General features: G+C 70.8%; 146 protein-coding genes, 3 tRNA genes and 3 pseudogenes (1 of these 152 only partly in view). 78 read left to right on the forward strand and 74 right to left on the reverse strand.

The annotated features are described in order from the left end of the window. Nucleotides 1–232: 232 nt before the first annotated feature. Complete coding sequence (locus OHA72_RS05680) at nt 233–1,690, forward strand: DUF2079 domain-containing protein (RefSeq protein WP_327006790.1); 1,458 nt, start codon at nt 233–235, stop codon at nt 1,688–1,690. A gap of 277 nt (nt 1,691–1,967) precedes the next feature. Here OHA72_RS05680 and OHA72_RS05685 read toward each other — a convergent pair whose 3' ends face one another. The 4 genes from OHA72_RS05685 to OHA72_RS05700 all read right to left on the reverse strand — a co-directional run bounded on the left by OHA72_RS05685 (nt 1,968) and on the right by OHA72_RS05700 (nt 7,335). Then, entirely contained in the window at nt 1,968–3,917 is a 1,950-nt protein-coding gene (locus tag OHA72_RS05685) for a cell wall-binding repeat-containing protein (protein ID WP_327006791.1), read from the reverse strand. 399 nt (nt 3,918–4,316) lie between these two features. Continuing rightward, nucleotides 4,317–5,483, reverse strand: a complete 1,167-nt coding sequence (locus tag OHA72_RS05690; RefSeq protein ID WP_327006792.1) for an ABC transporter permease family protein — start codon at nt 5,481–5,483, stop codon at nt 4,317–4,319. After that, nucleotides 5,417–6,640 (reverse strand): ABC transporter permease, encoded by a 1,224-nt coding sequence (locus OHA72_RS05695; RefSeq protein ID WP_327006793.1) that lies wholly within the window; start codon nt 6,638–6,640, stop codon nt 5,417–5,419. Before OHA72_RS05695 ends, OHA72_RS05690 begins: the two co-directional genes overlap by 67 nt. Then, nucleotides 6,637–7,335, reverse strand: coding sequence for an ABC transporter ATP-binding protein (locus OHA72_RS05700; RefSeq protein ID WP_327006794.1), 699 nt, complete (start codon nt 7,333–7,335; stop codon nt 6,637–6,639). Before OHA72_RS05700 ends, OHA72_RS05695 begins: the two co-directional genes overlap by 4 nt. A 68-nt stretch (nt 7,336–7,403) precedes the next feature. On the opposite strand from OHA72_RS05700, the gene OHA72_RS05705 reads away from it, so the two are divergent. Then, entirely contained in the window at nt 7,404–10,082 is a 2,679-nt protein-coding gene (locus OHA72_RS05705) for a helix-turn-helix transcriptional regulator (RefSeq protein ID WP_327006795.1), read from the forward strand. 61 nt (nt 10,083–10,143) lie between these two features. Here the strand turns inward: OHA72_RS05705 and OHA72_RS05710 are convergent, their stop codons facing one another. Further along, nucleotides 10,144–11,784 carry a beta-1,3-glucanase family protein gene (locus OHA72_RS05710; protein WP_327006796.1) on the reverse strand — a complete coding sequence of 547 codons (1,641 nt, stop codon included), beginning with the start codon at nt 11,782–11,784 and terminating at the stop codon, nt 10,144–10,146. A 161-nt stretch (nt 11,785–11,945) separates the two neighbouring features. Here OHA72_RS05710 and OHA72_RS05715 point away from each other — a divergent pair, with 161 nt between their 5' ends. Next, on the forward strand, nt 11,946–12,668 hold the full coding sequence (locus OHA72_RS05715) for a DUF6086 family protein (RefSeq protein ID WP_327006797.1): 723 nt from the start codon (nt 11,946–11,948) through the stop codon (nt 12,666–12,668). A gap of 84 nt (nt 12,669–12,752) precedes the next feature. Continuing rightward, nucleotides 12,753–15,209, forward strand: a complete 2,457-nt coding sequence (locus tag OHA72_RS05720; RefSeq protein ID WP_327006798.1) for a LamG-like jellyroll fold domain-containing protein — start codon at nt 12,753–12,755, stop codon at nt 15,207–15,209. A 541-nt stretch (nt 15,210–15,750) separates the two neighbouring features. Here the strand turns inward: OHA72_RS05720 and OHA72_RS05725 are convergent. Next, the gene (locus tag OHA72_RS05725) at nt 15,751–17,103 is read right to left on the reverse strand and encodes an alpha/beta hydrolase family protein (protein ID WP_327006799.1); all 1,353 of its coding nucleotides are present in this window, start codon (nt 17,101–17,103) and stop codon (nt 15,751–15,753) included. 138 nt (nt 17,104–17,241) lie between these two features. On the opposite strand from OHA72_RS05725, the gene OHA72_RS05730 reads away from it, so the two are divergent. Genes OHA72_RS05730 through OHA72_RS05740 form a run of 3 tightly spaced genes read left to right on the forward strand, consistent with a single transcriptional unit; the run spans nt 17,242 to nt 20,235 of the window. Then, on the forward strand, nt 17,242–18,462 hold the full coding sequence (locus OHA72_RS05730) for a sensor histidine kinase (RefSeq protein ID WP_327006800.1): 1,221 nt from the start codon (nt 17,242–17,244) through the stop codon (nt 18,460–18,462). Then, nucleotides 18,450–19,088 (forward strand): response regulator transcription factor, encoded by a 639-nt coding sequence (locus OHA72_RS05735; protein WP_327006801.1) that lies wholly within the window; start codon nt 18,450–18,452, stop codon nt 19,086–19,088. The genes OHA72_RS05730 and OHA72_RS05735 overlap by 13 nt, the downstream gene beginning before the upstream one ends. A gap of 19 nt (nt 19,089–19,107) precedes the next feature. After that, on the forward strand, nt 19,108–20,235 hold the full coding sequence (locus OHA72_RS05740) for an aromatic ring-hydroxylating oxygenase subunit alpha (protein WP_327006802.1): 1,128 nt from the start codon (nt 19,108–19,110) through the stop codon (nt 20,233–20,235). On the opposite strand, the gene OHA72_RS05745 is transcribed toward OHA72_RS05740, so the two are convergent. Continuing rightward, nucleotides 20,227–20,748 carry a GNAT family N-acetyltransferase gene (locus OHA72_RS05745; protein WP_327006803.1) on the reverse strand — a complete coding sequence of 174 codons (522 nt, stop codon included), beginning with the start codon at nt 20,746–20,748 and terminating at the stop codon, nt 20,227–20,229. The genes OHA72_RS05740 and OHA72_RS05745 overlap by 9 nt on opposite strands. 60 nt (nt 20,749–20,808) lie before the next feature. Here OHA72_RS05745 and OHA72_RS05750 point away from each other — a divergent pair, with 60 nt between their 5' ends. The 8 genes from OHA72_RS05750 (at nt 20,809) to OHA72_RS05785 (ending at nt 26,341) form a co-directional block, all read left to right on the forward strand. Further along, the gene (locus OHA72_RS05750; RefSeq protein ID WP_442788698.1) at nt 20,809–21,618 is read left to right on the forward strand and encodes an SAM-dependent methyltransferase; all 810 of its coding nucleotides are present in this window, start codon (nt 20,809–20,811) and stop codon (nt 21,616–21,618) included. Nucleotides 21,619–21,756: 138 nt separating this feature from the next. After that, on the forward strand, nt 21,757–22,197 hold the full coding sequence (locus OHA72_RS05755) for a TetR/AcrR family transcriptional regulator (protein ID WP_327006805.1): 441 nt from the start codon (nt 21,757–21,759) through the stop codon (nt 22,195–22,197). A gap of 5 nt (nt 22,198–22,202) precedes the next feature. Continuing rightward, a complete protein-coding gene (locus OHA72_RS05760) occupies nt 22,203–22,559 on the forward strand; it encodes a hypothetical protein (protein ID WP_327006806.1) in 357 nt (118 codons plus the stop codon). Between the two features lie 100 nt (nt 22,560–22,659). Then, on the forward strand, nt 22,660–22,851 hold the full coding sequence (locus OHA72_RS05765; RefSeq protein WP_327006807.1) for a hypothetical protein: 192 nt from the start codon (nt 22,660–22,662) through the stop codon (nt 22,849–22,851). A gap of 38 nt (nt 22,852–22,889) precedes the next feature. Next, nucleotides 22,890–24,371: a hypothetical protein gene (locus tag OHA72_RS05770; protein ID WP_327006808.1), complete on the forward strand. Its 1,482-nt coding sequence runs from the start codon at nt 22,890–22,892 to the stop codon at nt 24,369–24,371. After that, nucleotides 24,362–24,434: transfer RNA gene (locus OHA72_RS05775), tRNA-Met, on the forward strand. Before OHA72_RS05770 ends, OHA72_RS05775 begins: the two co-directional genes overlap by 10 nt. Before the next feature lie 60 nt (nt 24,435–24,494). Beyond that, complete coding sequence (locus tag OHA72_RS05780; protein WP_327006809.1) at nt 24,495–26,255, forward strand: ankyrin repeat domain-containing protein; 1,761 nt, start codon at nt 24,495–24,497, stop codon at nt 26,253–26,255. Nucleotides 26,256–26,268: 13 nt separating this feature from the next. Next, nucleotides 26,269–26,341: transfer RNA gene (locus tag OHA72_RS05785), tRNA-Ala, on the forward strand. A gap of 7 nt (nt 26,342–26,348) precedes the next feature. Here the strand turns inward: OHA72_RS05785 and OHA72_RS05790 are convergent. The 4 genes from OHA72_RS05790 to OHA72_RS05805 all read right to left on the reverse strand — a co-directional run bounded on the left by OHA72_RS05790 (nt 26,349) and on the right by OHA72_RS05805 (nt 31,508). Beyond that, nucleotides 26,349–26,891, reverse strand: a complete 543-nt coding sequence (locus tag OHA72_RS05790) for a GNAT family N-acetyltransferase (RefSeq protein ID WP_327006810.1) — start codon at nt 26,889–26,891, stop codon at nt 26,349–26,351. Between the two features lie 41 nt (nt 26,892–26,932). Continuing rightward, on the reverse strand, nt 26,933–30,385 hold the full coding sequence (locus tag OHA72_RS05795; RefSeq protein ID WP_327006811.1) for a glycoside hydrolase family 2 TIM barrel-domain containing protein: 3,453 nt from the start codon (nt 30,383–30,385) through the stop codon (nt 26,933–26,935). A gap of 155 nt (nt 30,386–30,540) precedes the next feature. Beyond that, the gene (locus tag OHA72_RS05800) at nt 30,541–31,152 is read right to left on the reverse strand and encodes a hypothetical protein (RefSeq protein ID WP_327006812.1); all 612 of its coding nucleotides are present in this window, start codon (nt 31,150–31,152) and stop codon (nt 30,541–30,543) included. Beyond that, a complete protein-coding gene (locus OHA72_RS05805; RefSeq protein WP_327006813.1) occupies nt 31,149–31,508 on the reverse strand; it encodes a cyclic-phosphate processing receiver domain-containing protein in 360 nt (119 codons plus the stop codon). The genes OHA72_RS05800 and OHA72_RS05805 overlap by 4 nt, the downstream gene beginning before the upstream one ends. A gap of 165 nt (nt 31,509–31,673) precedes the next feature. Between OHA72_RS05805 and OHA72_RS05810 the strand changes: the two genes are divergently transcribed. The 3 genes from OHA72_RS05810 (at nt 31,674) to OHA72_RS05820 (ending at nt 35,847) form a co-directional block, all read left to right on the forward strand. After that, the gene (locus OHA72_RS05810) at nt 31,674–33,107 is read left to right on the forward strand and encodes an ankyrin repeat domain-containing protein (protein ID WP_327006814.1); all 1,434 of its coding nucleotides are present in this window, start codon (nt 31,674–31,676) and stop codon (nt 33,105–33,107) included. A 104-nt stretch (nt 33,108–33,211) separates the two neighbouring features. After that, on the forward strand, nt 33,212–35,284 hold the full coding sequence (locus OHA72_RS05815) for a cellulose binding domain-containing protein (protein WP_327006815.1): 2,073 nt from the start codon (nt 33,212–33,214) through the stop codon (nt 35,282–35,284). 95 nt (nt 35,285–35,379) lie between these two features. Beyond that, nucleotides 35,380–35,847, forward strand: a complete 468-nt coding sequence (locus tag OHA72_RS05820; RefSeq protein WP_327006816.1) for a GNAT family N-acetyltransferase — start codon at nt 35,380–35,382, stop codon at nt 35,845–35,847. On the opposite strand, the gene OHA72_RS05825 is transcribed toward OHA72_RS05820, so the two are convergent. Then, on the reverse strand, nt 35,844–36,875 hold the full coding sequence (locus OHA72_RS05825; protein ID WP_327006817.1) for a DNA polymerase IV: 1,032 nt from the start codon (nt 36,873–36,875) through the stop codon (nt 35,844–35,846). The genes OHA72_RS05820 and OHA72_RS05825 overlap by 4 nt on opposite strands. A gap of 185 nt (nt 36,876–37,060) precedes the next feature. Here OHA72_RS05825 and OHA72_RS05830 point away from each other — a divergent pair, with 185 nt between their 5' ends. The 12 genes and pseudogenes from OHA72_RS05830 to OHA72_RS05885 all read left to right on the forward strand — a co-directional run bounded on the left by OHA72_RS05830 (nt 37,061) and on the right by OHA72_RS05885 (nt 48,279). After that, entirely contained in the window at nt 37,061–38,665 is a 1,605-nt protein-coding gene (locus OHA72_RS05830; protein WP_327006818.1) for a Ycf46 family AAA ATPase, read from the forward strand. Further along, nucleotides 38,662–39,117 carry a hypothetical protein gene (locus tag OHA72_RS05835; RefSeq protein WP_327006819.1) on the forward strand — a complete coding sequence of 152 codons (456 nt, stop codon included), beginning with the start codon at nt 38,662–38,664 and terminating at the stop codon, nt 39,115–39,117. The genes OHA72_RS05830 and OHA72_RS05835 overlap by 4 nt, the downstream gene beginning before the upstream one ends. Next, the gene (locus OHA72_RS05840) at nt 39,114–39,332 is read left to right on the forward strand and encodes a DUF2997 domain-containing protein (protein ID WP_327006820.1); all 219 of its coding nucleotides are present in this window, start codon (nt 39,114–39,116) and stop codon (nt 39,330–39,332) included. Before OHA72_RS05835 ends, OHA72_RS05840 begins: the two co-directional genes overlap by 4 nt. Further along, nucleotides 39,316–40,095 (forward strand): ComEA family DNA-binding protein, encoded by a 780-nt coding sequence (locus OHA72_RS05845; protein WP_327006821.1) that lies wholly within the window; start codon nt 39,316–39,318, stop codon nt 40,093–40,095. Before OHA72_RS05840 ends, OHA72_RS05845 begins: the two co-directional genes overlap by 17 nt. Further along, nucleotides 40,088–40,777, forward strand: coding sequence for a 4Fe-4S single cluster domain-containing protein (locus OHA72_RS05850; RefSeq protein WP_327006822.1), 690 nt, complete (start codon nt 40,088–40,090; stop codon nt 40,775–40,777). Before OHA72_RS05845 ends, OHA72_RS05850 begins: the two co-directional genes overlap by 8 nt. A gap of 559 nt (nt 40,778–41,336) precedes the next feature. Then, nucleotides 41,337–42,455: an alpha/beta hydrolase family protein gene (locus tag OHA72_RS05855; protein ID WP_442788699.1), complete on the forward strand. Its 1,119-nt coding sequence runs from the start codon at nt 41,337–41,339 to the stop codon at nt 42,453–42,455. A gap of 68 nt (nt 42,456–42,523) precedes the next feature. Next, nucleotides 42,524–43,186, forward strand: a complete 663-nt coding sequence (locus tag OHA72_RS05860) for a helix-turn-helix domain-containing protein (protein ID WP_327006824.1) — start codon at nt 42,524–42,526, stop codon at nt 43,184–43,186. Continuing rightward, the gene (locus tag OHA72_RS05865) at nt 43,179–43,961 is read left to right on the forward strand and encodes a hypothetical protein (RefSeq protein WP_327006825.1); all 783 of its coding nucleotides are present in this window, start codon (nt 43,179–43,181) and stop codon (nt 43,959–43,961) included. Before OHA72_RS05860 ends, OHA72_RS05865 begins: the two co-directional genes overlap by 8 nt. 31 nt (nt 43,962–43,992) lie before the next feature. Next, entirely contained in the window at nt 43,993–44,412 is a 420-nt protein-coding gene (locus tag OHA72_RS05870; protein WP_327006826.1) for a hypothetical protein, read from the forward strand. 89 nt (nt 44,413–44,501) lie between these two features. Then, nucleotides 44,502–45,169: pseudogene (locus tag OHA72_RS05875) on the forward strand (NADPH-dependent F420 reductase). 53 nt (nt 45,170–45,222) lie between these two features. After that, the gene (locus tag OHA72_RS05880) at nt 45,223–46,851 is read left to right on the forward strand and encodes a DUF885 domain-containing protein (protein WP_327006827.1); all 1,629 of its coding nucleotides are present in this window, start codon (nt 45,223–45,225) and stop codon (nt 46,849–46,851) included. Nucleotides 46,852–47,001: 150 nt separating this feature from the next. Further along, nucleotides 47,002–48,279, forward strand: a complete 1,278-nt coding sequence (locus tag OHA72_RS05885) for a BAR domain-containing protein (RefSeq protein ID WP_327006828.1) — start codon at nt 47,002–47,004, stop codon at nt 48,277–48,279. On the opposite strand, the gene OHA72_RS05890 is transcribed toward OHA72_RS05885, so the two are convergent. Both OHA72_RS05890 and OHA72_RS05895 read right to left on the reverse strand, forming a co-directional pair. Continuing rightward, nucleotides 48,273–49,181, reverse strand: coding sequence for an RNA polymerase sigma-70 factor (locus OHA72_RS05890; protein ID WP_327006829.1), 909 nt, complete (start codon nt 49,179–49,181; stop codon nt 48,273–48,275). The two genes, OHA72_RS05885 and OHA72_RS05890, sit on opposite strands and share 7 nt — an antisense overlap. A 10-nt stretch (nt 49,182–49,191) precedes the next feature. After that, complete coding sequence (locus tag OHA72_RS05895; protein ID WP_327006830.1) at nt 49,192–49,530, reverse strand: DoxX family protein; 339 nt, start codon at nt 49,528–49,530, stop codon at nt 49,192–49,194. A 143-nt stretch (nt 49,531–49,673) separates the two neighbouring features. Between OHA72_RS05895 and argG the strand changes: the two genes are divergently transcribed. Continuing rightward, nucleotides 49,674–51,122: an argininosuccinate synthase gene (gene argG, locus OHA72_RS05900; RefSeq protein WP_327006831.1), complete on the forward strand. Its 1,449-nt coding sequence runs from the start codon at nt 49,674–49,676 to the stop codon at nt 51,120–51,122. Nucleotides 51,123–51,192: 70 nt separating this feature from the next. Here the strand turns inward: argG and OHA72_RS05905 are convergent, their stop codons facing one another. From OHA72_RS05905 to OHA72_RS05920, 4 genes are all read right to left on the reverse strand, one after another. Then, complete coding sequence (locus OHA72_RS05905; protein WP_327006832.1) at nt 51,193–51,804, reverse strand: hypothetical protein; 612 nt, start codon at nt 51,802–51,804, stop codon at nt 51,193–51,195. Nucleotides 51,805–51,933: 129 nt separating this feature from the next. Beyond that, complete coding sequence (locus tag OHA72_RS05910; protein WP_327006833.1) at nt 51,934–52,425, reverse strand: sigma factor; 492 nt, start codon at nt 52,423–52,425, stop codon at nt 51,934–51,936. Between the two features lie 22 nt (nt 52,426–52,447). Further along, a complete protein-coding gene (locus OHA72_RS05915) occupies nt 52,448–54,196 on the reverse strand; it encodes a hypothetical protein (RefSeq protein WP_327006834.1) in 1,749 nt (582 codons plus the stop codon). Then, nucleotides 54,181–54,936 carry an ABC transporter ATP-binding protein gene (locus OHA72_RS05920; protein ID WP_327006835.1) on the reverse strand — a complete coding sequence of 252 codons (756 nt, stop codon included), beginning with the start codon at nt 54,934–54,936 and terminating at the stop codon, nt 54,181–54,183. Before OHA72_RS05920 ends, OHA72_RS05915 begins: the two co-directional genes overlap by 16 nt. Before the next feature lie 166 nt (nt 54,937–55,102). On the opposite strand from OHA72_RS05920, the gene OHA72_RS05925 reads away from it, so the two are divergent. From OHA72_RS05925 to OHA72_RS05950, 6 genes are read left to right on the forward strand one after another with little or no spacing between them, the layout of a single operon-like run. Further along, complete coding sequence (locus OHA72_RS05925; RefSeq protein WP_327006836.1) at nt 55,103–55,960, forward strand: vWA domain-containing protein; 858 nt, start codon at nt 55,103–55,105, stop codon at nt 55,958–55,960. A gap of 22 nt (nt 55,961–55,982) precedes the next feature. After that, a complete protein-coding gene (locus OHA72_RS05930) occupies nt 55,983–56,921 on the forward strand; it encodes a protein phosphatase 2C domain-containing protein (RefSeq protein WP_327006837.1) in 939 nt (312 codons plus the stop codon). Nucleotides 56,922–56,924: 3 nt separating this feature from the next. Next, nucleotides 56,925–58,433, forward strand: a complete 1,509-nt coding sequence (locus OHA72_RS05935) for a hypothetical protein (protein ID WP_327006838.1) — start codon at nt 56,925–56,927, stop codon at nt 58,431–58,433. A 25-nt stretch (nt 58,434–58,458) separates the two neighbouring features. Next, nucleotides 58,459–59,961, forward strand: a complete 1,503-nt coding sequence (locus OHA72_RS05940; RefSeq protein ID WP_327006839.1) for a DUF4407 domain-containing protein — start codon at nt 58,459–58,461, stop codon at nt 59,959–59,961. Continuing rightward, complete coding sequence (locus tag OHA72_RS05945) at nt 59,958–61,469, forward strand: hypothetical protein (protein ID WP_327006840.1); 1,512 nt, start codon at nt 59,958–59,960, stop codon at nt 61,467–61,469. The genes OHA72_RS05940 and OHA72_RS05945 overlap by 4 nt, the downstream gene beginning before the upstream one ends. Nucleotides 61,470–61,512: 43 nt before the next feature. After that, a complete protein-coding gene (locus OHA72_RS05950; protein WP_327006841.1) occupies nt 61,513–63,300 on the forward strand; it encodes a vWA domain-containing protein in 1,788 nt (595 codons plus the stop codon). Nucleotides 63,301–63,398: 98 nt separating this feature from the next. Here OHA72_RS05950 and OHA72_RS05955 read toward each other — a convergent pair whose 3' ends face one another. From OHA72_RS05955 to OHA72_RS05985, 7 genes and pseudogenes are all read right to left on the reverse strand, one after another. Continuing rightward, complete coding sequence (locus tag OHA72_RS05955) at nt 63,399–64,064, reverse strand: CHAT domain-containing protein (RefSeq protein WP_327006842.1); 666 nt, start codon at nt 64,062–64,064, stop codon at nt 63,399–63,401. After that, entirely contained in the window at nt 64,057–64,602 is a 546-nt protein-coding gene (locus OHA72_RS05960) for a DUF6232 family protein (RefSeq protein WP_327006843.1), read from the reverse strand. The genes OHA72_RS05955 and OHA72_RS05960 overlap by 8 nt, the downstream gene beginning before the upstream one ends. A gap of 65 nt (nt 64,603–64,667) precedes the next feature. Continuing rightward, complete coding sequence (locus OHA72_RS05965) at nt 64,668–65,174, reverse strand: hypothetical protein (RefSeq protein ID WP_327006844.1); 507 nt, start codon at nt 65,172–65,174, stop codon at nt 64,668–64,670. Between the two features lie 44 nt (nt 65,175–65,218). Beyond that, a complete protein-coding gene (locus tag OHA72_RS05970) occupies nt 65,219–66,487 on the reverse strand; it encodes a TIGR02679 family protein (protein ID WP_327006845.1) in 1,269 nt (422 codons plus the stop codon). After that, a pseudogene (locus OHA72_RS05975) lies at nt 66,484–69,579 on the reverse strand (TIGR02680 family protein); the annotation flags it as partial. The pseudogene OHA72_RS05975 and the gene OHA72_RS05970, both read right to left, overlap by 4 nt. Nucleotides 69,580–70,522: 943 nt before the next feature. Further along, on the reverse strand, nt 70,523–71,749 hold the full coding sequence (locus OHA72_RS05980) for a TIGR02678 family protein (protein WP_327006846.1): 1,227 nt from the start codon (nt 71,747–71,749) through the stop codon (nt 70,523–70,525). Then, nucleotides 71,742–73,229, reverse strand: a complete 1,488-nt coding sequence (locus tag OHA72_RS05985; RefSeq protein ID WP_327006847.1) for a TIGR02677 family protein — start codon at nt 73,227–73,229, stop codon at nt 71,742–71,744. Before OHA72_RS05985 ends, OHA72_RS05980 begins: the two co-directional genes overlap by 8 nt. A gap of 142 nt (nt 73,230–73,371) precedes the next feature. On the opposite strand from OHA72_RS05985, the gene OHA72_RS05990 reads away from it, so the two are divergent. Next, a complete protein-coding gene (locus tag OHA72_RS05990; RefSeq protein ID WP_327006848.1) occupies nt 73,372–74,217 on the forward strand; it encodes an NAD(P)H-binding protein in 846 nt (281 codons plus the stop codon). A gap of 7 nt (nt 74,218–74,224) precedes the next feature. Here OHA72_RS05990 and OHA72_RS05995 read toward each other — a convergent pair whose 3' ends face one another. Then, nucleotides 74,225–74,980: a hypothetical protein gene (locus tag OHA72_RS05995; RefSeq protein WP_327006849.1), complete on the reverse strand. Its 756-nt coding sequence runs from the start codon at nt 74,978–74,980 to the stop codon at nt 74,225–74,227. 33 nt (nt 74,981–75,013) lie between these two features. Next, nucleotides 75,014–78,358 carry a helicase-related protein gene (locus OHA72_RS06000; protein ID WP_327006850.1) on the reverse strand — a complete coding sequence of 1,115 codons (3,345 nt, stop codon included), beginning with the start codon at nt 78,356–78,358 and terminating at the stop codon, nt 75,014–75,016. Between the two features lie 209 nt (nt 78,359–78,567). On the opposite strand from OHA72_RS06000, the gene OHA72_RS06005 reads away from it, so the two are divergent. Together OHA72_RS06005 and OHA72_RS06010 are read left to right on the forward strand one after the other, a co-directional pair. Further along, nucleotides 78,568–79,485 carry a ParA family protein gene (locus OHA72_RS06005; protein WP_327006851.1) on the forward strand — a complete coding sequence of 306 codons (918 nt, stop codon included), beginning with the start codon at nt 78,568–78,570 and terminating at the stop codon, nt 79,483–79,485. Continuing rightward, nucleotides 79,482–79,892, forward strand: a complete 411-nt coding sequence (locus OHA72_RS06010) for a Rho termination factor N-terminal domain-containing protein (RefSeq protein ID WP_327006852.1) — start codon at nt 79,482–79,484, stop codon at nt 79,890–79,892. Before OHA72_RS06005 ends, OHA72_RS06010 begins: the two co-directional genes overlap by 4 nt. Nucleotides 79,893–79,937: 45 nt before the next feature. Here the strand turns inward: OHA72_RS06010 and OHA72_RS06015 are convergent, their stop codons facing one another. Continuing rightward, nucleotides 79,938–80,792, reverse strand: a complete 855-nt coding sequence (locus OHA72_RS06015) for a SigE family RNA polymerase sigma factor (RefSeq protein WP_327006853.1) — start codon at nt 80,790–80,792, stop codon at nt 79,938–79,940. A 290-nt stretch (nt 80,793–81,082) separates the two neighbouring features. Between OHA72_RS06015 and OHA72_RS06020 the strand changes: the two genes are divergently transcribed. Then, a complete protein-coding gene (locus OHA72_RS06020) occupies nt 81,083–83,191 on the forward strand; it encodes an McrB family protein (RefSeq protein ID WP_327006854.1) in 2,109 nt (702 codons plus the stop codon). Then, nucleotides 83,188–84,660, forward strand: coding sequence for a 5-methylcytosine restriction system specificity protein McrC (locus OHA72_RS06025; protein ID WP_327006855.1), 1,473 nt, complete (start codon nt 83,188–83,190; stop codon nt 84,658–84,660). Before OHA72_RS06020 ends, OHA72_RS06025 begins: the two co-directional genes overlap by 4 nt. A gap of 63 nt (nt 84,661–84,723) precedes the next feature. Here OHA72_RS06025 and OHA72_RS06030 read toward each other — a convergent pair whose 3' ends face one another. Continuing rightward, complete coding sequence (locus OHA72_RS06030; protein WP_327006856.1) at nt 84,724–84,921, reverse strand: DUF397 domain-containing protein; 198 nt, start codon at nt 84,919–84,921, stop codon at nt 84,724–84,726. Beyond that, entirely contained in the window at nt 84,914–85,795 is an 882-nt protein-coding gene (locus OHA72_RS06035; protein ID WP_327006857.1) for a helix-turn-helix domain-containing protein, read from the reverse strand. Before OHA72_RS06035 ends, OHA72_RS06030 begins: the two co-directional genes overlap by 8 nt. A 481-nt stretch (nt 85,796–86,276) precedes the next feature. Here OHA72_RS06035 and OHA72_RS06040 point away from each other — a divergent pair, with 481 nt between their 5' ends. The 4 genes from OHA72_RS06040 (at nt 86,277) to OHA72_RS06055 (ending at nt 88,862) form a co-directional block, all read left to right on the forward strand. Then, on the forward strand, nt 86,277–86,549 hold the full coding sequence (locus tag OHA72_RS06040) for a hypothetical protein (RefSeq protein ID WP_327006858.1): 273 nt from the start codon (nt 86,277–86,279) through the stop codon (nt 86,547–86,549). Between the two features lie 72 nt (nt 86,550–86,621). Beyond that, a complete protein-coding gene (locus OHA72_RS06045; protein WP_327006859.1) occupies nt 86,622–86,927 on the forward strand; it encodes a hypothetical protein in 306 nt (101 codons plus the stop codon). Nucleotides 86,928–87,023: 96 nt separating this feature from the next. Further along, nucleotides 87,024–87,239, forward strand: coding sequence for a hypothetical protein (locus OHA72_RS06050; protein WP_327006860.1), 216 nt, complete (start codon nt 87,024–87,026; stop codon nt 87,237–87,239). A 69-nt stretch (nt 87,240–87,308) separates the two neighbouring features. After that, nucleotides 87,309–88,862 (forward strand): restriction endonuclease, encoded by a 1,554-nt coding sequence (locus tag OHA72_RS06055; protein WP_327006861.1) that lies wholly within the window; start codon nt 87,309–87,311, stop codon nt 88,860–88,862. Between the two features lie 13 nt (nt 88,863–88,875). Here OHA72_RS06055 and OHA72_RS06060 read toward each other — a convergent pair whose 3' ends face one another. From OHA72_RS06060 to OHA72_RS06075, 4 genes are all read right to left on the reverse strand, one after another. Next, nucleotides 88,876–93,825 (reverse strand): DEAD/DEAH box helicase, encoded by a 4,950-nt coding sequence (locus OHA72_RS06060; RefSeq protein WP_327006862.1) that lies wholly within the window; start codon nt 93,823–93,825, stop codon nt 88,876–88,878. Between the two features lie 2 nt (nt 93,826–93,827). Continuing rightward, nucleotides 93,828–97,211: a hypothetical protein gene (locus OHA72_RS06065; protein WP_327006863.1), complete on the reverse strand. Its 3,384-nt coding sequence runs from the start codon at nt 97,209–97,211 to the stop codon at nt 93,828–93,830. A gap of 193 nt (nt 97,212–97,404) precedes the next feature. After that, a complete protein-coding gene (locus OHA72_RS06070) occupies nt 97,405–97,773 on the reverse strand; it encodes a hypothetical protein (protein ID WP_327006864.1) in 369 nt (122 codons plus the stop codon). Further along, on the reverse strand, nt 97,770–100,094 hold the full coding sequence (locus OHA72_RS06075) for an AAA family ATPase (protein ID WP_327006865.1): 2,325 nt from the start codon (nt 100,092–100,094) through the stop codon (nt 97,770–97,772). The genes OHA72_RS06070 and OHA72_RS06075 overlap by 4 nt, the downstream gene beginning before the upstream one ends. A 227-nt stretch (nt 100,095–100,321) precedes the next feature. On the opposite strand from OHA72_RS06075, the gene OHA72_RS06080 reads away from it, so the two are divergent. The 6 genes from OHA72_RS06080 to OHA72_RS06105 all read left to right on the forward strand — a co-directional run bounded on the left by OHA72_RS06080 (nt 100,322) and on the right by OHA72_RS06105 (nt 110,635). Then, complete coding sequence (locus tag OHA72_RS06080; RefSeq protein ID WP_327006866.1) at nt 100,322–101,116, forward strand: hypothetical protein; 795 nt, start codon at nt 100,322–100,324, stop codon at nt 101,114–101,116. Nucleotides 101,117–101,157: 41 nt separating this feature from the next. Next, a complete protein-coding gene (locus OHA72_RS06085; protein ID WP_327006867.1) occupies nt 101,158–102,285 on the forward strand; it encodes a hypothetical protein in 1,128 nt (375 codons plus the stop codon). Then, a complete protein-coding gene (locus OHA72_RS06090) occupies nt 102,282–103,775 on the forward strand; it encodes a hypothetical protein (protein ID WP_327006868.1) in 1,494 nt (497 codons plus the stop codon). Before OHA72_RS06085 ends, OHA72_RS06090 begins: the two co-directional genes overlap by 4 nt. Next, nucleotides 103,772–105,067: an AAA family ATPase gene (locus OHA72_RS06095; protein WP_327006869.1), complete on the forward strand. Its 1,296-nt coding sequence runs from the start codon at nt 103,772–103,774 to the stop codon at nt 105,065–105,067. The genes OHA72_RS06090 and OHA72_RS06095 overlap by 4 nt, the downstream gene beginning before the upstream one ends. 206 nt (nt 105,068–105,273) lie before the next feature. Then, nucleotides 105,274–106,002 (forward strand): hypothetical protein, encoded by a 729-nt coding sequence (locus OHA72_RS06100; protein ID WP_327006870.1) that lies wholly within the window; start codon nt 105,274–105,276, stop codon nt 106,000–106,002. Between the two features lie 1,831 nt (nt 106,003–107,833). Continuing rightward, the gene (locus tag OHA72_RS06105) at nt 107,834–110,635 is read left to right on the forward strand and encodes an ATP-binding protein (protein ID WP_327006871.1); all 2,802 of its coding nucleotides are present in this window, start codon (nt 107,834–107,836) and stop codon (nt 110,633–110,635) included. A gap of 66 nt (nt 110,636–110,701) precedes the next feature. On the opposite strand, the gene OHA72_RS06110 is transcribed toward OHA72_RS06105, so the two are convergent. After that, entirely contained in the window at nt 110,702–111,238 is a 537-nt protein-coding gene (locus tag OHA72_RS06110) for a sigma factor-like helix-turn-helix DNA-binding protein (RefSeq protein WP_327006872.1), read from the reverse strand. 196 nt (nt 111,239–111,434) lie between these two features. On the opposite strand from OHA72_RS06110, the gene OHA72_RS06115 reads away from it, so the two are divergent. From OHA72_RS06115 to OHA72_RS06135, 5 genes are all read left to right on the forward strand, one after another. After that, nucleotides 111,435–114,338, forward strand: a complete 2,904-nt coding sequence (locus tag OHA72_RS06115) for a hypothetical protein (protein ID WP_327006873.1) — start codon at nt 111,435–111,437, stop codon at nt 114,336–114,338. Between the two features lie 77 nt (nt 114,339–114,415). Further along, nucleotides 114,416–114,607, forward strand: coding sequence for a hypothetical protein (locus OHA72_RS06120; protein WP_327006874.1), 192 nt, complete (start codon nt 114,416–114,418; stop codon nt 114,605–114,607). Continuing rightward, nucleotides 114,592–115,722, forward strand: a complete 1,131-nt coding sequence (locus OHA72_RS06125; RefSeq protein WP_327006875.1) for a hypothetical protein — start codon at nt 114,592–114,594, stop codon at nt 115,720–115,722. Before OHA72_RS06120 ends, OHA72_RS06125 begins: the two co-directional genes overlap by 16 nt. Next, complete coding sequence (locus tag OHA72_RS06130; RefSeq protein ID WP_327006876.1) at nt 115,715–117,142, forward strand: nitrate- and nitrite sensing domain-containing protein; 1,428 nt, start codon at nt 115,715–115,717, stop codon at nt 117,140–117,142. The genes OHA72_RS06125 and OHA72_RS06130 overlap by 8 nt, the downstream gene beginning before the upstream one ends. Before the next feature lie 155 nt (nt 117,143–117,297). Continuing rightward, nucleotides 117,298–117,741 (forward strand): roadblock/LC7 domain-containing protein, encoded by a 444-nt coding sequence (locus OHA72_RS06135; protein ID WP_327006877.1) that lies wholly within the window; start codon nt 117,298–117,300, stop codon nt 117,739–117,741. Between the two features lie 2 nt (nt 117,742–117,743). Here OHA72_RS06135 and OHA72_RS06140 read toward each other — a convergent pair whose 3' ends face one another. Together OHA72_RS06140 and OHA72_RS06145 are read right to left on the reverse strand one after the other, a co-directional pair. Continuing rightward, the gene (locus tag OHA72_RS06140; protein ID WP_327006878.1) at nt 117,744–118,277 is read right to left on the reverse strand and encodes a sigma-70 family RNA polymerase sigma factor; all 534 of its coding nucleotides are present in this window, start codon (nt 118,275–118,277) and stop codon (nt 117,744–117,746) included. Nucleotides 118,278–118,399: 122 nt separating this feature from the next. Next, nucleotides 118,400–118,636: an anti-sigma factor family protein gene (locus OHA72_RS06145; RefSeq protein WP_327006879.1), complete on the reverse strand. Its 237-nt coding sequence runs from the start codon at nt 118,634–118,636 to the stop codon at nt 118,400–118,402. 203 nt (nt 118,637–118,839) lie between these two features. Between OHA72_RS06145 and OHA72_RS06150 the strand changes: the two genes are divergently transcribed. Next, a complete protein-coding gene (locus OHA72_RS06150) occupies nt 118,840–120,111 on the forward strand; it encodes a hypothetical protein (protein ID WP_327006880.1) in 1,272 nt (423 codons plus the stop codon). On the opposite strand, the gene OHA72_RS64550 is transcribed toward OHA72_RS06150, so the two are convergent. Beyond that, the gene (locus OHA72_RS64550; protein WP_442788524.1) at nt 120,029–120,337 is read right to left on the reverse strand and encodes an anti-sigma factor family protein; all 309 of its coding nucleotides are present in this window, start codon (nt 120,335–120,337) and stop codon (nt 120,029–120,031) included. The two genes, OHA72_RS06150 and OHA72_RS64550, sit on opposite strands and share 83 nt — an antisense overlap. A 178-nt stretch (nt 120,338–120,515) precedes the next feature. Here OHA72_RS64550 and OHA72_RS06155 point away from each other — a divergent pair, with 178 nt between their 5' ends. Next, on the forward strand, nt 120,516–121,100 hold the full coding sequence (locus OHA72_RS06155; protein ID WP_327006881.1) for a sigma-70 family RNA polymerase sigma factor: 585 nt from the start codon (nt 120,516–120,518) through the stop codon (nt 121,098–121,100). Between the two features lie 50 nt (nt 121,101–121,150). On the opposite strand, the gene OHA72_RS06160 is transcribed toward OHA72_RS06155, so the two are convergent. The 14 genes from OHA72_RS06160 to eccD all read right to left on the reverse strand — a co-directional run bounded on the left by OHA72_RS06160 (nt 121,151) and on the right by eccD (nt 182,212). After that, on the reverse strand, nt 121,151–122,725 hold the full coding sequence (locus tag OHA72_RS06160) for a S8 family serine peptidase (RefSeq protein ID WP_327006882.1): 1,575 nt from the start codon (nt 122,723–122,725) through the stop codon (nt 121,151–121,153). 113 nt (nt 122,726–122,838) lie between these two features. After that, nucleotides 122,839–170,727 (reverse strand): zeta toxin family protein, encoded by a 47,889-nt coding sequence (locus OHA72_RS06165; protein WP_327006883.1) that lies wholly within the window; start codon nt 170,725–170,727, stop codon nt 122,839–122,841. 26 nt (nt 170,728–170,753) lie between these two features. Continuing rightward, nucleotides 170,754–171,068 (reverse strand): hypothetical protein, encoded by a 315-nt coding sequence (locus OHA72_RS06170; RefSeq protein WP_327006884.1) that lies wholly within the window; start codon nt 171,066–171,068, stop codon nt 170,754–170,756. Beyond that, nucleotides 171,068–171,526, reverse strand: a complete 459-nt coding sequence (locus tag OHA72_RS06175) for a YbaB/EbfC family nucleoid-associated protein (protein ID WP_327006885.1) — start codon at nt 171,524–171,526, stop codon at nt 171,068–171,070. The genes OHA72_RS06170 and OHA72_RS06175 overlap by 1 nt, the downstream gene beginning before the upstream one ends. Next, complete coding sequence (locus OHA72_RS06180) at nt 171,523–172,428, reverse strand: WXG100 family type VII secretion target (RefSeq protein WP_327006886.1); 906 nt, start codon at nt 172,426–172,428, stop codon at nt 171,523–171,525. Before OHA72_RS06180 ends, OHA72_RS06175 begins: the two co-directional genes overlap by 4 nt. Continuing rightward, complete coding sequence (locus OHA72_RS06185; RefSeq protein ID WP_327006887.1) at nt 172,425–172,751, reverse strand: hypothetical protein; 327 nt, start codon at nt 172,749–172,751, stop codon at nt 172,425–172,427. The genes OHA72_RS06180 and OHA72_RS06185 overlap by 4 nt, the downstream gene beginning before the upstream one ends. Nucleotides 172,752–172,765: 14 nt before the next feature. Further along, nucleotides 172,766–175,108: a hypothetical protein gene (locus OHA72_RS06190; protein ID WP_327006888.1), complete on the reverse strand. Its 2,343-nt coding sequence runs from the start codon at nt 175,106–175,108 to the stop codon at nt 172,766–172,768. Between the two features lie 15 nt (nt 175,109–175,123). Then, entirely contained in the window at nt 175,124–175,741 is a 618-nt protein-coding gene (locus tag OHA72_RS06195; RefSeq protein ID WP_327006889.1) for a hypothetical protein, read from the reverse strand. Between the two features lie 93 nt (nt 175,742–175,834). After that, nucleotides 175,835–176,122: a WXG100 family type VII secretion target gene (locus OHA72_RS06200; protein WP_327006890.1), complete on the reverse strand. Its 288-nt coding sequence runs from the start codon at nt 176,120–176,122 to the stop codon at nt 175,835–175,837. A 29-nt stretch (nt 176,123–176,151) separates the two neighbouring features. Then, complete coding sequence (locus OHA72_RS06205) at nt 176,152–176,442, reverse strand: WXG100 family type VII secretion target (RefSeq protein WP_327006891.1); 291 nt, start codon at nt 176,440–176,442, stop codon at nt 176,152–176,154. Between the two features lie 145 nt (nt 176,443–176,587). Beyond that, nucleotides 176,588–178,636: a hypothetical protein gene (locus OHA72_RS06210; protein ID WP_327006892.1), complete on the reverse strand. Its 2,049-nt coding sequence runs from the start codon at nt 178,634–178,636 to the stop codon at nt 176,588–176,590. Nucleotides 178,637–178,646: 10 nt separating this feature from the next. After that, nucleotides 178,647–179,258, reverse strand: a complete 612-nt coding sequence (locus OHA72_RS06215; protein ID WP_327006893.1) for a hypothetical protein — start codon at nt 179,256–179,258, stop codon at nt 178,647–178,649. A 135-nt stretch (nt 179,259–179,393) separates the two neighbouring features. Beyond that, nucleotides 179,394–180,809: a type VII secretion protein EccB gene (eccB, locus tag OHA72_RS06220; protein ID WP_327006894.1), complete on the reverse strand. Its 1,416-nt coding sequence runs from the start codon at nt 180,807–180,809 to the stop codon at nt 179,394–179,396. Beyond that, nucleotides 180,806–182,212, reverse strand: a complete 1,407-nt coding sequence (eccD, locus tag OHA72_RS06225; RefSeq protein ID WP_327006895.1) for a type VII secretion integral membrane protein EccD — start codon at nt 182,210–182,212, stop codon at nt 180,806–180,808. Before eccD ends, eccB begins: the two co-directional genes overlap by 4 nt. Nucleotides 182,213–182,351: 139 nt before the next feature. Between eccD and eccCa the strand changes: the two genes are divergently transcribed. Continuing rightward, entirely contained in the window at nt 182,352–186,314 is a 3,963-nt protein-coding gene (gene eccCa, locus OHA72_RS06230) for a type VII secretion protein EccCa (protein ID WP_327006896.1), read from the forward strand. A gap of 64 nt (nt 186,315–186,378) precedes the next feature. Here eccCa and mycP read toward each other — a convergent pair whose 3' ends face one another. Together mycP and OHA72_RS06240 are read right to left on the reverse strand one after the other, a co-directional pair. Further along, nucleotides 186,379–187,599 (reverse strand): type VII secretion-associated serine protease mycosin, encoded by a 1,221-nt coding sequence (gene mycP, locus OHA72_RS06235; protein ID WP_327006897.1) that lies wholly within the window; start codon nt 187,597–187,599, stop codon nt 186,379–186,381. After that, on the reverse strand, nt 187,596–189,836 hold the full coding sequence (locus OHA72_RS06240; protein WP_327006898.1) for a hypothetical protein: 2,241 nt from the start codon (nt 189,834–189,836) through the stop codon (nt 187,596–187,598). The genes mycP and OHA72_RS06240 overlap by 4 nt, the downstream gene beginning before the upstream one ends. 320 nt (nt 189,837–190,156) lie before the next feature. Between OHA72_RS06240 and OHA72_RS06245 the strand changes: the two genes are divergently transcribed. Both OHA72_RS06245 and OHA72_RS06250 read left to right on the forward strand, forming a co-directional pair. Continuing rightward, nucleotides 190,157–192,853, forward strand: coding sequence for a helix-turn-helix transcriptional regulator (locus tag OHA72_RS06245; RefSeq protein WP_327006899.1), 2,697 nt, complete (start codon nt 190,157–190,159; stop codon nt 192,851–192,853). Further along, nucleotides 192,850–195,249 (forward strand): right-handed parallel beta-helix repeat-containing protein, encoded by a 2,400-nt coding sequence (locus OHA72_RS06250; RefSeq protein ID WP_327006900.1) that lies wholly within the window; start codon nt 192,850–192,852, stop codon nt 195,247–195,249. The genes OHA72_RS06245 and OHA72_RS06250 overlap by 4 nt, the downstream gene beginning before the upstream one ends. A gap of 75 nt (nt 195,250–195,324) precedes the next feature. Here OHA72_RS06250 and OHA72_RS06255 read toward each other — a convergent pair whose 3' ends face one another. After that, complete coding sequence (locus OHA72_RS06255; protein WP_327006901.1) at nt 195,325–195,972, reverse strand: hypothetical protein; 648 nt, start codon at nt 195,970–195,972, stop codon at nt 195,325–195,327. A gap of 24 nt (nt 195,973–195,996) precedes the next feature. Between OHA72_RS06255 and OHA72_RS06260 the strand changes: the two genes are divergently transcribed. Then, nucleotides 195,997–197,979, forward strand: coding sequence for a hypothetical protein (locus tag OHA72_RS06260; RefSeq protein WP_327006902.1), 1,983 nt, complete (start codon nt 195,997–195,999; stop codon nt 197,977–197,979). Here OHA72_RS06260 and OHA72_RS06265 read toward each other — a convergent pair. After that, complete coding sequence (locus OHA72_RS06265) at nt 197,883–200,471, reverse strand: hypothetical protein (RefSeq protein WP_327006903.1); 2,589 nt, start codon at nt 200,469–200,471, stop codon at nt 197,883–197,885. The two genes, OHA72_RS06260 and OHA72_RS06265, sit on opposite strands and share 97 nt — an antisense overlap. A gap of 227 nt (nt 200,472–200,698) precedes the next feature. Here OHA72_RS06265 and OHA72_RS06270 point away from each other — a divergent pair, with 227 nt between their 5' ends. The 4 genes from OHA72_RS06270 (at nt 200,699) to OHA72_RS06285 (ending at nt 204,609) form a co-directional block, all read left to right on the forward strand. Further along, nucleotides 200,699–201,478 (forward strand): zf-HC2 domain-containing protein, encoded by a 780-nt coding sequence (locus tag OHA72_RS06270; protein ID WP_327006904.1) that lies wholly within the window; start codon nt 200,699–200,701, stop codon nt 201,476–201,478. A 152-nt stretch (nt 201,479–201,630) separates the two neighbouring features. After that, on the forward strand, nt 201,631–202,965 hold the full coding sequence (locus OHA72_RS06275; RefSeq protein WP_327006905.1) for an L-type lectin-domain containing protein: 1,335 nt from the start codon (nt 201,631–201,633) through the stop codon (nt 202,963–202,965). A gap of 106 nt (nt 202,966–203,071) precedes the next feature. Next, the gene (locus OHA72_RS06280; protein WP_327006906.1) at nt 203,072–203,311 is read left to right on the forward strand and encodes a PIN-like domain-containing protein; all 240 of its coding nucleotides are present in this window, start codon (nt 203,072–203,074) and stop codon (nt 203,309–203,311) included. Nucleotides 203,312–203,463: 152 nt separating this feature from the next. Then, nucleotides 203,464–204,609 carry an RICIN domain-containing protein gene (locus OHA72_RS06285; RefSeq protein ID WP_327006907.1) on the forward strand — a complete coding sequence of 382 codons (1,146 nt, stop codon included), beginning with the start codon at nt 203,464–203,466 and terminating at the stop codon, nt 204,607–204,609. A 218-nt stretch (nt 204,610–204,827) separates the two neighbouring features. Here OHA72_RS06285 and OHA72_RS06290 read toward each other — a convergent pair whose 3' ends face one another. Beyond that, nucleotides 204,828–205,022 (reverse strand): hypothetical protein, encoded by a 195-nt coding sequence (locus OHA72_RS06290; protein ID WP_327006908.1) that lies wholly within the window; start codon nt 205,020–205,022, stop codon nt 204,828–204,830. 129 nt (nt 205,023–205,151) lie between these two features. Here OHA72_RS06290 and OHA72_RS06295 point away from each other — a divergent pair. Beyond that, a pseudogene (locus OHA72_RS06295) lies at nt 205,152–206,835 on the forward strand (ISAzo13 family transposase). A 19-nt stretch (nt 206,836–206,854) separates the two neighbouring features. Here the strand turns inward: OHA72_RS06295 and OHA72_RS06300 are convergent. Together OHA72_RS06300 and OHA72_RS06305 are read right to left on the reverse strand one after the other, a co-directional pair. Continuing rightward, the gene (locus OHA72_RS06300) at nt 206,855–207,187 is read right to left on the reverse strand and encodes a helix-turn-helix domain-containing protein (RefSeq protein ID WP_327006909.1); all 333 of its coding nucleotides are present in this window, start codon (nt 207,185–207,187) and stop codon (nt 206,855–206,857) included. After that, nucleotides 207,184–207,381: a type II toxin-antitoxin system RelE/ParE family toxin gene (locus OHA72_RS06305; protein ID WP_327006910.1), complete on the reverse strand. Its 198-nt coding sequence runs from the start codon at nt 207,379–207,381 to the stop codon at nt 207,184–207,186. The genes OHA72_RS06300 and OHA72_RS06305 overlap by 4 nt, the downstream gene beginning before the upstream one ends. Before the next feature lie 297 nt (nt 207,382–207,678). Between OHA72_RS06305 and OHA72_RS06310 the strand changes: the two genes are divergently transcribed. Beyond that, nucleotides 207,679–207,879: a hypothetical protein gene (locus OHA72_RS06310; RefSeq protein ID WP_327006911.1), complete on the forward strand. Its 201-nt coding sequence runs from the start codon at nt 207,679–207,681 to the stop codon at nt 207,877–207,879. Between the two features lie 126 nt (nt 207,880–208,005). On the opposite strand, the gene OHA72_RS06315 is transcribed toward OHA72_RS06310, so the two are convergent. After that, nucleotides 208,006–208,081: transfer RNA gene (locus OHA72_RS06315), tRNA-Thr, on the reverse strand. A 213-nt stretch (nt 208,082–208,294) separates the two neighbouring features. On the opposite strand from OHA72_RS06315, the gene OHA72_RS06320 reads away from it, so the two are divergent. Further along, a complete protein-coding gene (locus OHA72_RS06320; protein WP_327006912.1) occupies nt 208,295–209,389 on the forward strand; it encodes an ABC transporter ATP-binding protein in 1,095 nt (364 codons plus the stop codon). A 74-nt stretch (nt 209,390–209,463) separates the two neighbouring features. Here the strand turns inward: OHA72_RS06320 and OHA72_RS06325 are convergent, their stop codons facing one another. Genes OHA72_RS06325 through OHA72_RS06335 form a run of 3 tightly spaced genes read right to left on the reverse strand, consistent with a single transcriptional unit; the run spans nt 209,464 to nt 214,460 of the window. Then, entirely contained in the window at nt 209,464–212,166 is a 2,703-nt protein-coding gene (locus tag OHA72_RS06325) for an Hsp70 family protein (protein WP_327006913.1), read from the reverse strand. Between the two features lie 27 nt (nt 212,167–212,193). Continuing rightward, entirely contained in the window at nt 212,194–213,882 is a 1,689-nt protein-coding gene (locus OHA72_RS06330; RefSeq protein ID WP_327006914.1) for an Hsp70 family protein, read from the reverse strand. A 23-nt stretch (nt 213,883–213,905) separates the two neighbouring features. Beyond that, nucleotides 213,906–214,460, reverse strand: coding sequence for a TetR/AcrR family transcriptional regulator (locus OHA72_RS06335; protein WP_327006915.1), 555 nt, complete (start codon nt 214,458–214,460; stop codon nt 213,906–213,908). 83 nt (nt 214,461–214,543) lie between these two features. Between OHA72_RS06335 and OHA72_RS06340 the strand changes: the two genes are divergently transcribed. Both OHA72_RS06340 and OHA72_RS06345 read left to right on the forward strand, forming a co-directional pair. Further along, nucleotides 214,544–215,437 (forward strand): SDR family oxidoreductase, encoded by an 894-nt coding sequence (locus tag OHA72_RS06340; protein ID WP_327006916.1) that lies wholly within the window; start codon nt 214,544–214,546, stop codon nt 215,435–215,437. Nucleotides 215,438–215,658: 221 nt separating this feature from the next. Then, nucleotides 215,659–216,276 carry a DUF5753 domain-containing protein gene (locus tag OHA72_RS06345; RefSeq protein WP_327006917.1) on the forward strand — a complete coding sequence of 206 codons (618 nt, stop codon included), beginning with the start codon at nt 215,659–215,661 and terminating at the stop codon, nt 216,274–216,276. Nucleotides 216,277–216,284: 8 nt separating this feature from the next. Here the strand turns inward: OHA72_RS06345 and OHA72_RS06350 are convergent, their stop codons facing one another. Further along, on the reverse strand, nt 216,285–216,425 hold the full coding sequence (locus OHA72_RS06350; RefSeq protein ID WP_327006918.1) for a DUF397 domain-containing protein: 141 nt from the start codon (nt 216,423–216,425) through the stop codon (nt 216,285–216,287). Between the two features lie 176 nt (nt 216,426–216,601). On the opposite strand from OHA72_RS06350, the gene OHA72_RS06355 reads away from it, so the two are divergent. Further along, a complete protein-coding gene (locus tag OHA72_RS06355) occupies nt 216,602–217,633 on the forward strand; it encodes a helix-turn-helix domain-containing protein (RefSeq protein ID WP_327006919.1) in 1,032 nt (343 codons plus the stop codon). Nucleotides 217,634–217,648: 15 nt separating this feature from the next. Here OHA72_RS06355 and OHA72_RS06360 read toward each other — a convergent pair whose 3' ends face one another. The 3 genes from OHA72_RS06360 to OHA72_RS06370 all read right to left on the reverse strand — a co-directional run bounded on the left by OHA72_RS06360 (nt 217,649) and on the right by OHA72_RS06370 (nt 220,915). Beyond that, on the reverse strand, nt 217,649–218,104 hold the full coding sequence (locus OHA72_RS06360; RefSeq protein ID WP_327006920.1) for a DUF6232 family protein: 456 nt from the start codon (nt 218,102–218,104) through the stop codon (nt 217,649–217,651). A gap of 211 nt (nt 218,105–218,315) precedes the next feature. After that, the gene (locus tag OHA72_RS06365; RefSeq protein ID WP_327006921.1) at nt 218,316–218,960 is read right to left on the reverse strand and encodes a response regulator transcription factor; all 645 of its coding nucleotides are present in this window, start codon (nt 218,958–218,960) and stop codon (nt 218,316–218,318) included. Next, complete coding sequence (locus OHA72_RS06370; protein WP_327006922.1) at nt 218,957–220,915, reverse strand: sensor histidine kinase; 1,959 nt, start codon at nt 220,913–220,915, stop codon at nt 218,957–218,959. Before OHA72_RS06370 ends, OHA72_RS06365 begins: the two co-directional genes overlap by 4 nt. A gap of 160 nt (nt 220,916–221,075) precedes the next feature. On the opposite strand from OHA72_RS06370, the gene OHA72_RS06375 reads away from it, so the two are divergent. From OHA72_RS06375 to OHA72_RS06385, 3 genes are all read left to right on the forward strand, one after another. Then, entirely contained in the window at nt 221,076–221,780 is a 705-nt protein-coding gene (locus OHA72_RS06375) for a hypothetical protein (protein WP_327006923.1), read from the forward strand. Nucleotides 221,781–221,824: 44 nt separating this feature from the next. Beyond that, nucleotides 221,825–222,172 carry a hypothetical protein gene (locus OHA72_RS06380; RefSeq protein WP_327006924.1) on the forward strand — a complete coding sequence of 116 codons (348 nt, stop codon included), beginning with the start codon at nt 221,825–221,827 and terminating at the stop codon, nt 222,170–222,172. A gap of 96 nt (nt 222,173–222,268) precedes the next feature. Then, complete coding sequence (locus OHA72_RS06385; protein WP_327006925.1) at nt 222,269–222,787, forward strand: SHOCT domain-containing protein; 519 nt, start codon at nt 222,269–222,271, stop codon at nt 222,785–222,787. A gap of 7 nt (nt 222,788–222,794) precedes the next feature. Here OHA72_RS06385 and OHA72_RS06390 read toward each other — a convergent pair whose 3' ends face one another. The 3 genes from OHA72_RS06390 to cysS all read right to left on the reverse strand — a co-directional run bounded on the left by OHA72_RS06390 (nt 222,795) and on the right by cysS (nt 225,618). Next, nucleotides 222,795–222,968, reverse strand: a complete 174-nt coding sequence (locus OHA72_RS06390) for a hypothetical protein (protein ID WP_327006926.1) — start codon at nt 222,966–222,968, stop codon at nt 222,795–222,797. A 139-nt stretch (nt 222,969–223,107) separates the two neighbouring features. Then, nucleotides 223,108–224,202, reverse strand: a complete 1,095-nt coding sequence (gene rlmB, locus OHA72_RS06395) for a 23S rRNA (guanosine(2251)-2'-O)-methyltransferase RlmB (RefSeq protein ID WP_327006927.1) — start codon at nt 224,200–224,202, stop codon at nt 223,108–223,110. Nucleotides 224,203–224,208: 6 nt separating this feature from the next. Continuing rightward, on the reverse strand, nt 224,209–225,618 hold the full coding sequence (cysS, locus tag OHA72_RS06400) for a cysteine--tRNA ligase (protein WP_327006928.1): 1,410 nt from the start codon (nt 225,616–225,618) through the stop codon (nt 224,209–224,211). Nucleotides 225,619–225,686: 68 nt separating this feature from the next. On the opposite strand from cysS, the gene OHA72_RS06405 reads away from it, so the two are divergent. Further along, entirely contained in the window at nt 225,687–226,319 is a 633-nt protein-coding gene (locus tag OHA72_RS06405) for an IclR family transcriptional regulator (RefSeq protein ID WP_327006929.1), read from the forward strand. A 98-nt stretch (nt 226,320–226,417) separates the two neighbouring features. Then, nucleotides 226,418–226,993, forward strand: coding sequence for a dihydrofolate reductase family protein (locus tag OHA72_RS06410; protein WP_327006930.1), 576 nt, complete (start codon nt 226,418–226,420; stop codon nt 226,991–226,993). On the opposite strand, the gene OHA72_RS06415 is transcribed toward OHA72_RS06410, so the two are convergent. The 4 genes from OHA72_RS06415 to OHA72_RS06430 form a co-directional block, all read right to left on the reverse strand. Then, complete coding sequence (locus OHA72_RS06415; RefSeq protein ID WP_327006931.1) at nt 226,990–227,520, reverse strand: GNAT family N-acetyltransferase; 531 nt, start codon at nt 227,518–227,520, stop codon at nt 226,990–226,992. The two genes, OHA72_RS06410 and OHA72_RS06415, sit on opposite strands and share 4 nt — an antisense overlap. Then, the gene (locus OHA72_RS06420; RefSeq protein ID WP_327006932.1) at nt 227,517–228,536 is read right to left on the reverse strand and encodes a hypothetical protein; all 1,020 of its coding nucleotides are present in this window, start codon (nt 228,534–228,536) and stop codon (nt 227,517–227,519) included. The genes OHA72_RS06415 and OHA72_RS06420 overlap by 4 nt, the downstream gene beginning before the upstream one ends. A 92-nt stretch (nt 228,537–228,628) precedes the next feature. After that, complete coding sequence (locus OHA72_RS06425) at nt 228,629–230,053, reverse strand: hypothetical protein (RefSeq protein ID WP_327006933.1); 1,425 nt, start codon at nt 230,051–230,053, stop codon at nt 228,629–228,631. A 220-nt stretch (nt 230,054–230,273) separates the two neighbouring features. Continuing rightward, nucleotides 230,274–230,686: the final stretch of a helix-turn-helix domain-containing protein gene (locus OHA72_RS06430; RefSeq protein ID WP_327006934.1), read on the reverse strand. Its footprint extends 658 nt past the window's final position; the window shows 413 of its 1,071 coding nt (coding positions 659–1,071); its start codon lies beyond the right edge, outside the window; the stop codon is at nt 230,274–230,276.

Consider the following 230,686-nt stretch of genomic DNA (forward strand, 5'->3'; position numbering starts at 1 on the left):
CGACTGCGTGATGTGGACGCGTTCGTCACGGAGTCGACTGCCGCGGGATCGGACCCGACCGTGAGCGACGAAACCTCGGTGCCGCCGGCGCTGGATCCGCCCTTCTTGGAGAGTTATGAGCACGCAGGTCGAAGAAACGGCACACAGTCCGGAAGCGTCATCGAAGTTGCGCCAACGGCTGGGCTCCCCTCACACGTATGGCGTTCTGGGCGTTGTCGCGCTCGTCTTCGGCGTGCACACCGCCCTGATGATGCAGAACTGGCGACAGGTCATCTACTACAAGTCCTTCGACAACGTGATCTTCGACCAGACTGTGCGCGCCTACTCGCGCTTCGAGCCGCCTCGAGTGCCGCTCAAGGGAGCCTACGCCGGGCTCGGCACCAACTTCCTCCAGCTCGGCGACCACTTCTCGCCGATCCATGCACTCCTGGCCCCGCTGTACTGGGTCTGGGACGACATGCGCATGCTCTTCCTCGCCCAGGCGGCCATCTATGCGATCACGGCCGCGGTTGTCTGGCGGTTCACCCGAAGCATTCTGGGGGTCGTCCCGGCGTACCTGGTCTCGATCGCGTTCGGGGTGTCCTGGGGCCTGCAGTCGGCCATGGATGTCGGGTACCACGAGCTGGACTGCGCGGTCCTGATCCTGGCCCTGATCATCGAGCGGCTGTATGCCGGCCATCATCGCCAAGCGGCAGCCCTCGCCGGAATGCTCCTGCTCGTCAAGGAGGAGATGGGGTTCCTGGTGGCGGCGCTGGGTCTGCTCTTCTTCATACGCGGTCATCGGTGGTGGGGCAGCGGACTGGCATTCGCCGGGGTCGCCTGGTTCGCGCTCGCGACCAAGGTCTTCATTCCGGCCTTCGGTGGAGGTTCACAGCAGTACTGGACCTACTGGTCGCTCGGCTCCGGGCCCGTACCGGCGGCCAAGTTCGCCCTGACCCATCCCTGGAAGCTCGTCGAGCTCGTCGTCTCGACGCCGGAGAAGCGGCAGCTGCTGCTCTGGCTGCTCGCTGTCGTGGTCGGCGCCAGCCTGCGGTCTCCGATCGTGCTGCTCGCGCTCCCGTCGCTGACCCTGCGGCTGCTGTCGGACACGTACACGTACACGACCGTGCACTGGCAGTACAACGCCCCGCTGATGGTCATCATGTTGATGGCCGGCGTCGACGGCATCGCGCGCCTGGCGGCCTGGCACTCTCGCTGGCGGGAGCGCCGCGGCGCGGGGGCGAACACGCCGGCGCCGGACGACCCACCGGCGGACCCACCGGCGGCCGCACCGGCACGGGCTTCACGGCCGCTGGTGTGGACGTGGGCGATCGGTGTGCTCGCGGTCGCGATCTACGGCTGCACCACGTCGCTGTTCGCCTTCTCCCGCCTCACGGAACCGGACGCCTGGCAACAGTCGGCGTACCAGCGCGCGGCCGTCGCCGTCGTGGACCAGATCCCCGCGAACGCAACCGTTGAGGCGGACGACGCAATCGGGGTCCTGATCAGCAGCCGTACGCAACATCTCGTCCTCGTCGATCTCAAGAAGCTCCACGGCTCGCAGTACGTCGTGCTCGGCGCCGCACCGAAGATCACCTGGCCGTACTCCAGCCGGCAGCAGATCCTCGATCTGAAGCAGGACTACCTCAACCACGGCTACGAGGAGATCTGGGCCCAGGACGACGTCTGGCTGCTCAAGCGCAAGGACTAGCCCGTCATCGTTGGCTGACCGCGCCGGACCGTGCACCACGCAGTGGGCGCGGTCGTGGCTGCAGGGCCTGGCGCCATCAAGCAACGGACCACCGGCCCGAATATGCAGCGCGCCTGCGCGTGTTTCGGCCGTGCGGAGCGCGAGCATTGGGGGGTGGGGTGGGAACCCCCCGCCGGGACGCCGCGCCAGCGGTGGCCCAGCGGGCACAGCACCGCACAGCGAGAAGGGCCCCGGCTGGTTGCCGGGGCCCTCCGCGTGTGCGGTTGTGGTGCGGTGACTAGCGGGTGAGCGTGCCGGTCGGGCTGGGCAGCGTGACACCCGGAACAGCGGGCCGGCCGCTGGCACCCTTGCCGGCCTGAACACCGGGCGTCGTCTGGGCCTGCAGGCTCTTCGTCCCGGGCGTGCCCAGGTTGGGCTGGATGCTGTTGCTCTGCCACCAGCCCGGCACCGCGATCGCGTTGCCGATCGGGCTGATCAGCGACGCGGGAAGCGCGGCCTCGCCACCGAGAACGACGCCCTTCCAGATGTTGGCGGAGTTGTTCGAAAGGTAGTCCGCGACCGGACCGTACAGGCCATTCGGGTCGGTCAGCAGCAGCGGCCCGTACTGGGCGCCGATCATGGCGCCACCGGTCAGTGCGTCATACCACCCCGCACTGGTCGCGACCGCCGCGACCAGTGGCGACGCGAAGAAGGACTGCGCGATGAGCAGCGCGGTGTCCTTCGCGTTGTCGCCGACCACCGGGTAGTAGCCGGTCTGGAACGGCCAGTTCGGCATCTGTCCGCTCTCGTGCGCGGCCACCAGCGCGTCTTCGCCTGGGCCGCCCGCGGCCACGATCAGCGTGCCGCCCTCGACACTCGGATCAGGGTTGAGCGAGTTGAGGTAGTTCGCCGAGGCGGCCGGCATGCTGCTGCCCCAGCTCAGCACGATCACGGTCTTGGAGTTGGCGCCCGCCACCGCGCCGGCGGCGAGGGCGTCGTAGAACTCCGCCCCGGTGGCCACGATGGCGATCTCCGGCGTGTCGGTGATGACCCTGTTGATCGCGATCGCCGTCTCGACCGCCGTGTTGCCCCAGAGGCGCTGCACGGTGTAGCCGAGGCTGGTCAGCTTGTTCGCGATCGAGGCCGGCAGTGCCGCGGTGCCGCCGAGCAGGTACACGGTGCCGGAGGTGCCCAGGACCCGCTTGATCTCAGCCTGCACCCGGGCGTCCAGCGCCGACGTCGCCGTGATCAGCAACGGCGCGTCCTTGCTGATGGCCAGCGCCGAGCCCGCGAGGGCGTCGTAGAACTGGTCCGAGCGGGAGAGTACGACCGCACCGGCCGACTTCCGGATCGGGTCGTCCGCGCCGAAATCGGCGTAGTTCCACTGCGACGCGGAGATCGCAGTCTCGATGGCGTCCTGACCCCACACCCGGTCCACGCCGTTGGTCTGCAGGGACTGCCACGCCGGGCGTTGCCCGTTGCTGTTGACCGGAGAGACCGTGCCCGGGTTGGCCACGACGACGCTCTTGACCGCTCCGGTGGACTGGGTGTAGATGATCGTGTTGCCGTCCGGCGACCAGGCGGGCGAGGTGGCTCCCGCCGCGTCGTTCGTCAGCTTCACCGCGTTTTCGCCGGCCGCGTCAGCGATCCAGATCTGGTCGTCGGCCGCCGTGGCACCCGGGACGACGTAGGCGATGCGCTCGCCCTCCGGCGAGTAGTCGGGCTTCGCCGCGTTCGGGATCAGCAGTGCGTCCGTGCCCGGGTTGCCGTTGTTGTGCCGGTACACCGCGGGAGCACCGCCGGACCCGTCCCGCTCGAAGATGACGTCATACCCGTACACCGACGGGTGGACGTCCTGGAAGCCTGCCGCGCCGAAGGGCGCTTCGCCGGCGCCGTCACTGAGGGCGAACCACAGCCGGCCCTGACGACTGAAGAAGACGACGTCGCCGTCGGCGCCCCACGCCGGGTCCTGATCGGCGTCGTTGCCGGTCACTACGACCGGCGCCACACCGTTCTGGCGGACGGTCTTGATGCCGACGCCCGCAGCGGTCGAGGAGTAGGCGAACCGGCTGCCGTCCGGTGCCCACGTGCCGCCGGTGAAGCTGTCGTTGACCAGGATCGTGGCGGCAGAACCGTCCGGGTTGGCAACGTAGGTGGTGTTGCCGATGTTGTAGGTGATCTTGCCGTTGGCGCCATTGTGCGTGGCACTGGCCGAGGTGGCCGTCAGCGCGACGGTCGCGACGACCACGCCGCCGACTGCGAGTCGACGGACGTAAGCACGAGACAAATTGATCCTCCCCGAAAAGGATTTGAAGGACCACCGCGTGGATTACCGAACCGCTCTCGCTTCCACCGAGGCGTCGAGGCGGGGTCCGACCGGGAGTTTAATCATGAATCTTATTTCGTGTTGCCCCCGTTTCCAGCGTCCGGCTGAACGCCTGATGATCAAACTGGGACATCACGGAGGAGTCGGTCAAACTCCGAACCGCCTCGGCTGAACGCCCGATGAACGTGAGGCGACATCGCGTCCTGCGGGGCGCCGATCGTCCACGTTGGACGTCGTCCGGTTGGCACTGGCGGATGTGCGGATGGCGGCCTATTCTTGGAGGCAGTAGACCGGCGCCTTCCCCCGTGGGTGCCGGTCTCACTATTTTCCGGGACGTGCTCCGACCAGCGCCGCAGCGACCGCGAGCAGCGCCGTCCCGCCGATCAACGCACCGAGCGTTGCCCACGGCACACTCACCGTCACCGGTCCGGCGATGCGCAACAGGGTCGTCCACAGTCCCCCGACGGCGATCAGCGTGGCACCCGCGGCGAGCACGACGCCCAGCGCGACGGTGACGAGCACCTCCACGGCCGTCCAGGCGAGCACCTGGGCCCTGGTCGCGCCGAGCAGGCTCAGCGAGCGGCGCTCCCCGGCGCGGTCCGGTGCCGCCATCAGCAGGGTGTTGACCATGGCGAGCGTGGTGTAGGCCAGCACGATGCCGAGCACGACCAGCAGGCCGAGCCGGCTCGCCGAGCCCTGCCCGCCGCGCTCCGCATCGAGCCAGGTGCTGCGTGGCACCGCCCGGGCCCGGTGCCCGTCGACGGCGTCGCGCAGCGCCACGGCGGTGGCCGCGCGGTCGGTGCCGGGCCGCAGCCGCACGTAGGCGACCGACGGCAGGACGGTGAACGCCTTCGCCGCGCCCACGTAGGCGTCCGCGGCACTGCCGGCCGGCAGGACCTCGAGGACCCGCAGCTCCGCCCGGCTGCCGTCGGCGAGCCAGACCCGGGCGGTGTCACCGACCCGGAGGTTCCAGTCCGCGGCGACCTTGATCCCGCCGTCGGGCACCTCGTCCACGGCCTCGGCGGGGCGCTGGATCAGTGCGGTGTCGCCTTCCAGGGTGTAGACGCTGGTCGAGGTGCTGACGGTGACGTCGACGCCGGGGACGCCGCGCAGCCGGGCAACGAGCTGCCGGTCCAGGCCGGCCGTGCCGTCCGGCAGGACCAGGAAGTCGGCGTGCACGGGCCTGGCGCGCAGGACGTGCTTCGCCGCGTCGGTCAGATCCGACGCGATGAGCAGCGACGCCGCCAGCCCGACGGTGACCAGGACCGGCGCCGCCACCGCCGCGGTGCGCCGCGCGGAGGCGGTGACGTTGCGCAGCGCGAGCAGCAGCCCCGTGGCGGGCGGGGCGGAGCCGCCGAACCGGCGGGCGACCAGGCCGACCAGCGCCGGGGCCAGCAGACCGGTCGCGGCGACGAGGAGCATCACGACCGGCATGTAGCTCTTGCGGTTGGTCGCCGACGCCGGGTCGCCGATCGCGGTGCCGGCCATCGTGACCAGCGCGGTCGCCAGGTCAGGCCGCCGACCACCCAGCGGGCGGCGGGCATGGTCCGCGACTCCACGACCGTCTCGCGCAGCGCCTCGCCGGGGCGGACCCGGCCGGCCCGCCACGCGGCGGTGACCGCGCCGAGCAGGGCCACGGTGACGCCGGTGCCGAACGCGGTCCAGGCCGGCCACCGGGCCGTGCTGACCGTGCTCACCCAGTCCGGTGCCATGCCACGGTCCCGCAGCAGGTCCAGCAGCGCCGGCGCCAGGGACGGGCCGGCCAGGGCGCCGATCGCGGCGGCGACGAGGGCGACGAGGAGGGCTTCGCTGCACACCAGCCGCCGGATCTGGCCAGGGAGCGCGCCGCCGGCCCGCAGCAGGGCGAACTCCTGCCGCCGCTGCGCGACGGCGAACGCGAACGTCGAGGCGACGACGAAGATCGCGACGAACGCGGCGAACCCGAGGGCGATGCCGACGATCGTGTTGGCGTTGTTGCGGGCCCGGCCGTCGGCGACGCGGCCCGGGTCGAGGCGGGCCCGGTCATCGCCGGTGAGGACCCTGGCCCGGTCGCCGACGACGGCCCGGACCTGCTCGGCGCCGCCGGCCGGCAGCAGCGCGTCGACCTGCGGCCACAGCTTCGCGGCGGTGGCATCGGCGAAGTAGAGCCCGGCCGGGACGGTGCCGACCACGGTGTACGCGTGCGACCCGTCGCCGGTCACGACCTTCACCCGCGCGCCGAGGGGGCGCCCGCCGGCGGCGATCTCGTCGTCGGCGGCCGGTGCCCGCCCGGACAGCAGCGCGGGCGCCACCGCCCAGGGCCGCCCGGCCCCCGCACTGACGGGGCCGTCCGCGAACTGCGCCGGGATGATCCGGTCGACGCGGGCGTCCGGCAGGGCCGCGACCAGGTCCGCGGGCAGGCCGTGGGAGACGGCGAGCGGTTCGCTGTCGCCGCCCTGCCAGGTCGGCACGGTCAGCGTGTCGTGCGGCGCGATCACGACCGGGTAGGCCGCGTACCGCTGCGGCGCCCGGTCCGGCGCGCCCGCGGTGGTCGCCAGGACCTGCCCCATCGCCGCGATCAGGGCGCTGCCGAGGGCAAGGGCGATGAACGTGCCGACGAACGACAGCCACCGCAGCCGTAGCGTCGCGAGCGCGATGAAGATCATGCCGTCATCCGGGCGGCCACGGCGGAAGCGGTCGGCTGTTCCAGGGACCCGGAGCACCGGCCGTCGGTCAGGAACAGCACCCGGTCGGCGTGGGCGGCGGCGACCGGGTCGTGGGTGACCATGACGATCGTCTGGTGATGCTGGCCGACGAGGGTCCGCAGCAGCCGCAGGACGTCACGGCCGGTGCCGGTGTCCAGGGCGCCGGTCGGTTCGTCGGCGAAGACGACCGCCGGGTTGGTGACCAGCGCACGGGCGATCGCGACCCGCTGCTGCTGGCCGCCGGACAGCTCGTGTGGGCGGTGCCCGCCCCGGTCGGTGAGGCCGACCGCGGCGAGGGCCCGCTCGATGGCGGCGCGGTCGGGGCGGCGGCCGGCGAGGCGCAGCGGCAGGCCCACGTTCTGCCGGGCGGTGAGCGCCGGCAGCAGGTTGAACGCCTGGAACACGAACCCGATCCGGTCCCGTCGCAGCAGGGTGAGGCGGCGTTCGCTGAGGCCGGTGAGGTCCTGCCCGGCGATCGTGACCCGGCCCGACGTCGGCCGGTCGAGCCCGGCGGCGCACTGCAGCAGCGTCGACTTGCCGGAGCCGGACGGTCCCATCACGGCGGTGAACGTCGCCCGCTCGAACGCGACCGTGACCCCGTCCAGCGCGGTGACGCCGTTGGGGAACCGCCTGGTGACGGCATCGAGTTCAACCATGCCCCGCACCGTATGGACCGCGGGCGGGGGCGCGGTACCGGACAGGTGACCAGTACCCTCGACTCGTCATGCTGTGGGGGCGGGAAGCCGATCGGGCCGCGGTGGCCTCGGTGCTCGACCGGGCCCGCGCCGGGCACAGCGCCGTGCTGGTCGTGCGCGGCGACCCGGGCATCGGCAAGAGCGCACTGCTCGACGACGCGGCCGCCGGCGCGACCGGGATGACCGTGCTGCGCTGCGCCGGGGTCGAGACCGAGGCCGAGGTGCCGTTCGCATCGCTGCATCAGTTGCTCGCCCCCGCCCTGGCACGGGCGAAGCACCTGCCGGACGTGCAGGCGGCCGCGCTGCGCGGCGCCCTCGGGCTCGGCCCGGTCGCGGGCGGCGACCAGCTGCTCGTCGGGGTCGCGGTGCTGACGCTGCTGGCCGAGCTCGCCGAGGAGCGGCCGGTGCTGTGCCTGGTCGACGACGCGCACTGGCTGGACCGTTCCTCCGCCCAGGCGCTGCGCTTCGTGGCCCGCCGGCTGCACGCCGAGTCCCTGGCGATGATCTTCGGTGCGCGGGACGAGTTCGCCCCGGAGGGCCTGCCCGAGCACCGGCTCGCGGGGCTGGACCCGGACACCGCGGACGCCCTGCTGCGGCAGGTGCGCCCGGGGCTGCCGCAGCGGATCCGGGTGCGGCTGGTGCGCGACAGCGCCGGCAACCCCCTGGCGCTGCGGGAGCTGCCCCGCGGGGCGGCGCCGTTCGTCCCGGCCACGCTGCCGCGCCGCATCCAGGACGCGTTCGCGGCGAGGATCGACCGGCTGCCACCCGACGGGCGGGCGATGCTGCTGATCGCGGCCGCTTTCGACGGCCTCGGCATCGCGCTGCAGGCCGCCGACCTGCTCGGCGTGTCACCCGACGGGCTCGGCGCGGCGGAGGAGGCGGGGCTGGTGACGGTCGCCGCCGGGCGGATCGCGTTCACCCATCCGCTGCTGCGGGCCGCCGCGTATGCGCAGACCACGTTCGACCGGCGGCTCGCCGTACACCGGACCCTCGCGCAACTGCTGCCCGCCGACGACGACCGCCGGGCCTGGCACCTGGCCGCGGCGGCCACGGGGCCCGACGAGGAGGCGGCGCTGGCCCTGGAGCGCGCCGCCGAACGCGCCCGCGGCCGCAAGGGCTACCCGGCCTCTGCCGCCGCGATGCAACGCGCCGCCCAGCTGACCGCCGACCCCGTGCGGCGGACCCGCCGTCTGGTCGCGGCGGCGGTCGCCGCAAACGACGCCGGCCAACCCGACCTGGCCCGCGGGTTCCTCGCGTCCTGCGACTCCGTGGACGGCGACCCGGTGCTCGTCGCCCGGGTGTGCGAGCTGCGGGCCCGGCTCGCGTTCGACGAAGGGTCGGCCGCGTCCGCGCATGAGCTGCTCGCCGCCGGCGCGACGGCGCTCGCGCCGGTGGACCGCAGGGCCGCCGGGTTGCTGCTGGTCGACGCCGCCCGCAACGCCTGGCAGCTCAGCGACCCACGCCGGGTGCAGGAGGCGGCGGCGCGGCTGCACGAGCTCGGCCTGTCCCCCGATGACGGCCTCGGCCCGGCCGTCGAGGCGGTGACCGCGGCGGCGAGGCTGCTCGTCGAGGGTCCGGCGGCCGGTGTACCGGCGATGCGCGCGCTGACCCGCACCCGCACCGGCCCGCCGAACCTGCGGCTGAACGCGGCGTTCGTCGCCGGCCTCGTCGGCGACTTCGAGGCCGGCCGGGAGATCTCGCAGGCCGTCGCCGACGAGTCGCGGGCGGAGGGCTCGGTCGGCTGGCTGCCCCTCGCGCACGTGACGCTCGCCGCCGCCGAGCTGTACCTGGGCCGCTTCCGGGACGCCGTCGCCACCGCGACCGAGGGCCTCCAGCTCGCCGCGGACACGGGCCAGCCCAACCGGGCCGGCTACCTGGAGGGCATCCTCGCCTGGATCGCTGCCACCAGGGGCGATCTTGATCAGTGCGTCGAGCTGGCCGGGCACTGCCACGACCGGTACGCCGGCAATCGCATCGCCAACGGCCTGGCCTGGGCGGAGTGGGCCCTGGCCCTGCTCGATCTGGGGCTGGGCCGGCCCGCGGAGGCGTCGGACCGGCTCGACGCGGCCCTCGCCGGCCCGGTCCGCCATCAGATCCAGGCCGTCTACAGCGCCCCGGACCAGGTCGAGGCGGCGACCCGGATCGGCGCGTTCGACCGGGCCGAGGCCGCCTGCGCCCGCTTCGTCGCGTGGGCCGACGCGGCCCGCCTCGACTGGGCCGACGCGGTCGCGCACCGCTGCCACGCCCTGCTGGAGCCGTCGTGGCCGGCCGCGAGCCGGCACTTCGAGGCGGCGGTCGCCGCGCACGCCTCCAGCGGGCGGCCGTGGGAGACGGCCCGCACGCACCTGGCGTTCGGCGAGCGGCTGCGCCGGGAGCGCCGCAAGAGCGAGGCGAGGGTGCAGTTGCGGGTCGCGGCGGAGATCTTCGACCGGCTGGACGCCCGCCCCTGGGCCGGCCGGGCCCGCGCCGAGCTGCGCGCCGCCGGCGCCCAGGTCATCACCGACGAGGCCCCGGCCAGCGCGGTGTCGGCGCTGTCGCCGCAGGAGCTGCAGATCGTCCGGCTGGTCGCGGCCGGCCTGACCAACCGCGAGATCGGCGCGAGGCTGTTCCTGTCGCCGAAGACGGTGAGCTACCACCTGTACCGCGCGTTCCCGAAGCTCAACGTCGCCAGCCGTACCCAACTCGCCCGCCTGGACCTGACCGGCTAGGGCACAGGCAGAGGGCCGGATCCTGGCGGGGATCCGGCCCTCTGCGCAGTGGCGTGCGCTGCTAGACGCGGTGCCACTTCTGGTTGGCGCCGCCCGTGCATTCCCACAAGTGCAGGACGGCGTCGTTGTTCGGGTTCCAGCCGGCGATGTCCACGCACTTGTTGGCCTGGGGGTTGACCAGGTCACCGGCGGCGGACAGGACGAACTGCTGGGCGGCGTTGCCGCTGCAGTTGGCGATCTGGATCGCGGCGCCGTTGGCGGTGGAGCCCCAGGCCACGTCCATGCACTTGTTGTTCTCGGTGCGCAGGGTGCCGCCGGTGAACGTCCAGCGCTGGTTGGTGCCGCCGGTGCAGTTCCACACGATGAGGCGCTGACCGTCGTTGAAGTTCCAGTTCGGCACGTCGATGCACTTGCCGTGCCAGTTGCTGGCGATCGCGCTGGTGTTGCCCGCCGGCGGCTGCGTGGTCGGCGGCTGCGTGGTCGGCGGGGTCGTGGTGGGCGGCGTGCTGCCGCCGACGAACGGGCTCAGCGTGATCCCGGCGGAGCGCGGGTCGCCGGAGTGCACCAGCGACTCCTGGTTCTGCACGTCGTCGAAGGCGAACCCGTAGGCCTTCCCGTCGGCCATGTTCGCGTGGATGATCCGCGAGTAGTGGTTGGTCAGCGAGCTCTTGTAGAAGTCCGCCGCCCCGCCGCCGGGCTGGGTGTCGATGGTGCCGAGCGTGCCACGGTGCAGCGCCGCGCAGAGCGTGCGGGCGATCGGCCCGACGACCTGGTCGTTGGGTGCGCCGAGCGCGCCGTCGCAGCCCCAGACGTTGCTGGTGCTGGGCTTGTTGAACGACGCGACCTGCTGGCCGGAGCCGTTGGTGAAGGTCATGACGTTGCCGCTGGTGCGGCCGAAGTACTTGATGCCCGGCTGGTCCGTGAACGGCACCACGGTCAGCGTCTTGGACGCGTACGCGTTCCAGGCGTTGGTGATGTACGGGTCGAGGTACGTCGCGCTGAACAGCCCGGCGTCGGCGGCCTTGCCGGGGGCGAGCACGCGCAGGACGGTGCCGTCGCCGCGGGTGACGACCGTGTTGCCCCAGCCGGCCTGGGCCTTGACCTGGTTGATCACGTTCTGCCGGCCGTTGGCCACCGGCGCGCCGGTCCTGGTGGTGACGCCGTTGCTGCCGGTCACGGTGACCTCGTGCGGCACGGCGAACATGTCGACCTGTGAGCTGTTGAGCCACAGCCCGGCGTCGTTGTAGGTGAACTCGCTCCAGTCGAACAGGATGTCGTGGTTGGGGTCGCTGGCGGACCACGGCGCCGGCTGGACGAGCCCGTCCGGGGTGAGGAAGAACTTCAGCTTCTGGCCCAGGGACATGTAGACCCGGCCGGACAGGTTCTTCGGCAGCTGGATGGTCGTGCTGCCGCCGTTGCCGGGTCCGGCGATGGCGACGTCCGGTGCCGGGGAGGGCGGATTCGACCCGGCGGCCCAGTTGGTGAACGTGCCGCCGGCGTTGACGTAGCCGAGGCGTCCGGTCGTGAGGTTGACGCCCAGCACGTAGAGGTAGACCGCGTCGCCGCGGCCCGTGGTGTTGGTGACCGTGAACGGCAGCAGGCTGGGCCCGACCGCCGACGCGTTCGGCATCGCCGCGATGCCCACGGGCACCGCGACGGCGAGCGCGGCCAGCGCACCGAGCATTTTCGTCCTGAAACGCACCGAGAGACTCCTTCGTGAGAGCGCTCTCAGAGCATTGTTACCAGCCGGGAACCTTGTCAACACGGATCGACAGAATCCCCCGTGACCGAATACAAACTTAAGAATTCGTTGAGCGGCGCCCAACGTCCGGCCGGCCCGCCGGGCGTGACAAGGTCATGTGCATGGGCATGTTCGGGTACGTCGACGGGGTCTCGTTCTGGGAGCCGGGCAGCAGCACCGCACAGATGTTCGCGGCGCAGGTGCGGGTGATGGAGAACCGGATTCAGCGCTCCAGCGGCATCCTCGGACCCGAGAGCGACGAGCTGCACTTCGACCCGTTGAAGCTGCGGGAGTTCTTCGTGTTCCTGCTCAACGACTGGAACCGGCAGGGCTCACCGGTGCTGCGGGCCATGGCGATCGGCACGATGCAGGTGCTCGCCGCGCTGGACCAGCACCTGAACGGGCCACTGCGGGAGTTGGGCGGCAACCCGGAGATCCGCGACGGGATGCACGACGCGCTGCCGCCGAACCGGCTGCTGCCGGTCACGTGGGGACCGCCGGCGGCGCGGGACCTGCCGCAGGCGGTGCGCTTCGAGCTGGCGGCGATCGTGTTGGATCTCGTGCGGGGCTGGTATCAGACGATCGACGCCCGCACCGACGGGCAGGGCTGGCAGGGCGAGCGGCTCCGGGAGATCGTCGACGGCTATCCGGTGCCGCTGCTGCTGCCGCCGCACCGGATCCCGCCGGACCTGATGAGCACCGACGAGGGTTATCGCAGGGTGAGCGTCATGTCGTTGTGGGACACCGTCTACGGGGTGTCACGCCTGCGGTTGCAGGTGGTGCACGACGGGCTCGGGCACCGGATCACCTGGCTGGGTTTCGGCGATCCCCCCAACCTGGCATGAGGTGTTTGAATATGTCAATACTTGACGATACCTGATTGTTTTTGTTGGTATAAGGCTTCTTCGATGCACCACGAAGGAGCACCCGTGAGCAGACGCATCGCCATGATCGCGGCCGCCACCGCGATCGTGGTCGCCGTGGCAAGCCCCGCCGGCGCCGCCCCGCCACCGCCCGAGGGCCCCACCTGGCACCCCGGCATCCCGCCCATCGCCACCCCATGGACCGCGCAGGTCGGGCCGGGCAACGCCCTGCCCGAGTACCCGCGCCCGCAGCTCACCCGTACCCGCTGGGAGAACCTCAACGGCGTGTGGGAGTTCGCCCGCGCCACCGTCGGCCAGCCCGTGCCCACCGGGCAGAGCCTCGCCGAGCGGGTCCTCGTGCCGTACCCGATCGAGTCGGCGCTGTCCGGCATCCAGCGGCGCGAGGACCGGATGTGGTACCGGCGGACCTTCACCGTCCCCGCCGGCTGGGCCGGCCAGCGCCTGCTGCTGCACTTCGGCGCGGTCGACTACGACGCGAAGGTGTTCGTCAACGGCACCCAGGTCGGCGCGCACCGCGGCGGGTACGACGGCTTCGACCTCGACGTGACCGACGCGCTGGTCGGCACCGGACCGCAGGAGCTCATCGTCTGGGCCGAGGACCTCACCGACGCCACCGGCCAGCCGATCGGCAAGCAGCGCCGGGTCGGCGACCGCGGCATCTTCTACCAGGGCAGCTCCGGCATCTGGCGCACGGTCTGGATGGAGCCGGTCCCGGCCGCGCACATCACGAGCCTCTCGATGACGCCTTCCCTGGCGTCGCAGACCCTGAGCCTGACCGTGAACGGCACCGCCGGCCAGCAGTTCGAGGCGGTCGCCAGGAACGGCAACAAGGTCGTCGGCCGGGTCACCGGCGTGGTCGGCAGCCCGGTCGCGGTGCCCGTGCCGAACCCGAAGCTGTGGTCGCCCGACAACCCGTTCCTGTACGACCTCCAGGTGCGGCTGACGTCCGGCGACGCGGTCGGCTCCTACTTCGGCATGCGGCAGATCGGTACCGCCCGCGGCGCCGACGGCAAACTGCGGATCGCGCTGAACGGCAAGATCCTGTTCAACCTCGCCAACCTCGACCAGGGCTTCTGGCCCGACGGGCTCAACACCGCACCCACCGACGCCGCGCTCAAGTTCGACCTGCAGCAGGACAAGGCGATGGGCTTCAACGCGGTGCGCAAGCACATCAAGGTCGAGCCGGACCGCTGGTACTACTGGGCCGACAAGCTGGGCCTGATGGTGTGGCAGGACATGCCGTCGGCGAACACCGGCCCGATCCCGGTCGAGTGGCGCGACCAGTTCGAGGCCGAGCTGCACGAGATGGTCCGCGAGCACCAGAGCTGGACGTCGATCGTCGCGTGGGTGCCGTTCAACGAGGGCTGGGGCGAGTGGGACCGGCTCGCGACCGGCCGCATCGCCGACGACGTCAAGGCCCAGGACCCGACCCGCCTCGTCAACGCCCACAGCGGCGTCAACTGCTGCAACTCGCACGGCGACTCCGGCCGCGGCGACGTCATCGACTTCCACCAGTACCTCGGCCCGGCCTCCCCCGCCCCGAGCGGCGACCGCGTCTCGATCGACGGCGAGCACGGCGGGTTCGGCCTGAAGACGTCCAACCACATGTGGTTCGGCGACGGCGGCGCGTACGAGATGGAGCCCGACAAGGCGACCCTGACCGCGAAATACGTGGAGAACCAGCAGGCGGTCATCGCCTCGGCGAAGTCCTGCGGCATCAGCGCCTCGGTCTACACCCAGATCACCGACGTCGAGGGCGAGCTCAACGGCTTCTGGACCTACGACCGGCAGGTCGCGAAGATGGACCTCCGCCAGGTGAAGAAGATCAACCAGCAGATCATCGCCGCCGCCGACGGCTCCCCCGGCAACATCCCGCAGCCACCGCCGGGCACCCCCGGCCTGACCGGGATCGCCTTCTACCCCCTCGAAGACTCCGGCTCGGATGAGGCCGGCTCCCATGACGCCACCGTCGTCGGCGGCGCCGCGTTCGTGGCCGCCCACACCGGCAACGGCGTCCAGCTCGACGGCGGTTACCTCGACACCGGCGCGCCGCTGCTGAACACGGCGACGGACTACACGGCCGCCGCGTGGGTCAAGCTCGACCGGGCCGACGGCGCGTTCCAGACCGTCGTCAGCCAGGACGGCCCGACCAACAGCGACTTCTTCCTGCAGTACTCCGGCGCGGATCAGCGCTTCGCGATGAGCTTCGTCGGCGTCCGCGCCCTGTCACCCACCAAACCCAACCCCGACCAGTGGTACCACCTGGTCGGCGTCCGCGACACCGTCAAGGGCGAGCTGCGCCTCTACGTCGACGGCGAACTCGCCGGCACGGCAAGCGCCTGCCTGCCCCAGGCCGCCCCGACCGGCAACACCGTCATCGGCCGCGGCAAGTTCGGCGGCAACCCCGTCGACTTCCTCGACGGCACCGTCGACCAGGTCCACCTGTACGACCGCGCCCTGACCCCCGCTGAGATCCGGCAACTGTCCACCTCCGGCACCTGACCAACCCCAGTTCGGTGGACCGGGGAGCGTGCAGGGCGCGCTTCCCGGTCCACCCGGCCACGCGGTTGCCTCTCGCCCCGGGGCCGGGCACCCACCTCTTTGCCGGTCGGTCGAAGACCATCGATCACTGGACTGGGGAGTACCACGCTCCGGACGGCAATCTTCCGCCCCGCCTCATGATCAAAGGACGGTGGTGGTCGCGCGGACAGCCACCCGCATCCTTCGATCAAGCGCACGGATGGGTGGATCTTGGAGCAGGCCCGACCTCCGCTGCGATGTGGGTGATTTTTGCCAGTTCTTGAAGCAGCGACGGTGTGGCACCACCGAATGACGACCTCGGCGGCGCTGGATCATGTGAGTCCGGACCTGGCTTGGCATCACCGCAAGACGGCACGGACCGCAACCACGCCACCCGTTCGCGCCGCCGCAGGCTGCGCGGAACCACAAAGGCCGCAGCCGTGATGGCTCTTCTATTACGGGCATGACGACCACGCACGCGAACAGCAACGGAAGGCGGGGCCGACCACGTGACCGGACCGGGTCAGGGGAGCAGCAGCCCCCACTGGACGGCCCAGGCGATGAACAGCGCGCCGCCGGTGGTGAGCAGGGCGAGCCGGAGCCGTTCGGCGGCGTCGAGGCCGCGGTGGTGGCGCCACGTCGTGGCGACCACCGCCGTCACGGCGACCGTGGCCACGGCCAGCAGCTGCAGGGCGAGCCACGGCAGCGGGCGGCCCAGGAGGACGGGGCCGGTGACCTTGGCCGCGGTGGCGAGCATGAAGAACATGTAGACGCAGGTGCCGGCGACGGTGGCAGGGGTGAGCGCGAGCAGCCATCGAGCGGCGCGTGACGACCGCCGCCGGGCGACGAGGCCGGCCAGGAAGTAGCCGGCGAAGGCGCACAGCATGACCAGCGCGACAGCGAAGTGAGCCCAGGTCGAGCCGGCGGGCGTCAGCGCGGGCTCGTCGGGCAGCGCGGGACCCGAGGCGGCGGCACCGGCAGAGGCCGGGTCGGTGAGCCAGGCGGTCTCGAAGTCCGCGTAGTCGGACGGCAGGGTCGGCAGGCGGTCGAAACCGTCGGCGGCCGTGCGGTGCAGGTTGTGGTTGGTGCCCGGGACGACGCGGATCGTGTGCCGGGGGTTGCCGCCGCGGTCGAGGGCCGCACCGATCAGCCGGCTGCTCAAGCCTGGCACGGAGTCGCGGTCGAGCTGGCCCCACTGGGCGAGGACCGGCTGGCGGACCTGTTGCCAGGCGGGCACCGGGTCGAAGTCCGCCTCGGCGAAGAGGCCCATTTCGATCGTGGCGCCGACCGCGGCCGTCTGCATGATGCGGGGCAGGGCGCCGTGGACGCCCGCGTGTCGCAGGTACGTGCCGTACGCCCACGCCGTCTGGGCGGCCACGGTGGTGCCGACCGCGCCGACCGTGATCAGGAACGTGACGTCGGTCGAGCGGTTCGCGGCGATGGGGGCGACGAACGCGCCCTCCGACAGCGCCCACAGGCCCAGCCTGGCCGGGTCGACGTCGGGGCGGTCGCGCAGCAGCCGCAGGCCGGCGAGGGCGTCGTCGGCCAGCACCGAATAGTCGCGGTGCAGCAGGGAGTACCCGACGGTGCGCTTGTCGTAGACGAGTGTGACGATGCCGTGCCGGGCGTACGCCTCGGCCTCCGGACGCAGGTAGGACCGGCCACGGTTGCCGGCGCCCTCCAGCATGACGATCCCCGGCCGGCGGGTGGCGCCGGCGGGCGGGGCGAGGACCGTGCCGTGCAGGACGACGCCGCCGTTGCCGGTGAACGAGACCTCCGTGGCGGTGAAGCCGTCGGGTGCCGCGTGCGCGGGAGCGACCGGCGCCCCCAGCAGCAGAAGCGCCGTGATGAGCAGTGCCGTGCCGAGACGTCGCATCGAGATGCCCCTTGTCCAGTGGATGTGGGCGCTCAGACTGGCCGTCGGCAAGCGCAAAGGCCCAGGGCAGCCGCACCTCGCCGTAATCAGGTGCGGGCACCCTGTCGGGCGCGCCGGGTGCGGCCTACCGTCGTGGTCGTGAACCGGTTTCGTGATCGTCTGCGGGAGCTGTGGTGGCTCGCGGTGGGTGCGGCGATCGGGCTGCCCGCGCCCGTGCTGCTGGTGCTCGTCGTGGTGTCGGGGCCGGCGAGCCTGGCCGCCGGACTGGGCGTGGCGCTCTTCGCCGCCGCGGTCTGGGCATGCCGCCGGCTCGCCGGCGCGCAGCGGGGCAGGGTGGCTGCGGCGTCGCCGTACCGGCCGCTGAACGGCCGCGCATGGACCCGGTTGCGGACCGTCGTCGGTGACCCGGCGACGTGGCGCGATCTGCTGTGGCTGCCGTGCCAGTTCGTGGCCGGCCTCGGCGGGCTGGTGCTGGCCGTCGGGCTGTGGCTGGCCGCCGTCCAGTGCGTGACCGCGCCGGCGCTGCGGGCGGTGCTGCCCGAGCCGACCGGGTTCGATCCGGCGGTGCTGGAGTGGACCGGCCGGTCCGGGCCGCTGACCTGGGTGCTGGTGCCGGTCGGTGCCGGGCTGGCGGTCCTCGCGCACCACCTGCCGCGGCACCTGATCCGCGGCCAGACCTGGCTGGGCAGGGCGCTGCTGGAGCCGACGGCCGCGGCGCGGCTGACGGCCAGGGTCGACCGGCTCACCACCACCCGCGCCGCCGCCGTGGACGCGTCCGCCGCCGAGCTGCGGCGCATCGAACGCGACCTGCACGACGGCGCCCAGGCGCGGCTGGTCGTGCTGGCCATGCACCTCGGCGTCGCCGAGGACGTCATCGACGACGACCCGGCGGTGGCCAAGGCGCTGCTGACCGAGGCGCGGACCGGCGCCGGCGCGGCCCTGACCGAGCTGCGCAGCCTGGTCAGGGGCATCCACCCGCCGGTGCTCGCCGACCGTGGGCTCGCCGCCGCCGTGCACGCGCTGGTGCTGGGCAGCGCGGTGACGGTCGAGCTGGACCTGCGGCTGGAGCGGCGGCTGGCCGCACCCGTGGAGGCGGCCGCCTACTTCGCCACCGCCGAGGCGCTGACGAACGCCATCCGGCACAGCGGCGCCGGGCAGGTCCGCGTCAGCCTCGTCGACGCGGGGGACACCGTGCGGATCACCGTGCACGACGACGGCCGAGGTGGCGCCGACCCGTCCCGAGGTACCGGTCTGCTCGGCATCCGGCGGCGCCTGTCCGCGTTCGACGGCAGCCTCCGGGTCAGCAGCCCCCTCGGCGGCCCGACGGTGCTGGAGATGGAGCTGCCGTGCGGGTCCTGATCGTCGAGGACCAGGTGCTGCTGCGCGACGGCCTGACCCGCATGCTGACCGCGTACGGCTTCGACGTCACGGTCACCGAGGCCGACGGAGAAGGGCTGGCCGAGCGGCTCGTCGCGGCGCAACCGGAGGTCGCGGTCGTCGACGTCCGGCTGCCGCCCACCTTCACCGACGAGGGCCTCCGCGCCGCCGTCGCCGCCCGGCGCGCGGTGCCCGGCCTGCCGGTCCTGGTGCTGTCGCAGTACGTGGAGCGCCTCTACGCCCGCGACCTCCTGGCCGACCGGGCCGGAGCGGTCGGCTACCTGCTCAAGGACCGGGTCGGGGAGGTCCGCGAGTTCGTCGACGCGATCCGCCGGGTCGCCGCGGGCGGCACGGTGATGGACCCCGAGGTCGTCGCGCAGCTGATCCACCGCCCGGACACCCTGGACAGCCTCACCGCGCGGGAGGGCGAGGTGCTGCGCCTCATGGCGGAAGGTCACTCCAACGCCGCCATCGCCGCCCGCCTGGTCCTCGCCGAGAAGTCCGTCAACAACCTCATCAACTCGCTGTTCGCGAAGCTCGGCCTGCCCCCGTCCGGCGACCACCACCGCCGGGTCCTCGCCGTCCTGAGCTACCTCGATCACCGGTAGAACCGTCATGATGGAAGGTATGGAAGCCCCGCTGGACCGGGCCGCGGTCGAGGCCACGCTGCGCCCGTTCGGGTCCTCACGGATGCTGCCGGCGCAGGCGTACACCGACCCGGCGGTCCTCGCCTGGGAGCGGCGGCACCTGTTCGCCGACTCGTGGACGTGCGTCGGCCGGGTCGGCGAGCTCGGCGACGGTTGCACGCAGCGGGCCGTCACGGTCGGCGATGTCGGGGTACTGCTCACCTTCCCCGACGGCTCCCCCGACGGCACCGTGCGCGCGTTCGCCAACGTGTGCCGGCATCGCGCCCACGAGCTGCTGCCCGACGGCGGGTCCAACAGGCGGCCGGCGGCGGTGTGCCCGTATCACGGCTGGGCCTTCCGGCTCGACGGTGCGCTCGCCACGGCGCCCGGCATGGGGCCGCTCGACCCGGCCGAGTTCGGGCTCATCGAGCTGCCGGCCGAGGTCTGGGAGGGCTGGCTGTTCGTCAACGCCGGCGCGCCCGCCGAGCCGTTCGAGCAGCACCTGGGGGCACTGGACGGCTTGCTGGGGCCGTACCGGATGCGCAGCCTGCAACTCGGGGCACGCCACGAATACCGGGTGGCCGCGAACTGGAAGGTGATGATCGACAACTATCACGAGTGCTACCACTGCCCGCTGATCCACCCCGAGCTGTGCAAGGTGTCCCCGCCCACGTCGGGCGACAACTGGTCCATGCCGGGCGCGTGGGTCGGCGGCTCGATGGACCTGCGCCCGCACGCCTCGACCATGTCCTTCGACGGCACCGGCCCGGGCGTCTACATCCCCGACGCCCCGCGGCGCACCGTGCTCTACGTGGGGCTGTTCCCCAACCTGCTGGTGTCCGCGCATCCCGACTACGTGATGACGCACCGGCTGACGCCACTGGAACCTGGCCTGACGTCGATCGAGTGCAGCTGGTTCTTCCCCGACGGCTTCTCCGAGACGGCCTACGCGGTCGACTTCTGGGACCTGACGAACCGGCAGGACTGGGCCGCGTGCGAGTCGGTGCAGCGCGGCCTGAGCTCGCCGCACGTCGTGCCCGGGCCGCTGGCCCCGAACGAGGACGCCGTGTACCAGTGGACGACGATGGTCGCCGAGGCCTACCTGGGCCGTGGCGTGCGCCTAACCTAGCTTCTTCGTCAGGGTCTCGAACGCGAGGTCGTCCCGCAGCGGCCGGCCGAAGCGCTCGTCGCCGTACGGGAACGGCGACAGCTCACCGGTCCTTGTGAAGCCGCGCCGCTCATACCAGCCGATGAGGTCCTCCCGCTGGACGATCACCGTCATCCGCAGCTCCCCGGCGCCCCACTCGTCCCTGGCGACCCGCTCCGCCTCGGCCAGCACGGCCCGGCCGAGCCCGTTGCCCTGCTGCCGTGGGTCGACGGCGAACATGCCGAAGTAGCCGTACCCCTCGCGCCGCTCCAGCTGGCAGCAGCCGACGACGTCGCCGCCCTGCTCCTGCTCTGCGACCAGCACGAAGGTGGTCTCGATCGCGGTCTCGACCATCGCCGGGTCGGTCCGCTGCCCTTCGAGGAGGTCCGCCTCGGTGGTCCAGCCCTCGCGGCTGCTGTCGCCGCGGTACGCGGACTGCACCAGCGCGACCACGGCCGGGACGTCGGAGCTACGAGCGGGGCGGAAGGTCACCATGCCGGCATTCTAGGATCGCCGTGTACGGGGGTCCTCTTGCACGTCGGACACGGAGGTTCGCTGGTGAGTTCGCAGGACTGGCAGTCGCGGATCGACACGACGGTGGCCCACCCCGCCCGGCGGTACGACTACTGGCTGGGCGGCAAGGACAACTTCGCCGCCGACCGCGAGTCCGGCGACGCGATCGCCGCGAAGTTCCCCGCGATCCGCACCGCCGTGGTGGAGAACCGCCGCTTCCTGCGCCGCGCGGTGACCTTCCTGGCCGGCGAGGTCGGCGTCCGGCAGTTCCTGGACATCGGCACCGGCCTGCCCACGGCCAACAACACCCACGAGGTCGCGCAGGCCATCGCCCCGTCGTCGCGGATCGCCTACGTCGACAACGATCCGCTGGTCCTCGTCCACGCCCGCGCCCTGCTGACCAGCGCCCCCGAGGGCGCCACCGTCTACGTCGACGCCGACCTGCGCGACCCCTCGAAGATCCTCGACGACCCGGACCTGCGCCGGACCCTGGACCTCTCCCAGCCGGTCGCCCTGCTGCTGCTGGCGATCCTGCACTTCGTGCCGGAGGACGACGACCCGTACACGGTGGTCCGCCGCCTGCTCGACGCCCTGCCCTCCGGCAGCTACCTGGTCGCCTCGCACGCCACCAGCGACTACCTGCCGCCGGAGCTGGTCGCCGACATCTCCTCCGGTAAGCACGGCCAGGGCCGTCTGCGCACCGAGGCCGAGTTCGCCCGCTTCTTCGACGGCCTGGACCTGGTGCCGCCGGGCGTCGTCCCGCTGGCGGAGTGGCGCTCGGCCGACGAGCCCCAGCCCCGCCCGACCGCCTCGGAGACCGCCATGTACGCCGGCGTCGCCCGCCTCTCCTGATGACTTTCCCGGCGCGCCGCTCCCCTCGTCCCTGTCGGGCTGCCCTGATGAGCAGCGCATCAAGGTGCTGACGGACCGGGGATGCGTTTAGGAACGTTCGTTCTTGACTGAGCGTTCCTAAACTCGTACCGTTGGGGCATGGGACGACCGAGGGGCTTCGACGAGCAGGCGGTCACGCGGGCAGCGGTGGCGCTGTTCGCGGGGCGGGCCTACGACGGGCTGTCCGTGGACGACCTGGTCGGCGGGCTGGGCCTGCACCGCAACAGTCTGTACAAGACATTCGGCAGCAAGCGCGGCCTGTATCTGACCGCGCTGCGCTGGTATCTCGAGCACGATCTGGAGCCGTTGCTGGCGGCCACGACCGGCGGCGCCGACGGCCGCGACACGCTGCTGGCCGGCGGGGCGCTCGACCTGCTCCTGCTGGCCGCGGTCGAGCAGGCCCCGTTCGACGCCGAGGTCGCCGCGCTGATCGGCGGCGCACTGACCCGGCTGGACGCGGCGCTCGGCCCGGACCGCGCCACCGAACTGCTGGGCCTGCGGCTGCGGGCCCGCGTCAGCTCATCCACCACCAAGGAGTGACGATCATGGCAACTGTCAGCATCGACGGCGACACGCTGGTCGTGGAGATCGAAGGCCTCGACAAGCTCTGGGCCCTCAAGAGCCGCCTGGCGATCCCGCTCGCCAACGTCCGTGGCGCCACCGCCGACCCCGGCATGGTCCGCCAGCCGAAGGGCATCCGCGCGCCCGGCGCCTATATCCCGAACGTCATCACCGCCGGCACCTTCCACCTGGACGGCGAGAAGGTGTTCTGGGACGTCCGCGACGCCGCCAAGGCCATCGTCGTCGAGCTCGCCGACGAGCGGTACGCCCGCCTGGTGATCCAGGTCGACGATCCCCGCGCCGCCGTCGACCTCATCGAACAGTCCGTGTGCCGCTCGTGATCCACACAAAGACGTGAGCACAAAAGGTGCGAAACGACTTACGGATTGTAACGATGGGGCGGTTAGGGCGGTGGCTTGCGGGTAGTCGGCCGTCCGGTACATGACCGGACGACACCGCGCGGGGCATCCGATGACTGTCAAGAAGACGCTGACCTACGCCTTTTGGGCGTTCCTCATCTATTTCATTGCCTTCCGTCCGCAGGCCGCGGCGAGCGTCGCCGAAGGGCTGCTCGGCCTCATCACCCGTCTCGGCACCGGGTTCGGTGACTTCTTCAGCAGCATCGTGACCTGACCCGGCCTCACCCGGTCGTGTTTCGCTATGGTCGGTCGATGTTCCGGTTGCGGCAGCGGATGGTCGAGGAGTTCACCGCGTGGGCGGTGGCGCGGGCGATCGTGCCCGGCGGCGCGGCCGGCACCGAGTGGCGGGACAGGATCGAGATCCTGCTGCAGTGCCGGGCCGACGCGCTCGACCGGGCCGATCCGACCCGGTGGCGCAGCGGCGACGTGCACGCGCTGTTCATGGACTACGTCGCGCCGCGGCAGGTGGACGCCTGGGGTCTCGCGGAGCGGGGGCTGGAGTCGGTCCGGGACTATCTGCGGTTCCTCGACGACACGGATCGGCTGCATCCGGGCAGCGCCCGGCCGGCGGCGCTGTTCAAGGAGCTGGACCGGCTGGAGGCGAAGTACCCGGCAGCGATGGCCGACACCGACAGGTGGGGGCTGGCGAAGCGGATCTTCACCGCGATGCTGCGTGACGGGGTGCGGCCCGACGGCGACCCGGCCGAGGTCGACGCCTGGGCGGCGCGGTTCAGCGCCCGCGGACCGGAGGAGCGCCGGGAGGTGCTCGGCCGGATGATGGAGGAGCAGCAGGGGTACGCCACCGGCACCGTCCTCGTCAACGACGGCCAGGTCGCGATGGTGAGCGGCGGGCGCAAGCCGGTGAAGCACCTGATCTGGCCCGACCTGCCCTGCGACTGCGGGTGCACGGCGCCGGTGCGGTTCGCCCCGGTCACGCTGCCGGACGACGCGGCGCTGGCCAAGGCGGTGTCGACCGACGGTGCCGCGCTGCTGCACGACCTCGCCACCCTCGCGGGCTGGGTCGGGTCCGGCGGTCGCGCCGTCGACGACCGTGGCGAGATCCGCAAGGCCGACCGGCCGGCGCTGCTCACCGCGCTGGGCAGGCCCGTCACCAAGGCCGGTGAGCCGCTCCTGACGACCCTGTGGCAGATGGGGATCGAGTTCGACGTCGTGCAGCTGCGCCGTACGCGGGTCGTGCCGGGCCGTGGCGCGGACCTCGTCGGTGCCGCGCTGGCCGGGACCGCGCCGGTGCGGGAGACGCTCGAGCTGTGGGCGGACCTGGCCGAGGTGCTCATCCATCCGGTCACGCCGATGCACTCGGAGAAGGGCACCGAGCATCTGCGCAGCTGGCTGGACCCGTGGACGCCACTGTTCCTGGACCTGCTGCACTCCGCGGGCGGCCCAGGCGACCTGGAGGCGCTCACCGACCGGTTGTTGGACGAGCAGGCCGGCCGCCTGCCGGGCGGTGACCCCGAGCTGTTCGCCGGCATCGCCGGCACCGCGGTCCGCAACATCCTCGCCACCCTGGCCCGCCACGGCGCCGTCGCCGTCACCGGCGTCACGGAGGATCCGGAGCGTGCCGCCGTCGCCGCCGCGTACGGCACCGCCCTGTGGGCGATGTGGCCGCAGCCCGGTCTCACCGTCGAGCTGACCGACCTCGGCCGGTACCTGGTGCACCGCCGCCACCTGTCCGAGGGCACGGCGTCGATAGACTCGGCGGCGGCAGGGCCGTAGCGCAGAGGTGGTCGCGTCCGTCTCATAAACGGAAGGACGCCGGTTCGATTCCGGTCGGCACTGCCCTCGACGTGAGGGGGACCGAGGGTGCTGCCGCTGCATCCGTCTGCGGTGCCGGGTTGGATGATCGAGCAGGCGACGGCACGGCGGCTGGAGGGTGACTGGCGCGGGGCGTGCGCGGTCGCGGGCGTCGACGTCGAGTTCGACCTGACCGCGGTCAAGCGGGACCACGGTGCCCGGGTCGCCACGGACGTCGAGGGCGAGCTGCGTCATCTGGTGCCGGACCTGCTGCGCTGGCATCTGCCGCGCCGCCCCGGCGACGGGCTGCTGCGCACCGGGCTGCGGCTGCCGCTGGCGCTGTTTCCCGACGCGCACGCGATCGTCGTCCGGCCGCCGGACCGCCTCGACCGGCCGCAGCGGATCGCGCTGCGGTTCGAGCGCCTCGACAGCACCGCGACCGGCCGGCGGGACGACTCGCTGCTGTATGCCCGGGACCGCTGGGATTCCCGGCGGACGAGGCAGCTGCTGACCCGCTGTGGCGGCACGACCAGGCTGCCGTTCTTCACCGCCACCGGCGAGCGGCTGGACACGCCCGGCGACGGGCCCGAGGGCCTGGTCGAGCGGGCGGTCCTGCTCGACGAGGCCGGCCGGCACGCGCAGGCGTGGGAGGCAGCCGGTTTCACCCTCGAGGTGCTGCTGTTCGACGAGGGGTGGAGCCGGGACCGCATCGACCCCGCGGCGTTCGACCCGGGGCGCGATGACGAGGCCCGCCGGGTGGTCGTGGAGCAGTCGCTCGCCTGGCTGCGGCCCGTGCACGCGGCGCTCGCCCATGCCGCCGGCCGGGTCGCCGAGCACGTCGCGGACCTGCGCCGGGCCGTGCCGGTGGAGCGGCGGCCCGTGCATGTGCCGGGCTTCAACGCCGAGGGCGGCCCGACAGGGAGGACGCGGAGGGCGGACCCGCCGCCGCGACCCGAGCCGATGCCGGTGGACGTGGACACGCGGTCAGGGCTGGTGCGCATCGACGTGCGGGGGCGGTGCATCGTCCTCGACCGGCTCGACACCGGGCACCCGCGGGCCCGGCTCGTCGCCGGCGTGCCGTACGGCCACGTCGACGACGACCGGCGGCGCGCCGAGGTGGCTGAGTTCGGGCTGCCGCTGGACCGTGTCCCGCGGCTGCCGCACGTCCTGGCCCGCCGGCCGGACGAGCTGACCGCCCTGTTCCACGGGGTCGTGCGCCCCGACCAGTTGCATCCACTGGTGCATGAGGCGCTGTTTCCCTCCGGCACGACTCCCGCACCGCCGGCGCCGCGGACGTTGCGGGACACGGTCCGGGTGTATTGCAACAACGCCGTCCACGAGGTGCTGCTGCGCGACGGTGCGGTCCGGCTGGACCACCCGCCGGCCGAGGTGCGGCGGGAGCGCATGATCAAGGCGTTCGGCGGCCAGGTGCAGGGCTGCGTCGCGGCGCACGACGGCTGGCGGGACCCCGCGGTGCGGATGCCCGGCCAGATGCGGGGCCTGCGCCGCGAGCTGCTGACCCTCGTCCTGCACGGCGACGGCGCGGCCGTGGCCGCCGCCCTGGACGGCGGGCTCGACCCGCACGTGCGGGACGAGCACGGGCGCACGCTGCTGCACCTGCTGCCGTGGATGTCCGGTGTGGACCTGCTGCCACGGCTCCTGGCGGCCGGCCTCGACGTCGACGCCCGCGACCTGAACGCCGAGACCCCGCTGCACCCGGCCGTCGACTACGGCACGCCGGACCTGGTGCGGGGGCTGCTCGCCGCCGGCGCCGACCCGCAGGCCAGGTCGGAGCGGCCGTATTCGCGGGTCGCCGTCTGGACCGGCCGCCGCGACCTGGAGTTCCTGCGGCAGCTGAACCGCTAGACTCCGCCGCGGCAGGGCCGTAGCGCAGAGGTCGTCGCACCGTCTCTGCAGGACGAGGGACGCCGGTTCGATTCCGGCCGGCCCTGCCCCGGCCTATCCGCGCTCTACCGCGTATTCGAGCTCGCGGCCGACGGCGGCGTCCACGGTGACGCCGGAGCGCTTGAAGCCCGCCTTCTCGTACAGCGCCTGGGCGCGGGCGTTGTCCTCGTGGACGTAGAGCCGGACGCGTTCGACGTGCGGCTCGGGCAGCGCCCACGACCAGCCCAGCGCCGCGTCGAAGAGCGCCTGCGCGAGGCCGGTGCCGCGCGCCTCCGGCCGGACGAAGACGCCGACGACGTGCGTCTGCGTGACGTCGGGGACGTGCCCGAAGTAGTCCTGCACGCCGGCGAGCTCGACGAGCACGGTGACGGTGCCCAGCCAGCGCCCGGCGCCGTCCTCGGCGATGAACTGCCGCACCGTCCTGCCTTCGGCGGCGGTGGCGGTGCGGCCCTGCCAGAACTCGTCGGGCTGCGCGACGGCCTGCTCGTGCGACTCGAGGAACGCGATCGCCGCGACCGGGTCCTGCAGCGCGGCGAGCCGCAGCTCCCTTGCCAGGGGCCAGTCCTCGGCGCGCACCGCTCTGATCGTGTACTGCATCGCGCCATCGTGGCATCCGGCCCGCCCCGGCCGGCACCGAATTAGGCGGGTGTGAACCGCACCGCATTCGCCCGGGCGAAGGTCGTGCCGGCCGTGAGCACGACCATGCCGGCGGTGCCCTGCGCGAACGCCCACGTGCCGAGGGTGCGCCACGCCCCGCCCGCGGCGACCTGGTCGACCGTGACCTGTGCGGTGCCTGCGGCGTGGGTGATCCGGTACGCGGCCGCGGTCGTGCTGCTGGTGCTCGCCGGCACCCACACGTCGATGCGGTAGGTGGCGGCGGCACGCAGCGTCGGCGCCCAGGTGGCGGTGGATCCGGCGGTGCTGCTGTACCGGCTGGGGGTGCCGTCGACGCCGGTGAGGCTGCTCGCGAGCCAGGTGCCGGTCTCGCGGTACCGGATCGACCCGGCGCAGTCAGCGGTGGTGTCCAGCGGCGTGACGGTCACCTGCCGCGGCCCGGGCGTGCCGGGCACGACGTAGCCGGCCGACGGCGCGCTGGTGCCGCCCTCGCCGACGGCGGTGACCCGGTACGAGATCCCCGCGACGGTGCTCTGCTCACCGAGCACCAGCGTGGTCGCGCCGGCGACGACGGCGACGGTGCGCTCGGGGCCGCAGTCGGCGGCGGCGACCAGGTAACCGGCGGCGCCGGCGGCCGCGGACCAGACGAGGGTCGTGACGCCGCCGCTGGTGGAGCTGCCGAGCCCGGTCGGGGCGCCCGGCGCGCCGGTCGGCAGCGGCGGGGTGGTGCGCGTGGTCAGGGTCTTCGGCGCGGACCAGCCGGCGGCGGTGCCGCAGCGGACGCTCACCTGCTGGGTGACGTCGGCGACGAGCCCGGTGACGGTGAGCAGCTCGACGGCGGAGGACTCCACGACGCGCACGACGGTGCGGCCGCCGCCGGTGGCGGTCACCTCGTACCGCTCCGCCGTCGGCTGCGGGGTGATCCGCACCGCGAGCCGGTCGTCGGCGGCGAGCGCGCCGTGCACGGTGAAGGTGGCGGCGGTGACCGGGACCTGCTCGCTCCAGACGGTGTTGCCGCCCTTGATGCGCACGGAGTCCCCGGCGACCGTGACGCGGACGGAGCCTTTGAGCGCCGTGGTGAACTCGCTGACGACGCTCGCGCCGCTGAACACCTGCACCTGATGATCGGCCGCTCCCGGGGCGACGATGAACCCCAGGACGAACCCGCCGGCCACCGGTACCACATCCTGGATCTTCGGCGGTAGCGCCAGCGTGCCGGTCGGGGTGACGGTCACCGGCGCGGACGCGGCCGAGGTGCCGGCGCCGTTGACCGCGACGACCCGCACCTGGATCGCGGTGCCGTTGGTCAGCCCGGTCAGGTCGGCGAACCCGTTGACGGTGTCGGCGCCGGTGACGCCGGTCGAGGTGAGCACCCGGTAGTTGTCGGCGTTGGCGACCCGGTCGAAGACGACCCGCACCGCCCCGTTCGCGGCGATCGTCGTGCGGATCACCGGCGCTGCCGGTACCCGGGTGTCCAATGTGGACACGGCGATCTCGTGGCCGGACGGGGCGAGCAGCGTCAGCCGCTGCCGGACGGCGGTGCCGGGGTCGGTCCAGCGCACGGCCCGCTGCAGGGTCGCGGACCCGGGTGCGATGTCGGGCAGCGGCACGATCCGACCGTCGATGACGGTGCCCTGGGCGTCGGTGACCTGCCAGGCGAGGCGGTGCCCGCGCAGGATGCGCGCCGGGGCGTCGCCCCGCGGGGTGAGCGTGAGCAGGCTCAGCCCGCTGGACGCGGTGATGCCGAGCCCGCGCACCAGCGCGTTGGTGGCCTGCAGCTGCGCGTACGCCCGCTTCCGCCGACCCCACACGTTCTGGATGCCCCAGCCGCGGACCTGGTTCGGCGACGAGCCGCCGAAGCTGCTGCGGTAGTCGTTGAACGTCCAGTGCGAGCTGCCGACGATCCACGGCCGGACGGGGAAGGCGGTCGCGGCGGCGTCGCTGGTGGTGCGGAAGTCGGCGTCCTCGCGGGTCGTGGGGAACGTGAAGCTGTCGGAGCTGTACTCCGAGACGAAGATCGGCTTGTCGGGGTACAGCCCGTGCACGTGGTCGGCGCCGCCGGCGAAGCCGCCGTACATGTTGATGCAGGCGAAGTCCGTGTACTGCAACGCCTCCGCTCCGGCGGTCGAGGCGCTGCCGAAGCTGTTGCTGACGTAGGTGCACAGCCGGGTGCTGTCCAGTGTGGACTTGATGTACGCGATCATCTCGCGCACGTAGACGCGCCCCGCCTCGCTGGCACCGAGGATCTCGTTGGCCACCGACCAGGCGACGATCGACGGGTGGTTGTAGTCGCGGCGGATCATGTCGCGCAGCTCGGCGCGGGTGGTCTCGTTGGCCGGGTCGAGGTTGGCGCCGCTGCCCCAGACCGGGATCTCCTCGATGAGCAGCATGCCGATCTCGTCGGCGTAGTCGAGCAGCTCCGGCGTCTGCGGCACGTGGTGGATGCGCATCAGGCCGGCCCCGGACGCCTTCATCCGGTCGAGGTCGCGCCGCACCAGATAGGTCGGCTCCGTCGCCCCGACGACCCGGTCGTCGCCGACCCGGTTGTAGCCGTTGAGCCGGACCGGCTCCCCGTTGAGGTGGATCGCCGTGCCGCGCACCTCGACCTTGCGGAACCCGAACCTGTCGGCCTTGCCGTGCAGCACGGTGGCGCCCTCGCTGACGGTGGTGTCGCAGGTGTACAGGGTGGGCCTGTCGAGCCCCCACAGCTCGAACCCGCCGGCGGCGACGCCGCTGTCCAGCCGCGCCTCGGCGGTGCCCCTCGCCGGGACGGTGACGGTCACCGCGGGCGCGCCCCACGCAAAGGTGCTGCGCACGGTGACGGTCCGCGCGGCGGCGCCGGCGTTGGACAGCGTCACCCAGTTGACGACGCTGCCCGCGCCGGTGCTCAGGTCCGGCGTGGCGATGACGTGCTGCCGCTCGATCCGCACGGCGGCATCGACGGTGAGCGAGACCGACCTGCTGATCCCGCCCCACGGCCACCACGCGCCGATCGAGTACGTGTTGCTGGCCGCGACGACCACGGTGTTGGTGCTCTGGAGCCTGCCGGTCACGTCGAACTCGAACGGCGTGTAGCCCCCTTGGTGCTCGCCGAGATACGCACCGTTGAACCAGACCCTGGCCCGGTGGTAGACGGCCTCGAACCGCAGCCGCACCACCTGCCCGGCGGTGATCGTGGGCGACGCGACGGTCCTGCGGTGCCAGCCCCAGCCGCGGTGACCGGCCCAGGCGTCGTGCACGTCCCAGTTGCCGGGGACCTGCAGCGTCGCCCAGCCGGAGTCGTCGAACCCGGGCTGCGCCCAGCCGGCGGCCTCGCCGGTGTTGCCGGGATCGGTCGCGAACCGCCAGCCGCCGTTGAGCGACACGGTGACCGACCCAGCCGCGGCGGCCTTTCCCACGAGTGCGGAGACGGGCAGGAGGGCACCGGCCGTGCCGGTGCCGAGGAGCTTGAGGACGTCGCGACGATGCGGGGTCACATGAGCCTCCGGAAGGTTCCTCCCGGAATCGGCTACGGGCGGATCCGATTCCGGAAGAGACTTGCAGTAGCCGCGAAGCTAGTGCACTCTCCGCAACCCGTCAACCATCGACCTCGCTGGCTGCCGTTCACCGGCTGCCGTCACTGGTTCGCCGTTCACTGGTTCGCTGGGTGCGCCACGAGCCCGCCGGGGCCGGGCAGCAGGATCGTCTCCCACCGCTGCGCCGGCACCCCGCCGCCGAGGCTCGCCGCGTCGACGCCGGCGTCGACCTCGAACCCGATGAGCGCGCAGGCGATCCCCACCTCCCGATGCACCGCTCCGGCGACGCCCGCCAGCCACCCGTCGATCGGCCGCCGCCACTGCAGCGACGCCACGCCGCTGCGACCGTCGAACGGGAAGCCGCCGACGCGGTGCTCGACCCGCCCGAGCGCACCGAGCGGCACGTGGAAGCTCAGCCACTGCCCGCCGTCGCCGTAGTCGATCCCGACCACCCCGCACACGACCCGCTCCCCCGACGGCACCAGCACGACCCCGGCGAGGTGCCCGCGCGCCGCGAGTTCGCCGACCGTGAGCGGCACCGCCGGCCACTCACCACCGTGCGCGTGACACCCCTCGACCCGCGCCGCCGACCACAACCCGCTCAGGTCCTGCTGCAACCGGACCGGGTCCACCGGCCCGAGCTCGATGTCAAGCTCGTAGAACCCGCCCGCCCAGTTTCCCGGATCGTCGAGCCGCGCCGGGTCCCGCACCCAAGGCCGCCCGCTCACGCGCCGAGGTACCCGACGTGCGGCGACCCGGCGGCCGGCCTGACCTCGTACCCCCACCGGCGCAGCGCCTGCAGCATCTTGGCGGCGCCCGGCGGATTCGCGGAGTGGATGACGACGACCCCGACGTCGAACGGCCGCCCCTCGAACGCCGCCAACTCCAGCACCTCCACCACCGGCCAGACCGTGTCCTCCCCACCCAGGTCGTGATCCAGCCACAACTCATCGATCCGCCGCCCCCGGTACCGCCGCAACACCTCAACGCCATCCGCACTGGTCCGCGCCACCTCAGCCGCCCTGCCATCGACGAAGGACCGCAGATCGTCGACAAGGATGACGATGCGCCGCTCACTGCTCATGCGCCGCACGCTAACCGCTACGGCGTAGAGTGGGGGTGGCGCTCGGGGCGCCGGCAGTCCGCGCGAAGGGCTCAGCCCACCTGGAAGATCGAAGCGAAGCCGGTGCGTCACCCTCCTTTCCGGCCTGAGCATGCGGGCGCCGGGCATTCGGACAAGGAGGCATCCGTGCCGATTCGCCGTCTTCCCGACAATCCCGACGTCGAGCATCTGCGAAACCAGGCCAAGGCGCTGCAGCGGCAGGTCCGTGACGGGGATGCGCGGGCGCTGGAGCTGGTGCGGGAGTTCCATCCGCGGGCGCCGCAGCAGGTTGCGCGGGCCGATGCGCTGCTGGTGGTGGCCAGGTCCTACGGGTTTGCGAGCTGGCCCGCGCTGCGGGCGACGCTGGACGCGATCGAGCGGTTCACGCGGTCGCCGCATCAGCAACCGGTCGGCGGGGCGAACGCGCCGGCGGACGACTTCCTGCTGCTGGCCTGCCTGACGTACAGCAGTGACGATCCGGCGCGGTGGGCGCGGGCACGGCGGATGCTGGCCGAGCGGCCGGAGCTGGCCGGGCACTCGATCTCCACGGCCGCGGCCGTGGGGGACGTCGCGGCGGCGCAAACGATGCTGGAGGGCGATCCGGGGCTGGCGAACCGGCAGGGTGGGCCGCACCGGTGGGAGCCGCTGCTGTATCTGGCGTATTCGCGCATCGACAGCACCGCGCCCGGGCACTCCACGCTGGAGGTTGCGCGGCTGCTGCTGGAGCGGGGTGCGGACCCGGACGCCGGGTTCCTGTGGGACGGGTTGACGTCGCCGTTCACCGTGCTGACGGGGGCGTTCGGTGGCGGGGAAGGGGCGCAGCCGCCGCACCAGTTCCGGCTGGAGCTTGCCGAGCTGCTGCTCGATGCGGGCGCCGATCCGAATGACAGTCAGACGTTGTACAACTGCGGCCTGCAGCCGGACGGGGACGAGCATCTGCGGATGCTGCTGCGGCACGGGCTGGGGCGCGGGGACGGCGGGGTGTGGCACCGGCGGCTCGGGCGCACGCATCCGACGCCGGCGCAGTTGTTGCAGGACGAGCTGATCAAGGCGGCTCGGCATGGCCGGTTCGACCGGGTCCGGTTGCTGCTGGACCAGGGCGCCGATCCGGACGGCGTGGGCACCGCGCATCCCGTCTTCGAAGGGCGCACCGCGAGCGAGGTGGCGGTCCTGTACGGGCATGCCGGGATCACCGAGGTCGCGGACCCGGTGCTGCGGTTCCTCGGTGCGTGCATGCGCGCCGACGAGGCGGCCGCCAACCGGTTGCGGGCAGTGGCGGCGGACGCGGTGGCCCGCCATCCGCACCACCTCGTCGCCGCCGCCACCGACGGCCGGACCGAGGCGGTGCGGCTGATGGTGAGGCTGGGATTCGACGTGAACGCGCAACGGCACGGCACCGCGCTGCACCAGGCCGCGTTCCACGGGCACCTCGACACCGTCAAGGCGCTCGTCGAGCTCGGCGCCGACCCGGGCCGCACGGACCCCTCGTACCATGCCACCCCTCGGGGCTGGGCGGAGCACAACCATCAATGGGCGGTGGCCGGGTACCTGGCAACCGTGGAAGGTTCACAGATCCGCTGATCTGCACGGTGGTCACGGCCGCGGGGTTGTCGAAGCGCTTGACCTGACCCCGCGGCATCCCCAGCATGGGAGCGCTTCCATCCAAGCTCTCCGATAGGACCGCCATGCAGATCGGACTCAGCCGCCGCGCCGCATTGGGCGCGGCATTGCTGCTCGCGGCAGGGATGTCGGCCGCCGTCCCAGGCGCCGCCGCGGCCGCCGACCCCGCACCGACCACCGTCACCGTGAACGCCAGAGCCGGCCTCGCGACCGTGCCGGACACCGCGTTAGGCGTCAACGACGCGATCTGGGACGCCGAGCTCGGCACGACCGCCGTGTCCGACCTGCTCGGCGCCGCCGGCGCGCAGATGCTGCGGTACCCCGGTGGCTCCTACGCCGACATCTACCACTGGCGCGACCACACCGCGCCCGGCGGTTACGTCGCCCCGAACACCGACTTCGACACGTTCATGGCGTCGGTACGCCGTATCAACGCCCAGCCGATGATCATCGCCAACTACGGCACCGGTACCGCGGAAGAAGCCGCCGACTGGGTGCGCTACGCGAACGTGACCAAGGGTTACGGGGCGAAGTACTGGACGATCGGCAACGAGAACTACGGCAACGGCCACTACGGCAGCGCGTGGGAGGCCGACAACCACGCCGACAAGAGCCCGCGAGCGTACGCCGAGGGAGTGGTGGCGTTCGCGGCCGCGATGAAGGCGGTCGACCCGACGATCAAGATCGGTGCGGTGCTGACCACGCCGGGAAACTGGCCGGACGGCCTGGTCGGCTCCGGTGACGCCGGCACGTGGAACCAGGTCGTGCTCTCCGTTGCCGGACCGTCGATCGACTTCGTCGACCTGCACTGGTACCCGGGCGGCGGCACCGCTGCGGAGTCGCTGAGCAAGACCAATCAGATCGACGACATCATGTACCTGACGCGCCAGCAGATCGCCCGGCACGCGGGAGCCGGCGCCACCGCCCGCATCAAGGTGAGCTTCACCGAGCTCAACGTGGGCGTCGGACTGAACACGCAGCCCGGCGCGCTGTTCCTCGCCGACGCGTACAGCAGCCTGCTGGACAACGGCGTCTTCACCGTCCAGTGGTGGAACGTGCACAACGGCATCGGCACCGTCTCCACGGTCGCCGGGCAGACCGACTACGGCGACTTCGGCCTGCTGTCCAGCGGCGGCTGCCAGACCGGCGGCACGGTCTGCGAGCCGCCGATGAACACGCCGTTCGCGCCGTACCACGCGCTGAGCGTCATGAAGTCCTTCATCCGCACCGGCGACCAGCTCGTCCGCGCCGGCACCGCCGACCCGCTGGTGAGCGCGCACGCTGCCCGGCGCCCCAACGGTGACCTGGCCGTCCTGCTCATCAACAAGGATCCGGACAACGCACGGCCGGTCAGCATCCAGTACTCCGGCTACTCCCCCGCCGCGGGCGCGCCGACCGTCGTCTCGTTCCGCAACGGCGACAGCGCCCCGAGCACGGCTACCGGTGGCACCGCGGCCGCGCAGACCCTCGCGCCGTACTCGCTGACGCTGCTCGTCCTGCACTCGTCCTCGCCGGCCGCGGGCGCACCCGGCGCACCCGGCCAGCCCACCACGACCGCCGTCGGCGCGACCACGGCGACCATCGCGTGGCCGGCGGCGTCGGCGGGCGGCAGCCCGGTCGCCAAGTACGAGGTGTACCGCCAGAACGGCACCATCAGCGAGCAGCTGGGCGAGACCCCGGGCACGTCGCTGCAGGTCCACAACCTGAATCCGGGCACCAGGTACACCGTCAACGTCATCACCCGCGACACCGCCGGCCGGGTCTCCTGGTCCTCGCCGCCGCTGACGTTCACCACCGCCAGCCCGGCGACCAGCACCTGCACCGTCCGCTTCACCGACGTCAACGACTGGGGCAACGGCTACGTCGGCAACATCGACATCACCAACACCGGCCCGAGCCCCATCAACGGCTGGACCCTCACCTTCACCTGGCCCACCACCTGGCAGACCGTCAACGGCAGCTGGAACGGCAACTGGACCCAGACCGGCCGCGACGTGAAGATCACCAACATCGACACCAACGGCGCCCTCGCCGCCGGTGGCGGCGCCACCAGCACCGGCTTCGTCGGCGGGTACAACGGCCCCAACGTCCTCCCGACCGCCTTCCGCCTCAACGGCACGGTCTGCGCCGTCGCCTGACCCAACGCTCCCGGGCCGGCAGCCTCCTGCCGGCCCGGGGAAACCGGCCCGGGGAAATGCGTTGCGCCCCGCCGGTCCGGCGGGAGGATGGCCGGATGGAGCACACGCATGCGGTCAGGCGGGCGACCTCCGCCGACGCTGAGCTCGTCGCCGAGATGCTGGACACGTTCAACCGGGAGTTCGAGACGCCGTCGCCGGGTGCGGAGGTACTCGCGGGCCGTCTCCGGGGGTTGCTCGCCGGGGACGACCTGGTCGCACTGCTGACGGGACAGCCCGCCGCCGGCGTTGCAGTGCTGTCGTTCCGGGTGAGTGTCTGGTACGACGGCCCGGCCGTCACCCTCGACGAACTCTATGTGCGGCCCGAGCTGCGCAGCCGGCGCTACGGCCACGCGCTGCTCACCGCCGCCTGCGATCTGGCCCGCGGCCGCGGCGCGGAGGCGCTGGAGATCAATGTGGACGGTGAGGACGTGGACGCCAGGCGCTTCTACGAGGCGCACGGCTTCACCAACACCGAGCCCGGCGCGGCCGAGCCGATGTTCTACTACTACCGCGACCTGATCTAGTCCATTTCGAGATCGGTGCGGACGCCCACCAGCCGCACCGGCCGCTGCAGGTCGAACTTGTCCAGCACGGTGCGAGCGGCCCGTTCGATCGCGTCGAGGTCGACGGTCGGGCCGCCGCGCAGCTTCATGACCTTCGTCGGGGTGTGGAACGACGCGAACCGCACCTTCACCGCGACGTGCGTGACCCGCCGCCCATCGGCCACGACGCCGGCGCCCAGCTCGCGTGCGAGGGCGGCGACGTGTCCGGCGATCGCGTCGCGGTCGGTGAGATCCTCCACGAAGGTCGTCTCGCGGCTGCGGGACCGGGCTACCCACGGCTCCGTGTCGACGGTGGTTTCGCCGGCACCACGGGCGCTCAGCGCCAGCCACCCGCCCATGCGCTCGCCGAAGTGCTCGGCCAGCAGCTCCGGGGCAGCGCCGGCCAGGTCGGCGACGGTGCGCAGGCCGATCGCGGTGAGCCGCTTCGTGGTCTTCGGCCCGACGCCCCACAGCTCGCCCGCCGGCTTCGCACCCATCGCCGCCATCCAGGTCCCCCTGGTCAGCTGATGGATCCCGCCGGGCTTGGCGAACCGCGCGGCGTGCTTGGCCGTCAGTTTGTTGTCGCCCACCCCGACCGCACAGCTCAGCCCGGTCTCGTCGAGCACCGCCCGGCGTACGTCCACCGCAAGCCCCACCGGATCCTCAGTGTCGGCGCCGAGGAATGCTTCGTCCCACCCGTACACCTGCAACCGCGCGGGAAACCTCGCCAAGGTCGCCATGACCCGCCCGGACGCGGCCTGATAGGCGGGCGGGTCGGACGCCAGGAACACGGCCTCGGGACACCGCCGCGCCGCCACCTGCAACGGCATGCCGGACCGGACCCCGAACGCCCGCGCCTCGTACGACGCGGTCGCCACCACCTGCCGCGCCCTGGCGGGGTCGCCGTCGCCGCCGACCACAACCGGCCGCCCCCGCAGCTCAGGCCGGCGCAACACCTCGACCGCCGCGATGAACTGGTCGAGGTCGACATGCAGCAACCACCAGCTCACCCCGTTCAGCGTAGTCCCGCGCCGGCCTGCTGGTCGTTACTCGGCCACGGAGGCTCGACGGTGTTGGCGGCGGCGCGGGTTCCCGGGGAACTGGTGGAGCGCAACGCACAAGCAAACCGCCTGGTGGCAAGGGTTTGCTACGGTCGAGCGAACGTCAGCCACAGCCTTGAGAGGGGAATCGGGGGATGCGCGGCTTTCGCAGCGACCTGGTCCAGTTGCTCAAGGCGCGTTTCCCTGTCCTCTACATCGAGTCGTACGAGGAGCAGCGGGTCGTCGCGGAGGTGTCGGCGGTCGCCCGGGACGCATACCTGCTGCGGACCCCGCGCACGGTGTGGACCTGGTCGGCGACCGAGGGGCTGATCCAGCCGGACGGCACCCCGCGGCGGGGCACCACGGAGCCGGAGGCGGCGCTCGAGGCGGTCCTGCGGACCGAGGTGCCGGGCGTGTTCATCTTCAAGGATCTGCACGCGGCGCTGAGCAGCGGCGACCGGCCCGCGAACCCGATGGCCATCCGGCGGGTGCGCGACGTGGCCGCGGCGTTCAAGTCCGGTCAGGTGCCGCGGGTCCTGGTGATCGTGGCGCCGGTGCTGCGCATCCCCGTCGAGCTGGAGAAGGACATCACGATCGTCGACTTCCCGCTGCCCAGTGAGGAGGAGATCCGGGGGCTGCTGGACGGGATGATCGCGAACAACGGCGCCGGGGGCCGGATCCGGGTCGGGCTGACCGACGTGGACCGGGAGCGGTTCGCCAAGGCGGCGGCCGGTCTGACGCTGCACGAGGCGGAGAACGCGTTCGCCCGGGCGATGGTCAGCGACGACGTGCTGGACATCCACGACCTTGACGTGGTCCACGACGAGAAACGGCAGGCCGTGCGCAAGTCCGGGGTGCTGGAGTTCGTGGACGGCGACGTCGACCTCGCCGACGTCGGGGGCCTGGAGAACCTGAAGCGGTGGCTCACCAAGCGGGACAGCTCCTGGCTGGCCGCCGCCGCGCTGTACGGGCTGCCGGCACCGCGCGGCGTGCTGATCACGGGCGTGCCCGGCTGCGGCAAGTCGTTGACGGCCAAGGCGGTCGCGGCGGCGTGGGGGCTGCCGCTGCTGCGGCTGGACGTCGGCCGGGTCTTCTCCGGGATCGTCGGTTCCAGCGAGCAGAACATGCGCACCGCCATCCGCACCGCCGAGGCGACGGCGCCGTGCGTGTTGTGGGTCGACGAGATCGAGAAGGGCTTCGCGAGCGGCGGCGGCGACTCCGGTACGACGCCGCGGGTCTTCGGCACGTTCCTCACCTGGATGCAGGAGAAGACGAAGGCGGTCTTCGTGATCGCCACGTCGAACGACATCGAGCGGCTGCCGGCGGAGCTGCTGCGCAAGGGGCGCTTCGACGAGATCTTCTTCGTGGACCTGCCCACCCGCGCCGAGCGGGCCTCGATCTGGCGGGTGCACCTGGCCAGGCGGCTGCGGCACAAGGCGGTCGCCGGCGAGCTGAGCCTGGACGACCGGGTGCTGCGGGAGTTGTGCGACTTCACCGCCGGGTACTCGGGTGCGGAGATCGAGCAGGCGGTGATCGCCGGGCTGTTCGACGCGTTCTCCGAACGTCGCCCGCTGCGCCAGGACGACCTGATCCGCGCGACGGCGAACATGGTGCCGTTGAGCGTCACCCAGGCGGAGCGGGTCGCCGCCATCCGCGGCTGGGCCGAGACCCGGGCGGTCGCGGCGACCGCGGCCGAGGACTGGGACCTCGGCCCGCTGCCCCCGACAGGTTCTGCAACGTCGACAGGAGGTGCCGGATGAGTGTGTCGCTGATCCTGGTCCCGCTGGCCGTGGCGGCCGTGAGCGCCGCGCACGGCCTGCGGTCCGGCCGGGACAACCAGCAGCAGGTGGTCTGCCAGGTGCAGACCAGGATGCGTGACGCGGCGCTGCTCGCCGCCGCGCTGCGCGGGACGGACGCCGAGGTCACCGAGGGCAACGGGGAGATCGTCGCCGGCTGGCAGGGGGTGCGGGCCCGCTTCACCCGCAACCAGGACGAGATCTGGGAGGCGCACTTCACCGGTACCGTCGACGAGGAGCGCGCCGTCGACATCGTCCGCGCGATCGACGCCGGCTACGGGTTGCAGGTGCAGCGGGCGGTGCTGGAGCGGCTGCGCGAGCGGGCTCCCGCCGCCGGGCTCCGCCTGGAGTCGGAGAGCGCGGCCGCCGACAAGAGTGTCCGGCTGGTGTTCGCTGTGGAAGGTGGCTCGTCGTGACCTCGAAGCCGCGCATCATCGTCACCGTCTCCAGCGACGGGCAGATCAACGCCGAGACCGAGGGCCTGCTCGGCGAGGCGTGCCTCGACTACATCGCGGTGCTGGAGGACCTGCTGGCCGCCCGCACCGTGGAGAGCAGCTACACCGCCGACTACACCAGGGTCCGCGCCGACGTGCACGCCGTCGAGACGCACCGCGATGTCGAACGCGCCTGACAGCTGGACGGTGCCGCCCCGCTGGTCGCCGAACCCGGCGACCAGCCCGGGCTGGCGGATCAAGCACAGCTGGTGGCTCATCCTGCCGATCCTCGGCCTGGGCTGCCTCGGCGGCATCGGGTTCCTCTACATCGGCTTCCGCGCCAAGCGGCCGTCGTGGTGGGTCCCCGGCATCGTGTACCTGCTGCTGGGCTGGGGCGGTTTCGTCGGCGTCGGCCAGAGCCCGAAGGAGAGCTCCGCCAGCGACTGGGCGGTGGGCCTGTGGCTGGCGGTCTGGATTGCCGGCATCGTGCACGCCTGCCTGATCAACTCGTCGTGGCTGCAGTGGCGGGCGCACTACATCCCCTGGTACGCCGAGCCCACCGCACCGCCACCGACCTGGCAGGCCGCGGTCGGCCCACCGCCGATGTTCCCGCCCACGCCGTCGCCGCTCCCGCCGGCGATGCAGCCGCCGCCCGGCGCGTACTACGCCCCTGTGCCGCCTCCACCTCCACCTCCACCGGTAGCCATGGCCGTGGCCGTGGACGTCAACACCGCCGCCGTCGAGGACTTCGCCCGGCTACCGGGGTTCGACCTGGACCGTGCGTACCGCATCGTCGCCGAACGGCAGAACAGGTCCGGGTTCAGGAGCCTCGACGAGTTCGCGTTCGCCGCGGGCCTGGCGCCGCACCAGTTCGCGCCGCTGCGGGCCCGGCTGACGTGCGGCCCGCCGACCCAGCCCCCGCCCGGCCAGCACCAGCAGGGCCGCGTCCTTGATGTCTGACCTGCCCCGCCCGGCGGCCGACCCCGACCTGGTGGCGGTCGCCCGGTTCCTCGCCGCCACCACCGCCGAAGGCCCCGGCGAGCGCACCGCCGTCTGGGTCCAGGGCTGCACCGTGCGCTGCCCCGGCTGCTTCAACCCGCACCTGTGGACGTTCCGCGGCGGGCAGCTCACCCCTCCCGACGCGCTGGCCGCCCGTGTCCTGGCCGCGGACACCACCGGGCTGACCCTGCTCGGCGGCGAGCCGTTCGACCAGGCCGCCGCCCTCGCGAAGGTCGCCGCCACCGTCCAGGCGGCGGGCCGGTCGGTGATGACGTTCACCGGGTACACCACCGCCCAGCTGGACCAGGCCGTCGCCGCCGGCCGGGCGGACGTGGCAGCGCTGCTGGCCGCCACCGACCTGCTGGTGGCCGGCCCGTACCTCGCCGACCGCCTGGACCTGACCCGCCCCTGGGTCGGCTCGACGAACCAGGAGTTCGTGCTGCTGACGGACCGCTTCCCGCACCTGCTCGACCAGCTCGCCGCCACCCCGGACCGCGTGGAGGTCACGGTCGGCGCGGACGGCCGGGTCGAGGTCAACGGCTGGGCGGACCTGGACGCCCTGGACACCCTGCTCACCGACCTCCGCCCGGCCCCGGGCCGCGCGCGTCATGGAGAATCGGTGCGTGGCGCACCCGAGCTTTGACTGGCTGCAATGGCAGGACGGTGCGCTGCACTGGCTGGACTCGCGGCGCGGGCTGATGCGGTGGCGGCCCGGGGCCGAGGCGGTCGCGGTGACGCCTGACGGGTTCCGGGTCGGCGGCGGCGTCCATGTGTACGGGGGTGGCTCCTACGCCGTCACACCCGGCGCTGTGTGGTGTGTCGGTGACGGTGGGCTGTACCGGGTGAACGACGACCGGACCGTGACGCTGATGGTCGACGGAGCGTTCGGCGACCTCGTCCAGGGCACCGGTGAGATCCTGGCCGTCCGGGAGGATGCTGCCGGAGACGCCCTGGTTGCGATCCCGCTCGACGGTGACCCTTCGCCGCGGGTGCTGGCCGAGGCGGCCGGGTTCTTCGGGTCTCCGCGACCCACCGACGGCATGGTGGCGTGGACGTGGTGGAGCGCGCGGGACATGCCGTGGGACGGGTGCGAGGTGTGGGTCGCCGCGTACGAGCCGGGCGGCGAGATCGGCGATCCGATGCGGGTCGCCGGCGGCCCGGACGAGTCGGCGATCGAGCCGCGCTGGGGGCCCGACGGGATGCTGTACTTCATGTCGGACCGCACCGGCTGGTGGAACCTGTACCGCCACGACGGCACGGCCGTGGCGCCGATGACCGCGGAGTGCGCGGCGGCGCCGTGGGAGCTGGGGTACGCGTCGTACTGCTTCCTCGACGACGGCCGGATCGTCATGACCGTGCGGGAAGGGCCGGCGCACCGGCTGGTGGTCCTCGACGGTGGCGGCTCCGTCTCGCCGGTGGTCACGCCGTACACCTCGATCAGGCCCTGCCTCGCGGGGTCGGGCTCCTCGGTCGCGCTGGTCGGGTCCGCGCCGGACCTCCCGCAGCAGGTCGCGCTGGTGCGGCCCGGCGAGCCGCTGGAGATCGTGGCCGGCGCCGCGGCGGTGCCCGGCGTGTCGACGCCGTCGCGGCTGGACGTGCCGGTCGACGGCGGTGTCCGGCAGGTGGTGGCGCTGGTGTACCCACCGGCGGGCGCCCCGCACGACTGGTCCGCGCCGCTCATCGTCCGGGCCCACCCGGGCCCGACGGCGTCCGTCGCGCTGCGGCTCGACCCGCAGGTGCAGTACTTCACCGACCGCGGCTTCGCCGTCGCCGACGTCGACCACACCGGCAGCACCGGCTACGGCCGCGCGTTCCGCGAGTCGCTGCACGGCCGCTGGGGCATCGACGACGTGGCCGACTGCGCGGCGGTGGCCTCGCACCTCGTGGCCTCGGGCCGGGCGGTGGCGGGGCAGGTGTTCATCCGCGGGGCGAGCGCCGGCGGGTACACGGCGCTGCAGGCGGTGTCGCAGGCCGGAGTGTTCGCGGCGGCGGTCGCGGTGTCGGCGGTGGTCGACCCCGACCGGTGGGCGGAGACGGCCCCGAGGTTCCAGCGCCCGCACGCGACCCGCCTTCGGGGCGGCGCGGGCGCGGTGACGGCGTCCGCGATCCTCACCCCGGTGCTCCTCATCCATGGCACGGAGGACGCTGTGATCCCGGCCGATGCCGTGGTGGAACTGGCCGACGAGCTGCGGGCGCGGGATGCGCCGCACGAGCTGCTGTTGCTGAAGGGCGTCGGACACGACGTCGCCGCCTCCGACGACGCCGGCGCCGCCCTGGAGGCGGAGCTGCACCTGTATCAGCGCCTCATCGACCAGCGCTGAGGCTTACGGGCTTTGCGTCCCGCCAGCCAGAATTGACAGACAGCTTCGTGAAAGCGAAGCTGTCTGTCATGGCGTTGCTGACCGTCGCCGAGGCGGCCGAGCGGCTCGGCGTGACCGTCCGCCGGGTGCAGCACCTCGTTGCCGGCGGCACGTTGCGCTCCGTCGCCCGCGGGGTCGTCGACGAGGCCTCGGTCGAGCGGTATCTGGCGAGCCGGGGCGGGTTCCGCTGGCGCCCCTGGTCGGAGCCGACCGCGTGGGGCGCCGTCGCGCTGCTGTCCGGCCGTGACGCGGCGTGGATGGGCGAGAGCCAGCGGTCCCGCCTCCGGGGGAGGCTGCGCGAGCTCAGCGCCGGCGAGCTCGCGGGACGCGCCCGGGGCAGGGCCGAAGCTTCGCGGTACACCGGACACACCAGCACGGCGGGCAGGCTTCGCGGCCAGGTGGTGGACACGTCGGCGGCCGCCGAGGCGCTCGGGCTGACCGCGACGGCGGCGGTCGACGGTTACGTGGCCGCCGGCGACCTGGACGCGCTCGTCGCCCGGCACGGCCTGATCCGCGACGATGCCGGGCCGTTCACGCTGCGGGCGACCGGCATGGCCATCGACGTCGTCGCCGACCTCGCGCGCACCGGGCCGGTGGTCGCGGCCCTGGACCTCGCGGAGTCCCTTGACGTCCGCGAGCGGCGCGCCGGCGTCGACGCCCTCACCGACGCGCTGGAGCGGTTCCGTGGCTGAGCGACCGACGATCGACATCCCAGCGCCGCGCGGCGGCTGGCTGGCGCCGTGGCCGAACGTCGCGGAGATCGAGGCGGTCCTGCCGCACGAGCACTGGACCCTCGTCGGCGGGCTCATGACGCAATTGCACTGCATGCACCGGGGACTGGACGTGGTACGCGCGACCAACGACGTCGACATCGTCCTGCACATCGAGACCACCCGAGGTGTCGCGGCGGTGGCGGCCAGTGCGCTGGAGTCGCTGGGATACGAACTGGCGCCACCGACCGATCCCCGCATCGAGCTCGCGCACCGGTTCCGGCGCGACAACGCGACCGTCGACCTGCTCGGCAGCGCGCCGGACGTCGTCGACGTGCTCATCGCCGACCACGCGGCGCCCCGGGTCGTCGAGAGGCTGCGCGGGCGCAGGATGGTGGCGATCGAGGGCGGCACGCAGGCACTGCGCCGCACCGTCAACGCCCGGCTCGCGATCGGACCCGGGCGGGTCACCACCGTCAGCATGCCGGCCGCGTTCGGGGCGCTGATCCTCAAGGCCGCCGCGTATCAGGCCGACACCCGCGACCGCGACCGGCACCTGTCGGACGCGGCGGCGCTGCTGTGCTGCCTGGAGGATCCGTACGCCGACCGGGAGCGGTTCGCCGGCTCGGACCGGGCCCGGGTGGAGGTGCTGCGGCGGGCGCTGCCCGACGAGCACGCGGCGTGGCGCGTCCTCGCCGGCGACGTGCGGGTCCAGGGGCAGGCCGCGCTGCGGATCCTGGCCGCGCCGCAGGACTGACGCATTGCCGGGCGTCGTTATGCTGGCCCGCATGCACTGGTGGAGACTGCCGTTCACCGCAGAGCCGTACCGCTGCACGCTGTTCCTGCTGCTGTCCGTCCCGCTCGCGCTCTGGTCGCTGGTCGACCGTGGCGCCGCGCAGCGCCGGGTCGCGGGTGTGCTGCTGGCGCGGCAGCCGGCGCTGTCGCGGGTGCGGGGGCTCGCCGCGGTGCCGCTCGACCTGGTGACGCTGGTCGTGGCGGGCTACTGCTGGACCGGTGTCCTGCTCAACGTGGTGTACCCGATCCGCCCGCTGCTCGGCATGGACGGCGAGTACCGCGACGCGTGGGGCGGCCCGACCCTCGCCGGCGCGTGGGCGGTGCACGCGCTGGGCGGCCTCGGGTTCTGGCTGCTGGCCTCGTGGGTCCTGCGCGGCTACGCGGCCCTGTGGCGCCGCATCGCCGGCGGCTGAGAACCGCCGCTGAAACCCAGGCGTGTATCGCGGGTCACATCGGGGAGAGGGGAGGAATCGGTGACGGCGTAGGAAGGGTTGGCGGGGGTATGACAACGATCGGATTTGTCGGCAGTGGCCACATCGGCGGGACCGTGGCGCGGCTCGCGGTGACGGCGGGCTACGACGTCGTGCTGAGCAACTCGCGCGGCCCCGAGACGCTGCAGGACCTGGTCGCCGAGCTCGGCCCGCGGGCCAGGGCGGCACCGCCGCCGAGGCCGCGGCCGCCGGGGACCTCGTGGTGGTGAGCGTGCCGTTCAAGGCGTATGACGCCGTGCCGGCCGAGCCGTTGTCCGGCAAGGTGGTCATCGACACCAACAACTACTACCCGCAGCGCGACGGCACCTTCGCCGAGCTGGACGCCGCGGAGGTGACCAGCAGCGAGCTGCTCCAGCGTCACCTGGCCGGGGCGAGCGTGGTCAAAGCGTTCAACAACATCTTCTTCAAGCACCTGCAGTCGCTGGCCACCCCCGCGGGTGACCCGCAGCGCACCGCGCTGCCGATCGCCGGCGACGACGCGGCCGCGAAGGCCACCGTGACGCAGTTCCTCGACGCCATCGGCTATGACACCGTCGACGTGGGTACGCTCGCCGACAGCTGGAAGTTCCAGCCGGACACGCCCGCCTACGGCCCGCCGTACGGCTCGTTCAGCGACCCGATCGGCACGCCCGCCGACGCCGAGACGGTGCGCGCCGCGGTGGACAAAGCGCAGCGCTGAGCCGCGCCGGATACGGTGGCGTCGAGCAGTCTGACGACGGGAGCCGCACACCGATGGACACGCTGGCACGGCTGGGTGACGAGTATTTCCGCCTGCACTTCGCGGCCGACCCGCTGTCGGCCAGCGTGTTCGGGGTGGAGGGCTATGACGCCGAGGTCCCCGACCCCAGCCGCGCCGCGGCCGCCGAGCAGCAGGCGGCCCTCGCCCGGGTCGAGGCGGAGCTCGCCACCGTCGACCGGGACACCCTGGAGGGGCAGGACCGGATCAGCCACACGATCCTGACCCGCCTGCTGCGCGACGAGCAGCAGACACTGCGCGACGGGGTCACCGAGGTCGCGGTGACCGCGAGCATCGCGGGGCCGCTCGCCCTGGTCGTGTCGGCGGCGCAGGCGGCGACCGGCCCCGACGAGGCATACCTGGCCCGGCTGGAGAAGCTCGGCGGTTTCTTCGACGGGCACGCCGAGCGATACCTGCAGGCGGCCGGCGACGGGCGGTTCCCGACGGAGCTGGGCGTGCGGCAGGCGGTCGCGCAGGTCGACGCGTATCTCGCCACGCCGGTCGAGCGGGACCCGCTGCTGCGGCGCCTTCCGGGCAACGCCCGCGCCGCCGAGGTGATCGAGCGGTCGCTGCGCCCGGCGCTGGCCCGGTTCCGCGCGGTCCTGGCCGAGCGGCTCCTGCCCGTGGCCCGCAGCGGGGAGCAGGTCGGGCTGTGCCACGTGCCCGGCGGCACCGAGGGCTACCGGGCGCTGATCGGGGCCTACACCACGACCGGGCTCGGGCCGGAGGAGATCCACCGGATCGGGCTGGACCTGGTCGCGGGGCTGCGTGAGGAGTTCGCCGAGCGCGGCGGGCGGGCCCTCGGCGCCCGTGACGCCGCCGAGGTCATCGGGCGGCTCCGGGACGACCGGGAGCTGCGCTTCGGTGGGGCCGGGGAGATCGTCGACACCGTGACCGGTGCGCTGCGGCGCGCCGAGGAGGCGGTGCCGGACTGGTTCGCCGGATACGACATCGCGCCGTGCGTGGTCCGCGAGATGGACCCGGCGGAGGCGGAGAACTCGGTGCTCGGCTACTACGTCGCGCCCGCCGCGGACGGTTCGCGGCCCGGCGCGCACGTGGTGAACACGTACCGGCCGGAGCTGCGCGCCCGGTTCGAGTACGAGGTGCTCGCCTTCCACGAGAGCGTCCCCGGGCACCACCTGCAGATCGCCGTCGCCCAGTCGCGCGGTGACCTGCCGCGGTTCCGCCGGTTCACCTACTTCGACGCGCACGGCGAGGGCTGGGGCCTGTACACCGAGCGCCTCAGCGACGAGATGGGCCTGTACACCTCGGAGCTGGGCCGGCTCGGCATGGTGTCGTTCGACGCGTGGCGGGCGTGCCGGCTGGTGGTCGACACCGGCATGCACCACTTCGGCTGGTCGCGGGAGCGGGCCATCGCCTACATGCTGGAGAACACCGCGCTGACCGAGACCAACATCGTCAACGAGGTCGACCGGTACATCGCGATGCCGGCGCAGGCGCTGGCGTACATGCTGGGGCGGCTGCGGATCCAGCAGCTGCGGGAGCGGGAGCGGGCGGCGCTGGGGCCGGCGTTCGACCTGCGCGCCTTCCACCACGAGGTGCTCGCCCAAGGGCCGCTGCCGCTGGACACCCTGGAGGAGCAGGTCTCGGCCCGCTGGGCGTAACTTTCGCGCCGAAAAGTTTTCGGCACCCAGCGCAGCACGCTCAACAGCCTGAAGCGCAGCTTAAGCCCGCAATACATTGACGCCTGCCGTTGACATGGGCATCGGTTGTTGCCACCTTGTCGAAAAGGATTTCGGCAAGGAAGGACAGCCATGCTCAGAAAGCTCCTCGTACCGGTCGCCGCGCTGGCGCTGCTCGCCGGCGGCGTCACGGTCGCCGAGGCCGCGCCAGGGCAGAGCGACAACCTCGCCCGCTCCGCCACCGCGACCGCCTCGTACACCTCGCCGTGGGAGAGCATCGCCGCGGTCAACGACGGCATCGACCCCGCCACGTCCAACGACACCGCGAACCGGCGGTGGGGCACCTGGCCCAACACCGGCGAGCAGTGGGTCCTGCTCACCTGGTCGGCCGCGCAGAGCCTGCGCGCCGCCGACGTCTACTTCTTCGACGACAACGGCGGCGTGCGGATCCCCGCGTCGTGGCGCCTGCAGTCGTGGAACGGCTCGTCCTATGTGGACGTCGTCGGCGCGAGCGGCTACCCGACGGCGGTCAACCAGTACAACGCCGTGAACTTCACCCCGGTCAGCACCAGCCGGCTGCGCCTCGTCCTGCAGAGCGGCGCCGCGTCGGTCGGGGTGCTGGAGCTGCGGGCGTACACCACCGCGATCGGCACCGGCGGCGGAGGGACGACCGGCTGGACCCCGCCGGCCAACCTCGTCGCCCCGCTCAACCAGGTGTGGCAGCACGTGGAGTCGACGTATTCGAATCTCTACGGCTTCCGCAACTACGGCTGGGACCAGGTCTTCGCCAACCGCGGCAGCATCAACTACTGCGTCCGGTGGGACTCCAGCGCCCCGGTGAGCGCCGCGCTGCGCGACCAGATCCACGCGTCCCTCGCCCGGCAGTTCAAGAAGTGGATGGACGTGATGGCGGGGCACAACGGCTGGCCGTACCAGTCGGTGCCGTTGAAGGTCGTCGGCTGGGCCGTGCGCGACCGGGCCACGCTGCAGTGGAGCGACAGCTCGGTCGACGTCTACGTCAACAACATCCGCGAGAACGCGCCGCAGTGCTCCGAGCCGTGCGGCCGGTTCTTCAACCAGAGCGGCAACTACCCGAACTGCCCGGGCGGCGCGTCACACCACTACGACATGTCGCTGTGGTTGACGGCGGGGATGAACGGCGGCGCCGGCGGCGACTGGGGCCAGCGGGTCGGCAGCGAATACTTCGTCGGCGCGCTCAACTCCGACAACATCCACATCCTGCTGCACGAGATCGGCCATAGCTTCGGCCTCGACGACTTCTACGACTGGACCCCGACGGGCGTGGGCGGCTTCCTCATGAAGGCCGGCTCGGCGTCGCAGATCACCGAGTTCGACGCCTGGATGCTGCGCGACTGGTGGCGGCACCTGAAGGACCGCTACGGCTACTGATCCGACGGCGGCCCCGCCGTGAGGCGGGGCTCGCCGGTGGCGACGGCGCGCAGCTTGTCGGGATTGGCGACGTTGTGGATCGCGGCGATCCGGCCGTCCGCGTCGACGTCGAGGACGAGGACGCCGATGACGCGGCCGGCGCCGGTGAACACGACGCCGGTCCGGCCGTTGAGCTCGGCCAGGTCCACGCGCATGTCGGCGAGCGCGACCCCCTGGTACGGCTGCTCGCCGAAGGTCGCGAACCAGGCCGCCACCCGCTGCGCGCCGGTGACCGGGCGCAGCGCCTGGCGGACCTTGCCGCCGCCGTCGGTCCAGACGGTGACGTCCGGTGCGAGCAGCTGCATCAGGGTGTTGATGTCGCCGCCGCTCGCCGCGGCGAAGAACCGCTCGGTGACCTCGCGCTGCTTGACGGCGGTGGCATGGAAGCGCGGCCGGCGGGCCTGGACGTGCTCGCGGGCCCGGTGCGCGGCCTGGCGCACCGCGTCCTCGGACCGCTCGACGGCGTCGGCGATCTCGGCGTGGGTGAAGCCGAAGGCCTCCTTGAGCACGAACACGGCGCGTTCCAGGGGACTCAGGGTCTCCAGCACCATCAGCAGCGCCATCGACACCGTGTCGGTGTCCGTTTCGGCGCCCGTGCCGGCGTCTGTACGGATCGGCTCCGGCAGCCACGGTCCGACGTACACCTCGCGCCGGGAGCGGACCGCCCGCAGCCGGTCCATCGCCACGTTCGACACGATCCGCACCAGGTACGCCTTGGGTTCGGCAACGTCGCTGCGGTCGGCGGCGGACCATTTCATCCAGGCGTCCTGCACCGCGTCCTCGGCATCGGTCGCGGTGCCGAGGATGCGGTACGCCACGGAGAACAGCAGGCGCCGGTGCGCCGCGAACGCGTCGGTCGTCACGATCAAGGTTCTACCCGTTCAGGCCGAGCAGGAACGCGGCGACCACCGGGGCCAGGTACAGCAGCGGAAACGGGACGTGCGAGTAGGAGCGTGCCCGCAGCACCGTGATGACGGCGCCGGTGAAGTACAGCGCCAGCCCGATGCTCGCCGCGACGCCGACGGCGGGCACGAGCAGACCCACGAGCAGACCGGCCGCGCCGGCGGCCTTGGCGACGCCGAGCCAGGTCCACCAGGACTCGGGGACGCCGTACGCGGCGAGGGGTTCGACGACCCACTTCGCGCGGGTGAACACCGAGACGGCCGAGAAGCCGACCCAGAGTGCGGCGGCGATGGTGACGACGATGAACATTGCTGTGCTCCTCCCGGGTGTTGGACGACCGCGAGACGGAACGCAGAGGCCCCAGCGTGACACGGTGTGACAGCCGTCACCGGTCTGAGGTGCCGGTCACGTGAACTTGCATCATCATGCAGTGGGATGCATATACTTTCGGCATGTCCAAGGTGCTCACCTCCCTGCCCGTCGGTGAACGTGTCGGAATCGCCTTCTCCGGTGGCCTGGACACGTCGGTAGCTGTCGCGTGGATGCGCGAGAAGGGCGCGGTGCCCTGCACCTACACCGCTGACATCGGGCAGTACGACGAGCCCGACATCGCGTCGGTCCCGGGCCGCGCAGGTGCCTACGGCGCCGAGATCGCCCGCCTGGTCGACTGCCGCGCCGCGCTCGTCGAGGAGGGCCTCGCGGCCCTGGCCTGCGGCGCGTTCCACATCCGCTCCGGCGGCCGCGGCTACTTCAACACCACGCCGCTGGGCCGGGCCGTCACCGGCACCCTGCTGGTGCACGCGATGCTCGAGGACGGCGTGCAGGTCTGGGGGGACGGCTCCACCTTCAAGGGCAACGACATCGAGCGCTTCTACCGCTACGGGCTGCTGGCGAACCCCTCGCTGCGCATCTACAAGCCGTGGCTGGACGCCGCCTTCGTCACCGAGCTCGGCGGGCGCAAGGAGATGTCCGAGTGGCTGCTAGCGCACGGGCTGCCGTATCGGGACAGCACCGAGAAGGCGTACTCCACCGACGCCAACATCTGGGGCGCCACGCACGAGGCGAAGACCCTGGAACGCCTCGACACCGGCATCGAGATCGTCGAGCCGATCATGGGCGTGCGCTTCTGGGACCCGTCCGTCGAGATCGCCACCGAGGACGTCACGGTCGGCTTCGAGCAGGGCCGCCCCGTCACGATCAACGGCAAGGAGTTCGGCTCCGCCGTCGACCTGGTCCTCGAGGCGAACGCCATCGGCGGCCGGCACGGCCTGGGCATGTCCGACCAGATCGAGAACCGGATCATCGAGGCGAAGAGCCGCGGCATCTACGAGGCGCCGGGCATGGCCCTGCTGCACGCCGCGTACGAGCGGCTGGTCAACGCGATCCACAACGAGGACACCGTCGCGGCGTACCACAACGAGGGACGGCGGCTGGGCCGGCTGCTGTACGAGGGCCGCTGGCTGGACCCGCAGGCCCTGATGCAGCGCGAGTCGCTGCAGCGGTGGGTCGGCTCCGCCATCACCGGCGAGGTGACGCTGCGGCTGCGGCGCGGCGAGGACTACTCGGTCCTCAACACCTCGGGCCCGGCGCTGAGCTACCACCCCGACAAGCTGTCGATGGAGCGCACCGAGGACTCCGCCTTCGGCCCGCTGGACCGCATCGGCCAGCTGACCATGCGCAACCTGGACATCGCCGACTCGCGGGCGAAGCTGGAGCAGTACGCCCGCATCGGCATCGTCGGCAGCAGCCAGCACCGCCAGCTCGTCGCCGGCCCGGAGCAGTCGACCAGGCTGATCGGCACGATGCCCGAGGGCGGCGCCGAGGCCATCGCCTCCCGCGGCGAGGTCGCCGTGGGAGACGAGTGGCTCGACAACGCCGCCATGGAGGCGGGCACCGACTGACCTGCACCACCTGAGGCCCGTGCTTCCGCACGGGCCTCAGCCGTCTGCTTTGCGGCAGGGTGCCTTCGGTTTACGGCAGGGGTGCCTTCGGCAGGCTCGGCGCGGAGTTGAAGACCTGGACGCCGGCCTCGTTGTCGCCGTCGAACGGGGTCACCGCGCCCTGACCGGCACCGAGGCAGAAGTCGTCGCCGGTCGGCTCGGCGAACCACATGCCCATGTGGCCGAGTTCCTTGCGGACCCGCTCCTTGCCGACCAGCGTCGAGGAGAACGCCTCCTCGGCGATGACGCGCAGCTCGGTGCGGCCCTTGCCATACTTGTCGGTGAAGACGTCGCCGATGTACTCGGCCGCGCCGAACGGCGCCGCCGGGACCTCCAGCAGGAACACCGTGAACGCCGTGTTGGCGGGGCCGCCGGTGACGGAGACGTCGACGACGTCGAAGCCCTTCACGTCGGTCTCGAGGGCGACGCTCACGTCGACCTTGACCTTCGGCAGGCACTTCGCGAGCTGCTCGGAGCTGGGCGCGAGCTTGAACTTGACCAGCTCGGGCTTCTTGCCGGTCGACGTGTACTCGCCGACCTTGTCGAGCGCGACGTCGCCGGTGACGGCGCCGAAGCCGACGAACGCCGCAGCCCCCGCGACCGCGCCGACTGTCAGCAGGGCGAGACCTTTACCGATTCCCATGACTCTGACCTCCCATGTGGGCTTGCCTGCGGCACGTTGCCGTCGGATACCCATGGGCACGGGCGGTGCGGGAGTGGCGTTCACCAGCGGCGATGTCATGACCTCGACACACGCCGCGGTGAACCATGATCACCAGCCTTTGACCTCGGGTTCGTAGCCGCCGGCGCTGGTCGAGTCGACGAAGGTGCGCTCGGCCACGACGGTGCCCTTCGCGTCGACGGCCCGGACCGTGACCTGCAGTGGAGCGGGCACGTCGAGCTGCACGATGACCGCCCGCTGCCGCGGGGTGAGCTTCGCGAGGGCCTGCTCCAGCACCATCCTGAGCACCGCCCGGTCCGTCTCGTCCCCCGCCGTCGCCCGGTCCGGCACGTCCGCGGTCGGGTGTTCGAGAAACCTCCGCCGCCGCCACGTCCGGACGTGCTCGTGGTACAGGATCTTGCGGATGTACGCCTCGGGGTCTCCGGCCGCGGCCACCTTCGACCAGTGCAGGGCCGCCTTGATCAGCGCCCCCTGCAACAGATCCTCGGCCTGCGCATGCCCCCCGGCGAGCAGGTACGCGGCGCGGGACAACCGCGGCAGCCGCGCACGCACGAACTCCCGGAACCCCTCTTCGTCGACCACGCGGCTCCTCCCCGACTGCCTTCTACCGCTCTACATGCCTCCACCGCCCCACCAGGTTGGAACCCGCGACGATCCAGAGGGCCGTGCCGTACATCGTCAGGCCCAGCAGGATGAAGGCGGCGGCTACCGGGTAGCGCCAGGTGGGGGGCATGTAGGTGGCGAGGAACCAGCTGTGGCGCAGGGTGTCGTTGGCGACGAAGACGGCGGCCAGGATGCCCTGGGGGATGAGGGGGATGGCGCCGAAGCCGAAGCACCAGCCGACGATCGTCTTCTGGGTGCGGCCCAGGTTTTCGAAGCGGGCCTTCGTCGAGGTCTGGGATTTGCGGCCGGTGCGCATGGTGTCCAGCAGTTCCGGGCCGTGTGACTGCAGGCGGCGGTCGGCGAGCAGGCCCAGGCCCCAGTAGAGGACGGCGCCGGTCAGGATGCCGACGGCGACGCCTGCCCAGCTGAACCAGATGGCGGCCAGCGCCGCCGGGACGCCGGTGAGCAGGACGAGGGCGAGCATCAGGTACGCGAGGCCGGTCAGGCCGCCGTCGTCCTCGCTGGTGCGCAGGGGGTTGCCGGCGCGGCGGTGGGGGTCGGTGCCGGGGACCATGGCGTACACCGACAGCAGCGGGAGCAGGCCGGCCGCGCCGCCGAGCAGGGCGGCCAGCAACGCCAGGACCAGTGGCCACGGGCCGCCGGTGATCGCGGTGAACGCCACCGTCAGCACGAGGGCGATCGGGGCCTGCACCGACAGCCAGGCCAGCTGCCGGCCGCGGACATCGCTCGCGCCGGGGGTCATCAGGGTGAGCCAGAGGGCGGTGCCGTCGGTGCCGTACAGGTTGGAGGCCATCGCGGCGGCCATCACCACGAAGATCGGGCCTGCGTAGGGCAGCATGCCGTTCCAGCCGATGAGCAGCGGGCTGGCGGCGAAGGCGACGCCGTAGGTGAGGGCGAACGCGAGCTGGTGGTTGCGGACCAGGTCGCGGGACCAGGTGCGCAGTTCCTTGGCGACGACGGCGCTCTCGACGCCGGTGGCCGTCATGGGCCGACGGCCGCGGCCGGAGACGCGGGTCGCGCGCCTGGTGAGCAGCGCCGCCCACGCCGCGAGCAGCAGCACCACCAGCGCCGCCAGGGCGGCGAGGGCCCACCACTGGCCGCGGACGGCGAGCAGGCCCCAGGAGGACGGCAGGTACCAGACGGCGGCGGGGATGCCGGTCTGCCCGAACACCACGAAGAAGACCCAGATCTGCCCCAGCGCGGCGAGGATCAGGCCGTTGAGCGCGCCGGCGCCGATCGCGCCGAGCCGGGAGCGCAGCGCGACGCCGACGACGGCCACGCAGACCTTCGACAGCAGGACGAACACGGCCAGCTGCAGCACCATCGCCGGGACGGCGATCAGGGCAGCGGTGAAGCTTCGCTGTACACCGGCGACAACGAGACCCAGCAGGGCGGCGAGGCTGACCAGTGGGGCGACGCCGACGAAGGCCGCTGCCAGCAGGCCTGTCGCGAGGCGCCGGGCGGGCAGGCCGAGCAGCGCGAAGTATTCGGGGCGGACCGTCTCGTCGCCACCGCCCATGAAGATCGGGCCGAGCATCCAGCCGAGCAGCCAGACGGCGTAGCCGGCCGCGAGGAGCTCTGGCTTCCCGGTGACGCCGAGGTACACGGTGCCGGCGGCGAGCAGGGCGCCGAGGACGGCGCCGGTGCCGGCGGTCTGGCCGCGCTGCCCGCGGTAGGCGTGGCGCAGGATCGAGACCTTCATCCGGGCCATGGTCATTTCGACAGCCATGACAGCTCCTTGATCCCCTTGTCCTGACCACCGACGAGTTCGACGAACGTGTCTTCGAGTGAGCGGCCGCTGCGGACGTCGTCGAGCGGGCCCGCCGCGACGACGGTGCCCGCGTCGACGACGGCGACGTGATCGCAGAGCTGCTCGACCAGCGCCATCACGTGGCTGGACAGCACGATCGACCCGCCGCCGGCGACGAACCCGCGCAGGATCGTCTTGATGGTGGCCGCCGAGACGGGGTCGACCGCCTCGAACGGCTCGTCGAGCACCAGCAGCCGCGGCGCGTGCAGCAGCGCGGTCGCCAGCCCGATCTTCTTGCGCATGCCGGTCGAGTATTCGATGACCAGTGCCTTCTCGGCGGTGTCGAGCTCCAGGACGGCGAGGAGTTCGTCGGCCCGTTCCGCCACGACCTTGCCGGGCAGGCCGCGCAGGAGTCCGAGGTACGTGAGCACCTCCCGCCCGGTCAGCCGTTCCGGCATCGCGAGCCCGTCGGGCAGGACACCGACGAGCGCCTTGGCGCGGTTCGGGGCGGTCCAGACGTCCTCGCCGAAGATGCTCGCGGTGCCGGCGTCGGGGCGCAGCAGCCCGACCGCCATGGAGAGGGTGGTGGTCTTGCCCGCACCGTTCTGCCCGACCAGGCCGTAGAACGACCCCTGCGGGACGGTGAGGTCGATGGCGTCAACGGCAAGCTTGTCCCCGAAGCGCTTCGTCAGCCCCCGGATCTTCAACGCTGTCTGCATGCCGTCGACGGTACGGACGCATCGAGCCGGGCGGATTGGCGCTGACTACCCGCGGGGGTGGGGCTAGGTCCACCCTGCCTCGACTCGGCTGCCCGTCACGAGACCAACGGTCATGAGTCGCGCACGTTCGGCTGAATCCGGGCCGATCTGGCCCTGCGACCGCGCAGTGACGCGATTGCTGTCCGCCAGAGAAGCACTGAGGCACGGCCATCGACCTCACTGTTTCAGCCATACAGGCGGGAGAGTAAGCATGTCCGACTACCTCGAGTCTGCGGAGTCCGAATACCAGAGCACCGAGACCGTCGTGACCGCGACGGTTGAGGGTCAGATCATCATGCCGTTCTACGTGATCTGCGACGTGTCGGCGTCCATGGATCGTGACATGGACGAGCTCAACCGGTCCCTGCGTGCCCTGCAGGACGACATCATGGCCAACCCGGTCGTCGACGACCTCACCATGCTGAGCGTCATTACGTTCCACTCCACCGCTCAGACCGTCGTTCCCCTCGCCGCGCCGAGCGAGGTCAATCTGCCCAGGCTCACTGTGGGCGGGGCGACGAACTACGGCGCTGCGTTCCGGGAGTTCGCCCGGGCGTTCGACGCCGACCGGGCGCGGCTCAAGTCCGAGGGCAAGAAGGTGTACCGGGCTTGCGTGTTCTTCCTGAGCGACGGCGAGCCCACCGACCGGGACTATCTGAGCACCTTCCGATCGGTGATCGCCTACGACCCGGTGACGATGTCGGGCAACAAGGCGTTCCCGTACATCGTGACGTTCGGCTTCCGCCAGGCCACCGAGAAGGTCATGTCGCAGCTGGCGTACCCCGATTTCGGCAATTCGAAGGGGCGCTGGTTCCTGTCCCGGAACAACAACATCGGCGAGCTGCTCAAGTCGATGACCGCGACGATCGGCAACACGATCGTCAGCTCCGGAATGAGCGGCAGCCAGGGAACGCAGCAGATCATCCCGCCGACCCCGCCGGCGTCCAGCGGTATGCAGTTCGGTGAGGCGGGCGACTTTGTCTGATCCGACATCCATCGTTGCGGCGGTGGGGCGCCGGGGGTCGGGCGTCGCGCCACTGGCCGCGTATGCCGGCGTCCCGGCGATCGGTCTGGCCGGGCGGGCGGCATCGGAGCTGCCCGCCGGCCCGCCGCCGGCGCTGAGCGGTGCCGCCGACCACGAGCTGAGCGCGTGTTCGTTGCCGGGCATGGAGGTGCGGGCGGCGAGTGTTCGGGGGCTGATGCACCGGTACCGGGAGGAGCCTCGGCAGGACTGCTTCTCGCTGGTGCCGGATGACCGCACCGGCGGTCTCCTCGTGACCGTCTGCGACGGCGTCGGATCGCTGAAACGCTCGCAGGAGGCGGCGTCGTTCGTCGCGGCGCGGGCACCCCGCGAGTTTCTGGCGTGCGGCAGCTGGTCGAAGGCAATCGCGGCGGTCAATGAGGGCCTGACCGAACTCGCCGAGGGTGCCTTGGCGTCCGCGCCGCCCGGCAGCCACACTCCGGACTTCGGCATGTCGACCACGTTCGTCGGGGTTGCGGTGTCCTCGGAGCCGGAGCGGCCGGACGCGGATGGGACGTCGGCGGGCGCTGGGCCGACAGGGTGGGCGGTGTCGATCGCCTGGACCGACGACAGCACGGTGTGGCTGCTGCGTGACGGCCAATGGACGAACCTGACCCCGGCCGGAGCCTCGAGTGCGGACGCGGACCCGTCGATCCACTCGACCCGCGTCCGGGCGTTGCCTCATCCGGATCCTCAGGTCAAGACCGTAGAGATGATCATCGATCAAGGTGCGCTGTTCGTGATGACCGACGGCGTCGGGGTGCCGTTGGAGAGCGCGAGCGAGGTGCGGGGCACGCTCGCCGGCTGGTGGTCGACTCCCCCAGACGTGTTCACGTTCGGCCGGCAGGTGGGCTTCGCACGGAAGGGTCATCAGGACGATCGAACCGTGGTCGGCGTCTGGCTCGCGCCGAACAGCGGGAGGTAAGGCATGCGCGTCGACAAGGGCAGGCTCGGTCCGATGCAGCAGATCGGCAAGGGCGCGGAGGGTGTGGTCTACGAACTGACCGCGCCCTCCGTCCCCGGGCTGTCAGGTCCTCTGGCCTACAAGGAAGCGCTGCCCGGAAATCACCACGATCGTGTGATCCGCGCCATGGAGCACGCGGTGTCGATCCGGGACGGCATGGACCCGACCGACCGGGCCATCCTTGACGACTTCACCACCTGGCCTCTGGCCGTCGTCGACGACAACGGCAAAGGCGTCGGTGCGCTGATGCCGCTCATTCCCAAGGAGTTCTTCGTCCAGACCAATCCACCCGGTCGCGCCCCGGGCCGGGTGGTGTTCGAGTTCGCGTTCCTGTGCCCGTCGGACAGTTACATCAACCGGATGGGCATCGACCGGCGCGCGGCGAACGATCCGATGGTCCGCGCCGCACTGGTCGGACAACTGACCTATGTGATCGCGCTGTTGCACAAGCACGATGTCGTGTACGGCGACCTGAGCCTTCGCAACGTCGCGATCTCGGCGAACCCGCCGCGGCTGCGACTGTTGGACTGCGATCCCGCCGCCAAGCTGTCGAACACCGCGCGGCACCAGCTCAGCACGCCCTTCTTCACCCCGCCGGAGAGCCCGGGGGCGTCCCAGCAGGATCTCCGCAGCGACGTCTACAAGCTCGCGCTGTGCGTGCTGCGGGGGCTCGTCAACGGCCGGGGGGTCACCCAGTTGATGGATCCGCAGGCCCTGCGCGCGGTGCTCGACGCCGAGGGGGTGCGGCTGATCAAACAGGCGCTCGACCCGTTGCCGACGAACCGGCCGTCGGCGAGGGAGCTGTACATCTACTTCGAACGCACCGTGCTGGCCGGCGTCCAGCCACCGGTGCTGCAGGCCGCAGCGGTCGACCGGCCGGTACGGATGCGCGGGCAGGACGTGGTCGTCACGTGGACGGCCACCGGTGCCAAGAAGATCCGGATCCTCGGTCCCAACGGGTTCGTCCAGGAGGTCGGCAGTCCGAGCGCGTTCCCGCGCGGCTTCACCATCACTCCCCCTGCCTCGGGTGAGTTCCTTGTCGAGGCGTCGAACGGTCACGGCACGACGATTGCCTCGGCCGGCTGGGTCGACCTCTATGACCTGCCGCCGTTCACGGTCGCCGACCTCCACCTGCCGATCATGCCGATCCCAGCGCTGGAGCCGGTGAAGCTGCCGGCGGTGCTGTCGGCACTGCCGGCTCGCCCGATGGTCAGCTCCGCCACGCATCCGGTGCCCCGGCTGGCCGCTCCAGACATCGCGTCGTTCATCGACCAGGTGCGTCCCGGAGTGATCGGCGATCCGTTGGCGACCGTCTCCCAGGCCGTTGCCGGCACAACCGCGAGCCTGCTGGACGACGTCCGGAACGCGAGCAAGCAGGTGAGCCAGGCGCTGGTGGACGCCATCGGTGCGCACCGGGCCAAAGCCACGTCAACCACCACCGCACCGGCACCTCCGGGAGGGAAGACGCCATGACGATCTGCAGAACGGGGTTGGCCGGATGACTCGGGCCTCGGTCGGGACGCTGCTCGCGCAACTTGGTGGCGCGTATCCCAAGTACGTGCACCTGGCCCCGTCGGCCAAGGGCCGCTTCATTCAGATGGGTCTGGTCCTGCTGTCCACCGGCGGGCTGGCGGTGGTGTCGATGTCGTTCGCACTGTCCGACGGGCTCAAGGCGAGCTGGTGGATCTCTGTCCCGCTGGGCCTGCTGTGGGGCTTCATCATCCTGAACCTCGACCGGATGCTGATCCAGAACATGAGGCTGGACGTCGGCGTCCGGCGGGCGATCATGATGATCGTTCCGCGGCTCATCATCGCCGCGCTGCTGGGCATCGTGATCGCGACACCGCTGGTCCTGCGGGTGTTCCACGACGAGATCATGACCGAGATGCACGAGCACAACGTGCAGGAGACGGTGATACTGGGCGACGCTCGCAATAACACGCCGCAGGTGAAGGAGCTCGCGGACCTCAACGCCAAGATCGCCAGGGACGACGCCATTCTGGCCGGCGATGTGCCCGATCTGAAGTCGGCGAACGTGGACGCCGCCCGTTCGAATCTGACCGCGGCGCAGACGAACCTCGACGCCAAGCGCAAGGTGTCGGCGGAGCTCTACGACCAGATGCGTTGCGAACTCGACGGCGAGCGGTGCAGCGGCGGCAGCGGCAAGGTCGGGCCCGGGCCGCGGTACGAGGCGCTCAAGCGGCGGTACCAGATCGCCACCGCCGACGAGAACACCGCACAGCAGGCCGTCAACACCGCCCAGGCCGCGCTGGACGACGCCAACAAGAACGCGGCGGCGAGCAACACGGCGGCGGTGGCCGAGGCGCAGCAGCACGCACGGGCCGAACTGCCCGATCTGATCAAACAGCGGGACGCGCTGCAGCTCGTCGTATCCGGGCAGAAATCAGGTGACACCAACGCGGAGGCGAACAACACCGGGATCCTGGCGCAGATCGAGGCCCTCGGCCGCATCGGCGACAAGAGCTCATCGGCCAACTTGGCACACTGGGCGGTCGCCGGTCTGCTGTTCATGATCGAGCTGCTGCCCGTCCTGGTGAAGCTGCTGACGAGTATGGGACCGCCGACCGTCTACGACCGGATCAGCGAGCTGGACGACAATTCCACATTGGACGACGCCAGCCAGCGCCGAAACAGCGAACGGCGCCGCATCGAGGCGGAGTCCAAGATCGAGAATGACATGATAGCCCGGGAGCAGGCCCTCGGCATCAAGGCGAACGCGCACGTCGCCGGCGAGATGGAGAAGATCCTAGACACCGCGCTGACACAGTGGAGCAGCCAGGTGACGAACACGCTGACCACTCCTCCGACGCCGACCAAGCCCTCGCAGGTCGCGCCGGTGCGGAAGAGCGGCATGCCCACGAACAGCAGCCAGACACCCACCCCGGTGATCCCGACGCAGAGCGGACCGTCGTCCGGGCAGAATCCCGTACGGACCCGGTTCGGCATGCCGCCGAGCAGCACGCTGGGGAACACCCCATGAAGCCGCATTGGCGCACGGACGAGCAGTGGACCGGCTTCGTGCTGCTGCTGGTCCCGACGAGCGCAGCTGGCATCGACATCGAGTCGCTGCATCGGCACGTCAAACGCTGGGCCCGCAGCGACCTCGACCTGGCCGACGTGACGTCGGTGGCGTTCAGCCTGCCGGTCCAGGCGGGCGACCACCACGACGCGTCGATGATTGTCCGTTCCTTCGAACGGGCGGCGACCATGCCCGGTCATCTGATGGCACCGCGGGTTGTCTTCGGCTGTGTCGTGCTCGACGAGTCCGCCGACGAGGCGCAGCGGCTGGCCGGCCTGCTCGCGGAGGCGCCCCGGCTTGAGGAGATGCCGGTGTACTTCTTCGGCGTGGGCACGGGATCGGCGTCGGCGGACCCCGACACGCCGAGTCAATCGGCGCATGGCCAGAAGTTGGTGGACACGGTGACCGGCTGCCTGCGCGAGGTGGTGAGCGCGTTCGAGCGGCTTCCCACCTTCGCGATCGCTGAGAAGGCCTACTACGAGTTGACCGAACAGTGGCGAGGCGTCGCGAGCGCACCGGTGCCCGTGCGGTCGGCGCTGCCGTCTGCCGCTGAGACGCCGACGGTCGTGGACACGCGCAAGTCGGCTTCGCGGCCGATCGCCGCCGTTGATCAGCCTGCCTCACGGTCGCTCGATCGAGGACCGGAGGCCGCCTCGAGTGCCCATCCGCCGCGGCCGCGACGGCGAAGGATGTGGGCGTCCCGCGCAGACACCCCGGTTGCCACACCGCCGAGGGTGGAGCGGGCGCGCGACCCCGACGTCGATGCCGTTGCCGTTGCCGACAGTGACATGCGGTCAGGCTGGTTCTCCCTCGACGTCAACGACGTGTTGCGCAAGACGGTGGGGAAACTCGGTGCACGGAAGCAGAAACCTAGTGACCCCGAGGTGCTCGACCGGGTGGCGTTCTCGGGTGGCAATGTCGAACTGTTCTACATCGTCCTGATCGCCGACGGCGCGCAGACGTCGCCGGGCCGGCGCCGCGACGTCGTCCTTGCCATCGACCAACGTCTCGGCCAGATCCGGCATGACGCCGGCCGGTCCATCGAGGTGGCGGCGTTCACCGCCGGGCGGCGGCTCCGCCGTGACGGCACCCTCCGATCAGCCGGACAGCTGACCAAGCAGGACGTACCGCGCCTGCCGGTTGAACACTTCGACCTAGTCGACTGCGTCAGCGAATTGCTCGAGGCCCGGGAGCGGGAGTTGTCCGCGCTGGCGCGGCGCGGAGCGACGGTGTCCGCCGTCCGGGTGTGCCTGATGTCGACGACCGTGCCGCTCGCCGACATCAGCGCCCTGTCGCGGATGGCCGACCTGTGCAAGGCGGCATCGGTGACCTGGATCCTCTTCGACGCCGAACCGGCGCTGATGTCGGCGGCGTTCGCCGAGGCCGGGGTGCTGGTGCTGGAAGACCATTCGGACGTCGCGGGCGAGTTGATCGACCGCATGTTCACGCCCGCTCCGGGTGCGCCATGACGCTTCTACCTTTGCCGGACACCATCAAGGGGGCCGAACCGCAATGAGACGGAACACCCAGGGATTTGACGAGTTCGGCAACCCTGTTGGGCGCGCATTCGATCTGGGCGGCGGGGACGAGGACCGCATTCGAGGCGAACGCGTCCTGCTGTACATCTGCCTCGTCTCCGACGGCGCGTTCGCGCAGACAGAACTCCGGCAGCTGATGGCCGAACGCGGACTCCACCTGGACATCCGCCTCGCCCCCCGCCACGGTGGCTGCGACCTGACCGAGCAACTGCTGTCGAACTACACGCAGCTCTGGTACATCTCGGGCGCTGAAATTACATTGAGCGGTCGACAGGTGAACATGATCGCCAACTACGTCCGCAACGGCAACGGCTTGGCGATCTGGGCAGACAACGACCCGCTCTACGCGGATGCCAATCTCCTTGCCGGGGCACTGATCGGCTCCAATTTCTCGGGTAACCGGGACGCGGACCGAATCATGGAACCCGGTCCGGAGGCGAAGCCAGGATGCTTCGTCGAGCACCCGCTGACCCAGGGCGTGAACAATCTCTATGAAGGCATCACCATCTGCACCATCACGCCCGGACCCGGCGTGACCATCCTCGGGCAGAGCCATGACGGTCAGCTGTGCGTGGGCTGTTACGAGGACGACAGCCAACGCATCGTCCTCGACACGGGATTCACCAAGCTCTACAACGGCTACTTCCACAAGAGCGCCGGACTCGGTCGTTATCTTTCCAACATCGCCTTCTGGCTGGCGCGGGGCAGCCGGGGCGTCGAATATCAGCTGTTGTCCCCCGGCCGGGAAGAGATCGCCACCATCAGGAAAGGCGAGCACTCCAAGGCCTACCAGTTCACCGTCGCGCAGCCGACCGCCGTCACGTGCATTCTGCAGTGGGAAGGCGCGGCGACCCTGGGGCTGTCCGTGTATGAGCCCGGCGGATCACCCGCGGGTCGTGACGTCGCGTCCGGCAGCCCGCTGCGCATGAACATTCAGGCCGGAGCCACAGGAACATGGTCCGCCCACGTCGAGGGGGTCGAGGTGCCCTCAACCCCGATCCCGTACGTCCTGACACTCATCCATGAGACGGCTCCCCGTACGGAATCGGTCACCGAGGGCCGGATCGTCATGCCCTTCTACCTCATCTGCGACGTCTCCTCGGCCGCGAGCGCCACCATCGGCGGCCTCAACGCCGCACTGCGCCAGATCCAGCGGACGCTGGCGCAGGACCCAAACCTGAACGCCACGGCGATGCTGAGCGTCATCGCCTTCCATGACAAGGCCGGCACGGTCGTTCCTCTCGCCGCACCGGCAACGATCACCATGCCCACACTGAGCGCGGGCGGCGGCACGTCCCACAGCGCTGCCATCCGCGAGTACCACCGGGCCTTCGAACAGGACCGCAGCAGGCTCAAGGCGGCCGGGGCACGGGTCGTCCGCCCCTGCGTGTTCTTCCTTGCCCAGGGCGAGCCGACCGACGCTGACCACGGCTACACGTTCCGGTCGGTCCTCGGATACGACCCCGCCACCAAGCACGGCAACCAGGCCTACCCCAACCTGGTCGCGATCGGGCTGCTCGGGACGTCCCCGCAGACGTTGGCGGCGCTCGCGTACCCCGACTTCGGTGACCTGAACAGGCGGGGACGCTGGTTCATGGCCGAGCCCATAACGTTCACAGCCGAGACGCTCAGCTCCATGGCCGACGCGATCTGCGGTGCCATGGCCGACGCCGCCGTAACCGCTGCCCAAGGCGCGCCCTTGTTTGTCCCACCGGCCTCGATCCCCGGCACCCGCGGCGGCCTCGCCGGACGGGACGCCTGAGCCCTGCCTCGACGTCAACCCGACCGCAGCAAATGCGGGCGGGTTGACGTCGTTATCGTCGACCTTGACACACCGTCTGGCCCCGGTGCTCCGCCAGTTCAGTCGTGCAGGTAGATCTTCCGGCCGTCGCCTTCCAGGACGACGTCGTCGTCGCCTGCGGGACCACTGCCGAGCGCGACGCGGTTGCGGCCCACGTGGAACGCCGTGTCCACGGACCTGCCCGCGCTGATGGCCGTGTAGAAGCCGGCCGCGAACTCGGCGGCCAAGTCGTCGCGGATCGCCATCGTGGTACCGACGACGCAGGGCACGTGCACGGCGATCGCCTTGGCCTGCGCCCGCGTGTAGCAGGCGTTGAGCACGACGCACCGGACGCTCTGGCCGAGGTGCTGGAAGGTCCCAGCCACGTCCTCCGGCTGCACGGCGAGCGGGTAGCCGCCGTCGTCGGACAGGACGATGCCGCCGGCCTGGTTGCCGTGCCCGATGAAGTGCACCGCGACCGGATTCTCGTGCGGCAGCAGGTGCTGCAGGTCGTAGTAGCGGACGTCCGCGGCGGTGACGACCCGCAGGCGCTCCCGGTGCAGGCCGCTGTTGATCGCCATGGAGATGGCGCGCATCTCCCGGTCCACGCGCAGTTGCGGGGTGCCCTGCGGGTTTGCTGTCAGGATCAGCACCTGGTTGGGCTGCCGCCGCGCAGGCGCCTCGATCTTGCCGATGGTGTAGTTGCCCTTCTGGACGATCTTGTCGCCCATGACCTGGTCACCCATCGACGAGCTTCCCGATGTTGCGGTCGCCGATCTGCTTGAGCTTGTCGCCCATGACCACGTCGCCGAAGTGCACGACCTGCGGCACCGTGGGCGGGTTCTCCATCGCGTCGGCGACCAGGCCGACCAGTTTGTCGATCACCGCGGACTGCTTGCTGGCCACCACGCTGAACGGCGCCCCGGTCGTCTCCAGCAGCATCACGAACCGCGACCGCCGGCTGACCGAGACGAAGCTGAACACCGCGTACCCGGCCAGCCCGACCACGGCGATCAGATCGAGCCAGCCTAGAAACTCCCCCGAGCCGCCGGTGTTGCCGAGCACCACGTTGATGAGCACCACCGCGGCGATGACCGGCAGCGTCCGCTTGACCAACCGCAGCGCGATCTTCGGCCGGTCGGGCTTGAGCTCGATGTTCTGCACGCGCGCGATGTTGCTCAGTTGGTACGTCTGCCCCGCAATCGAGATCGTCCGGCGATTGACCCTGACCGTGACGTCCCGCTGCCCGCCTCCCAGCATGCGACCCTCCCTCCACCGGGCCATCCGCCGACGGCCTGTCGCGGGCTATCTGACGGACCACGCGGCACTCGCCGCGCTTGCGCCCTCGCTCAGGAGCACCAGCGGGTCTCGAAGTCCTGGTGGCCACGGCCGGTCTGGCAGCTCATGGTGCGCTTGCCTGAAACGAACCGGTACCGCCCGTCGTCGGCGCGGTGCAGGGTGATGCGGTACCGGATCGCCTTGGTCGAGTCGTCGCCGAGCCTGGTGAGGGTCACGGTGAGGACCGGATCGGCGCTGTCCTTGTCCTCCTGGAGCAGGTAGATGTCGACCGGGCCGTCAAACCCCCGGTTCAGGTTCAGCAACTCGGCGACGACGGTGTCCGGCGCCTGCGCCCAGCCGGGGGTCTCGGTGTCGATCAGCGCGTTGAAGCCGGGGGCGGTCATGGCTCCGGTCTCCTTGTCCACGGCGATCTTGCCTGTCCACTGAGGACCTGATGGTGCGGCGGTCGGTGGGGTCCAGCGGGTCGCGCCGGGCTGCTCGATCGGGTCGCCGCAGCCGGTGAGGAGCACGGCCAGAAGCAGGCCGACCAGGACACGGCACCTTCGATTGATGGTCACGGCGACAAAGACGCTCACAGGGCCGGCGAGGTTTACCCTCTTGATCAGCCGTTTCGCATCAGGTCTGCGAGCAGGGCTTCGGTGACGCGTTCCTCGTGGACGGCGACGCCTTCACGGAGCATCGCGGTGGCGAGGTCCGGGTCCCAGGCGGTGGCGACGGGCGCGCCGGAGAGCTGGTGCGGTGGCGTGTCCGGGTCCCGGGTGGCGAGGACCGCGGCCTCGTAGTCCGCGGCGGTGAAGCGCCATGGTCCGGCGCCGGTGCGGCGCATGAGGCGGCCGGCGATGGCGACGCCGGGCCAGTCGAAGTCGCCGTGATACCGCAGGCGAACGCCGTCGTTGGCGGCGACCGCGTCGATGAGGGCCAGGGTCACCGCGGTCGGGTTGCCGAGCGTGCAGACCATGGCGGCGCGGACCCGTGCTTGCGCGGCGGCTTCCAGGACGCGCGGGTTCTCACATACGTACACGGTCTGGGGTGCGAGCCGGATCGGCAGCAGCTGCCGCAGGTCGCGCAGGGTCAGGTGGGCCTCACGGTGGTGGGATGCGCGTTCACGCAGCTGAGTGGCCTGCCAGCCGTCGCCGAGCGGGACGAGGCCGTACGTGAGCGCCGTGGTGGCCACCGTGTCGCCGGCGACGCCGACGGATTCCCACAGTGCCCTGCGGTCGACGGCCGAGGCGGGCGCTTCGGCCTGGCCGGTCGTGGCCAGCGCGATGCCACGCAGGACCAGACGGTTGAGCAGAGTGTCGTCGTCGAGGCCGTGTGCGGTGCCGGTGACCTGTTCGGCGAGCTCGCCCCGGGACCACAGGCCACCAGTGCCGGCGAGGATCAGGCCCAGAGTGGTGATCGCCCGGGTGAGCAGGCGGTGTGTCTCCTGCGACGGCAGCCGTCCGGCGATGCCGCCGCGGAAGGCGCGGTCGAGCCACTCGGTGAGCCAGACCTGGCCGTCAAGTCCCGCGGTCGACGCTGCGGCCAGTGCCTGCTCCCGCAGGGACGCGCGGCGGTCCTGCTCGGCCGCCGCCGCCGCGCGACGGTCGGGGATCGGGCCGGTGATCGCCTCGACCACGTCGACGAGGCCGGCGCCGGCGGCGCTGGAACGCAGCAGGCGGTCGAGGGCGGCGAGGTCGATGCCGGCCTCGGACCCGACGGCTCGGCCGAGGAGTTGACCGACCGCTTCGCGCTGCTCGTGCTCGGGGCAGCGGACGGTCAACCGGCCGGTCGCCTGACGGCCGTTGCGCTGCAGCCGCCCGCGGATCGCTGTCCACAGTGGAGTCAGTGCCGGGGAGCGCAGCCACTGCAGCGCGGTGGGCGGGATCATGCCGGCACGACGGTGCGGCGGCTGCCGTCCCAGCGGAAGTGCAGTGTGGCGACGCCGGGTTGGGCCGGGTCGCGCAGGCACTCGTAGATGCCCAGCGACGGCACCTCCGGGAAGCAGCCCCATAGCCGTTCGCTGGTGAGGACGGCGTCGAGGTCGAGCGCGACGAGCAGGCCGAGGAGGCGGCCGTGGGTGGGCTCGTCGACCTTGGCGAAGGCGTCGTCGAGCAGGATCAGCCGTGGCGCCGGCGGGTGGGCGTCGCCGACGGAGGAGAAGTGCGCGGCCGCCGCTGCGAACAGCACCAGGTACGACACGACCCGCTGCTCGCCCTGCGACATGGCGGTGCGGGCGGACAGCGTCCGTTCCCGGTCGGGGTTGGCCTGGTCGGTGACCTTGACGGTGAACGTGAACCACTGCCGGTAGTCCAGCGCGGCCCGCAGGTGCACGGCGTAGCCGGCGGACGGGTCGCCGCGGCGGGCGTCGTCGACGCGGCGGCCCAGGACCTCGCGGAGCCGGTCGTTCTGTTCCCGGGTCCGCAGCGCGAGCGGGGTCTTGAGCAGCGCGACGGCGGCGCGGGTGTCGGCGTCGGCGTCGCCGCGCAGCGCCCACACCAGCCGGGCGCCGAGCCCGTGTGAGGTGCGGACCTGGGCGAGGGTGGCGTTCATGCCGTTGACGAGGGCTTCGGCGGCGAGGATCTGCCGGGTCAGCGCGTCGCCCAGCTCGCCGAGCAGGAACCGTTCGAACGCCTGGCGCTCCCGGTCGGCGACGGCGGTGCGTTTGAGGTCGAGTTCGGCGCCGAGCCGGGCGGTCGCATGCGCTACCGGGTGCTGGCCGATGTCGTCGGCGATCTCGACGACCTTGACGCCGTCGCGGTCTTCCCAGATGAGGTCGTACCCGCCGGCCAGCCGCCCACGGACGTCGATGTACTTGAGGTGCAACGCGTTCTCGCCGATGTCGGTCCGCCGCGGGCCGAGCGCGTCGGCGAGCTTCACGGCCAGGCCGTCGAGGCGGGCGATGCGGTCGCGGGGTGTCTCGGCCACGTCCGGCGGCACCGCGATGTCGTCGCCGAGGTCGAGTGCCGCGGCGACGCCGGGCAGGGTGATGATCCTCGGCAGTGCGGTGCCGGCCTGCAGCGCGACCTGTTCCTGCTCGGCGAGCCGGTCCCGGGCCTCGTCGCGGGCGTTCTCCGTGCGGATGCGGTGGTCCCGGGTCTCCTGGTATCGGTTGCGCAACGCCGGCAGGCGAAGCTCGGCGTCGCGGAGCCGGGTCTCGGCGGCGGCCTCGCGGGCGATGACGTCGGCCTCGTCGGCGTGCAGGGACTCCTGCAGGACGGCGAGTTCGGCCGCGGCTGCGGCGTGCTCGGTGGCGGCCACCTCGGCCGCGTCGGCGGCCTCCTGGACGCGCTGCCGGGCGGCAGCGAGACCGTCGAGCTGCGCCGTGTACTGGTGCAGCAGCTCCACGATGTTGTCGGTGTCGCGGCGGTGCCGGGGAAGATCGTCGGCGAGCCTGCGGAGCCGCCCGTCGACGCGGGTGAGGTCGTCGGCGGCGTTCGGCAGGAGGTGCGCGTCGGCGGCGGCGGTGACCTTGCGGCGTCGTTCGGTCGCTTCCGTGGCGAGATCCCGGGCCCGCCGCCGGGCGTCGGCGACCTGGGCGGTCAGGGCGTCGGCGGCGGACGCTGCCTCGTCGCGCCGGGCCTGGGCGGTGCGCAGGGCGGTGGCGTCCGGCAGCGCGCCGAGAAGCCGGTCCAGGTCGCGGCGCAGGGTGGCGACCTCGGCGAGGGCGTCGTCGACGCCGGCGAGGACGGCGGCACCCTCGTCGATCTGCGTCTGGAGTTCGGCGAGGCGTCGGGCGCGCAGCGCGGCCCGGTTCGCGGCGCCGACGTACTCGGCCGCCGGCTTCTGCCACGCACCGTGCGCAACGCCGAGTCGCCAGGTGCCGTCCGCACCGATCCAGCTGCCGACGTCGGCGGTGCCTGCGCCGTAGCCGATAGCCGCGAGCAGGGCCGTCACCTCGTCGGCGCCGGGGACCGGCACGAGAGCCACCCCCAGCAGCGGGTTTGCGACGGGCGGGCCGGGATGCAGGAGTACCTCGCCGGTGCCGGGCGTGACGACGCTGCCGTCGCTGGTCACCCGGCCGTCGAGCAGGCCGCTGGCCTCCAGTGCCGCCTCGATCGAGGCGCGTCGCGCATCGTCGAGACCGTCGGCGAAGTCGACGAGCTGGTAGAACGGCCGTCCGGCGCCGCGGTCGCCGGCGGACGCGAACCGCGACCGGGGTGGTTCCGGGTCTGTCTCCGCCGCCCACTTCTGGTGTTCGGCGCGGACGGCGGCGAGGTGGTCCGCGGCGCGGGTGCGTTCGAGCAGGAGCGCGTCGCGGCGATGTTCGGCGTTGACACGGATCGGTGCGATGGCCGCTTCGGCTGCCACGCGTACCAACTCCGGAGCGTCGGCGAGGCGGACGGCTGCGGTGTCGATCCCGGCCGCGGCGACGGTGGGATCCTCGGTCCACCGTTGCACGGCGGTCGCGTAGTCCTCGGCCGCGGCCCGCAGGAGTCCGGCGAGCTGGTCGAGGCGTTCCTTCGCGACGCTGAACTGGCCGTCGAGCAGCTCGGCGTCGCCGGCGGCGCGGGTGGCCTGCTCGGCGGCCCGGGTCGCCTTGCGGATCAGGTCCTGCAGGTCGGCGACCGCGCGGCGGCGGGCCGCCACCGCCGCCTCGGCCTGCCTCGTCTGGTCGCGGTGTGCGTGCAGCCCCCGCTCGGCGTCCGGCACGTCGACGGCGCGGACCTGCGAACCTGTGACGACGGTGTGCCGTAGTGCCGGTGCCGCGCCGAGGTGACCGACGTCGAGCCCGGCCTCGTCGGCGACGCCGCGGAGCCGGCCGTGGTCCTCCCGCAGCCGCGTGGACGCGGTCGCGATGCGGGTGGACTCGTCGTCGAACCGGGCGACGAGGTTGGTGAGGTTGCGGTGCTCGGCCGCTGCCTGGCTGGCGGTGGCCCGGGCCGCGGACTGCAGCGCCTGCACCGCCTGGCGCCGCTGGGCCAGGTCGCGCACGGCCCGGTAGGCGGCACTCTCCCGCACGGCGGTGAGTTCCGCCCGCGCGGCCGTCCGGCGCGGTCGAGCTCGTCGGCCGCGACGGCGGCGGCGCGTTCGTCGTCGACGGCGGCGGAGACCTGCCGTTCCTGCTGACCGGCCTGCCGCCGACGGTCGCGGAGTTCCTGCAGCGCCTGCTGGACGGCGCCGACGCGGGCGCGGAGCTCACCCTGCAGGTAGCCGCGGTAGCCGGTCATGAGGTCGGCGAGCGCGCCGTGGGTGCGTTCGAGCCGGCCGAGATCCTCGCGGACGGTCTCCAGGTCGTCGAGGTTGTGCGCGACCGTGTCGAGGACGTCGTCGTCCAACGGTGGCAGGGCCTCGCCGAGTTCGGTCGCGAGCTGACCGGCTTCAATCCGGTCGCCGATCGTCGGGCGGCGCAGCCGGTACAGCAGGTGCACGAGATTCTGGTAGCGGCCGGCGTCGTTGACGCCGAAGAGTTCCCGCCCGACGCGCGCCCGGTATTCGCGCGCACCGGCGATGACGGCGCCGTCGCCGAGCCGTTCCCGGAGCCGCTCCAGCGGCAGCGGCTGGCCGTCGACGACGAGGTCGACGTCGACCCCGATGCGCAGCGGCGTGATGAAGTACTGCAGCCGCGCCTCGTTCGTCGCGGCGGACCAGCGCACGACCGCGCCGAGCGTCAGGTGCTGCCACGCGTTGCCGTCGTCCGGTTGCGCGCCGTCCGCTTGTCGGCGCAGTTCCAGCCACAGGAAGCCTTGCCGGTTGACGCCGGTGGCGCCTTCGCTCATCAGCCAGCGGAACGTGGTTTTGCCGGCGCCGGTCGCGTCGAGGCGTTTCACGTCCCCGTCGAGCAGGAACGGCAGCAGCATCTCGAGGGCCTTGGACTTGCCGGCGCCGTTCTTGCCGCGCAGGAGCAGCCGGCCGTCCTCGAACTGGAAGACCTGCTCGCCGTACTGCCAGACGTTGCAGATGCCGGCCCGGTGCAGGCGGTACCTCATCCGGACTCCTTGCCGGTGCGCTCCAGGACCGCGTAGCGTGCCGCCGCCGCGAGCAGGACCAGCGTGCCGTCGGGTGCGCTGCCGCGGGCGGCCCGGGCGTCGACGGCGCGTTCGGCGGTGACCTCTTCGTCGGCTTCGGCGTCGGCGACCGTCGGACCTGCGCGTCCGAGGAGGCCCAGCTGGGTCAGCAGGTCCACGACGGCGTCCTGCAGTGTCGTGAGGTTTTCGGTGTACGCCGCTGCCCACCGTTTCGCGTGCCGTTGCACCAGCCCGGCGAGGATCCGCTCGATGAGGCCCTCGGGCACGGGGACGCCGACCACGGGCGGCCCGGTCCGCGACACGACCGGCGCCAGCGCACCGGTGAGCGCCTCGATCGTCAGCAACGCGGCGTGCGGGACGGTGCCCGTACCGGGGAAGTCCACATCGGACAGTTCATCGTCGGGGTCCAGCAACGCGGCGCCCTCGGCCCGTAGCTCGGCGTGCAGGCCGGTGTAGTCGGCGAACGAGCGCTCGTCGCGGCGCTGTTCCTTGCGCAGCCAGGCCCGCTCCTTGGCGGTGAGGTCGTCGACGTACAGCACGGGGCATTCCACCAGTCGCCGCCGCACGGTGTGCCGGGCGCCGCCGGGTCCTGCCGCGGACGCTGCGGCGATGAACTCCTCGGCGGTGCCGGCTCTGCCGATGGGGGCGGCGAGCAGGTGCGTGACGAGGTCCCGGTCGACGCTCAGGAGCGCCTCGGCCTGGTCCCCGTCGACGGTGCCCTGCTCCTCCAGCAGCACCCGCCAGCGGACGAGCTGGCGCAGCGCGGCCGTGAGCGCTCGCCGCTCCACCGGCCGGTCCACGTCGCCGAGGTCGATCCCGGCCTCGACGGCCGCGCTGCGGATGTCGGCGACGAGTTGCGACAGGAGCAGCTGTTCGGGGCCGGCGTACAGGACGGCGGTGGTGAGCGCCAGGTACGTGTACGAGCGCGGGGTGAACGGCCCGGTGGGTCGCAGCAGCGGCCGGCCCTGCCCGACCGGCAGTCCGGCCTTGAACAGCCGGGCGAAGCCGGCCTCGACGACGAGGCGGTACCCCAGGAACTGCCCGAACCAGCTCTTGAGCCAGTCCGCGTGCCGCCGGACCAGGGGGAACTCGTCGTGGCCGGGGTGCAGCAGCGGCGAGTTGAGCAATGCCCGGACGGCCCGGCGCCGCTCATCGGCCAGCGCGATGTCGTGCTCGTCAGCCATCGCCGTCGTGCCCCGCGATCAGGACGGTCAGGTCTTCGGCGGTGAAGTCTCCGTCGGCGGAGCGCAGCGTCAGCACGTTGCCGGGCTTGGCGGTGATCTCGCACCGCAGCCCCAGGTCGACCGACACGGTGCTGGCGGTGCCGGCCGCGGGATCCCCGGCGCCGAGGGCCTGCGCCACCAGCTCCAGCAGCAGCTGCATCGCCGGCCGGGACAGCCGCACCGCGGCCAGGTCGGGCGCCGCGGACAGCAGCTCCGCCGCGGCCCGCGCCCGCAGGTGCTGCGCCGCCTCGGCCTGCTCGACCAGCAGCCGCTGCTGGGCGCTGCGGTCCACGATCCCGCCGGGCCGCCCGCGTGCGGCCCGCTCACCGCGGTCGCGCAGCGCCACCGGCACCGTCACCGCCGGCTGCGACCACCAGCTGTCCGTCGCCGGCGTCACCGCCTCCGGGTCGCCGGCGAGTCCGAGGTGCCTGCTGCCGTACAACCCGAACGCCGCGGTGAACAGGTCGGCGGCGGTGCCGGGGTCCGCGGCGTCGAACCAGGCCGCGAGCCGCAGCAGGTCACGGCGCCGCGACGTCGCCTGCCCTGACGAGCGGATCATCCGCTTCGCGTTGGCCAGCAACGACTGCAGCGCCCGCAGCGTCGCGTCGCGCAGCTGGTTCACCTCGCTGCGACGCCCGTCGGTGTCCTCGAACCACGCCCGCAACGCCAGCCAGTCGTCCCGCGAATGCCCACGGGTCCGCTGCACGACGACGCCGAGATCCTTGGCCGCGTCCCCCAGCCCGCCCTCGTCGAGCCGCTCCAGCAGCCCGTCCAGGTGCGGCCAGATCCGCTGCAGGTGATGCTGGATCCGCGGCGACAGCAGCACCACCTCCTCGGTGATCGACTCGACGTAGTCCAGCAGCAGGTTCTTGAACCCGCTGTATTCGCTGCCGTCGAGGTCGTACCGGGCGAGCACCTGCCCGAGGTAGGCGTAGAAGTCGCGGACGGAGTCCCGGAACTGCCAGAACTGCGCGAAGACCGCGGCGACGGTGTCCCGCGCCCGGACCATGTCGACCCCACCGGGGTCTTCGACGAGGTCGCTCAGTGCTCCCAGCCCGGTCGCCACCAGGCCGAGCAGCTCCCGGCTGATCTCGCGCGCGGTCTCGGCGCCGGCGAGCACGTCGTCGACCTGCCGTTGGACCCGCTCCCCCAGCGGCGACAGCTGGTACCGCGACCTGGTGCGCTGATACTCCTCGATGCTCTTCACCCGCACCGAGTGCGAGCTGGGCAGCAGGTTTCCCCAGGTGACAAGCTGATTGAGCCGGCTGACGGCGGTGTCGAGCGTGAGCCCGTCGAGCGCTTCGACGACCTGCTGCGCGGACAGGTCGGTCATCAGGGATGCGCTGAACAGCCGCATCATGGCCAGGTAGGTGGCCCGCTCCGGGACGGTCAGGTAGGTGTACGCCTCCAACCGCTCCAGATCTTCAGGTACCTCCACCACGCTGCAAAGCGTAGACGCCGCCCCAGCAAGCTCATAGTCGCTCAATGTGTTGGTGATCGCGCCGGCAATTAGGACCGATCCTGTCCTAATAGGTTTCTACCGTTCTCATCACTGAACAGTCCCTGCTTCGAGAGGAGACCTCGTGTACCTCGTCATCGGCGCCACCGCGTTTTTCGGACGTCAGGCCGTGGAGGAGCTCGCGGCACGTTCCGGGGCGAGGGTTCGGGCGCTCACCCGTACACCGGACAAGGCCGACCTGCCGGCCTCGGTTGAGCTCGTCGCCGCGGATCTGACCATGCCGGAGACGCTGCCGCCCGCGCTCGCCGGCATCGAGGCGGCGTTCCTGGTGCTGCCGTACGGGATGGACGTGGCGCCCCTGCTGGCGGCGGCGCAGGCCGCAGGTGTGCGACGGCTCGTGTTCCTCTCGTCCGGGGCGATCACCGGCCGCGCCGAGCAGCAGCCCGACGTGATCGCGCAGTACCACCGCGACGTCGAACGAGCCATCGAGGCGTCCGGGATCGAATGGACGTTCCTGCGGGTGCTGTTCCCGGCGATCAACTCCCTGGCGTTCGCGACGCAGCTCCAGGGCGGGGATGTGGTCCGGGCGCCGTACACCAGGGCGGCGGTCAGCGCGGTGCACGAGCGCGACGTCGCTGCCGTGGCTGCGAGGGTCCTCGTCGATGGCGGGCATGCCGGTCGCGTGTACGACCTGACCGGCCCCGAGTCGCTGACCGCGGCGCAGCAGGTGCGCATCCTTGGTCAGGAGTTGGGACGACCGCTCACCGTGGAGGACCTCGACCCTGCGCCGGTCCTGGAGCAGATGAGCCAGTTCATGGACGCCGAGTTCCTGGCGGCGCTGTTCGGGCTGATGGCCGATGCGGTGGGCAAGCCCGCTCCGGTGAACGACGTCATCGAGCAGATCACCGGCCGGCCGGCGCGGACGTACGCCACCTGGGTCGCGGATCACCGGGCCGACTTCGGCGGCTGAGCCGACGTCACGCTCCGTCGAAACGGCGCAGCGCGTCGTCGATGTCGGCGCGAACCAGCTCCGGCGACGTCGCGACCGGCCGATCGGCGATGGTGTGGAACATGGCGTCGAGATGCTCCAGCTTCACCGACCCGTACACGTCGAATCGGGCAACGGCGATGTTGATGAGCTCCCGCGTCACGGCCTCGACGTCGCCGTATCGCGGCCCCGCTTCCGCCGAGTCACCGCTGAACAGTGCCAGCAGGTTGCGCTGCTCGGCGGTGAGCAGGTACGTGGCGGTGGGCGCGGGATCGGGGTAGATGCGGGCCGCGTCGAGGTCGGCGCGGCGCAGGCTGGTCGCGATGCCGATCTTGACGTTGCGCGCTTGCAGCGTCGCCAGCAGTTGCCCGGTGTCGAACAGGTACACGTGGGTGATCGCGAACCTGCTCGTCTTGGGCCCGGACAGGACGAGGTACACATCGCACGGATGGGCGCCGATGTCGATCCCGCCGCCGGCGTCGCCGTACAGCTTGACGTTCACCGTCCGGCCGGCGAACACACCGGAGCGGAACTTCCCATCGTGGCCGGCCTGCACCGCGGTGGGCGCCAATTCGATGTCGAAGACCTGCGCCGCGATGAACTCTCCGACGTCACCCGGCCGCGCCGACCGGCCGGTCAGCCGGGCGATGCTCGCATCGATCCTGGCGCGTCCGCCGAGCAGCGCGGCCAGTTCCGCCAACGCCGCGTGCTCCCCGCCCCGCTCCTCGTCTGATGGCATCGACATCAGCAGCACCGCTTCATTTGACGTCCATTCATGTCAGTGTGGGTCGGCGCCGCGGGACCACATCTGGGGCCACTTGAACTGCACGCCGTTGACCAGGGCGGAGACCCGCACGTCCGTGAACGGGTCCTGGACGTAGTGCACCCGGTCGGCCGCGGGGTCGTCCTGGTCGACCTCGACGAGCGCCAGCCGGTAGTTGTCCGCGTTCTGGCCGGCGCGGATCTCCCGGTTGGTGACGAAGAAGCTGTCGTGCCCGGCCGCTCGGCCCTTCACCTCGATGTGGACGATCTGGTCACCCTGTCCTGCTGACCGGATGTCGTACCCGGGGTTGTGGTGGGCCATCACCTGCGGCACCCGGCCGAGCCGCTGTTCCGCCGCGACCACCGCCCGGATCGCGCGTCGCTCGATCGCGGCGAGGTCCTCCATGTACTCCGCGACCGGCTCCTCCCGCCGTCCCGCCCGGCGGTCGATCAGCCCCTGCGGCACGACGAGCGCGACGGCGGCGACGGCCGGCGGCCGCACCTGCGTGTGCGCCTCCTGATCCAGCTCCGCCATCCGGCGGGTGAGGCGTCGGCGGAGGTCCTGCGCCCGCAGGTCGGCGGTCGTCGGCTGCATGGCCGGCTTGCCGCCCTGCATCACGATGTTGGTGAGCCGGGCCGCCTCATCCCGCCAGTGCTGGATTTCCTGCGAAAGCCGCTCGCGGACCAGTCCCCTGGTACGACCGACGTGTTCCCGCCTGGTCTCGCCGACGTGTGCGTACCAGGACGGCAGGTCGGTGCTTGCCGCCCAGTGCTCCGCGGTGCGCCGGGCGCCAGCGAGCCATGAGGCGTTTACGAGATCGGCGGTGAGCTCGCGCTCGTACTCCGTCGGCACGTCGTAGTCGAGGAACGGCGCGACGCTCGGCTGGCTGCGTCCGTCGTGCCACAGCTCGACGTACTGGAAGCGCTTGGCGACCGTGCGCTCCAGCCCGTCGATGATCTCCTCGTGCAGGGCGATCAGCAGTCGCGGCTCCTCGGTCGGGTCGAGCCGGTCGACCATGATCGTGCCGCGTTCGAGGGCTTCGCCGTACCGGTCGATCATGCTCTGCACCAGTGCGTCGAGCAGCGGATGCCCTGGGGCGAGGAGCTGCGCGGACGGTCCGCCGTCGACGCGCATGTGGGAGCGGTCGAAGCAGATCCGCTCGTAGCGCACGTTGATCGGTGCCGTCGCGGTGCGCAACTCCCGTACCGGCTGCGGCACGCTGGCGATCTCCCAGCGGCCCGGCTCCCGCCCGCGGAGTCGGCCACCGGCGCGGTCGAACGCGTCGCGGAAGAAGCCCTCGATGTAATGCGGCTGCAGCCGCAGCAGCCGGGCTTCCTCCAGGTCGCGCCGCGCACTGTCCACATCAGACACGGAGCGTAGGTCGTGGTGCAGCGCGCGTTCCTGGACCAGCTTCACGGCGGTGTCGCCGACCCGCTCGTCGATGATCTGGTCGAGGTGCGCCTTCACCAGCGGGTCCTCGCCGCGGCGGATCGCGTCGAGCAGCAGCTCATGCAGCGGCTGACCCTCGAACGCCTCCCCCAGGACGTCGAAGACCTTGCCACCCAGTGCGGCGTTCTGCTCCTCGATCTTCGCCAGCAGCCGCTCGAAGACGGCGCCCTCGCGGGTGTTGACGGCGACGAGGTTCCACAGGTGGCACATCTCGTGCTGGCCGATCCGGTGGATGCGGCCGAAGCGCTGCTCGATCCGGTTCGGGTTCCACGGCAGGTCATAGTTGACCATCAGGTGGGCCCGCTGCAGGTTGAGGCCCTCGCCGGCAGCGTCGGTCGCTACCAGTACCAGACACTCCGCATCGGACGTGAAGCGCTCCTGGACCGCCCGACGCGCGTCGCGGGACATGGCACCGTGGATCGAGACCACGGCGTTCTTCCCTTGCAGGACTGTGCTGATGCCCTCGACCAGGTAGGTGAGCGTGTCACGGTGCTCGCTGAAGATGATGAGCTTCTGCGGCGCGTGCCGCTCCAGCAGGATCTTCAGCTCCGCCCACTTGCGGTCCGTGCCGGACGCACGGACCTTCGCCGCCAGGTCGACCAGTCCTTGCAGCACCGAGATCTCAAACCGCAGCTCCTCGGCGGAGCGGGCGGCGGTGGCCGCGTCGACGAGCTGCTCCTCGGTCTCCTCCATGGTCTCGGTGAGCTCGTCGTCGAGGATGTCGTCCAGCTCGACCTCTGGCAGGCGCTCCTTGGCCGTCGGCTTGGTCAGCAACTCGTTGAGGCGCTGTTCGAGCCGCGCCTGGCGACGCTGCAGCGAGCGCAGGATCGCCTCGGGGCTGGACGCCAACCGGCGCTGCAGCACGGTGAGCGCGAACCCGACGCGGTTGCCGCGCACCGTCTCACCGGCGCTGCGCAGCTGGTCGACGCGGTCCCACTCCTGGCGGACGTATTCGGTGACCGCCTCGTAGAGCTCCACCTCAAGCTCTGAGAGTTCATATGGCACGGTGTACGCGTTGCGCTGCGGAAACAGTGGCTTGCCGGCGAACGTGAGCAGCTCCTCCTTGACCCGCCGCAGCATGAGCCCGTCGGCGCCGAGGGTGTGCTCCTCCTTGCGATACCTGCCCTCGAACCGATCCGGGTCGAGCAGCGCCAGGAAGAGCTGGAAGTCCTCCTCCTTGCCGGCATGCGGTGTCGCGGTCATCAACAGGAGATGTTGAGCGGCCTTGCCCAGCGCCTGTCCCAGTTTGTACCGGCGGGTGCTCTGCAGTTTCTTGCCGAAGTAGTGGGCCGACATCCGGTGCGCCTCGTCGACGACGACCACGTCGAAGGTCGAGTGGCCGATCTGCTCGACGAGGGTGTCGTTGCGCGACAGGTGATCCATCCGCGCGATCAGGCGCGGATTGTCGTCGAAGATCGACTCTCCCGGCGGCGTTGCCGCCACCACGTCGGCGGTCAGGATCGCGAAGCGCAGCCCGAACTTCTCGCTCAGCTCCTCCTGCCACTGGTTGACGAGCCCGCCCGGCGCGACGATCAGGCAGCGCGACAGGTCCCCGCGGAGCATCAGCTCCTTCAGGTACAGCCCGGCCATGATGGTCTTGCCGGCGCCTGGGTCGTCGGCGAGCAGGAACCGGAGCGGGACCTTGTCGAGCAGGTGCCCGTAGACGGCCTCGATCTGGTGCGGCAGCGGTTCGAGGTCGCTGGTGGTGACGGCGAGCATGAGATCGGACTGGGCCGCGGCGCGGATCCGCATGGCTTCGGCGGCGAGCTTGAAGTCGGTGGCGTCGGCGTCGAAGGTCGTACGGTGAATCTCGACGGCCTCGAGCGCTGGCTCGTTGACCCGCATGAGGATCTGCTCGCCGAGAGCGCCGTTCTCGGTGCGGTAGACAAGCCGGACGGAGTCTGGCCCCATCGGCGCCACGGCGATCACTTCGACCGGGCCACCTGGCACCACGCCGGTTACGGAAGATCCGGGCACCAGGTCTTCAAGCCGCATGGTCCTGAGCTAACCCGAAATTACATCGACCGGTCATAGGTCTCGCGTCGCTGAAACGTCGTCTTAACGGTTGGTGGTGACCTTCCGGCCGCATCTCTACCGTTACCCGGGTGCAGGTAGTTTCGGTGATCAACTACAAGGGTGGGGTCGGCAAGACGACGCTGACCGCGAACCTGGGCGCTGAACTGGCCCGCCGCGGACAGAACGTGCTGTTGATTGATCTCGATCCACAGAGCAGCTTGACGTTCTGCTTCTATCAGCCGGACGAGTGGCGTTTGGAGCTCCGCGAAGGGCTGACCATCAAGCGCTGGTTCGACTCCATCGACGACGGCGTCCCTAAGGTCGCCCTGGCTGACCTGGTAGTTCAGCCGCGACCGGTCAACGCGGCGCTGCTCGACGGCGGCGGCCAGGTCAGTTTGATCGCCTCGCATCTGCAGCTTATCGATGCCGATTTCCGGCTTGCCCGAAGCATCGGCGGAATCGAACAGAAGTTCGATCCGGCGCTCTATCGCGTGCGTTGCGCACTGGCGACCGCGCTGCATGACGAGTCGTTCGAGAAATATGACTGGATCCTGATCGACTGTCCGCCGAACTTCAACGTGGTGACCCAGGCGGCCATCGTCGCCAGCGACCACATCGTCATCCCGGCGAAAGCCGACTACCTGTCCACATTGGGCATCGAATACCTCTACGGCAACGTGGAGGAACTCGTGCAGCGCCACAACGAGCACTCGCTGAAGCACGCCAAGATGCGGCACAGCCGGATCGACCCGAACATGGCCGGCGTCGTCTTCACGATGATCCAGTTCCACGGAGGCCGTCCGATCTCCGCGCTGCAGTACTACATCGACCAGGTGCGCGCGCTCGGCGTGCCGGTGTTCAGCACGTACATGCGCGAGAACAACACCCTGTTCGCCAGCTCTGTGCCGCGGGGCGTGCCGGCGGTGCTCCGCGAGCGGGTCACGTCGCAGATCAACATCGAGCTGCGCACCCTGGCCTCCGAATTCCTCAACACCCTCCACGCCGAAGGGGCAGCCGCGTGAGCGACGTCGCGAAGCTTTCCATGACCGTCCTGCAGCGCATCTCCGAGTTCCTGGCGACGCTGCCGGAGGACCAGATCGTCGACATCGCCGAGGGCCGGGCAACGCTGACCTACCACCCGTTCGGCGCTGCGGCGCCGGCCGCCCCTGCAACGAGGGCTCCGGCCAAGCGGGCCGCCGCGAAGCCGACGAAGGACATGTCCGTCGTGGTGGATCAGCTCGGCGGCTTCCAGAGCCGGGACGAGGCCGAACGCCTTCTCAAGCCGATGGTGGTCGGCGATCTCCGTGCCGTCGCAGCCCAGCTCGGCATCGGCGGCGTGAGCGGCACTCGCAAAGCGGACCTGATCACGATGCTGGTGGAGCGGACGATCGGCGCCAGGCTGAACTCCGCCGCCGTCCGCCAGCTGTAGCCGCTCATGCCGGCGGCGATAAAGGCACGCAGGCGCTGGTGGCCATCAATCGTGTTGTACGCGTAGAGGCGGACGGACTTCGGGTAGGCCAGCGCGCTCTTCTGCAGGTACATCACGGCGGCGCTGTTGGCTTCGGCGCTGTCCTGTACCGAGCGCGGGATCGTCCTCGCCACCGGACGGCCGGTGGCGAGGATGATGTCGACCTCGCCGCAGAAGTTGCTGTTGGGGACAGTTCGCTGTGCGGGCCACGCCATGGTCGGCTGGGATCGGGTGAGGGCGTACGAGGCGCTGTACACCTCGACGTACTGCGCGCGTTGGATGTCCCAGCCGTAGGCGACGTGGACGAACTGCAGGCGCGCGGTCGGGCAGACCTCGAAGAGGTTGCGCGGCAGCGGCGCCATCATGCCGTTGTTGTCGGTCGACAGTTGCGCCTCGATCCGGCCGTCCGGCAGCTGCGGCAGTCCCCGCGCGGACGTGCCGCATGTCGCGCTGCGCGACGACGAGGCTCCGGAGGAAGTCACCGACGACGGGGCGCCTGCCGGAGGGGCGGCCGCCGCGGACGACTGCGACGAACTGGGCGACGGCGTGGGTATCGGCGGTGGCTCGCTGTTGCGCCACGACGGCAGCGTGACCAGCCAAGTCAGCGAGGTAATGCAGCACCACGGCCTGCCGCAGGGGCGGCGTCAGCTGCCGGAGCGCACGCACCAGGTCCAACGAGAGGGCGTCGGGACCGGGTACATCATCCGCAATGAGATCGCGGCGCAGGTGCAGCAGGCGTTTCGCCCGCCGCCACCGGCTGATCGCCAGGTTCCAGGCGACGCGGCGCACCCAGCCAACCGGATCGTCGAACGTGGACACCGTCGACCACTGCGCGAAGGCACGCGTGAACGCCTCCTGCACCAGGTCCTGCGCGTCGGCCCGGTCCCGGCGAACGCGTACAGCTGCGTGAGGAGCGCGGGTACGTCGCAGAGTAGAACTCCGCGAAGTCCGGCGCGACGGCCATCAGATGCACCACTCCGGCTAGACGATCCGCAGCAGCCCATGCCATCGGGGCGACAGAAAATTCCCCTGAACCGATGCAACCAACCGCCGCCGTCGGCGTGTTGTTGATGCACGCCGAGATCGGGGCGCTCTGAATCTCGGCGGGTGCGGCTGATAACGGGGGGCCGCACCCGCCGACAGGCCGGGCGGTGACCGCCGTGATCGTCTCCGGTTGTATACCGGTGTTGGTGAAGCCGGGCGTGCGGGACCTGGTGCCACTGAGCAGTTCCTCACCGAAGTCGAGTTCGGCCGGGCTCGGCGTGAAGCTGGGTAGGCTGATCGTCGTTAGGCTGCCCACCATGGCGCTGTCCCAGATTGAGCAGCCCGCCGTAGAGGCGGCACTTGCCGAGTTCGACAAGCTCGGCCGGCAGGACTTTCTGAACAAGTACGGGTTCGGTGTTGCGACCAAGTACCTGTTGCGGAACGAGGGCCGTTTCTACGATCCGAAGGCAATCGTCGGTGCCGCGCATCAGCACACCGCTGGTGGCAGTCCACTGAAACCGAACGAATTCGACGCAACCAGCGCGATTGCCCGCCTCGAGCAACTTGGCTACGAGGTCGTGCCGTTCTCGGGACTCTGGTGGGTGAACCAGGGGGCCACGTACAAGGCCGAACGCGATGGCGGTTACCTGTGGGCGCCGCAGCAGACAAAGTCCGGGCGGTCTGTGGCGCACCATAAGGATGTCAACAACCTCGCGGTGGGCCAGCGGATCGTGCACTATGCCGACAACAACATCCGGGCAATCGGCACCGTCGCCGAGGCCCCGTACACCGCGCCGCGTCCGGCTGAGTTCAACACCGACGCCTGGGGCGACATCGGCTATCTCTGCCCCGTTGACTACTCGGAACTGCCGAATCCGATCAAGCGCGACGACATCCCTGACCGCAGCCCCGATGTTGGTCCGTTCACCAAGGATGGCAACGTCAAGCAGGTCTACCTCGTCCCGATCAACCACCCGCACGTCTGCACGATGCTGGAGTTCCTGAACGAGCGGATCCCGGACCTATTCGGTGGCGCCATCACCCACGAGCACGCCAGCGCCGCACCGACCTCGACCGTGGAGCGGACCGGCCCGTCGGACCCGATCCTTGAAGCGCTGCTGGCGTTCAAGAATGTGGTGTTGGAGGGTGTACCTGGCACCGGCAAGACCTACGCCATCGAGCGCCTCGCCGCCATGTGGCGCGACCGCACTGGGCGGGAATTGTTGGAGTTCGACGGCCGCAAGTATCGAGCGATGGTGCTGCACCCCAGCAGTTCGTATGAGGACTTCATCGAGGGTCTGCGCCCCGGCTCATCGAAGCCAGGTACAACGCCCGGCCTGTTCGATCAGCCGGCAGAATCCGAGGGCGGGTTCAGCGTTAAGGACGGCTTCTTCCTGACCGTGTGCGCGGCGGCCGCGGCAGCACCTGACCGCGATGTCCTCGTGCTGTTCGACGAACTGAACCGCTGCAATGTGCCGAGCGTGTTCGGTGATCTGCTGCTGACATTGGAGGCGTCGAGGCGCGCAACGTACAAGCCAGGCAGCGGACCGGCAAGCGCCAAGAACTGGCAGGTGGCAACACCTGCGCAGCTCACCTACTCGGGTCGCACGTTCTTCGTGCCGGACAACGTCTACGTCATCGCCACAACGAACACAACAGACCGTTCGGTGGCGCCGCTGGATGCGGCGATGCGGCGACGCTTTGCCTTCCACCGCCTCGAACCGGTGATGCCGGACGGTGACGTGTTGCCGGCGACGGTGTCAGGTCCGCCTCGGGAGCTGTTCACGGAGTCCGCGAAGATTCTGCGAGATTTGAATGACCACGCGCTGCGGCCATGCCTTGGTCCGGACGCAATGCTAGGGCAGTCGTACCTGTATGCCGTTGCCACTGCGCTGGCCGAGGCCTCGACACTCGAGACGGCGATGCGGCTGTTGCAGTTGCAATGGCGGTACACCATCCTGCCGCAGCTCATTGACGTGGTGCGTGGATTGGGCGCCGATGACCTCCTCGCTCCAAACACCCGCGAAAGCTGGTTCGCTCAGCACGGCGCCCTGGACCAGATTCGGAAGACGGCCCTGCCGGCGTTGAGCCAGCTGGATGGCTTCCTGCAACAGTCGCTGGAGTTGCAGGTGGTCGTGGACGGCACCGGATTGGCGCGTGGCGCACGGATCACCACGTTCCGGACGAGCGCCGACACCGGATCGCCGATTGGTGCGGAGGTGTCCATCGAACTTGATGGGGACCTGTTCGATGACGAGGCGGACGACGCAGCATGAGTATGACGCTCACGGCATCGCCCCGCGGAGCCCGAATCGGGTTCACCGCGGCCGGGAGCGTCGACCACCAGATTGTCCTCAGCGTGGCGCCGAAAACGTGGCGGCCGCGCAATACGGCAACCGTGGTGCATGTACCCGAATGGCCGAATCGCCGCCATCACGAACTCACGCTGTACGAGCTCGACCGGCTCCACGTCACCGCCAACCATCCAGCCATGGAAGCGCTGCTCGACAGCTGCCTGGAGGTCTCTAGACAGCAGACGCAGCAGGGTGCGGTGCGCTGGGACAGTAGCCTGCTGGCGCCGGATGTACGCCCGAAGAATCTGCATCCGGACGCGGTTCGTGGTTTGGACGGCGACCACCGGCATGTCACGACAGATCTGTTGCAGCTCTTCGATCGACTGAACTTCCTGACGCCACGACCGGAGTCTTTGCATGCTGTGTCGGGCCAGTCTCCGCTGCATCGCCCGCTGCTGTGTCGACGGTTTCTCGATGAGGTGCTGGCCCGAACGCACGCGATTCGCCGTGGATACCGTCCGGTCGTTGCCGCCCGGACCGCCGTCCGTGGCCGGATCGACGCTTCGAGCGTGGTGCGGTACGCCGCGACCGGTGATCCGCGGTTGGTCTGCCGGTATGACGAACTGACCGAGTCCACACAGCTGCTCGGCATCATCTGCGCGGCGTTGGAACGCATTGCTGACGGCCTAGGCATGCGATCGCCGTTCGACGGCCGGTTCGCTGAACAGCAACTGCGGCACGACGCGGTCACGTTGCGGCGGGCGCTTTCCGGGGTGACGACGATGCCGGCTCGGATGGCGCTGCGAATCGGGCCACGCCTGCACCTGAACCGGCTCGATCAGCCGTGGGCCGATGCGCTGCGGCTCGCGTTGGCACTGCTGGCGGAGATTGAGTTCACCGCCGAGGAGGTCGGCCGGCCGTTTGCGGACGCCATTGAGCTGTCCTTTCCCACCGACAAGCTCTGGGAGGAAATCGTCTACCGGGTGCTGTGCCGTAGCCACTTCACCCGAGTGCTGGCACAGACCGCGCTGCCGACCAACCTGGTCGCAGATCCCTGGATCGACAAGCCCGGCAAGCCGAGCGAAAGCCGTCCGGACAACGTGGCGTGGCACGGTCCGACCATCTGGATCACGGACGCCAAGTACAAGACGCTCGCTGCGAGCAAACCCCCAGATCGCGGCGACCAGTACCAGATGTTCGCGTACACCCACCTGCTGGACGACACGGAAGGCACCGTCGAACAGGCATTGCTGATCTACCCGGGCGAAGGAGCCACACGAACGTGGCGTCGCGGCCGCGACACCGCCCCGACACCGGTGCGCCTATCCACAGTGCGAATTCCGTTCCCGCAGCCGGAAGACGCACGAACCGCGACCACCTGGGACACCTACCTCGACCATGCAGCTGAACGGTTCCGCGACGTTGTGACGCCAGTGACCTTGACCCCTTGACGCCTGACACCAGTCAGTTAGGCGTCCCGTCCGCCGGTTCGCGGAACTGCCAGAGGCAGCGCCTCAGATGTGGTTGGCCTTCAAACCCTCGACGAAGGCCACGAAGGTGGCGGCCTCGAAGGTGAGCGCCGGCCCGTCCGGGTCTTTGCTGTCCCGCACGGCCACGACACCAGGAAGGTTGCCGGCCACCTCGACGCAGTTGCCACCATTACTGCCGCTGCGAGTGCTCTTGCGCCACACGGCGCCGGTCAGATCATGCATCGTCGTACTCCTTGGCCAGCGTTCGCATCAGTTCTCTCGAATCTTCCACATTGAGGGCCAGGTCGTCCAAGGCGTTCCAGGCGTTCTCGTACGTCTCGATCTCGGACCGTTTGTCGAGGTAGACGGCACCGGTCAGGCCTTCGCCGTAGACAGTGGTCGGCTCGGCAGGTCGCGGGCCCTCCGCTCGAAAATCGAGGATCACGAACGGCCCGCTCTGCGATGCGCGATGCGGACCTGCGGTGAACGGAAGTACCCGGACGTGAACGTTCTTGGCATCGGAAGCCTCGGCCAGGCGCAAAAGCTGACCTTGCATGCCCGCACGGTCGGCGATAGGTCGTCGAAGGACAGCCTCGTCAAGGATGACGTCAAGCGCTGGCGGGCGGGGCGCACGCCGTGCCAGTAGACGTTGTCGCTCCAGTCGCAGCGTGACCAGGCGAGCAATCTTCTCGTCGGTGTGATCTGGATTCGCTCGGAAGACCGCGGCGGCATAGTCCTCCGTCTGGAGGAGACCGGGAACAATTGTGGGGTCGTATTGCCGGAGCTCGCTCGCCGCCGCCTCGAGACTGACGTACAGCTCGAACCAGTCCGGCATCGCGCCGTCGAACGAGGCCCACCAGCCTTGTGCTTTGGTCTCGGCGGCGAGGGCGACCAGGACCTCAGTCATCGTCGCATCTACACCGTAGAGCCCTGCCAGGGCCAGTACCTCCACCCGCTTCAGCGGCGACTCGCCAGCTTCGATCCGGTAGATCTTGGACCGGCCGACCTCGATCTCCGCTGCAGCTGCGGGCGCTGTGACGCCGGCCTTCTCACGGGCTTCCTTCAGAAGCCGGCCGAGCTGACGGCGGGGTACGGATGAGCCTGCCGAGTCGGTCACTGGCCCACCTCCTTGTCTCAGTTACGACGCAACGCCGGTCCTGTTTGAAACACCTTGCAGTGTCAACTTGGGACGGCGGACTCCACGAGCGGGATTCCCAGCGCGAAGTATTGCATTGAAGGCGCCAATTGGGCCAGGCTTCTATCCAGTGGCCCTACGCAATGCCTAGCAGGTGCGACCCGGGCACGACTCAATCGCTGATCGCGTGTTGCGCGACGAGCGGTCATGAAGCGTCAGGTGCGCGCTGACGCTCCCATTTGGTACGGGAGGCGATCATGCATGTCCGAATGAAGCGCTGGTGGTGGCTGCGTGCTCGGTGTTGGTGTGGCGGCGATTGGCCATGCTGTGACGCTGCTCCGGCCGGCGAACTGCACAACCGAGCCGTTCCGTCGGTCAGTTGGAACGCCCCAACGCAACGCTTCCAGGAACTCCCGCTGCTGACCCGAGGCGGCGCATGGCGGGCGAACGGAGGCAAATGGTGATGGCTACACCGATCGCGATCAGTGCACTGCCGGCCGCACCGCAAGCGGACTACGACCTGGACCTTCGGTCGCTGGAGCCGTATCTGGCGATCGACGAGGACGGCGACCCAGTGCTGGTACTTCGCGATGGAGACACAGTCGTCGTTCTCGAGTTCGGGCTCGGCGGTCACGCCCTGCTGGCGGCGATTGACGCTACCGCGAAGCTGAGCGCGACCGTCGGTCAGTACACCGAGATGCTGCACGAGATGCGCAATCGGGAGAGTCGGGCGTAGGTCAGCAAGAGCCCGAAGGGCAACCTCGACGAGGTCGAGCTCACGGGCAACCCGTTCAAACCAGGGAGAAGCATGAACGCTCAGCCCCATCCGGTCTGGTGCGCACGTGCCGCGTGCACCGCTTACATGCCTGGCGGAGACGAGTACCACCGCTCCGATCCGCTGGTCGCCAAGACCGACGACCCGGCCATCAACCTCTACATCTCCAAAATCGCAGACCCCGACGGCAGCGATGAACACATCGAGCTGTCGATGCTGCAGTTGTCCGACGGCCAGCCGTGGCACCTGACCGAGCCGATAGCCAGCCGGGAGTTGCTGCTGCCGAGCACCACGGCAGACGCCGCGCGCCGCGCCCTCGCTGAACTGGTCAGCGTTTGACGGTCGGGGACTGCGCTAATCCGGTTGGTTTCGCTCGCTTTCCGACGCATCAGGTCGCCCTTCAACCATGTCGATCAGGTAGGACGTGCGCACCTGGTGCGCACGTTCTGCGCCGGCGTTGCAATGTTCGACGTCGCGATGAACAGGTTGTCTGAGCACATGACGGGGCACGTCCAACGGAAGAGGCAAGCATCCGAGCTTCGCGCATCACGCCGGACGCTGCGAACAGCGGCCGCCACCCGTGCTCGGTTGCAGGTAGAGGTTGCGATCGACGTGATCCTGCTGATCCCCGATGCCACCAAGAAGGAATGAAGTAGCGAACCTGGTCTATGCGAAGGAGTATTGACTCGACTACTCTGCGATACAACCGGGGAGGCGGAGATGGCGTCGGGTTCTCGATCATCGAACTTCCAGCGCCACGTGGCAGCCCAGCGTCGAGCGGCAGAAGCTGCGGCAAGGCAGGAAGCACGGGCAGCCGAGCAGGAGCGCAAGGATCAAGTCAAGCAGTATGAACAGAGCCGGATCGCCCAAGCAGCCAACCTGACCGCAGAGGCCGAGCGGACGATGGCGGACCTCAATGGCATCTTGGCGACCGCGCTCGCGCACCCGACACCAGGGGTCGACTTCAGCGCCCTGAAGAGGCGTTCGCCCGAGGTTCCGCTCGATCTCGGAGCAGATGCTACGCCGATGGCGGCACCGGCCTGGCGGGACTTCGAGCCAGCAAGGCCCGGCACGCTGGGACGTTGGCTCGGCGGCGATGCGCGCTATGCGCGCGACCGGGCGGAAGCCGCGCAGGTGTTCGCGGCGGCGATCGAAGAATATGAAGCTGGCGAGCGAGCTCGCCTGCGTCGAGTGGTCGAGGCACGTCGAGCTCATGCGGAACGTCAGGCGGCGGCTCGTGCCAAAGTCGACGAACACAACGCGTCGGTGGACCGGTTCGCGGCGGGCGTTCGCAGCAGCAACCGGCATGCAGTCAGCCGGTACTTCCAAGCGGTCATCGATCAAGTCCGGGACCCTCCCGGGTTCCCTCGACAGCGCCTTGCCGGTTACGTACCGGAGTCCACCCTGCTGGCCCTCGAATGGCGGCTGCCGGCCACCGACGTGGTTCCCGCTCAGCGGATGTTCAAATGGGTGAAGGCCAGGGACGAGTTCGTCGGGACTGCACGCACGGCGGTCGAGATTCGGCGGACCTACCAGAATCTGGTCGCGCAGATGGCGTTGCGGGCAGTGCACACCGTCTTCACCGTTGGACGGCTCTCCCTGGTCAACACGGTCGTGTTCAACGGCATCGTTCAGGCCATCGACCCCGCGACCGGTCAGACCATCACGCCGTGCCTGATCACGCTGCGGGCCAATCGTGAGCAGTTCACCGAGTTGGTCCTCGCCAACGTCGACCCGGTCGCCTGCGTCCGGAAGTACTTCGCTGCCGACGTCTCATCTCATCCAGAGGAACTCCAGGCGGTGCAGCCGGTCATGGAGTTCAAGATGGCCGATCCGCGCATCATCGATCCGGTGGATGTCATCAGTCAGATCGACAAGCGGCCCAATCTGCTGGACCTCACCGCCAAGGAGTTCGAGCACTTTGTCCACAACCTGTTCACGCGGATGGGATTCGACACCAAGATCTTCAATGCCACCGGCGATGGCGGCGTGGACTGTGTTGCTTACGACCCCACGCCGATTCGTGGCGGGAAGTACGTCATCCAAGCCAAGCTGTACAACAAGACCGTGCCACCAACGGCAGTCCGGGATCTCTACGGCACGATGCAGCACGAGGGTGCCAAGAGCGGCATCCTCATCACCACCAGCGGATATGGGCCGAGCAGCTATGAATTCGCCAACGGCAAACCGCTGCAGCTGATCGACGGGAGCGGGCTGCTCGCGATCTGCAAGGAGTACGGCATCCCGGCCCGCATCGTCCCGATTCCGAAGTGACCTGCAGCTGCTCCTACACGGCAACACCGAAGAGTTCGACGTCAGCGGGCGCCGCATGGCGTGGGTCTCCGGTAAGGGGCTGAACACCTACCTCGGTGATGCCCGCATCGTCCCGGCGTAGCCACAGCCGTCCGACGAGTGCCGTACCCGCGCACCGGACAAGGACGATGCGGCCCTCGTACAGGTCGATCTGGCCCGTCGAGACCGGCTCGAAGACCTCGTCCAGCATCTCCTCGAGGAGGAACCGGCGGCTGAGGGTTCGAATGGGGTCGAGGTTTGTCAGGCTGATGCGGGGCACGCCGACGGAGCTGGTGGTCGGGCGGCCGATGAGTCGTCCGAGGACGTCGGCCGCTGAGCCGCGGCGGAGCTGGTCGTGGTGGCGTTCGTTGCGGAAGACCCGCAGGCAGCGGTAGCAGCTGGTCTCCTCGCCGCATTCGCAGTTCGCGACGCGGCGCAGCCCTCGTTGCAGTACCTGTGGGAGGTTCTTGGCGATCTGACGCACGTGACCGGCGCCGCCAGGGACGGTGTCGAAGAGCATGAGCGCGGTCTGCCCGAAGCCGGTGGGGAACAGGGTGCCGTCGATGTCGTCGCGGGAGATTTCGAGCTCTTCCGCCGCGCCTTCGACCAGTGCGTAGAGCATCGACCACCAGACCGCTTCATCCGCGCCGACGGTGACCGGGCTCTGGATGACGAGTTCGAGGACGTCCGTCTGGTACTTGTGGCCCAGCGAGAGGGTTTCGAAGGTACCGCGACAGAGCTGTTTGGTGATCGGGCTGTCGTGTTGATTGGACCGACCGGTAGCGACAGATTCGCCGAACCCGCAGCGGGAGCAGATCCGGAAGCCGCGGCCGGCGACGCCGTCGCTGATGGCGACCAGTTCGCCGCGGGCGCCGGCCCTGGCCGTGATCTTGCCGCCGATCACCGGATGCACCCGCTCGTCGACCTCGGCGCCCGGGGATACGACGTAGGTGCTGCCGTGCCAGGCCCGTTGCGGCGGGCGGGCACCTGGGCGACGTTGGCCGCTGCTGGCCGCGACGAATCCGTAGATGGGCACGGCGTAGCGGTGGCGGGCGCCCTGCAAGGGGGCGTCGCAGGAGGGGCATACCTGGTCGAGGGGGTCGATCGCCTCCCGGTAGTGCCCGCAGGTGGCGCAGGCGGCATAGTGGCGCTGCTCCAGTTCCCGGTCGGGCAGCCGGTAGACGCCGGCCGAGCGCCACACGTAGCCGCCGGCGACGACCTCGGCGCCGGGTGCGTACTCGTAGATGGCCACGCCGAGATCGCGGGACAGCTCCAGTTGTGTGGCCACCTGCGAGTCGGCGAAGGTGAGTTTGAGTTCGACGCTGTCGACCGGGAAGCCGTACTTCGGCAGCACGTTGCGGTTGGCGAGCAGACCGAGCAGGTCTCGTCGTTTGACTGTGTTGAGCACGCGTCCGTAGCGACTGACCCGCTTGTCGTCATTGGCGGCGAAGGCCTCCTGACGTTTGAGTTCGTAGATCTCCACGTCCTGCTCGACCTCGCGCCGGATGGATTCAAGCAGGTCGGTCAGGGCGTGGACCCAGTCGCCGGTGTCAATGCCGATCTCGTTTTGGACCTCTGCGGGCAGGATCTTGCGCAGTGATGCGGTGATGCTCTGTGGCACCGGAGCGAGGAACGCGCCGACCAATGTCGACGGGGTCACGCCGTCCGGGCCGGGGAGGAAGAAGTCGCTGGCGGTACGCCACACCGTGCCGTCCAACTGGAAGCAGTGCCGGAAGAACGCGGCGAGGGCGACCGAGTGGGCGTGGCGCCGGTCGATGCGTTCGTTGTTCAGCGGCAGCCGCGGTGGGCGGACCTCGCCGGCGACCATCCGCTCCGGATGCTGGAACCGGACGAGGTCGTGGGAGCGGCGCTGGGCGTAGGTCAGCACAAGCGCGGCGGAGTCGGCCCGCCGTCCCGCCCGACCGGCGCGTTGAACGTAGTTCGCGGTGGTGGGGGGCATGTTGCGCAGGACGACCGCCTGCAGTTCGCCGACGTCGACGCCGAGCTCGAAGGTGGTCGAGCAGGACAGCGCGTTCACCTCGCCGCGGATGAACTGCTGCTGGATCTCGGCGGCCTTCTCGCTGGTCCATTGCGCCGTGTGCTCCAGCACCGACAACGGCACCGCGGTCATCGCGCGGTACAGCGCCCGATAGTGGTCGATGTCGTCCACGACCCGAGGGAGCAGCCATGGGTTGAGTTCACCCGTGCAGTTCATTGTCGGACAGACGCCCAGCACGCTGACAGGCGCCGTCCTTCTGCACAGCGAACACTGCCAGAGGGACTCGCCCTCCGCTGTGGGGATACAGGTGATCTCGGTGTGGTCAAGCTGATAGACGGTGCCAAGCCGGGGTTCCGAGCTCTTCAGCAGCCAATCCTTCGCGGGCCCCTTGACCAGGAACTGCCAGATCTCCTGGAGGAGGGCTTTCGCATCACCGGCGTATTCCAGCTTCTGCAGCACGCGTTGGAGGTAGTCCAGCCGACGGTTGCGGCCCTTGGCCGGCGTCCAGCTGATCACCTTGCGCTTCGGCTCCGGACCCTCGCTGCGCAGATAGATCGGACCACGGCGAGGATCGAACAGTTCGTCTCTGGGATCGACCTCGTCCGGTGCGCTTACCGCTCCCTGCATGCGGATGGTACGCAGCAGTTCCTCGATGAGATGCCACACGTCGTCGGAGTTGAGTCCGAGCTGCAGGAGCGGCCTGGGCGCCGGCCAGTGGGCCTCCCGGAGCAGGCCCCACCGCAGCAGCCCGGTTCCCTCAAGGGAGTTCCGCTCGTCGAGGCTGAGGATTTCATGTTGCAGCCAGAGCGCCAGTTGCCGCTCTTTCGTCTGCCGAGATTGCTTGCGCTCGAAGACTCCGAACCGATCGGCGACCTTGGCCGCGCGGAAGACGACATCTTCCAGCCGCACGTCCGTGTCGGTGGCGAAGGCGTCCGTCGCGCCGGCGAAGATCAGCCGGCGGTGCTGCAGCTTGGCGTACGAGTCCTGCAGATACGGTGCGAAGTACGCTGCGGCCTGCCTGCTGTCGCTGAAAAGCAGCAGCTTTCTGCCCTCGCCGGGCAGCCCCGCCTGGACCGGATCGGTGGCCGCCGGTAGCGCCTGATACATGGCGGTGGCCAGCACCGAGACGGCGGCGTCGTTGCCGCTTTCGAACAATCGCACCAGTCCCGCCGCGCGGCCTCCGCATCCCAGGCATCCGGTGAGCTCACCAGCGTTCTGGTTGAGCACCCTGACGGCGCGCATGCGCGCACCCGCGCATGCGGCTCGGACGCAGGAGCTGCGGCGGCCGTGGACGTACGCACCGCAGGTGGTGCAGAGCGACCCGTCCCGGTCGTCGAGGACGTTCGGGTCGTCCAGGGTCTCGTCATCCTCGTCCGCGCCACCGGCTGACTCGTCCAGGCAGAGCCAGACGCGTTTGCCGTCGCCCGAGCGGCGGGACCGGAAGATGGCCTCGGTGCCGAGTCGCTGGATGACGCCGGAGAGGTAGACGGCTCCGCAGCGCTTGCAGGAGCCGAATTCGAACGCGGCGTCTCCGCAGTCGCGGCAGCGTTCGTGGTTGGTGAGGCTGACGTGTGGCCCGTGTTGGCCGAGGCAGGTGAAGGCGCCTTCGGTGGCGCGGGCAAACAGGTGGTAGCGGGCCGAGAGGACCGGTTCTCCGTCGTGGTGCAGCGTTTTGTTGGCCAGTGCGACCAGATCAGTGGTCGCGGCCATTGGGTCTGCGGCGTCGGCGAAGAGGTCGGCGGCGACCGTGGTCAGCGGTGTCGGTCCGACTGCCAGCAGCGCCCGAAGGCGACGAACACGCTGCTCGTGGGCGAGGGCATCGCCGGCGTCGGTCCCGGTCAGCCCGGCGGCATGCGCCCGAGCCAGGATCTGCTGGGGGTCGTCCGAGGCCAGGAGCGTCCGGTAGTCAGCGTCGGTCAGCGGCCCCCACTCGGCACCGACCGGTCGTTGGACCCGTGTCGAGGTGACGACGTCCTGTTGCGATGGATCGGCGGGGTCCCAGGTGAATGGCGCGTCGAACAGGGCCTGCGCGAACCGTGCCACCTCTGCGGGCTTGTCGCCGACGGTGGCGCTGGTTGCGATGCACCGCAGCGGACGGTCCCCGGATACCCGGTCGCGGAGCCGCCGCAACAGCATCGCCAGTTCCGCCCCGCGGGCGCCGTCGTAGACGTGGGCCTCGTCGACCACGATGAACCGCCAGTTGCCGCCGTGGTCGCCTTCGAACAGGTCCATGTCCAGCGGTCGGAGCAGCAGGTATTCCAGCATGGCGTAGTTGGTCAGCAGCAGGTGCGGCGGTGTGCGGCGCATCGCTTCCCGGCTGAGCAACTCGTTCGGCAGCAACGGCTCGTCCGGATTCTGCTGCTCGAAGGATTCCCGCGCCTGCCGGTCGGATTCCTTGGTGTCGCCTGTGTACCGGCCGAAGGTGATGTCGGGCATCTTGTGCAGCAGGCTGCGCAGGCGCTTCATCTGGTCGTTGGCGAGCGCGTTCATCGGATACAGCAGCAGGGCACGGACCCCCGGCTGGAGGTTGCCCTCGGCTCGCTCGGTGATCAACGCGTTGAGGATCGGCAGCAGGAAGCTCTCGGTCTTTCCCGAGCCGGTACCGGTGGCCACGACCAGATTGCGGGCGGCCTCGACCTTGCGGATTGCCGACTCCTGGTGCCGGTACAGCGGGCGGTCCAGCGGAACGCCGGAGCCCAGATCGGTGAACGTCTGGTGCAGGACGCCCTCGTCGACGAGCTCACGGAGGGTGGCACCGGTCGCGTACGGCGGCGATGCCTCCAGCAGCGGACCCTTGACGACGCCTTCGGTGATCTCGCGTTGGATCGCCTGGTTGAGCGCGGTTGCCAGCTGAGGGTCCCGGGGTTCGAGCAGGGTGTGCAGGTACCGCTGATAGGCGTCGCGAATGGCACTCGTCGTCGCGAGCGGGTCAATCGTCGTCGTCATGGTCAGGCTCCTGCGATCAGTAGTTCCGCGAGTACCAGGTCAACGGAGGTCAGCCGTGGGGCGCGCCTGGCCAGTGCCGAGTAGAGCCCGTAGTGGGTCGACATGAACCCGTGCGCCGAGCGATGGCCGTGACCGGCCAGCCGGGCCGCGAGGGCGAAGGCGATGGAGAGCTCTGACAGGGCGGTCCACCCGTCGCCGGCACGACGGGCCCGGACTGCCGCGAGACACCGCGATCCGCCGCCCTCGTTGATCACCGGCCGCAGTTCGCGGAGCAGCCGGTCGGCTCGGACGGCGACACCGCGCACCGTGCTGTGCAGCCGTGCGTCGAACAACTCGCGAGCGGCGACCAGCCGCTCATCCGCGTCCAACAGCCCACCGGGCACCACGCGCGCGGCGCGCCACAGTCGGTCCAACTGCTCGGGTGGCATGACGGCCAGTTGATCCGCGCCCTCGAACCGTCCGACAGGAGCGAACGGATCGTCTTTGCCGGCGAGGATGTCGGCGGCGACATCACCGCAGATGGTCGTCAGCCTGTCCAGCAGGTCCGTGGGAGCCGCCTGATGACGCCATTGATGGGCTGACGCCAACATCGCCGCGACCGGCCCGGCCGACCACAGGGCCAGTTCCTCGTCGGGATTGAGATACGGCACGGGCGGCAACGCACAGAGCCCGGAGTGGACCAGCGGCGCGACCAGCGAGTTCGGCGAGAGCCTCGCGGCAAGCATTGCCCGGAGGGTCGAGGCGGGGTCCCGTGCGAGGACTCTGCCCATCCCGTACCGGACGTCCACCGCAATGCCGGCGGCGCGGAGCGGTTTGGCGAGCGTGAAGGCATGCAGGGCCTGCTGGGCCGCGTCGACGTCGGCAAGGTCGACCTGTTCGCCGGCGAGGAACCTGGACAGCATGGTCTCTGGGGTGTCCGATCCGCTCACCACGAGCGGGCGCCCGTCCAGTGCGAACCTGTTGTCGCTCGTGGGCCAGTCAGGCCACGGCTCGGCGAGCCAGGGATCCTCGATCCGCAGCTTCACCAGGAGCGGCCCCGCACCAACCACCTCGTCGGGAAGGGGCGCGGTGGTGCCGTCGGCGCTCACAGCACTGACGAACGGTTTCCGCCAAGGGGCAAGCGTCTGGTAGACGCCGGCCGTGAGATCCGCGGCCACCACCGGCGCGGTGATCATCAGCCGGCCACCGTCCACGTCGATCTGGGTGGCCAGTTGCCGTGGTGCGCACGTGGCAGCGGGCATCCTCACGCCCTTGACCATCAGGTCCAGGCGTGCGCTGCCGTGTTCCGTGACCGTGTCGATGATGCGGGCGAGCGAGAACCGGGCGACATCCGGCCGGCCACCGCCCACCGGCGGAATCGTCTGGAGATCTGCCGTGCCCACCCGGACCACGAGCTCGATGAAGGCGGGTGCGGGCAGTCGCACCTGCAGCTCCCCTTCGCCGAGCGTTTCGATGTCCAGGCGCAGTGGTCGCAGCGACCATTCCGGGCGTTGGCCCGGGCTGAAGAGCCGTACCGCCATGTGCGGCGGGGTGACGGCGAGCACCTGGTTTCCGTCCGGGCCGGAAACCTCGATCCGCGCGCTCGATTCGCGTGGGGACAGGTCGATGGTTGCCGGGGTGACGGTCAGTCCTGCATGGACCGTCCTGGGATGGATCCTGCACGGGGTCAGCCCGGATGCGCGCAGTTCACGGGCCGCGGGCTCGGACACGACCGTGAGGCCCTCGGCGAGGTTGACGGTCTGCGACAGGCCACGCCCGAGTGGACCGCGCACCGTGACCTCGAACGCGCCGACGGCCGGGCGCGCGATGCCCTTCCAGGGGTCGACGACGAGGTCGTCGGTCACGGTGTGGGTCTGCGTCGTCAGGTCCTGGGCTGCGTTCGGGCGTCGAATGCGGACGGTCCACCGCACGGACCCGTCCGCCTCCCCGGGGAGGGTCAGCGTCGGCGGAGTGTCATGGACCGGCAGGTCCTGTGCGGTGGCAACGCCGACCAGGGGATGCGTGAGCATCAGTCGCGGGCGTCGTCGTCCCTGGACGGTGCGCCACTTGGCGCTTCCACCGAGTCGAAGTTGGCGGACATCACTCAGGTCGACCTTGCGCAGCCGCCACCCGTCCCAGCCGTAGGGTGCCGACTGCTCTTCGACAACGACGGGGCGGCCGTTGAACTCCACCTCCACATCGCCGAACTCCGAGGCCATCGGATGCAGGAGCCAGACCGGCTCGGGAGTGATTGACGCCGACGACGGAATGCGCCGTCCGTCCTCGGTGAAAACGAGCAACGGGTCGCCTGGGTCGACGACGCTGATGACGTCCCGGCGGGTGGCGTCTTCCAGTTCGACCGAAACCTCACGCACCGGCTGGTTCACCGGGATCCCGGTAGCCGGGGCGGTCTGCCGTCCCCCAGGCCATGGCGACCGGCTCATGACCTCTTGCGGTTCGCCGTCGAAGCGCAGTTGCCAGGAGGCCACGCCGTCCAGGGCATCCTCTACCGCCGGCAGCCAGATCAACAGACCCCGACCAAAGGGCTCCAGCAACAGTCGGGGATGCTCGCGCGCGGCGGACGCCCGGGCGCGACGCAACCCGCCCAGTTCGAGCAGGCCGGACTGAGCCAGCTCGGTGGCCCGCGCAATGACCCGGGCCGGCAGATGAATCCCATCGGGATCGAAGGCCGGCTGCGCAAGTTGCACCAGCAGGTCGATGCAGCGGTCGACGAAATCCTCAGCGTAGTCGCCACCGAATTCAAGAAACCGCCGCACCGGCTTGTCAACCACGTTGAGACGCGACTGGAAACCTGGAGCGAACGCCCACTCCATGAACTGCCGCGCGTCCAGCCCAGGATTTCGAGCATGATGTTTGGCAAGCAGCGCCAGCAAGTCACCCAGGCAGAATTCCGGCACGCCCGCATGCACGAGGATCTCGCTGACGTTGACCAGCGGAAGGCCCGGGAACCGGGCCAGGCCGAACCGGCCCAATGCGGTCCGGAACTGTTCACCCCACCGTTGCTGATCGCTCTGGTCGGTGTAGGTGATGCCGGCCTCCCGCCAGACGCCCGGCCAGAATGCGCCATGCTCGTAGTGCACGGCGCCGACCCTGGCAAGTCCCATGGCCACGATGGCCGGATACCGGCGTAGCAGGCGTTCACGGTAGGAATCGTCGGCGTCGCGGTAGACGAGACCCAGGTAGGAGAGCGCCTGGAACACCTCGTCGTCCGGCACCTCCACCTCGGCGACAAGGGAGACTCCTCGCAGCAGGGACTGCCAGGAATGTTCCCGCTCGACCAAGAACTCTCCAGCGCGCGACATAGCAGCTCCATCCTGCAGGCAAAGCTCGATCTGATCGATGGGAATTGACAACTTCCCATCGGCTTCGACCACAGCGGTCTTCAATATTCACAGTGTTTGAGTCGACCGAGATGAGGAGACCAGCCAACGACGCACCCATCCTGCCGCGCTGGATCAATCGAAAGATCGACCGTTTGTCATGCCGTTCCTGCCCGTTCGGATAAATCGACGATCACAACGGCAACACGACACCTGGCATTTGGCAAAGCGGAAGGAGCTGAATGAGGTCCAGCGTTTGTCAGTTGCCGCGCCGATCCGTGTTGGACAGGTGCTTCACCAGCGTCCCGACCTCGGTGTGCAGGCGGCGGAGTTCGCCGGCGGTCGGGGCGGTGTCGTAGCAGTGGTGGTGCGTGGCGGTGGACAGGGCGCCCCAGGCGAACGCGGCTCGTCTGGCCAGGTCCTGGCCGGAGCGGCGGCGCAGCATCAGCAGCCTCGTCCGCTGTGCGGTGCAGGCCGCGACCTGCGGGCTGGTCGTCAGCCAGTACTGCTCGATGGCGAGTTCCAAAGCCAGCCGGATCAGGCACGCGCACACCTTCGGCCACCACACGCCGGACGGTCCGCGACGCAGCAGGCCGTCGGCGGCGTCAAGGCAGAGGCCGGGCGTCATCGCAGGGCCTCGGCGAGTCGGCGGGTGTCGCTGACGAAGCCGGGCAGGTCGGCGACGGGATGGCCGCCGTGCACCGCCTTGCGGCTGAGGTTGTACGCGTTGACGGCCCAGCCGCCGTACGCGTTCCGGAGCCGGCCGAGGACGTCCCCGCCGCGCTCGGCGTCGTCGAAGAGCGCCAACGCGAACAGCGTCGTCGTCTTCTGTGCGTGCTGCAGCGCGTCCTCGATGTCCGCGTGGCGCTCGCCCCGGGCGGTCCGGACCCGCCATACGACCCGCTGGCAGGCGTACTCCAGCGCCGACCGGCACAGCTCCGCGACGACCGGGGTCCGGACGTCGGCGTCGACCTCCTCCGAGCGGGCCAGTGCCCTGGCGTCGTCGAGGTAGCGCAGCGCCGGGTCAGCGGTCGGCCTGATGGACACGACGGACTGTTCGGCCCGCACGACCTGCAGGGTGACCGCGTCGATCTCGAGGCGACGGACCGCGTCCGACAGTCGAGGGTCGTGGGTGAACACGACGACCTGACGATCGGTGGCGATTGCCGCCAGTACCCGGGCGAGACCGTCCACCTTGGACGGATCCATGCTCTGCACGGGGTCGTCGATGACCACGAACCGGAACGGGCTTTCCGACGCGCAGGCCCGGGGCAGGAACATCGCGAGGCCGAGGGCGTGCATCTCGCCCTGGCTCATGACGCCGAGGGCGGTGCCGTTGTCGGCGCCGTCGACGCTGATCGGGAACTCGATGCGGCGGCGGGTGGCGGTGCCGGCGAGGCTCATCGTGCCGAGTTGGACGTTGCTCTCCTGGCGCAGTTCTTCCCAGATCTGCTGGGCGTGGGCGGCGAACGGTGCCAGGCGCTGGTTGCGCAGCACGATCGCGGCGTCCTTGAGCCAGGCCCGTGCGGCCTTGAGGTCGGCGAGTTCCGACGCCTGTTGCGGCACCTCATGCGCGGCGTCCGCCCAGCGTCGCAGGTCGGGCAGGATCTGCTGCCAGCCCGTGTCGCGGCGCTCCAGCCACTCGGCCGCCGCGGCGCGCACCTCGTCGACGGCCGCCACGAGCTGGGGGTACCAGGTGAGCAGGTGCACGGCAAGGTCCTCACCGGCGGGCGGTGCGGCCCGCAGACCCTCAGCCGCCGCAAGGGCCGGCTCGTCGGGCAGCCCGTCAGGGGCCGGCGGCAGCGACAGGTTGGCGGTGACGGCGCGGGCCCGGCGGACCAGCTCCGCGCGCCGGGTCGTGGCCCGCTGGGCGCTGAGCGCGGTGCCGCGCGTGGCTTCGAGCGTCGCGGCGGCGGAGGAGCGCCAGTCGTCGTCGAGGGTGCCGACCTGGCAGACCGGGCACGGGCCGGTGCCGGCCGAGTTCTGGTGGTCGAGCGCGAGCCTCAGCAGCTCGGCGAGTCGGACCGTCGCAGTGGTGTCGGCGGCGCCGCCGGCCTGGGCGGACACCGAACGGAGCTCCTCCGCCAGGGCCGCGACCTCGCCGAGATCGGGCAGCGAGAGGGTGGCCCACTGGCGGTACCGGTCGATCAGCTCGCCGGACAGCGGCTCGTCCAGGATCGCGGCGAGGTCCGTCGATGCGAGGGCGACGGCGGCCCGGCGTGCCCGGTCGTCGTCGATCGCGGCCAGGGCGTCGCGCAGCCGGGTCCGGTCGGCCCGGTGCTGCTTGGTCGCCGCCTCAAGGGGCTTGATCGCGGCGTGCAGTCGCTGGTCTGCGGTGGAGAGCACGTCGAGGCCGAGGATGGCGTCGATGGCGTCGAACAGGGCGGATGGCGTACCCGTGACGAGCCGACCGACCTCGGCGGCCGTGAGGAACGGACGGTAGAGCTCCATCGGCCGGCGCAGCTCGGAGAGTTCGCCGACCACGTCCGCGTCGGCGAGCCCCGCTTCGGCGGTCCAGGAGCGGCGCAGTCGCATCGGCGTGGTGGTGCCGTCGACGCGGAGTTCGGCTTCGATGCCGCACGGGTCGGGGTGGTGCAGGTTGCGCCAGCCGGTGCGCCACACGCTGGAGCGGTCTGCCCAGCGGGCGCTGTCGCCGGTGAGGAGCAGCTCGATCGCCTCGGCGAAGCTCGACTTGCCGGAGCCGTTGCGGCCCACGACGAGAGTCAGGCCGGGGCCAGGGCGGATCGGCAGGGTCCTGGCGGGGCCGACGCCGCGGAACCCGGCAACGGTCACGGAGGACAGGAAGATGTGGCCGACCGGCGGTTCCGGGGACGGCGGGTCGGTGGCCAGGGTGGAGGCATCGAGGGCAGCCAGGACGAGTTCGGCGGTGCGGGTGTCGACCTGCTCGCTGGCGAGGCGGTCGAAGATGAGTTCGAGCAGCGTGGTCATCACAGCTCCGGTTCGACGGGAGGTTCGATGGGAGGTGCAGGAAGCGCGGCGCGATTACTGGAACTTACTGGAAGCTACTGGAACGCCGCAACAGGGTTTCGTGCCCGCATATGCAATTCCGCAGGTCAATGGGCCTAAAGTCGTCACCTTGGGTAAGACGATCAGTACGATCCACTCCACCGAAGTGGGTATTGCTGGAATTTACTGGAGGACGTACGCTCACGGACGTGCCTGACAGCGCTGAGGAACTCGAGCAGCAGATCGAGGTGCTGCGCGTTGCCGTCCGTCAGGCGATGGCCGCCGGCGACCGCCCTCGCGCGCGCTCCCTCAAGGCCGACCTCCGCGCCCTGCAGGACGCATGGGAGGAAGCCGTCGAGACCTTGGCGCCGGAAGAGACCACAGCGCCGACCCAGCGCGACGGCGCCTCGATCCTGCCTCTGCGCGAGCAGGTCCACAGCGCGCTCACCCTGCTCGCCGTGCCGGCCGCGCCGAAGCTGATCGCCCAGGTGTACAACGCCTGCTTCGGCGGCGACATCAACAGCGCCAAACTCACCAGCCTCCGCCGCGACGAAGAGCGCTCGTTTCGCACGGCGCCGTTCGCCCGGCCGTATTACCTGTGCGCCGCGCTCACGGCCGATCGGCTCGCCCCGGTCCGCGGGCTGCTCGCGATCTCCACCTGGCAGCTCGACCGCCGCATCGTCGGCCCGCTGAGCCCGCGCGTCGACTTCCTCACCGCAGCCGTCAGCATCGCCGAACACATCGACCGCCTGCCCGGCATCGACCGCAACGCCGCCCGGCTGCTGTGGCTCTTCGCCGAGAACATCCCCGGCGCCGCGGACGGCATCGGCTCGACCAAGCCGGACACCGTCATCCGCGCCGCCCGCTCAGAACTGCTCACGCACCAACCCGTCGACCGGTCGCACCGCGAAGCGGCCGCCCGCCGGGCCAGGACACAACTCGACGACGCCGACCAGCTCTTCGGCAGCCACCTCAGGAGTGTGCGCACCGGCACCGATTCCTAGCCGCCGCTCAGCCGCCGCTTCCCCCGCGAAGGAAGACGTCAGTGACCAGCACCGAACTGCGACTCGATCAGCTGCGTGGACCGGTACCCCCGATCCCGCACAACGCACGCACCATCGCCGCGCTCACCAGCAACCCCGCATGCTCGCGCCGTGCCGTGATGGACTCCGCGGGCGTCGACAAGCGCGCCGTGGCCGCCCGCGTCGGTTTTCCGCCGCCATACGGGCAGTCGCCGTTCGCGATCACCCGCACCCAGGCGTTCGAGTCGCAGGTGAAGGCGAACGGCTGCGCCGAGCTGCTGCGGATGCTGCGCGAGGTGCTCGACCTGTCGATCCCCGAGGTCGCCTACCAGGACCTCGAGGACGTCGCGGGCAATGCCAGCCAGGAGGTGCGGCACAAGCTGGCCCGCCAGGTCCTCGGGGCCGCCGCGAACGGCGCGGACGACTTCGGCACGCTCTTCGACCACCCGCTGCTGCGGCTGCCGGTCGGCGGGCGGCAGGTGTTCCTGGAGCCCGACCTGATCGCGTTCCAGTTCCAGGGCACGTTCCACGTCATCGAGATCAAGTCGTTCGCGGTCATCGACGGGCAGGCCGACGGCGGCAAGGTGGCCGCTGCCGCCGTGCAGTCCGCGGTGTACGTCGTAGCTCTGCGCCGCCTGCTCGCTGACCTGGGCCACGACCCTGCTGTGGTGTCGCACAACGTCGTCCTGGTGTGCCCGGAGAACTTCTCCAACCACGCGGTCGCCACGAAGATCGACGTGCGACGGCAGTTGACTGTGCTGAACCGGCAACTCGACCGGATGACCCGCATCGACTCGCTGCTGCAGCCGCTGGCTCCAGCATTGACGTTCGACCTGGCGCCGGACCGCGACGGCAAGCCGACCCGGCCGGTCGGCGAGTTGTGCGACGCGCTGGAGCACATTCCGGCGCGGTACTCCCCCGACTGCCTTTCCATGTGCGAGCTGTCCTACTTCTGCCGCGACGAAGCGCGCGGCACCACACATGCGCTCGGGCGATCGGTCAGCGAGGAACTCGGCAGCGTCGAGTCCGTGGCCATGGCCCTTGGCCTCGCCGGTGGTTCGCTTACGCCGTCACCGGAGCAGGTCGAGGCCGCTGGGGTGCTGCGAGCGGCCCTTCGGCTGCGCAACGAGTGCTTCGGGTTGCCGGCATGACGTCGCTGACCTCGCTTGCCCGGGCGCTCGCGGTGCAGCAGGAGGCCGCTCAGCAGATCACCACGGTCCGCCACACCCACATCAGCGAACGGCCGCTGGTCTTCATCCCGCTGACGTTGGCCGGGGAAGCCAACGCTCCGCTGGCCGCGATGCTCGGCGACTCCCCCGGCGAACCGCAGCTGCTCGTCGTGCCGCAGCCGCGGAACCGTGACCAGCGCTTCGCGTTCGCGGCCGAGCTCGGGCGGCTGATCTTGTCCTATGTGGACAGCTTTGCCCGGCATCAGGAAGAGGTACCAGGGAAGAACAGCCGATGGCGGTTCAGCGATGCGCCGCAGATCCTCGTGCCGAACCCTGGTGGGGTCGGGTTCATGCAGCTCTTCGGGCGCTCGACGAGGCTGCGTCGCACGTACGGCGAGTACGCCGTCCCGCCGGTGGTGCCGCTGCTGGGTCGGTGGCTGACGTTCTTCGCTGAGCGGGCGGAGTATCCGGGGTCTTCGTTGTTACTGCCGATGACGTCGGCGCTCGGGGCGCACTGGGCCACCGGGCAAAGCAGTGTTGAGGACGCCAATCTTGCTGCGTTGCTGGCCTGGATCGATCCGCCTGTTGGCGTGTCGCCGTTCGACGCTGCGTTGGCCGCTGAGGATCCGGAGCACTTTCCGCCAGCGGGTCCGACCACCGATCCGACGTTCGACGCCGAGCGGCTGGCGCCGGCCATCGACCGGTACGCGCGTACCGACGGCAACCCTGCCGCCCGTTCGCGTGCTCTCGCGCTGTTGCAGGACAACCTGCGCTCCCAGCTCGCGCCGACCTGGGATCTCATGTGGCGGGGCGCCGATGTGCTGCGCCAACTCACGCCTGGGTCCACCGTCGTGAACCGTTGGGCCGAGGACCGCGACGCGTACACCAACTACGTCGCCTACCTTGGCGGCGACAATCCGCTGCCGCAGGCTCGGCGCGACAGTGCTGTTGCCGCGGCTCGGCGGCTCAGCCGGCTGGAGCGTGCGCAGGCTGCTTATGACGCGCAGCGGGCCCTGGACGACCCGCTCGTGATGGCGGAGTTTCGGCTTGCCGGTGAGGCGTTCAGCGGTACGGTCGTCGCCGCCTCGCCGGATCGTATCGACGACAGCGGGGCTCGTCGGAAGCTCCGGCCTCGGATCACGGTGCGGACGCGGGATCCGTTGCGCTTGAACGTCGGCCAATCAGTGTCGTCGCCGGCCCGGCAGTCCCAGAATGCGCAGATTCTCGCGCTTACCCCGATCGACGGTTTTGTGGACGTGGAGCTGGAGCTCAGCGGTGGCATGGGGCGTTCGCTCACCGCCCCACCTGGGTCGATTCCGGCCGAGGGCGAGCTGATCACGTACAGCACGGTGTCGGACGCGTTCCAGCCTTCCGGGCAGTTCCCGGATGTCGCTGACACGCCCTGGACGCACGGCGGGCCGCCGGCGCCGCCGATGCCGACCGAGGAAGACGCTGTGGAGGCCTGGTCGTGACCACCGACGTGTTTCCTGCTGTTCTTTCCGACCTGCAGTTCGGACCTGGTCCGGGTGTTGTCGTGGACTCGCCGCCCGGGGCGGGGAAGTCGACGTTGGTGGTGCGGGCGGCCCGGCACATCGCCGCGTCCGGTGAGCCGCTGGCGATCGTAGCCCAGACGAACGAGCAGGTCGACGACCTCATCACCAACCTCGCCACGGCCGCGCCGGACCTGCCGATCGGCCGCCTGTCATCGCAGACTTACACGCCAACACCCCGGATCGGTACCCACCGCAACGTCGCCGTCGACACGGCGATCGCGGGGTTGGGCGGCTCGCAGGTCATCGTCGGCACCGCCGCGAAGTGGGCCACCCTGACCAGCGGCTCCTGGCCCTGGGCAATCATCGACGAGGCGTACCAGATGCGCTCCGACGCACTGCTACGAATCGCCGGCCGCTTCGACCGAACCCTGTTCGTAGGCGACCCCGGCCAACTCGACCCGTTCTCCACCGTGGAAACGGAACGCTGGGCCGGCCTGTCCTGGGACCCACAACTCAGCGCCGTGGCAGTGCTGCTACGCCACAACGAAGACATCAAGGTCCACCGCCTGCCGGTGTCCTGGCGCCTACCCGCCACCGCCGCACCCGTCGTCTCGGAGGCGTTCTACCCGTTCACCGGCTTTACGTCCGGCACTGGCCTCGGCGACCGCTCTCTGACCTTCGCCACGCATGCGTTCGGGTCCTCGCCGATGGACACGACGCTGTCGACCGCGGCCTCTACAGGCTGGGCGCTGCACGAATTGCCAGCCCGACACAGCATGCGCACCGACGTCGAGGTCGCTTCGGCATGCGCAGCCGCAGCAATGCGGCTGCTGCAACGCGGGGCAGTCGCGGTGTCGGAGAAGTCCCCGGACGGCACTCCGGTGACCGCGGGTCGAATCGCGATCGGCACCGCACACCGGGACCAGGCGGCAGCTGTCCGTCAGTTCCTTCCACCGGACTCGGGGATCACCGTCGACACCGCGAACCGACTCCAAGGCCGCGAGTACGACGTCACCGTCGTCTGGCACCCCCTGTCCGGCCGCAAGGACGCGACAACCTTCCACCTCGAGTCCGGCCGGCTCTGCGTTCTGACCTCCCGCCACCGTCACGCCTGCGTCGTGGTGGCGCGGGCGGGGATCTCGGAGTTGCTGGACGCCCACCCGTCCACGGGCCGGATGTACCTGAACGAGATCGTGAAATTCCCCGACGGCTGGGAGGCGAACCAAGCGATGATGTTTCATCTTGAGCAACACCGCACATCAGCCACGTAACGAAAGCACTACACACCCGGCTCACACTGCCGCGCCAACCGTTGAAGCCCGCACATCAACAATTTTGGCCTGAAATGTCCAACGAAGATTGCTGACACGTCTAGCAGGCGCCTGCTTCACGGCGGGAAGGATCGGGATATCGCATGAGACCTGGACACCGGACGGCGAATCAAGGCATCTCGACACATACATGCGAAGATACGCAGATGCTGATCGGCCATCTGTCCAGCTCTCTAGCGCGTACCCAGGTTGTCGGTTCACGTCTTGTAGTTTCTTCACTCGAACAATCAATCAAGGCAGACGTGCCGTTGATTATCGACGACCTACCGTCCGATGCAATCGAATTTCTTGCAGGAGCTCGACAACAGCAGGCCCTGAGCGGAGAAGCGCATGAGGCGCTACTACCTTTAGTGTACGTAAGCGGGGCGACTTTCGAGCTGGCCCAGGTTCCCAAGCTTGCCGGCCTACTTGACGGCGTTCACAGCATCGCACCGGGCTGGCCGACCGACCTGTCGGCCAGCACTACGAAGTTCGCAGCGCTCGTCGCAGGATGGGATGAGGCACTTTGGTGTGACCGATACTTGTACGGAAATCCGAAGATCTTGAGCGGCTTTCTGTCTCTCCTGCGAAAAAAGACAGACACCAGATTTCGGCTACTTGGGGCGCTCCCCACCTCTGAAAGTGGCCATACGGCTTCGGAGGTCAGGACGGCGCTACAAGGGCACGTCGACGTAGAAGCACGGTTCATGCACCGTCTCGACTACAAGACATTACACGACCGGCATCTCGTACATATTGGCGCCGGCAACGGATTCGTACTTCCTGTCAGCCGGGCTATCTTTGGGCTGGACAATGCGGGCAGCGCCATCGTCGCGCCAGCGGCGCGCTTCGGCATTATTTATGCCGACTACTGGCGGCGCGCTTCCCCAGTCTAACGAAGATCTAGGCCAGCAGTTTCCAGCCGTATGCAGTGACGATCGGGCCAATCGGTTGAGCCAGCCGCGGTCTCGGGTTGAGATCTTGCCGGGATATCGAAGCAGGCCGGTCAGCAAGTAGACGGCGCACCACCGTGGAACGATCTATCGATCCACGGTGGCAACCCCAAGAGCGTGACCAAGAGAGCCGACGGCGGGACTTGAACCCGCAACCTTCCGATTACAAGGTGTCGCCTCAGGTAGATCTGGCAGGTCATACCCGGTCACAGCAGGTACATTGAGCTGCAATGATTACCCTCTGTGCCCTCCTGAGACCTGGTGGATCCGGGCATGGTTTCGCTACCGATCTTGCTACCGCTTTCACGCTGCGAACGCTAGCCCACGGCGCTCTGAAGCATCGCGCGGCGGTCGTTGCGTGATGTCGCGGATGCGAATCGCCCCTTGTCGGCGTGAGCCAGCAAGGGGGCGGTCGTAGGAAGCGGGATGTCCGGCTGGAGCCGGTAGGAGCTCCACGAGGGCTCGGGAGTCGCCGTCCTCGTAGCCGCGGATGTAGCCGGCCAGGTAGACGACGCTGGGCCGAGACGGATCACTCGTGCGGTCAGGCGTCGAAGGGCCGAGGCGATCGCGCTTCGTGAGCTGTCGTGCCAGAGCGAGTCCGGCAGCCAGACCTACGAGTGCCGCGGCTCCGCAGGCCGTCATGGTCCGAGCCGTGCTGTCCATCTACCGGTCTCCCCGTCGGCGCGTCCATAACGTCGCCTACACGATGCCGTGTCGGGGCGACCTTCGGTAGTTGGCCAGCCTCGCCGAGCATCACATGCGCGGCCTTCCGGCCGAGCCGCACCGCTAGTTGATCAAGGTGGCCCCAGCGGGTTGCCGCCCGCTGAGGCAGTCCCCCTCTTTCGACTTGGAGTGCAAGAGAGATGGCAAGGAGCAGCATACGTGCGCGCCCCGGACCTGACGTGGATCAGGATGGTCGAGATCCGGGTTGGCGTGAGCGTCGGGTTCGTCGGTTGGAGCGCGATGTCGCCGTTGTGGAACGGACCGGTGGGTGGATCGACCGCGCGGTGTGGGGCATTGCGCTCGGCGTGATGGTCTATGGAGCGGTCAATGTCACGCCGCTGCTCATCGAGCATGGTGTGCTGCGGTGGACGGCTCCGGGCCTGCCGCTGATGGTGGACCTCGCGATGTGTATCGGGCTCTGGGGCGACCGGATCATGCACCAGTACGGCCGCACGGCCGGGTGGGTGACCGTCGCTGCGGTGGATTACCGCGACGATGACGCTCGCGCTCCAGGCCGCCAGGGCAGGGCACCACTCCATCGATACGTAGGCGGCATTCGGAGTGGAGGGTCATACCCGCCAACTCGAGCGGCACCTCCAACCGACGCACGGCGCTGGCCACCCGGGCACGCCCGATGATGCGTCCCCGATCCTGGGTGGAGTTGTGCCACGCGCCCCGGGTCGTGTAGAGATCAGCTTCACCGCCATGCAGCAGCAACCGATTCACCACCGCCCCTTACCGTCGTGGCGATCTTGTGAGCACCACTGCACTTGGGTCACGTCGTCGGCGTGGGCCTGGGATCCGGCGATCCATCGGGGTGTACTCATCACAGGATCGCCGTCTCTTCGAGGAGGCCCGTGAACGTACTCGATTCCCTCCTGGTCGCCGCCCAGGCCCGGGTGCGTCCCGAAGCCAGTCCGGCTCCGGTCGGGCGGAGCGTATGCAGGGTCGACCCGGGTGATGTACGCGCGTTGGTCGTACCGACAAAGTCGTCTCAATCGACTGAACCGGACATCCGGTTCGAGTCACGCCTGTCGCTAGAAGGTGCCCGGTGCCGAAGGTGGTAAACGTCGTCGGACGCGATGAGCGACTGAAGGAGCTGTCAGCTCGATTTGGCGAGCTGACGCAGGGCCGAGGCGGCATTGTCTGGGTCGGCGGCGAGGCCGGCATCGGCAAGTCGTCACTCGTCGCGGCCGCCCTCGACGATCCGGCGGCCGAGGACCTGCGGGTCTGGTGGGCCAGCGGCGACGAACTGAGCGCCCCGACCGGGCTGCGGTTCCTCCTGGAGGCCATCCCCCGTGACACCGAGGACCGCCAACAGATTCTCGACCTCCTGGCCGGTCGGGGGTCGGGCACCGACGTGATCCGGGCGGCCAGCGAACGGATCATCGCGCTCTTTGATCGCGAGTGCACCCGAGCCCCCCTGGTGCTCGTCGCGGACGACCTGCAATGGGCGGACGAGGAGAGCCTCGACACGCTGCTCGGCTTGTTCCGCGTCGCCCGCCAGAGTCCGCTGCTGATCATCGCCACGGCCCGGCCCTTGCCCGAACCGGACGCGCTCTCCCGCCTGCGCGCCGCGACGCTGCGCGACGGGCAGGCCACGTCGATCATGCTACTCCCGCTGGAGGCTTCGTCGATGGACGCCATCGCCGAGTCGCGGTTGGGGGCGCCACCCGGTCCGGTGTTGCGCGAAGGGGTCGTGGCGACCGCAGGGAACCCTTATTACCTGGTCGAGATGCTCAACGCGCTGGTCGAGGAGGGCGCGGTCGACGTCCGGAACGGGATGGCGGAGATGCTGCCGGGGACGTCGCCGTATCCGGCGTCGCTGAGCACCATCATCGGCCGCAGATTGGGCTTCCTGTCCGCCGGCGCCCGGTCGACGCTGCGCACCGCGGCCATCCTGGACTCGCGATTCACGATCACCGACCTGGCGTCGATGTCGAGTCGACCGCTCCCGACCGTCGTCGAGCACGTGGACGAGGCGCTGCAGGCCGGCCTGGTTGTCGAGCTCGGTCGCGAACTGGGCTTCCGCCACCCGTTGATCCGGCAGGTCCTGCACACCCAGGTGCCCGAGGCTGTGCGGATCGCCCTGCACGAACACGCCGCCCGCCGGCTGGCGGCCGAACAGGCGTCCTGGGACCGGGTAGCCCGTCATCTGCTCGCTGCCCCCGAGACCATCGACGGCTGGGCCATCGACTGGCTCCTGGGCATCCCGCGCCCGGCGCTGCTGGCGTTGCCAGCCGTGGCCGTCGACCTGCTCACCCGCGCTCGGGCCGGGCTGGCGACCGGTGATCGGCGGCGGGAGGCGGTGACTGTCCGGCTGGCCGCCGCGCTGCGCATCCTCCGGCGACCGGAGGACTTGGCCCGACTCGGGTCGTCGGCGTTGGCTGGGATAACCGATCCCAGCGATGCCGGCGAGTTCGCCTGGCACCTCAGCCGCGGCTACCAGATGCTCCCCGCCCAGAGCGCGGAGGAGATCACCGTCATCGACGGCCTCCTCGAGCGCCTCGACCCTGGGCCGCTCTGGCGAGCCCGCCTGCTGGCACAGCGTGCGGTCACCGTCGCCAACGCCGGCCGGGTCGAGGAGGCCGGGCGAACCATCGCCGAGGCGATCGAGGCCGGGAACCGGGCCGGCGATGCGATCAGCATCGGGTACGCCCTCGCCGCCCAGCTCCAGACCGCGGGCCCGGAGGAGGCATACGAGGTGATCAAACGCGCGCTTGCCCTGCCCTGGCCCGACGACCCGGAGTCGACCGACCTGCGCATGCTGTTGCTGGTCAACCGTCTGATCAACCTGCTCAACCTGTCCCGATGGAGCGAGTTCGAGGCGGCCCTCGGGACGACCATCTCGGAGGCGGAGCGAGTGGGCTCGCTCCGGATCACCGAGGTGCACAACACCGCCATGGCCTACTTCTACTCCGACGGCCAGTGGGATCAGGCCATGCTGTACGCGACCCAGACCGAGGCCCGAACCGCTGAACAAGCGCTCCTGCTCCGCGGGTTTGTTGCCCTCATCCACGCCCGGCGGGGCGACGCCGAACTCGCCGCTGAGCAGATCGCGCTGTTGGGCGAGCATCCCTATGGCAACGGGGTGGCCGCCCTGATCGCCGCCCGGCCGTTGATGTGGGCGCGGGCCTGCCTGGCCGAGACCGCAGGCGATCTGGCTGCGGCGACCGCCGAGCTGACCGTATGGCTCGACCCGGAGGACATGTCGAGCCCGCGCGCTCGCTGGGGACGATGGGGGTGCGTATCCAGGCTGGTTCGCCTGGCCCTCGCCGCCGGCGACCTCGAGCTGGCCGAACGGGCCGGCGCCGCGGCGGTGGACGATGCCCGGGACTTGCCGTCCTCGCCCAAGTCCCAGGCCAACGTCGACCTGTGCCGGGGCATGATCGACGGCGACCCGGAACGGCTCCGGACGGCGTACAAGCTCTTCGAGGCCCATCGAGCGCCGCTGGACGCGCTGACCGCCGCCGAGGAGCTCGCCGTGGTGCTGGCCAAACAGGGGGACCTGGAGAGGGCCCGCAGCGTCTTCGCCGGTGCGGCGGACCGGTACGCCGCGATGGGGGCCCTGACCGACCTACGTCGGCTCCAAGGCCGGCTGCGCCCCCACGGCATCCGGCGCGGCCCCCGGGCCGCGAGTCGGCGCCCGGCCGTCGGTTGGGCGGCGCTCACCGAGACCGAACGGACCGTCGCGCGGCTCGTGGCCGAGGGGTTGTCGAATCCCGAGATCGCGAGCCGCCTGTTCGTCTCCCGCCGGACGGTCGAGACCCACGTCGCACGCGTCCTCAGCAAGCTCCAACTGCGAAGTCGGGTCGAGGTCCGACTCTCCGCGGCCGACCTCTCGCAACCCTAGCGTCGCACATTCCCACACCCGGTCCCCGAACGTCAGCCAGTCCCGACCGTCAACTGGTTCCCACTGTCAACACTCGGTCGCGATGGCGCACCGGAACGCGCGTAGCGCCTGGTACGCCCGCGACGAGACGGTGGCCTCGTCGACACTGAGCAACTCAGCGGTCTCCTCCACCGAGCGACCCCGGTAGAACAACTCGGCGATCACCGTGCAGTGCTCGGCGCTCAGCTGTTTGAGGGCCAGCGCGACCTGCTCGTCGGACGCGCTCCCGGCGAGGTTTCTCGCGTTCCTGTACCGCGGGCCCGGTTGGGCGGCCCGGCCCGACCTGGACCGGACATAGCCGATGGCCACCCGTCGCGCCAGGGTAAGCAGCCAGGACGAGGAGGCAATCGGGTCGGTGCCTGCCGGCTCGAGCATCTCCGATGCCCGCCGAACCGTCTCGCGCACCAGGTCCTCGGTGGCCTGGCGGTCACCGTCCGTCCACCGTGACAGGAACTGACGCAACGCCGATGCGTGGACCAGGTAGAGCTGCTGGGTACGGTCGTCGGCCTGGACCGAACGCGAGCCCGGCCCCGCCTCGACAGACGGTTCTGGCGATCGACTCATGCGGTTCGAACCTCCTCTGCATCTCTCACGGAGGCTATGAGTCGGCACCGCCGGCACGCATCAGTGAGCTTACGGAGGTTTTACAAAGACCCAGGACATCGACAGTATGGTGTGCGGCGCGACGACGTCGGCCCGTTCGTCAAGGAATCCGCCGGACATGTGAGCCGTTTGGGGAAGTTGCTCGTATGTTTTCGACATGGCAGGGACGGCGGGTTTGGCACGGACCATGAGTGGCACCCCAGTGCGTGGTGACCACCGGCCGGTGTTGCGTCCGCCGGGCCTGTTCGACCTCGACCTGATGGTTTCCCCAGACGGCGGCCTGGCCAGTCGGGACCGTATCCAAACCCCGCTGAGCGCGGCCGACGTCGTCGAGCTCGTGCGCCGGGCCGGAGCGACGGACAGCGACCTCCGGCTGCTCGCGGTGCCCGGCGAGCAGAACCTACCGCTGCTGCAGGCGGTGGCCCGCCAGCTCGGCCGCGACATCCTGGTGCCCCCTATCGGCAGCGACTTGATTCGCGTGCCGGCCACGCCGGCGAAGCCATTCGGCCCCCTCCGCCGCGACGCCGCGGACGAGCCCGAGGCAGACGAGGTCGTACCGGTGGACTCGGAGACCGGATACCCGGTGGAGTGGGTCACCATCCAGCCCGACGGCCGCGTCGGCGCCGCCGTCGGCTGGTACGAACTGGTGGGCGGTCTGATCGTGCCCCGCCACGGGCTGGTCACGGTACCGTTGCCGGACGGCGGCCGGATACTGGCCACCCGCCGCTCGTTCGTCGCGGAGCGGGCAGCGGCGGCCACGCTGCGCACCGGGCACCCCGCTCTGATCACCGTCAGGGTGGGTGTGCGGGGCGGCGACTTCGTGCTGGGTTTCTACGACCGGCGCACGGAGGTGGTCGACGGCGCGGACCTCGCGGCCGCTCTCGCCACGGTGCCGCTGTACCAGGCCAACCTGCGCATGTGGTTATCATGGCCCGAGCCGGAGGCGGAGCGGCGCCGGATGCGAGTGAACCTTGCCCTGCTCGCTGACGCCACCGGCGCGACGGTGTGGGCCCCGGCCGAGCCCGGAGCGACGGCTATGCTCGACGGCTGCCTTGACCTAGCCGTGGTGGATCCGGACGGGCGGCCCGCCTGGTGGCAGTCGTACGGTCAGCCAGGACAGTTCGAGTCCGATGTTGACGGGCGTCTGGTGCCGATCGGCGGCGTGGACGTGGCCAGTACGCCCGGCATCCCGCTCGTCAGCGGACACCGCGGCCAGCCGCGGCTCGAGCCGACCGCATGGCCGGGATTCGCCTGCCATCTGCCGATCCTGCCGGGCGGCCGGATAGGAATGCGGTACGCCGACGGGACGCTGCTTGCGATCGGGCCGAGGCAGTTCGCGCAGTCGCTGCGCGACCACGGATGGTCTGGCGAGGACGTGGTGGTGGTGTCGCCAGTAACGCCGGAGCAGGTCGCCGGCACCCGTCGGCATCTGGCCGTCCTGACCGCGCAGCTCGGCGCAACGATCACGATCGCGGCCGACGCGACATCGGGTCCGCCGCCCTCGCCCGCGAGGCGGCTGACGCCACCATCCCCGCCGCGGTCAGCTGTTCCCGCACCCGCACCCGCACCCGCTCCGGCACCGCGCACTCCGGCCCCGGCCGACGCCCCGCCGCCCCCTACTCGACCGACCGATGATCGACGGCCGCCGCGGCTCCCGGACTATGCCCGGCCTGCGGTGAACGACACGCTGGCGCGGCTGGATCCCTCCGATCGAGCGCAGGCGGACCGCCTGGTGCGACTGGCCTGGGCAGTGGCCGAGCACCTGGTTGGCCAGCGCCACATCGCCGCCGTGCCGCCGGGCGAGCGCACCGAGCACCTGGCCCGGCTCGGCGCGCTGACCGAACTCATTGACCAACTCGTCGAACCGCTCGACCCGACGCCCGACCCAGCCCCACTGCCGGCAAGCACCGCGACCGACGGCCCACAGCCCGACCCGACGCCCGACCCAGCCCCACTGCCGGCAAGCACCGCGACCGACGGCCCACAGCCCGACCCGACGCCCGACCCAGCCCCACTGCCGGCAAGCACCGCGACCGACGGCCCACAGCCCGACCCGACGCCCGACCCAGCCCCACTGCCGGCAAGCACCGCGACCGACGGCCCGGAGCCGGCGACCGCCGTGGCCCTAGCCGACGAGTTCCTCCCCGATCCGTTCGCCACCCCGACCCGCATCTGGCGATTCATCGATGGACCTCGAATAACGCTGGCGCCGCCGGCCCCGCGGCACGGCCTGGCCTGGCTGCCCGCGCAGCCGCAGACCAACGCGGAGGCGTTCGACGCCTTCGTCGCGTGCGGCGCCGATCCCGAGGTGGCCCTCACCGAGGGGGTTCCGTCACCGGCGCTGTTTCTGGCCGGGTACCTCGACCGCGAGCAGCTGGCCGCCCGGACGGCACCCGGGCACGCGCTGCGGATCCGGGTGGAGACCGGCGGAGCCGTCGACATCGTGGCGAGCGAGGCGACCCCGCCGCGCGAGTACGCCGCCGCGCTCGAACTCGACGACGTCTACCTCCTGCCGGTCGGCTGGCTCTCGCGCTGCCGGGTCACGGCCATCTACGAGGTCAGTCGCTCCGGCGACCCAGTGCTGACGCGCGAAGTGGACGGCGCTCCACTGAGGCTGGCCCCGGCCGGTGCCTCCCACGGCGTCGATGGTCTCCCGGAGGAGGCGCAGCGGTGGCCTCACGGTCGGCTGCGGAGCACGGCGACCCGCTACGTGCTGGTCCCCGAAGCTGGTGGCCTGGGTCCGTGGCAACGTCTGCACGCCCATCGCCCCGCCCCCCGTCCGGGCCCCGGAATCCTGGCGGTCCGGGTCGGGCGCGGACAGGCCATCGACATCACGGCGACCGCGTCGGCGATGGCCGGCCTGACCGCGGTCCGGTCCACCGCGTCGACGCTCGCGGCGGAAGGGGTGGACCTGCTGCTGCCCGCGAGCAGCTACGGCGCGGCGACGGTGGTGGGTGCGTGGCGCTGGCGCCGCGACACCTGGCAGTCCGTCGACCCGCCAGCCCGACGGCTCAGCGCGTGGACCGATAGCTGGCCCGACGCGTCGCCACGATCGATGTGAATGCCAGAGAACCGCGGACCGCCGGGATACGTACTTCCGGCCAGTCACGCACCATCCCTCACAGTGGAGGCCATGTCATGTCCCCGGAACTGGCTGATTCGAGCGTCGGCGCCACCGCGTGGCTGCTGTTCAGCGCCGGGCGCGACCTGTCGCAGCACGGCGAAGTCGCCTACGGCCTGCCGGCCGCCGGCGAACCGTCGAGTCATGCTGATGCGGTCCGGCCCGCGGGTCAAGGCCTGACGGCGAGCACGCCTTGGCGGTGCTCGTGAGCCGCGGCCAGCGCCCGCGGTGGGGCACGCGGTTGTTCGTCATGGGGTTGCTGCTCGTCGTGGCGAGCGGGCTGTTCGGCACGTTGTGGCTACAGGTCAGCCGCGCCAACAGTGCCGAACTGGCCCGCATCGACACCGAACGGCAGGCGCTGCCGTACCTGCGGGCCCTCGGCGGCCTGACCGGTGAGCTGGTCCAGGCCCGAACCGCGGCCACGGCCGGCCAGACCGTGCCGTCGATGACCGCTGCCCTGGTCGCACTGTCCGATGCGGACGCCAAGGTGGGAGCGGACCTGTCCATGACCGAACGCACGGCAGAGCTGCGAGCAGCGGTCGAACAGGTCCGCGCCGACGGCCCGACCGGGCAAGCGGCCCGGGAGCGATACGGTGACCTGATCGTGCAGGCCGGTAGCCTCATGCAGTCCGTGAGCGCCGCCGCACAGCTGATCGCCGACCCGCACCCCGAGGTTCGGGTGCTCATCGACGCGGTCGTGATCCACACGCCGACGCTGGTGGCCGCCGCCGGCCGGGTCGCCGACGTTCCCCCACCGGCCAAACCGAACGCGTCCCCGTCATCCGACGTCGTCCAGCTCGCCCTGGCCCGGCACGATCTGACGACGGCGTACGCGGGACTGACCGCCTCGGTGCGCATGGCCACGGAGACCGGCGCCAGCAACGGGTTCGTCGCCGACGCGACCCGCCAGCTCGACCAGCTGCAGCTCAGGCTTGCGTTATTGACGACGATCAACCAGCCGACGTCGGCGACCGCGAACGCCGCGAGCGACGTTCGTCAGCAGACGAACCTGTTCATCACGAGTGCCCTGGCGGAGGTCGAGTCGTCGCTGTCGCAACGGGTCGAGACGCTGACCCAGCAACAGGTCATCGCCACCGTGACCGTGATCGCCGGCATCGCGCTGACGCTCGTCATTCTGTGGCGGACGGCCGTCCCGGCCCGGGCCGCGTCGGCCGAGGAGACCGGCGGCGACGGCGCAGACGTGGCCTCGGTGTCGGTGCGGTCGCCCACCGTCGATGCCCAGGAACTGCTGGAGATGGCGGAGCTCGTCCACGTCGGCCGGGGCGTCCAGGCCCGCCCGCGGGACGGAGCCGACAATGCCTAGCATCCGGGTCGCCCAGCGGCTCTACCTTCTGCTGGTGGTGCCGGTGATCGCGCTGTTGACGATCGCCATCCCGGCTGCCGCCGACCGGCTCAACCGGATCCGGGCCGCCGAGAGCCTCGCGGCGACCATGAGCGACGCCCAGGCGGTGGCGCCGGCCATCGAGGAGCTGCAAACGGAGCGACTGCTCGTGACGGCGTTCCTGAGCGCGCCGGCCGACTACCGGGAGGACCTGTCGCGGCAGTTCTTCGCCACCACCGAGGCCGCCGGCCGGGCACACCGATCGTTGACCGGGCCGGCGGCGGTCAAGCTGCACGACCAGTTGGCCAGGCTGGGTGAAGTGACCGCCCTGCGGCAGGACGTGATGGCCGGTCGGGGTGCGGTCGCGCAGGTGCTGCCGACCTACACGACGCTGATCGAAGCGCTGCTCAACGAGTTGGCCCGGGTTGATCCGCCGATCGCGACGGCCCGGGAGCCCCAGGCCTTCGACGCGCTCCTGCGCAGCAACGAACACGCCAGCTTGGCGGCGACGGCGCTCGTCGCCGCGCCGGCCGATGCCCCGCTCGCGGCGTCGGTGGCCGACCAGGCCGTGCTGCTCGGTCGCGGCGATGCCGAACGTTTCGGCCGGCTGGCCGCGTCGGGGCCGGTGGCCGTCCTCGACGGGATCCAGCGAGGATCGGCCACGCAACACCTCGACGCGGCCTTGGTGGACATCACCGCCGCCCGGCCCAACGGACTGCCCCTCGACGAGCGGCTCGCCCTGGCCCAGGCCACCGCCGGGCAGCGCAGGATCCTGCGCGCCCACGTCGGCCGCGAGCTGGTCGCGCAGACATCCGCGGCGGCATCCGCCGCCCGGCTCGAGTCGCTGGTGCTCGGCGCGGTGGCCGGCGTGCTCGTCATCGCCTGCCTGCTCCTCGGCGTCCGGGTGATCGGGTCGGTGACCCGCCCCCTGCGGCGGGTCGCGGTCGCCGCCAACACGATCGCCGACCTGGCCGCCAGCGAGATGGCCCGTATCAGCAGGGACGACGAGGCCGACACCGAGTCGGCTCCCCGCCTGGCCGCGTTGACGCACCGTTCATCGGACGAGATCGGCGAGCTCGCCTCGGCGTTCAACCGGGTACAGGCCACCGCGGCCCTGCTCATGCAGCAGCAGGTGGTGACCCGCCGCAACGTCACCCGGATGTTCGGCAACATCGCCGTAGGCCCGCCTGATCCTTCCCCCGGCGGCTTGCGACGGCGTCAGCCCGGGACCGAGGCGCCCACGCCAGGGCCGGCAGGCCCGCCGGCCATGCGGTCGGCCCCCACGGCCGACCCCGAGGCCGAGCGGACGGCGCTGAACGCGTTCGTCGACGGCACCCACCGGGCCGACAAGCAGACCGCCGCGTCGCCCCGGGCGGACCTGCGCCGCCGCGAGCCCGGGTGAGATCTCGATCCTCTGGCCCGTCCGCCGGTCGGCCTCCACCGCCGGCTGGAATCCCCGTCCCCAGCGACCGACCCCGAAGCCGAACGCGAGCAGCTCACCGGCTACCTCGACGGACTGGCCCGCACGGCCGAACCGTACCCACCGCGGTCCCGACCATGGAGCGCCTGATGACACTTCCCGCCCGGATCAGCGCCGAGGCACAGCTGTTCAACCGGCTCCTCAGTCGATTCGCGACCGAGACGGCCGGAGTGAAGGAGGCGATCGCCGTCTCGTCCGACGGCCTGCTGATCGCCAAGTCTGCGACGGTCGACCGGGCGGACGCCGACCGCCTGGCCGCCATCACCTCGGCCATGTCGGCCCTGGCCAACGGGGCGGCCCGCCTCTACGACCTCGGCGAGACGCTCAAGGTCATCATCGACCTCGACCGGGGTTACCTGGTGGTGCGGGCAATCGGCACGGGGTCCACCATGGGTGTGTTGGCCGCGAAGGCGGCCGACCTCGGCAATCTCGCCTACGACATTGCGATGTTCGCCAATCAAGCCGGGAGCGTGCTCACCCCCACGGTCATCGATGAGCTGAAGAACGCCGCGCAATCGTGACGTCAGTCCTGCGGTTGACCCGAGCCGACCGCCGACCGCAGCGCCCGAAGCGCGTGATAGGTCCGCGACTTGACGGTGCCCTCGGGCACGCCGAGTATGCGGGCCGCCTCAGCGACCGAGCGCCCGCGATAGTAGATCTCGAGCAGGACCTGACGATGGTCCACCGACAGCGTGGCCAGCGCCGCCCGGACCGTGTGACTGTCCAGCATACGGTCGATCTCGTCGACGCCCGTGGTGCGATCGGACATGTCACCGACACCGATCTCGGCCACGCGAGCCTGCTTGGCGCGGCTCGCGTCGATCGCGATCCGGCGCGCGACCGTGAACAGCCACGGCCGGATTGTCGTGAGGTCGGCGTTGAGCTGGGCGAGGTTCTTCCAGGCACGCAGGAACGTCTCCTGCAGCAGGTCTTCGGCCACCTGCCGGTCGCCCATCGTCCAGCGCAGCAGGAACCGGTGCAGCGCGGGGCCGTGCAGCTCGTGGAGCTCCTGCATCCGGCGGTCGGCGTCAGCCGGTGCTCGGTGTCCGCCGACCATTCAACGAGGCTCCCTCGGAATCGCTACGAAAAGCGCAACCACATCTGGCGCGGTACCAGAAGATCCTTCCGGATTCTCACATCGGCAATGATGTCTGACAACCCGAACATCATCGTCAGCGATCACCCGTCAGGCTCATCATCGGCCCGGTCAAGCTCATCGAGGACACCCACCGGCAACGACGCCACCAGCAACGCCGCCGAACCCAGGTCGTCGTACTCGGCCCGGCAGTCGGCGCAGTGCAGCAGATGGGCCTCGACCGCCTGCTCGTCTTCGACTGGGAGCGCTCCCGAGAAGTAGCCGGCCAGCCGATCGAGGACGTGCGAACTCCCCGGCTCGGTGCTGTATTCCGGTCCCATGTTCAGTGGCCTGCTCCCGTCGGTCCACGCCCAGCTTCGCACGACCGCGCGTTGCGGACCAGCCCCGGGCGGTCCGTTCACAGCGGTTTCGCGATCGGCCACCGGGCGGGATGAACCGGATGCCAGGCCCGCTCGTTGGTGCAGGAGTGCTGATACCCCCGAAACCCGGACCCGCACCAGCCGTCGGCCGGGTGGCGCGGCGCGTGGCGGCCTGGTTGCTCTTCGCGGCGCTCCTCGCCGGCACTGGGCACTTCGGTGCCGTCCGCGCCTTCGCGGAGGAACCGTCGCCATCGACCTCAGTGGGCCAGGCCAACCCGGTCAAGTACTACGTCGTCGGGACCACCGGCACGTCCGAGCGGCAGTACCTGTTTCAGATCGCCGCCCGGACTCTCGGCAATGGACGTCGCTATCTGGAGATATTCGAGCTGAACAAGGGCCGACTCCAGCCGGATGGGCAGCGACTCGAGGACCCGCTCGTTTTGATGCCCGGGTGGATCCTCATCCTTCCGGCTGATGCCGACGGGCCGGGCGTCCTGGTTGGCACGCCACCGATCTTCGGTAGCGCACAGGCTCCGCCGTCGACGACCGGTAGCGGGGCAGCGCCGCAGTCGTCCAGCGGCAGCGGTGTACGCGTGGCCGCCTTCATCCTGGTCACTACCATCCTCGGCCTCGCATTGCACCTGCTGCGGCGCGGTCGCCGGATCAGGCTCCCCGCGCCCGCGCAAGCGGCGCTCGACTCGGGGCTTGAGCGAGTGCCCGCCGTCCGGCGCCGGTGGGCCCACACGCCCCAGGACGGCGGCCGGTTCGAAAGTGGCGCGGTCGAAGACGACGCCCTGATCGAGCACAGCCGGCCGATCGAGCCGTCCGCGCGGCCGACGCCGCCGGCGCCCGCACCGGAACCGGAACCGGAACCGGAACCGGAACCGGAACCAGAACCGATGATATCCGCGGACCCAGTGATGACACGGGTAGAGGCCAGTCTGCGGGTCGGTGCGGACGTGGTGACCGTTCGCCTCATCGGCGCCCGCCCGGACGCGGATGCCGATTTCCTCGGCCGCGGCCTGGTAGGACCGCGCCGCAGCGGCGGTGCCGTGGTACGGCTGGGTGAGGCGGGGCCGGACGCGCTCTGGGTGGACCTCGCGGTAAGCCCCGACGTCGTCAGGATCACCGGCGTGCGCGCCGGGGTACTCCGCCAGGCGGCGGAGATCGCGCGCCAACTGTTGCAGGCCGGAGTGTCGACGGTCGTCGTCGACGACGTTCCCGGCCTCAACGATCTGGCCAGCCGCCGCGTGGCGTCGCTGCGTGAGCTCGCCGACGGGCCCGGCTCGGCCCCATTGCTCGTCGTCTTTCTCGACGAACTCGCCTCGACCGACGTGGCGATCCTGCATGAACTCATTGCCCGGCGGCGGCCCCGGGTGGTGCCGGTCGCGGTCGGGTCCGGGCCCCGGTCCCGCTGGTCAATAGCCGTATCGTGATCATGCAACGCCCGGCCTCGACAATAACTACAGTGAGGTCCACATCAGACAGGGCGCCCAAACAGAGGGCCGTCAGGCCCAACTCCTCACACTCGGCCAGACAGGGACGACACCGCGCCAAGTGCGCCTCCACCGCGGCGATCTCATCGGGTGACATCTGACCCAACGCATAGATTCCGAGCAGTGTCCGTATTTGCTCATGATCGTCTTCACCATCGCGGCGCATCGCCTAACCCCTCACAGATGCAACATCACCGACCGTACGACGAGCGTCACGATACGGATCGTTCAACCAAGCCATAGAAATCTCACATGCTCGCGGCACTCCCTCACGTCGCCGGGTTGGTGGACAGGTCCATGGCCGCATGAACGTTGCCGACGGTCGACGCGTATTACCCCCCGTGGTGACAGGCGAACAGCAGGGACGGCGCGGCGACCCCGCGGGAGCCGCGCCCGACGGCGACTCCGATACTGCGGTCCGCGCCCTCTACGAGGCGCACGGCTCCGCGCTGCTCAGCTACCTCATACGCCTGACCAAGGGGGATCGGCACCGGGCCGAGGATCTTCTCCAGGAGACTCTCGTCCGCGCCTGGCGGCATCCCGAGGCCCGGGTGGACGGCAACTGGAGCCGGCCGTGGCTGTTCATGGTGGCCCGGCGCATCTTCATCGACCACGTGCGGGCGACGCTGGCCCGTCCCACGGAGGTCGGCGACGAACGCCTGCAGGAACGTCCCGCGACCGACGACCGGATCGAACGGGTCGGCGAGCAGGCACCGATTCTCGAGGCGGTCCTGGAACTGCCACCCCGGTTCCGGGACGTCCTGATCGAGGTCTACTTCCGGGACCGGTCCGTGGCGCAGGCCGCCGAGATTCTCGGCATACCGGAGGGCACGGTCAAGTCACGAAGCTTCTATGCGCTGCGCGCCCTGCGAGAACGGTTCGCCGAACGCGGCCTGGTCGCCGATGAAGGGCTGGCTGATCTCGGATGACCACGAACCCTCGCCAGTGGGAGCCCACCGGCGAGGGTTCGTGATCGACGTCAGCGGGAATCCGGCCACTCTTCCGGTGTGGATCGTTCGGTCGGGTCCCAGTCGACCGTCCGCAGCACACGGCGGCGACGCAGCAGCAGCACCCCGGCGAGGACGAGCACCAGCAGTACGGCCGCGCTCATGAGGATCGTCGCCTTGCCCGACCCGCCCTCCTCGCCGGCCCGAGGAGCGGTGACCCGGGCGGCACCACTCGGGATCGCGGCCGCGATCGCCTTCGTCAGGTTGACCACCACCGGGCCATCGTCACCGGCCGACCCGCTCGGACCGGACGATCCGGCATCGACCGGGGTCGCGGTCGCCCGGAACTGCTTGACCACCTCTGCTGCGGAGAGGCCCGGCGACTTGCCGCGCACGAGCGCCACGCCTCCGGCGACCAACGCGACGGCGTACTGCACCCCGCTGACCTGGATCTTGCCTCGTCGGCCGGTGCCGAGACTCGCCAAGTTCTGCCCCGGCGCGACGACGTCGACCGTGCCCGGCGGATACTCCCGGGCGAGCCGCCCATCACCGTTCAGCATCCCGACACGCAGCAGCTGCGGTGGCAGCGACCCGTCGTCGGGCGCCGGCGCCGCGGTGACCACGACCACGTCGTGACGGGCGGCGTTGTTGATCGCCTGACGGACGCCGGGCAAGGAGACGTCCACATACGATCCCAGCGCGATCACCCTCGCTCCGGACGAGACTGCCACGTCGATCGCGGTCGCCTGGTTGGTCGGGGTCGCGGTCGCCTGGTCGACCGTCACCCGGATCGGCACCACGGTCGCGTCGGGGGCGACGCCGAGCAGGAACTCGGGATCGTCGCCGACGATCAGCGCCGCCATGGCGGTTCCGGTGCCCAGGCAGTCGGTGGTGCCGGACTCGGTGCCTGTGACGACGTCCACCCCCTCGCTCACCCGACCTGAGAGTGTGGGCACGCTCGCATCGACACCCGAATCGACGACGGCCACGACCACGCCACTGCCTCGCCCCGCCGCCGCCCAGGCGTCCGTCAGGGCCATGTCCTGCTGCGCCCCCGCGTCCTTGGCCGGCGTGGGCACCGGCACTGCGGGGCAGGCACCGGCCGGAGCCGTCGGCCGGGTGGTGGGCGCCGGGGTGGAACCAGGTGAGCCGGTGGTCGTCGACCGGGGCGGGGCCGACGTGTGCGCCGGCGGCGACTGGTTGGGCTTAGCCGTGGGAGTCGGGGCCTTGGTCGCCGTTGGCGGGGATGTCGGCCCGGGCAACACGCCGTAGCGGACTCCGTCGCCGACCGCGTCCCATGGCAGCACCAGCGCCCACCCGGCACGCAACGACCCGCCGCTGGTGAGGGCGCCGCCGTCGCGTTGCGGCCGGCCAACGTTCAGCTCGTAGATCTCTCCGGCGCGGTTCTGACTGCCGAGCAGGTTCAGGGCGATCTCCGGCACCGTCTCCACCGCGCCGTTCGTGCCCGCCGCGACCAGGTGGTACTTGACCCGGGCCGACCCGGACGGCGGGGCGGCCAGTGCCGGGAAACCGGCCGCGACGAGCAGCCCGACGGCCGCGAGGATGAGGACGACTCCGGTCGACCGTCGTTTTGTCCAGGCTTGCACAGGCGCTCCCTTGGGTCAGCGTTCCTACCGCCGGCCCGTACAACGGCTCCGCCCCCGGTCGCGTTCACGGAAAAGCGCGCGGCGGGTGATCCGGCCCAGGGCAGCGCCCGTTGTTACTTGGTCGCCGCGGCGGCGAGGGCATGGTAAAGCTCCGCGGCCTGGGTCCGGTCGGCGTCCGAACTGAACAGCTCCGCGATGAGACCGATCGGGCCCGCCTCACCCGTGCCGGTGGGTTCACCCCGCTTCGTCGCCAGCACCAGGGCGAGAGCGAGCTTCGCCTGCGCCTGCAGCACACCGGCCGAGGTCTGCGTGGTCAGCCCAGGAATGATCAGTTCCGCTCCGGCCGGCCAGAATTCGCCCGATGCGGCCGAGGGGAAAGCCTCCACCAGCCGCGCGTGCAGTTCCCGCCAACGGCGACGGATCCGCTCGTCGAGGTCGTCCCCGCCGTTCGGTGGGTTCCGGGCGATCAATGAGACAACGATGTCGACGCCACGGGCGATCAGCCCCGCCGCGCGGACCACGCGCAGGGACCGGACCATCCGGGCCCACGACTCCGGCGTGTCGGCCACGGTGAGCTCCAGCACCCGAGCTCCGGTGTCCGGATCCAGCACGGTCCCGTCCCCCTCACGGCCCCCGGATTCCGGTCCGAACAGCACCCGCATCCGCACCGCATGCTTCTCCGCGCCGGGCAGCGCGGCGAACGCACCGGCCGGCTGCGTGGGCACCGGATCGTCACCATCCGACAGCCGCCGGCGCACCGCCTCGGCCGCCCGCCGGAACTCCATCTCCGTCATGGGCGTCACCGGCACCGGTACCTCGGCATCCGGCACAGCGATGCTCGCCGTCGTCACGACCGGTGCCGCACCATCGCCAATGCCGTTGCCATTGCCGTCGGACGCACGGCCAGGTAGGTGCGCCAGCGTGGCGTCGGCGGGGGGCAACTGCTGATCACGGGCCATGGCGGCGCCCGACACCTCGGCCTCGTCGCCGATGAGCCCTCCGCGCAGCCCGACCGGTCGCCACTGGCCCGCCGCGGCACGACGCGCGTGCTCGCCGAGTTTCACGATCCGGTCGGGATCGACCTGCCGGAACCGGCCCCGATCCGTGAACCAGCCCGGCACCTCCCGCCGAACCTGGGCTCCGTCCCTTTCGGACTCGATCGTGGCCAGCAACGACACCAACGACACCGCCGGTTCGACACCCTCCTCCGCCACCACGGCCTCGAGCTGCGCCCGCAGCTGCTCACCATCCACATGCCGATCGCGATACCGCCCCTCCGCCTGCGCCATCCCGACCATCAACGACACCCACAGACCCCGCCACGTCGGGCCATTCGCCACCCGCACCGAGCCGCTCGCCACATCGAACCCACCGACCCCATCGGCGGCCGGCACCACCGGCACCGGCGGAATGTGCAGTAGGCCCGCGACCCACTCCGCCGTCTCCACCAACGCCGCCGACCGGCCCGACGCGTCGGGCCGCACCGCACGGGCGATCCGCCACGCCCACCGCATCACGTCGGGGTCGTGCGACCACAGGCCCCCGAACGCCCCGGGCCTGTCCACATCGAACGGTGCGCTGGCCCCGCCCCGCAGGCCAACAGGCCCGGAATCCACCGAGAGCCGACCGGGGACGTCCACATCGGACGACGAACTGGCCCCGCCCAGCTGCCGGACCAGCCACGACTCCCCCTGGCTGGTCCGGCGCCAGCTACCGGTCACCGCGCCCGTCTGCGGATCCAGCGACCGCCCCTGCAACCCGTTTGGCGACACCAGACCGGGCAGCGGCAAGGCAGGGTTGCGCCGGCCGAACACCAGCGGCGAATCCTCGATCCGACCCACCGACCACCCGGCGAACTCGCCCGACGCCGTCAACCGAGCCACCGCCGCCCGGGCGACCGGCGACAGCGAAAGAACGACGCCGCGCGCCGCCACCCCCGGCGACCGACCAACCGTCGCCTCCAGCTGCTGGTTGATCCGCTCCGTCAACTGGTCCAGCAGCCGGGACCCGGTGCCCTCGGACGACACCACCCGAACCCGCGACCCACCCGCCGCCGAAGCATGCCGCAGCACGAACGCCCGCACCGCGTCCGGCGTCGCGTCGATCTCCTCGCCCCGTCGCGACAACACCGGTCGACCACCCGCGTTCAGACCCACGACCACCGTGAACACGCCCGGCTCGGCCCGTGCTGTCAACGCGGTGGCCGCCACCCCGTCGACCTGATACGCGGCCACCCCACCAGGGAAGAGCGTGTAGCCGTAACCACGACCGTCAACTCCCGACCGCACCACCGGCCCCGCCTCAGCCGACCCGGCCTGCGCCTGCGCCTGCGCCTGCGGCGACTCGACCAGACGCGCACCCGGCACCAGCTGGCCCCACTGGGCCAGGCGCTGGGCCGCCACTTCACTGATTTCTCGGAATCGAGCCACTGCGGCATCCGGCACGGCCCGATCGATCAGGAACCGCACCGCCACCCCGGTCCAGCCGGCCGGCCGGTGCCGCGCGACATGCTCGGCCAACGCCTGCCCATCATCGGGGATGGAGCCGGCACCCTCGCGGCCCGGCAGCACCGGCACCCCGTCGTCACCAACCTCGACCACGACGTCATGCACATCCACCTGGGCGGACTCAGGCCCAGCCGGATCGCCTGCCGGATCCCCTGCCGGTTCAGCATCAGCCCGGGCCCCCTCAACCGGCGCCGCGCCGGCCGGCTCCACCTGAGCCGGGGCGGGCCGAGCACGCTGCCACACCGCTACCCCAGCCCCCACCATGGCCAGCAGGGTTACCCCACCCGCGCTCCACAACCAGAACCCATCGCCTCGCTGATCCGGAATCGGAACACCGGCCGAATCAACCGCCCGGAACTCGAACCCGAAGAACGCCCGCCCGGTGAGCTCGAACGTCAGCTGGGCCAGATCGGACGCGTTCGCCGGCACCGCGCCAACGTCGCGGCCCGCGACCTGGCCGGCCACGGTCAGGTTGTGCCAGCCCTCCAACTGGGCCTGCAGCGTGACCGTCTGCCAGGCCGGCACAACCGCGCTGCCTCGCTGCACACCGTCGTCCGTGGTGACCGTCGCCGTGGCATCCTGCCCGCCCCGATTAGCGATCACCACCGGCTCCGGCGGCTCCGACACGTTGGCGTACCGCTCATACAACCGCCGCGCCGGCTCACCGAAGTAGGCACCGAGCGAGTGCGGACGTTGCCATGGCTGGCCGTCCCTGGGCAAAGCTCCGGGGACGTTTGCGGAGGTTACCGTGATGATCCGGCCCCGGCCGGTGTGCAGGTCGACGTCGGCCAGCCACGGCCCGCCGCTGAAGCCGGACGTGAGGAAGACCGGCGTGGCGGGCTCGATGGCGCCGGCGCCCGCTTCCTTGACGTCGCCCGGAAGCACCATGCGGCTGCTGCCGATCCACAGTACGTCGGTGGAACCCCGGTAGAGGGTGCCCTCCACGGTCCGGGCCTCCCCTGCCGGGTAGCCCAACGCGTGGATCTCCCGACCCGGTCGGCCGCGATCGGCGAAGTCGACGCCCTGCCCGCCACCAACCACGTGCTGGATGTGCCGGCCCTGCTGCGGGCGCAGCAGCACCACGGCGACGTCCAGCGGGGAGAAACTCGTGTAGCCGTCCACCATCTCCCAGGTGTGCGCCTGCCAAATGCCGAACGGAGTGCTGTCCGGCGTGTGGCCGGGCGAGAAGAACACGCTTCTCGCGTACCCGCCGTGCTCGGGGTCGTAGATGTTGTGCGCGGCGGTCAACGCCAGGTCCCCTGACGGGCTGTCGACGACCACCGCCGAACCGGTGGCGATGCTGCCGTCGGGGTACTCCATCGCGAGGAGACCGGTCGTCGCCCGGAGAAACGCGCTGGCCCGACCGCTGAAGGGCGCGGTCGTGTGTCCGAACGGCACGGGTACCTCAAGGGCCAGCATGCGCGACGGGTTCAGCATGGCGTGCACCCGGCGGAACCAGATCCACGACGGCATCTCGCCGAGCAGCTCCAACATGGTCGGGTCGTGGAGCGCGAGCGCGTAGTCGGTGCCGGCCACGCCCCCCAGGTCTGGGAAGGCGCTGCGCAACTGGGCGACCTGCTCCGCCAATTCGGCCAGCGGCACCCGCGCCGGCGCGCCCGCGACCGTGGCGGCGGGGTCGCTGGTGGCGACATCGAGCACCAGCCGATCCGGCGTTACGCCCGCCTGGCGCAGGCGCGTCTGGTAGACCTCCGCCAGGGACCGCTGCCGGTCCTGCGGCGTCAGCCTCATCGTCAACCACGAGATCGCCTGCCCGGTGGTGGCCACCAGCCGGGTCACGTCCATCCCCGCCCGATCCGGCGCGTCCAACTCGCTCGACGAGAACGACACGCTCACCACGAACTCGTCCCCGAACGATGCCCGCAACGCCCGGATCAACCGCTCTACCACGGCGACCGGCGTCTGCGGGCCGGCGTCGAGATCGACCCCGTCCAACCCGTGCCGGCGGACCAGATCCTCCACCATCGGATAGAACTGCTCGAAGTCCCGATCCAGCCGGCGGAACGTGCGGAAACCCTCCAGCTTGACCAGCACCCGCGTGCCCTCACGCTGCAGCGTGGCCAGGTCCGACCACATCTGCCGGTAGGCCGGCTGCTCCGGATCCGCGGCACTGATCAGCAGACCACGCCCATCACCAGCCAACCGGGCCGGACCCACCACCACATCGGTGGCCGCGCCGACCACATGCACTGGCGACACATACCGATCCGGCCGAGCCGGATCGAACTGCGCCAGATAGTTCGCCACCACCCGCGGCCCGGCCACCGCCGTAGACGCCTCCGACATACCCGCCAACGGAACCAGCTGACCGAGGAAACCCACCGCCGCCGCCATCGACAACAGCCCCCGCACACCAGGCACCCCACCGGCCAGGACCGGTCGCCACTGACCCGACGAGTCCCGCCAATAGCGGCCCACCACCGCGACCGAATCCGGGTCGACCTGCGTGAAATGCTCCGCATCGCTGAACCAACCCGGGACCCCACCCCGAACCCCGTCCACATCAGACTCATCCGGCAACGAGGCCAACAACGACCGCAACGACACCCCCGGCTCACCCGACGACGCCACCTCCAGCACCCGATCCGCCGCCACCCCCAACTCCGCCGCCTCCGGCACAACCCCGAACCGGTACGACGCCTCAGCCGCCACCAAACCCCGCATCAGATCCGACCACGCGTCCCGCCACGACCCCACCGGCACCCACACCGACCGATCCCCCACATCGAACCGCGCCCCACCCTCCAACGCAGTACGCACCCGCACCGGCGGCATCCCAGCCAACCCAGCGATCCACTCCGCCGCCTCAACCAACGCATCCAACGGACTCACCGCACCAAACCGCACCACCGAACCAACCCGACGCGCCCACCGCGCCACCTCCACATCCCCCAACCGCAACGACTCCAGCCACTGCGGAACCGGCACCAGCGAAGGCTGCGCGTCAGCGGGCACCGACTCGTCCAGCTCGACGACCCGCGGCTCGATGCCGACGGCCCGAGGCACCGGCACCTCACGCACACCCAGGTCGCCGACGTGCCGGGCCGGTGCGTAGACCGAGACCGTCTCCGAGGAGACCACATCGTCCGCATCAGACACGTCCGAGCCGTCATTGGACCAGAGATCCGCCGAGTCCAGGTCGAACCGCGACAACTCGCCACCACGCAACCCCAGCTCAGTCCCACTCGACGGAACCGCCGTCCCCAATTGCTGATTGACCTGTTCGGTCAATGCCCGCAGCGGCCTGGTCACGCTGCCCTGCCGCGACACCACCCGCACCGGCAACCCACCTGCCTCGGCCGGCACATGCCGCGACACGAGCGCCAACACCGGATCCAGCACCGCCGCGATACTCCGGCCCCGCCGCGACAACACCGGCAGACCACCCGCGTTCAGATCCACCACCACCGTGAACACACCCGGCACCGCCAACCCCACCAACGAATCCGCCACCACCCCCTCGGCCTCAAACGCCGCCACACCACCCGGGAACACCGTGAACCTATAACCATGAGCATCAACCCCCGACCGCGTGGCAGCACCACCGGCCGGACTCGCCACACCGGCCGGGTCGGAGACGCCAGCCGCGTCCTCGGCCTGACTCGTGACAACGGCCTGGGTCGCGACCAGTTCCGCCAGCACCAGCCCACCAGCCCGCGGATCGAACACCACCAGACGGCCGTTCTCACGCAACATCAGCACCGGACGGCCGTGATAGAACGCCCCGACCAACACTCGACCATCCGGGGTATCCGCATACCCGTCCTCGTCAACCGTGACGCTCTCCCCCCGCGCCACAGCGTCCGCCCCCACCGTCGGCGCCACCTCGTCGCCCAGCAACGACTCCCCAGCGACCAGCCTGTCGCGACGCCGCAATACCAGCTCTTCCACTCTGTTCACGACCCGGACCCAGCCGTTGTTGTCCTGGACGAAGGCCTCCAGCGTCTCGGCCCCCACGAACATCCGGACACCAGGCGCCCTCGCGAGTTCGACCGTCCCCCCGGGCGCCACCCGCGCCCAAGACCAGTGACCGAACGGCAATCCCTCGTACTCGGCCGGCATCCGCAACCCCGCGGTGGCCAGCGCGGCCAGCGACACTCGCGGGGTCTCGCCACCACCAGTCCCATCGAGTGACCGGCCACCCGGACTCGCCACACCGGCCGGGTCAGAGACGCCAGCCGCGTCCTCGACATCACCCGGGCCGGTGACATCAGCCTGGTTCGTGACGCCGGCCGGGTTCGTGACCAGTTCGGCCAGCACCAGCCCGCCAGCCTCCGGATCGAACACGATCCGGCGATCACCGTCACGCACCATCAGGACCGGACGGTCGTGATAGAACGCCCCGACCGACACCCGACCATCCGGGGTATCCGCATACCCATCCGCATCAACCTCGACGCGCTCCGCCCGCCCCACCAGGTCCGGGCCCACTGTCGGCGCCACCTCGGAGCCCAGCAGCCGCCTCCCAGCGACCAACCTGTCGCGACGCCGCAACACCACCAGCTGGCCATTGACATCGACGACCCGTACCCAACCTTCATGCCCGGACTCGACGAACACCTCACCCACACGACCCAGGAAGATCCGCACACGACGATCCCCCGCGAACGCGATCGTCCCGCCGGTGGCCACCGGCACCCGATACAGGTGCAGACTCAACCCCTCCCGCCGCCGCACCCAGTCCGGCAACCGGCTCGTGTCGTCATCGACGTAGAACAGACCATCCGGACCCGTCGGCAGAACCTCCACATCACCGATACCGATCTCACCAACATCCACGAACCGATCAAGCTCCGGCCAGGTGGCCGGGTCATCCCGCCCATCCGATGACGCGGCACGGATGTCGACACCCCGGCTCGTGACGAGCTGGGCCAACACCAACCCGCTCGCCTCCGGGTCGAACAACACCCGGACGCCTTCGTCATTCAGCATCCGGACCCGACCCGGACGGCCGTGATAGACCGCACCGACCAATACCCGACCGTCAGGTGTATCGACGTAACCCGCGGAGTCGACCTCGACGTCCACACCCCGGCCCACATCCTGCGACGCCACGGTCAGCGCCACCTCCTCACCCAGCAGCGGCTCCCCACTCAACAACCGATCCCGACGCCGCAACGCCAGGAGCCCACCATCCACATCGACCACCCGCACCAAGCCATCGAGCCGAGACTCAATGAACACCTCACCCGCCGGAATCCGAGCGAAGATCCGCACACCGGACGCTTCCGCGAACCCGATCGTCCCCCCCGACGCCACCGGCACCCGATACCACTGATGCAAGAACATCGGGAACTCAGAGAAGACGGAGAATCGACGAATGTCGAGAACCACTCCGTCAGTGTCAAGGACCATAGCCGCACGGGCATCAACCATCCACCGCACCCATACTTCTTCATTGGCCAGATCGGGAATCCGGAGATGACCGTCGCGCCATCTGAGGACGCCCGAGCTGTCGGCCCTTACCCGTTCCTGCTCCTCGCCCGGAACATACTCGTCCAGGTCAACCATCAGCCCAATCTCATTGTCTGCATTGATTTCCGGCACCGGTAGACGTCCCGAAACCACCGGCGCGGCCGTCTCCGGATGGGTCGCCACGAACCACCCGTTATCCGTACGAGACAGATTCAGACTCAGCCCCTCGCCCAACGCCGTCCCCGGCGGCAAGGACACCTCCACACCATCAATGGACAACCCACCATCCGGACCGGTCAGCACTGCCTCCAATTCCCCGATGCCGAGGTCCGGGACGTTCACGACTTCACGCGAGATGGCCGACCCCGCATCAAGCTCCGCCAAGATCAGTCCATGGAATTGATTAAAGACGACCAGACGAGCACCCTCATACATCGCCTGAACTTCCCGCCCGCTGTACAACGCGCCAATCAGAACCCGGCCCTCAGGGGTGTCCACATAGCCGTCCTGATCGACGACCAGGGTGACATCCTGCTCGATGGCCTCCAGCCCCACCATCGGTGCCACCTCGCCGGCCCGCCGTCGCTGCTCGAGGAGCACCCCGTCACGCCGCCGCGACACGAGCTCCCGCCCGCTCCTGTCGACTACCCGTACCCAGGATTCAACCCCGGTCTCCACAAAGACCAGCTCGCCCACCGGAGCCGGTACGTGGATCTGGAAGTCCGGCGCCACGGCGGCGGTGATCGTCCTGCCCCGCGCGACCCGGACCCCGTACCACGGATGCACCAGCCACGGCCCGGGCACCAGCCGGTGGAAATCCTGAACCTGGACCACGGTTCCCGCCGGGTCGATGATCGCGACCCGACCCAGTTCCTCGTGCCACCGCAGATACACCGCGGGCTCCCCGCTCGGCACCTGGATGGCATGACCACGCCACTCGACCAACCCAGTGCCGTCGACAGTGACCGGTCGCTGTTCCACGCCCGGAGGAACGACGTTCACGTCGATCGTCTGCCCAGCCCGCAACCAGTCCTCGTCAGGCATCAGTCCGAGCGCTTGCATCGCGCCGCGCCAACGGTCGGAGCGACGCCTCGGGCGCATCGTTCCGCCCATCACGGGCTGCGCCGTCTCCGCCCGGGTCACGACGAACCAACCGCTCCGATCCCAACGAGACACGGTCAGCGCGATCCCCGGCCCCGACCACGCGTCATCCGGCGGCAACATGACGACGCCATCCAGCACGAACCGACCGTCCGCCTGGGTCACCACGGTTTCAATCAGGTCGATGCCGATGCCCTCCACGTCCAGCGGCTCATCCGGAGGGTGCGGTGTCGCGACCTCGTCGCGCATATCGACGCCGGTCTGGTCGTAAAGCCTTGCGCCGGTCCGGTCGTGATCGGTGATCGTCCGGAACCCACCTGGGACAAGCCTCCTATAAGTCCGGACAGGCATCGGCAACGGCGGTGACGGTGACGGTGACGGTGCCGCCCATCCCACCGGATCGATCACCCGCCTCTCCTGCTCGGTGGTGCCTGACGTCGTCTCGTCGGCGGCCCGGCTCGCGCCCACGGCCTGCGCCACGACCAGTACGGCCAGCACCAGCCCACCGGCCAACGGATCGAGCACGATCCGGTGCCCACCCTCCAGCACCGTCAGCACCGAACGGCCGTGATAGAACGCCCCAACCAACACCCGACCATCCGGGGTACCCGCGTACCCGTCCTCGTCAACCGTGACGCTCTCCCCCCGCGCCACGACGTCCTCCCCCACGATCGGCGCCTCCTCGTCGTCGAGCAATGGCAGCCCAGCCATCAACCTGTCCCGAAGCCGCAACACGATCAAATGGCCGAGAGCATTGGTGACCCGTACCTGACCGTCATCCCGGGACTCGACCAACACTTCGCGGTGGTGGACTCCTACGAAGATCCGCCTGCCACGCTCCCCCGCGAACCCGATCGTCGCGCCGGTGACCGTCCGCACCCGATACCGGGGGTGCACCGGCCACGGCCCACTCTCCACACGAGAGAAGCTCTCGACCGCCAACACCTCACCGTTCGTCGCGATGACCGCCACCCGGTTGAATTCCTCGTGCCACCGCACCCACACCACCGACCCGGCAAGACGACCGCCAACTCGGATGACGTTGCCGACCGGCGTCACCACTGCGCCCCCGCGCCCGACCGCGACCTGCTCCTGCCGCGCACCCGGACCGACATCGTTCACGTCGACCCTGGCGAACCTCCGCAGCCAGGCCTCGGCAGTGAACCGACGGGCCGAGTCCGGCAACGGCGGAAGCGTCCCGCCAACCACCGGCTCAGCCGTCTCCGGAAGGATCACCATGAACTGACCGATCTCCGAACGAGACAGGTACAGACTCAACCCCTCCCGCTGCTGCACCCAATCCGGCAATCGGATCGTGATGTCATCGACCTGCAACAGGCCGTCCGAATTCGTCGCCAAGTCCTCCAGAGCACCGAAACCGACGCCAGGCACGCGAAAATCAAAGAAGTCGAGGGAAGTCCATGGCACCGGATCCAGCAGCGCCCCGATACCCCGGCCCCGCTGCGCCGACACCGGCTCGGTGCCCGGCGTCACCGGCTCAATGTCCGACGTCACCGGCTCGACACTTTCGGCGGGCACTTCGTCTTCCAGCGTGGCCAGGCTGGCCTCCAACGCGGCCGCCGCTTCGGCGAGCTGCTGGATTTGGGCGGCAACCCGCGGTCGCGACTCCGGAGGCAACGCACGGAAGTACTGCTCGGCCACTGCCCGGGCGTTCGGACGGTGAGCCTGCGCCTCCGGCCCCATGGGTACGCGCAACGAACTGACCAAGGTCATGTAGTGCTGCGCACGTTCGGCCAGCTCCGCTTCCAACCGGGCCAACTCGCCCTGCCGCTCGGCCGGGAGTCGCCGCAACCGTTGCTCCGCATTGCTCAGTCGATCCGTCCGATCTCCGTGCGCCTGCCGGCCCGGCCCATGGATCACCGCCGCCCAACCAGCCGCCAGCTCGTCCACCGCACTGTCGCCAGCGCGTGTGGCCGGAGCTTGCCAGCCGAGCAACGTGCGAACGCTCGCATCCGTCACGAACAACGGCGACCAGTGGCCGGGCGAGTACGCCACCAGCAACAGCGGTCCGCTCTCACCCTGGACCTGATGCGGGATCCACTGCCCACGCCGGAACTCGATGACCTGAACCCGGACCCCGAAGTTGGCCAGGAACACGTCCAGGAATCCGGGCTCGTAGATCTCGCCGCCCTGCCCGGATCGCAACTGAATGATCAACGGGTGATCCGCGCCGAGCATGCTCTCGGCCACATTCAGGAGGTTCACGGCGCGCTGCGTCGCGGATTCCAGGAACGGATAATGGCCAGGTCTCGCCCGAGCCAACAGCTGAGCCAAGGTGTCCGTCAAGCACAGCGCGCCCACTCCGAGCGCCCCGCCCAGCTCCAACCACCGAGGCAGCCCCGGGGCCGCCTGCACCCCAGCGGCCAATGCGACCTGCCCGGTCGCGTACTCCCACCCATCGGTCTCACGACCGGAACCGGACTCAACAGCCCAGGGCCGATCGTCGCGTCGAGCGGCGATCTGATCCTCGATCGCATGCCGCCCGATCAGGAACGCGCTCGCCGCGGCGGACACCTCCGCCGCCGTCCTCGAATCCATCTCGGGCCGCAGACCCACCGGTGGCGCGGCCTCGCCCAGAGCACGCCGCAACGCACGCGGGTCCGCTCCGTCAACGACCATCCCGAACAGCGCACCCACCGAACTGCTCGGCCAGTACGCCGAAAAGTTCTCATCCTCCAACATCATGAAATCGATACCTGGCAACCATTCGGCCCGATCATCGGAAAAGCTCCGACCCGAAAGGCGCATGATCCCGGCGGGATCAGCCAGATTCACATGCAGAGCGAAATCAACCAACGTCACCGTCGTCAAGAGGTTCACGACCGAATCAGGCACCAGCATGCCGTGCGGCCACAGCCCCAACCCATCGAGCGCCGCCCGGATCTCCGCCTGCCGCTCGTCGGTCGGCCGGCCGAGACTCATCACCGTCACCAGGTGCCGCGCCGGCTCTTCGCTGGCCCACCGCACCAGCGCGCCCAGCCGCAGCGCGCGGCGCACCTCGGCCAACCGCCGCCCCAACTCCTCCAACTGCCCGACCCGCGCACGGACGTCCGCCAACCACGCGTCCGGAGCAGTCCCCTCCAGCCCCGCCAGCCCGGCATGCCACTGCTGCACCGCCGGACCCGGCTGTTCCCGCGTGCCGACCGCCGACGCGGCAGTCTCCAAGACCCCGGCCAACCTTCGCCAGCCGTCGATACCGGCCCGCGACCAATCCACGGCGGCCGCGGCACTGACCACGTCCGGGCCCAACAATGCGTCGGGTTCCCTCAGCCACAGGCCGTCACCGTGCCGGTACACGGCCACCACCGTCGAGTCCAGCTGTCCATAGCCGTGGACCACCACGAAGACCTCAGGCGCCCACCGGGCACCGCCGAATGTGTCGAAGACGCCCCACAACACGCCATCCGGGGTCAGGCGATCGGGCCGCCGCACACCGACGACCAGCACCGGCGCCCCATCCGGCACCACGCCGGGCGGCCCGACATCAGGAACAACCCCTTCGACCGATTCCAATGCGAGCAGGGATCTCTGCCGAAGCCATATCCACGGCTGACCATCACGCTGAACAAATACCCACGAGCGCCAGAACTCACGAGCGACCTGGCCGGTGGTTTGCCAGTCGAAATCGGGGTTCTCAAGAAGGACATGCCAATTCTCAATTGGAGAAATGACGGCCCTCCCACCCGAGGATTCTGCCGTCGACTGCCCAACGTTGTCGACCTGCATCCCTGCTGAGCTTGATGGCTCACCCTCCGGGCCCTCGCCATCCGTGCTGGACGTCTCGGACCCATCCGGCATCCCGCCGGCGAGCACCGGCAGCCACGGGCCCGACGGATCCCGCCGATACCGGCCGACCACCGCGACGGACTCCGGATCGACCCCGGTGAAGTGGTCGGCGTGGGTGAACCAGCCCGGCACCTCCCCCCGAACCCGCGCACCATCCACAAAGGACTCGACCGTGATCGTCGTCAGCAACGACCGCAACGGCACCGTCGGACCACCTGAACCCGCCGCCGCCAGCACCCGATCGCCCGCCGCTGCCAACTCCGTCTCGTCCGGCACGAACCCCAGGCGATCCGACGCCTCGATTGCCACCAGACCGCGCACCAGGTCCGACCAGGCGGTGCGCCACGGCCCCACGGGCACCCACACCGACCGGTCCAACAGATCGAACCGCGCCCCACCCTCCATCGCGGTCCGGACCCGGACCGGCAGGATCTGAGCCAACCCGGAGATCCACTCCGCCGCCTCGACCAAGGCGTCCAGCGGACTGCGCGCGTCGAACCGCACCACCGAGCCAACCTCGCGCGCCCAGCGCGCGACCTCGTCCTCCGCCAGCCGCAACTGCCCGAGCCACTCCGGCTTCGGCGCCGCCGAGGTGTCGGAGAACACCGAGCCGTCGGACAACACCGAGCCGTCCGGGTCGGTCGTGGACGGCGCCGGGAGCCCGAGCAGGCTCCGCACATCGGGCACCGACACCCCCGAGCGGGCCAGCGCACCCAACACCTGCTCGGCTCGATCGAACAGTCCGTCCATCCGGCCATGCCACTGACGCAGCCCGGCCACATCGACCCGGTCCGACCCCGCCACGGCCGCCACCGACTCATCAACCGCAGCCCGCACATCACGCCAGGCCCGCACCGCGTCGCCCGCCATCGAGCCGAGCACCGTGGCGTCAAGCCGGGCCAACCCGTCCGACAACCGCGACAGCCACATCCCCAGCTGCAGCACACCGGTGTCCGGGTTGACGTCCCACGCCACCCAGCGCCCAAGCTCCCACGACGGCATCTGCGCCATGTTCACCCGCACATTGGGCCCGGCGCTTCGAGACGTGCCGACGGTGTCCACAGTGGGCCTCTTACCCAGGGCGGTCAGGGTCTGCTGCGTGACCGGAGCGGACAGCACCCGCTCCACCTCAGCGATCACCGCGTCCTCAACGCGCGGCCCGTCCACGACCAAGTCGACCGCCTGGCCCGGCCGGTATCCGCTGCCCGCCGCCGTGAGCAGACCAGCCAACCCAGATCCGTCCACAGTGGTCCCGCCCACGGCAAACCCGGCACCAGACTCCGCCGGACCGACGACCACCCGCAACGCCCCATCCACACCGGCCGGCAGCCCTTCCGTTCGCAGGCTCTCGTACCGCTCCGCCGACACGAGCACCAGCACCGGGCCACCGGCGGCGGATCGGGCCGGCTGGATCAACCAGCCCGACAACTGCCCGGCGTCGCCCACCGCCAGCTCCACCGGTGCGCTGACCCGACCGTCGGCCAACCGCCTCGAGACCACCGACTGCAACACACCATCGACAAACACCAGCGGCTGGCTCGGCAGACCGGCCGTCACGCGGCCCAGCCAGGCGCGCAACGTCGCTGGGAGCCGGTCCTCGGGCGCCGCAGCGTTCCTCGGCGCCGATGCAGTGTCGACCGGTGGCCCGTCTCCCGGCGCCGCGAGGGTTCGGACGGCCGGCAGCGGCATGGACGCAGGCGGGATGGGCGCAGGCGCGGTGGACGGAGCCTGCGGGGCCGGCGGCGATGGCGCTGCCGTGGGCGAGGGCGGCGACGTGGGGGGCAGCGGCTCCGGCCGGAGCGGCGTGAGGAGAGCGGGTTGCGAGAGTTCGCCCAGCCACCATTGGCCGTGGCCGCCGCTGAGCTTGAGCAACGCGGCCGCTTCCGGCGGCAGGTTGAGGACGTGGTCGGTGACTGTGTCGCCGACCTCGCGCCGGGTCATGGTCACGCTGCCGATCCGGCCGGCAAATGCGCGATCCGCGGCGATGTGACGCAGCACCGCGGTCCACACGGCGGCCGGATCGGGCTGGCGGCGCACCACGGGGTCGACGAGGTTCAGATAGAGGTCGCCCTCGCGGTTGTGGAGTTGCCCGAACAACGTGTTCACGATCTGCTTGACGACGAGCAGGGTCTGTTGCCGGGTCGGTATCGGCCGCGCGTCGCCGCGGCCCGGGTCGCCGATCCAGCCCTGGTCACTGAGCGACTTCAGTTTCACCAGGGGAAGCTCGGACAGCCTGGTCAGGCCCAGCATCGGCTTCAGCGCTCGGAGCACGGCCGGTCCGGTTCGCACGATGGTCTCGTATCGATGTGCGGCGTTGCGTGGGGCGAAGGACGCGGTCAGTGCCTCCGCATACCGAGTCGCCGTGCCGTCCACATCGGCCCACACGTACTTGTACAGATCTCGTTGCGACATGGCGTAGTTGCTTCGCAGCCTCTGCAGCACCGCCTCGGCGGCGGGGTGCCGGGGCGGGAAGATCAACAAAGCGTTGCCGACCCTGGGTTCTGTGCTGTTGCTATAGTCCTGCGCGGCCCAGCCCGGCTTGGATGCTGCGACCTTCCGCAGGTAGTGGGCGAATTCGTGCGTGAAGACGTTGTCGCCGTCGGTGTAGATGCCACCGAACACCCACATGATCGCCTTGCGGAGGATGTCACTGGCCGCGGCGAAGGCGGGCCCGTCATTCTTGGCCAGCTCGAACCAGAACAGCTCCCGCAACCACGCCGGAGCCATCAACGGCAACAGCTCGCGCACGCTGATGAGCCGGACATTGGTGCGGTCGGCCCAGCTCACCATGTCTCTGATGTCGCCCCAGCGATCGGTACCCTGCGCTGGAGCCGTGCTTGATCGAGCAAGCTCGATATCCTCGGGGCTCACGTCCGTCCACAGCAGCACCCGACCCCAGCCCCGGACCCGGCGGGCCCAGGTCGTGACCGACTCACGGAAGGCGCCCATCTTGCCGCGGCCGCCCAAGGGTCCACCGACCCAGATCGTGTGCACCTGATGGGGATACGTCAACGTGTCGGGCAGGCTCGCCGACCGGATGCCAGGCACCTCACGCTTCGTCCACGCCCGGTCGGGGCGGGTGGCCTCGGTGACGGCGCCCGGGTCGGCGACCAGCGCATCGATGGACAAGGGTGCGGGGCGCCACGGGCGGGCACTGCTCATGGCGACCGCGTCGAAGAAGGCCGCGAACTGCTGCGGCTGCAACGCCTCGAGGCCGATCCCGGCCAGGAAGTCCGGCGTCTGCTCCCGACCCCGGAGGCCGAACAGGTCGTACCCGATCGACGCCTGCCGCTCCGCCACGGTGAGGTCGTCCGGCCCACTCGGCGGCTGAGGCACGCGGGCTCGCGCCAGCTCGATCGAGAGCCAGTCTGCGGTGGCCGGTGTCAGATCGGGTGCCTCCGACACCTCGATCACGTGGGCGGCATCCGGCCCGGAGGCGATGAACGCCGTCCACAAACGAGTGTCGGCCCCGTCGACCGGCTGGACGACCGGCCGACCACCAGCCGAAGGCAGCACCTTCCCCAACGCGCCGGCCACGGTCTCGATGCCGCCGGTCAGGCCGGCCAACTCGCGCGCCACCTGCGCGGCGAACGCGCCGTCGACCCCGCCCACCCCGGCATTCGTCGTCGTCAGCGCCACGGGTCGACCGGGTCCGAACGCCGACGCGGCCGCGACCTCCGACGCGACGTCAGCGGCGGTGCGGTGCTCGGCCTCCACCACAAGCGGCGATGCGCTGGAGTCGGGCAGCCCCACCAACGCCAGATCAACGGCCATCGGTGTGATGAAGCGCGACCGATCGACCAGGACCAGCGGCGCATCGCCTGGCGGTGTGGCGAGCACCGCCCCGGAACCCGGCTCCCAGGCGCCGGCAAGACCGGCCCAGCCGAGGATGATCGCCCGGCGTTGTATGAGCTGCCCCGCGACCACCGCATCGGTCCCGGACGCCGCCACCAGCTCGTCGATCTGCGCCGGCGTGATCGACTGCAACAGCTTCGCCGACGCGCGAACCTCGGCGTCACTCATCCCTTCGAACGGCCCGCCTGCGGCGCGCATCGAGTCCAGCTCCGGAACGGAGACGCCGAAGCGGTCGCCGAGATGGTGCAGGGCCCCGCCCAGGTCGACCAACCACGGGTCACGATTCCCGTCGCTGACGATGTCGGCGGCGTCGGTGTTGCGCTGCAGCCACGCGTGAACGGCGAAGCCGGCACGAACCTTGCCGCGGAAGACCGCGTCATCCCACATCCGGTCGGTGGCCATCGCGCCAGGAACGAACCGCGTGTACGTCTGCACCCCGCCGGACAGGCCCGGCGCCCCTTGGCCGAGACCGACCGGTGCCGCGTTGACACCGGCGAGGTTGTACAACCACGACGCCAGCCGTTGTCTGGTCGCGACCTCCCGCGAGGCGACCTCCTTGACGTAGTACCGCCCGCCCTCGGGCGACTGGTAGCTGCCCCCTGGGTTGGCACCGAGCCGCTCGCCGACCTTCGACCAACCCGACAGGTCCACCACGGCGTCCGATGTCGCGGTAATGACGAAGATGCGGGCCGCGTCCCGGGGCAGGCCAGCGGTGGTGCCGCCAGAGCCGGCCAGGGTGACGCCGGAGAGCTCAGTCGATGTCACCGGTGGTGAGTCGGGCAGCGGCGGCTGGTAGACCAGCAGCCCATGGTCGAGCTGCTTGGCGGCCCACCGCCCGGTGCCGGGCAGCAGGCGACCGCCGTCCTCGTACCCGTTGGTTTCGAGACTTGGCGTCACGCCCGCCGGGCTCGGGTCGCTTTCGAGCCGGCCGGGCAAGGAGACGCGGAACTCGACCGCGACCTCCGGATGCACCGGGGTCACCAGGTTCCCGCTGGCCCCGACCGCGAACGCCTCGAACTCGGTGGGCAGCACATCGAACGACGCCCGCGGCGCGGTCGCCGCGGCCGTCGCATTCACGTGGTACGACGCCACCGACTCACCGCGCGCCGCCGCCCACCGGCTCAGTCTCGCAGCCCACCCGGCCATGCCCTGTCTCGTGATCACGCCCGACGATGGACGCAGATCAAGACTGGTGAACTGCGCGACCGCCGGCGTCAAACCCGCGAACACCATCGCGAGCTGCTCATCGGCGATCTCGCCCGCCGCCACCTCGACCGGGTCCACCGTCACCCGGAAGTCGCCGGGCCCGGCCGGGGCGGCCTGGGCGATGTCACGCGGCACTGTGCCGTCCACACTCACATGCCAGCCCAGCGGCGTCTCCTCCACCCGCAGCCCGGCCACCTCCGGCGCGGGCGCCAACCCTGCGGCGCGCAACTCGGCCAGCGGTACCCGCGGCAACGGCAACGTCCGCTTCCGCTCGACAAGCTTGTCGGCCAACACCTGCGCCTGGCGCGGGAGACCCAGCTGAGCGTGCACGACCTGCCGGATCGCCTCGTCGCGCACCGCCCACACCCGCTGGGTCGCCGCGAACCACTGCACCGGCGTCATCCCCGCCACCACCGCGGCCCACGCCGCGTCCACCGAGACATCGTCGGCTTCGCCCGACGCGACCGCCCGACGCCCCAATGCCAACAGCGGCGTGGTCCTCGCCCCCGCCGACCGGATCACGCCCCCCGCGCCGGCCGCGACCCGTCCGTCCACCACCCCCGTATCCAGCAACAGGTCTGCCGCCACACCGGCGACCAACCCGTAAGGCCGCTCCGCCACCTCACCCGGGTCCAGCGTCCGCTCACCCGGCGTCACCTCAACCGCCACCCCGAACCCGATGAAGTCGTCTCCATCGACACCGCGAACCAGGACCGCGTCCATCGCGGCCACGCCGAAGTGCCGATACAACGTTGCGGTCAACACCACATCGACCCCGTGGTCGCGACTGTCGACCGGCACCACCCGCCACGACCGACCCGCCACCGCACCCGAAAGACCGACCCGCACCCCATCCGGACCAACCGACCCGAACGACGCCGCCAGCCGGGGCAGGCTCTCTCCGTCGTAGTCCGACAGCCGCCCCGCCACCGGCCGGCTTTCACCAAGCGGCCGCACCACTCCCCGTACGACGACCTTCGACCAGTCCGGCCTCGGCAGGATCACCCGGCCGTCGGCCTCGATGGAGCCGACCCCCGGCGGTACCGACACCTCCAGCACGACGTCCGACGCCCGCGTCCCCTCGGGCGCCGTGAGCAACGAGGCCGAGACCGCGGCTCCCGGCACCGAGACGTCACCACGCACCAGGCCCTCAACCGTGGCTGGCGCGGCGTCGCTGCCCGGCACAATGACGAACGCCTTCGGATGACGGAACAAGTCCAGCGGCGCATCGCCGTCGCGGTGCAGCGCCACCTCGAAGTCGAACCCATTCGCGGCGGCGAACGTCTCCATCTCTTCCCGCTGGCGCAACGCCTGCGCCAGCCCGTCCGCCTCGTCGGCCGACCAGGTCAACACCACCCGCTCAACGTCGCCCCATCGCGCCGTCCGGTTGAGGAACACCTCGATCATCCGGTTGGACACAGGCGGAGGGTGTTCCTTATGCAGCGCGCTGACCAGGTCCGACGCCTGCTCGAAGCCGGTCGCCTCGCCCACCAGCAGATCGATGACCTGCTTGTCGCTGCCGGCCACCACCCAGTACAGGTTGTTCAACCACCGCACGTGCCGGGCAACGTCAAATACGCCGTCCTCCCGGAACGTGACGGCATCGAGGAGGTCCGCCTTCTTCCAGTGGAACACCGCTCGCCCATAGCCGGGCGCGGTGCCGCCGGGCCGGAACACCGAAACCGGGGACATGTAATACGGCAGGCTCCACGGCTCCTCGGGGCTGTAGAGCTGACCGTCCGCCAGCGAACCAGCCTCGGGTGCCGTGGGCAGCAGCGCCGGCAGGTAGCCGGACCGGGACTCTTTGTTGCCACGCCTGGTCTCGTACCAAGGCCCCCACGCCGCGCTCCTGGTCCGAGTGATCCAGTTGTTGAGCAGGGCACCGACTCGTGGCGCGGCCCGCATGAACTCCCACACGGTCACCGTCACCTGGGTCTGCTCCGCCGGGAAGGCGCCGCCCGGCTGACCACCCTGTAGAAGCTCCCGCACCGTGGTCCTGGTCCCCGACTCTTCGCCACCCTCACCGGGCAACCACAACGTCCGGTCCAGATCCAGCGTCACCGACGCGTTGAGATCCAGGTTCGTGACCAGATCTGTGCCATTGACGATGTGGTCGACCACGCTCTCCAGCACTGCCCCAACCCGGCGGTCACTCGCACGGGCCAGACCCGGGAAGTCCTTCCGCAGCCGCTCCATCGCCGCCGCCCGCGCAACGTCACGGTCGAGTTCGCCTTCGACATAGGCCTTCAGCAGGGCCCAGCGTTGGACGCCGAAGACACCCGCCGCGACCGCACCCCGCAGCCGGTGGAGGTGGGCCAGGTCCCGCCGGGTCCGAGCCAACTGCTCCCGCAACCCGGCCGCGCCACCGGTCATGTGGGTCGGCGACGGGACTTCCGGGAAACCGGGCAGCCGGCGGACCCGGCTGCGGGTCGTCGGCGCCACCGGCCCCGGTGTCACCGATGCCACTGCCCGCGCGGCCTGCTCCAGACCCTCGACCGTGCGCTGCAGGACCACCAGCGCTGTGTCCGCCCCCTCACGGCGGCTGGCCAACTCCACCAGCTCCACGTCGCCCGGGCGCGGTATCCAGGCGCTGCGCTGTTGAGTCTCCGCGAATGCTGTCACCCGCGTCGCCAGCGCCGCCGCCCGCGCCGCCACATCCGCCGTCACCTGCCTCATCCGGCTGATGTAGACGTAAAGGGATCCGCCGATCGCGATCAGCGTGACCGCGCCGACGACCGAGCCCGCGATGGTTCTGTTCCGCTGCCGCTGCTGCTCGCGGTCGCGCTCCGCGGGGAAGTAGTCGCCCTCCTCCAGCGCCCGCGTCGCGTGCTGGGCCCACGTCCAGGGAGCATCGATAGGGTTCGCGTGGTCGAAGTCCCAGCCGAGAACTCCCAGGATGTCGGGAACCGCCTCGACCAGACCGGCGATGTGCGCGCTGGTGTTCTCCTCGGTGTCCGCGGTGACCGCGGCCGGACTAGGACTGCCGGTATACGTCGACGTTTCCATCAGGATGAGCACCCGCTGCGGGTCGAGCCCGGTCTCGTCGACGAGACGCTGCCAGCCGCGGTCCGGCCGACCGACCAGGATGTGCAAGTCGACCTTGTCCACGGCCGTCGTAAGGATCGGAATCCACTGGCCACCAGACCCTGGTATCACTCCGTCCCAGGTCATCGCGATGAGGAACGACCGACCGAAATCATCCCGGAGCGCATCGATCAACTGCCCATAGTCGAAGGCCGGCCAGCCGACCGAATACGGGAACAGATTCAGCCCGGAGAACTCGTACGTCCGCAGCATGTCGCGCAGCGGCGGATACAGCTGCGAGAACGTCACGTTCAACAATTCTGGCGGTTGATAGCCCCTACCGATCTCCCCGTAGTAGTCACCACTGCTGCCACCCAGCATCGCCAGCCGGTTCACACCATCCAGCTGCGCCACATCCTCCAGCAGCGGATCACGATGCGACCCGTTGACCGGGACACCGTTGAGCATGAACACCGGGCCGAGATCATTCACATAGTCATTGGTGTCATTGTAGATCGGGTACGTGGTATTCAACTGGAACTGGAAACCACCCACGATCACATCTGTGGCCCCGGACTCGACCAACCGCGACAACCCCTCCTGGCGATCCCGCACCACCATCGCCACCCGCCGCGGCGGGGAGTCCGGACCAACCGGAGCCGACGACGCCAACGCGGCCAACCCCGCCACCATCGCCGTGGCCACCTGAGCCGGCGTCGGTGCCCCACCTGACACGGCGAGCCGCGGGATCCACCGACCCGACGACCACTCGAGCTCTCCCCGCCGCACACCGGTATCCGGGTCCACCTCGACAAACCGGTGCTGACCACTGCGCCACCCGAACGCCAGCCGCGACGACGCACCCTCGACAGAGGACGCGAACACCTCGACCTCAGCCAGCAACTCCCGCAACCCACCCAGCGGCTGGCCATCACGCGAGCGCCGCACCACCTCGTCCGCCGCCCGCTCCAGCGACCGCACCGCGTCGGGACCGAAGACGGCCTCCCATAGGCCCTGCCGCCACGCCGGCCACTGCGCCACGATGGCCGGTTTACCGGCGAGGTGAGTAAGGACCGACGTCAACGTCCACGGCGACCACGGCCAGGCCATCCGATCACCGGCCGCCACCCGCCAGTACGCCTCCGCCTTCACCAACCCCCGCAGCAGGTCCTCCCACGCGACGGCCCACGGCACCCCGACCCGCACCGACACCGCCCACGACCCGACATCCACCTGTCCACCCAGGTCACCACGCGCCGGCACCACCCGCACCGGCGGCATCGCCAACACCCCCGCCACGAACTCCGCACCCTCCACCAGCGCCCCACCCACACCGCCCGGATGGTTCGCCCGCACCGCCGAACCAAACGACCACACCTGCCGCGCGAACGCCGCATCTGCCAGGCGCAACGCATCCAACCAGCCCGACACCCCGGCGGCGGCGAGACCGTCCAGGTGCGAACCACCGCCCACCCCACTGTCCAGATCGGACTGACCCGACGCCGGCCGCGAGCCCGGGCCGCCGTCGCTGCTCGGCTCGCTGACCAGGTCCAGGTCCTCCGGCCGGCCCGAACCATCCCGCGACGACGACACGGGCAACGCCGATGGGGCGGGGCTGTTCACCGTCACCACGTCGGCGCCGGGCTGGCGCAACAGGCCCGCCACCTCCGCCGACGCCGCGTCCTGCGGGTCGAGGAACACCTGCACGCTCAAGCCGTGCCGGGCCGCCGGCGGGGCCGAACCCAACCGTCCGACGGCGTCGCGCATCGCCCGCACCGACAGCGGCGCCTCGGGCGAGCCGAGCATCGCGACCGTGAACGAGCCGATCAACCGCTCGCCGTCGCCAAGGAAGTAGAACGCCATCAGGTTCTCGGCCCCAACCACATGGATCAGCCGGAGCGCATTGACGTACTCGTTATATCGCAGGCCGTCCATGGGCGGCGGGGAGTATCGCCCATCAGGCGCGTTCGGGCCACCGACCGTCGCCAGGACGCGCTCCCAGCGGCCCCGGTCGGCGCGCAGCCGCCACCAGCTCAGCTCGTGCAGGGCCGTCGGCACGCCCTCACGCCACGCCCGGCCGCTGGCGGTGAGCTCGGAAAGTCGCTGCCGGAATGCCAGGTAGTCCGCGGCCTCCCGGAAGTGCACGTCCTCGTGCGTGGCGACCTGGAAGAGACTCAGCTCCATGTCGAGCCTCTCCTCGGCGCTCTCAGGGAGCCACCGCCTCACCACGATCGCCTTGCCCGAAAGCGTCATGCCGGACCAGTTACGCATGTACTCGGCCCATTGACGCGCCCGTGCGGGGTCGTTGAGCTGCTCTTCCATCACCTCGTACGCGATCTGCGACTCGCGGTTGGCGAGGGCGAACAGATCCAGCCGGGCGCCGTGCTCACTGTGGATGTCGAGGCCATGGATTACCTGATGCAGCGCTTCCGTGGCGAGTTCGTCGATTCCCTCGGCGGTCTGCATCATGGGCTCGTAGTACTCCCAGATGTCGACGATGGTGTCGTCGGGCGAGCCGGTGCCGCCGACGTACGGAGTCTCCAGGCGGCTGTATGGCGCGAACGCGGCGTTGTTGCTCTCCCGGGCCGCGTTGACGATCTCGTTGACCCGGTCCCACCCGAGCAGGCGCCCCGGGACCCGATCCTCCGGCCGCCAACCAGCAAGGCTTGCAGCGAGCAGGCCGGTCCTGAACGCCTCGATCCGCTCACGCAAGCGGACACCATACGGCTCGGTGTCGCCCGGCAGCGTCTCCACAAACTCCCGGGTCTCCGCCACCGGCCGGAAGGGATCACTGGCCATGGCCTCGTCGGTGGCTGCGACGACGGCCATCGGCGGAGTGTCGACGACCGCTCGCGCCATCACGGTCCCGCCGATGCTGGCGAAGCGGTGGGTCACCTCGCGCATCAGCCGCAGCAGCAGCGCGTCCTCGCGCAGTTCGTGGGGTGTGCGCGGGGCTACCGGCTGGGCCCCCTCCAACTGCCGGGCCAGCAGGTACCGGAACGCCTTGAGCTTCTCCACCCCCGGCAACGCGAACAACGTGTCGAAGTCGATGTCGGCATCGAAATCGTCGAGCACGTCGGGCGTGAACCGCCCCGCCGGCTGCCCATGCGCAACGATCGGGCCGCCAGACAACAGGGCGTCCATCCCGCCCTCGACCCGGTCGTTGATGACCCGCTCCAGCACCGGCCGCACCACCGGCAGCCGCACGCGACCGAGCACCGCCTCGCGTACGTCGGCCGGCGTCAACAGCTGTGCCAGCGTCGCATCGTCGGCGTCGAACAGCATCGCCACCGCCAGGAACTGATCCTTTTCTCGCGGCCGCGGTGTCAACAGCTCCACCACCAACTGCCGCTGCTCATCCACGCTCAGCGACAGCTCACCCGCCAGGTGGCGCATCCCCTGCGACGCCACCCCGGCCTGCACGGCCGCCACCACTGTCGGCCCGGTCCCGGGCATCGCCGCCTGGTGCACCAGCTCCAGCAACCGCCGGCCGTCAGCATCCGTGTACGCCGCCGCATCGATGCCGAGCACCCGGCCCGCAAGCGCCGCCAACCCCGCCCGGTCCCGCGTCAACCCACCGATCTCCAACACGTCATAGAGACGCCGGACGATCCGCAGCCCATCGGGGGTCGGCCGCACCCTCGGCCCGTACAACTGCACCGCCAGCCCCGCCACCCCACGAGTGCGGCGCATCAACCACCCGCGCGAAGCCATCACCGCGGCCGACGGCGACTCCGTCAACGTCACCGTCCCCGGCGCGTGCAGCGCATCGGCCACCACCAACATCTGCTCCGGCGTTACCTGAGCCGCCGTCGCGCCCGGACGGACGACCCCGGCCAGCACCTCCGCCTCGTACCGGTGGTGTGCCTCGACCACCACGTCATCCGGCAGGTCCAGCAACGCGCGAATGTGGCCGTCCGACGCCACCATTGGCCCGACCACCGTCAGTGAGGAGTCCCCAGACGACGAGCCATCCTCCGACCAAGCCAGCTCAATGTCTGACGGATCGCCCAACTCGCCGTCCGACTCATCACTGATGTCCAGATCGGACAGGTCGTCAAGGTCGCTCGTGAGGTCCAGGTCCTCCGGCCGGCCCGCGCCACCGCGCAACGACAGCACCGGCTCCGAGGGCGCCGCCGTGCCGTCGGCGGCGGGCGATCCGGCCGCGACCGCCAGAATCGCCCGCAGTCCTGCCCCGTCCAGTCGCGGGCCATGGGTATGGACAACGGTGCCGGCCGCATCGAGCACCTCCCAGCCGTGCCGCGAATGCCAGCCGGGATCAGACCCGCTCTCGAGCGTGACGCTGACGTCGCCGTCGGAGCTTCGCGGCCGGACGAGCCACGCCCCGCCACGCAGGGCATCCTCGGTGCCGGCCGGGTGCGGGGCGAGCACGACCGGCCGAGTGTCGGCGGCGAAGGCGTCCAGCTGCGCCCTCAGCGCTTCGCGTTGCCGCCTGGTCAGCTCGGCGGCGTCGGCCGGGTCTTCACCGAAGCGAATGTCTCGCGGCGCCGGGACGCCGGCCGCGGTGGTCGCGCGCGGAACGACAGGAACCTGGTCGGTGACGCCGCGGGGCACGGCGACGATGACGGGCCCCGGGTAGCCGGCGGCTGCCGCGTCGTAGGCGTCCCACACCGCCCCCGACTTGACGGCCGTTCCGGTCCAGAGGAGGTTCCCCCAGCCCCGGATTCCCGCGACGAGCGGCGGCTGCCAGACGGTCAGCGCCCACAGCCGGGCCACCTGTTCCCGGGCGAACTCCGCCTCGGGCGGGAACAGGCCCTGCAACTCGTCGAGGGCGCGGCTGCTCTCCGGGTCGGCATCGCGGCCGTAGTGCTGGCCCAGCACCTGAGGTCCGGGCACCGGCACCGGGCGCGCGCTCGCGTCGACGATCGCCTGGACGGTCCGGGCCCGGGCCTGCGTCGCGCCGAGGTCGAGGTCGCCGCCGAAGAAGCGGAACTCCACATGGTCGCGCCGGGACGCCACCCCACGGTGCCAACCCTGGACCAGCGGGTCCAGGGTGAACGCGTCGTACCGCGCGTCCGGCCCCGAGTCGAGCAGCCGACCCAGTCGCTCGCCGTACCCGTCTGACGGCGCCGGAAGCGGCCTGGCTTGCAGCACGCCGCGGTGGTAGCGGGCGCCGGGCGGCAGCCCGAGGCGGAACAGCGACTCCTGGTGGGCGTGGACCGAGCCGAGCAACCGGGCCATCCGGTCCCGGTCCAACCCGAAGTCGCCCACACCGACGTGGATGTGACCCGCGGTCCGGACGCTGCCGACCGCCCCGTGGCGGCGCAGGATGCCGATGGCCAGGGCGACGTCCGTCCACAAGGGACGTTGCGTGGTTGACGGGAAGCTACGCCGGAACGACAGGATCGGGGAGACGAGCTCGCCGCCGCCCTCCACGGTGCCCTCACGCTCCAACCGCCAGCCGTCCGGGGCGCGGGTGTATCCCTGCGCCTGCGTGCCGTGGTCGTCCAGGATCTGGCGTTGCGTGGAGAGGCCGTACCGGCGCAGGTCGGTGATGATGTCGGCCATCGTCGCCGCCCACTCGTCCGCACTACGCTCCGGCAGGTCGAACTCCAGCTCCAGTCCGATCGACCGGACTGAGTCACCCGGCTGGGAGTCCAGGGACACCGGCAGCGCCGAGAGCTCGGCCGCCCACGTGATGAGCTCGCCCCTGCTCGGCACAAGGCTCGGGTCGGTCATGTCGCGAGCCAGTCGGCCGGTGCTGGTGGTCGCGTAACCGCCGTCACTCATGGTCTCGTCGAGTCGCACCCACCCGCCCGGTGCGTCGACGACCAGATCGTGTTGGTGGGCTCGCACCTCGCTGCCCGGGCTGGGCATGAACGCCACCCGCCCCGCGGCGACGAACCGTTGCCGCAGCGACTCCACCGCCGCCGCATCAAGGACCAGCCCATCGGACGGCACGATCCGCACCACGCGGCTGTCGCGGCCGGCCAGCACCGCGTCGATCGGCTCGGAATCCAACCGGTCGCCCTCGCGGCGCACGAAGACGGTCTGGATGTCGGTCCGGACAGCCGACGCCCCTTGGCTGGCCTCGTCGCCCCGCCCGAAGACCGTCCGCGGCCGGCCCGTCACGGCGCGCCCCACCGCTTTGAACGCCCGGCGCATGCCGACCTCGCCCTCGATGGCGTCGGTGATCGCTGCGACCACACCCGCCCCGACGAGCAACGGGACGCGGGCGTCCGCCTCCGCGACGCGCATCGGCCGAGGCTGGTTGTCGACCGGCTCGAGTTGCGCGAGCCCACCGAGCGGATCCCGCACCAGCCGCACCGAGCCGTGCAGCGACGGCGGCAGGCTCAGTCCCTCGTGAGCATCGAAGCGCCCATCGAGCTCGAACCGCACCAGTCGCTCGTCACCGTTAGCCTGGGTCTCCGCCAGGACGAGCCCCCCGTCGGCCTGCCGCTCCACCAGCACGACATGCGGGTGCTCTCCTGGCCGCTCCACCACGATCGCGGTCACGCCACGCGGCCGCAACCCCGCCAACTGGTCCAACTGGGACTCGACGAACGTTCCGTCAAGCCAGGACGCGATCCGATCCTCGTCCCGCTCACGCCGGCTGTCGTCCGACGCCCGCGCAGGCGCGCTCAACGCCCGCAGTACCTCCAACACCCGGGGCAGACAGTCCGGCGTGCCTTCAATCCAGGGCGCCAACGCAAGCACCGCGTCGCGCAATGCCGGTGATCCGACGCCGGACGGTTCTGCAGTGGCGAGCGCGGCGGTGCTCGCGCCGTCCGCCGGATCGCCCCGGCCGATCGTGGCGGCTCCACCGGTTGTCGCCGCGCCGCCCGCCCCGGCCTCCTCGTCCGAGCTGTCGCGGCGGTCCAGGGTCGCGGCGGCGCCACCGTCGCCGGTCGGGCCGGACGAGTCGTCCCTGCCGGCCCGCATGACCGCGATCGGGTCGGCGTCCGCCGGCAGGCCCTCGGGCGGCAGCGTGCGCCGGGCGAGGGCGAACAGCTCCGCACGAGTGTCCACGCCCACGCGTCCGGCCACGTCGCGCAGCTGCGACTCGGTCGCGAAAATGCCCGGGCGGCTGGTGGCGATCTCGTCAAGCTGGCGGGCGACCGCGATGTCGGCCGGCGTCGGGCCCGGCTCGTCGGGCAGGCCGAAGATCCGCCGCACCCGCAGGTCCTCCACGAGCGGCAGGTGCGCCGCCGTGACCTGGTCGCCCACCCAGCCCGCCCGGGCGCGCAGCTGAGCCAGCGCGGTGGGAGAGTCCCGGTCGATGCCTGACCGCTCGGCCAGGTCCAGCAGCTGGTCGCGACTGGCGAACGTGCCGGGACGGCCCGTGGCCAGCGTGTCGAGTCGTCCGATCACCGCCAGCTCGTCGGCGGTCACGTCGATGTCGAGCGTGATGCCGTACAGCAGTCGGGCCCGCCGGACCGGCACGCCGGCCAGGTGTGCACGGTCCATCGGCTGACCGTGCTCGGCCAGCCACCGGGCCCGCGCGAACAGCTCGGCGGGCCCATCGGCGCCGGCCTCGCGGGCCACGGCAGCCAGCTGCGCCTGCGTCGCGTACGCCCCGGGGCGTCCGGTGACCGTCTCGTCCAGCCGCTGGGCCAGCGCGACCTCGGCGGGGCCGACCGATTGCGGAGCCATCCCGTACAGCTGCGCGGTGCGCCGGCTCGGCACCGTCTGCAGGGCCGGCTCCGTCAACAGGAGACGCTGCTCGGTCTGCCAGCCGGCTCGGGCGAAGAGCTCCCCCAGCGCCCGCGCCCCGTCGGCGTCCAGGCTGATTCCGATGCGCTGGGCCAACCCCAGCAGGGCCGGCCGGTTGGCGAAGACGCCGTCCTCGCCGGTAACGAACCGGTCGAGACCGGCCACGACCGCGAGGTCGGCCTCGGTCACCGCCGCGGGCCCCAGCCCGTAGAGCGACGCGGCGCGTTCCCGAGGCACCGACCGCAGCGGCTCCACGGTGAGCGGCAACGATGTCTGCTGGCTCCGCCAGTCGGCCCGGGAGAGCAGTTGCACCAGCGGCCGGGGTGCACCCTGGTCGATCCCCGCCTGCTGGGCGGTTGCGCGCAGCTGCGCTGGCCGGGCCAGCACGTCGCCACGGCCGGTGACGAGCCGGTCCAGCCCGCCCGCCGCAGCCAGCTGCCGATCGTCCGCGGAGGACAGGTCGAAGGTGTGCATCACCCAGCGGCGGCGCAGTGTGTCGATGCTCAGCGGCTCGCCCGCCGGGGCATGCCGGGTCAGCTCGAGCAGGGCCGCCAGCGCCTGCGCCGCCGGCCACTGCGGCGCGCGGAAGCCGACGCTCACCGCGAGATCGGTCAGCTCGTCGCGGGTCGCGGCAACGCCGTCCACCTCGGTGACGAACCGGTCCAGGCGGGCCGCCGCCAAGACCTGCTGCGGGTCGACGGATGGCAATGCATAAAGGTCCATCACCCACTGCTCGCGCAGCCGAGGGATGGTCAACGGCGTATCGGAGCGGGCCAGCGCCAGCAGCTGCCGCAGGGCATCCCCGGACGTCCAGCGCGGCTCGGTGAACCCGACCCGGGCCGCCGTCGCGACCAACCGGTCCCGGGTCGCGAACACCCCGTCGCGGCCGGTGACGAGCCGATCCAGGCGCCGTGCCGCCGCGACATCGTCGGCGTCCGCAGTGGAGACGCCATACGCCCGCGCCACCCAGCGCGCCCGCAGCAGCTCGATACTCAGCGCGCCCGTGTCCTGGGCGGCCAGCGCCAGCAGTTCCCGCCGCGCGTCCGGCTCCGACCACCCGGAGGTTGCGGTCAGCGTCCCGAAGCCGACCTCCCGCGCCAGCCGAGCCAGGGCGTCGGGCGGCGCGAACACGCCCGACCGGCCGGTCGCCAGGTCGTCCAGTCGCGCCGCCGCCGCGACCTGGGCGGAGTCGGGCGACGCCAGACCGTAGGTCTGGCCGACCCACCGCTGCCGCAACAGCGCGACGCTCAGCGCTTCCCCGTCCCGGCCAGCCAGCCCGAGCAGTTCCTGCAGCGCGTCCCGGTCCGACCAGCCCGTGGCGCCGCGGCGATCCCCGAAGCCGACCGTGTGGGCCCGCTCGACCAGATCCGTCCTGGTCCCGACGACGCCGTCCACAGCGGTCACCAGCCGGTCCAGCCGGCGGGCCGCCGCGATCTGGTTGGCATCGACAGAGGTCGACTCGTACGTCCGGGCGACCCATCGCTCGCGCAGCTGGTCGACGGTCAGCGCAGTCCCATCCGGGATCGCCCCGGCCAGGCCGAACAGCTCCCGCATCGCGGCGGGGTCCGACCACCGGGAGCCGCCGAAGCCCACGGCCGACGCCTGGGCGCGCAGCTGGCCCGGCGGGGCGAACCCGCCCTCCGCGCCGGTGACCAGGCGGTCCAGCCGGGCCGCCACCGCGACCTCATGATCTCCGGCGGTGGGCAGACCGTACGTCTGGCCGACCCACCGCTGCCTCAGCCGCTCCACGGTCAGCGGCGCTTCGGCCCCCTGCGCCAGCCGGAACAGCTGCGCTCGTGCCTGCGCCGGCTCCCAGGCCGACCGGAAGCCGACCTCGCTGGCCAGTGTGGCCAGCTGATCCGGCGAGGCGAACGTGTTGGCCCGGCCGGTGGCCGACTGGTCGAGCAGACTCACCGCCCGCAGGTCGGCGGCGCCCAGCTGAGCCCCGTCCGGCAGCCCGTACAGTTCGCGGGCTCGCTGCTGTGGAAGCTCGGCCAGCGCCTGCTCGCTCAGCGGGCGCGCGTCGCCCAGCCAGCGCACGCGGTCGATGAGCATGGCCAGCGCATCGGGCGAGTCCCGGTCGATGCCGACCCGAGCGGCGAGATCGAAGAGCTGCTGCCGGGAGGCGAACCGGCCGGCGGTCGGGGCGACCAGCCGGTCGAGGCGGGCGACGGTGGCGGCGCCATCGACCGGTACGGCCGCCCCGTCCGGGACCCGCAGCAGGTCCCGCAGCCGCTGGTCCGGCACCTGGCGCAGGGCAGCCACGGTGAGTCCCTGCGCTCCCACCCACCCGGCGTGGGCGAAGAGTTGCACGAGCGCCGGCCCCGGCTCGCCGCCGATGCCGGCCCGCTGGGCGAGTGCCACCAACTGCCCGCGGGTCGGGGGACGCAGGCCCGATCCGTCGTCGGCCAGGTCGTCGAGGGCGAGCACCGTCCGCAGGTCGTCGACCCTGACCTCACCGATCGCGAGCCCGAAGGTGAGCTGAGCCCGCCGGACGAGGTCGAGAGCCATCCAGCGACGCTGTCCACGCGTAATGCCATGGTCAGGGCTGAAACGCAGGCCGAGATCCTCCGCGAGCGCCTCGAATGCGACGGCTGTAGCGCGCTGGTCTCCAGCCGGGGCGCCGTGCTGCCGGTGCACGGCCATCGTCATCAGCGCGTCCATCGCGGCGCCGTCGTAGCGGCCCCGCTCCCCGAAGAGCGCCGACCGCAACTGGGCCTGGGCAGCGGCGTCGCCGCCCGGCGCCGCCGCCCCGGCGTGTCCGTCGCCGGCCGCGTCGTCGGCGAGGCCATCGACCCGCCCGCCGCGGTAGGGGCGCATCAGCTCGCCCAGGCGCCACTGCCCCTCCGGGTCGGCACCCGGCGCCGGTTCGGTCAGTCCCAGGCTCGCCCGCACCGACGCCGGCAGCGGCACCACGTGCGTGGTGACCCCGCCCTCGGTGTCGAGAGTGAGCACCCGGTCGGTGACCGTGCGGATCCGCCCCGCGATGTCCGGTTGGGTGAGCAGGAACCGGATCACGCCACGCCACGCCGCGGCCGGGTCGGGCAGCGCGGCCACCACCGGGGCGACCGCCGTCAGGTGCAGGTCACCATTCCGGTCGGCCAGACCGCGCTCCAATGTGGACACGATGTCCCGGGTGACGGCGGGCACGTCCTGCGGGCCGTAGCGGACCACCGGGGCCAACGGATCACCGGCGGTGTCGGTCGCCGTTGCCGGCCTGGTGAGTCGCCGCAGGTTCGGGATGTCGGCCACGTACCGGAAGCCCAGCGCGACCGGGTCCACCCCGCGGGCGCTCGTGCGCAGCGTCGCCGGGTGGCGGATCGGCCCGGCGCCGCCCGCCCCGCGCAGCGCCTCCTCCTGCTGCCGCTGGGTGCTGAACGTGGGCGCGTTGAGCAGCTGCTGCTCGGTCCGCCTGTAGGTGTCGAGGAGGAATCGTCGGTGCTGGTGGAAGAACGGGTGCCGGCGGGCCGCCACGATCGTCGATGGCTCGATGTCGAGGGCGACGCCACCACCGGTCGACGTCGGTACCACCTGGAAGTCGAGGGCCAAGGACGGAGCGCCGGCCAGGTCCAACAGCCCCTGAATGGTCGCCAGCCCGCTGTGCGGTCCCATGTAGACACCGCCGAAGCGTTCGACGATCGAGGCGCCCAGAATGCCGCTCGCCTCGCGGTGTCCGTGCTCGGTGCGGCGGGCCAGCTCGGCCCGGTACTGCGGCAGCAGGGGCAGCGGCGCGCCGGCGTGGAACACCTCGTCGACGTTGATCAGCACGATGCGGTTCGCCGCGGCCCACTGCCGCATCTCGCGGACGTCGCGCAGCCGGTCGCTGCCGGTCTCGGGCCGATTGTCGCCGGCGGCCTCGAAGTCCGACCGGGGGATGTCGGTCCACAGGTGTACCCGCCAGTCCGCCCCGATGACCCGGGCCTGCGCGGCCTGCGCCGCCGCCGCGGCCAGCGCCGTCCGCATCGCGCTCCGGTCCGCCGCGGCCCGGCCGTCGCCGCCGGTGATCGGTGACCCGAGCCAGACCGCGTGCACGCTGCGCGGCAGGCTGGACCGCCCGAGCGGTCCGGCCTGCGGGCTGAGCTGAGACGGGTCGGTCGCCCAGTGCCCGTCCTCGCGACCCACCGCGACGACACTGCCGGGCTCGGGGACCAGTGCCGAGAGCCGTAGGTCGGCCGACCCGGGGGCGGTCCGCCGGCTCAGGTCGAGCCGGGCGAAGAAGTCGTGCAGCGACGCGGAGGGCACCTCGCTCTGGTCCAACCCCCGCAGGAACTCAGGCGACGGCTTGGCGGCCCGGGTGCCGAATCGATCCGGTCCGAGCACCCCGGCACCGGACGGAGCGACCGATGGCGCGACGGTTGACGCCCTCAGGCCGCGCTCGATCGCGCCGGCCCCCTGCGCCGTCTCGCGGTCGAGTTCCGCGATGTCCCGCTCGCGGACCGTCGCCCGCAGGGCGTCACGCTCGCCGACGTCTGGTGGGAGGCCGTCCGGTGGCAGCGCCTGCCACGCCACGAAGAACAGGTCCTCGATGGCGCGCGGCCCGTCGAGGCCGACGTCCGTCGCGAGCGCCCGCAACTCGCCGTCGGAGGCGAACGACAACGATCGATGGCCGGTGGCGACCGCGTCCAGCCAGGCCGCGGTCCGCAGCGCCCGGTCCCGGCGAGGGCCACCCGGGGCCACCCCGTAGAGGCGGTGGACCCGGCTCTCCTCGATCCGCCGCGCGGCACCGGGCGCGCCGACGTCGCGACCCAGCTCGGCCACGACCCGGCGATCCGCGCGGCCGTCCCCAGCGGCACGTTCGTTCAGGGTGACGACGAGCATCCGGGCCTGGTCGTGGGTGACCACCGCGGCCGGCCGGTCGGGGTCGGCCCCGAGGTGCACCGTGAACCGGGCCACGTCCGCCCCGGCAACCGCTGTGCGTACGGGTAGCGCGAGGCCCGGATCGGCCGGCGGTCGGCGGTCGAAGCCCGGGTCGTGCCGCCCCTGCGTGGCCAGGCCGACGAGCCAGCGGAACACCGCGTCGTCGGTGAGCAGCAGCGCGCCGGCCAGGCCCTCGCGCGCGAGCCAGTCGCCGTGGGCAGCGTCAAGCGAGCGTCCCAGGACGTCGGGGCGAAGCCTCGCGACCACCGCTCCGGCGACCGGCGTGCCCGGCGCCTGGGCCGGGGTCTCGGCGGTGGCCATCGAGGCGACATCGACCGGGCCGAGGTGGATCGTCTGGCCGGTCGGCCGCAGGACCGCGGTCCCCTCAAGCGCGGCCTGCGGCGCGATACGGACGGAGAAGTCGTACTGGCGTAGGTATGTGCCGACCTCGTCCAAGAGGGTCAAGGCCGCCGTGAGGGAGCTGGTCGGGTAGGAAGTGCCGGCGTCGTTGGCTGCCCGGAGCCGGTCCGCGAACTGGAGCGCGCGGGCGAACGACCGCAGGATCTCGGTGTCGGTCGCGCCCGTGATGCCGCGGTCCTGGGCCGCCCGTAGGAGCTCAGCCCGGTCAGGGAACGCCCCGTTCTCCCCGCGCACCTGGGCGTCCAGACTCCGGGCCGCGGCCAGGTCGGGCGGGGCCGGCTCATGGTCGGCCGGCAGGTCGAACAGCTCGCGGACCCGCTGGCGAGCCACCTCGTCGCCCGCGCTCAGCGCGGCGCCGAGCTCCACCACCGGCGGGTGGGCCGACCTGAGCTCGTCTCTGAGCATCTCGGCCTGCCAGTCGGTGAGCGCCCCGTCGCCCGGCCGGGTGCGGTCGGCTCCCCAACCGACGTACACCTCGTCGACGTCACTCCAGGTGAGCCCGGGCAGCGTCAGCGCCAGTGCCCCGCCGCCGGACGGCGCGGTCGCGAGCGCGGGGTCGTGGCGGAAGCCGGTGACGTGGGCGAGGCGCTGGCGGACGTTCGCGTCGGCCCCGCCGAGGAGCAGCCGGACGGGATCGATGGCAGTCAACACGGTGTTGTCCAGCGCCCGCCGGACGGCGCGGCCCCGGATGTGCGCCTGCACCAGCGCGTTCCCGGTGGGGTCGAGGTCGGGGTGCCGGCTCGTGACCGCCGCCGGCAGCGGGGTCGTCGCGGCCGTTTCCGGCCTGGCGAGAGATCGGGCCTGGGCCGGGGTGAGCACGACCGTGACCCCGGACTCCAGCGACGTCTCGAGCGCGTCGTGCAGGTCGTCGAGGAAGATCGGGTCGTGGACCGGGTAACTGGTGTCCTCGGTCTCGTTCAGCTCGCGCAGCCGTTGCACCAGCTCGGGCGGCGGCGCGGCGATCGTGCTCCGCAGGTATCCGTACAGCCGCAGCAGCCGGCCCAGGTCCTCCGCCATCCGCCGGGTGGCGTACCGCTCCCGGGCGGCCTGAAGCTGGCGCCGCGCCGCGGTCAGGGAGGCCGCCGTCTCGGCGTCGGCGGTGCGCAACGCGCGGCCGACCCGGACGGTCGCCAGGTGGTCGAGGTCGCCCATGAACTCGAACACCCGGGCGGCCAGCTCCCGATCGACCCTTTGCGATGGCCTCGGACGGCGCGGCGGATCCACGATCCAGTCATCTTGGACCGCGTCTATGCCGCTGTGGTCGCCCCACAGGTAGCGGGTCGGCTCGACGCCCGGGACGCCGATGTGGCGGACATCCGTCCGGTCGAAGACGAACGCGGCGAGGCCGAGCGCCGAGAGCTCAACGTCGGCCATGAGGCGGCTGGACCAGGCGTCCCACGGGCCATTGCGCTTGATCGCGGCGATCAGCCGGCGGGTGAACGCCTCGTCGACGGGGGCGTTGTGACGGGTCAGGGCGGTGATCAGTGGGTAGTCGTCGGGACGATGCTGCCCCCGGTCCGGTCCTGTACGGGCAGCCCACCGCGCGAGCTCCGCCTCCAGTTTGTCGACGACGAAGGCGGTCAGCGCCTCGACGACGGCGTCGTCCGACACGTGTTCGGGCAGCCCCAGCCGGTCCTCGATCTCTCCCCTGAAGGCGTAGGCGAGTACGTGCTCGACGTGTCGGCGCCCGCCGCCGATGTATCTGCGCCGGATGTCCTGGAGCCGGTCGATGTAGTCCTTGACCGCCGCTTGCTGCGCTCGCGAGTGGTCGTTGACCAGTTCGTCCATCAAGTCGAGGTACGTCTCGGTCCAGCGCGACCCCAACGCCCCGGCCTCGACCCTCGGGGGGCGGGACCGCTCCACCGTGGGAGGCGTGCCGCCCGGTCCAGCCCCGACCGACGGGGAGACGATGTCGTCGTCCGTTGGCTCGGGCGGGAACTGGCTCCATTCGTCTGACTCGGTGCCGCGGCCGGCTGGACCACCCTCGTCCTCAGGATCTGGACCACCCTCGTCCTCAGGATCCGGGGACAGCGCGGAGGGTTCGGGCAAGGGGGTGTTCACGGCCATGCCGTGGTATATGAGGTCCTCCGCCCGGCGCAGCTCGGATGCCTGGTGAAGGAAGTTGGCGGGAGTCAACTCCCAATTGTCGAGAGATTCGAATGCTGGCTCCCTGTGCACGATGCGCTGTTCGGCGAGCAGGGCCCGGGCCGCGCTGGGTGGCGTTTCCCACTCACCATCGACGACATCGTTGTGGTGGACTATCGGCAGGGGTTCGCCCCGCGACCCGCCGGGATCGCGGCGGTAGATGGTGACCGCGTCGGCCAGGTCGACGCTGGCGTCCAGCGCCTGGGCGGCGCGGAACAGGCCACGAAGCGTGAGATCATGATCCTCACGGCGCACCACTCGCGGCGCGCTGTCCTCCTCGAGCTGCCGGACGGCGCGGACCACCGTTCCGGCCACGCTCACGGGCTCGGGCGTGGCCAAGAATCGCACGTCGACGTGATAGCCGCTCGCGCTGTAGTACTCCAGAATGTCCTCGAACTCCGAGGGCGACGCGGCGGCCGACTCCACCACCACGGAAAGCCCACGTGCCCGGGCCCAAGCGAGCGCACGGTCCCACCACACGTCGGCGTCCTCCCGGGCGACATCGGTGGCCCGGTGGGGGTCGGCCCGCACCGCGTCGTCGTACCCGGGATAGTGCGGAGTGAACATGTCCATATCGATGTGTGCGAACGGACCCTCCAGGGCGAGCTCGGCCCGGACCGACTCGGAGAGTTCGGTCTTGCCGGCTCCGGTCTGGGCGACGACGACCACAATGATGGGTTCGTCGCGGGACTCCAACCGGGTACTCGATCCCCGCCAGCTCAGCTGGAGGTTGGGCAGGATCTCCTCATCGAAGATCCGCCGGTTCTCGTCCGGGTCGAGGAAGCCCCGCACCTTCAGGTCATGGAACGACTCGAGCATGGCGGCCAACGTCGGCCCATCGGGGTCGGGGCGCAGAGCGGCCACGTCCGCCGGCATCCGCACGATGGGGCGTGTCTCCGGCAAAACCGTGGCGCGGACCCGGCTGATGGCCGTGAACAGGCTCATCGGGTCGACCGTGCCGGCAACCAGGACCGTCAGTGTCCCGAGCGGGCCGGCGGCCCCGCGGGCGGCCTCCATTTCAGCGCCCGTCGGCGGCGTCGCGGTGTTGTGGACAAGCAGGACCCCCCGCGGGAACAGCAGCGATGTGGTCCGCGGAACTGACACCGGCCCTTCGTCGTCCGTCGACGTCACGGCCGCGCGGGCCTCCGATGCCGGCTCCGACGACGGGGTGTCCCAGAAGACCGGACGCGTGGGCGGCAACGGTGGCTTGAGCCGAATCGGCGGGCCGGGCACCCGAACCGCGTGCCGAACGCTGTCGACGAGGTCGGGGTACAGCTCCACAGCCTTGGGTTGGGTCTCCGCCAGAACCACCTTGTGGCGGAAGAGCACGAAGGGTTCCGTCTGCCGCGGAACCGGCAGGCCCTCGACGTGCACGAGATCACCGGAGACCACACGTCCCCCGGTGTCGGTGTGCACCCGGCCGGGCGCGGCGATGAACTCGGTGCCGAAGGCATCGGCGTACCGTTGGGCCACCGACGGCCCACCATCTGGTCCGGGCCGACCGAGGTACGAGCCCACCAGCGCCACCAGCTGAAACCTCGGCTTGCCTTGGCTGTTGCGCAGCAGCGGCTCCAGGACCTCGGTCTGGAACTGCTCCACGGTCAGGATCCGGTCGGCGAACTCGAAGCGGACGCTTCCGTCATCGGCCAGTCGGGTCTTGATGTTGATGACCGCCACCCCGTCCACGGGCGGGAACGACGCCCACGCCGAGACTTCGTCCTCGCGGCGGCGAACGGCTTCGGCAGAGTTGTCCTCGCGCTCCTCGAAGACCCGTTGGCTCACGAAGCCGTATCCGGGCCCGTGCGGAACACCCAGCGGATGCGTCAGGCCCCGGGTGATCGTGTGGAGCGGGTCGAGCAGGACCACGAAGAGCCCGGCCGCGTCCGCCTCGATCCTGACCGGATCTCCGAGCGGCACCCCGCCGAACAGGAGAGGGCTGTACTCACCGTCGACCTCGAAGGTCACGCGCGCGTCCAGCTGGGTCCGCAGCTGCGCCATCGCGGTCAGGAAGCCCGTGGTCGGGAACTGCGACTTGAGCACGGCGCTGCCGGCCCGGCTGACCGTGGGCCCGAAGGAGAATCCCATGCTGAGCGCCGCCGGCCCGACCGGCACGCCGACCGCGCCCGCGACGCCCTGCGAGACGCTGGCGCCCACCCGCTCCTTGTGCTCGGTGAACTGGGGCGTGGTGAACTCGGTCCACATATTGAGCCAGTTCAACATGCGCGGGTTGAAGAACCTGATCTTCATCGTGACGCGGGCCCGCTTGTCCGTCAGCACACCGTCGTCGGCGATGAATGTCGCGCGCAGGCCGTCGTTGTCGACGTGGAACTCCAACTCCCGCAACAACATCGGGACCGAGAACAACGCGCTGATCGCGTCGCCCGCCCGCTGACCCGGCCGGACCGTCCGGCGCACGACGTGGCCCGGCCTCGACCCGCCTGCCGGTGGGTCCACCAAACTTCGCAACCGTCCGATCACCAGACTCTGGAGCTCAGCGGCCACCTTCGGGTTGACGCCGAAGGCCCTGACCTCTCGGGCCAGGAGTTGTTGCATGGTCACGGGGAACTCGACCGCGCCGGCTGGCACCTCGCTGTCCGGTCCAACCTCGACCACCCGCGGGGTTGGCGCCTTTTTGGTCACCGCCGTCTCGGTCACCGCCGTCTCGGTCACCGCCGTCTCGGAGTCCGGCCCGGGCTCGACGTCCTCCAGGGTCAGATCGAACGGGACGATCGAGCGTTCCAGCACGAGTTGTGACGTCGGTTCGGGAGCCTTGACCGGCCGGAGGTTGACGATGGACCGGGCCACGATCGGCAGGATCGCGTTGAGCAATCGGGATGGCTCGCGGGCCACCACCGCGGTGGCCCGCAGTTCGCTCACCGCGCTGTAGCGGCCGGCCGAGCCCGTGATGAAGTGCGTGTCGCGCGCACCGTCGGTGCGGGCCAACGCTTCTTCCCGGGCGACCTTGATCGCTCCCTTCGCCGAAATGGCGGGTTCCAGTTTCGGCCCTTCCTCGACCGGCACCTTCGCCGACAGCCGCCCACCCGCGCTGTAGTCGACGGCCTTGGAGCGCTCGACCGCTGTGGTCACCGCGTTGTTGCGGAACGCGTAGATGGCGACATTGGCCCGCTTGATGACCTCGGAGAGGACGAAGCGCGAGGGCAGTTTGTGTTCCGCGCGCGCGATGCGCAGCCGATCGCCGTCCCGGTGAAGCTGCAGGTTGACGACCGCGGTCTCGTGGAAGAGGAACCCCGATCGGGTCGCGACAAGCTGGATGCCGGTCGGCAGCGTGTACCCGAGGGCCGTCAGCGAGCCCGGGTTCAGCAGCGCAGCCAGCCGCTCACCCGGGCCCGCGGGCTCTCCGGCCGGTGTTGTCGGGCCGCCCGTCTCCACGGTGACCGTCCAGTCGCGCTTGTGGAAACGCTTCGGCAACGACCGGGTCACCGCCGCGACCAAAGGATTCGTGTCGTTCACCGTCAGGCGGCCGGACTCGTCCACGACCGCGAAGAGCCGGTCGACGGGAACGCCGACCGGCAGGTCATCCAGCGTCAGCGGATAGTCTCCCAGGGCCTCGTCCGCCTCCGACTCGACGGAGACGTTCGTACCCTCACTCTTCGCGGTCGGGTAAACGGGAGAGTCATCCGCCGCCTCGCCCGCCTTGTCCAGCGGGCCCAGACCTTCCCGCCAGGCCAGGTTGGTGCCGGTCACGGTGTTGGTGATGGTGGTGAGACGGCGAACCGGTCGGGCGGGCACCGGCTCCGGCGCCTCTGCCTGCGATGCCTCCTCGCCCTCCGATACCTCGGCAATCGCCTCCAGGCGCGTGGGTTCCACCAGCGGCGCCTCGAGCCATCCGAGTACCCGTGCCCGGGCACTGAGGCCCGGCGGAACCCGACGGGCACCCCTTTCGGAGTACAGGTCCCGCAGCGTCGGACCGTCGGTCTCGGCCGGGGGGCTGTCCTCGGTCTCCGGCGCCGGCCGGACCGCGGGTGGCAGGGCGAGCATCTCTCCCACGGTCCGGTGGGCCGGATCGACAGCTCGGGGAATGGCCAGCGGGTCCGACTGCAGAGTCCGCAGGTAGGAGATCCCATCCGAGACATCGAAGAAACGGTAGTCGTCACGGTGGAAGAAGCTGAACCCGAACGTCTTCTGGCGGCGCCGGACGACCACCGCCCACGACCCGTCGCTGGTGGTCGGCTCGTAGGAGCGGGTGAGCTGGCTCAGCCGGCCGGCCTGCGGGCCGAGCCCTCGCCCGAACCCCTTCCGCTTGGCCCGGCTACCGCCGCCGCCGGCGTCCGGCGAGAGCGAGTTGTCCGTACCGATGGTCTTGATGAACGAGATGGCGCCGCCGAAGTTGAATGACCTCGATTTGCCGCGGCCGTACCCGACGGCCTGACCGCCCTCGCCGACGTCCATCTTCATGGTCTCGGTGGGCGGCCCGGCCGGCCTGGGGTCATACGGACGGCTCACCAGGTGGACGTCGTACTGGGTGTTGGAGAAGAGGCCCTTCAGCGTCTTGGTCGCGTGCATCGGTGAATTGCCGGCGACGTGGATCCCTATCAGCTGGGAGATGTCGGTGGCCCGGTCGGCCAGTTCCTGGGTCAACAGGGGCGTCAGCCTCCGGCGCCAGAACAGGAGCCCGAGGAGGGAGCCGAACGCTCCCCGGCCCGTGGGGCGCTGGTCCAGGGCACCGAGGGTCTCGACGATGTGTTGCCGCAGGCGGCCGCCGCCGAGGACGTCCTGCGTGGCGTCGTCGTTGTTGATCGGCCGGTGTCCCCCACCGCGCAGCGGCGCCGCCGGCTCGGCGGCCCAGTCGGCGGGGAGCGTGTCCACGGGCACCGGGTCGTACCCGCCAAACTCGCCGGTCCGGGCGGGTTCCGGCTCGGCGGGCGGCTTCGGGGCGGCGACCGGCGGGGTGAGCTTCTCCGTGAGCTGCTGCGCGACCGTCTTCTCCGGGGTGTCCGAAAGCTCGGTCACCGCCCCGGTGCGTTCCCGGGTCGGCCTCCCCGCCCGCGCCGTCCGGGTCAGGTACTCGGGCACGACGTGGCGTATCGATGCCGGCAGGGTGTGGGTGCGCGGCTCCGCGGTGGTGACCGGTTTCGCCGGGCGGGAGAACCTGAGCAGACTCAAGATCGCCTGCCACACCCAGCCCAGCGCGTTGCGGTGGTACTCGGTCTGCACCGACAGGTGCAACGTGGCCCCGTAGTCGAAGTAGCGGGCCGGTCCCTTGTAGAGGACGGCCTGGATCTGGAAGCCGGTGGCGCCGAGGGACGTCGACTCGTCGCGTCCGATCGACCCACCGAACCGCACCGACCCGCCGAAGGGAAGACCGAACAGACGCAGCACCATCGGGGCGAACCGGCCGGCGAACGACGCGCTGGTGCCGACCCGCACATCACCGGTGAGGTTCTTGAACCCGGCCGGCATGGTCTCGATCTTGGCGTTGGCGATGCGCCCGGAGCCGACCGGATCGTCGCCTCGCTCGGCCCGCACGACGTAACGCCGGTACACCGTGCCGAACCAGCCGGGCTGCTCGTCGGTCCAGGTGTGGCCATCCGGACTGTCGACCGCGAGACCGTGGTTGAGTAATGCCTCGCGCGTCGCGCTGGCGCTGAGCACTCGCAGATGGAGACTCTGCTCACGCTGGCTACGCTGCGGCAGGCCTGGTATCTGCCGGTCCGCCGTGGCTTCCAGGCGGAGCAGCTCACCCAGCACCGCCTCGGCCCCGGCCAGGCGCTCCATCGCACCCTTGCCCATGCTCTGCTTGGACGCCAGCGTGGCCGGCGGGTAGAGCACTTCCTCCTCGGCGCGGCGCATGTTGTTGGCCTCACCCGGGTCCGCCGGGAGGGGGTCGCGGTCCTGCGGCAGGTCGGCCCATCGAGAGACAGGGTCGGTGGTCGGGTCGCTCATGGCCCGCCGCAGCAGTTCCTCGAACCGGGCCTGTTGCTGGACCGGAATCCGGACGAAGACCTCGATGATGTCGGCCACCGGCGAAGGATCGACACCCTTCATATCGGTCAGAACGCCGGTACGGGCATGCATCGTGAGGCGGTAGCGCACGCTGTCGCCGACGTAGACCAGGCCCCGGATGTCGCCCGAGCCCTGGGTCGCGTAGGTGCCACGGCTCGCGCCGCTCTCGACCCCGGCCGACAGGCCGCCGCCGAGATTCAGCAGGAGGCTGTTGTCCTTGGCCTCCGGGTCGCCGATGGTACCGGCGGCCGAGGCTTCGACGCCGACCGCCAGCCCACCACCCTCGACCGTGTCGTTGTGGGACGCCCGGAACCGCTGGATCTCCTCCTTGATCGGGACGTCGTCGATGGAAACCGCCTCCGCCTGGAGCAGCTTGGCGGAGAGTGGCAGTTGGAAGTAGTGCTTTCCGTTGGCGAACGGAGGCGAGACCGCACCCGTGTCGCCGCTGCCGATGACGTCCTGGATCATGCGGAGGAAAGCCGCCTCGCTCAGCCACCACGCGGCATCCTGCGCCGCCTCCGCCGACAGCCGTACGGGTCCACGGCCCAGCCTGGCCAACACCTTGGCGCGCAGCCGCTCGAGCCTGCCGGCCGCCTTCGCCGACAGCCGTTCGGGTCCACCGCCCAGCCGGGCCAGCACCTGCGCGCGCAGCCGCTCGAGCCCGCCGGCCGCCTCCGGGACGAGGAGCACGTAGCCGAGCGCCCGCGTCAGCGCGTCCGCCTGTTGCTTCGTCAGCGACTCCAGCGGAAGCTCGCCGCCCGGAGCAACGGCGCCTTCGGCCGTCGGTTCGTGCAGCGCCTCCAGGTATTGGTCGATGTCGACGCCCAATGGCTGGCCCGACGGATTGAGCTTCATCGGGGCGTCCGGAACCAGCCCGTGCACCCCGTCCGGCCGCTCGGGGGACAGGTCCTGCGGGAACTCGAAGCGCAACCCCAGGCGTTTCGTCCCGGTTTCAACCTCCGCCGACAGCACCCGGAGCGATCGCCGCAGGAATCGGCGCTGTCGAACGAGCTCGCGGACCTCGGTGACCATATGGGCGCCCTCGGTAACCGGACGTCCCCGGTCGGCCGGGCCGTACTCGAAGTAGGCCGACAGCCCGGTCAGATCGAGGTAGCGCTTGGTCGCCGACACCGTGTCGTCGCCGTCCGCGAAGGTACGGGAACTGGCCCCGGTCAGTGCGAACTTGGCCCTGACGTCGGCGCCGACGCTGTCCGGGAGCAGATTGTCCGTCCCGACGCCAACGTTGATCTTGCGGCTGTCCGACACGGAGTGGTCGTTGAACTTCTGGACCTCGTGGTCGGCGTTCACCGGGATGTGCCATTCAAGGCCCGGTGGCACCCGTTCGGCGTCGGTGAGGGGCACGTACTCCGCCCGCAGTGGGTCTCCCGGTGCCAGCTTGACCCGGATCTCGTAGGTCCGCTTCCCGAACGGCGACCAGTGCGGGCGGCCGGGCAGCGTGACCTCCAGGGGCACGCCCTCGTTCAGCGCCATCTCCAGGAAGACCCGCCCGTCGTACGCGGCGAGGTACTTGCGCACCGCCGCCTCCACGTGGGGCGCGAGGAACTTCCGGCTCGCGGGCAGCGTGTCCACGACCAGTTGCACGAGCTGGTCGCGCGAGCGCGGCGTGATGTCGGGTACGGCGAACGAGCCGGACTCGGGTGCTCCGTCCGCCGGACGGATGATGACCCGGCTGTGGTGGCCCAGCGAGAAGTACCGTGGCTGCTCGCCGGTGGTGGCGACCGCGTGGGGATCGACGACGCCGAACCACGGCGGGGGGATCCGTGGCTTGTCGTTCATCGACGTCAACTTGGCCGAGATCAGCCGCAACTGGTAGACGGCTGCGTCGCCGATGTTCGCCAGGAGGTCCCGGGCCAGGTCCGGACGCATGGTGTAGGCCCGGGCGGTGGCGTTCAGCTTGGCCAGCTGCACCATCTCCCGTTGCAGCCGGTTCAGCGGGGTCGTGTGCGGGTTCGGCTGCGTGATCGTCCCCTGGCTCGGCCGCATGTCGTGCCGGCCGTACTCGAGGCTGAAGCCGTCGCTGCCACTGGTCCAGACATAGATGCCGACGAGATCGGCGGAGACGGTGACGGCTGGACCGGCGGCCGCGCCGATCTCCTCGGTCCCCGCCTGGCGCACCACCCCGGTGTCCGGCTCGAATGCCAGCCGGGTGGTCGGGTCGACCAGGACATCACCGGAGCGGCGCCACTGCGCGGCGGCGACCGTCCGCAGCTCGACCCCGTCTTCGCCGAGTGCGCGGAACCGCAGGCGGCCGTCACCGCTGAACTCGGCCCGGCCGATGCCCTGGGTGCCGCTGGCGGCGACGCTGTACCACGTGTTGGCGCCGATCCGGCGCTGGGGCCCGACGCTGGTCGGGAGCGCGGTCGGCGGCTCGGTGAACGGGGCGGCCGGCGGCCGGGACGGGCCGGCCACGACCGGCGGGACCGGACGGGGCGCGACCGGCGGGACCGGACGGGGCGCGACCGGCGGGACCGGACGGGTCAGGTCCGGCGTCGAGGGAGACGACACGTCGGGCGTCCGGTCGGCCGGCAGTGGTGACGCCACCGAGGCCGCCGGGGCGACCGCCCGTGGCATGGCAGCTGTCGGCATGACCTCCGTCGGAGTCGCGTCGACCCCCATCGGGGTGACAGTTTCAAGCGGCGTGACCGCCCGGGGGCCGGGGATCGGCGACGCCGGGCTGGTCGTCGACGTGTGCTCCGTCGGTGGCTCCACGACCGTCGGCACCGGCGCACCTTCAGTCGCCGCCGACTCGTCCGGGTTCTCGTCGCTCTCGGTCGCGGTCCGACGGGGCGGCGCACCGCGGCGGTTGGTGGTCGGGGGGTCGAGCAGCGCGTCGACCCGCGTCGACGGGCCGGCCGCCACGAATTCCTCGCCGAGCAGTTCGGCGATCGTGGTGGGCTGCCCGGTGCCGTCGAACGCGAGGACCGTGGTGTTCTCCTGCACCAGCGCGCGCAACAGGTGGTGGCCGGCCAGGTTCTCCGGGGACCGCGCGAATGCCACCGTCACTGGCCGCTCGTAGTTGCCGTGCTCGGTGACGTCGACGATGCGCACGTCCGGCCGGGCCGCCCCGGCCGATTCATTGACCAGCGCGAAGACGTGCCGCGCCTGCCCGGATGGCGCCATATCCACGATCACCATCGATCCCGGCGTCGCCGCGAGCGCGGCCACAATCTGCACGCCGGTCGGCTGCCCGTCGACGAGACGCGTCTCGACACCCTGCAGGAGATCGACCAAGTCCGCCCAGGTGAGCGTCGCCGGCGTCCGGCCGCCTGGGCCGACCATCCGCTCGTCGACCGACCGGTTGCCCGACCGTCCATACCGGGCGTTGAAGGCCGCCAGAGTCTGCGGGACGCAGACCTCGTCCGATCGGGTCTCGCCCGGCGGCGGCTGCTCCCGCCGCGCGAAGTTCGACAGGCGCCGGCCCCGACGCGCCGCCGACCGCTGGCGCGACGGCCCGGCCGCGGCCGACAGCTGCCGGCCGGCGCCGCTGGCCGGGGCGGAGACAGTCGGCTCCAGCGCGACTTGGGCCGAGACCAGGGCACCCTCACTGTCCACAGTGACCGGGACCTCGTGGGACTCACCCTCCACCCTGGACGGCGGCGTCGGCGTCAGCTCGGGCGTGACCGGCCCGTCCGACTCGAGTGCCCCGGCCAGATGCGCGGCCAGCGCCGACTGCGCTGTCGTGTCCGCGCCCCGCGTCTGGTCCGGCTGGACCGGACCGACGTCGCCGAGACCGGGGCTGCTTGTCGTGACCGGGCGCTGCAGGTGCTCGGCCAAGCCGGACTGGCGTGAGACCGTGGCCGGTCGCCCAAGAGCCGATGCGCCCAGAGCCGATGCGCCCAGAGCCGATGTCGGCCCGTCCGATCGGCTCGCACCGCTGCTGAGGTAGTCCGAGACTGAGGGGTGGCCACCATCACTGTCCACAAAGGATGTCGGCGGGGTCACCGGGACTGCGGTGGCGGCGTTGATGAAGCTTTCCCGGGTCGGGCCGTCGACATCGAGGGCGTCGGCGAGGCGGGTGGCGTCGGTGACCGACAGCGTGACCCGCTCGCCCGCGAGGAGATCGCGGACGGTTTCGACCGGCATGCCCGCCCGCACCGCCAACCCTTCGACCGTGAGCCCCTCGGTCGCGAACTGCGCCATCGCCGCCTGGATGTACGCCCCCGGCGGCGGCCCGGAGCTGGACTCCGTCCCACCGGCGACGGCAGCGACGAAGCTGTCCCGGGCCGGTCCCTCCAATCCCAGCGCGTCCGCGACCCGGCTGACTTCGGCCACGCTCAGGCTGGTCGGGTCGCCGCCGGCGAGTTCCCGCACCGTGCTCTCCGGGACGCCGGCCAGCTCGGCCACGTCGGCGGCCGAGGTGATGCCCGCCGCGTCCATCGCCGCCTGCATGTGGCCCGCGACCTCCGCGGGGCTGGCGGAGCCATCGGTCGTGGCGGCGACGAAGGAGTCCCGGTCGGTGCCGGTCAGCCCCAGTCCATCGGCGATCGAGGTTGCCTCCGCCACGGACACGGTGGTCGCGGCCCCACCCGCCGCCGTCTCCAGCAGGGCCTCGATGGTGGTGGCAGGAACGCCGGTCGCGGTCGCCAGTGACTCGGGCGTGTGCCCGGCCGTGGCCATCGCCTCGGCGACCGCGGCCCCCGCCGCCGCCGACGACCCGCCCCGCCCGGAAGCGTCCGAGCTGTCCGAGCCGCCGGCCACGGAGCCCGCATACGGGGTGCCGCCGGCCGGGGTGCTGGCGGCAGTGGTACCCGTCATCGGAGTGCCGGCCAGGGTGGTGCCCGAGTACGACTCGGCGTAGCCGGATGCTGCAGTCTCCCCGCCTTGGCCCGGCGCCACCGAACCCTGCTCCGAACCCACGCCGGACCGCTGGGTCACGGGTTGGGTTTCCCAGCCGGTGCCGGGGCTCACCGGGGGGTAGACCGGCTCTGAGGGGGCGCGCGGCGCCTCTACGCCGGACGCCTGGGTCGCGGGTTGGGTCTCCCAGCCGGTGCCCGCAGCCACCGCGGGGTAGACCGTGTCTGGAGCGTTGAGAGGGCCGTTCGAAACCTGCACGCTCTGCGGCAGCACGATGCGCTCGACCACGTTGCCGATCAGGCCGGTCAAGCCGTAGGGCCGGTCAGTGCCCTCGGCGGCACCGGGGATGGCCGAGGCGGTGACGGTGCCCCAGTTGAACTCGCCGCCCTGGATGGCCATGTCGGCGCTCGCCGCCACCACCCCGCCCAGCCCCTGCCAGGTGGCGTTGTTGACGAAGTAGAACGTCTTGAAGCCAGCACCCTCGACCCGGATCCCCTGACCCGACCGGTCGAGGGTGAACTTCAGCTGGTTTCCGATCAGCTTCGAGGCCAGGTGGCCGGTCACGAAGTTGGCCGCCACCTTGCCGAAACCGGCCGCGAGCCCGCCGACGATGCTGCTGCCCAGGTTCTTCCACTGCTTGTCCCAGTCGATGTGGGTCCGCGTGTGATCGACGTACGTCTGCCACGCCTCGATCACCAGCGGGATGACGAACCCGAGCACGACCTCCAGGACCAGCTCGAGGAGAATATCGAGGAGGATCTGAATGATGAGCCGCGCGACCGAGATGACGGCCGGAACGAACACCGCCCCGAAGATCGTGGCCAGCAGGTACGCGACCGCCGCCATCGTGATCGCGGCCTGGATGCCGATCATGATCCGGGCCTCGTCGATGTCCGCGGCGGTGTTCAGCGCCCCGTCAGCGAAGTTCTGGGTGATCGCGAGCAGGTCGGTGAGGCCGCTGGGAAGCTCGGTCTGCAGGTAGCTGATCCACTGGTCGGCGGCATCACCCTCCATCGCCTGGTCCAGGGCGTTGCCGACAGAGCGGAAACCTTTGATCAGATCTTCGAGCTGATTGTGGTAGGTCTGCCAGGCACGGCTGAGCTCCCGCAGCTGCCCGACGTCACCCTCCGGCCACGGCTGACCGAGGACGACCTTCAGGAAGGTCTGCAGGCCGTCTGGAAGATCCTGTGGCACGCGCGATACCTGCTCGTCTGTCTCTACTAGTCCTGGAACTCGAGGTGCCGGCCGGAGTCCGCGTCAAGTTCTTGGAACTTGCGCACCGCCTCGCGCAGGTACTTCTCCACCTCGCGCAGCGACGCGACGGACTGTTCGGATCCGGCCAGCACGTTGGCAGCCGGGTCGACATAGCTCGCGGCGAACGCGTTACCCATGTCGTCGTTGCCCCAACACCCGTGCAGGTCGCTCGCGATCCGCCTGATCTGCGCCACGGCCTGTTGGTAGTCCGCGACGAGTTTCCCGAGGTTGTTGATGGCGTTATCGGCACTCGGGATGTCGATGTGCGTGATCCTGGACATTACTGATCCCCTCGCATGCGCTGCTCGACCCGGCTACGAACGTTGTCGGGCAACCGATCCAGGGCGGCGCCGAGGAACGAGTCGAGCACCTCGGCGGCCGGTCGGGCATTGGTGGCGACCTCCGTGAAGGAGATGCCGGGCAGTGGATCGCCGCCCATCATCGTGCCGATCTTCTCGATGGCTTCCCGGCGACCGGTTGCGATCGTGTCGACGATCAGTTTGGCGAGCTCGGTCGGGGCCAGCCGCTGGTACCGGAAACCGTCGAAATTGATGCCGGTGACCTCGCCCCGGCCGTCCAGCGTCACGGTGAACAGGCGGTCCCGCGCGCGGACGGTGGTCGTGGTGGTCGCCATCTCGCTCTGCATCGCGGTGAGCTTGCGGCGCTGCTCCTCCAGCTCAGCGAGGGCATCCGCGATCCGGCCGCGGGACAGGGCACCGCCCTCCAGCTGCTGACTCATATCCTTCTCCTCGTCATCGGGTCTCGACGCCCCTCCCGCAGGTCGTCGATCATTCGCTCTACCTCACGCTCGGCACTCTGGCGCTGGGCCGCGCGGCCCGACGGGTCCGACCGGCCGGTGCCCCGACCGACGGTCTCCCAGCCGTCGTCGGGCTCGTGCCACGCCCCGGGGTCGGCGGTGCCCTGCCCACCGGGCTGCCGATCCTTGCCCCCGGGCTGGCCCATCGCACCCATCGCGCCCATTCCCATGGGCATCATCGGCATCATCGGCTGACCTCCGGCCGGATTGGGTGTGTCGGGCAGGCTGGACAGCGGCGAGACACCGCCCAGGCCAGGGAGACGGTCCCGGCCGCCCAGGGGTTTCGGGTCGTCGGCCGCCTCCAGCTCCATCGGGGCCGGCTTCACAGTGGACGACGCGGACCCCGGCCCGCGACCGGCGATCTCCGAGCCGGGCCCGTACGGCAGCGCCAGCAGGTGACCGCCGGCCTCGGCGAAGTCCTGGGAGACCCGGTTGAGCACGGCGACCGCCCGCTCGTCGGCGGCCGCCGCCGCACCGGAGGTGGCGGCCCGCGTTGCCCGCAGGTCCCGCAGCTCCAGCCGCGCCTGGGCCAGGCTGTCGGCGGCCCGCCGCAGCGCCTCCCCGGGCTCGTGCGAGCGCAGCTCCTCCAGCCGCCGCAACGCCTGCCTCGAACGCTCGCCGAGGACGGGCGCCGCACCGCCCGCCTCGTATCGCTGCCAGACCTCGACCACCTCGCGAAGCACGGACCGGAAGCCGTCGGCGATGCCCGCGATATGGCTGTCCGCCTCGTCGAATCGCGCGGCCCGCGCGTGCAGCCAGGCCGGATCGACCGACTCGAGCGCGTCGGCGACGGCATCCGCCGTCGTTCGGGCGGGGGGGATCATGTCGACTCCCGAGTCAGGGACGTGGCCAGGATGTCCGCGGACGTACTGTCGGCGAGAGCGATTTCGCCGCGGATGCGGATGAGCGCCTCGGCCAGCTCCTCGAAGAGCATGTGAAGCTGCCGTACCTGCTCGGCGAGCGCCTGTTGCCGGTCCTCGACGACGTCGTCCAGCCAGCGGGCGGCGTCGAAGAGGGCGCCGTCGGCCTGCAGCCGCGGACTGCCCGACTGCTTCAGCTCCGCCAGCACCGACGGTGGCACGAGCGCCCGCAGCCTCGTGACGAGCAGGTCGATCGCGACGCCGTCGATGGATGTGGTTACTGCCATGTGCTGCCTCCGGTTCAACTCGACGACGGGTGGCGCCCGATGGCACGGCTGGACCACTCGTCGTCGTCCACCCAGACGTCCGCGTCGCCCTCCAGCCAGTTGGCGCGATCGCGCTCCCGCTGCGGCTGGCCGGCCGCGCCCATCCCGCCCATGGGCGGCGCCATGGGCATGCCATGGTTCGCCGGCATCGAGGTGGCGTCGAGCTTCATCGGGGCACCCGATCCCCCGTCGCCGCTCTGGCCGCCACCGCCACCGCCACCGCCACCGCTGGCGGTGCCGAGCTGAACGCCCGAGACCCCGCCTCCGGTCCCGCCCGTGCCGCCGGTCTGGCCGCCGGTGGGCGTGCTGAGGAATCTCGAGAGCTCGGATCGCCCCTGGGCTGCGTCGGACTTGATAGCATCGTCGACCGCTGCGAGCGCGGCGTTCTTCGCGTCGTTGAGGGCGTCCACCCGCGCCAGCTTGTCGGCGTCACTGAGCGTCGTATCGGCCAGCGTCTCGTTGGTCAGCCGGCCGAACTCGGCGCTCAGCTCCCGCTTCGCGTCGCCGAGCGCATCGGCGTGGATCTCCTGCGCCGTGTCGAGACCTCGGTCGGGCGCTTCGTTCTTGAGCTCGTCGATGACATCGTCCGCCGCCGTCCGGGCATCATCCAACGCGTCCTGCCGAACCTCGGAGCCTTCGCTGTTGAGGTCGCCCAGGGCGTCGTCGACCGCTCCGTGCGCGTCATCGAGTGCGTCCTGGCGCACCTCGTCGAGCGCCGAGTCGCCACCGGTCCGTTTGATCAGGTCCCCGATCGCGTCGTCGGCCGCGTCCTGGGCATCGCGCAGCGCGTCCTCCCGCACCTGCTTGTCGTGCGGGTCGGCATCGGAGGCCTCGTTCTCGTCGATGAGGTCCTGGATCGCGTCGTCGACCGCCTCCCGCGCGTCCTTCAGGGCCTCGGCCCGCTGCTGCGCGTCCGGGTCCGATGTGGTCGGTATGCCATTGCCACTGCCGTCCTCGGTGCCGTCGAGAAGGTCGTCGATCGCCTTGTCGGCCGCGTCCTTGGCATCCTTCAGGGCCTGGGCGCGTTCCTGGGAGTCCGGGCCCGACGAGCTCGTTGGCGGCCGCTTGCTGCCGCCACCCGAGCCGGAGCCGGACGGCGACCCTGGGCCGGAGCCCGAGCCGGCGCCCATGAGGTCGTCGATCGCCTTGTTGGCCGCGTCCTGGGCGTCCTTCATCCCCTTGTCCCGCTCGCCGGAGCCTGGACCGCCGCCCGACCCGGATTTGCCCGATCCCGGGCTGCCCGCCCCGGAACTGCCCGACCCCGGGCTGCCCGCCCCGGAACCGCCCGACTCGGTGCCGCCCGACTCACCCGCGCCCGCACCCTTCATGGCGTCGATCGCGTCGTTGGCCGCCTTCGCGGCGTCGTTTGCTGCCTTCTGCGACCCGGATCCGCCAGACGATCCGGAGCCGCCGCCCGGCATCCCCGACCCGGAGCCACCGCCCGAGCCGGAACCCGAGCCATCGCCCAAACCGGAACCGGAGCCATCACCCGAACCGGAGCCACCGCCCGAACCGGAACCCGAGCCATCGCCCGAACCGGAACCGCGGCCACCGCCCGAACCGGAACCTGAGCCATCGCCGGAACCGGAACCGGAACCACCGCCCGAACCGTTACCGGAACCACTGCCCGAGCCGTTATTCGACCCGTTGCCGCCGACGCCAGTGGAGACGGTCTTGAAGTCTTTCATCTGGATGTCGATCGGCATCAGGGCCGCGTGCTTGCTCGCGTACTTCGAGGCGAGAACCATCAACAGCTTCCGCTGATGCGGGATCATGTAGTTCTGCTCGACCATCTGGTAGGCGGCATCGCGCCCCCGCCGCACGAGCTCGTCGATCTCGGACCCGGACATCCCGGAATCCTGAGTGATCGCCCGGATGTTCTCCTCGATCTTGTCCTCTTCTATCTCGGTCATCCGGTGGAAGTAGCTGACCGCCTCCCAGAACGCCACACTGTGCACCTTGATGTCGTGCCCGGTGTTGTCGACAACCACGGGGTAGCCGCGCACCTGCTTGGCGACCTCCATCACGTGCTTGACGATCTGGTCGCCGCGTGCGGCCATCGCCTCGGCCGCGGCGCCGCTGAACTTGGCGCGCAGTTCAGCCAGGATCTTCTGGAAGTCGGCGGCGACGGCGTCCAGCGCGTCGGCGTACGCGCGGAAAAGCGTGGCGGCGTCCCACCATTGCTTCGCGATCGACTCGGCATCGCTGACGAGATGCCCGTACTCGCCCCACAGGTCCGTCCACACTTTGATGTGAGCGAAGGTTTGACCTGTTGGGGGCGCAACGTCGAACGAGCCGACCAGTCCACCGTCTGCCACCGTTGACCTCGCCTGCTAGTTTTCCGGATCGCCCGGTTTGATGACGCGACCGTCGTCGGTGTAGATCAGTGCCGGCGGCTTCTCGCCGTCGTGCGCGTCGCTGATGATCTTCCCGTACTCGTCGAAGAGCTGCTGGTTCGGCAGGCCAGCCTTGCCGTCCGGCAGATTGATGACGATATTGGGGTCCGTGCCGGCGTGGGTGCCGGTCGGGCCGACCTGCCACAGCATCTGCGGGTCGCCGCCGGTGTCCCCGGTGTCGTAGGTGGTCTTGCCGCCCGGGGGCAAGGCCGGGATCTTCACCCCGTTCACCTGGTCGACCCAGGTGTTGAGGGCCCCCGCGGCCAACTCGGCACTGGCATCGGTTCCGGTCAGGACCGCGGCGACGCGTTGCACTGCCGTCGCCATGCCCTCGAACACGGTGTCGAGGTAGTTGAGATGTTCGACCACTGCGGCCCGGCGATCACCCACGATCGCCTCGAGCCACTCGGCCGCGTTCATGCCCGGCGGTCCCGCCTCGAGCTCGATCGTCTTCAGCTTCCCGATTCTCGAGACCGTCTCCGGCGTGACGAGGGCGCGCAGGCGACGGGCGAAATCGTCCGCCTCCGTGGTGGAGATGGTCGTTGTCGTTGCCAAGAACTCCTCACCGTCCTCTCGCGATTACGCATATGCGTCGGCGGGGTCGACACCGGCCGCGCCGGTCGAGGCCGGCCCCGGGTGCCGGCCGCGTCAGAAACCGTCGCCGAGTTTGATGTCCATCTGGCCCATGTCGTCGAACCGCTTCTGCAGTTCCTTCGCGCGAATCGTCATCTGGTCGTTGAGCTCTTCGAAGTGAGCGTTGAGTTTCTTCACCTTGGCCTCGTAGCCATCGGCGTAGGCGCCGGCGCTGCTCTGCAGCAGCCGCAGCGCGTCCGAGGTCAGGTCCTCGCACGATTGCCGCATCGTGTCCGAGGTCTTCTTCATGTCCTCGTACGCGTTGTCCATCGACTCGTAGTCGTAATGAACCAGGTCGGCCATACGATCCTCCTATCTGCTGTCGGGCGGTGTCAGTTGAGTCCGCCGCCGCTGTCCGCGTCCTGCTGCTGAATCTTGTTCGCCACATCATCGAGGTAGCTCGCCATGTCGTTGAGATCGTTGACGACCTTCTTGACGTTCGCGCTCCACTCGTTCTGCAACGCGTCGAGCTTGTCCATGAGGTCGCCCTTGTTGATCGCCGTCAAGCCATCGACCGTGTTCTGCACTTTGGTGTTGGCCTCTTGGAACGCATTGGCGGAATCCCGGTGGCGGCCGGCGTTGTTGTGAATGTCTTCGATTTGCCCTTTGGTAGCCTTCGCCATGAATGACCTCCCGAGTCAGCGAGGGCACGACGGGCGTGCCGCTGGCGAACTGTGTGTGACACGCGCCATGCCACCATCCGCAACACGCCCGTAGCACCGTCGGCACGGAAATCGCGGCCGCCTCGGGGATATCCCTCACCGGCGCTCACCCGTCACCGCGCCCGATCGCCCGCGAGGACACGGCGTCGTCCTCCTCGTCCTGCCACGCCTCCGGGTCGCCCTCGACCCAGGTGGCCCGGTCGCGTTGCTTCTGGTTGCCGCCCGCGCCGCCCATGCCACCCATGGGCGGCGCCATCGGCATGCCCCGGTTGTCGGCCAGCGCCGCAGGATCGACCGCCGGTGAGAACAGCGAACCCGTCCGCTGACCGCCGACGTCCCCGCCGGACGAGATGTTCGCGATCCCGACCTGCGTCCCCGCCCCGGTGCCCCCGCCCGACGAGCCACCCCCGGATGAGCCACCGCCCGACGAGCCGGCCCCGGCGGTGGTGACGCCACCGGACCCGGCGGTGCCGCCGTTGAGAAAGCGCGACAAAGCCCCGCTGGAATCCGATGTGATCGGCAGCGACCGATCGAGCATGTCGTCGATCGCCCGGTCGGCCGCGTCCCACGCCTGTTGCAGCGCCCGGGCCCGGTCCTCGGCCGCCGGGTCGGACGACGTGCCGTCCAGGAGGTCGTCGATGGCCTGGTCGGCGGCGGCGCGGGCGGCCTGTAGCGCCCCGGCCCGGTCGGTCGAACCCGGAATGCCGCTGTCGGCAAGGTCGTCGAGCGCGGCGCCGATGGCCTGCTTCGCGTCGTCCAGCGCCCTGGTCCGGTCGGCCGAGTCAGCGGGCTTTCGCAAGGCGTCGATCGCCTCCTGGGCCGCCCGTCGAGCGTCCTGCAACGCCTTGTCCTGCTGCGCCGAGAGCGGGGTTCCCCCGCCCGCACCGTCGGACACCATCGGCGCCGTGGGGCGGGTGGGTTGCAGCGGTGTCTGGCCCGCGGCGCCCAATGAGGACCCCGGGGAGGAGGACCCCGGCGAGGAAGAACCGCCCGACGGGGAGCCACCCGAGCCCGAGCCCGAGCCCGAGCCTGAGCCCGAGCCCTGGCCACCGCCGAGTCCCGGCATCCCGCCGCCGGCTGAGGAGCCCGAGCCCTGGCCACCGCCGAGCCCCGGCATCCCACCGCCGGCTGAGGAGCCCGACCCGGTGCCCGACTCCGGAGAGCCCGCACCAGCGGATCCCCCAGGCGAACTGCCCGTGGCACCCCCGGTCCCCGCCCCCGGGCCGGCGCCCGCGTCCAGACCGGCGCCCGAGCCCGGGCCTGAACCACCGGTGCCGAAGCCGGGCCCCGGCGCGTTGGCCTTCAGCTGGTCGATGGCCGCATTGGCCTTGTTTTCGGCGTCCCGTCGGGCCTGATCATCGCTGGCGGAGCCAGACCCCGAGCCGGAACCGCTCCCGGACGATCCGCCGCCGGAGCCGCTGCCCGACCCGGAGCCCGAACCGGAGTCCGAACCAGAGCCCGAACCAGAGCCCGAACCCGAACCTGAACCACCGCCGGAGCCGCCGGTATAGGTATAGCTCGTTCCCTTGGTCTCGATCGCGAACGGATCCAGCCGCCCATGCTTTCCGGCGTACTTGGCGGCCAGGATCATGAGCAGCTTGCGTTGATGCGGGATGTGCAGGTTCCGCTCGACCATCTGGTGGGCCGCGTCGCGCGCCCGCTGGGCCATCTGTGCCGTCAGCGTGCGCCGGGCGTTGGCCATATATTGACGTAACCACTTGACGAATGCCTCCGCCTCGGCGTCGGCCAGCTTGTCGAAGACCGCCTTCGCGTCCCAGAACGACCGTCCGTACACCACGATGTCGTGGCCGGTGGCGTCGATCGGCGGCGGCGACTCGCGTACCGCGTCGGCGACCGTCTTCATGTACGTGACGATCTCGGCGCCGCGCTGCTGCACGGCCGCGCCGGCGGCCCCGCGGAACTCGTCCTCGAGGTCGGCCAGCAGGCGCACGAGGTTGCCGCGGACGGTATCGAGCGCCTCGACCTGTTTCCTGGTGGCGCTGGCCAGATCCCACCACGCGTGGAGGTTGGCGCTGTTGTCCTCCACGAGCTCCTTGACGAAGGCGTGCAGTTGCTCCCACGTCTTGATCTGCGCGAAGGTCTGGCCCAGCGGTGGGGGGTCGTCCAGCGAGCCGGCGTACTTCTCCTCGGCCATCGAGGACTACCTACTTCACGACATACTCGTCGGACAGGAACATGAGCTCCGGCGGGTCCTTCACCGCGGAGCTTCCGGGTTTCTTCGGAAGGTCTTTGAAGATGTCCTGGTACAGGTCCGGGGACGGCGCCTCTTTCTTGTCCGGCAGGCCGACGACGACGCCGCCCTTCTCCGTCACGTGCTCGCCGCCGTCGGTGACCCTGAAGAGCAGCTGCGGGTCTCCGCCCCGGTCCTCACTGTCGTAGCTGGTGCGGCCACCGGTGTAGGCGTGCGCGACCGGCGGCAGCAGCTTCGGGTCGGACGAGGCGAGCCACGCCTGGATGGCCGCCAGGCCGGCGGCGCCATCGGCGTCCGCATCGGACATGAGCCGTGCCGCGTCGCCGATCGCGCCGGCGAGTGATGTGAACGACGCCTGCAGCAGCCTGGCGTGCGCGATCAGACCGGCCCGCCGGTCCTTGACCACGTCTTCGAGCCACTGCGCGGAGTCCATACCCGACGGGCCGGCGTTCACCACGTACGTGTTCAGCTTCTCGAAATCGGCCATCATGTCCGCCGGGATGAGGCCACGGAGCCGGGTCAGCAGATCGGGCAACCCGGCGCCGACGTGCGTCTCCTTGACCATGGACCATCACATCCTTCGACAGACGCTGCAGGCGCGTCGCGCCGACCCATGCAAGCACCGCACCTGCCCCGACCGGCCCTTCGCCCGCGATGCCGAGCCAGGGGGAGGGAGAACCCTCACCGGTCAACGGCGCGGTCAGGTGCCGGCCGGTTGCGTGGCGCGCGCGGCGGTGGTGCTGAGCACCGGGCCGGTCGGCAGCAGGGCCAGCAGCTCACCGCTCACCGGCACGGCCGCCGCGGCGACGTAGCCCAGGGCAGACAACGATTCCTCGTCGGCGATGGGGTACTTCACCCCGGACTCGGTGATCAGGTAGACCGTGCCCGGCGCCGCCGCGTTGCGGGCGAACACACCGGACGCGGCCGCGACCACGACCTCGTCAGCCGTGGTCCGCGTAGCCGCCGGTCCGGCCAGCGACACCGCCGAGGCCAGCGCCGCCGGCGGCATGAGCGTGGCGGCCACCGAGGGCGCGGTCGCGTCGAGCGTGTGCCGTACGCAGGCCACGTCCGCCCCGGTATTGTTGGCCGCTCTGGGCGGCTCGGGCGGAAAGTTGGTCACGAAGGTGGTCAGATCCACGACGCGCGCCGCGGCGACTTCGTCCGCACCGATCGGCACCCGACGCACCGGTGCGTCACCGTAGGCCGCCTTGGTGGCCGGGTCGGCCAGCACGAGGGCGGCCACCGTCCGGCTGAGCAGCGCGAGCCCGTCGGTACGCAACAGAAACAGCTCCGACGTGGACAGCGCCGGGTTGTGCCACTCGTACACCCGCCCGACGACGCCCGGCGCGCCACCGAGCGTCGGCCCAGGCCGCCCGCGGCCGGTCACCGGCGGAAAGCCGAGATCGGGCCCGGCCGGCACGGGGTTGATCCACGCCTCGGTGACCGGGAGCCGGTTCAGCGAACCGTAGCCGAGCGCCACGAGCGCGGCCGCGCTGGCGATCCGGTACCGCCGGCCGTGCCAGATCAGAAACACCTTGCCGTCCGATGTGGACACGAGCAGCGCCTGATCGTCGGAGAGGGCCGGCGCGGCGGCACCGGCCGCGCCGAAGACGACGGTGGTCAGCGCCGACGGCCTCGACGACCCGAGCGATGGCCGCGCGCAGACGCTCCACGGTCCAGTGTAGAGCGACGCCCGCGAGGGCAGGCCGTCCGGCGCCCCGGGAATGCCGATCGGGGCACCGACCGGCAGTCCGGACAGGGAATCCCGCGACACGACCTCGACCGGGGCCTCGGCGCCCAGCGCCAGCCGGGCGGAGGCGTAGTTCAGCACCGGAAACAGCGTCCCGTCGACGTAGACGTAGCGGGCTCCGGTCTCCTCGACCAGGACGATGGCGCCGCTCTTGGCCCGCCACGACATGGGGCCGCCGGGGCGCAGCAGTCCGTAGATGCCGAACCCGGCCGCCACCAGGATCGTGAGCAGGACGCCCACCGCGGTCCCGACCGACGGACGCCGGTTCGGTCGCTGCAGCGCGTCCGGCTCGCCGTTCAGCAGGCCGGCCACGAGCCGGCCGACCAGGAAGAAGTACGCCTGGGTTTGATCTCGCTTCGTCGTCACGCGAACCCGCTCGCCCAGGCCCGCACGATCTGGTAGAGATCGAGCACCGCTCCGAGCACGGGCAGGATCGCCACTGCGACGATGGTCTCCAGCAACTCGGCCGCGCGGCCCCAGTAGGGCGTCAGCCGCCGTCCCGGGAACATGGCTCCGCCGACGGCGAGTAGCCCTCCGATGGTGGCCAGGACGGGCAGCACCACGGCGGCGCGTACGAAGAAGTCGTGGTCGGCGCTCCACCGCACGGCCACCCCCGCCGCGAGCAGCACGGCGGGGGTCACGACCGCCCACCGCTGCACGGCGGTGCCCATGTGCCGCGACCGCAGCAGCAGCCAGGCCGCGGCGCCCACCGCGAGCACGAGGGGCCACTTGCCACCCGGCACGATCAGGGCGGCTCCGAGCAGCGCCTGCGCGACGCCCAGCCCCACGCACAGCGCGGTCAGGTAGCGGATCGTCACCGTGCCCCGATTGACCACGACCTCCTGCGGAACCGGATCGATGTGCTCGGCGAGTTCCTTGGCAGTGCTCGGCAACAGCGGCAGCCTCAGTCCGCTGAACCGGAACGCGAACAGCGGCAGGAACAGGCTCGCGACCAGCGACGCGACCAGAAAGGTCGCCGCCGCGTGCTGCGGCGGCAACGCCCCGACCGCGGCGACCATCGCCGGCAGGCAGATCGTGAGCCCGAGCGTCATGGCTGCGGTGAAGAGCAGCGTTGCGTCGGCGACCAGCGCGAGACCGAGGCTCAGGCAGGTCAACGCGGCGATGGTCGCGGTCGCGACCTGCAACGGCCAGCCGCTCGTCGGGTCGGCCCACTGCCCGCCGTACCAGCCTGCGGCGGCGGCGCTGATCCCGGCGACACCGGCCAGCACCGTGCCGATGACCGGCCGGGCAGCCGCCCGGCTGGCGAGGCCCGCGCCGACGAGGAGCACCAGGCTCAGCCCCATGGCCGTCACGGCCCGCAGGTCGTCGGGGCCGCCGAGCGCCAGCACCGGCACCACGAGCAGCAGGGCGACGGCCGCGAACGCCGACCAGGTGGCTGCCGAGCGGGCGGGGGTCCACACCCCTGACCCGCCGCGTACCTGTTCCGCCATCCCGTCGACGAGGTCGTCGAACATGACCGGTGGCAGCTGCGGCGCCCGCGGGCGTAGGTAGAGCGTCTCTCCGTCGAGCAGTTCCAACTCGGTCGGCGTGCGCTCCTCGTCGAGCGGCGACCCGGCGAGCCGCGCCACGACGAAACCGTCATGCTCCGCGCCATGATCGGGCGCGTCCGGGTTGAGCATCGGCAGCACCGTGGACAGCACGTCGACCAGTGGTGCGTGCGCGGGTACGGCCAGGTCCGTGGTGCGTGAATCGAGAACGAACCGTAGCCGAACCGGCGCCCGCGTGCGATGCTGTGTGCGCTCTTCCATCGTGTGGTCCGGTTCCTTCCTGCCCAAGGTTCAGTAACCGTCACCTGCAGCGAAGCTAGCCAGCCCCGCGCCCAGCCATGGGTGGGGGCGGGACGGCACCGCCGGTTCGCGGGATAACCCTCACGAATGGAGCAACCAGGTGGGCACGATCGTCTTCGTCCGCAAGGCGCGGCGCGCCGGCCCCGTCGCCCCCACCAGCGACCTGGAGCTGCAGGCGCCGCCCGTGGTGCCGGAACCGCCGACCGGGGGTGCCGGGCAGGTCCTGCTGTACGTACCCATGGGCATCGGCTCGCTCGCCATCATGCTGATGTTGCTGCGGCCGGGCGCCGGCGTCCTCGCCTACATCGGCGTGGTGCTGATGGTGGTCTCCGTGCTGGGCATGGCGATCGTTCCGTTCCTGCGGAACGCCAGCGAACACAAAGAGAACGCCCAGGGCGACCGACGCGACTACCTGCGTTACCTGGGCCAGCAGCGGCGCACCGTGCGGGCGTCCCTCATCGAGCAGCACCGCGCGGCGCGGTGGTTGCACCCCGACCCGGCCGGGCTATGGTCGGTCGCGCTGAGCCAACGGTTGTGGGAACGGCGCACCGCGCACGACGACTTCGGGGAGGTCCGCGTCGGGCGCGGCACCCGCCGGTCGGCGAGCCGCCTGGTCGCCCCGCAGACCAAGCCGGTCGAGGACCTGGAACCGCTCTCGGCCCACGTGCTGCGCCGCTTCCTCCGGGCCTACTCCACACTGGAGAACGCCCCGGTCGCCGTCTACCTGCGCGGCTTCGCGGCCATGCAGTTCGACGGTGACCGTGCCGCCATCCGTGCCCTGGCCCGGGCCGTGGTGGCCCAGGCAGTCGTGGCGCACGGCCCGGCCGACCTGCGGCTGCTCGTGTGGGTGGGCGACGAGGCCCGCGACGACTGGTCGTGGGCGAAGTGGCTGCCCCACGCCCAGGACGACGAACGCGCCGACGCCGCCGGCCCGCGCCGGATGTTCGCCCACGACGAGGCCGAGGCGGAGCGGTGGCTCGGCGAGCTCGGCGTCGCGCCGCGGCCGGGGTTCGAGCCGGACACGCCGATCACCGGGACCGAGCCGCTCGTCGTGTTGGTGCTCGACGGAGCGACGCTGACCGAGGACCATCGTCTCACCGCCGAGGGCTATCGCAACCTGGTCGTGCTCGACGTCGGCGGATCACTGCCCTGGAAGTCGCGGCCACACACGCTCTACCTGAACGTGAGCGCCAAGAAGATGGACCTGGTGGCCTTCGACCACCTGGGCAAGACATCGACCAAGCCACTGGGCCGGCCGGACGCGCTGGGAGTGGCCGCCGCCTCGGCCGTGGCCCGGAGCATGTCCCGGTACCGCCTCGGCCAGGTCGTCGACGTCGATGAGCCGCTGGCCACCGACTACGACCTGGCCAGGCTGCTCGGCATCGGCAACCTGATGGACTTCGACCCGATCTCCTACCGGGCCGGGCGCCCGCCCCGCCAGCGCCTTCGGGTTCCGATCGGCATCTCCGGCACCGGCTCGCCCATCGAACTGGACATCAAGGAGGCGGCTGAGAACGGCATGGGTCCGCACGGGATTCTCATCGGGGCGACCGGGTCGGGCAAGAGCGAGCTGCTGCGCACGCTGGTGCTGGCGCTCGCCACCCGGCACTCGTCCGAGGATCTCAACTTCATCCTCGTCGACTTCAAAGGTGGGGCCGCGTTCCTCGGGTTCGAGAAGCTACCACACACCTCGGCCGTCATCACCAACCTGGCCGACGAGCTCGAGCTGGTCGACCGCATGCAGGACGCGTTGACCGGCGAGCTCATCCGCCGCCAGGAGCACCTGCGGGCGGCCGGCAACTACGCGTCCCGCCGTGACTACCAGCAGGCCCGCGTGGACGGCGCCCGGCTCGAGCCGATGCCGGCGTTGTTCATCGTGGTCGACGAGTTCAGTGAGCTGCTCACCAACAAGCCACAGTTCATCGAGGTGTTCGCGATGATCGGCCGGCTCGGGCGCAGCCTGGGCGTGCACCTGCTGCTGGCCAGCCAGCGCCTCGACGAGGGCCGCATCCACCAGATCGAGTCGCACCTGTCATACCGGATCGGCCTGCGGACGTTCTCCGCAATGGAGAGCCGCAGCGTGCTCGGCGTGCCCGACGCGTACGAGCTGCCCAACGTGCCGGGCAACGGCTACCTGCGGCCGGACACCACGAGCCTGGTCCGGTTCAAGGCGGCCTACTCCTCCGGGCCCTACCGTCCCGCGCGCCGCTCCCGCCGAGGCCCGTCGGCCGATGGCCTGGTGCCCTTCGACACCGAACACGTGGCCCCACGGGTGGCCGACGAACCCGAACCGGAGCCGGAGGACGAGAACGAGAGGCCACCGCTGCAGGTCGACCTGCTGCTGAGCCGGCTGCGCGGCCACGGCCCGGCCGCCCACCAGGTGTGGCTTCCGCCCCTCACCGAACCATCCACGTTGGAGAGGTTGTTGCCGCCGCTGGTCGACGACCCGCACCTCGGGCCCCGTCCAGTCGGCGCCCTGGGTACGTCGACGCTGACCGTGCCGCTCGGTCTCATCGACATGCCGGCCCAGCAACGCCGGGAACTGCTGCTCGTCGACCTGGCCGGCAGCGGGGGCAACGTCGGCGTGGTCGGCGCCCCGCAGAGCGGCAAGAGCACGCTGCTGCGCACGCTCATCGCCGCACTGGCGCTCACCCACACCCCGCGCGAGGTGCAGTTCTACTGCCTGGACTTCGGCGGCGGCACACTCGCGCCGCTGGCCCGGCTCCCCCACGTCGGCAGCGTGGCCAACCGGCTCGACCGGGACCGGGTGACCCGGACGGTGCTGGAGATGACGAACCTGCTGGCCTTCCGGGAGAACATGTTCAGTATCCACAACATCGACTCGATGGCCAGTTACCGGCGGGCCAAGCGCAGCGGCGCCTTCGCCGAACAGGACCCGTACGGTGACGTGTTTCTGGTCGTCGATGGCTGGTACACCGTCAAGCAGGACTTCGATGAGATCGAGGGCCGGTTCACCGAACTCGCCGCCCGCGGGCTCGGCTTCGGCATCCACCTGGTGGTCGCGGCCAACCGGTGGGCCGAGATGCGGCCGTGGCTGCGCGACGTGCTCGGCACGAAGCTGGAGCTGCGGCTGGGCGATCCGATCGACTCCGAGGTCAACAGCAAGCTCGCCGCGACCGTGCCCGCGCGCCCGGGCCGCGGGCTCACGATGGACCGGCTGCACTTCCTCGCCGCGCTGCCCCGCATCGACGGCGACTCGGGCACCGCGGATCTGGCCGCGGCCACCGCCGAGCTCGTCGCCGCGCTCGACCTGCCGACCGCGCCGCGGGCCCCCCAGGTGCGGCTCCTGCCCGGCACGCTGCCCAGCGCGGCGCTGCCCGGTCCGCGGGCCGCCTCGCCCACCGCCGATGTCCAGGTGGCCCTGGGGCTGGACGACGTGCAGCTCGCACCGCTGTGGCACGATTTCGACGCCAACCCGCACCTGCTCGTGTTCGGCGACTCCGAGACGGGCAAGACCAACCTGCTGCGCCACATCGCGCGCGCCATCGCGACGCACTACCGGTCTGACGACGCCCGGATCGTCTTCGGTGACTTCCGTCGCCAGCTCTACGACGCGGTCCCGCGGTCTCATCAGGTCGGATACTCGGTCAGCACCGACTCGCTCACCGAGACCCTCAAGGAGGTCGCCGGACATCTGCGCGAACGCGTGCCCGGCTCCGACATCACGCCCGAACGTCTGCCGCTGCGCGACTGGTGGACCGGTGGCCGGCTGTTCATCATCGTCGACGACTTCGAGCTCGCCGAGGGCTCGAGCGACTCACCCCTGCAGCCCCTGGTGCCCCTCCTGGCCCAGGGCGCGGACATCGGCCTGCACGTGATCATCGCCCGGCGTACCGCCGGCGCCTCGCGCGCCTTCATGAACCAGGCCATACGCCGGATCTGGGAGCTGGGCAACCCCGCCCTGCTCTTCTCCTGCCCCCGTGACGAGGGCTCCTTCCTCGGCAACCTCAAGCCCCGGCTGCTCCCCGTCGGCCGGGCTCAGCACCTGGACCGGCGCCGCACCGTTCGGTTGGTCCAGACCCCGCTGGTGACGTCGGACTGACGGGCGCCGGGCCGTCCGCACCGGTCTCGTCCGAGAGGCGGCGCATGGGACAAACGGCTTGCGCTCACCTGTCGGGTGGCGGCGGAGGGCTCTCCGCCGTCACCCGCATCACCCGCGCCGGACGCCAGCGACGACGGTGACCGGCCGGGCCGAGCACCGCGAACAGCCCGCTCAGCCCGGCGACAAGAATCGCCGCGCCGGCGCCCAGCAGCACGAGCACTCGTCCGGTGTGGTCGGGCGCGCCGGTGGCCGAGATGTCGGCCGGCTTCGGCCGCGCCGCGACGACGGCACCGCTCTGTCCCTCGTCTGGCAGTTCGGTGGTCAGGGCGGCGAGCGGGTCGACCACGCCCCAGCCCAGTACGGGGTCCGGCACCTGCGGGGCGTGATCGGCGGTCCGCCGGAGGCGGTTGCGCACCTGCTCGGCGGTGAGGCCGGGACGGTACGCGCGGATGAGCGCCGCCACGCCGCTCACGAACGCCGCGGCGTAGCTCGTGCCGCTGCCGATGAGCTGGCCCGGCCCGCCCGGTCCGATGCTCAGCACGTCCACCCCCGGAGCGGCGAGCCCGACGTACGAGCCCGACCGGGAGAAGTTGGCCGGGACACCGACCGAGTCGATGGCGGCCACGGCGAGCACCGTGGGCAGCGCCGCCGGATACACGGGCGCGGTCGAGCGGGAGTCGCCCGCCGTCGAGGCGATCACGACCGCGTCGCGGCTCTCGGCATAGGCGACCGCGTCGATCAGGGCCGGGTGCTGATCGGTGGTGCTCGCCGACACGTTGATGATCTTCGCGCCGGCGTCGACCGCGGCCCGGATGCCCCGGGCGAACAGCGCGGGGTCGCCTTCCGCCGACCTGGTGGCCCGGATCGGCAGGATGCGAGCATCGGGGGCGACGCCGGCGAAGCCGATCCCCCAGGTCGGCGCGGCCGCGATGATCCCGGCGACGAACGTGCCGTGGCCGAGACAGTCGGTGTCGGCCCGTCCGCCGTTGGCGAGCAGGTCGACGCCCCGGTCGACGCGCCCCGCGAGCTGCGGGGTCGATCCATCCACCCCGCTGTCCACGACCGCCACCACGATGTTTGCACCGGTGCTGAACTCCCACGCCCGGTCGGGCTGGAGCAGCCGCTGTGCCCAGGGCACCGAGGACTCGGTGGTCGTCGGTGTCGCGACGCAGTCGGCCGCCTGCGCGGCGGTGCCGAGCGGGGGTAGGGCACCGATCACGACCGCCCCGGTGAGCGTCAGGGCGGCGAGGGCGCTCAGCGCCCGGTACGCGGTCCTGCCGGTCACGCCGCGCCCACCCGGCCGCTCGTGGCGCCGGCCGACACATACCCGGGCGGCGGCCCGACCAGCCGGGCCACCACGGCGGGGTCTTCGAGGGTGCGCAGCGTGGCCGCCCAGCGCCGGCCCAGCGTCGTCTCCAGCCGGCTCAGGGCGGCGCGGTCCGCGTCGTCGAGCTCCGGGCCCGCGGGCTGCTCGTCCGGCGACAGCTCACGCAGCAGGACCGCGGTCGCCGGCGCCGGCGGGCCGGATGGTGGCGACTCGGTTTGTCCAGAGCGGACGGCCAGCACCCGCAACCGCCGGCCCGGCCCGAAGACGGCCTCGTCGACCTCGTTGCCCGTGACAAGCACGGAGGCCTGCCGGGCCGTGCGGGGCCAGACGAGGAAGTCTACGTCTGCCTCGGGCGCGGTCACCTCGGCGGAGACGCTCGCGGTGAGCAGCGCCGGCTCGGTGACGACGGAGCCGACCGGATACAGCGCCGACGCCGGCTGGTCAAGCCGCGCCTGGGACAGCACCGGGCGCCGGTGCAACGGGAGTTGGCGCAGCCCCGAGACCAGACAGGGTACGTAGCCGTCCACGCTCACCGGTTCACCGCCGCGCAGGGCCTCGTTGAGCCGCACCGCCCCCATCTGCGACGCTCCGAGATACAGGCAGACCGCGACGAAGTCCGCCTTGGCCGCGGCCGAGGTCTCGCGCAGCACCGGCCAGGTCGCCATGGCGGCGTTGACCACGGCCAGCAGGTCGGTGAAGCGGCTGCCCAGGGCCGCGGAGAAGCGATGCTGCTCCTCCTCCGTGCTCGCCCGGTCGGCGATCGCCAGGGGCGCGGCCGGTTGCCACCGGGGTCCGGCCGGGTCCGCCGGTCGCTCCTGCCGCGGCTCGTCCGCCTCGACCAGAGCCGGCTCGACGACCTCCGACATGACGTCCGGCCGCACCGGACCGACGCTGGGCATTGCGCTGGGGACGTCGAAATCGGGATCGACGATTGTCACGATCGGCGGGCGCGGCATCGTGGGCCGCGGGGCCGGCGGTGACGGTGGCGTTCGCGTTGATGCCGGCGTTGCTGGCGGCGGCGGCCAGGAACTGTCCGCACCCGGCGGCCGGCGCGCGACCGCCCGGGCAGGCTCGGGCTCCGCACGATTCACGGTGGCGGATTCACCAGCGCCCGCCGGGGCAGGCTGCGACCAGGTGTTTTCTCGATCGGGCGGCGGCCACGCGCTGAGCCCCTCCGGCTCATCCTCAAGCGGCCACGCGCTGAGTACATCCGGCTCATCCTCAAGCGGCCACGCGCTGAGTACATCCGGCTCATCCTCGAGCGGCCACGCGCTGAGTACATCCGGCTCATCCTCGAGCGGCCACGCGCTGAGTACATCCGGCTCATCCTCAAGCGGCCACGCCAGGCCGGTGTCTGCCAGGCCTCCGGCCGTCATCGCCGGGCCGGGGTCGGGTGCCGCGGTCTGCGACCGTACGGCCAGTTCCTCGGCCAGAACGGCGATCTGGAGCAGCGTCGCGTCGTCCGCCTCTCCGGCGACCACGAGCTGCGGCGGCACCGGTTCGGCTGGGACGTCGAGCAGCAACCGGCGCAGCATCGCGACCAGAATCGGTGGCACGGCGCGGCCGTGGCTACCAATGCTGATCGTCCACTGCGCCGGCTGGAATACCGCGACAGCGCCGGCGGAGTAGGCCAGAGTGGGGCGAAGCAGGATCCCGGCCGGCAGGACCTCGGCCACGGCGACACGCGGCTCGGCGTGCCGGTAGAGCCGGTTCGTCTCGCGCAGCCACCCGCTCGCCAGTATCGCGGGCGGCGGCGTGACCGGCAGCGCCGCCTCGGCCGTGAGCCGCACCGAAGCCGCCGCCGCCCGCAACCGGGTGACGAGCCGGCCGTCGGCGAACGCGGGACCGTCGTCATCGGCCGGGGTGAGCACCAGCCGCCCGTGGCCACCGCGGCGGGTCAGGATCGTGGCCGCCTGACCGACCACGTCGCGCAGCACGGCGGCCACCGAGGCGTGGTCACCGGCGGCCCTGGTGTAGCGGACCGGCAGGTCGTCGGAGGTCGGGAAGGTGGCACTCAGCAGTTGCCAGAGCAGGAAGGGCTGGTCGTCCCGGTGCGAGACGGCGACCCCGCCGCCGTACCACTCGACGAACAGCTCCCGATCGGTGCCGATCCCCGCCGCCCGGGAGCCGTCGCGATCACCCGGGCTCCGGCCGGTAGTCCGCTCAGCCGAAGAAACCCGCCCACTCCTCCACAAGAGAGCCACTCCTCACACAAGAGAGCTCAGCCTCCTCGAGCAGCGACGCCTCCTCGAGGAGCGACCCGCAGGCCACCCCGCTCCTGCGCTTATCACACGGCAGCGCCGCGGCCGCGGACCGGCCCGTGGGCTTCGTCCCGATAACTCGCGGGAAAACCCGCGCCAACGGTCCCGGCGCGAACCGATAAGGCCCAGGATCCGTTATCCGGTCACCGCGGGAATTCCCCCGCGTTAGCGACCAGCGGGCTGACGGCGCCGGGGCGCGCGCCGCCGCGTGCTATCAACGGCGGGCGTTCGACGGTGTGCATGGGAGGAGTGGGATGGGGCGACGGCGACGGGGTGTCCCTGGTCGTTCGGACGCGCACGCCACCCTCGATGCGGCGTTGCAGGCGGCCGGCGACCAGGGCCGACTCGTCCTCGTGCGGGGACCGCGGGGCATCGGCAAGTCCACCCTGCTCACCGGGATCGGCGAGGAGTGGCGCCGCAACGGCGTCCGGGTGGTCGAGACGAGCCTCGCCGGCTCGGGGGACGACATGGGGTTCGCCGGGCTGGTGCGGGCGGTGCGCGACCACTTCGAGCGCATCGGTGACGCGCACGTCGTCGACGCGACCAGCCGGCTCGCCGCGGCGGTGGCCGCACGGGAAACGGCGGACGACGGCTCACCCGAACCTCTCGTACGGGCCACCGACGCCCTGGCCAGGCTCTCGCGGACGCTGCGGGACGGAGGACCCACCGCCTTGGTCGTCGACGAGGCCGACGCGATCGCCGCGCCGACCTTGGCGTTGTCCACGTTCGCCCGGGCGGGGTGCGTGGTGGTCGCGGCGGTCACCACAGGTGCGCAGCCCCGGACGCGGGCGTTGGCCCGCGCCGCCGACACGGTCGTGGACCTACCGCCGCTGTCGGCCCGGGCGGCCGGCGAGGTGATCGGGGAGCGTTTCGGTGGTGTCGTCAACGACGGGCTGCTGGATGCTTTGTGGGCGGCTCTCGGCGACCTGGCTGGTCATCCACCGACAGTACTGTCCACAATGGATTATCTCGACCGCAGGGATCGGATCGTCCGGGTGGGCCAGGGGCGCCGGCAACACCTCTGCCTACGCGACAGCGACAATTCGATCGAACTGGCGCCCGACCACCCGCTCGCCGTCCGCATCCGGACCGGGGGGCCGGTAGCCGGTCGGCTCGCCGGCGCGGCGACGGTGCTGCCGTTGCGGGTGGACGATCTGCCGTTGCTGGCCGAGGCCACCCTCGGTGATGTCGACGCATACGGCCGCGTGCTCGACGATCTGGTCGCCGCCGGCGCGCTGGTGGTCCAACAGGGACTCGTCGCCCCGGTCTGCCCGGCACTGGGCGCGCGGATCGCCCACGACCACGGCGCGAAGTCCCTCGGCCGGCTGCACCGCGCCTTCGCGGCGGCCCTGCTGCGCCGCATCGGCCGCGGCGAGCAGACCGACCCGGCCCTGCTGGCCGACCACCTGACAGCGGCGGGAGCCACGATGCCGCCGGACGGCCGCATGGCCGCGAGCCTCGCGGCGGTCGCGCACGCCACCCAGCATCGGGACCCCCAACGGGCTGCGCGATGGCTCCGGGCGGCGCTGAGGCACGCCGGCGGCGGACCGGATGCGGAGCAGATCCTCGATCAGTTGCTGCCGGTGCTGGTACGGGCCGGACGGTACGGGTGGCTGGCGGAGGCGGTCGGCATCGCCGGCTTCCGGCGCTGCTTGCCGAGCCACACGTACTCGGATCTGGCGTCGGCCGCCCTGCTCGCGGCCGTCCACACCGGAACGCCGGTGACGCCGGAGGTCGGCCAGGCACTGCGCGACGCCGTACCGAACCGTGTGGACGCGCTCGACCTGGCCGACTGGTGGCTCCACCCGGTCGGTCCCCCGCCACTGTCAACATCGGATCCGCGCCCCCCGGCCGAGGGCACCCTGCTCGCGCCGGCGGAGTTCGCCGCGCTACGCACCGCGCTGCGGCTGCCGGTCAAGCACGACGGCACCGGCGCGCCGGCTGTCCTGGACGACGAGGTGCTCCTCGCCGCCTCGCTGGGCGATCTGGTGGCGGTGGTGGGTCACCTGCTCGGCCCGCGGTACGGGCCTCCGCCGGACGGCCCGCTCGCCACCCACCACCGGCTCGTCACCGCCTTCCGGCGCGGCGACAGTGCCACCGTGCTGACGCTGGCCCGGCAGATGGAGTTGGCGGAGCCGCCGGGCTCGGCGGCCCACGCAGTGGCTCGCGCCCTTGCCGCCGAGGTTCATGGCCAACGGGGCGAGGCCGCCCTCGTCGAGCAAAGCCTCTCGGGCGTCGTGGCCACGCCGCCGTTCCTCGGCCTCCGGTGGTGGGTGACCGCCGGCACCGGCGCGATCTACGACCAACCGTCGCTGCTGCACGACGGATTGCGGGCGTTGCACAGCGCCCCGGGCGGCGGGCTCGGCGTGGAGCTGAGCCTGGCCCGGATGGCAGAGATCGCGGCGTGGACCACGGACGCCCACGCGCCGCGCGTGCTCGAGCACGCCCTGACCGCGAGCCGGGACCACGGATACCTGCTCAGCGAGGACCTCGGTCTGATCGTCCGATCGGTGCTCGAAGCCGAACCGGCGCTGGCCCAGGCCGCCGCCGGCCGGGCTCGCGACCGGGATGACCGGCCCACTCTGGTGTCGGCCTGTCTCGTCGCGGCCGGGGTCAGCGTCCAGACCAACGCCGATCCGGCCCAGTGCCTACGCCAGGCTCACGCGGCTGCTGCCACCGGCGCCCATGGCGCTCCCCGCATCGGGGCCCTGTTGCGCGCACATGGGCTGCGGCCCGCTCGTCAGCGGGCCGGCCAGCCGAGTGTGTCCGCGGTCGAGACACAGATCATCGAGCTGATCCGCGACGGACACACCAACCGTCAGATCGCGGCCCGGATCCGGATGAGTGAGAAGACGGTCGAGACCTACCTCACGCGGCTCTACTCGCGCACCGGCTGCCGATCACGGGTCGAGCTGGCAACGGTCCACCTGCCCCTGGGGAGTCGGGAATGAACGAAACCCGCATCGTGGTCGCGGCGGGCGCGGGCCACGGGTGCCGAAGCATCAGCGAGGCGCTCGAGCGGGCCGCGGAGGGGGCGCTCATCACGGTGCGACCCGGGCACTACTCGGAGAACCTCGTGCTCACCAAGCCGGTGAGAATCGTCGCCGAGGAGGGTCCGGGCACGGTGAAGCTGTCCACCCGATCGGGAGTAGCGGTCACCCTCGCGGCCAGCTCGGCCACTCTGTCGGGTCTGACCATCGAGGCCAGTGACGCCGACAGCCCGGCGGTGGCGTTCAGCCTCGGCCGTCTCAGCCTCAGCGAATGCGAGATCTCGGCCGCCGCGTGGACGGCCATCTTCGTCTGCGAACAGGGATCGCTGGACATGCGGGCCAGCCGCGTGACCAACCAGGTCGGCGCCGGCATCGTGGTCACCTCGCCGGCCGGTTCGGTGCTCGACAACTGCGCGGTCGAGCAACTCGGCACGTCGGGCGTGGTCGTCGCCGAGGGGGGTGTGGTCCGCCTGCGGGCCAGCTCGATCAGCGACGCCGCGGGCAACGGGATCTGCCTGAACGGGCACGGGCAGATCCTCATCGAGGACAGCCGCATCCAGCGTGCGCACAAGCCCGCGCTTGCGATCGAGCACCAGGCGACCGCAGTCGTGCGCCGGCTCTCCATTCAGGACGCCATGGGCATCGGGGCCTACCTCGCCAGCACGGGAACCATCGAGCTGGAGGATTGCACGATCGAGCAGGCCGGCGGGGGCATAGTGACCGCCGCCGGCAGCGCCCCCACCCTGCTGCGGTGCACCGTGCGGACCGTGCGCCACGATGGCCTCCGGTTCATCGGCGAATCGGCCGGCACGGTCGAGTCGTGCGCGGTGATCGGCTCCCGCGGTGCGGGTGTCATGGTGGCCGAGCGCAGCACTCCGGAGTTCCGTGACCTCGAGGTCCGCGACGGCGCTGGGCCAGGGGTCACGGTCACCGGCGGGGCTGACCCGTTCTTCCGTGGCTTACGGGTGCGAGGAGGCGCGGCGGGCATCGAGGTACGTGACGGCGCGCGGGGCGGTTTCGAACACGTCACCATCGACCAGGTCGGTGCGGCGGGGGTCGCGGTCACCCACCGTAGCCGGCCGCAGATCACCGGGCTCAGCCTGAACGGCAGCGAAGGCCCCGGGGTCATCGTCGCCGACGCGAGCCTCACCATCGCCGACGCCGACATCGCCGGATCCGATATGGACGGTGTGGTGGTGCGGGCCGACGGTGAGGTCTCCATGAGCCGGAGCCGGATCCACGACAACCACGACGCCGGATGCCGCTTCGAGCCCGGCTCCAGCGGGACGCTGCGCGACTGCGAGCTCACCGGCAACGCCGGCGACGGGGTGCGGGTCGAGACGACGGAGGCGGTCCGCGTTATCGCCTGCACGGTGCGGGACAACGGTGGTGAGGGCCTCCGGCAGGTGCCGGACGCCGTGGTGACGGTCGAGGATCTGACCAGCGCTCGCAACCAGGTCGCGGCCGCCACGGCGACCGCGACCGGTGGAGGCGTGGTGTCTCCCGGACAGGCTCGCCCGGCCACGACCCGACCAGCCGCCGCGCTCGCCTCCGACCCGGTCGAGGAGCTGCGCAGCCTGGTCGGGCTGGCCGGGGTCAAGCAGGAGGTGACCTCGCTCATCAACCTCAACATCATGTCCCAGCGTCGTCGTGAGGCTGGCCTCTCCGCGCCGCCGATGGCCCGTCACCTCGTCTTCGCCGGCGCCCCGGGCACCGGTAAGACCACGATCGCCCGCCTCTACGGGGCTATCCTGGCCAAGCTCGGCGTGCTGCGCCAGGGTCACCTCGTGGAGGTGGCCCGCGCCGATCTCGTCGCGCAGATCATCGGCGGCACCGCCATCAAGACCACTGAGGCATTCAAGGGCGCACTGGGCGGCGTGTTGTTCATCGACGAGGCGTACACCCTCAGCTCCAGCAGCGGCGGCACAGGTCCGGACTTCGGCCGGGAGGCGATCGACACCCTGGTCAAGCTCATGGAGGACCACCGCGACGACATCGTGGTGATCGCCGCCGGGTACTCCAACGAGATGCTGAGGTTCCTGGAGAGCAACCCCGGCCTGGAGTCACGCTTCACCCGGACCATCGAGTTCGCCAACTACACCCCGGATGAGCTGGTGACCATCGTGCGGGACCAGAGTCGCCGCCACGACTACCAGCTCGACGACGACGCGGCCCAGGTGCTGCTGCGCTACTTCGAGGAGATCCCCAAGGACGGGACCTTCGGCAACGGTCGAGTCGCCCGCAAGGTGTTCGAGCGGATGGCCGACCAGCAGGCATCCCGCCTGGCCGCCTCGCAGAGCACCAGCACCGTTGAGCTGACCCTGCTCACCGCGGCCGACTTCCGGCCCACGGGGTGACCTCGCACCATGAAGGAGAACCGTACGACTACCAGTGGGAGGATGCCGGCGGGGAGCTCTCGCGATACGGCAGCTTCACGCTGCATCTGACGTAGCCGTCCACCATCCATCCGATGTGGAAACGTGTGAACCGTCCGGCGCGGTGGTGCGCGCGGTGCCGACGCCCAGGATAACGCCGAGGACTCCGTCGGCTCCGAAGAGGCCCTGCTCGGCGATGCTCCAGTCGTCAATGAGCGCCGGCTCCGGCCCGATCCGCACCTCGGTGCGGGCGATCAGGGCCCGCAACCGCATCAGGTCGCGGCGGGCCGCGCCGGCCAGCTCGCCAATCGCATCGATCCGGGGAACTGACGCACGCGGTGGGCCGGATGCGCGCTGCCCGCCGGATTCGGCCCCACCGGACCGCCCGTCTCGGGAGCGTGCGATTCCGGCCGCGCTGGAGAGGGGATCGGCCCCGTCAGACAGGGTGTCGACCGTCTCGGCGAGAGCGTCGACGAGCATGCACACGTAGACGTCGTATCCGAGCAGCACCGCCTCAAACCGGCGGCCGGAGATGTTGAGGCCCGCCGGGTCCAGCCGGTGCATCAACGTGCGGACGCGCCCGAGCTGCCGCTGGACCCGTACCGCCGCCTCCTGCACCGTCCGCGCCACCGCCAGGCGCTCCTGCCCTCCATCGCGGGCATCCTCCGAAATCCGCCCGCATACCGTCATAATGTCGTCGGTCACGATCCACCTCCTGATGCCCCCGGCATGACGTACGGCACGGACCCGTCGGTTCACCGGCTCGTCATGAACCGAGCGCCAGTCGGCAACGTTCGTGTGTGTGTGGCGAAACGAGGGGCGGTGACGCGCCAGGATGCAGCGGTCGGCACGGCGCCGTCACCGCCGATGCGCAGGTTGGCCCCGGGTCATCCGGGCTTGCTCACGGTTGCGGCGTCGCTCGATGAAGGTCAGTTCGTCGTCGTGCGTGACCGGGCCAGCCCTCGGACGCTGACCCACCGAACAGGGGCGGAGCTCGCGGCCTCGCTGAGCGACCTGCCGTTGTACGGTCGCGATCTGCGGCTGTGGCTGGCCGGGCCCATCGATCCCGGCGATCAGCCGTGGCTGCACGCGTACTGTGGTGAACTCGCCGAGGTGAGCGGGGCCCGGGTGTGGGCGCCGCCGCCAGGGGCATGGGCCGAGCTGCTCGACGGCTGCCTCGATCTCGGCGTACGGGCGCCGGGCGGACGCACGGCGAGCTGGCGGGAGTACTCTCCAGACGGGGCTGAGCCGGTGTCATTCGTCTCCGACGCCGACGGGCGGCTGATGCCGGCGGGCGGAGCACGGGTGCGCCAGGTTGGCGGCGTCCGCGTGGTGGCCGTGCCGCCGGGGCGTGACCCTGTGTCGACGGAGCGCTTCGACAGTGTCTGGACGCGACCAGGATTGTCCAATGTGGAGTTGGCCACGCTCGATGACGGCCGACTCGCGGTGCCGTACACCGATGGCAGCCTGCTGGCCGTCGGCGGCGAGGAACTGGCCCGCCTGCTGCGCGACGCCGGCTGGGTCGATGAGGACCTGTGCCTGCTCTCCGCGGTCACGACGACGCAGGCCGCCGCGGCGGAGGCGCATCTGCATGCGCTGGCGACCGTGCTCGGCGTCGACATCTACCACCGCACGCCCGACACGAACCTGTCCATACAGGATGGTCATCCCCGGGCGGTGTGGCCGGACGGTCGACCCTCGACCTGGCACCGCATGACCCCACCGGGCCTCGCCGCCAGCCAGCCGCGGTGGAGCAGCGACGATGGCTGGCTCGAGCCGGTCACTCAGGTCGCGGCCCGAGCCGACCACGCCGCTGTCACCTACCCGAATGCGATCGAACCGTTCGGCCCGGCCGGGTACGAGGAGACCAGGCGGGACCAGCCGGAGCTCGTCGACGCCGAGCCTGATGCGCGGCGAAGCGGGCTGGACTGGTTACCCCAGCCCACACCGGTCAACGCGGCCCCGTTGTGGTTGTGGGTCTCGTCGAGCGCGCCCGCCGCCCGCGCGCACACGGAGGGGGTGCCCGCGGCGGAGCTGTTCCTTCTCGGCCGCGTCGACCGCGACCATGAGGACCCGGCGTGGGCTGACCACGACGTCCAGCTGCTGGTCGAGCCGGGGGCAGCGGTCGCGGCGGCGCGGGTCACGGCATACGCCCCGGAGCGCCTGCGCGAGCGGCTGGCCGCGCCCGGGACCTATCTCATCCCCGCCGGATGGCTCGACCGTGCACGGTTGCCCGCCCTCGGTGAGACGCTCGATGGGCGGCCACGTCCTGACGACGGCGCGGCCGGCGATCCGGTGGTCCTGCAGTGTGTTGGGGCGGCCCATGGCGTGGCAGGCGTGCCGGAGGATGTCGTGACCTGGCCGCACCGCCGGCACGCCCGCGCGTACGCGGTGCACCCGGCGCGCGGAGCCACCTCCGAGTTCGTGCCGGTGCTGCGTCGGCGGCCCACGCCGGCCGGCGGTTATCGCCTGCTGGAGCTGGACGTGCCCGGCGATATGGCGATCGACGTTCCGGCGAGCGCCGCGCGGATGGCGGAGCTGCCCCTCGTCCGGTCGCGCCTGCCTGACTTCGCCCGGGACGGCCTCGACCTACTGCTCCCCCGTCCGTTCCTCGATCAGGTCACAGTCAGCCGCGCGTTCGTCGCGGAGCGCGGGGCATGGCGGGCGGTCGCCGTACCGGACCTGGCGCTCGACGAGCTCCTCGTCGGGTGACCACCGGCCGGATCGGGCGCCGCGACGGCGGCCGCCAGGGCCGCCCGCGACCGATACCCGGTGCGCGCGAACAGGCGACCCAACCGGCTTTCGACGCTCTTCGCCGTCGCCCACAGGGCGGCGGCGAGCTGCTGGCCCGACAGGCCGTCCGCCACCAACTCAGCCAGCAGGCGCTCGTTCTCGGCCGCGGTCGCCGAGCGGTGCGGCACGGTGACGCCGAGCGTCCGCATCGCCGCGCGCACGCGCGCTCGGTCGAGGATCGCGTCGAGGTAGCCGAGCAGCTCGTACGCTTGCGCCAGCAGGCCGACCGGGCCTGCACCCCAGGTTGCCACCCGTTCGAGGGTGTTCGCCAGCACCCAGGCCTGGTCGAGGTCACGGGCGAGGGCCAGCGCCTGGCCGGCCGCGGCCGCGTCCGTCTCGGCGGCGACCTGGGCCAGGCGGGCATGGAGCTCGGCCAGTGGCGTGCCGATCGAACGCGCGGCATGGGCCGCGCGCGCCGCGTACTGGCGCGCTCGCGGATAGTCCCCACGCGACCGCGCGAGCTCGGTCAGGCGCAGCCAGATCTCGTCGGTCCCCAGGCTGACACCATCGCGCTCGGCCCTGGCCGCGGCTCGGGTCAGCGCGGCACCGGCCCGATCGGCGTCGCCCAGCGCAGCCTCGATCTCGGCGCGAGTCAGCTCGCGCAGGTGCGGCAGGCCGAGCAACGAGTCCATCGCCATCGATCTATCGAGCGCGCGGAGTGGGCGGCCCTGGGCCAGGGTGGTCACCGCAACGGCGCGGGCCAGGACGGCGTCCACCGGCGGCGTTGCCGACCGCAGCAACTCCGCCGCGGCGGCGTGGTCAAGCGCGTCGAACCACGCACCCCGACGCCAGGCCAGCAGCGCACGCTCGGCCCACGGCAGGTCGCCCGCATCGAGTTGGGACACGCGCAGGAGCCGCTGGGCTCCGGTGAGGTCGCCGACCGCGAGCAGGATGCCGGCCCGCTGCGCCACCCGATCCCGGCGCAGCGGGTCACCCGGTGGCGTCGGCGCCTCCGTCGCGGTCGGACGCCACGGTCCCACGACGCCACTCATACGCTCACCCGACACGGCCCGCACCACCGCGCTGCGGCCCGACGGCGCGGGCCGCGCCGGCTCCGGCGGCATGACGGCGACGAGCCGCCGTTCGGCCGCGGCCCAACAGTCCATCATCGACAATGTCACGGCCTGCTCTACGGGTGTCCCCGCCTCCTTCGCCGCCCTCGCCAGTCCGGCGGCGTCCCCGAGCCCGTGCATCGCCCGCAGGATCAGCAGCCACGCGTCGAGCCGGAGGCCATCGCGCGACGCACCGTCCGACCGCGGTTGCTGACCGTCGATCTCGTCGAGCGCACTGCGGGCGCTCCGTAGGGCCAGAGCATGGTCGCCGGTGTTGGTCGCGGCGGCGGCGAGCCCCAGCAGCGCCTGCACCCGGCGGACCGGATCGCGGGTCAGGCGGCTCGCCGCGGCGAACCACTGGACGGTCCGCCCGTCAGTCATCGGCAACCGGTCGGAGAGCATCATCAGCGCGCCCGCCGAGCGTTCGGGGTCCACCGCGGTACCCGCCGTTACCAGTTGTTCACCCAGATACGTCGGCACGGCGCCGCCCGCCGGGCCGTCCCAGATCGCGTGCACCGCCTCCCGGGCCAGTTGCCGCGACCGGTACGGCCCGTCGGCGGCGCGCAGCGCCGCCACGACCGCCGCGCCGGCGAATCGCCACCCGCCGGCCCCACCGCCCCGCAGCACGCCCATGCGAACGAGTGCCCCGAGCGCCTGCGCCACCGCTGACGGCGGCAGATCCAGCACGGTGGCGGCGTGCGCCGCGGCGCCGGCGCCGAGCGGGTGCAGCGCCGCGATCGCCACCGCGACCGGCCATACCGGTTGCGGTGCGGCCCGCAGGGCGGCCAGAACCGCCTGGGCCTCCGGCCGGGCACCCGGGTCGTCCAACTCGTCCTGCTCCAGCGGGCGCAGCGTCCGGACCGTGAGCAGGCCGTCACGGCGCAGACGCGCGAGCGTCATGGCGGTCCCGTCGGGCGCGGCGGAAACCATGACCGGGGTACTGACGGTTGCCACACAGCGCACTCGGGAGCCGGCCAACCCCCGCACCAGAGCGGGTACAGCGGCGACCGACGCCGCATCGACCCACTGGCCGCCGTCCACCAGCACGAGCGGATCGGGCAAGCCGCGCAGCAGCCGACAGACGGTCGTGACGAGGCCCTCCGGCGTACGGCCGGCGATGGGTGTGCGGCTCGGCCCCGACGGCGACCCGGGCAACGCGGCCTCGCCGGCCAATCGGGTCAGGAAGAGCCAGGCGTGCCGCTGCTCGGCCGGGTCCGGCGAGACCGCTACGACGACTCGCCCGCCACGCCGAGCCCGATCGGCGAGGTCGGTCAGCGTTGCGCCGAGCCCCGTACCGGCCGGACCGACAAGCAGCGTGAGCACCGGCCCGGGCTGCGCGGCGTCCGGAAGATCGAGCACGGGACCATCGCCCTCTAGTCCTGGTGGGCCGGGCACGAGACCTCCTCCTCCTGCTGCTCCGCGATCGGCTGCGGGCTGACCGCAGTCGACCGCGGGCTGACGGGTATACGGTCGCGACGGCAGAAACGTTCACGCGACCGAAACAGGTCCGCTGAACCGAATATGCCCCGTCCTCGTAGAACGAGGGCCATCAGTGGAGCGGTCGGGGTGCGAGTGGGACGGTGGAGATGACGGCGGAGCAGGGTGACGGACACGTGCGCCTTCAGCTCGGCGCGTATGTGCTTGGTGCACTGCCCGCGGACGAGGAGCTCGCCGTGACGCAGCACCTCGCGGAATGTTCACAATGTGCGGACATTGCGACCGACCTCACCGATGTCCGCCGGGTGCTGGACCGTCTGGACGGCAGCGGTGTCGCCCGCCTACTCGAGGCCGTCGCCGCGCCACCCATCTCTCCGGCTCCCACGCATTCCGTTCCGGCCCAAGCCGGCCCGACCCAAGCTGGTCTGGCGCTGCCCAGTCCGGCGCGCCCAGCCGCCGACTCGCCCGGCAAGAGCGCGCCGCCCCCGGGCCGGCCGCCAGGCGGGCCGCGACGGCGGCGGGCACGGCCAACCCGCGTCGTCGTGTCCGCAGTGGCGCTCGCGCTGGCCGTCGGCATCAGTATCGGCGCCTGGCTCGGTGCGAAGGAACCAGTCAACGTCCGGCTGGCCGGGAACGACACAGATACGCAGTCCGGCGTGAGCGTGTCCGTCACGGTCGTCGGCGAGCCGGACGGGGCCCGGGTCGAGGCCGTCGTCGAGGAGCTCACGGTGAATCAGTCGTACCGGCTCTACGCGCTCGGCGACCGCGGGGAGTCGCAGCTCGCCGTCTCCTGGACCGCCCAGAACCGGGTGCACAGCGTCGGGGGCAATGTCACCATCCCCATCAATCGGATCACCGCGGTGACCCTCTTCCGCGCCAACGACACCGCCAACGACGCCCTGGTCACGGTACGGCTGTCCAAACCGTGACCCGCGTTGTCGCCTTCGTGTGAACCATCGCCGCTCGGGACTCGTCGTGGGGATGAGGTCCGAACAACCAACAGGAGCGGGTGGCGATGAACGCGGTGTCCGGCGCAGTTGGTCGATGGGTTCGTCTACTCGCCCGACCAGAGCGGCTACGGGTGGCCGTCGCCACCGTAGGTGTCCTGGTACTGAGCGCGATCACCTCCGTCGTCGTGGTCGCCGAGGGCTCCAGCGGTAACACGGACGCGGTCCCGCTGGGCGACGCCGAGCGCGCGGCCCTGATCGAGGCGGCCACGTCCTGCCCGGACCTCACCCCGGCTCGGCTGGCGGGACAGATCATGGCCACGACCAGGTTCGAGGCGACCAAGGAGGGCGGCATCGCCGGATTGACCGCCGCTGAATGGGAGATCTGGAAACCGTCGGACGACGCCATGAGCAGCGACGACAGCGCCAGCATCCTCGCGCTCGCACACCTGACCTGCGATCTGATCGGACGCCTCCGCCGCGACGGCTTCGCCGGCGACCTGTGGCCGCTGGCCGTCGCCGCCTTCGCAACGTCGCTGGACCGGGTCCGCACGTCCGCCGGAGTGCCAGCGGACGTGGCCGACTTCGTCAACCAGGTCGCGACCTACGCCGCCTGGTACGGCCAGCGGCTGCCGGGGGGCGCGGGCGGCCCGTCAACCGGCCCGGACGCAAGCCCCTCCACCTCCACCTCCACCTCCGCCCCCGCGTCGCCTACGCCTACCCCGGCGCAGACGTCGGCCCTCCCCACGCCGTCCTCGGCCGCGCTGGCCGCGCCCACCTCGCCGACGACAGCCCCGCCGGCGTCGCTGAACTTCCCCGCCTTCAACAACGCGTCTGCCCTGTACCTCAACGGCTCGGCGAAGCTCCTCAACGGCCGCATCATGCTCACGACGGGGCTGGGGCAGGCCGGCAGTGCGTGGTCCAGGACGACGTTCGACACGTCGAGGTCGTTCACTTCGTCATTCACCGCAGCCATCAACGTGCCGACGGACGGGCTTGCGTTCGTCATCCAGGCCGAAGGCCCAGCCGCCGTCGGCAACAGCGGTGGGTGCCTCGGCTACGGCGCCCGGCCCGGGGGCAACCCGGAGGACTCGATCAAACCCAGTGTCGCGGTCGAGATCGACACCTGGGCAAACGGCGCCAACGACCCGACCGGCAACCATCACCTGGCGGTGACGGTGAACGGCCAGATGGCGCAGCATCTGGTGTGGGCCGAACCCGGATTCAACCTGGCCAATAACAGGCCATTCACCGTCTGGGTCAACTACGACGCCAGTGCGCGGACCCTGGCCGTCTACATCAGCCAGAATTCCACCCGGCCGGCCCAGCCGCTGTTCTCCTACAGGATCGACCTGCGCGCGCACCTCGCCAGCACTCGGGCGTACATCGGCTTCACGGGCGGCACCGGGGCGACCAACGTGGCCGACTCGCACGAGTCCGTCCTGAACTGGACGGCCTCGTCGAACTGAGCCCGGCGAAAGTCGAGATCGTCACCGCGCGGGGTGGATCGCGGCGGCATCGGAGACGACCTCAGCACCGATGAGGTGGAGACAGTACTGCGCGTGATGGCCCGGCGTGCCGCTTGAGTTCCTGGCCGACCGCAGCCTCGGCAAGCGCGTCGTCAACTCACTCCGCGAGGCCGGACTCACGATCCACACGCTGGCGGATGTCTTCGGCGAGGCGGACTCGCAACTGGTCGAGGACACGAATTGGATCGCCTGCGCGGGTAGCCACCGTTGGGCGTGCCTGACCGTCTTCCGCGCCAACGACACCGCCAACGACGCCCTGGTCACGGTACGGCTGTCCAAACCGTGACCCGCGTTGTCGCCTTCGTGTGAACCATCGCCGCTCGGGACTCGTCGTGGGGATGAGGTCCGAACAACCAACAGGAGCGGGTGGCGATGAACGCGGTGTCCGGCGCAGTTGGTCGATGGGTTCGTCTACTCGCCCGACCAGAGCGGCTACGGGTGGCCGTCGCCACCGTAGGTGTCCTGGTACTGAGCGCGATCACCTCCGTCGTCGTGGTCGCCGAGGGCTCCAGCGGTAACACGGACGCGGTCCCGCTGGGCGACGCCGAGCGCGCGGCCCTGATCGAGGCGGCCACGTCCTGCCCGGACCTCACCCCGGCTCGGCTGGCGGGACAGATCATGGCCACGACCAGGTTCGAGGCGACCAAGGAGGGCGGCATCGCCGGATTGACCGCCGCTGAATGGGAGATCTGGAAACCGTCGGACGACGCCATGAGCAGCGACGACAGCGCCAGCATCCTCGCGCTCGCACACCTGACCTGCGATCTGATCGGACGCCTCCGCCGCGACGGCTTCGCCGGCGACCTGTGGCCGCTGGCCGTCGCCGCCTTCGCAACGTCGCTGGACCGGGTCCGCACGTCCGCCGGAGTGCCAGCGGACGTGGCCGACTTCGTCAACCAGGTCGCGACCTACGCCGCCTGGTACGGCCAGCGGCTGCCAGGGGGCGCGGGCGGCCCGTCAACCGGCCCGGACGCAAGCCCCTCCACCTCCACCTCCACCTCCGCCCCCGCGTCCGCGTCGCCGACGCCGGGGCAGACACCGTCGGCCACACCGTCGATCACGCCGTCGACCACACCGTCGGCATCCCAGCCGACCACACCGCCGGCGGGCCGGCCGACCGGGATCTCCGCCGGCGGCACCGGCCGGATCCGGGGCCTGGCGACCGGACGGTGCGTGGACAGCGACTCTGTGCCGGCGGTGTCGCTCAACGGCACCCCGATGGGCGGGCACGCCTTCTCGTCAGCTTGTGACACCCGCTCCTCCCAGCAGTGGCGCGAGGGCCCGCCGCTGGACCGGGACGAGCCCGGCGAGCAGAACTACCGGCTGCTGAACCAGCAGACGGGCTTCTGCCTCGACAGCAACCGTGACGGCGCGGTCTACACGCTGCCGTGCCTGAACCCGGACTCGCACCAACTGTGGCAGCGCGTGCCCGTGACCACGGCGTCGACCAGCGCGGTCGCCTACCATAACCGGGCCTCCGGGCGCTGCCTGAGCCTGGAGCCGACCGGCTCGACGCTGCGCACGGTGCCGTGCCCGACCGACGGCCGCTGGCCGAACACGATGCTGTTCCAGCGGGTGCCTTAGATCCACCGACGCTGATCGACAGGAGGTCCCTGTCCGCGCTTCCGCGGACAGGGACCTCCGACGAGTACGACCTCAGGACCGATGAGGTGGAGACAGTACTACGCGCGTGATGGCCCGGCGTGCCGCTTGAGTTCCTGGCCGACCGCAGCCCTCGGCAAGCGCGCCGTCATCTCACTCCGCGAGGCCGGACTTGACGTGATGGGTGAACTCCTCATTCGTCATCTCTGCATGGCGCTCGTCTCTTCGAGCGGCTGCGGCCTCCCGCGGCCGATGGTCACGGCGGCGATCGCCCAGGCGAGCAGGGTGCCCATGGCCAGGCCGGGTGGCAGGTACCAGAATGTCAGGAAGCCGGCGGGCAGCGTGGCACTCCATCCGACCAGGCCCCGGACGCCCGAAAGGCCGAAAGTCGACACCCGCAACCCGCTACCCAGCACTCAAGAAGACCAACACCAGACCCCACCAGAAGACGAAACAACGTTAAACGCGAAGGGATCGCAGAAAAATAATCCGTAGCTTCCCAAGATGCCGGTCGTTGCTGTGGTATAGGCGTCATGGTGGAGGTCGGCGGGGTGTTGGCGGCGAAGTTCCAGGCGGTGTTCCCGCATCTGGATGAGCGGCAGCGCCGGTTGTTGATGGGTGCTGAGGCGCGGGCGTTGGGGCATGGCGGGATCCGTGCGGTGGCCCGGGCAGCTGGGGTGCGTGAGGCGACTGTGTCGTTAGGCGTCGATGAACTGGACTCCGGTGCTGCGCCGTTGGGTCGGGTCCGCCGGCCCGGCGGCGGCCGGAAACGTCTGTCCGAAGTGGACACAGGTCTGCTGCCGGCGTTGCTGGCGCTGGTGGAACCCGATGAGCGCGGCGATCCGATGTCGCCACTGCGGTGGACGACGAAGTCGACCCGCAACCTCGCCCGGGGAACTGACCCGCCAGGGACATCGGGTGGGCGCCGACACCGTCGGTGACCTACTGCGGGCGGAAGGATTCAGCCTGCAGAGCAACACCAAGACCGTCGAGGGCAAACAGCACCCGGACCGTGACGGGCAGTTCCGCTACCTCAACGACCAGGTCAAAGACCATCAGGACAGCGCCGACCCGGTGATCAGCGTGGACACCAAGAAGAAGGAACTCATCGGCCAGTACGCCAACGACGGCCGGCAATGGCGACCGTCGGGCGAGCCGGTCGCGGTGAAAACCCACGACTTCCCCGACGCCGAGTTGGGTAAGGCGGTGCCCTACGGCGTCTACGACCTGACCGCTGACACCGGTTGGGTGAACGTCGGCACCGACCACGACACCGCCGCGTTCGCGGTGGAATCGATCCGACGCTGGTGGAACGCGGTCGGCGCCAGCGACTACCCACACGCCCGACGGTTGCTCATCACCGCCGACGCCGGCGGCTCCAACGGCCACCGCACCCGCGCCTGGAAGGCCGAACTCGCCGCCCTGGCCCTGGAAACCGGCCTGGAGATCACCGTCTGCCACTTCCCGCCCGGCACCTCGAAATGGAACAAGATCGAGCACCGGCTGTTCTCCCACATCACCATGAACTGGCGCGGCCGCCCACTGTCCAGCCACGAGGTCATCGTGCAGAGCATCGCCGCCACCACCACCCGCACCGGACTGCGGGTCCACGCCGAACTGGACACCAACACCTACCCAACCAAGGTCCGCATCAACGACCAGCAACACGACGCACTACCCGTGAGCCGCCACGACTGGCACGGCGACTGGAACTACACCCTGCGACCCGAGACCTACGAACACATCACCACCAACCCTGACCCGTTCGACCAGCCCAGCCCCGACCTGGCCTGGCTGCACCACCCCGCACTGACAGCACTACCAGCACCACAATGGGACACGCTGATCACCGCCCTGATGACACTGCACCCCCGACAGCGGGAAGCGAACCTGGACAAGCGACGCGGTCACCGCCCCAGAATGACCGCACCCGGCACCGGCCGCCGACCCGTCCTCACCCTCGCCGACCGGCTCCTCGCCACCGTCCTGCACCACCGCCACGCCCTACCCCAAACCGCCATCGCCACCCTGTTCAACGTCCGACCCGAAACGATCAACCGACACATCCGCGAGACCCGCCAACTCCTCCACCAGGCCGAACACACCATCCAGCCCAGCCCACACCGACTCGCCACCCTCAACGACCTCTACACCCTCGCCACCACCGAAGGCATCACCACCCCACCAGAGATCAAGACAGCGTGTTGATGATCTGCGATCCCGAAGCTTAAGCCACATTGAGCTGGATGTTGCCGATACGGGCAACGATGTCGAGGTGGCCGCCGAGCCCGACGACATAGGCACGCAACGTGTCGAGCCCGACGGCGTCGCCGTTCTCGATCTGGCTGATCCGTGCCTGCGTCAGTCCCGTGGCCTCCGCCAACTGCACCTGGGTCAACCCGAGCTGCTGACGGATCTCGGCGAGCTGAGCCCCACTGACCGAGGCGAGCATCTGCTCACGCATCTGTTGGCGGCGAGCGACGCGACCGGCGCTGTCCCAGGTGGGATCAGCCGCTCGGGCCTTCGCCTTGACGTCCCGCCAGCTCGCAGCCTCGGTCATGACCTGTCCTCTTTCAACGCCGTGAGATGCTCCGTGAACCGCGCGTCCGCCAGCGAAATCGCCTTGCGGTACCAAGTCTGCCATTGGCCGGCTTTGTCCCCTGCCACCAGAAAGATCGCCTCCCGCGCCGGATCGAACGCGAAGATCATCCGTACCTCGGTCGTGCCACCCGAGCCCGGACGCAGCTCCTTCATGTTGTGGTACAGGCTGCCCTTCAGGCGGTCCACAAGCGGGCGGCCGGGTCAGCCTGGCACAGCTCCAGGAACCACGACTCGACCTCGGGATGCAGTCTGACCTCCCACATCATCGCAGTATAAACAAAACTTATATTGCGATCCAATTGGCCTCGCCAGCCCCGAACGTACAGACGTCGGGCTGCTGCTCGTCCCGGCACACCGGCGGCGCATGTCGCGATGCCGACGCCCGGTAGGGCCTCGACCCACATTGCCTGGCCTGACTGACTCCCGCACTACTCCCGCGCCGGTGATGTCGTGCTCGACCTCGACGTAAATCCGACCGCCGCCCGACACCTACACCGGCATCCGGCAATCCTCGTCACCGACAGTGACACCACCCAGGTCCGGACCATCAACGAGTATCTGTGGCGGTTCGCGCCGTCGGGTGATCATGCGGTTCGTCCATCTTTGATGAACAACCAGCGTCAAGCAGTATTAATAGGGTTTTATCGATGAATTTCGAGGATGATTCGCTACCGATCTTGCTACCAGTGGCCCCAAAACTCCAAGATCATCTCGCTTATCCATCGAGGAAAAACGAATGATGCAAGTGCGTGAACAGCACAAACAAGCGAGCCTAGATGGAGCCGACGGGGGGACTTGAACCCCCAACCTTCCGATTACAAGTCGGGTGCGCTACCAATTGCGCCACGTCGGCCGGAGTCTCGATCCTACCGGGCCGACCCGGGGGGCCGCCTCCGACATACCTGTCGGTCGAGTCGGCACGAAACCGGGCAAAGTTGGCCCCCGACCTTGGCAGAGAGCGTCAGCCCGCCTAGTGTTACCCCAACTCCGGGCTGCACCGCCGCGGCTCGAAGCTTCTACTCGGATCGTCCGGCACGTTCCTGCCGGTGGAAGGTGGCACCCTGTCATGGCTACGGTCACGTACTCCAAGGCCTCCCGGATCTACCCGGGGACCCCGCGGCCCGCAGTCGACCAGCTGAACCTTGAGATCGGTGACGGCGAGTTCCTCGTCCTCGTCGGTCCCTCGGGCTGCGGCAAGTCGACCTCGCTGCGCATGCTCGCTGGGCTCGAAGACGTCGACGCCGGCGACATCCTGATCAACGACCGCAACGTCACGCACCTGCCTCCGAAGGCTCGTGACATCGCGATGGTGTTCCAGAACTACGCGCTGTACCCGCACATGACGGTGTACGAGAACATGGCGTTCGCGCTGAAGCTGCGCAAGACGCCGAAGCACGAGATCGACCGGCGCGTGAAGGAAGCTGCGGCGATGCTGCAGCTGGAGGACTACCTCGGCCGGAAGCCGAAGGCGCTGTCCGGTGGTCAGCGGCAGCGTGTTGCCATGGGTCGCGCGATCGTGCGTGAGCCGCAGGTCTTCCTCATGGATGAGCCGCTGTCGAACCTGGACGCGAAGCTGCGTGTGCAGACGCGTTCGCAGATCGCGACGCTCCAGGCCAAGCTCGGCATCACCACCGTGTACGTCACGCACGACCAGGTCGAGGCCATGACGATGGGGCACCGGGTTGCGGTGCTCCTCGACGGCGTGCTGCAGCAGGTGGACAGCCCGCGGGCGCTGTACGACCGTCCGGCCAACGTGTTCGTCGCCGGCTTCATGGGGTCGCCGGCCATGAACATCAAGACGGTGCCGCTGAGCGACAAGGGTGGGCGTTTCGGTGACGTGACGCTGCCGCTGACGCGTGAGCAGCTGGCCGCGGCGCAGGCCGATGGTGGCGGCAACCGGGTGACCGTCGGGTTCCGGCCCGAGGACACGGACCTGGTCGGGCCGAACGACGGTGGTATCCCGATCACCGTGGACCTGGTCGAGGAGCTCGGCTCGGACGCGTACGTGCACGGCACCGTGGCGCTCGAGGGTCAGGACGAGCGGTTCGTCGTGCGGGCCGACCCGCGTCGCACGCCGCGGCTCACCGAGATCGTGTACGTCCGGCCGCACGTGAACACGCACCACGCGTTCAACGCCGCGACCGGCCTGCGGATCGGCTGAACAGCACAAAAGCAAGGCTGAAACAGAAGGGCCCGGCGGTTGACCGCCGGGCCCTTCGCCATTTCAAAACCAAGCTACGAAGCGAACCGCCACAGCTGGAAACTGCCCCCGCTGGCGCACAGGATCAGCGCGGTGTTCCAAGAGCAGCTCGGCCCGATCGTCTTCGGCAGCGCGCCGAGCGCGATCCGCTCCCCCGAGGCAGCCGTCACCCCGACCAGCGTCAGGTTCGTACCGGACGTGGCGCTCTGGGTACCCGTGAAGAACATCAGGCTGCCGCCCGTGACCCGCACCCCATACGAGCTCTTGTCCTCGTTCTTCAGCACCTGCTTGCCTTCAGCGGACAGCAGCACGCTCGCCGGGGTGTCGCGGTCGGTGGCCAGGACGTGCTTGCCGACCGGGATGAGGGTGGTGGTCCCAGGTGCCGGGGCGTTCCACACCTCGCGTTTCTCGGTGAGGGAGATGGCGCGGACCGTGCTGTCCTTGCCGCCGTACGTGCCGTCGATGATGCAGAGCCGGCCGTCCAGGCAGGAGGACATCGCCGCGATCTCGACCTTGTCGTTCGAGGCGCTGTAGATCTGGGTGGGTTCGCCTGAGGAGCCGAGGTCGTAGACGTTCACCTTGTACTTGGTGCTGCCGCCCGCGACGTAGAGCTTGCCGTCGTGCGGGAGGTAGATGGAGCCCGACTCGCCGACGTTGTTCCAGCTGCGGGTCTCCTCGCCCTTCGCGGCGCTGACCAGGCGGATCTTGTCGTCGCCGTCGATGCTGAGAAAGTTGTCGATGGACTTGGTGTCGCGGTTCGTCGGTACGCCGGCGTAGTTGGACGGGCCGCGCAGGTCGGCTGCCTTCGTCTGGGACAGGATCGAGGAGCCCTTGGCGTTGTCCGGGCGTCTCCATGCTTCCTTGCCGCTCCAGTTGAAGGCGACGGTCTCCTTCTCCTTGTACTTGTGCAGCAGCCAGACCGGGCCCAGCGGCACGAAGGCGTCGTAGTAGTCGTCGAACGCCTCCTCCTTCAGCGTCTTGCCGTTGTCCCAGCTCAGCTCGAACACGCTGCCGGCGGAGGAGCCGCCGCCGATGACGATGATGCCGCCCTGGTACGCCAGGATCCTCCACTTGCTGTAGTCCTGGTTAAGGGTGATCTTGGACCAGGCCGGCTTCTTGTCGTCGAGGTTGAACGCCTGGACGAAGAACTGCTTGTCGACCCGCCAGCCGATGACGGCGCGGTTGCCGAGCGTGGCGGAGATCGGGTTGTTGACGGTCTCGGGGTCGCCCATTTCGAACGACTTCTCGGCCTTGAGCGTGGCGAAGTCGACCGTGCTGTCGCGGTTGCGGAAGAACCAGAAGTATCCGCCGGCAACGAGCGCCAGCACGACGACCGCGGCGACGACACCGACGAGCAGACCGCGCCGCGACCGCCCACGGGCCGGGGAGGGAGGCGAAGGGGGCGCAGGAGAGAACGGCGCCGTCGGCGGTGCGCCGTTGAACTGCCCAGGCGGAATCACCTGCGACGCCGACATCGGATAGCCACCCGACACCGGTGCGGCGGCCCCGAACCCTCCCGACGTGGGCGCGGCACCGAACCCGGGCGACACCGGAGCGGCAGCCGGACCCGCAGGCGAACCACTGAACGAACCGGTCGCGGCGGCCCCGTAGCCGGTTGCCGAGGTCACCTCGCCACCGCCGAAGCCGACAGTAGGCGCCGGCGGCGCCAGCTCGGCCAGGGCACCTTCGGCGACCGGAAGCTCGGGCTGCTCCAGTACCGTCGGCGGAATCCCCAACTCGGCATGCAACTGTCGCGACGCGAGCGGCAGCCGCGACGACCCGCCGACCAGGAACAATCCGGCCAGCTGATCCCCCCGCAACCCGGCCCCCGAGATCACGGACCCGGTCTCCCACACGGCCCGGTGGATCAGCGGCCCGATGACCCGGTCCAGTTCCTCCCGCGTCAGGTGGATCGCCTGGTCCGCGCCCGGCACCGTGATCGGCGCGACCGTGGTCCGCGACAGCATCTCCTTCGCCCCGCGCACGTCGTCCCAGAACAGCCGCCGGTCCCGCCGCTGCGTCGTGGTCTGCGGATTCCTCAGCAACGACCAGATCCCCGGCGCCGTGCTGCCGATCAGCGCGCCCAGGTGCTCCACGAGGGCCGCGTCGATGTCCAGGCCGCCCAGGTCCTCGACCCCGCCGGAGCCGATGACCGTGAAGCGCCCGTTGTCGTTGCGGACGACCGCGACGTCGAGCGTCCCGCCGCCGAAGTCGAAGACCGCCAGGGCGGAGCCCACGGGCACGGGGCGGCGCAGTACATCGGCGAAATACCGTGCGGCGGCGACCGGTTCGGGGACCAGCATGACGGGTGGCCAGCCGGCACGCCGGGCGGCGGTGGCGAGCGTGTCCCGGCGGAGGGTCCCCCACGCGGCCGGGTAGGTCAGGACGGCCGTGGGCAGGAACCCGACGGCCTCGACGGCGGCGCGGGCGACGGCGGCGAGGATCGCGGCGAGCAGGTCGACGGTCGGGATCTCGCGGTCGCCGAGCAGGACGGTCGGCTCGTCGATGCGGCGTTTCGGGTTGGGCTCGAAGCGGGACGGGTCGAGCCCCGCGAGGCGGGCGGCGTCGCGGCCGACGTGCAGCCGCCCGTGTTCATCGACGAAGACCCCGGACGGCATGATCGGCGCGCCGTCGACGAGCAGCGGTCGGGTCCGCCCGTCGGGCCAGCGCACCACGGCCACCGTGTTCGACGTGCCGAGGTCGACACCGATCGCGAAGCCCTGCTGAGGCTCAGTCACCGGCCCATCCTAGGTGCGCCGCAAAACCTAGGGATTGATCCTCTCGGCGGACGAGTTCCAGTTACCGAGAGTGCTGCTGAGCTGCAGTCTGTTCTCGTTGCAGGTGTACCGGATGGGCTCGGCGAAGTAGATCGTCTTGCCGCTGGCGAAGTTCTTGCCGTTCTTGGTCATCTGGTACGTCGACGTCGAACCGGTCAGCGTCAGCTGCAGCTCGCCGTTCTGCGCGGACCAGCGGAAGTTCGCGACGCCGCGGAAGACGACCTCATACCGGGCACCCCGTAGCTCGCCGTATCGGGGCGGTGTCACCGTGTCCTCTTCGGTGGTGGTGCCGTCCTCGCGGTATTCGGTGATCGAGCCGCCCCGGTCGGTCCACATGACCCTGGTCTTGTCGATCTCGCTGTACGACGTGCCGCCGGTGCTCCGCCACTTGCCCAGCATGCACGGGTCGATCCCGGGCGCGTACGTCCGCGAAGGACTGGGGCTCGGGCTGGGACTGGCGGACTGCGCCGTCGCCGCGGGCCGGCCCGGCGTATCGCCGCCCGTGGCGAACGCGACCCCCACCCCAGCGGCAAGCACCACCGCGGTCGCCCCGGCGGCGAGAAGAGGAACGCGAGGCTTCCGCCGTACCGGCGCCGCCGCCGCCAACTCCATGGCAGCCGGCCAGTCACCTGTTTGCGCCGACCCTGACGCCGTGCGGATGCTGCCCTCGGCGACCACGAGTTCCGGCTGGTCCGCCGTGACCGGCGTGATCCCGAACGCCCGGTGCAGCGCGGTCACCACCGCGGGCATCCGGCTCGATCCGCCGGCCAGGAAGATCGCGGCCGGTGCGGCGTCGCCCACGACCGCGCGGGTCGTGTCCAGGGTGCGCTCCAGCACGGGTGCGGCGAGCCGGTCGAGCTCCTCCCGCCCGAGCGGCACCTCGACGTCCAGCAGCGGCACGTGGATCAGCGTCGACCCGGTACGGGACAGCAGCTCCTTGCTGTCGCGGACGTTGTCCCACAGCTGCTGCCTGGCCCTGCGGTCCTTGGCGTCCTGCGGCGCCTGCAACCTTGCCCATGCTGCGTCGTCGGGGACGGTGGCGGCGAGGTGCTCGACGATCGCGGCGTCGATGTCCAGGCCGCCGGAGTCGTGCCGGCCGAGGGAGGCGACCACGGTGAAGCCGTCCGCGGTGCGCTGCACCACCGAGGCATCGAACGTGCCGGCCCCGAAGTCGTACACGACCGCGCTGCCGCCGACGGGCACCGCGTGACCGGCGATCTCGGCGAAGTAGTGCGCGGCGGCGACGGGCTCGCTCACCAGGCGGGTCCCGGCCGGCGCGGCCTCGAGCAGGACCGCCTGGCGCTGCGCGCCCCACGCCGCGGGGCAGGTCACGACGATCTCGTCGATCGGACCGGCGACCGCGGTGGCCGCCTCGACGACCCGGTCCAGCACCGCCCGGAACACCGCCGGCACGTCGAACTCCGCGACCCCGAGCAGCATCGTGCCGTCGTCGACGCAGCGCTTCGGGTGCGCCTCGTATGCCGAGGGGTCGGACACGGCACTGCGGACCGCGTCGCGGCCGACGAGCAGCCGGCCGGTCGGCTCGACCCACACCGCGGACGGCAGCAGCGGCGAGCCGTCGAACAGCAGCGGCCGCGGTTCCCGGCCGTCGACGGTCAACACCGCCACGGTGGTCGATGTCCCGAAGTCGATGCCGAGCCGCGCCGATCCAGCCACGCCAACGACGGTAGCCGATGCGTCTAAACGGTCAGCGCCTTCACGTGGTCGAGCGTGGACCGGATGCACCGGGCGAAGTCCGGTTGCTCGCCGATCCACTGCTCGAACGCGACCTTGAACACCATGACGCCCGTCTCCGCGGCCAGGGTGGCCGTCGGCTCGGGCACCCCGCGCTCGCGCAGTGCCTCCGCCGCTGCGGCGCTGAGGGTGGCGAGTTTGAACAGCTCGCGCTCGTGCAGGCTGGGGTTGGCGGCGATCGCGGCGGCCCGCTGCCGGGCGAAGTCGCGCCGGTCCTGCATCATCTCCGCCGCGCGCTCCATGGCCGCGCCGACCACCTCGATCGGTGCCTGCGACGCGGGCGCATTCGTAATGGCGTCGACGACCGTGTCCTGCAGCGTGTGTGCGCCGTCGAACAGCACTTCCCGTTTGTCGGCGAAGTGGCGGAAGAACGTGCGCTCGGTGACGCCGGCCCGCTGGGCGATGTCGGCGACGGTGGTCTGCTCGTAGCCGCGCCCGGCGTACAGCTCCAGCGCCGCCAGCATGAGTCGACCCCGCGCGTCAGGCTCCCAGCGTCCCATGCTCTTCAGCTTAGTGATGGCAGCTTCTGACATCACGGGCTATGGTGGTGATGTCATCCCCTGACATCACTGAGGAGCTTGTCATGCGCGTATTCGTCACCGGAGCGTCCGGCTGGATCGGCTCCGCCGTCCTGCCGGAGCTCATCGCCGCCGGCCACGACGTCGTCGGCCTCGCCCGCTCCGACGCCTCGGCCGCTGCGGTCACCGCCCTGGGCGCCTCGGTGCTTCGCGGCAGCCTGGACGACCTGGACAGCCTCCGCACCGGCGCCGCGGACGCCGACGCCGTCGTCCACCTGGCGTTCAAGCACGACTTCACCGACTACGCCGGCGCCGGCCGCACCGAACGCGCCGCGATCACGGCCATCGGCGACACCCTGGCCGGCTCCGACCGCCCGTTCCTCTTCGCATCGGGCGTCGCCCTGCTCACCCCGGGCCGCGTCGCCACCGAACTCGACCCCAACCCGACGAGCGGCCCGGACGCACCGCGCGGCGGCGCCGAGCAGCTCGCCTTCTCGTACACCGACCGCGGCGTGCGCACCGTGAGCCTCCGCTTCGCCCCGACCGTCCACGGCCCCGGCGACCACGGCTTTATCGCCGTGCTCGTCCGCATCGCCCGCGAGCGGGGCGTGTCGGCGCATGTCGGCGACGGCACCAACCGGTGGCCCGCAGTGCACCGCTTCGACGCCGCCGCCCTGGTACGACTGGCGCTCGACCATGCGCCGGCGGGTGCGATCGTCCACGCCGTCGCGGAGGAGGGCGTGCCGACGAAGGACATCGCCTTGGCCATCGGTCTTGGGCTGGGGCTGCCGATCACCCCGGACGCGCCCGCCGAGCACTTCAGCTGGCTCGGCCCGATCTTCGCCGCCGACATCCCCGCCAGCAGTACCCTCACCCAGAAGGACCTGGGCTGGATCCCGACCCACCCCACGCTGATCGAGGACCTGGCGGCCGGCCATTACTTCCGCGTGACGGACTGACGGCCCGCCGACCCCAGCGTTGCCGCGCCCCGTGGACGTAGCGGACCGGTTGCATTCGGCAAACTGCGGCTCTCAACCCACCCTGTCCAGGGGACGCCCGGTCGCATAGGCGCGCCAGACTGGACCTACGGGTCGGCGTTGTGGTTTGGTGGCTTCTTTAATTTGCAATCGGCAACTAGCGGACGGCTGACGGCCGCCGTACTAGGCTCAGGAGTGTGGCCATGACCTACACCGGGAACGCGACCGGGGCGCACGATGTGCGGGACTGGGGAGCCTTCACCCGACTCTTGGAGTTGGAGCCGAAGGCAACCCAGATCTTCCTCAATCAGCCGCTGTTCCTCCCGGGTCTGCTGCAGGTCCCCGGCTACGCGGCGGAGATGATCGGACACATCCTCGGCCTGAAGCCCGGCAGTCCCGAGCTGGCCGAACGGGTCCAGGTCCGGACGGAGCGGGGCGAAGCGTTCCAGAAGCGCCTCCGGAGCAGTTCACCCCCACACCTCTGGGCGGCGATCGACGAGGCGGTGGTGCGGCGCAAGGTCGGTGGCGCGGACGTGATGCGTGCCCAGCTCGACCACCTCGTCGCGATGACCGAGTTCAAGACCGTCCACCTGGCGATCATCCCGCTCGACCACGGGGCGCATGCAGGACTCGGTGGATCCTTCGAGGTCCACGAACTTGGCAATGGTGACGCCTCGGTGTACTTCGAGGGATCGCACGACGACGTGCTCGTGGGGGACAAACCTGAACTCGCGCGGAGATGCCGGGAAACGGTGAAAAGCATGGTGTCGTCCGGCTCGGACGCACGCGCGGTTCTGGAGGCGATCAGCAGCTCGTTATGACGGCGGGATCACCGCTGGCTGGCGCTGGCGTCGTCCTTGATGTAGGCGATGAAGTCCCGGAAGGCGTCGCTATGGAAGGTCAGCACCGGCCCGGAGGGGTCCTTCGAGTCACGCACGTACGTCAGTTCGCTGGCGGCGGCAACGGCCACACAGCCTCCCCCACCGCTCTTCGAGCCCGTCCTCCAGGTAAGTTCGTCCCGACTGTCCATTGCCCCTCCCCCAAACCGTGCACCCGTCCGGACGGACCATCGGTCCGGCAGGACGGGCACGGAGTCACATCATTGGCGCCGACCGATATCACAGTACCCGAGGTCCAGAAGCACAGATGTACGGAAAGCGCCGCCGTGCATGCCATCAACGGCGCAATACGGTAGGATTTCGCGATTGTGTTTCGGCTATCTGCAATTCGCAGATCGTAGAAAGCAGACAGAGCCCGTTGGCTAACGCAGATTCGTCCGATCCGTCCGTCAGGCCCATGTCGACGGACGTCGGGCCTGCCGTTGCCCGGGAGCTCGTCAGGCTGCGGCTGAAGGCACTGCGCGAAGCGAGTGAGCTGACACCGGCGACCGTCGCCGAGCACACGGGCTGGTCGATCTCGAAGCTGACCCGCATCGAGAAGGGCGAGGTCACCGTCCAGCCGCTCGAGGTGCGGGCGCTGCTGCAGTACTACGGCGTCGACGACGAGGACGAGGTGACGGCGCTCGCCCGCCTGTCCCAGGCGTCCCGGACCCGCCAGTGGTACAGCAAGCACCGCCTCGCCGGCGACTTCCAGCGCTTCGTAGCGTATGAGTCCGAAGCTGCCGTCATCAACAGCTGGCAGCTGCTGTTCATGCCTGGCCTGCTCCAGACCGAGGAGTACGCCCGAGCCATCACGGCTCTGTCCATGCGCCGCAGCCCGGACGACAAGGGCGTGCTGGCCCGGGTCAAACTCCGTATGGACCGGCAGCAGGCCTTCCGGGATCGGCTACGCAGACCCAACCCGCCACACATCGCGGCCGTCATCGATGAATCGGTGCTGCGCCGCCCGGTCGGCGGGCGCGACACGCAACGCCGCCAACTCGATCATCTGCTCAAACTGGCGGAGAACAAGGCCGCCTACACGATCGGCGTGACCCCGCTGGACCTGGTGCACCATTCCGGACTCGGCGGCACCTTCGAGCTCCTGCAATTCGGCGGCAAGCCACACGGCGACGTGCTGTTCGTCGAAGCAGCCGCCGGCATGGACTCCATGACCATGGATCCGGACGTGACCAGCCTGTTCCGCGACCTGCACAACGACATGCTCGTCTATGGCCGCAGCGGCAACGACGCGCTGGACATGATCCGATCGATCCGCGAGTCGTTGCCGACGCCCTGACGGTCGCGGGCCTGGTTACGGCCGCGCCGGCGTGTTCGCCTCGACCGCCCGCAGCACTGCGCGCCGCACCTGGCCGAACTCCCGCCGGTCACGCGAGCTGAACAGCGTGAACGGCCGCCCGCGGTAGACCGCGCACAGCGCCATCAGACTCGGGTTGCGCCGGCTGTCGACCAGCAGTGCGGCGAAGAGTCCGAAGGCGGCGACGAAGCCGACGCACAGCAGCATCGCCGATCCGTAGGCCGCGGCCAGCGGCGCGGCGAGCGCCACTTCGATCGCGCCGAAAATCAGCGCCATGTTCCGGGCGTGGTGGGCGTGGACCTCATACCGGGTGATCGGCAGCAGGTCGCGGATGGGGTAGCAATGGTCGGCGGTCTGGATGTACTGGCTCGTGACGACGATGCGCGGCCCGGGGTAGAGGACGATGTTCCGTCGACCCTGATCGGCACCTGAGACGTCGGTGTTGATCGCCATGACGACCTCCTAACTAGCTCCATGCTAAGTGCTAGGTGGCCGTTAGCTGACTTCTGGTGTAAAAATTCTGTCGGAGTTCAGCTTTCTGCGTTCTGCAGATAAGGCGTTCTGTTGGCTTATGACTGACTTATACAAGTTCAAATGGGCTTTTCGCCGTTTTTGCCCCTTATTCCAATAGCTGAACGTTCACTTAGGAGAACGGTTTCTGGGGTCAGCCGCGGCCGAGGCCGGCGTCGCGGGCCCTGACGATGGCTTCGGCGCGGGTGGCTACCTGGAGTTTGGCGAAGATCGTGGAGATGTGGTTGCCGACGGTCTTGCCGGCCAGGCCCAGGCGGGCGGCGATCGTGGCGTTGGGCAGGCCTGCGGCGATCAGGTCGAGCACCTCGCGTTCCCGCGGGGTGAGCTCCGGGAACGGCTGCTCGGTCGCTGTCGGCGGCGGCGCAGCGAAGTAGCTCAGCATGCGACGGGCGACGCCCGGGCCGAACACCGCGCCGCCCGCGGCCACGGTCGTGATCGCGTGGGAGATCTCCTCCTGGGAGGCGCCCTTGATGAGGTAGCCGCGGGCGCCGGCGCGCATTGCGGCGAAGACGGAGTCGTCGTCCTCGAACATGCTCAGGACGAGGACTGCCACGGCTGGGGCGATGCGGGTGATCTCGGTGGTGGCGGCGACGCCGTCGAGGTCGGGCATGCGCAGGTCCATGACGAGGACGTGGGGCTGGGTGGTGACCGCGGCGCGGATGGCCTCGCGGCCGGTGGCGGCCTCGGCTACCAGGTCGATGCCGGGCAGGGAGGCGAACAGGGCGCGCAGGCCGTCGCGGACCACCGGGTGGTCGTCGGCGACCGCGACCCGGATCATGTCGGCACCGCCAGCGGGAGCACGGCCACGACGCTACCGCCGGCCGGGGTGGGCCCAGCAGTGCAGGTGCCGCCGAGCTCGGTTGCCCGCTCACGGATCGACGTCAGTCCTACCCCGGGAACCCAAGGGCCGTCGGGCGGGCCGTCGTCCACAACGGACAGGCGGACCGCGGAGTCCACCGCGAGGGACACCCGGGCGGTGCCGGCGTTGGCGTGGCGGGCGACGTTCGTCAAAGCCTCGGTGCCGATGCGGTACACCGCGACCTCCACCGCCGCGGGCAAGGCAGGCAGCGTGTCCGGCGCGTCGATCGTGACCGTCAGTGGCAGCGTGGCCCCGTGCCGGCGGAGCGCTCCGGCGAGGCCGAGCTCGTCGAGCGTCGGGGGGCGTAGTCCGTACACCAGGCGCCGCACGTCGTCGATCGCCTCCCGGATGTCACGGCGGAGGTCGGACAGCAGGGCCGCGGCCTGGTCGGGGGAGCTCAGGACGAGATTGTGGGCGGCGTCGGCCTTGAAGCCGGCGCCGGTCAGGGCGGGGCCCAGGCCGTCGTGCAGGTCGCGGTGCAGGCGGCGGCGTTCCTCCTCGCGGGCGGCGACGATGCGTTCGCGGGACGCCTGCACCTCCTCGGCGAGGGCGGACGCGTGCAGTGCCGTCGCGAGGGGGGCGGCGAGCAGGTCCAGGACGGCGAGGTCCGCGGTGGCGAGGCGGCGGTCGCCGGAGCGGACGCCGACGATCAGCTCGCCGACCCTGGCGCCGTGGAAGGTCAGGGGCACCGTGTGCAGGCTCGGCGGCGGCTGACCGGTCGCGGCGAGTTCGCGGCCGTCGCGGCGCAGGGCGGCGAACGGCAGGCGCAGCGCGTCGCGGGTGCCGTCGAGGACGCCGGCGAGGTCGTCGGCGGCGAGGCGGGCGCCGACCTGCGACACGGCGAGGACGGGGTCGGAGCGGGAGCCGTACAGGAGCCGGTCCACGCGCCGCTGTGACCACACGCGGACCGGGTTGAAGGCGAGGGCGATGAGCAGCGTGGCGAGCACCGGGGCGCCGGCGCCGCGCAGCAGCGCGTCGAAGAGCGTCAGCAGGCCGGCGTACGCGCCAATCACGGCGACACTCAGCAGCAGGTAGAGCACGGTGCGGGACAGCACCAGGCGGATGTCGAGCAGCTGGTGGCGCAGGATCGCGATCGTGATCGCCACCGGGACGAGCGGGATGGCGAGCAGCAGCAGGATCGGGCCGCCGCCGACCAGCCACCGGGGCAGGTTCAGCCCTACCGCCACGATCAGCGCCCACACCAGCCACAGCAGCTGGCGGCGGAGCCGCTCGTCGCCGCGGCGGTAGCGGACCACCAGCGCGGCCATCGCACCGAGCAGCGCGAACAGCGGGGCCAGGTTCGCGGCGAACCACAGCGGGTCGAGCGTGTCGTAGAAGGGCAGCTCGATGTACGAGTGGACGGCCCGCTCGGCGATGATCAGCGGGTCCGGGGCGGTGGCCATCGCGACGGTGAAGCACACGCCGACGGCGACCGTGGCCCAGAACAGCGCCCGCCAGCGCGGCGACACCGGCCGGCCGGTCGGGAAGACCTGGAGCGCGAGCGGCAGGAACATGCAGATGCCCAACGGCCAGGCCGCGTAGAACACGCTCGCGAGCACCCGCAGCGTCCACTCGGGCCAACCGTGGGTGATGCCGTACAGCAGGACCGGCGCGAGCGCGGCGGTGGTGAGCGGGGCGAGGCCGGCGCCCAGCAGCAGCCAGCCGACCCGGTTGGCGGGGCGTGCCACCGCGAGGATCCCGCCGCAGCCGGCGAAGCCGACGCCGATCGCGGTGTTGGTGAGGATGTACGAGTCGACCAGGTCACCGATGGAGACCCGTTGACCGAGGACCCCGGCGACCGTGACCAGCAGCTCCACGCCGGCAAGCGCGCAGAGCGCCCAGGCCAGGGATTGGTGGTACCGCCGCGAAGTCACGAACCCATGGTGCGCCAAGAACGGCGTTCCGTGATGGGGGCAGGCCCCTACCCGACCGGGCGGATTCCCGTCTGTCCGGGGACGGCGCCTCAACCGGCCGGGGGCCGTCGGGCGCGACGGTAACGGCATCAACGAACGCCTACCTCTGAGAGGACGCGCCATGTCTGTCGCCACCACCGCGCCAGTCGTCCTACGCGACACCCGCACCGCACGCCGCGTCGCCGCCGCCGTCCTGCTGCCGCTCGGGCCGCTGTCCGTCGCGGTCCTGCGGGGCGTGCTGCCGTACTTCGGCGCCGACGGCAACGGGGAGACGATCACCCAGACCGCGGCGCACCTCGGCCGCCAGGACGCCGTGCTGTGGCTCAGCGTCGTCGCCCTCGCCACGCTCATCCCCGGCACCCTGGCGGCCGGGCGGCTCGCCCAGCGACGCGCACCCGTCCTGACCTTCCTCGGCGTCGGGTTGCTGGTACCGGCATTCGCCGCCCTGTTCTTCTTCGCCGGCGACCCGACCATCCGTGCCCTGGCCGGCGGCGCCGTCGACCCGGAGACCGCGACGCGGGTGCTGGACGCGCAGGCCGCCCTGGCACCGGTCAACGCCGCCGGGTTCCTGTTCGTCGCCGGGCACATCCTCGGCATGATCCTGCTGGGCGCCGCCCTGTGGCGCGCCGACGCGCTCCCCGCCTGGGCCGCCGTCGCGGTCATCGTCTCGCAGCCGCTGCACCTGGCGTTCGTCATCCTCGGCAACCAGCCGCTGGACGCCGCCGCGTGGGGGCTGACCGCGCTCGGCTTCACCGTCGCCGCGGCCCGCGTCCTGCGCACCTCGAACGACGCCTGGGACCTCGCCCCCACCACCCGCACTGTCTGAGCTCGCCCCCACCACCCGCACTGTCCAATGAGGAGGGACCGATCATGCGCACACTCCGAACCGGTCTGATCATCGCCGCGGTCCTGGGCGTCGCCGACATCGCCGCCGCGATCGCCGGCGGCGGCGACACCCCGCCGCTGCCCGTCGCCATCGCCGCCGCCGCGCTCGGCCTGATCACGCTCGTCGCCGCCGGCTACGGCCGGCGGGGCCGCCGCGCCGCGGTCATCACCGTCATCGTCACCCGGGTGCTGTCGGCGCTGGGCGCGGTGCCCGCGTTCTTCGCCGACGACGTCCCGGCGGCGTTCGTCGCCTCAGCGGCGGTACTGGTCGCGCTGACCATCGCCGTCGTCGCCCTGCTCATCCCGCCGCTGCGCCGGCAGGCAGTGGCGTAGCACTCCGGTCGACGCGCCGCTCGGTCCATCGACCGGGTGGCGCGTCGGCGATAGGTTGACCACGACCGCCGCCCGCAACGAGAGCGGATAAACCCTGTGGCCGACACTCCGCTGCGCCCCGACATCGAGGCCGCGAAGGCGCAGATGCCGGCGACCCTGGGCACCGGCCGCGCGCTTCGGAGTCTGGCCGGGCAGGTGTGGGAGCGGGAGACCGTCGAGCGGATCGTCATCGGCAGCCACTGCAAGGGCCTCGGGCTGCTGGTTCTCACCGACCACCGGGTCATGTTCGTCCGCGACGCCGAGCCGGCCGAGGAGTTCCCGCTGGACCGGATCACGTCCGTCCAGTGGGCCGACGGCAGGCTGCTGGGCACGGTCACCATCCACGCCTCGGGCGGCGAGACCGTCATCAAAGGCTTGGAGCGGTACACGGGCAGGGCGTTCGCAGACGCCGTCACGGAGCGGATCGACTCCCGACGGCTCGAGGTGGTGGCGCCGCCTCCCGCGCCGGGCGACGTCTTCGAGCAACTCCGCAAACTCGCCGAACTCCGCGACGCCGGCATCCTGACCGAAGCGGAGTTCACAGCGAAGAAGACCGAACTGCTGCAGCGGCTGTGACGGCCGATCAGCGCGGGGTACCGACGGGATGCCGGACAACCGTCACCGCATCGTCGGCGGCAACGTGGACGCGATCGCCTCCGCGGTCGTACAGCACGTACTTCCCGTCGTGGTGCCCCAGAACAATCATCTGGTAGATCTCGCCCGCCACGAACCCGTTCGGTGTGGTGTCCGCGCTCAACCAGGCCACGTCGGCGGGGGGCGGGGTCCGGCCGATGAGGAACGTCGCCTTGCTGGGGTGTGAGGTCCGGAAGCGATGGGGGCGGAGCAGCGACGCGCCGCCCCGGTCCGTGGACCAGGGCGGCGCGTCGTTTCAGGGCTTAGTGGGTGCGGCGGCGGTTGACCTCGGCCAGGGTCACCGCGGCGGCCACCGAGGCGTTCAGGGACTCGACGTCGGAGATCATCGGGATGCCCACGCGCAGGTCGCAGGTCTGCCCGACGAGGCGGGACAGGCCGCGGCCCTCCGACCCGACCACCACGACGAGCGGGCCGACGGCGGCCTCCAGGTCATACAGGGAGGTCGCGCCGTCGGCGTCGAGGCCGACGACGATGAAGCCCTCGTCCTGGCATGCCTTCAGCGAGCGGGTCAGGTTCGTCACCTGGGAGACCTTCACGCGGGCCGCGGCGCCGGCGCTGGTGCGCCACGCGGTGGCCGTGATCGCCGCCGAACGGCGCTCCGTGAGGAACACGCCCTGGGCGCCGAACGCGGCCGCGGAGCGGATGATCGCGCCGAGGTTGCGCGGGTCGGTGATGCCGTCCAGCGCGATGAGCAGTGGCGCGGTGTGCTCCTTCGCCGCGGCGAGGAGGTCCGCGAACGGCTCGTAGGCATACGGCGGGACCTGCAGGCCGAGGCCCTGGTGCAGGACGCCGCCGGTCATCCGGTCCAGCTCGGCGCGGGTGATCTCGAGGATCGCGATGCCGCGCTCCGCGGCCGTGCGGACCGACTCCTTGACGCGCTCGTCCATGTCGAGGCCGATCGCGACGTACAGCGCGGTCGCCGGCACGTGGGTGCGCAGCGCCTCGACGACCGGGTTGCGGCCGACGAGCAGCTCCGGGCCGTCCTTCGGCTGCGTCGACTTGCGGCCGGGCGAGACGCGGGGCGTGGACCGCGAACCGGCCGGTCCACCCTTCGAGGACCCGAACGGGCCCTTGCCCGCGGTGCGCTTCGTGCCCGGCTGGCCGATCTTCGGAGCGCGCCCCTGGGAGGCCGCGGCACGCAGCTCGTTGGCCTGCTTGCGCGCGGTCTTCTGGGGTAGTTCCTCGTCGCCGCTGTACCCCTTGTGCCAGGGACGCTCGTCCGCGGGCAGGGTGCGACCGCGCCCCGCGAGGGACTGCCGGTTCTTGCCCCCGGTGCCCTTTGCGGCGCCCTTCTTCGACACGACCCGCTTGCCGCGGCGTTCAGAGTTGCCTGGCATGTCTTCTCAGCTCTCCAACGTCCATCGTGGACCGGCCGGTGTGTCCTCCACCGCGATGCCGGCGTGTTTCAACTGGTCACGCACCGCGTCGGCGGCGGCCCAGTCCTTGCGGCCGCGGGCCGCGGTGCGCTGCTCCAGTGCGAGCGCCACCAGCGAGTCGACCACCCGCGTGAGATCCCCGGCCTGCGTGGAGACCCACTGCGCGTCCAACGGGTCGAGCCCCAGGACGTCCAGCATGGCCCGCACTTCGCTCAGCGCTCTTGAGATGGCAGCAAGATCGTCAGCGGCCGCAAGGGACGTGTTCGCGTCGCGCACGACATCATGCAGGACCGCAAGAGCGCGTGACGTGTTCAGGTCATCATCCATGGCCTCGACGAACGCCTCGGGCACCTCGCCGAGCTCTCCGGGCCCGACCAGCTCGACCGCACGGGTCACGAAGTTCTCGACCCGGCGGAACGCGGCCGCCGCCTCCTCGATCGCCTCCTGCGAGTAGTCGATCACCGACCGGTAGTGCGGCGCGAGCAGGTAGTAGCGCACCTCGACCGGCCGCAGCCCCGACTCGACCAGCGACTCGAGGTTGATGACGTTGCCGAGCGACTTCGCCATCTTCGACCCGCCGAGGTTCAGCAGCGCGTGATGCACCCAATACCTGGCGAACGGGTGCCCGGCCGCGTGCGACTGGGCGATCTCGTTTTCATGGTGCGGGAACTTCAGGTCGAGCCCGCCGCCGTGGATGTCGAACTCGATGCCCAGGTAACGCCAGCACATGGCGGAGCACTCGATGTGCCAGCCGGGTCGGCCGGTCCCCCACGGCGACGGCCAGTTGGCGTCGGCCGGCTCGTCGGGCTTGGTGCCCTTCCACAGCGCGAAGTCCCGAGGGTCCTTCTTCGCCCGCTCCGGCCCGTCCGTGGCCGGCTCCATGTCATCCGGCTTCTGCCCCGACAGCGACCCATACTCCTCGTGCGAGCGAACGTCGAAGTAGACGTCACCGCTGCCGTCGGACGCCGGATAGGCGTGGCCACGGTCGATGAGCAGCTGGATCAGCTCGTGCATCTCCGTGATGTGTCCGGTCGCCCGCGGCTCATAGGTCGGCGGCAGCACGCCGAGCTTCAGGTAGGTCGCCGACAGCAGGCGCTCGTTCGCATACGCGACGGCCCAGAACGGCTTGCCCTGCTCGACGGCCTTGATCAGCACCTTGTCGTCGATGTCAGTGATGTTGCGGATGAACGTGACGGCATATCCGGACCGCAGGAACCAGCGGCGCAGCACGTCATAATTCACCCCTGAGCGCAGGTGGCCGATGTGCGGGCCGCCCTGCACGGTGAGCCCACACAGGTAGATACCGACCTGCCCGGGCGTCATCGGGACGAAGTCCCGGACCGATCGGGTCGCGGTGTCATACAGGCGTAGGGTCACGGATGCAAGAGTAACGGTCGCACCGCTGCAAACTCACATCGGAACATCCGGCGCATAACCTGGGTTCCGTGGCTACCGAGACCGCGCAGACCCTCGACCGGGGCCTGCGCCTGCTGCACGTTGTCGCGGAGACCCCTGGCGGCCTGACCATGACCGAGGCCGCAGCGCACCTGGGTGTCGGCCGCGCGGTGGTGTACCGGCTGGTCGCGACCCTCGCCGAGCACGGGATGGTCCGGCGGGACCGGTCAGGCCGCCTCCGCCTCGGCGCGGGCGTCCTGCAACTGGCCCGGCGCGCCCAGCCCCTGGTGGCCGACGCGGCCCTGCCGGCGCTGCGCCGCCTCGCGGAGACCGTCGGCGCGACGGCCCACCTGACGATCGCCGACGGCGGCGAGGCGTACGCCCTGGCTGTCGTCGAGCCGAGCTGGACCCAGTTCCACGTCGCTTATCGCACGGGGTCACGCCACCCGCTGGAGCTGGGCGCGGCAGGCAAGGCGATCCTCGCGGGCCGCCGCGGCGACTACGGCGCGGTGTCAACCGTCGGCGAGCTCCAGGCCGGCGCGTACGGGGTAGCGGCGGCCGTCGCGGGCGTCGAGGGACTGGAGGCGAGCGTGGGCGTGGTCGCGCTGACCGCCCTGGACCCGGCGTCCGTGCCGACCCACGTCACAGCGGCAGCCACGACTGTGGCCACCGCACTGAGCTGACGACAACGCCGGACCCAGAAAAAATCCGGGAGGCGTGTCGGATCGGGGCGGTGGTGTTCGTAGCAGGGGTGAGACCAGCTTCCCCACAAGGAGACACCGTGACTGCCACGTACACCTTCGACATCTTCTCCACGCTCGACGGCTTCGCCAACCACAACGGCGACTGGGGCGGCTACTGGGGCAAGCAGGGCCCCGAATTCCTCGCCCACCGCGCCGCCGCCTACCGCGACCCGCTGCGCATGGTGCTCGGGGCCAAGACCTACTCGTCGAACGCGCCGTTCCTCAGCGGAGGCTTCGACCGCAGCCTGTTCGACGGGTGGATCACCCGCATGTTCGACTCCCCGGTCACGGTGCTCTCCAGCCGGCTGACCGAGCCGCTCGACTGGCCGGACACGACCATCGAGTCCGGCGATCCCGTCGAGGTGGTCACGCGCCTCAAGGCCGAGTCCGGCGTGCCGCTGCGCTCCCACGGCAGCCTGACGCTCAACCGGACGCTGCTGAACGCCGGTCTGATCGACACCATCGAGGTGACGGTCTTCCCGGTGATCTCCGGGGCGACCGGCGTGGACCGGATCTTCGACGGCGCGGACGACTTCGACCTCGAACTGCTCCAGGCCCGGACCTTCGACGGCAACACGCAGGTGCTGACCTACCGGCCGACCCGGCACGGCTAGAGGGGCGGGGGCGGGTCGGTGCGGAGGCGGCTGTACAGATAGCCGTCGCGCCACTGGCCGGCGCGGAACTCGCAGGCGCGGACGATGCCCTCGAACAGGAAGCCCGCCTTCTCCAGCGACTTCTGCTCGGCGATGTTCTCCGGGTGGGTGCCGGCCTGGATGCGCTGCACGGGGGTGTGGGCGAACAGGTGGTCGCACAGCATGGCCTGGGCTCGCCAGCCCAGGCCGCGGCCGCGCCATTGCGGGAGGAGGGCGATGCCGATCTCCCAGTAGCCGACGGGGCCGCCGTACCGGCCGGCGACATAGCTGACGAAGCCGGCGGCGACGCCGTCGGGCTCGACCTCGACCATGAGCCGCCCGTGGTCGGCGCCGAGGTAGCCGTCGACGGCGAACCGGCGCGCTGCGGCGTGGGGGTCGCGGAAGCCGGCCCAGTCGAGGCCGATGAGGCCGGGTTCGGTGGCGAAGCGGCGGAACATGTCCAGGTCGGCCTCGACGACCGGGCGCAGCCGGATGGAGAGGTCGCTCATTCGGGCTGCGGCCCGACCGTGACGGGCGCGTCGGCGAGAGCGGCGGGGCGGGTCAGCATATGGCTGATCATCGCGAAGAGCAGCCCCAGCAGCAACGCCGTGAAGGACAGCGACAGGTCGGTGTCGGCGGAGTTGATGGGCGGGTTGCCGGCCAGGGACGTCATGGCGCCGCCGACGCTGGAGCCGACGATGTACAGCAGCAGGTACACCGGGATCAGCACAAGGGCACAGGCGGCGGCGACCCCGAGCAGCCGGAGCAGGGACACCTCGCGGGCGGCGGCGACCGCGGCGGCCGCACCCGCCGGCAGGAAGATCAGGCCGAACATGCCCAGGAAGCCGTACGTGGCGGTGGCGGGCCACGCGGCCACCGCGGCGAGCACGGCGAACGGCGCCATCCACAGGATGCGGGCGAGCGGCACCAGGGCAAGGGCGACGGCCGCGAACATGACCACCAGGCCGACCTTGAGCAGCGTCAGCGCGTTCTCGACCTGCACCTGATCCGGGTCGGCGACCGGCTCCTGCCAGGGCGTCGTGACCAGTACCGTGACGGCCGCGGGCACCGCCGCGACAGTGGCCAGCAGGTGCCCGGCGAACTCCGACCCGGGTTCGCCGGTCGAGACCTTGCGGGCGACGAACGTGATCGCCGCGAACCCGGCCGCTCCCCCGACCACCAGCCACACCGCGGTTGAGCCGCCGCTCACGTCGACCCGGTCGAGGGCCAGGTCCACCCCGATCCAGGCGGCCGCTCCGACCGCGCCGGCCAGGATGCCGCGCACGTTCGCCCAGCAGACGAGGACCACACCGAGGAACACCAGGAGGATCGCGAGCTGGCGGATGTCACGCGGCCAGTACGTGTTGTTGCTGCCGATCTCCGGGTACAGCTCGCCGGTCTCCGAGTCGGTCCAGAACCCGTCGGGCTGCATGAACGGCTGGTAGATCGCCAGGCTCACCGCCCAGATCACCGCGCCGACGACACCGCAGCACGCGCCGAGCATGGTCCGCCAGCTGATCCCCATCGCTGCATCCTGATGCCTTCCCGCCCCCAGCGGAACCCCCGAGGGCGTGACGGCAGCTGGGGCCGTGCACATGCCTGCAGGTGCGAGGTCGGTCAGCCCCGCCGCCGGCCGGCGCCGACCAGCAGGTCGGCACAGCCGGCAGGCTCGCCTCGGTCGGCATTGGGACTCGCTGCCCGCCTGCCGGTCTCCTTGGGCCTGGTGGGGTGTGGGCGACGAACGGACCGCAGTCCGGAGAAGATCTTTTTGACGCGCAGGCGGACGCGGTCACGCTTGCGGACCCGTGCCGCGGGTGCGGATGCCGACGCCACGGCGGCAAGCTCCGTCCCTGCGGGTGACGGCTCCGACTGCTGGTAGAGCAGACCCAGCTCGGCGAGTGCCTTGTCGATCCGCCGCACCTGGCCGGCGACCTTGTCATCGACGAACTGTTTCCAGGTCTCGCGGTCCTTCTCCCAGTCGGCCAGGAAGTCGATCATGCGGCGCGCATTGATGATTCTGTGGCATGCGTCGGCGGCTTCCAGGGAGGCGAGCATCTTCGCATTGAGCGGATCGGCCTGGCCCAACGTTGCGATGTGCCGGCGGAGCTCGGCGATGAAGGCCCGCCGTTTGGCCAGGAACCCGGTCCAGAACGCGTGGTCGGCGGCGGCGCTGCGCTGGTCGTCGTCGAGCAGCCAGAACAGTCCTTCGCCGAGGCAGTCGCCGAACTCCTCTTGCGTCGCCCTGCGCTTGCTCGCAAAGGGGTCGTAGTCGTGCTGTGCCATCTCGCCGACGACAGCCACCCGGCCCGCCGCGACGGAGTGGTACAGGAACAGCCAATCCTCGTTGTACACGTCAGGAAAGAACGAATCCATCTTCGACACAGCGACCGCAAGAGCACCGGCGCCGATGAACGCGCCCTGTCCACCGCCGGCGAGGCGATAGGCGTGGCAGACGACGGAGTTGTCGGGATAGCCGTCATTGCCGAGGCCCACCGCGTGCAACTCGTCGCCGAGCAGGCACACCGCCTCCTGGATGGCCTTCGCGCTGATGGCGATGTCGTCGTCCACGAAGACGATGCGCTCCCAGCCGGCCATCCGCGCCAGCAGGAGTCCGATGTTGCGCTTGGCGCTGGTGTCGGGGATAGCCGCCGAGCGTGTTGCGAACGGCTCGAAGCGCGTGCCGACAAGCGCCTGCGTTGTCTTGAACCGGGGCAGGAGCGACCGCGACGGGTTGTCGATGGCGATGATCTCCACGCCGAACCGTTTCGCCGCCGCGACCGCGTCAGCGGCCCGCGCTTTGTGGCTGCAGATGACGACGAGCAGGACGCGCAGGGTCTTCGCGACGGCGAACACCGCCTCCAACGCCTTCACCGGACGGGCCGCGGGGACGATGATTGCGTCCACCGGCATGCTTTTCCGCCCGACCGTCGACGGCCTGCGCAGAAGGCCCACGTGGGTGTCGTGGTGCAGGAGTGCGGTCTGAAGCTTCGAAACTTCGAGGGTGTCGGCGGTGATTGCCCGCTGCCCAGCATGCAAAGTCATCGGTATGCGGCTTCTTCTTCGGCGTTGGAGGGTTCTTCTTCGGCGTAGGGAACGAAGGCTCAACGTCAACGAACGATGGCAGTTGCGGCCGGGCCAGGACCCGACACATGAGGTTCCACTTCCGGTGGCGGGCGAAGCCGACTGGCCACACCGGAAGGCAAAGCATCAAGATCTCACTCGCAGCGTACGCGGCGGCCGTGACGACGACATTTCGTTTCGCTCAATCGGTGAACTCTGCCCACTCATGCAGGCGGGTGGAGCTCACCGACCAGTCGGGTGTCACGGCTTTGCCGCGAACCATGCGCGCGCGGGCCAGAATACTGAATGCCGCGCTCCCCGCAAAACGATCACGAACGTATGCGCCGTTACGCATGCGGAACCGCGCGTCGGTCAATGTCCGCACCGCCGCATAAGTGCCACGGCCGTGCGTGCCGCTACAGATCGTCACGGTACGGTCGCGGTTAAACGGATTGGGTCCGCGGTAGAAGTGCGCCACGTCCTCCATCAAGGTCTTCTCCGCGCCGTTGATCCGGATGTCGGGCCGGAACGTCTGCCGATCGGCGTCGTCGACCACGACGAACCCAGCGCCTTGCGGGTCGTCGGACGGCAGCGGCACGACCGGCACGTTGATGA

The organism is Dactylosporangium sp. NBC_01737, from assembly GCF_035963215.1.
GTDB lineage: Bacteria > Actinomycetota > Actinomycetes > Mycobacteriales > Micromonosporaceae > Dactylosporangium.

Coding starts and splice junctions, on each gene's coding strand:
- eccD (WP_327006895.1), bottom strand. CDS start 182,212: ATGGAAGAGCGCACACAGCATCGCACGCGGGCGCCGGTTCGGCTACGG.
- OHA72_RS06040 (WP_327006858.1), top strand. CDS start 86,277: ATGGCTACACCGATCGCGATCAGTGCACTGCCGGCCGCACCGCAAGCG.
- OHA72_RS05700 (WP_327006794.1), bottom strand. CDS start 7,335: ATGGTTGAACTCGATGCCGTCACCAGGCGGTTCCCCAACGGCGTCACC.
- rlmB (WP_327006927.1), bottom strand. CDS start 224,202: ATGCCAGGCAACTCTGAACGCCGCGGCAAGCGGGTCGTGTCGAAGAAG.
- OHA72_RS06140 (WP_327006878.1), bottom strand. CDS start 118,277: ATGGTCGGCGGACACCGAGCACCGGCTGACGCCGACCGCCGGATGCAG.
- OHA72_RS06210 (WP_327006892.1), bottom strand. CDS start 178,636: ATGGCCGAGGAGAAGTACGCCGGCTCGCTGGACGACCCCCCACCGCTG.
- OHA72_RS06245 (WP_327006899.1), top strand. CDS start 190,157: ATGGGGCGACGGCGACGGGGTGTCCCTGGTCGTTCGGACGCGCACGCC.
- OHA72_RS06030 (WP_327006856.1), bottom strand. CDS start 84,921: ATGCATGATCTGACCGGCGCCGTGTGGCGCAAGAGCACTCGCAGCGGC.
- OHA72_RS05770 (WP_327006808.1), top strand. CDS start 22,890: ATGTTCCGGTTGCGGCAGCGGATGGTCGAGGAGTTCACCGCGTGGGCG.
- OHA72_RS05920 (WP_327006835.1), bottom strand. CDS start 54,936: ATGCAGACAGCGTTGAAGATCCGGGGGCTGACGAAGCGCTTCGGGGAC.
- OHA72_RS05995 (WP_327006849.1), bottom strand. CDS start 74,980: ATGTCGATGCCATCAGACGAGGAGCGGGGCGGGGAGCACGCGGCGTTG.
- OHA72_RS05850 (WP_327006822.1), top strand. CDS start 40,088: ATGTCTGACCTGCCCCGCCCGGCGGCCGACCCCGACCTGGTGGCGGTC.
- OHA72_RS05935 (WP_327006838.1), top strand. CDS start 56,925: ATGCGCGTCGACAAGGGCAGGCTCGGTCCGATGCAGCAGATCGGCAAG.
- OHA72_RS05970 (WP_327006845.1), bottom strand. CDS start 66,487: ATGATCCCGCCCACCGCGCTGCAGTGGCTGCGCTCCCCGGCACTGACT.
- OHA72_RS06215 (WP_327006893.1), bottom strand. CDS start 179,258: ATGGTCAAGGAGACGCACGTCGGCGCCGGGTTGCCCGATCTGCTGACC.
- OHA72_RS05960 (WP_327006843.1), bottom strand. CDS start 64,602: ATGGCCCGGTGGAGGGAGGGTCGCATGCTGGGAGGCGGGCAGCGGGAC.
- OHA72_RS06055 (WP_327006861.1), top strand. CDS start 87,309: ATGGCGTCGGGTTCTCGATCATCGAACTTCCAGCGCCACGTGGCAGCC.
- OHA72_RS05690 (WP_327006792.1), bottom strand. CDS start 5,483: ATGGCCGGCACCGCGATCGGCGACCCGGCGTCGGCGACCAACCGCAAG.
- OHA72_RS05790 (WP_327006810.1), bottom strand. CDS start 26,891: ATGCAGTACACGATCAGAGCGGTGCGCGCCGAGGACTGGCCCCTGGCA.
- OHA72_RS05760 (WP_327006806.1), top strand. CDS start 22,203: ATGGCAACTGTCAGCATCGACGGCGACACGCTGGTCGTGGAGATCGAA.
- OHA72_RS06120 (WP_327006874.1), top strand. CDS start 114,416: ATGTCCCCGGAACTGGCTGATTCGAGCGTCGGCGCCACCGCGTGGCTG.
- OHA72_RS05805 (WP_327006813.1), bottom strand. CDS start 31,508: ATGAGCAGTGAGCGGCGCATCGTCATCCTTGTCGACGATCTGCGGTCC.
- OHA72_RS05740 (WP_327006802.1), top strand. CDS start 19,108: ATGGAAGCCCCGCTGGACCGGGCCGCGGTCGAGGCCACGCTGCGCCCG.
- OHA72_RS06000 (WP_327006850.1), bottom strand. CDS start 78,358: ATGGGGCCAGACTCCGTCCGGCTTGTCTACCGCACCGAGAACGGCGCT.
- OHA72_RS05830 (WP_327006818.1), top strand. CDS start 37,061: ATGCGCGGCTTTCGCAGCGACCTGGTCCAGTTGCTCAAGGCGCGTTTC.
- OHA72_RS06355 (WP_327006919.1), top strand. CDS start 216,602: ATGTACGGAAAGCGCCGCCGTGCATGCCATCAACGGCGCAATACGGTA.
- OHA72_RS06360 (WP_327006920.1), bottom strand. CDS start 218,104: ATGGCGATCAACACCGACGTCTCAGGTGCCGATCAGGGTCGACGGAAC.
- OHA72_RS06305 (WP_327006910.1), bottom strand. CDS start 207,381: ATGAAGGAGCTGCGTCCGGGCTCGGGTGGCACGACCGAGGTACGGATG.
- OHA72_RS06200 (WP_327006890.1), bottom strand. CDS start 176,122: ATGGCCGACCTGGTTCATTACGACTACGAGTCGATGGACAACGCGTAC.
- OHA72_RS06100 (WP_327006870.1), top strand. CDS start 105,274: ATGCTGATCGGCCATCTGTCCAGCTCTCTAGCGCGTACCCAGGTTGTC.
- OHA72_RS05915 (WP_327006834.1), bottom strand. CDS start 54,196: ATGGCTGTCGAAATGACCATGGCCCGGATGAAGGTCTCGATCCTGCGC.
- OHA72_RS06375 (WP_327006923.1), top strand. CDS start 221,076: ATGTCTGTCGCCACCACCGCGCCAGTCGTCCTACGCGACACCCGCACC.
- OHA72_RS06335 (WP_327006915.1), bottom strand. CDS start 214,460: ATGGGACGCTGGGAGCCTGACGCGCGGGGTCGACTCATGCTGGCGGCG.
- OHA72_RS06130 (WP_327006876.1), top strand. CDS start 115,715: ATGCCTAGCATCCGGGTCGCCCAGCGGCTCTACCTTCTGCTGGTGGTG.
- OHA72_RS06170 (WP_327006884.1), bottom strand. CDS start 171,068: ATGTCCAGGATCACGCACATCGACATCCCGAGTGCCGATAACGCCATC.
- OHA72_RS06320 (WP_327006912.1), top strand. CDS start 208,295: ATGGCTACGGTCACGTACTCCAAGGCCTCCCGGATCTACCCGGGGACC.
- OHA72_RS06110 (WP_327006872.1), bottom strand. CDS start 111,238: ATGAGTCGATCGCCAGAACCGTCTGTCGAGGCGGGGCCGGGCTCGCGT.
- OHA72_RS06180 (WP_327006886.1), bottom strand. CDS start 172,428: ATGATCCCCCCCGCCCGAACGACGGCGGATGCCGTCGCCGACGCGCTC.
- argG (WP_327006831.1), top strand. CDS start 49,674: ATGTCCAAGGTGCTCACCTCCCTGCCCGTCGGTGAACGTGTCGGAATC.
- OHA72_RS05880 (WP_327006827.1), top strand. CDS start 45,223: ATGGACACGCTGGCACGGCTGGGTGACGAGTATTTCCGCCTGCACTTC.
- OHA72_RS06270 (WP_327006904.1), top strand. CDS start 200,699: ATGACGGCGGAGCAGGGTGACGGACACGTGCGCCTTCAGCTCGGCGCG.
- OHA72_RS06345 (WP_327006917.1), top strand. CDS start 215,659: ATGACCTACACCGGGAACGCGACCGGGGCGCACGATGTGCGGGACTGG.
- OHA72_RS05860 (WP_327006824.1), top strand. CDS start 42,524: ATGGCGTTGCTGACCGTCGCCGAGGCGGCCGAGCGGCTCGGCGTGACC.
- OHA72_RS06380 (WP_327006924.1), top strand. CDS start 221,825: ATGCGCACACTCCGAACCGGTCTGATCATCGCCGCGGTCCTGGGCGTC.
- OHA72_RS06420 (WP_327006932.1), bottom strand. CDS start 228,536: ATGGGGATCAGCTGGCGGACCATGCTCGGCGCGTGCTGCGGTGTCGTC.
- OHA72_RS06340 (WP_327006916.1), top strand. CDS start 214,544: ATGCGCGTATTCGTCACCGGAGCGTCCGGCTGGATCGGCTCCGCCGTC.
- OHA72_RS06045 (WP_327006859.1), top strand. CDS start 86,622: ATGAACGCTCAGCCCCATCCGGTCTGGTGCGCACGTGCCGCGTGCACC.
- OHA72_RS06135 (WP_327006877.1), top strand. CDS start 117,298: ATGGAGCGCCTGATGACACTTCCCGCCCGGATCAGCGCCGAGGCACAG.
- OHA72_RS05885 (WP_327006828.1), top strand. CDS start 47,002: ATGCTCAGAAAGCTCCTCGTACCGGTCGCCGCGCTGGCGCTGCTCGCC.
- OHA72_RS06205 (WP_327006891.1), bottom strand. CDS start 176,442: ATGGCGAAGGCTACCAAAGGGCAAATCGAAGACATTCACAACAACGCC.
- OHA72_RS06070 (WP_327006864.1), bottom strand. CDS start 97,773: ATGACGCCCGGCCTCTGCCTTGACGCCGCCGACGGCCTGCTGCGTCGC.
- OHA72_RS06175 (WP_327006885.1), bottom strand. CDS start 171,526: ATGAGTCAGCAGCTGGAGGGCGGTGCCCTGTCCCGCGGCCGGATCGCG.
- OHA72_RS05725 (WP_327006799.1), bottom strand. CDS start 17,103: ATGCGACGTCTCGGCACGGCACTGCTCATCACGGCGCTTCTGCTGCTG.
- OHA72_RS05765 (WP_327006807.1), top strand. CDS start 22,660: ATGACCGGACGACACCGCGCGGGGCATCCGATGACTGTCAAGAAGACG.
- OHA72_RS05755 (WP_327006805.1), top strand. CDS start 21,757: ATGGGACGACCGAGGGGCTTCGACGAGCAGGCGGTCACGCGGGCAGCG.
- OHA72_RS05845 (WP_327006821.1), top strand. CDS start 39,316: ATGTCGAACGCGCCTGACAGCTGGACGGTGCCGCCCCGCTGGTCGCCG.
- OHA72_RS05905 (WP_327006832.1), bottom strand. CDS start 51,804: ATGGGAATCGGTAAAGGTCTCGCCCTGCTGACAGTCGGCGCGGTCGCG.
- OHA72_RS05980 (WP_327006846.1), bottom strand. CDS start 71,749: ATGGCTGACGAGCACGACATCGCGCTGGCCGATGAGCGGCGCCGGGCC.
- OHA72_RS06060 (WP_327006862.1), bottom strand. CDS start 93,825: ATGACGACGACGATTGACCCGCTCGCGACGACGAGTGCCATTCGCGAC.
- OHA72_RS06300 (WP_327006909.1), bottom strand. CDS start 207,187: ATGACCGAGGCTGCGAGCTGGCGGGACGTCAAGGCGAAGGCCCGAGCG.
- OHA72_RS05950 (WP_327006841.1), top strand. CDS start 61,513: ATGAGACGGAACACCCAGGGATTTGACGAGTTCGGCAACCCTGTTGGG.
- OHA72_RS05945 (WP_327006840.1), top strand. CDS start 59,958: ATGAAGCCGCATTGGCGCACGGACGAGCAGTGGACCGGCTTCGTGCTG.
- OHA72_RS05870 (WP_327006826.1), top strand. CDS start 43,993: ATGCACTGGTGGAGACTGCCGTTCACCGCAGAGCCGTACCGCTGCACG.
- OHA72_RS64550 (WP_442788524.1), bottom strand. CDS start 120,337: ATGCGCCGCGATGGTGAAGACGATCATGAGCAAATACGGACACTGCTC.
- OHA72_RS06365 (WP_327006921.1), bottom strand. CDS start 218,960: ATGATCCGGGTCGCGGTCGCCGACGACCACCCGGTGGTCCGCGACGGC.
- OHA72_RS06090 (WP_327006868.1), top strand. CDS start 102,282: ATGACGTCGCTGACCTCGCTTGCCCGGGCGCTCGCGGTGCAGCAGGAG.
- OHA72_RS05895 (WP_327006830.1), bottom strand. CDS start 49,530: ATGTTCATCGTCGTCACCATCGCCGCCGCACTCTGGGTCGGCTTCTCG.
- OHA72_RS05715 (WP_327006797.1), top strand. CDS start 11,946: ATGGGCATGTTCGGGTACGTCGACGGGGTCTCGTTCTGGGAGCCGGGC.
- OHA72_RS06425 (WP_327006933.1), bottom strand. CDS start 230,053: ATGACTTTGCATGCTGGGCAGCGGGCAATCACCGCCGACACCCTCGAA.
- OHA72_RS06250 (WP_327006900.1), top strand. CDS start 192,850: ATGAACGAAACCCGCATCGTGGTCGCGGCGGGCGCGGGCCACGGGTGC.
- OHA72_RS06075 (WP_327006865.1), bottom strand. CDS start 100,094: ATGACCACGCTGCTCGAACTCATCTTCGACCGCCTCGCCAGCGAGCAG.
- OHA72_RS05815 (WP_327006815.1), top strand. CDS start 33,212: ATGCAGATCGGACTCAGCCGCCGCGCCGCATTGGGCGCGGCATTGCTG.
- OHA72_RS05780 (WP_327006809.1), top strand. CDS start 24,495: ATGATCGAGCAGGCGACGGCACGGCGGCTGGAGGGTGACTGGCGCGGG.
- OHA72_RS05820 (WP_327006816.1), top strand. CDS start 35,380: ATGGAGCACACGCATGCGGTCAGGCGGGCGACCTCCGCCGACGCTGAG.
- OHA72_RS05955 (WP_327006842.1), bottom strand. CDS start 64,064: ATGGGTGACCAGGTCATGGGCGACAAGATCGTCCAGAAGGGCAACTAC.
- OHA72_RS06115 (WP_327006873.1), top strand. CDS start 111,435: ATGGCAGGGACGGCGGGTTTGGCACGGACCATGAGTGGCACCCCAGTG.
- OHA72_RS06025 (WP_327006855.1), top strand. CDS start 83,188: ATGAGTATGACGCTCACGGCATCGCCCCGCGGAGCCCGAATCGGGTTC.
- OHA72_RS05940 (WP_327006839.1), top strand. CDS start 58,459: ATGACTCGGGCCTCGGTCGGGACGCTGCTCGCGCAACTTGGTGGCGCG.
- OHA72_RS06145 (WP_327006879.1), bottom strand. CDS start 118,636: ATGGGACCGGAATACAGCACCGAGCCGGGGAGTTCGCACGTCCTCGAT.
- OHA72_RS05745 (WP_327006803.1), bottom strand. CDS start 20,748: ATGGTGACCTTCCGCCCCGCTCGTAGCTCCGACGTCCCGGCCGTGGTC.
- OHA72_RS06260 (WP_327006902.1), top strand. CDS start 195,997: ATGACGTACGGCACGGACCCGTCGGTTCACCGGCTCGTCATGAACCGA.
- OHA72_RS06185 (WP_327006887.1), bottom strand. CDS start 172,751: ATGGCAGTAACCACATCCATCGACGGCGTCGCGATCGACCTGCTCGTC.
- OHA72_RS05705 (WP_327006795.1), top strand. CDS start 7,404: ATGCTGTGGGGGCGGGAAGCCGATCGGGCCGCGGTGGCCTCGGTGCTC.
- OHA72_RS06415 (WP_327006931.1), bottom strand. CDS start 227,520: ATGAGCGACCTCTCCATCCGGCTGCGCCCGGTCGTCGAGGCCGACCTG.
- OHA72_RS05695 (WP_327006793.1), bottom strand. CDS start 6,640: ATGATCTTCATCGCGCTCGCGACGCTACGGCTGCGGTGGCTGTCGTTC.
- OHA72_RS05835 (WP_327006819.1), top strand. CDS start 38,662: ATGAGTGTGTCGCTGATCCTGGTCCCGCTGGCCGTGGCGGCCGTGAGC.